The organism is Stenotrophomonas sp. TWI1151 (assembly GCF_039673135.1).
GTDB lineage: Bacteria > Pseudomonadota > Gammaproteobacteria > Xanthomonadales > Xanthomonadaceae > Stenotrophomonas.
On sequence record NZ_JBDJLA010000003.1, the window covers coordinates 57,369 to 252,721 of the forward strand.

A 195,353-nucleotide genomic window follows, 5' to 3' on the forward strand; every position below is an offset into this window, starting at 1 on the left:
CAGCTCGCTGCCGAAGCCGCCCGTGGCAGCCGTCTGGGCGACCGTGCCAGGCGCGATCGTCACCCCCGGGTCGTCGATCGGCCGCATGCCCAGGTCCAACGTCAATCGGCCCGCGTCGCGTTCCAGGCGCGGCCGCGGTGCGCCATCCCGCAGCGCCCAGTCCAGGCCGAACTGCGCGTAGCTGGTTTCGTTGTACTGCGAGTACTGCCGCAGCGTATCCGCCGACGTCACGATGACCTGCGCGTTGACCGAATCCTGGATCTGCGTATTGGCTGTGCTGAAACGCGCCGAGGTGGTCCAGGAACCATTGCGCATGGCCGTGCTGGCGCCAAACCGTGCGTGGCTCTCGGCCAGGCCGTTGACCTCCACACGGAAAGCACCCGGCATCAGGGCATACGTGGACGGCAGCAACGTATAAGTGCCGGCGGGCAGCCCGGGAACGCCCGCGCCGATCTGGATCTGGCGGCCGATGGCAGGATCGCCGGCCCCCTTTTCGGCGGCGACCGGTGCCGCCCCTGGCTGAGTACCGGGCATGATCGCGTAGACCGGATTGGTGGACAGCCCAGGCAGCACGAAGCCTTCGCCATGGGGCGCGATCTGTACCAGCGGGTGCAGGCGTGCATCCGTGGAGCCGCCGCGACCGCTCAAGAACGCCGCGCCGCTCAGCTCGCCGCCGCCGGTCAGATCGACCACCGCCCCCGCATCCACCACGATCTGCTCGCCGCGCAGGGTGACACCACCGAGTTCGGCGCCGTCACCGCCAATGCCTTTGTAGACGGCGTCGATGCCGTCGTAGACATAGGTGAGCCCGTCCTTGGTGCCGCCGTAGGGCAACCTCAGCCCAGCACCGCTGGTGGAGCTGATGCTGCCCGGCTGCAGGTGAACCCGGGTGCCAGTGGCGATGGCACTGTACTCGGACTGGCCGAGAATCAGGCTGCCCAGCGGTGCGCGCAGCACGCCACCCTGTTCGATGTTTGCCGACATCAACTGCAGGCTGCCGAAGGCGCTCAGTGGCAGCGCCGGCTCTGCGCCGGCTGTCCGCTCTATACGCAGGTGGCGGTCCGGATCATAGGCAACTTTGAATTGTCCGTCCGTGTCGACCCGACCCACCTTGCCCGCGCGAATCTCCGTGATCGCGTTGGTTGCCGGGTAGATCTGGCTGGCAGCCAGGACCAGGTTGCCGACCGTGTCCAGCGAGGTGCGATCGCGCACTTTCGACTTGAGCAGGCGCAGATCGCCTTCACTGCGCAGCTCCACCGTATCGAAGCCACTCCGCTGCACTTCGATCTTGCCGGTGACCTGGGACAGCTGGCCCGACGTACCGAAGGCCACACTCTCCAGGATGTCGATCGTGCTGGCGTCCACGCGCAGGTGGGTGTCATCCAGCACCAGCGGCAGACGCGTGATATCGGGCAGCGGCAGCGTGTGGTGATCCTTGCCGGTACGGGTGCTGCCGGCCAACCTGACATAGGGCGCAGCCAACGTGACCTGTGCACCGGACCCACTGTCTTCGGCCAGGCTGAGCGAGTTGCTGGTCAGACGCAGACTCTGGCCCAGCGTCAGGTCGACCTTGTCCTGGAAACTGAGCACGCCGCTGACCAGTACACCCAGGGTGCCGAAGCCACCGGCCTGCACCTGGTCGACCCCGAGCGCGCCTTGGCCGTACTGCATGGCCGGATCCGCCTGGCCTGGCCTCAGGTCGGTCGCCAACCCTGAGCCGGGGTGCGCCTGCGCCATGACCACTTCGCGGAGCGAGCGCACGCGGGCATCGGGAACGTCCGTGTTCAGGTAGTTCGGCGTCTCCAGCGTCAGCGACAGCGTCCCGCCCGCAGCCCCCTGACCGCCTGCGGCTGCGCGCATCGATCCATCCAGGAACAGGCCGTTGAAGCTGGCCAGATGGACGACGCCGCCATCGCTGGCCAACGGGGTGGCGCCCAACTGCGGCAGGTCCACGGTAGTGGCAGCACCGGACGCTTCCAGGCGGGCCCCCGGGCGCACCACGACGAAGGCGTCGACGCCATCCGCCGCCGTGGCATCGGGATCGTATCGGCCACCGATCTGGATGCGTCCGCCGTCCGTCACCTCGCCAAAGCGCTGCCCTGCCGCGTCGATTCCCGAATTGGCCGCACCGGACACATCGAGCAGGGCGTGTTCACCGATCCAGAACGAGCGATCGTGACCCTTCGCCGAGGCGCCCTCCTGGCCGAATCCATGGTCCAACAGGTTGATCTGACCCGCATTGGCCTGCAGCGTGCCCTCCACCGTCATCTGCCCGCCCGTGGTGAGGCCGATGCTGCGGCCGCTGTCCACCTGCAGGTGTGCGCCACGACCGATCGACAATGAGGCGATGGAGCCGATGCCATACCCCGCCGTCAACTGGAGGTCCGCGCCACGGCGCTGGGACAACGTGCCCTTGGCAACATCGGCCGTGAACTCCGGCGCCAACCAGGTCTGCAGTGCGTCCTCCGGTTCACTGCCCGTGGACAGGCCACGGGCCAGCAGCGGATCCACCCGCAGCACCGGCATGGTCACGCGGAGATCGGCATCCGGGGCCACCGCCAGACTCTGGTGGCCAGTCACCTCGTAGCGCGAGAAGCCGCGGTCGAACAGCCCCACATCCAGCTGGAAGGGACGGGCCACGGCGACATCCTGCGCCAACACGTTACCGGCGCCGATACGGGTGCCCGCAGGCAGGAGCAGATCGGTGGCCGCGATCGTGCCGGCACGGATCATGGCCGCGCTTGGCTGTACACCGATGCCGCGTGGGAATGCGTCGCCCGGCACCACGTAGTTGACCGGGAATCCCCCCAGATTGGTGGTGATCTGATTGATCACCGTACCTGCGGGCAGCACGACCGGCGCGGACCAGAAGCTCACCGAATAGGCCAGCCCGGTGCTGGTACGCACAACGTAGCTGTCGTTGCTGCCCAGCGGCTTGGGCAGCGTCCATGGCGCCTGCAATGTCAGATGGCTCGCTGGATCGGCCGGATTCACCACGGGCTGAGCGCCCAGCGACTCACCTGCGCCAGCGCGCACGCGGGTGTAGTGGTAGTCCACCGGCAGCAGGCTGCCGGCGGTGATCTGGATGCCCTCCGCCGCGATCAGATCGACCGGGGAGGCCTCACCTGCGCGCAGCATTCCATCGCTGCCGGCGACCTGGCCGCCGATGACGACGGCGTTGCCCGTCTGCAGCCGCAGCGTGCCACCGCCCTTGACGCCATGCCCACGCAGTTCGCCATCCAGCGTCAGCTGGCCAGCCGGCGCAGCATCCGTGCCGACGGCAAAGCGACCGTTCGCAATGACCGACACGTCACCGCCCCGGCCACCCTCCTGCGCATCGTTGGCCTTGAGCGTGGCGCCCGAGGAAACATCCAGGCGCGCGCCACGCGATACCACGACATCATCGCTGCCGTGCAGCGTGATGGTGCCGCCGTCGATGAAGGGCAATCCAGCAATCCCCTCCGCGGTGGCCTGCAGGTTGTTCCAGATACCCCGCGCGTCAAGCAGCACGTTCTCACCAAGGGCGGTGCGCGCGCGGGTGCCGGTGCGCGGTGCAGCGATCGGACTGTCCAGCCACCCATTGGAGGGCGTCCACTGGGACACCTGGTCACCCAGGGCGATGGACCCGCCCCGTGCCACAAGATCCGCATCGACCTGCACATCGACGGCGTGCAGCCCGATCTCGCCGCCGGCAGCGACCTGTATCGCTTCCTCCACGTTCACGCTGTCGCGGGCGAGTACCTGCAGGCTGCCCAATGCAAGCAGATTGAGCCAGGCCGCATCCAGGTGTACTCCTGGCGATACAGTGGTCGTCTCGCTGGCGTCCCCATCCGGAGCAGCACCACCGATCATCACCCGAGAGGTGATGGCCGAGGGCGAGTACGTCAGACCCCGGGTACTTTTGTCATTGATCGCAGTGAGCTGGCCGATGACCAACTGGCCATTGCGCGCCACTGCCGTCTGCGCCTGCAGATAGCCATCCAGGTCCTTTTCACGCGCGCGGATCTGACGGTCGCCCTGGAAGGTCGTGGTTTCCACGTCACCGGCGAGTGCTGCCGATTGTGTGGCGATCACCAGCCGACCTGCATCCCGGCCGACCACATAGCCGTTCTCCAGCCGCTGCTGGCGCCCGATCAACGGGTTGTAGTGGTAATCGGTGGTGCCCCATCGCGCATGCGTGTCTTCAAAGCCGCGATAGAGACCGCTGTAGAGCAGGTCGCCGGGCGCCGTGGACGCGTTGTAGAGCTTGCCGTCGGCGCCCTTGAGATGGCTCTGCTGGATATAGCCGGTCTGCACGTCCAGTGTGCCGCCGGACAGATTGATGCTGGAACCGCGCTGCGTTGTCAGGTTGCCGCCATAGAACTGCACGGTACCGCCCTGGGCCGACCACTCGCCGATGCCATGCCCGGTGACGCCCAGGTATCCCCCGACTTCCAGCAGACCACCGGCGGTGTACCAGCGGTCGGTCTCATAGCCGTTGGTGCCAGGTGGGACCAGGACGAGGTCGCGTCGGTCCAACCAGATGTTCTTGCTGTTGAGGGACTTGTCGTCGCGGTTGACCGACGCGTCGCGTTGTTCGTTGCCCTGTACGTTGATCTGGACGTTGTTGGCTTCCATCGCGATCTTCACGCCGACATGCCCGGACACGTCGATACGCGCGCCATCGGCGACGTTGCTGCTGCCCACCGCATCAACCATCACCTGGCCGCCAGTGGCCACGGTGAGGCTCCCACCCTCGATATCGACATCTCCGCCACTGATGATCTGCACCAGTGACTGATCGCGCCGATGCTGGATACCGTCGCCGGCATGGACCGCGTCCAGCATCAACGTCTCGCGCTGGACATCCAGTGCGGTGGTCGCCGTGTCGTCGAGGGCGATCACGGTCAGGCTTCCCGCGCCGAGTGTGACCTTGCCTTCTACGTCCTTGCGCTCGGTCTGCAGGTGGACGGTACCGCGGGTGTTCACCGAGCTGGTCGACACCACTGCACCCTGCTGGCGCACGTCATGGCCGGCCAGGGTGATGTCGCCGGTGGTCGCCTGGATCAGGCCACTGTTGCTGACCACACCGCTGGCGGGGCCCATGGCGGCATCGGTTGCCACCGGCCTGCGCAGCGTGGTGACCACGTTGCCGCGGGTGGTGGAGGTCTGGTTCTGATCGGTGCCCATGCCCTTGCGGATCACGAACGCATCGCCGGCGGCCAGCAGGGTCTGGCCATTGGCGGTGGTGATCTGGCCCTGGTTATGCACCTGGCGGCCGAGCAGCAGCACGTAGCCGCCACCTTCGGTGACCGAGGTAGGCACCGCCGTGGTGATCTGCGCGCCCCGCTCCACCACCACGTCACCGGTGGCCGCACCATGGGCGAAGCTGTTCGCGGTGGTGGTGAGTTCGTTGCCGAAGGTCGGAATGAAGGCATTGCCCTGCGCGTCGCTGTACAGACCCTTGCGGAACTGCGCATCGCTGATGTTGACTGCCGAGGCGGCCAGGTTCTTGACGTTGACCTGGCTGCTGCCGTCGAACACCACGCCGTTGCGGTTGACCAGCATCACCGTGCCCTGGCCCTGGATGCGGCCGAGGATCTGCGACGGGAGCGCGTTGGGATCATTGACCCGGTTGAGCAGCGACCAGCTCGCCTGCTGGTCGAAATCGACCACGGTGTTGCGGCCGACGTTGAAGGTCTCCCAGTTGAGGATGGCCTTGTCGCCGGTCTGCGCGATGCTGACGGTGGTGGTGCCGTCCTTGCTGCTCTGGGTCGGAGCGCTGGCGTTGAACCAGCCGCGCGTCAGGGTGTCGTCATCGATCTTCAGCCCGCCCTCGCCCAGCCCATCGGGCACCTGGCCGGCGCGCAGCCGCGCGGCATCGCGGGCGGTCTGCTGCATGCGCTGCTGCATGGCGATCGCCTGCGCGGCAGTGTTGAGGTTCTCCAGCGAGGTCTTCAGCGTGTCGCGGGCCTGCTGCGCCTGCTGGTCGATACGCACCAGGTTGGACGGCATCCCGTTCGGCAGGCGGCCGGTCTGCGCGGCGGTCTGCTGCTGCACGCCCTTGTTGGCGAACCATGCCGGACTGAAGGCCTGCTGCGCGTTGACGCCCGCCGCGACGCCACCGGCCATCAGCAACACCGCGATGGCCTGCGACAGCGCGCGCACCTGCGGCACCTGCGGGGCCGTGCATCCGATCGAACCGCTCTGCTGCTTCACCATCGCTGTCACCCGTCGCAATATCGTTCGCTGATAAGGGCAAGCGCGTGCTGCCGTCCTGCAGCGCGATCCCGTCCCTGGCAGGAGCGAGCGTGGCAGTGCAATGCGTTGCGCTTGTTACGAGGGATAAGACGGGGGCAGGTGACAACGACTGAACCGTTGCAACAAAAAATTCATCTGCGCACGCGCCGCTCAGCTCAACAGCACGACGCCACCGGGCATGCTCACCACCTTTGCGCCATAGGCATCGCGCACCAGATCGATGAAGGTATCGATGCGCGCCAAAGGGATGCGCGCCTGTACGCGCCGTGCCGGCAATGCGCTGCCGGTCAGCACGATACGGCCGGTGCGGTAGCGGTTGATTTCGTCCACTACGTCCTGCAGCGGCTGATCATCGAAGACCAGCCACCCGCGCCGCCAGGCGTCGATGGTGTCGGCCGCGACCGGCGCCACGGAAGCGATCCGGTCCGCCGTCAGGCGTGCCTGCCAGGAGGGCTGCAGCACCACGGTACGCGCGCCCCGCACCAGTTCGGCTCGCCCGGCCAGGCAGGTGATGCGGATGTCGCCACCGACGCAGCGCACGTTCACCCGCGCACCCGGGGCCGGCATCAGTCGCGCACCGTCGACACCGATCACGAAGCTGGCAGCGGCCGAGGCCGGCACCGCGAACTGGGCTTCGCCCTGGCTCACCACGATCCCGGCCGAGCCGTCGGCGGGACGGCGCATCGTGGTGCGCGCGGCCATGGCCACGGCCACGCTGCCGATGCTGAGGTCGCGGCGCTCGCCGGTCGCGGTGCGATAGTCGGCACCCAACGCGTCCAGCGCCGGCCACAGCCCCAGCGGCGACTGCACCGCTACCCAGCCGACCGCGGCGGCAGCGGCAGCGCCGCCCAAAAACGCACGTCGGCCTGGATTGAAACGACGGGGGCGCTGCCGTACCGGGAGGACGGATGCGGGCAGCGGCACGCCGACGTTCGGCACCGTGGCCTCGGCCGGACCCGTACTGGCCTGCAGCGCCGGCGCCAGCGCCGACCACAGCCGGCGTGCCCGGGCGAAGGCCACGGCATGACGGGGATCCAGCGCACGCCAGCGTCGGAAGGCGTCCGCGTCGGCAGCCGTCACCGGGCCGGTCTGCAGGCGCAGCAGCCAGTCATGCGCTTGCGCCTGCACATCAGCGGGCGATGGGGATACGGAGGTCTTCATATCAGTCATGACGGTTTTCCCGCCCCGGGACCGAAACGCTGCACCAGCGGCCGGTCCAGCCGTCCTGCGCAATGCTGCAGGGCTTTCTTGAGGTCCTTGCCGACCATCCGTGAGGAGACCCCGTGCTGGTCGGCGATGGTGTCGATGGGCTGCTGGTCGATACGTGCGGCGATCAGGATGGCGCGCTGGCGCTCGGGCAGCTCGCGCAGGGCATCGGCCAGCGCCGCGAGCTCGGAACGCCCGTGCGCCACATCGGACGGGTCCAGGTAATCCGGGGCTTCATCCATCAGCGCCTCCACCTCGGCACCGGTCAGCACCCGGCCGTGGGCGATGCGCTGGTCGGTAGCGGCATTGACCGCCATGCGGAACAGGTAGGCCACCGGGTTGCGCTGCGGCTGCGTACTGCCCATGCGCTCCACCCGCAGCCAGGTCTCCTGCAGCGCGTCCATGGCCAGGTCATCCGAGCCCAGCCGGCGCCGCAGGCGTTTGCGGAAGGCTTCGTAGTGATCCAGGAACAGGGTGCGCAGACCGGTCATCAGCGGGCCCGGCACGGCGGCGTCGCGCCCGGTGTTTCAGGCAGCAACAGCAGCGTGATGGGTTGTGGCAGGCCAGCCGGAAGGCCCGGTAACGGCAGGTCGCGCAGGCGACTGACGATCGCCGTGTCGCGTGCCAGGTCACCGGTGGATTCCAGCAGCTCCGGTGCGCGGATGCGTTGATCCCGTTCGGTCAGCCAGAAGCGCACGCTCGCCCGGTAGTCACCCGGCCGCGTCAATGCCGTGCCGCACAGCGCCTGCTCCAGCGAGTGCTGGATCACCCGGGCACCGCGCTGGCGGGTCCGCTCGGGCAGGGACGGTGCACGCATGGGTGTGGCATCGGGCAGCACCTCGTCGGCGGCCACGGATCCCACCGGCACCAGGGTGAACGCACCGTTCTCCACGAAATGCGGAACGAGTCCGGTACCGCTCAGCATCCGCTGCAACGCGTCGCGCCGGGCGTACCGCCCCGACAGCGCGGTCGAACGCAGGCCACCCAACAAGCGGGCATCGATCAGTACCGCCACCCCGGTGATCTCCCCATACAACTGCAAGGCCTCCGGCAGCGGCTGCGCCGGAACATCGAACGTGTACTGCGTGTGCGCGGCATCGATGGCGTCCTGGGCCAGCGCCATCGCCGGCGGCCAGGTCATCGCGAGCAGGAGAAACAGCCAGCCACACGGGCGCAGAGAGTTCCTGCGCCGGCCGCCGATGCGTTTGCCTGCCCGCCCCTGTTGGTCATGCGCCCCGGTGTCATCAAACTGCATGCAAGACGCGCCAGCATCACAACGCCAAGCCGGTCACGTTAGGTCGGTTTCATTGCAGAGCGGTGACAGCCATGCCGGACCTTCGATCACTTACCGCAGCGGGCCTGTGCATCGCCCTGCTGGCCGTGCCCTGGGTCGCCCGCGCGCAGGCAGACCCAGCGCCGGCCTGCATCGAGGTGGAGGTCAACGGCGAGCGCATCCGTGATTACGATTGCTTCAGCCGGCTGCTCGCGCCTGCGCCGGCCTCGGCGGCACCCGTACAGGCACCCGGCTCGCTGTTGATCGTCCGCCAGCCGCCATCGGCGCTGGGGCTGGCCCATCGCGCGGCCACTCAGCAACGCATGGGCAACACCTTCGGCATATCCACCCAACCACAGCGTCCGCCCCCGCCGCCACCAGCGGTCAGGCCCGGACGATGACGCTCAGGGGATGGGCGTGTCGCCGGCCGCAGTGGGGATGAGTGAGAGCCCCAGATTCAACGGCTGGCGCATGTCCGGCGGTGGTGCGACGGGCAACGGCGCAGCACTGAGCAGCGCACGCAGCTCGGCATCTGCCGCGGCATCGCCCAGTGACGCGAAGCGGCTATCGATGATGTTGCCGGTGGCATCGATCCACAACGACACGGTCAACGCGGCACCCGGATCCTTGCGCTCGGCAAGACGGGCCTGCAACCGCTCCACGCGCGGATCGCCGGTGTTGCTCAGGCGCTGCGAGAGCGCCTCACCCGACTGCGCGGCATAGGCCATCCAGTGCGCAGGCGCGGCATCGGCGGCCGTCGCGGCGCCAGCAACGACCAGCCCACCCAACACGCTCCAGCGGCGGGCCCGCTGCCACCATCGGTGCAGCCGCTCTTTCCACCCATACGTATGTTCCGCCACTGCCGTCATGCTGCCCGTCCCCGAAATGGAACCGGGCCGCGCAGGGCGGCCCGGTGGGCGATTACTGTGCGACCCGTCCGTGACAGGACGATGGCGGGCGATGCCGCTCAGTACGATCCGTCGAAGGCGAAGATCGGCTTGCGCTGCTTCCACAACCCGGCGGTGAAGTCAGGGAACTCCAGCGTCTGGAAGCTGTTGGCGATGGACTGCTCGGACAACGGCGTAATCGCGCTCCAGGTGATCGCGTCGTAGATGTCGATCGGCATCGGTGCCTTGGCCTTGAGGGCCTCCACAAAGGCATGGATGACGAACCAGTCCATGCCACCGTGGCCGGCGCTGGCAGCGGTATCGGCATGCTGCTTCCACAGCGGGTGCTCATACTGGTCCTGATAGGCCTGGAACGGTTCCCACTTGTGCGGCGGGCTGCGGCCTTCGATGTGGATGGACTGGTTCACATCCATCCACAGGCCCTTGGTGCCCTGCACGCGGAAGCCCATCGAGTACGGGCGCGGCAGCGAGGTGTCGTGCTGCAGCAGGATGGTCTCGCCGTTTTCGCAGGCCAGGGTGGTGGTGACGATGTCGCCGAGCTTGAAGGCTACCTTGGTGCTCGGGTGGGTGGTGCCACCGCTCTTGGCCACGGTGTATTCGTGCAGGCCACGCGCCTTGCTGGCAAACGCGTTGATGTGGGTGAAACGGTTGCCACGGTTGATGCCGGTGTACATCGCGCACGGGCCGATGCCGTGGCTGGGGTACAGCTCACCGTTGCGCTTCACCGAATGCTCGGTGCGCCAGCGTGCTTCGGACCAGCCCTTGGCACCGAACTCCACGCCGCTGTCATACGGCTGGCTGGGGTCGCCGGAATTGAACTTCACCCCGCGCAGGTCGTGCTGGTAGCCGCCCTGCAGGTGCACCAGTTCCCCGAACAGTCCCTGGCGCACCATCTGCAGCGCGGCCATCACATCGCGGCGATAGCAGACGTTCTCCAGCAACATGTACGGCGTGCCGGTGGACAGCTGGGTCTTGAGCACGTCCCAGTGGTCCTGCAGGGTGATGCCGGCGACCACTTCGCAGCCCACCGCGACCTTGGCCTGCATGGCCGCGATCGCCATCGGCGCGTGGTATTCCCAGGGCGTGGCGATGACCACGCCATCCAGGCCGCGCTGCTCGATCAGCCGCTTCCAGGCGTTGACGTCGCCGTCCTGACCATACGCCTTGGGCGCCGGCTTGCCGGCCTTGGCGACCATGTCCATGCCGCGCTTGAGCATGATCGGCTCGATGTCGCACAGCGCGACCACCTCCACGTCATCGCGGCGGACCAGTTCCTTCAGCAATACCTGGCCGCGCATGCCGGTGCCGATCAGGCCCAGCCGTACCTTGCGACCGCGCGCCCAGGCGGGCGTGTTCGGCAGCAGGCTGGTGGCGGCGACGGCCGCGCTGGCGGCGATGAATTCTCTGCGTTTCATGGACAGTACCTCGTGTGAAGATCGCGCCGGCCAGGACCGGCGCGAGGGGAGCATCAGAACTTGTAGCCGACGGTCAGACTGTAGCCGCGACCGAAGATGGTGGCGTAATCGCTGGAATCGCCGAGGAAGCTGTTCGGGTCATAGAACGGCAGGCGGTCGAAGAGGTTCTTGATGGTGAAACCGACGTTCCAGTGGGCATCCGGGCGCCAGGCCACGCTCAGGTTAGCGGTCCACCACGACGGGGCGCCATCGCACTTGCTCTGCTCCACCGGCAGGTAGCCGGCGGTGCAGGTCTGCGGGTTGTTGTCTTCCTCGTCGATCTGCTGCAGCGCCCACTTGGTGCCGCCCACGTAATTGACGAAGACGCTGGTGGTGACCTGCTTGTAGCTCCAGTCCGCGTTCAACGTGGCGCGCAGGCGCGGGTTGTTGTAATAGCCGACCAGGTCGCCGTAGTACCAGCCGCTTTCGTCATCCAGGTAGGAACGGTTGCGGTTGGCGATGGTGGCGGCCACGCCGATGTTGAGGTTGCCCCATTCGCCCAGCGAGAAGCGGCTGCGGGCGTCGATGTCGAAGCCGTCGATCAGGGTCTTGCCACGGTTCTTGTACTGGCCCACCACGCTGGCCACGTTGCCCACGCTGTAGCCGGGCAGCGTGCCGGGACAGGCGACGCCGCTGGCCGGGTCGGCGCACATCGCCGCCAGCGCCGCCAGGTTGGCGCGGTCACTTTCGGTGATCGGCGAACGGGTGGAAGAGATGATGTCTTCGTCGCGGGTGAAATCCGGGGCAACGATTTCATTGCTGCGGTAGATGAACCAGTAATCGGCCGACACCGAGAGCCACTGCGTCGGCTCGTAGACAAAGCCGAGGGTGGTGATTTTGGCCTTCTCCGGCTTCAGGTCCGGGTTCGGCTGGGTCATGCGCGCCACGGTGCGGCTGCAGTCGGTATTGAGCAGGGACTTGCCCAGGTCCACGTCACCGCCGCGCTGCGACCGCAACAGCAGGTTGGCGATCGCGTTGGTCTCGTTGCAGCGCACTTCATCGCGGTAGCCCCCCAACTGGGCGAACACGCCGCCGTTGCCGGACTCGGCCAGGCTGGGCGCGCGGAAGCCGGTGGAGTAGGTGCCGCGCAGCATCAGCTGATCGAACATCTGGTACTTCAGGCCGATCTTCGGGGCCAGGTTGGCGCTGAAGTCCGGGTACTTGTCCACGCGCAGTGCGGCGTCCAGTTCCAGCTTCTCGGTGAGCGGCGCCACTGTCTCGGCGAACAGCGCATAGGTGTTGCGCTTGCCGTCGAACCACGAGCCGCCCTGCTGGGTGATCAGGCCGTTGGCCGCATCCGGGTTGCCCGGGGTGTAGAAGGTTTCGCGGCTGGCGTTGAAGCCGAAGGCCGCACGCACTTCACCGGCCGGCATCTGGAACAGCGGACCTTCGATCTTTCCGTCCAGCGTATGCAGGCGCGTCCAGGACTGGATGTCGAAGGTGGGGAACGCTTCGCGGATCAGCGCGGCGTTGGCCTCGCTGATCTCACCGAATTTGTACGCCGGGTGATCGGAAATGATGACGCGGCCGGTACCAGGATCGACGGAATACGGGCCGAAGGCCTTCTCGAAGCCGGCCAGGTTGACGTTGGTGGTCTGGTAGGTGACCGAGTGGCTGCCGGCGGTGGCGAAGGCGGTTTCCCAGTTCCAGTCGCCGACATCACCGCGCATTCCGGCCACCACCCGATAGCTCTGATCGGTGTTGCGCTGGCCGAAGTGGTTGGCGCCCACGTCCTGCAACAGGTACTGCAGGCCGACCACGCCGCCCATCAGTGCCTTCAGTTCGGGCGAGGCGTTGTTGTATTCGTTGTTCGGGCCCAGGTACGGATACAGGAACTGGTTGACCGTGGTGCCGGTATTGCGCGAGAACCAGCTGGTCGGGTTGCCGGTGGTGGTGCCGTAGGCACGCGGCGTACCGCCGTTGGCGGTCAGGTCGATGTCGGTGTACGTGGCTTCGGCGAAGGCTTCGGTGCTGTCGCCGATCAGGAAGTGGGCGTTGACGTAGGCGGTGTTGCGCTCGGACTTGGCGCCGGCGTCGATCTCGTTGTTCATCCACGTCTCCCAGATACAGCGCGGGCCGGCCGCTTCGCTGGTGAGTACGTTGTTGCAGCCCGGGGCGGCTTCCTGCACGCGGCGGCCGGTGACCGGATCGAAGGCGAAGTAGCTGCCCGGGTTGAACTCGCCCGGCTTGCTGCCGGTCCCCAGGCGCAGGTTGGGCAGGTAGTTCGGGTTGTTGACGTAGTACTGGTCGGGCCGCTTGTCGTAGAAGTCGCTCAGCGGGATCGCATCGCGCCGGTACAGGTTCACCGAGGCGTAGACGTTGTAGCGGTCTTCATCCAGGTCGCCGAAGCCGGCGGTGATGCTGCCCTGGTGTTCGCCGTAGGAGCTGATCCGCGAGGATTTGTCAGTGGTGAGATTGATCTCCGCGCCCTGGTAGGAGCGCTTGGTGATCACGTTGATCACACCGGCCACCGCATCGGTGCCGTACACGGCCGAGGCACCGTCGGTCAGCACTTCCATGCGTTCGATCGCTGCAGCGGGGATCGCATCGATGTTGACGAACTGGGTCTGGAAGCCGGCCGGCGCGCCGTAGTAGGACAGGCGACGGCCATTGAGCAGCACCAGCGTACCCTGTGCGCCGAGGCCGCGCAGGTTGGCCTGCGAGGCACCATCCGAACCGGTGAACAGCGAGCGCGCATCCTGCTGACCCGGACGTGCGGCCGGCAGATTGTCGAGCACCTGCAGCAGGGTGCGCGCACCCATGTTCTCGATGTCCTGCTTGCTGATCACCTGCACCGGCGAGGCGGTTTCCACATCACTGCGGCGGATGTTGGAGCCGGTCACCTCGATGCGCGACAGCTCGGTGGCCTTGGTATCGGGCGTTGCGTCCTGGGCGCTGGCACTGCCGACCACCGCGACGGCCAGGCCGAGTGCGATGGACAAGGGGGTGGCGGTGATGCGGCGATGGCGATGGCGTTCGGTCAACATCTTTGGCTCCTTGTTCGATCCGCAGCGTGGGGCTGGCGGTGGATGGGTGTTTTCGGGCAAACGTCCCCCGTGCCGCGGCCAGACGGCCGCAGACGGGAAACGGGAGAGAGCTGTTTTTCTGAAAGCGTGTTTCTTCGGTTACGGCGACACGATGCTGGCGGTATCGCCCTCCTGTCCGATCAGGGCGGCATTGGCCCAGTTGCCACAGACCTGCGCGGGTCGATCGCCCTGCGCCCCGAGCGTGCGCAGGCTCAGTCGCTGCAGGCCGCGCACGTCCAGCTCCGGTTTGACCACGCCGGGTGCGTTGACCAGGCCGCTGTCGTACAGCAGCCGACCGTCACCCCACACCTGGAACTGCATGCCGCCCGCGGTGCGGCACTGATCATCGATGCCCAGGTCGGCGCGCAGCAGGCGCCAGCTGCCCGTGAGTTCCAGATCGATCCGGCTGCTGGCATTGACGCCCAGGCCGCGGCGGAAATGCAGACCGTTCATGCGCATCTCGGCCTGCCCACCCAATGCGTGGTCGGCAGCGACGCTGGCCTTCAACGGGGTCGGCATGGGCAGCGCGGAGAGATACAGCTGCTGCGCCGGGCCTTCCGGCTGCGGATGCTCCAGCACGTGGAACGTGGACAGCACGATCGGGCCGACATCGCGCGGCTGCAGCGCATCCACCGCACGCGCCACGCTGCCCTGCGCCGCGGTCACCATCGGGTCGGCAGCGCTGGCACCGTCGCCTTCCGGGTTCTGCGTGCTCAGCACGCGGAAGCGCAGCAGGTGGCCGGCACGGGCGGGGAAGTCGATCTGCTGCATGCCCTGCTGCAGGGTCAGGTGACCGCGCTTGATCGGTTCGCCCCACTCGCCGTTGCTGTCGGCCATGTAGATCTCGTAATCGCGGATCTGGCCGTTCTTCCAGTGCGGGTCGTTGCGCGGCGCCAGTTCGATGCCGTCGATCAGCTTGCGTTCGCCGAAGCCGAGCACCCACTCATGCGCACCGGTCTTGACCGCCTGGTTGCGCACGGTGCGGAACCACGTGGCCGGGTCATCGTCGAAGGCTTTCTCCATCTCATAGCCCTGCTCCTCGGCCGGCCGGTTGACCACCAGCAGGCTGTCGGAGGGCAGCGCGCGGCCCAGTTCCGGTGCGGCCGGGAAGGCATCGTCGACCGGTGCGGCGGCGATCGGCAGATCCAGCTGCAGCGTGAGTGCCTGGCGGATGTCGGTCGGCGCGGTGCGCACGTGCAGGGTGCCGCGGCGCTCTGCCGCATCGAAGTACCAGCCCTCGCCCGCACCTTGCCACGCTGCCTGGTCGGCCAGCATCGGCAGCGCGCGTCCGCCCAGCGTCACCGTGGCCGGGCGCTGGCGGCTGAGCACGCGCAGCGCATAGCGGCGCTGCGGCAGCTGGCCGGCATACCGGCCCTGCACCGGATCGATGCGCACCTGCACCGGGCCAGTGCCCTGCGCCGGGGCCTGCACCGTGATCGCCTGCGTGCTCGATTCGCCTTTCTCATAGCGGCGGGTGGCGCCATCATCTTCGTACAGCGTGTACTGCGAGGTGCCTTGCGGGTACAGATCGAAGGTCACTTCATCCAGCGGCTTCTCACCGTCGTAGAGCATCGCCGGGTACATCGGGATGATGGCGCCGGCGCGCACGAACACCGGGATCGTGGCCAGATCGACCGGACGATCCAGCGAGCGCCCCTCGGCGCCGGCCTGCAGCTGGCGGCCATCCCAGTAGTCGATCCAGCGGCCCTGCGGCAGGTGGATGTCGCGGCGCCAGCCACGGCTCGCGGCCTGGCTGCGGTACACCGGTGCGATCAACAGCTCGCGGCCGAGCAGGAACTGGTACTTGTGCGCTTCGGTGTAGGCCTGCGGGTCCTGGGGGTAGTCCCACATCAGCGCGCGCAGCAGCGGTGCACCGCTGGTCGCTGCATCGTGTGCCAGCCCGTACATGTACGGGGTCATGCGCATCTTCAGCTTGAGGTAGTCGCGGTTGACGCTGCGGTAGGGCTCATCGAACCACCACGGGTGCTTGCGCGCATTGCCCGACCAGCCGGACATGCCCATCAGCACAGGGGTGAAGCTCTTCCACTGCAGGTCGCGGGTGAAGGTCTCGGCGCTGCCGCCAAAGATCGCGTCCACGTCGCCACTGGCGTAGGCCATGCCGGACAGGCCCGAGCCGATCAGGGTCGGAATGTGCCAGCGGATGTAATCCCAGCTGCTGCTCTGGTCGCCGGTCCAGGCCACCGCATAGCGCTGGATGCCGCCCCAGCCCATCACCGTCCACAGGAACGGGCGCGAATCTGAGTTGTCCATGATGCCGTTGAACGCGGACTGGTTGGCATCCATCGCGAACTGGTAGCCCTTGCCGGTCCAGGCCACGTCCAGCTTCTGCACGCGGCTGCCGGCGGTGCCCACTTCCCAGGCGATCTTGTCGACGCCGTTCTCGGTCCACAGGCCGGTCTTGAAGCCGTACTTCGCCAGCCCCTGCACGGTCTCGGGCAGCTTTTTGTAGCCGCAGCCGTAACCATCGTTGGGAAGGATCCAGCCCCCCGGCATGTCGTGCTCGCGGTACTGCCTGGCCACGCTGTCGACCACGTCGGGCGTGGTGCCGGTCGGGCCGTCGCTCCAGCCGTCGGGCACGCTGCCCGGCTTCTTGATGTTGTTGCCATCGTTGTAGCAGTCGGCGTCGCCATAGGAGAACGCCCAGCGCGGCAGCAGGCCGGCGCGGCCGGTCAGCGTGGTGTAACGGTCCAGCAGCGTATGCAGGCTCGGCCCGACGAAGTAGTACGCATCGAAGCGGTCCTCACGGTGCAGCAGCGTGGCCTGGTCGGCCTGGCGCAGATCGTAGGTGCCGTCGCTCCACGTGTTGCGCAGCATGCCCCAGCCCCGCGAGCTCAGCAGCATCGGCGCCGGGTTGGGACGATCGCCTTCTTCCCAGCCACCGGAGTACGAGACCTCCAGTTCGCGGCCCTTGAACTCGAAGCGCCCGTTCTGCTGGCCACCACCGTAGAAGTGCTCATCGCTTTCGCTGGAGAGCACCTGCACGCTCTGGTCCTTGTCCAGGTCCAGCGGCTGCAGTTCGCGCCACAGCGCGACGTCGCGGTCGCCCTCGCGGCGGACCAGCGACAGGCGCAATGGTTGGCGCTGGATGTGCAGGACCAGCGCATCGGTGCGGATGCGCACCTCGTTGGCATCCTCTTCCAGTTGGACGGCGACCTTCGCGGGCGGCTGCGGCAGCACGATCGGGGCGGCCTTGTCGCCGGCACCGGTCAGCGTGCCGTTGCGGCCGGCGCGCACGCGCAGGACGTCATCGCGCAGCAGGTCCACGCGCAGCGTGGCGCCGGTATCCGTGCTGAGTGTCCAGCCGGCGGTGCCGTCTTTGGCGGGGGCGGCGGTGATCGCACGGAGGTTGCCCACCGGCTCAGCGTGGGCGGTGGCAGCCAGAGCCACTGCGGTGAGCAGTGTGATCGTCAGACCAGTGCGTCGAAACCGGAAGTCCACCTTGCCCCCAAGCCCGCGGTCAGCGGGAAACTGAAACCAGTGCGGCCGACTCTAGGGCACGGTCTCGAAAGATGTCAACAAATTGCAAAGAAAAAGAAAGGATATTTTGGTATAAACGAAAGATTCGGCAACGCCGCGCTTTCCAAACCCCACCTGAATACGCATTTTTGGAGTGCTGAAACTGTGGTGCAACGCGGCATTCGCGCGCATCTCCCGCCGGTCAACCCCGAATAAAAGACGAAAACTGTGACCGACAGACCTTTTCTTTATCTTTCGATATTTGACATTTCGAAAGAAAACGCAGAAGGTGCGGTCGCCCAACAGGAATTGCGAATGGACGCTTCTCTGCTCCCTGATTTGCCCACGTGGCAGCGCCTCGGTGGCGCCTATACCGCCGAAGAAATCGCCCAGCAGCCCCGCTTGTGGGCCGCGCTGGCGAGCCTGCTGGACGCTGCGCAGGTACGCATCAATGGCTTCCTCGGGGAGGCCCTGCGCGATCCCGACCAGCTGGTGATCTTCACCGGCGCCGGCAGCTCGGGCTTCATTGCCGAGATGGTGGCCGACCAGATCAATGCGCAGTGGCCGGCCGAGGTGCGCGCTGTGCATACCACCAGCCTGCTGACCCATCCGGCGCTGTACCTGCGCCGCGAGCGTCCGACCCTGCTGGTGTCGTTCGGGCGCAGCGGCTCCAGCCCGGAGAGCGTGGCCGCGGTGGATCTGGTCCGCGACCAGGTCGAGCACGCGCGCTTCGTCGATATCACCTGCAATGCCGAAGGCGAACTCGCCAAACGTGGCCACGGCCGCAGCGATACGCTGTCGCTGCTGATGCCGCCGGCCAGCTGTGACCGCGCCTTCGCCATGACCAGCAGCCTGAGCTGCATGCTGCTGGCCGCGCTGAGTGCGTTCGACAGCGCCCCGTGGGCAGCGCGCCTGGAGCGTCTTCGCACGTTGGCCAGCCATGGCGAGCGTGCGCTGGATGCCTGGGATGCCGCGGTGGCGGCCTTGGCCCAAGCGCCGTATTCGCGCGTCATCTATCTCGGCAGCGGTCCTCTGGAAGCCGTCGCCCGCGAAGCCGCGCTGAAGGTGCTCGAACTCACCGCCGGCCGCGTGCTGGCACTGGCCAATACACCGCTGGGGTTCCGCCATGGGCCCAAGTCCACCCTCAACGGTGAAACGCTGGTGGTGATGCTGCGCAGCGCGCAGCCGCTGGCCCGCCGCTACGAGCAGGACCTGTTGCACGAACTGCGCCGCGACGGCATCGCCGGGCGGGTGCTGTCGATCGGGCCGGACGACGCGGACCGCGCCGACGGCGACTTCGTCCTGGCCGCACCTGCACTGCCCGATCCGTGGCTGGCCCCGCTGTGGCTGCTGGTGCCGCAGTGCTATGCGCTGCAGCGTTCGGCCGCGCTCGGCATGACCCCGGACAATCCCTTCCCCGACGGCACGGTCAACCGTGTGGTGCAGGGCGTGACCATCCACCCCCACGGCTGAGCACGCATGCAGACCTGGTATGGCATCGACATCGGCGGCACCAAGATCGAACTGGTCGCGTGCGACGCCACGCTGAGGGTGCACCACCGCCAACGCGTGGCGACGCCGACCCGCGACTACGCCGCGTTCCTGCAGGCGATCGTCGATCTGGTCGCCGCGGCGGATGCCGCGCTCGGCCAGCGCGGCCTGGGGGTCGGCATCGGCCTGCCCGGCGTGCGCGATCGCGTCAGCGGCCGCCAGCTCAGTGCCAACGTGCCCAGCCTGACCGGTCAGACCGTCGGTACGGACCTGCAGGCACGCCTGCAGCGCCCGCTGGAGCTCGGCAATGACCTGCAGTGTTTTGCCTTGTCCGAGGCCCATGACGGCGCCGCCGCCGGCTACCCCAGCATGTTCGGGGCGATCCTCGGCACAGGGGCCGGCGGTGGCTTCTGCGTCGGCGGCCGGCTGATCGCCGGTCACAATGGCATCGCCGGCGAGTGGGGCCACTGGAGCCTGCCCGCCACGCTGCAGCAGCGCCACGACCTGCCCGTGCTGGACTGTGGCTGCGGCCTGCGCGGCTGCCTGGAGCGTTACGTGTCCGGCAGCGGCCTGGCGATGATCCATGAACGCCGTGGTGGCCACGCGCTGGACGCCGCCGAGGTGGTCGCACGGGCCCAGGCCGGCGATGCGGTCGCGCAGCAGGCGCTGGCCATCCACCGCGACCTGCTCGGCTACAGCTTCGCCAGCCTGATCCTCGCGCTGGACCCGCACGTGATCGTGCTCGGCGGTGGCCTGTCCAAGCTGGAACAGCTCTACCGCGACCTGCCTGCCGCGATCGCGCCCTACCTGTTTGCCGGTGTGCGGGTCCCCCCGATCCTGCCGCCCACCTTCGGCGATGCCGGCGGTGCGCGGGGCGCGGCACTGCTCGCGCGCCAGCACTCCCCCTCCCCCTGAACACTGTTGTTACTGGAGTTGCCATGTCCGCCGTCCAATCGTTGATCGCCGCCCATCGCCAGGGCCACCCCGTCGGGCTGTACAGCGTCTGCTGCAGCAACGCGCAGGTGCTGCTGGCGGCGATGCAGGTCGCGCAGCGTTACGACACCCTGCTGCTGATCGAGGCGACCTCCAACCAGGTCGATCAGTTCGGCGGCTACACCGGCATGACCCCGCCGCAGTACCGCGACTACGTGCTGCAGCTGGCACGCGATGCCGGTTTCCCGGCCGAGCGGCTGGTGCTCGGTGGCGACCACCTCGGTCCGAACGCCTGGCAGAAGGGCCCGGCACAAGCTGCAATGGCAAACGCGCGCGAACTGATCGCCGCCTACGTCGCCGCCGGTTTCCACAAGATCCACCTGGACTGCAGCATGTCCTGCGCCGACGACCCGACCCCGTTGCCGGACGCCATCGTCGCCGCGCGCTCGGCCGAACTGGCGCGCATCGCCGAGCGCACGGCCGCCGAGCACGGGCTGCCACCACCGGTCTACGTGATCGGCACCGAGGTACCGATTCCCGGCGGTGAAGCCTCGCTGGCCGGCGGCCTGCAGGTGACCACGCCGGCGGCCGCCGCGACCACCCTGGCGATCCACCGTGAGGCGTTCTCCGCCCCGGACCTGCTGCCGGCCTGGGAGCGCGTGATCGCGATGGTCGTCCAGCCCGGCGTGGATTTCGACCACAGCAGCGTGCACTACTACGATCCGGCCGCCGCCACCGCGCTGTCTGCCTTTGTCGAGCAGCAGCCGGGCATCGTGTTCGAAGCGCACTCCACCGATTACCAGACCGAAGCCGGCCTGCACGCGCTGGTCCGCGATCATTTCGCGATCCTGAAAGTCGGCCCGGCGGCGACCTATGCCTTCCGCGAGGCGGTGTTCGCGCTGGCGATGATCGAATCCGAACTGCTGCCCGCCGCGCAATGCTCGAACCTGATCGAGGTGCTGGACCGCTGCATGGTCGACGCACCGGGCAGCTGGCGCAGCTACTACCAGGGCGACGAGCACGAACTGCGCCTGCTGCGCGCGTACTCGCTCAGCGATCGCAGCCGCTATTACTGGGGCGAGCCAGCGGTACAGGCTGCGCTGGACACGCTGGTTGCCAATCTCACCGCGCACGCGCCGCCGCAGATGCTGCTCAGCCAGTTCATGCCCGAACAGCTCAAGGCGATCGAGGCCGGTGAGCTGCGGCCGGCGCCGTTGGCGCTGATCCGGCACAAGGTGGCGCTGCGCCTGGCCGAGTATGCCCGGGCCTGCAATCGCAACTGCTCAGGGGCGGATAACGAAACCCGACAGGCCAAGGAGCTTTCGGAACGGTAAGCTTCGGCTTTCCCTTTCGAACGGAATCGCCCCCATGCGAAACACCCGGCAGCGCCGCCAACAGATCCTCCAGACCCTGGTCGAGCACGGCAACGTGCAGGTCAGCGAGCTGGTGGCGCGCTTTGCGGTCTCGGCGGTCACCATCCGGGCCGACCTGACCCACATCGAGTCGCAGGGGCTGGCCACGCGCACCCATGGGGGCGCGACGCTGGTGCGCACGCCGCCACAGGAACAGGACATCCACGAGAAGGATGCCTTGAACCTGCCGATGAAGGACCGGATCGGTATCGAGGCGGCCAAGCTGGTCAAGGCCGGCGACAACATCATCATCGACTCCGGCTCGACCACGATGACCCTGGCGCGGCACCTGCGCGGGCATCGCGACGTCACGGTCATGACCAACGGGCTCAACATCGCCTGGGAGCTGGCCAATGCGCCCGGCGTGGAGCTGCTGCTCACCGGCGGGTTGCTGCGCAAGCAGTCGCTCTCGCTGCATGGCAGCCAGGCCGAGGCGAGCCTCAACACCTACAGCTTCGACACCCTGTTCCTGGGCGTGGATGGCCTGGACCTGCAGTTCGGCCTCACCACCCACCATGAGGCCGAAGCCAGCCTCAACCACCGCATGGTCGAGCGCGCGCGCCGCATCGTGGTGCTGACCGACGCCTCCAAGTTTGGCCGGGTCAGCCTGCACCGCATCGCGCGGCTGGACCAGGTCCATACCATCATCACCGACGGCAGCATCGAGCCCGAGTACCTGGAAGGGCTGCAGCGGCTGGGCGTCGAAGTGATCATCGCCGAGTCCCCGCCTTGACCGAGTCCCGCTTCCTGCACGGCCGCCTGCTCACCGACACCGGTTGGGTCCGCGGCGATATCCATTTCGACCAGCGCATCACCGCCATCGATACGGTGCACGCCGATCCGCGCGGCGACAATGAGGTGCCGCTGATCCTGCCCGGCTTCATCGACCTGCATGTGCATGGCGGTGCCGGGGTGGACATCATGCAGGGCGGCACGACCGCGCAAACGGTGGCCCGCGCGCACGCCCGGCACGGCACCACCGCGCTGCTGGGCACCACCATGACCGCGCAGGAAGACGACATCACGCGCGCGCTTGAAGGCCTGTCCACCGCGATCGCCACGCGCGCACCCGGCATGGCCCGCGTACTCGGTGTGCATCTGGAAGGCCCCTTCATCAGTGCGCAGCGCCTGGGCGCGCAGCCACCGCTGGTGGTGGAGGCCACCCTGGCCGACGTGCAGCGCCTGCATGCGATCGCCCCGATCAAGGTACTCACTCTCGCCCCGGAAATCGGCCAGCACCTCGCGCTGATTCCCGCGCTCAGTGCGCTCGGCATCCGCGTGCAGCTCGGCCACAGCGCCGGCAGCTACGAAGACGGCGTCGCCGCATTGAACGCCGGTGCGGCCGGCTTCACGCATCTGTTCAACGGCATGACCGGCGTGGACCACTACCAACCCGGCATCGCCACCGCCGCGCTCGCGCACGCGCAGTACGCCGAACTCATTCCCGATCTGCAGCACGTGCATCCCGGCGCGATCCGCACCGCCCTGCGCGCGATCCCGCGTCTGTACTGCGTCACCGATGCGACCGCAGCGACCGGCATGCCCGATGGCGAGTACGCGCTCGGCGTACAGCGTGTGCACAAATGCCTGGGGTGCGTACGGCTGTCGAGCGGCTCGCTGGCCGGCAGTGCGCTGACCATGGACCAGGCGCTGCGCAACCTGGTCTCGCTCGGTCTGGACATCGCCGATGCCTCCCACCGGCTGTCGCGCTACCCGGCCGACTACCTCGGCATCGACGACCGCGGCCGCATCGCGACCGGCGCCTGGGCGGACCTGGTGGTGCTCGACCACGACCTGAGCGTGCGCGGCGTGGTGGTGGAAGGCGACGACATCGCGCTCGACTGAGCGTGGACTCCCGCGCCGCCATGGCGCACGCACTTGCAGACAGGACCGGCACGATGAACGACGTTTCCGCAGCCATGCCCGTGCACGCCGGCGCCTCCGCGCCGCGCTGGCCGGTACGCTATCTGTTGTTCATCGGCGGCATGGGGGGGCTGCTCTACGGCATCGACATCGGCATCATCGCCGGCGCCCTGCCCTATCTGGAGGCCACCGCCACCGCGAGCTGGCACCTGACCAGCCAGCAGCTGGGTTTCGTGGTGGCCGCGGTGCTGCTGGGCAGTGTGCTGTCTTCGCTGTTTGCCGGGATGGTCGCCGACCTGATCGGCCGCCGTGGCGCGATGCTGCTGGCCGGCGTGCTGTTCACCGCCAGCATTCCGGTGATGGCCCTGTCCGATGGCTATGGCGCGCTGTTGATGGGACGCCTGCTGCAGGGCATCAGTGGCGGGCTGATCGGCGTGGTGGTGCCGCTGTATCTGGCCGAAGTGCTCAGCCCGGAACGACGCGGGCGCGGCGCGGCGATGTTCCAGCTGCTGCTGACCATCGGCCTGGTGCTGGCTGCGGTGATCGGGCTGTACCACGCGCATGCCGTGGATGCCGCGACCGCCGCGGTGCGCCATCTGCCCGGTGCGGAGCAGCAGCGCCTGCTGTTCGACGTCAAGGACCATGCCTGGCGCACCATTTTCTGGAGCTGCCTGCTGCCCGGCCTGGTGTTCACCGGCGGCGTGCTGCTGATCAGTGAATCCCCGCGCTGGCTGGTGCGCCGTGGCCGCATCGAGACAGCGCGCCACGCCCTGCAGCGTACCGTCGCCGCGAGCGACGTGGAGCCGACCCTGCAGCGCATGCAGGCGCCGGAGGAGCTCCAGATCGGCCGCAATGGCAAGCGCGACCCGCTGCTCAGCCGCCGCTACGTGTGGCCGTTCGTGCTGGCCTGCCTGGTGCTGGCCTTCACCCAGGCCACCGGCATCAACTCGGTGCTGGCCTACGCGGTCAACATCCTCAACCAGGCCGGCCTGCCCGGCTCGGTGGCCAACGGCGCCGATGTGGCGATCAAGCTGCTCAACGCGGTGATGACCGTGGTCGCACTGGTGCTGGTCGACCGCAAGGGCCGCAAGTTCCTGCTGATGCTGGGCAGTGGTGGCATCACGCTGTCGCTGCTGGCGGCTGCGTTGTTGTTCGTGCAGAGCGAGCGCGGGCGGCTGGATGTGCAGGCCGCGCTGCAGCAGCAGGTGAGCGGCACCACCCTGTTGCTGCCGCTGGATGCCGCGCAATGGCAGCGGCTGGAGGGCAACGCCGGCGGCGCGCCGCAGCAGCTGACCGTGTCGTATGCCTACGGTGGCTTCAGCAACGTGCGCTCACTGCGCAGCGACAACCCGATCGACGCCACGCTGCAGATCCGTCGCGAAGACGCGGTGTCGGCCGACAGCGTGATCGGCCGCTTCTTCCGCACGCTGCATCTCAATCCCTTCCCGGATCCCGCCCAGGCCGCCAACGCGCCGCTGGTGATCGAACGTGCGGTGATCGGCCCGGTGCCCTCGCCCACCCACGGCTGGCTGGTCGCCGGCTGCATTCTGCTGTTCGTCGCGTTCTTCGCGGTGGGCCCGGGCGTGTGCGTGTGGCTGGCGCTGTCCGAGCTGATGCCGACCCGCATCCGCTCCAACGGCATGAGCATCGCGCTGCTGATCAACCAGTTCGTCTCCACCGTGATCGCCGCGATCTTCCTGCCCACGGTCGGCCATCACGGTTACGCCAGCATGTTCTTCTTCTGGGCCGGCTGCACGTTGCTGTATTTCCTGATCGCCGCGTTCTGGCTGCCGGAAACCAAGGGCAAATCGCTGGAGCAGATCGAAGCGAATTTCCGCTGAGGCCGTCAACAGCGGCGAGGCACTCAAGGCGCCTTGCCGGTGACCTCGGTATACAGCCGGTGGGCTTCGGCGGTGCTGTCCAGCCCGGTCACCTGCATGGACTGCGCGAAGGGGCCGGCGATGACGGCGACATTGAGGACCTGATCGCCGACGGTAAATGCCACACGCTTGGCGACGCGCGCTTCGGTCGCGGCGAGGATGCGCGGTGCCGCGGCCTCCGTGAAGCGCAGGATCAGGGTCCCGTGTCCGGTAGACCCGTCGCTGCCCACGGCCACCGTGGCGATGTCGGCCGTGGTGATGAAGGCCGGCTCGATCAAGGACAGCGCGTTGCCGTCGCGGTCCTTGAGCGTGGTGACGCCGGGGTGGCGGGCATCCTCGGCCACCTCACGCATCTGGATGCGTGCGTTCGCCAGCGGTGCGACGCCCGCCGGCGTCTCGGACGCGGCGGTTGCGGGCGGCGCCTGGGTGCAGGCGCTGAGGCCGGCCCCCAGCGCCATCGTTACGATCAACAGACTGCTGCGCATGCGTGTCTCTCCATCAGGACGGGCACGAGTATCGCCGCTGCGCGTGCTCAGCGCAGGCGGCGGATGCGCCAGGCGACCATGATCTGCAGCACGCCGTAGAGCAGGCTGCCGATGCCGACCCACAGCGTGGTGACGGCAATGCCTGCCATCGGATTGGCCACCATCATCGCGCCGAGCACGATCGCCAGCACGCCGCTGAGGATCAGCAGCCACTCGCCCTGGATTTCCTTGCGCACCCGGATCGCGAACACGATGCGGTAGATGCCGGCGACGATCAGCCAGGCGGCCAGCAACAGGATCAGCACACTGGCCGTGGCCAGCGGGTTGAGCACGGCCAGCACACCGAATGCCACCGAGGCCAGCGCGTAGACCAGCAGCCACCCGCGCGGCACGCCACTGCGGCCAAACAGCGCGAACAGGCTGATCAGGCCTTCCACCAGCGCCATCACGCCGATCGCCCAGGCCAGTGCGGTCGCGGCCGAGAGCGGCCGTGCAATCGCGATCAGGCCGAAGACCACGGCGACCACGCCGTACAGCATCAGCACCCACCAGCTGCGGCCGATGGCAGTGAGAAGCGGTGAGGTGCGCGGATCCGGCGGCAGGTTCATGGGACGTCCTTGCGAGGGTGATGACCGCCCGATGGTACGTCCTGGCAGCGTGCAAGGCGCGGCAACGGCGCTTACGGCACCCGCGCACAGACCCAGACCTGCATCGGGCCGGCACCGGCGTACTGCAGCGCGCGCAACGCGGCATCGGTGGTTGCCCCGGTGGTCATCACATCGTCGAGGATTGTCAGCCCGGCGGGTGGATGGCCGCGTACTGCGAACGCATCGCGCAGATTGCAGCGCCGGGCATCCGCATCCAGGTTCGATTGCGCCACGGTCTCGCGGGTACGCTGCAGCCCGTTCCAGAGCGGGCAGCACAGCCCGCGCGCCAGCGGCTTGCTCAGTTCCAGCGCCTGGTTGTAACCGCGCTGGCGCAACCGGCGGCGGTGCAGTGGCATCGGCTGCAGCGGCCCGGCCAGAAACGGCGGCACGCGCTGCAGCATGAGCTGCGAGAGCAACCGTCCCGCGGCCAGGTCCTGGTGGAATTTGAACCGGATCAGCAACCGGTCGATCGGCGGCGCGTACAGGAACGCGGCACTGGCCGCCGCCTGGCGGGGATACTCGTCCACGCAACGCTCGCAGTGATCCCCCGCTGCATCACCGGGATCGTTCGCCATCAACGGCAGTGCGCAGCGACGGCAGGCACGGTCGTTCCACGGTAGCGCCTGATGACAGGCGCGGCACAGATCCATCCCGTCCTCGCCCGGGCACTCGCAGACCAGGCAGCGCAGCGGCAGGATCTGCCAGCCGAGCCAGCCCAGGGCTCCGTAAACTTTTGATAAGGCCATATGGTTGACAGATGCAGGCAGCCTCACCAGACTGCCGCCCTTTCGTTCCACTATCTGTCAGGACACCCCCATGGCTTCTGTCATCCGACACGACTGGCACCGCGAGGAACTGCTGGCGCTGTTCGCGCTGCCCTTCCCGGTGCTGCTGCACCGCGCGGCCAGCGTGCACCGCGAGCAGTTCGATCCGGCGGAAGTGCAGGTCTCGACCCTGCTGTCGGTCAAGACCGGCGGCTGCCCGGAAGACTGCGCGTACTGCCCGCAGGCGCAGCGCTACAGCACCGGGGTGGATGCACAGAAGCTGATGGCCACCGACGACGTGGTCGCCAAGGCCCGCCAGGCCAAGGCGGTGGGCGCCTCGCGGTTCTGCATGGGCGCGGCCTGGCGTTCGCCCAAAGACCGCGATATCCCCAAGGTGGCGGCGATGATCCGCGAGGTGAAGGCACTCGGCCTGGAGACCTGCGCCACGCTGGGCATGCTCAGCGGCGACCAGGCCGTGGCCCTGCGCGAGGCCGGGTTGGACTACTACAACCACAACCTGGACACCGCGCCGGACTATTACGACTCGATCATCCACACGCGCCAGTACCAGGACCGCCTGGACACCCTGGGCCACGTGCGCGACGCCGGGTTGAAGACCTGCTGCGGCGGCATCGTGGGCATGGGCGAGACCCGCGAGCACCGCGCCGGCCTGCTGCTGGCGCTGGCCAACCTGCCGGCCCACCCCGATTCGGTGCCGATCAACCGGCTGGTGCAGGTGGCCGGCACGCCCCTGCACGGCACCACCGAACTGGACCCGTTCGAGTTCGTGCGGATGATCGCGGTGGCCCGCATCGCCATGCCCCGCGCAATGGTGCGGCTCTCGGCCGGGCGCGAGGCGATGAGCGACGAGCTGCAGGCGCTGTGCTTCCTGGCCGGGGCCAACTCCATCTTCTACGGCGAAAAGCTGCTCACCACCGGCAACCCGGACACCGAACGCGACCTGGCCCTGTTCGCGCGGCTGGGCCTGCGCCCGATGCCGGTCACGGTGGATGCCGACGGGCACGACCACCCAGGCACGGTCCACGCCGACATCACCGCCGGCGGCCGCGGCGGGCGGGCGGCCTGAGCCCCGAGCAGCGGGCCCGGCAACCGGGTACGCTAACGGCCCACCCGGACCCCCTGACGACCATGGCCCGCCCTGACCTGCACGACCGCATCCAGGCCCAGCGCAAGCTCCGCGACGCGCAGGGGCGCCTTCGCGTGCGCCGCGTGGTGAACCGGCGCGATGGCGTGCGGCTGGACGTCGATGGCCAGTGGCTCACCGGTTTCTGCAGCAATGACTATCTGGGCCTGTCGCAGCAGTTCGGCGTGGTCAGCGCATTGCAGGATGCTGCCGCGCGCGAAGGCACCGGCGCCACCGGATCGCACCTGATCTGCGGCCACCACGCGCTGCATGACGCGCTTGAACGGGAAATGGCCGATTGGCTCGGCTATCCCCGTGCGCTGCTGTTCGGCAGTGGCTTCGCCGCCAACCTCGCGGTGCAGCAGGCGCTGCTCAGCGAAGAAGACGATGTCTGCGTGCAGGACCGGCTCAACCACGCCAGCCTGCTCGATGCATCGCGCCTGGCCGGTTGCCGCCTGCGCCGCTACCCGCATCTGGATACCGAAGGCGCGCTGCGCCAACTCAAGCACGCGCCCAACGGCGCGGCGATGCTGGCCACCGACGGCGTCTTCAGCATGGACGGCGACATCGCCCCGCTGCGATCCCTGTCGCTGGTGGCGCGCATGCAGGAAGCGCTGCTCTACGTCGATGACGCGCACGGCATCGGCGTGGTCGGCGAACACGGCCGCGGCTGCGTGGCCGATGCGGGCCTGGGTGTGAACGATGTGCCGCTGCAGCTGGCCACGCTCGGCAAGGCGCTTGGCGGCAGCGGTGCGGTCGTGCTCGGCGACGAGGCGATGATCCAGCACCTGGCCGAAACCGCGCGCCCCTACATCTACACCACCGCCGTGCCGCCGGCGCAGGCCGCCGCCGCCCTGGCCGCGGTGAAGCTGGCCCGCCGCGACGACTGGCGCCGCGAAAAGCTCACCGAACTGATTGGCATCTTCCGCACCGGCGCCCGCCAGCACGGCCTGGAACTGATGCCATCGGATACCCCGATCCAGCCCCTGCTGTGCGGCGCCGAATCGACGGTGATGGGCATGTCGGCCGCGCTGGAAGCCGCCGGTTTCCTGGTCAGCGCGATCCGTCCGCCCACCGTACCGGAGGGCAAGGCGCGCCTGCGGGTGACCCTGTCCGCCCTGCACGCACCCGCCGAGGTGCGCGCACTGGTCGATGCGATCGCGCACGCCCGCGACACCGTGGTGCAGCCGCCATCGCTGACTGCCCTGACCGCGTGACAGCGCTGGGTTGAGCATGCAGATCGATGTCATCGGCCAAGGCCCCGCGCTGGTCCTGATCCACGGCTGGGCCCTGCACGGCGGCGTGTTCGCGCCGTTGGTGGACCGCCTGTCGGCGCACCTGCAGCTGCACCTGGTGGATCTGCCCGGCCACGGCGCCAGCCGCGATGACACCACGCCGCTGCGCCTGCCGTACGTGGTCAACGCCATTGCCGCCGCCACGCCGCCGGCGGTCTGGTGCGGCTGGTCGCTCGGCGGGCTGTTCGCGCTGCATGCGGCCGCGACCCTGCCCCAGGTGCGTGCCCTGGCGATGATCGCCGCCACGCCGCGTTTCGTGCGCGGCGACGATTGGCCGCATGCGGTGGAGCCGGCGGTGTTCGAACAGTTCGGTCAGGACCTCGCGCAGGACTATCGCGGCACGCTGGAGCGCTTCCTCGCGCTGGATGCGATGGGCTCCGAACACGCCCGCCAGGAACTGCGCACGCTGCGCGAGATGCTGGTCGCGCGCGGTGCGCCGGCCCCACGTGCGTTGCAGGAGGGCCTGCGCCTGCTGGAGAACACCGATCTGCGGGGCGCCCTGGCCCAGCTGGGCAAGCCCAGCCTGTGGCTGGCCGGCCAGCGCGATCGGCTGGTCTCGGCGCGGGCCATGCAGGCTGCCGCCGCGCTGGCGCCGGGCGCGCAGGCGCATGTGATCGCCCAGGGCGGGCATGCGCCCTTCCTCGGCCATACCGACGAAGTGGCCGCGCAGCTGCAACACTTTGTTGCCGCGCTGCCTTGACCTGTTCCGGCCGCGCATCGCCGATCATGTACGCCTGCCTTTCCCCACAGGACTGACCCCATGGATCTTGGAATCGCCGGCCGCTGGGCCCTGGTCTGCGCCGCCAGCAAAGGCCTCGGGCTGGGCTGTGCACGCGCACTCGCCCGCGAGGGCGTCAACGTGGTCATCGCCGCGCGCGGTGAAGCGGCCCTGGAACGCGCCGTGCTCGAACTGCAGGCCCTGCCGGGCGCACGCAGGGTGATCGGCGTGGTTGCCGACATCACCACGCCGGAAGGCCGTACCGCCGCGCTGGCCGCGTGCCCGCAGGTCGACATCCTGGTCAACAACGCGGGGGGCCCGCCGGCGGGCGATTTCCGCCAGTTCACCCGCGAGGACTGGATCGCCGCGCTGGATGCCAACATGCTGGCCCCGATCGAGCTGATCCGCACCACGGTAGATGGCATGATCGAGCGTGGTTTCGGCCGCGTGGTCAACATCACCTCTTCTTCGGTGAAGGCCCCGATCGACATCCTCGGGCTCTCCAACGGGGCGCGCTCCGGGCTGACCGGGTTCGTGGCCGGGCTGGCACGCAAGACCGTCGCCCACAACGTCACCCTCAACAATCTGCTGCCGGGCCAGTTCGATACCGATCGCCTGCGCGGCAACTTCGCGTACCTGGCGCAGCAGCAGGGCATCGATGCCGGCCAGCTGGCCGAGCGCAAACGCACGCATATTCCCGCCGGCCGCTTCGGCACCGCCGATGAGTTCGGTGCCGCCTGCGCCTTCCTGTGCAGCGCACAGGCCGGCTATATCACCGGGCAGAACCTGCTGATCGATGGCGGCGCCTACCCCGGCACCTTCTGAGTCCACCCGCACCACCGTTTTGAGCCGTGAGTACCCCATGACGTCCAGCTTCGATCCCCATCATGTCCGCCGCGCCTTCTCGCGCGCCGCCAGCAGTTACGACGCCGCCGCGGCGCTGCAGCGCGAGGTGGAAAAGCGCCTGCTCGAATCGCTGGATTATCTGGAAAGCCGCCAGCCGCAGGTGGTGCTCGATGTCGGCAGCGGCACCGGCCATGCCAGCGCGCTCATGAAGAAGCGCTGGCCGAAGGCACAGGTGATCGCGCTGGACCTGGCCCAGCCGATGCTGCGCGAGGCGAAGAAGCAGGCCGGCTGGTGGAAGCCGTTCTCGCGGGTGTGCGGCGATGCGCAGGCGTTGCCGGTGCTGGACCAGAGCGTGGATGTGATCTTCAGCAACCTGTGCCTGCAGTGGGTGGAGGATCTGCCGGCGGTGTTCGCCGGGTTCCGCCGCGCGCTCAAGCCCGGGGGCCTGCTGCTGGTCTCCACGTTCGGGCCGGAGACCCTGATCGAACTGCGCGATGCGTTCGCCGCCGCCGACGACGTACCGCACGTCAGTCGCTTCGCACCGATCGCACAGTTCGGCGATGCGCTGATGATGTCCGGCTTCCGCGATCCGGTCCTGGACCGCGACCTGTTCACCCTGACCTACGACGACCTGACCGCGCTGATGCGCGAACTGCAGGCGATCGGCGCCACCAACGCGCGCCAGGACCGCCGCCACACGCTGACCGGGCGCGGGCGCTTCGATGCCGCGCGCGCAGCCTACGAGCCGCTGCGGCGCGAAGACGGCAAGCTGCCCAGCAGCTGGGAAGTGATCTACGCACACGCGTGGGCGCCGGAAGGCGGCGCGCCGATCCGCGAGCGGGGGCACGATGTCGCCACGGTGCCGATCTCGGCGATTCCGATCCGCCGCAAAACGCCCTGAGCCGACCACGCTGATCGCGTAGAGCCGACCGTTGGTCGGCTGGACCGCCGAGCCACCATGCGTCCAGCCGACCAACGGTCGGCGCTACGACGGGAACAGATCGCGATGGAAGAAGTAGATTTCCTGCGCCAGGAACCGCCAGCTGGTGTGGAAGCTGCGGAAGCGCGTGCTCGGCGTGGACGAGGCCAGCGCATCGATGCCCAGCTCGCGGCACAGGCGCAGCGCGCGGGCCATGTGCAGCGGGTCGCTGACGATGATCACGCGGTGCAGCTTGCGCTGATCCATCAAGCGCCGCGCCTCGATCAGGTTCTGTCGCGTGGTGCGTGAAGCGGTCTCGATCAGGATCGCATCGTCGGGGACGCCCTGCTTGAGCGCGTAGCGGCGCGCCACCTGTGATTCGGAAAAGCGTGCGCCGGTGCCGCCGTAGCCGCCGGTGAAGATCAGCAGCGGCGCATAGCCCTGCTGGTACAGGTCCAGCCCGTGCCGGATGCGCTCTTCGAACACCGGCGACGGCTTGGCGTCATAGGCCGCGGCGCCGAGCACGATGATCGCATCGGCCTTCTGCGCCTGATCGCGCTCGCCGATCCAGACGATCCACGCGGTGACCCCAAGCAGCCACACCGCCAGCACGATGCACAGCCGCCACAGCCACCCGAACAACCCCACCCGCGTGCGCCGGCTCATGCCGCGCCCCACGGCAGGGCATCCAGATCGACATTGCCACCGGACAGCACCACGCCGACCCGTTTGCCGGCAAAGCGCGCCGGTTCGGCGAGGATCGCCGCCAGGGCGATGGCCGAGGATGGCTCCACCACCTGCTTGAGCACCTGCCAGATCTGCCGCATTGCGGCCACGGTGGCCGCATCGGCGACGGTGATGACCTGCGCCGCGCCCTGCAGCAGGGCGAAGTTGGGCGCGCCGAGCGTCCCGCGCAGGCCATCGCAGACGGTGTCGGGGGTGAAGTCGATGCGGCGCTCGCCAGCCGCCAGCGAGCGTGCGGTATCGGCCGCGCCCAGCGGTTCGGCCAGCACCAGCCCGGTCGCCGGGGCGACCGCCTGCAGGGCCAGCCGCGTGCCCGAGGCCAGGCCACCGCCGCCCACCGGCACCACCATCATGTCCAGGCCCTCGCTGGCGTGCAGCAGCTCCAGCGCAGCCGTGCCCTGGCCGGCAATGACCTGGGGGTCGGTATACGGATGCACCAGGGTCGCCCCGGTTTCGGCCTGGACCTGGGCGCACATCGCTTCGCGCGCGGCGATCGAGGCATCGCAGCGCCACAGCGTGGCCCCGTGACGGCCGATGTTGGCCAGCTTGGCGGCCACCGCGCCGTCGGGCACGACCACGTGGCAGGCGATGCCGCGGGTGCGGGCGGCCAGCGCCAAGGCCGCGCCATGGTTGCCGGAGGAGTGGGTGACCACCCCGCGCCGCGCCTGCGCCTCCTCCAGCGCCCAGACGGCATTGCAGGCACCGCGGAACTTGAACGCCCCGCTGCGCTGCAGATGCTCGGCCTTGAAGAACACGGTGGCGCCGGTCATCGCATCCAGCGTGCGCGAGCGCAGTACCGGCGTCACGCAGGCGTGCACGGCAATGCGCGCCGCCGCCGCCAGCACGTCGTCAACACAGGGCAAGGGTGAATCGCTCATGACGCAAGATTAACGTATGCCCCACGTCCACACCCGCCTGGATGAACGTGTCAGCATGGCAACCATTCATTCGGATCGGCCCGAGTTAAGGGCCGATTCAATGCCCTGGGCGGAAGCTGGTCCTACAGCCCTTTGGGGGGACCCCATCATGAAAATGCGCCTTGTTCTTGCCGGTGGCCTGTTATTGGCCCTGTCCGGCTGCGCGACGTACGACTATGTCGGCGGTGGCGGCGGCAATGGCTACTACCACGGCGCACCTTCGGTCGAGTATCGCTACCCGGCCGGGTATCCCTACGGATACGGCAGCGGCTACTACGGGGGTGGCTACTACGGTTACGGCGGTGGGTATGGCGGTGGCTACGGCTATCCGGTGTATCGCCCGTACCCGAACTATCGCCCGCCGCACAATCATCGGCCGCCGCCGCGCCCCGGCAACGGCAACGGCAACCCCACCCGTCCGCCGGATCGCCCGCGTCCGAACAACGGCGGCTCGCCGTGGCGGAACATGGATTCGGTCGGTGGCCCGCGCCGCCCGCAGCAGCGGCAACAGCAGCGCCCGTCGCCGCCGCCCCAGGCACGCCCGGCCCAGGCACCGCGTCCGTCTGCGCCGAGGATGAACGGTTCCCCGTGGCGGAATCTCAACAATGCGAACCAACGCACAGTTGAGCCTTGAGATGGCTTGATTTTCACGCGCCCGGCAGTTCACTCTAGCCGGGCGGTGACAGTCACGGTCACAAAGTGCCAAAAGCGACAAGTGGCGTCACATTCGGCTCTATGTCGATATCCGCCAGGAACATCTGGATCCCCCCTGTTCCGGCCCTGTCGGATGTCGGCACCTACAACGCAGAAGGCCCCGCCAATGGCGGGGCCTTTTGTATCTGGCGCCCATGAAACCGGCGCGGGCCGGCAAAAAAACAGGGCCGGCAGTCCCCCGACTACCGGCCCCTCTGCTTCCCCACGATGCGCTTGGACCGGCCCCTGTTCCAATTCCGGTCCGTTACGCACAAGGCGCATGCCATCCTGGGTGCTATTGGGTTATCTGCAGAAAACGTGCCAACTTGAGGGTGGATGTCATGGCCCCCGACGAATGGCGCTAAAATCGCCACCCGCGCCCTGCCTCCAGGGCTGATCCGGGCTGCCCGGCCCCGTCCCGAGTTCCTCCGCCATGACTGACACCTTCTACCGCTACGACGTGATCGTCATCGGCGGCGGCCACGCCGGCACCGAGGCCGCGCTGGCGGCCGCGCGCAGCGGTGCGCGCACCCTGCTGCTGACCCACAACGTGGAAACGATCGGCGCGATGAGCTGCAACCCGGCCATCGGCGGGATCGGCAAGGGCCATTTGGTCAAGGAAATCGACGCCCTGGGCGGCGCGATGGCGCATGCCGCCGACCGCGCCGGTATCCAGTGGCGCACGCTCAATGCCTCCAAAGGCCCGGCCGTGCGCGCCACGCGCTGCCAGGCCGACCGCAATCTGTACCGGATGGCGATCCGCCAGATCGTCGAAGCCCAGCCCAACCTGACGGTCTTCCAGGCGGCGGTCGATGACCTGATCATCGAAGGCGATGCCGTGCGCGGTGCGATCACCCAGACCGGGCTGCACTTCAGCGCGGCCGCGGTGGTGCTTACCGCCGGCACCTTCCTGGCGGGCAAGATCCACGTCGGTGAAACCCAGTACGCCGCCGGTCGCATGGGCGACCCGCCGGCAACCACGCTGGCCGCGCGCCTGCGCGAGCGCCCGTTCGTGATCGACCGCCTCAAGACCGGCACGCCGCCACGGATCGACGGCCGTTCGCTGGATTACACCGTGATGGAAGAACAGCCCGGCGACGATCCGCGCCCGGTGATGTCCTTCCTCGGCAGCGTGGACGAGCACCCGGCGCAGGTGAGCTGCTGGATCACCCACACCAGCGAGCGCACCCACGAGATCATCCGCAACGCCCTGCACCGCTCGCCGCTGTACAGCGGCCAGATCGAAGGCATCGGCCCGCGCTACTGCCCCTCCATCGAGGACAAGGTGGTGCGTTTCGCCGAAAAGGCCAGTCACCAGATCTTCGTCGAGCCGGAAGGGCTGGATGTGGTCGAAATCTACCCCAACGGCATCTCCACCTCGCTGCCCTTCGATGTGCAGCTGGAACTGGTGCGCAGCATGCGTGGCTTCGAGAACGCGCACATCACCCGCCCCGGCTACGCGATCGAATACGACTTCTTCGATCCGCGCGGGCTGAAGAACACGTTGGAGACCAAGACCGTCAGCGGCCTGTTCTTTGCGGGCCAGATCAACGGCACCACCGGCTATGAAGAAGCCGCCGCGCAGGGCCTGCTGGCCGGGCTCAATGCCGCGCGCTTCACCCGTGACGACGCCGGCTGGTGCCCGCGCCGCGATGAGGCCTACCTGGGCGTGCTGGTCGACGATCTGATCACCCACGGCACCAACGAGCCGTATCGCATGTTCACCAGCCGCGCCGAGTACCGGCTGCAGCTGCGCGAGGACAACGCCGATGTGCGCCTGACCGGCCTCGGCCGCGAGCTGGGCCTGGTCGACGACCGCCGCTGGGCCGCCTTCCAGACCAAGCAGGACGCCGTGACGCAGGAAACCGCACGGCTGCGTGCGCTGTGGGCCACGCCGGGCAATGCGCTGGGCCGCGAAGTGGAGGCCACGCTGGGCGTGGCGGTCAGCCGCGAAACCAATGTGCTGGATCTGATCAAGCGCCCGGAACTGGACTACGCCACGCTCATGCAGGTGCCCTCGCTTGGCCCGGCCGTGGCCGATGCCAAAGTCGCCGAGCAGGTCGAGATCGGGGTGAAGTACGCCGGCTACCTGGACCGCCAGCGCGACGAGATCGAACGCCAGCAGCGCCACGAGAACACCGCGATCGCGGCCGATTTCGATTACGCCGGCGTGCGCGGCCTCTCGGCGGAAGTGCAGCAGAAACTCGAACGCGTGCGGCCGCAGACCCTCGGCCAGGCCCAGCGCATCCCCGGCATGACCCCGGCGGCGATCTCGCTGCTGCTGGTGCATCTGGAGCGCGCGCGCCGCACCCGCGCCGCGTAACACAGTACCCACCGCCGGTAGAGCCGACCGTTGGTGTACGGGTATCGGCGGGTGGCGGGCGCCCCCGCGCTATCATCGGGGGCCGGGACAACGCTGCAGGCGGCGTCCCAGCCCCTGCGTTGCCGGAGTTTGCGCATGTCCCCGATCCGCCCCTTCCTCGACAAACTGCCCGTGCTCGGCGAGCGCGTCTACATCGATCCGGCCTGCACGATCATCGGCGATGTGGTGCTGGGCGATGACGTCTCGGTGTGGCCGGGCACGGTGATCCGCGGCGATGTGAACCACGTGCGGATCGGTGCGCGCAGCAACATCCAGGACGGCACCATCATCCACGTCAGCCACCACAGCCCGTTCAACAAGGGCGGCTACCCGACGATCATCGGTGAGGGCGTCACGGTCGGCCACGGCACCATCATCCATGCCTGCACGATCGGCGATTACTGCCTGATCGGCATGGGCGCCTGCATCCTGGACGGCGCGACGGTGAGCACCCATGGCTTCCTCGGCGCCGGCGCGGTGCTCGGCCCGGGCAAGGTGGTCGGCGAAGGCGAACTGTGGCTGGGCAACCCGGCACGGCTGGCGCGCACGCTCAGCGACAAGGAGATCGAGTCGCTGCATTACTCGGCCGATCACTACGTGCGCCTGAAGGACCAGTACCGGGGTTGATTGCGGTAAAGTCCTCAGCCGACCAGGAAGCAGTCGAGAACCCCATGCCCCCGCTGGCAGACCGGAGAGGAATCCGGCGTCCCCCGTGGCCTTCCGTACGATCCACCGTGAAGCGCCGCCGATGAGCGCACCCATGCTGGATACCTACCGGGAGGTCATCACCCCTGAAGGCGTGCCCCTGCACCTGCCGGTCGCCGGGCCGTTGCCGCGTGCGCTGGCGTGGGCGATCGACTTCGTGATCCGGGTCGGCGCATTGATGATGCTGAGCATTCCGCTGGCCTTCCTCGGCGGGTTCGGCCAAGGGCTCTACCTCGGCCTGATGTTCCTGCTGATGTGGGCCTACACCATCGTCCAGGAAGCCTGCTGGGGCCGCACGCTGGGCAAGCGCGCGATGGGCCTGCGCGTGGTCGCGCGCGATGGTGGACCGATCGGCTGGATGAGCGCGATCACCCGCAACCTGCTACGCACCGTGGACATGCTGCCGTTCGGCTACGCGCTGGGACTGCTGTCGAGTCTGTTCGATGCGCATGGCCGCCGCCTTGGCGATCTGGTCGCCGGCACCGTGGTGATCCACCAGGGCGCAGCGCCGCTGGGGGGTACCGTGCCGGTCGGCAGCGTGCTGCCCCCGCCGCAGCCCCTGCAGCCGGCCGAACAGGCTGCCGTGGTCGCCTTCGCCGAACGCGCGCCGCGGCTATCGGCCCCGCGCCAGCAGGAGCTGGCCGACATCGCGTCGCCACTCACCGGCAGCCACGGCCAGGTCGGCGTGCTGCGCCTGTATGCGATGGCCAACTGGCTGCTGGGGCGGCGATGAGACAGGAGCAGTTCGTCGCCCGCTACCAGGCCGAATGGCAGGCGCTGGAGGAGTGGCTGGCCCAGCGCGGTGAGCGCCCGCGGCAGGCGCGCCGGCAGCCGGTCCACGAGGGCCTGGACGATGGTGATTTCCCGCAACGCTACCGCCGCCTGTGCCAACAGCTGGCACTGGCGCGTCGGCGCGGTTACAGCCCGCAGCTGGTGGCACGCCTGCAGCAGTTGATGCAGCAGGGCCACACGTTGCTCTACCGCACCCCGCGTCCGCAGTGGCAGCGTGCACTCGCCTTCCTGTTCGCCGATTTCCCGCAGCTGGTGCGCAGCCAGGCGCGCAGCATGTGGGTAGCCGCAGCGTTGTTCGTGGTGCCGCTGGTGGGCAGCTTCGCGCTGATCCTGTGGCGCCCCGAGCTGATCCATCTGCTGATGGACAACGCGCGCATCGCCGAATTCGAACGCATGTACGACCCGGCCTCGCCGAACCTGGGCCGCGACAGCGGCACCAACTGGACGATGTTCGGCTACTACATCATGAACAACATCAGCATCGGCCTGCGCACGTTCGCCTTCGGGCTGATCGCCGGCGTCGGCACGGTGTTGGTGATGCTGTTCAACGGCGTCGGCATCGGATCGGTCGCCGGCCATCTGCAGCACGTCGGCCACGGCGATCCGTTCTGGCGCTTCGTGGCGGGCCACGGCGCGTTCGAACTGACCGCGATCGTGATCGCCGGCGGCGCTGGATTGCAGCTAGGCATGAAACTGCTCGCGCCCGGCCGCCGGCGTCGCATCGATGCGCTGGTCGAGGGCGGTGTGATCGGGGCCAAGCTGTGCGTTGGGGTCGCGGCGATGTTGCTGATCGCCGCCTTCATCGAAGCGTTCTGGTCCTCTATCGCGGCGATTCCGGCCTGGGGCAAATACAGCGTGGCGGCCGTGCTGTGGACCGCGGTGTTGGTGTGGTTGTGGCGCGGCGGACGCGGAGCGGCCGATGCAGATTGACCGGCTCAACATCGTCCTTCGCGCACGCTCCGGCTGGGAAGCCATGGAGCTGGGCATGGCCCTGGTGCGCCGGCATGCCGCGGCGATCTGGGCGCCGTGGATCATTGTGTCGCTGCCGGTGTTCGTGTTGCTCAACGCGCTGGCCTGGTGGACCGACAGTTTCGGCTGGGCCTGGTTGGCGATGTGGTGGCTCAAGCCGTTGTTCGAGCGCATCGCGTTGTATGTGATCTCGCGCGGGGTGTTCGGCGATGCATCCACCACCCCGCAGACATTGCGCGCGCAGCGCACGTGGGGCTGGGAGGGCTTCTGGGGCTATCTGGGCTGGCGGCGCCTGAGTCCGCTGCGCTCGGTGCTGCTGCCGGTGAATCTGCTGGAGGGCACCGACGCCGCGCATCGTCGCCAACGTCGGCGCGCCATCGCCGGTGGCGCGATGGGCCATGCCGTACTGCTGACGCTGGTGTGCATGGTCTTCGAGATCGTGCTGGTGGTCGGCGGCATCGCCGCGGTGTTCCTGTTCATCCCGGTGGACCTGTTGTCCGAGTCCTGGCGCGCGGCGTGGGAACTGGCCAAGCAGGACATGCCGGCGTGGATGCAGCTGGGCGTGAACCTGCTGTTCTGGTTGGCCGCCACACTGATCGGGCCGTTCTATGTCGGTGCCGGCTTCGGCCTGTATCTGGACCGGCGTACGCAGATGGAAGCATGGGACCTGGAGATCGCCTTCCGGCGCCTGCATGCACGGTTGCAGCGCGCTGCGCCACTGCTGGTGCTGGCCCTTGTGCTGGTCTGGCCGGGCGCGGCACTGCACGCCCAACAGGCACCGGCGCAGTCGAACACCAAGGGTGCGTTGCCGACGCCGGCCGATGACGCTCCGTCGCCTGCGCAAGACGCCGATACGGCTTCGGACGCGGACGCGGTCGCGGATGCCGACGGTGGCGACGACGATGACGCCGATGACCCGCCGCGTACGTACGACAATGATCCGGACAACACGCCCCCGGTCATCTTTGGCGCTGAAGCGGTGGATACGGCTGGCTTCCGCCAGGCCGTGCAGCGCGCGTATGAAGACCCGCTGCAGAGTCCGACCCGTGAGGTCACCGAGTGGACGCGCATCGAGCGCGATGCAACCGAGGCGGAGAAGGCGAAACGTGAGGCCGCGGCCAAGGCCAATGGCCAACGCGGCAGCAAGGGGCCGCTGTTGCCGGCCCGGATCGCCGAATGGACGCTGTGGGCGGTGGTCGGGGTCCTGGTGTTGCTGCTGCTGGCCACCGCACCGCGCTGGCTGCCGTGGCTGCGCGGCTCCGGCCAGCGCCGCCGGGCAAAGGCGGCGGCCGTGGTGGAAGAGCCGATCCGGGTACCGGACGTGGCGCCGCCCGATCCCGCCGCGCGTGCGCGTGCCCTGTGGCAGGAGGGCCGCCCACGCCAGGCGCTGGCGCTGCTGTACCGCGCGAGTGTGGAGTCGATGAGCGAACGGGCGCAGATCAACCTGCCCCCGGGTGCGACCGAGGCCCAATGCCTGCGGGCCTCGCGACGGATGCCGGCCGAGGCCGACCGCAGCCTGTTCGCGCGCATCGTGCGGGTCTGGCAATACGCGGCCTATGCCGGCCGACTGCCCAGCGATGATGACTTCGATGCGCTGGCGACGATTCTGCAGGCCCAGTTCGGGTGGCGCGCGTGAGCGCCCGCCTGCGCTGGCTGCTGGTCGGCCTGGGCCTGCTGGTGATCGGCGTACCGCTGGCGATCCTGTTCCTGCGCACCCACGAGCGGGTGACGCACACAGAGCACCTGCCGCCACAGGGCGAAGCCAGCTACAACCCGCTGTACGTCCTCGGCCAGGCGCTGCGTGCGGACGGGCTGACCGTGCAGTCGCGGCCACGCCTGGACCTGACCCGGATGCCGCTGGCGCCGGGCGATACCCTGGTGCTGCTGCAGGACAGCGCGGAAGTGCCCGCACCTGCCGTAGCAACGCTGATGGCCTGGGTGGAGCGTGGTGGGCACCTGATCGTGCGCACGCCACCGGTGGGCAAGGACACCGCCCGCAATGGCCCGCTGCTGGACGCGCTCGGCGTGGACAGCGCGGACCGCGGAAGCTATTGCCAGCAGTTCCACGTGCGCGATGACCCGCAGCATGTGGAGTTCTGCACTGGCCGCCGCTTCGCGGTGGAGCCACCCGCGGGCATGGGGCTCGAGCGCGAGTGGGGCAACGCGGCCAATCGAGTCTTCGCCCGCCTGCGCCACGGCCAGGGGCGCATCGATGTGCTGGCCGACATGGCCTTCATGCAGGGCAAGGGCCGGCACAACCCGACCGTTCCGCCAAACGCTGCCAACGCCCTCGTTGATGGCCTGCACGACAAAGCCCACCGCGATCTCACCCGCTACGTGCTGGCGCCCAACTACGGCAAGGGCACGATGTGGCTGGTCTACGCTTCGCGCCCGCCGTCGTTGTGGAACCGCGTGTTCTACCTCGGCTGGCCGGTGTGGGCGCCGTTGCTGCTGGCCCTGCTCGGCTGGCTCTGGCAGCGCACCCAGCGCCTGGGCAGTGAACTGCCCTCGCCTGCCGCGGAACGCCGCTCGCTGCTCGAACACATCCGCGCCAGCGGCGACCACCTGTTGCGCTTTGGCAAGGCACCGCTGTTGTATGACGCGGTCCGCCGCGCGTTCCTGGCGCGTCTGCGGCGGCGTTCGCCGAGTGCGGCCGCACTGACCGGCGAGGCCCGGGTACAGGCCGTCGCCACCTTGCTGCAGTGGTCGCACGAGCGCGTGCAGACTGCCTTGACCCCACCCGCTTCCCACGACGTCGCCGGCCTGCGCGACCGCATCCGCCTGCTGATCCAGATGAGAAACCTGCTATGACCGAGCCGACGCTTCCGCCGCCGTTGTCCCCGCCTGCCGTGACGCCATCCCCATCGCCGTTGTCCGAGCGCGTCGATGCCGTGCGCGAGGCCGTGGGCCGCGCCTTCATCGGCCAGCCCGAGGTGCTCGACCAGATCCTGATCGCGCTGCTGGCCGGCGGCCACGTGCTGATCGAAGGCGTGCCCGGGCTGGGCAAGACCCTGCTGGTGCGCGCCCTCGCCCAGGCGTTGGAGCTGGACTATGGCCGCGTGCAGTTCACCCCGGACCTGATGCCCAGCGATGTCAGCGGCCATGCGGTGTACGACCCGAAGACCGAGAGCTTCAAGATCCGTCGCGGCCCGGTGTTCACCAACCTGCTGCTCGCCGATGAAATCAATCGGGCCCCGGCCAAGACCCAGTCGGCCCTGCTGGAAGTGATGCAGGAAGGCCAGGTCACCATCGAAGGCAAGGCGTTCGCGCTGTCCCCGCCCTTCCTGACCCTGGCCACGCAGAACCCGGTCGAGCAGGAAGGCACCTACCCGCTGCCCGAAGCACAGCTGGACCGCTTCCTGCTCAAGGTGCTGATCGATTACCCGACGCTGGACGACGAGAAGCGCATGGTCGATGCGATCACCACCGGCCGCAGCGCGGCCGACTTCGATCTCTCGCAGGTGCCACGCGTGCTCAGCGGGGCCGAGGTGGTCGCGCTGCAGCAGGCGACCGCGGCGATCACGGTCGATCCGGAAGTGATCGACTACGCGGTGCGGATCGTGGCTGCCACCCGGCAGTGGCCGGGTATCGCCCTCGGCGCCGGGCCGCGCGGCAGCATCGCGCTGGTGCGTGCGGCGCGTGCGCAGGCGGTGCTGTCCGGCCGTGATTTCGTCACCCCCGATGACGTACGCGACATCGCCAAGCCGGCGTTGCGCCACCGCATCGCCTTGGCACCGGAACTGCAGATCGAAGGGCAAAGCGCCGACGATGCCTTGACCGCGCTGCTGGCCAAGGTGGACGCACCGCGCAAATGAGGGCGCGCGTCCTCCATCGCGAGCGATCGGCATGAGGCCGGGCGCGCTGCTGCTGGCATTGCTGGCCGGCTGGGGCCTGCTCGGCGTGCCGGTGGTGCTCGGCGCCTGGCCGCAGGCGGTCTGGTGGGCGATCGGTGGCGGCGTGGCGCTGATTGCGCTGGTGGACCTGCTGCGCCTGCGCCGCCAGCCCTCGCCGAGTGTGCACCGCGAGCTGCCGGAGTCGCTGGCACTGAACGTTGAACGCGAGGCGACGCTGCGGCTGGAATCGAGCCGCCACCAGCGCGTGGACGTCTTCGATCTGGTGCCCGGCGGCTGGAGCCTGCAGGGCCTGCCGCGGTCGCTGGCGCTCAAACCGATGGTCGCCAGCAGCGTGGCGTACCGGCTGACCCCGACCGCGCGTGGCCGTTTCGTCTTCGAGGGCGTGCACCTGCGCATGCACAGCGCGTGGCGGCTGTGGCATCAACGGCGGCAACTGCCGCCGGCGCTGGCGGTGCGCGTGTACCCGAACTTCGCCCCGCTGACGCGCTTCGCATTGTTCAGTGCCGAACAGGCCTCGCGCCTGGTCGGCGCGCACCTCAAGCGCCGCCGCGGCGAAGGCACCGACTTCCACCAGATGCGCGAGTACCGCGTCGGCGACAGCCTGCGCCAGATCGACTGGAAGGCGACCGCGCGGGCGCGCAAGCTGATCTCCCGCGAATACCAGGACGAGAAGAACCAGCAGCTGGTGCTGATGATCGACACCGGCCGGCGCATGATGGCCAGCGAAGGTGGCCTGTCGCACTTCGATCATGTGCTCAACGCGGCGCTGGTGGTGTCCTACCTCGCGCTGCGCCAGGGCGACGGTGTGGGCCTGTTTGCGGCCGGGGGCGACAGCCGCTGGGTCGCGCCCAGACGCGGCATGGGCACCATCGATACCCTGCTGCGCGCCAGCTACGATCTGCAGGCGCAGCCGGTGGCCACCGATTACCTCGCCGCTGCCACCGAGTTGTCGCTGCGTCAGCGCCGGCGCTCGCTGGTGATGCTGGTCACCAACGTGCGTGACGAGGACATCGAAGACCTGCTCGCCGCAGTGCGCCTGCTGCAACGCCAGCACCTGGTGTGCGTGGCCAGCCTGCGCGAACGCGCGCTGGATGATGCGCTGTCCCAGCCGGTGGAAACCCTGCAGGACGCCACCCAGGCCGGCGCGATCGCGCGTTACCTGCAGCAGCGCAGCGACGCACATGACGCGCTGCGCAGCCACCGGGTGATGGTGCTGGATGTCACCGCCGAAGCACTGCCCGGCGCGCTGGTGGAACGCTACCTGGCGGTCAAGCGGGATGGGTTGCTGTAACGCTCAGAGATAGATGCGCGTCGGCGCTTCGTCGATGATCGCGTGCGGTACGAAGCGGGCGCTGTCGCGGGTGATCCGGCTGTTGTCTTCGCGGATGCCCATGCCACAGGCGTGGTCACCCACCACCCAGCTGCCGATCAGCGGATAGCCGCCATCGAACGCGGTGAGCGGATGCGCGGCCTGGCGGATCGCCGGGCCGGTGTACGGGCCTTCGCTTTCCTGCCAGCTGCCATCGGCCAGGTGCATGGCCACATTGGCGCCCTCGCGTGAAAACAGCGGCTTGCGCACCCAGCCACGCGGCAGCTCGCTGCCATCGTCGAACTCGGCGGCGAGCAGGTTCGGGTGGCCACGGTGACGCTGCCACAGCAGCGGCAGCACGCCCTTGTTGCTGAGGATCGCCTTCCACGCCGGTTCCAGCAGCTGCACGCCCGAGGCGGGCAGCGCCTGGCCGAACGACTCGGTCATCAGGTCTTCCAGCGGGTACAGCTTGAACAGGCTGCCGATCACGGTGTCGTCGAGCGCAGTGAAGCGCCCGTCCTCGGACAGGCCGATATCCTCGATCGCGATCGCTTCGCCGCGCAGGCCGGCCTGGGCCGCGCAGTCGCGCAGGTAGGCGACCGTGCCCTGGTCTTCGTCCGACGCACCCACCGCGCTGAAATACAGCGGCGGCGGCAGCTGCGCGGCCAGTTCGCCGAAGCGTTCGACCAGCGCCTCATGGATCGCGTTGAACTGATCGGCATCCGGCGGCAGCCGGTTCTGGTTGCGCTGGTCCTCCAGCCACTGCCACTGGAAGAACGAGGCTTCAAACAGCGAGGTGGGCGTGTCGTAATTCAGCTCGTAGAGTTTGGCCGGGCCGGTGCCGTCGTAGGCAAAATCCAGCCGCCCATACAGGTGCGGCTCGCGGCGACGCCAGCTGTCAGCGATCCAGTCGCGGAACGGCGGCGGGATCGCCAGCTGGTCCATCAGCTGCTGGCTGCCCACCACCTCGTCCACCAGGTCCATCGCCATCGCATGCAGCTCGGCGCTGGGATCTTCGATGTCCTGTTCGATCTGGCGCAGGGTGAAGGCGTAGTACGCGGTTTCATCCCAGTACGGCAGGCCATCGCTGGTGTGGAAACGGAAACCCGACTCTTCGGCCCGGGCGCGCCATTGGCTGCGCTCGGCGATACGCACGCGCTGCATCGATCAGCCGCCGACGCTGCTGCGGTTGCTGCTGGTGTTGCCGAAGCCACCGCGGCTGGCGGTGACCGCCCGGTTCGGGGTGGCATTGACCGGGGCCAGGCCGGCCTTGCCGGCGCCGATGCCGCTGGCGGTGTTCATGCCACCGGTCGACGGACCCGGGCGTGCCCAGCCCTTGGCCTTGTCCTGGTAGGCCGGGCTCGCGGCCGGCTGCTGGGCCAGGCCTGCGCCGCCACGGTTGCTCAGCATCTGCGACATGAAGAAGCCCATCATCATCGGGCCGATGAACGAATGGCCGGTGGAGGTCTTCTGTTCCACGCACTGCTCGGCGTTGTATTCGGCCTCGCAGGCTTCACGCGTGGCGTACTTGGGGGCGGCATCGGCCGACTGCTTCTGCGCCTCGGCGAAGGCAGTGCGGCAGCTGGACGGATCGCCGGTGGCTTCGGTACAGGCCTGCACCGAGGTGTAGAGCCCTTCCTGCACCTGCACGGCCTCGTTCTTCTGGCAGGCGGTGAACAGCAGCGGCGCGGCGCTCATCAGCAGCAGCGCAGTGGTCCTGGAACGTTTCATGGCGTCATGCCCCCTAGTACGGTTATCTCCCCAATCATGCCTGATCGGGGCGAACAACCAAAACCGGCAAAGTCGCCCAGCTGAACGCGGTTTCAGGTTTTGCCCGGAAAACACCGGTGGCAACGGTTGCAAACGCAACCGGAATTTTTCGGCAGAATCGAGGTGAAACGCGCCCCCACGGCCCGCCAGATCCTGCCAGCCACCATGCCTGAATACCGCTCCCGCACCTCCACCGCCGGCCGCAACATGGCCGGCGCCCGCGCCCTGTGGCGCGCCACCGGCATGACCGATGGCGACTTCCACAAGCCGATCATCGCCATCGCCAACTCGTTCACCCAGTTCGTGCCCGGCCACGTGCACCTCAAGGACCTGGGGCAACTGGTGGCGCGCGAGATCGAGCAGGTCGGCGGCGTGGCCAAGGAGTTCAATACGATCGCGGTGGATGACGGCATCGCGATGGGCCACGACGGCATGCTGTATTCGCTGCCCAGCCGCGAGATCATCGCCGACTCGGTGGAGTACATGGTCAACGCGCATTGCGCCGATGCGCTGGTGTGCATTTCCAACTGCGACAAGATCACCCCCGGCATGCTGATGGCCGCGCTGCGGTTGAACATCCCGGTGGTGTTCGTCTCCGGTGGGCCGATGGAAGCGGGCAAGACGCGCTTGTCCGAGCACAAGCTGGATCTGGTGGATGCGATGGTGATCGCCGCCGATGAAAGCGCCAGCGACGAGAAGGTGGCCGAGTACGAGCGCAGCGCGTGCCCGACCTGCGGCTCGTGCTCGGGCATGTTCACCGCCAACTCGATGAACTGCCTGACCGAAGCGCTGGGGCTGTCGCTGCCCGGCAACGGCTCCACGCTGGCCACCCACGCCGACCGCGAGCAGCTGTTCCGCCGCGCCGGCCGCGTGGTCGTGGAACTGTGCCACCGCTGGTACGGCGGCGAAGACGTGGGTGCATTGCCACGCGGCATCGCCACCCGCGAAGCGTTCGAGAACGCGATGACGCTGGATATCGCCATGGGCGGCTCCACCAACACCATCCTGCATCTGCTCGCCGCGGCGCAGGAAGCGGAGGTGGACTTCGACCTGCATGCCATCGACGAACTCTCGCGCCGTGTGCCGCAGCTGTGCAAGGTCGCCCCGAACACGCCGAAGTACCACATGGAGGATGTGCATCGCGCTGGCGGTGTGTTCGGCATCCTCGGCGAACTCGCGCGCGGTGGCCTGCTGCATACCGACGTGCCGACCGTGCACAGCCGCACCCTGGCCGAGGCGATCGCACGCTGGGATGTCGCGGTGAGCACCGATGAAAAGGTGCACGATTTCTTCCGTGCCGGCCCCGCCGGCATCCCGACCCAGGTCGCCTTCAGCCAGGCCACGCGCTGGCCGACGCTGGACGTGGACCGTGCCGAAGGCTGCATCCGCGCCGTCGCGCATGCCTATTCGGCCGAAGGCGGGCTGGCGGTGCTGCGCGGCAATCTGGCCGTCGATGGCTGCGTGGTGAAGACCGCCGGCGTCGACGAATCCATCCACGTGTTCGAAGGCAACGCGCGCGTGTTCGAGAGCCAGGACGCCGCCGTGGCCGGCATCCTCGCCGATGACGTGGTGGCCGGCGACGTGGTGGTGATCCGCTACGAAGGCCCGCGCGGTGGCCCGGGCATGCAGGAGATGCTGTACCCGACCAGTTATCTGAAATCCAAGGGGCTGGGCAAGCACTGCGCGCTGCTCACCGACGGCCGTTTCTCCGGCGGCACCTCGGGCCTGTCGATCGGGCATGCCTCGCCGGAAGCGGCCTCGGGCGGCACCATTGGCCTCGTCCGAAACGGCGATCGCATCCGCATCGACATCCCCGCACGGCGCATCGATCTGCTGCTGGATGACGCCACGCTGGCCGCACGCCGCGCCGAGCAGGATGCACTGGGCTGGAAGCCGCGCGAGGCGCGCCCGCGCAAGGTCACCGGCGCGCTGAAGGCCTATGCGTTGCTGGCCACCAGTGCCGACAAGGGTGCGGTGCGGGACTTGGCGAAGCTGGAAGAGTAGGCCCACGCCATGCGTGGATGCGTGCAGTTTCAGGCTGCGGCGCGTTCTCATCGGAGAGCAGCCACGCATGGCGTGGCTCTACCCCGTTCTGATCGGAGAGCAGCCACGCATGGCGTGGCTCTACCGTTGTGAACGCCACGGCCACGTGGCTGTCTGATGCATCCCTACCCGATCACCCGCTTGAACGGCGGCAGTGAATCGATGATGCGCTTGCCATAGCGGCGGGTCAGCAGCCGCGAGTCGAGGATGATCACGCGGCCGGTATCGGTGGAGGTGCGGATCAACCGGCCGGAGAACTGGGTCAGCGTGCGCAGCGCATGCGGGATCGCGATCAGGTTGAAGGCATTCAGGCCGCGGCTTTCGAACCACTCGCTCAGGGTGGAGGTCTGCGGATCGGTCGGCACCGCGAACGGCACCTGGGTGATCACCACCGTGGTGCAGGCTTCGCCGGGCAGATCGAGGCCCTCGCCGAAGGAATTGAGCCCGAACAGCACCGAGCCCTCCCCGGCCGAGGTGCGCCGCAGGTGCTCGTCGATCATCTTCTGCTTGGCCGTTTCGCCCTGCACCAGCACCTGCTTGCGCTGCGCGGCCGGCATCAGCTCGGCCACCTTTTCCATTTTCCAGCGCGAGGTGAACAGCACGATGCTGCCCTTGCCCCAGTCCAGCTCCTTGACCAGGTACTTCGCGATTTCCTTGGGGTGACCTTCCTTGTCATCCGGGGTGACCGGGAATGCCGGCACGATCAGCTGCGCTTGGTTCGGCAGATCGAACGGCGAGGCCAGCGAGACCATCTCGGCCTCGGCCGGAATGCCGTTGTCGATCGCCAGCGCCTGGAAATCGCCACCGCCGGTGAGCGTGGCCGAGGTCATCACCACCGAGTCCACTTCGTCCCAGAGCAGCTTGCGCAGCACGTTCGCGGCCGAGACCGGTGAGCCATGCAGAATCAGATCGCCATCGCGCGAGAGGGTGATCCAGCGCGCGGTCGGCGGCTGGCCCTCCTTGTCCTCGCGACGCCAGCCGGTCCACAGGTTGTGCTGCTGCTCGATCATCTCCAGCGCCATGCCGAGGTTGCGCTGCAGACGCTCGCGCGCGGCATCCTCGGGCTTGCCTTTGGCCACCTGCGTCAGCGCGGCGTGCGCCCAGTTGAACAGCGCGCGGGTGTCGTCGGCGATGGCCTCGATCTCCGGCATCCAGATGTCCGGCAAGCGGCCATTCGGAGCGCGCCACATCGGCTCCTGTGCGGAAGGATCCGGCCGCCAGCTGCGGTCGATCACATCGCGGAAGGCCTTGAGCTGCTTGCTGACCTTGGCGGCGGCTTCGATGGCCTCGTTGGGCAGCAGGTTGCCCAGCTTGTCCTTGTCCACCGCGCGGTAGGACGCGGCGATCAGCACCTGCAGGCGGCCGGTGCGCTTGGCCATTTCGTCCAGCGCGAGGCTGGCCGCGCCCTGGTCGATGGCGACGTTGCCGATGTGATGCCCTTCATCAAGCACCAGCAGCATGTCCGAGGGCGGCGCGATCAGCGGCTGGCCGTTGTCGCTCTCGCCGATCGACAGCGCCGACAACAGCAGCGCGTGATTGGTCACCACGATCTGCGCCTCGCGCACGGTGTTGCGCGAGCGCAGCACCGCGCACTGCGCCGAGTAGGCGCACTTGCGCCCGGCGCAGCCGGAGGCCGGCGTGGTGATGCGCGAGCGCAGGGTGTTGCTGATCGTTTCCGGCGCGTTGTCCAGGTCACCGTTCCAGCGGCCTTCCAGGAAGGCCTTGCTCAGCGACTGCGCCAGGTCCATCTCGATCGGCGCCAACGGCCGGTCGAACAACGGCTGTTCGTCGTCGAACATGCCTTCCTGCGCGCCATCGCCATGCGCTTCGGCCGCGTTGCGGGTGCACAGGTAACGGGTGCGGCCCTTGGCCAGCGCCACGGTGGCTTCGATGCCGGTGGCCTTGAGGAAATTGGGGATGTCGCGCTCGACCAGCTGCGACTGCAGCGCCACGGTGCCGGTGCTGATCACCAGTTTCTTCTTGGTCGCCAGTGCGATCGGCACGCCGGCGGTCAGGTAGCCCAGCGACTTGCCGACGCCGGTGGGTGCTTCGACCACGCCGACGCCGCCGCTGTGCGAGAGCGCACGCGACACCACGCCGATCATCTGGCTCTGCGAACGCCGGGTGCTGAAGCCGGGCGTATTGGCCTGCAGCTTGGCGTAGGCATCGCGGATGCCGGCCTTGAGCTCGTCGTTCAGGGCGCGGGGAGCTTCAACTTTTTCGGTCACGCCGGGGGACTGCCTGACTGGATCACGGCCCCCATTTTCTCACGACCCGGGGGCCGTGACCGGCGCCATTTTCCGCGCCGGTTCATATCCGTGACGCGGCCCACGCCAATACTGTGGGCCGCGACAGGTGGCTGCACCCGCTCAGCGTGGCGGCAGCGGCGCAGTGGGGGGAACGGCGCGGCCGCGCAGCGCGCGGGTCATCGCCCAGACCAGCAGCACCAGCGCGAGCGCCTCGAACAGATTGAGCGCGAAGTGGCCGGCACCGAGCAGCTTGGACATCAGCTGCAGATTCTCGTAGTTGCCCTGCTGCACCATCCACATCGGCACCAGGTTCAGCACCAGGCCGGCCAGGGTGGTCAGCGCCATCACGCCCAGCGCAGCCAAGGCCACGCTGCGGATCGCGCCGCGCGGGGTATCCACCACCCAGACCACCGCGATCGCCAGCGCGATCAGTACCGGCAGGCGCACGCCCACCATGGTCAGCATCGAGATCAGCAGATCCATGTCCACCGGCTCAGTCCTCGCCGGCCAGCGGGGCCAGTTGGGTCCGCAGCTCGGTGTAGACCGCATCGGTCTGCGGGCGCACGGCGTGCCACTGCAGGAAGCTCTCCGCCGCCTGTTCGACCAGCATGCCCAGGCCATCAACGATGTTGCGGCAGCTGGCCGAGCGCGCCCACGCAGTGAAGGCAATCGCGGCCTCGCCGTAGTTGAGGTCGACCGCGGTGGTCATGCTGTTGACCAGCGACAGCGGCAGCTTGAACTCCGCGGCGCGGTCGCGGCCGGCCGAGGTGGCATTGATGATCAGCTCGAAATCGCCCAGCTCGCGGATGTCTTCCCAGTAGCGGGTGATGGCGCGACCCGGCTCACCCATCGCATCGATCAGCGCGTCGGCGCGCTCGGGGGTGCGGTTGACCACCACCAGCTCCAGGATGCCGGCATCCAGCAGGGCCGGGGCCACGCTGCGGGCCGAGCCGCCCGCGCCGATCAACAGGGTGCGGCGGCCACGCAGGTCCAGGCCGTGACGGTCGGTGAGATCCCGGACCAGGCCGATACCATCGGTGGTATCGCCATGCCAGCGATCGCCCTTGCGCAGCAGCGTGTTGACCGCACCGGCGCGGCGCGCGCGCGAGGTCAGCGTGGTGCACAGCGCGAAGGCGGCTTCCTTGTGCGGCGCGGTGATGTTGGCGCCCACGCCACCCTCGGCGGCAAAGGCCTCCAGGGCCGCCAGGAACTCGCCCGGCGATGCCTCGATCGCACGGTAGTCCAGCGCCAGGCCTTCCTGCCGGCCGAACGTGGCATGGATGTGCGGCGACTGCGAATGCGCGATGGGCTGGCCGAATACGGCGTAACGGTCGGTCATGGGTTTCCTGCTCCGGGCCTAGAATGGAACGCAAACCCCAACGGACGCGATGATGCGCATTCCATTGTCTCTGCTCGCGCTGAGCGCCAGTTTACTCTGCACACCCGCCGCGATGGCGCTTTCCGAATTCGGCATCGAGGGCATGGGCGTGGTCTCCACCAAGGCCAACGAGGCGCAGGCCACGATCGCAGCGGATGGCCAGCGCATCGTCTGGGCCAGCGACCGACCCGGCGGAAAGGGGGGCTGGGACCTGTGGCAGGCGGTGCTGCGCGAGGGGCGCTGGCAGGACCCTGCCCCGCTCGCGCTCAACAGCGCCAATGACGAGCGCGACCCGTACTTCAGCCACGATGGCCGCTGGCTGTACTTCGCCTCCAACCGCAGCGGCGGAAAAGGCGGCTTCGATCTGTACCGTGCCCCGGTGACCGCCGACGGCACCATCGAGGCCGTGCAGGCCCTGCCGGCGCTCAACACGCGCGACGACGAACGGGCGCCCGCGCTGCGTCCGGATGGGCGCACGCTGCTGTTCTCACGCAATGGCAGGCAGACCCAGGGCGGCTTCGATCTGTATCTGGCGCCCGTGCAGGGCGAGGGATTCGGTACCGCGCAGGCCCTGCCGGCCCCGCTCAACACGGCCGCCGCCGAACTTGGGGCGGCGTGGCTGGACAATGACGGCGCACTGGCGTTCACCCGCGCGAGCGACGGGCATTCGCAGGTCCTGCTGGCGAGCTGCGATCACCGCCAGGCGGCGGTGCCGCTGATGCTGTCCTTCAATACCGCCGACGGCCAGACCGGTGCGCCGGTGGTGGACGCGTCGAAGCCGTCGGAGATGGTCCTGGCTGGCATGGCACGCGCACCGCGTGCCGGCGGGCTGGATCTGTACCGGATCAAGGCGCCGTCAGCGCCGCAGGGTCCGGGCTGCGGTTGATGTTGCGGGGCCGAAGGGCAGCGACGCTTGGCGTCGCTCTACCCGTGGAGGCGGCGCCGCCCAGGGTCAATGGCCCTGCAGCAGCTCCGCGCGCAGCTGCTCGTACTGCGCTTCGCTGATCTCGCCGTGATCCTTGCGCTGGTTCAACGCGGCCAGCTGTGCCTGCAAGGCGGGCGACAGCTGCGCCTCACGGGCGATGCGGGCCGCGGCGGAGGGTTGCTCCGGTGCCTGCCGCGCGGCGCGGCGCACGCCACGGATCACCAGCCCGATGACCACGGCAAAGGCCAGCACGCCAGCCGTCCAGGTCACCCACTGTAGCCATCCCATCGTCTGCATCATCGTCGTCCTGTATCGGGGTGGGCGCGTATTGTCAGCGTTCGCGCAGCCAACGCGCCACCTGCGGGGCGAAATAGGTCAGCACGCCATCGGCGCCGGCACGCTTGAAGCCGATCAGCGACTCCATCACGCACGCCCGCTCGTCCAGCCAGCCATTGGCGAAGGCCGCCTTCATCATCGCGTACTCGCCACTGACCTGATAGGCGAAGGTCGGCACGCCGAACTGCTGCTTCACCCGGCGCACCAGGTCCAGGTAGGGCATGCCCGGCTTGACCATCACCATGTCCGCCCCTTCTTCCAGATCCAGCGCGATCTCACGCATGGCCTCGTCGCCGTTGGCCGGGTCCATCTGGTAGGTCTTCTTGTCCGCCTTGCCGAGGCCGGTGGAGCTGCCGACCGCATCGCGGAACGGGCCGTAGAACGCCGAGGCGTACTTGGCCGAGTAGGCCATGATCCGCACATTGACGTGGCCGGCGGCATCGAGCGCACGGCGGATCGCACCGATGCGGCCGTCCATCATGTCCGAGGGCGAAATGATGTCCACGCCCGCTTCGGCATGCGACAGCGACTGCTTGACCAGCGCCTCCACGGTAATGTCGTTGAGCACATAGCCCTTGTCATCGATGATGCCGTCCTGGCCGTGCGTGGTGTACGGATCCAGCGCGACATCGGTCATCACGCCCAGCTCGGGGAAGCGCGACTTCAATGCGCGGATGGCGCGCTGTGCCAGGCCGTTCTCGTCCCATGCCGCCGCGGCATCGAGCGACTTGCCGGCCGGATCGATCACCGGGAACAGGTCGATCACCGGAATGCCCAGCTCCAGCGCTTCTTCCGCCACTTTCAGCAGCTCGTCGATCGACAGCCGTTCCACGCCCGGCATCGAGGCCACCGGCGCGCGGCCGGCCAGCTCGTGCACGAACACCGGATAGATCAGGTCGTCGGTGGTCAGCGTGTTCTCGCGCATCAGACGGCGCGAGAACTCGTCGTGACGCATGCGGCGGGGGCGGTAGTCGGGGTGTGCCATGAGGAACTCCGGAACGGAATGCAGGAAGGAGGGCAGGACCTACTGCAGCAGGTAGTGCCGCGGTTGCAGCGGCTCGGGCAGCGGCTGGACGCCCAGGCTGTCGAGCAGGTCGATCTCGATGATGCGCACCATGGCATCCAGCGGCAGGTCGTTGGATTCCAGCCCGAAGGGTTCTTCCATCTCCTCGCCGAGCTGGTCCAGGCCGAAGAACGCATAGGCGAGCACGGCCGAGACCACGGGAGTGGCCCAGCCCAGCGAGCTGGCCAGGCCGAAGGGCAGCAGCACGCAGAACAGCCATGCGCAGCGGTGCAGCAGCAGCGTGTAGGCGAACGGCAGCGGCGTGGTCAGGATGCGCTCGCAACCGGCCTGGATGCTGGACAGTGCATGCAGGCGCGTTTCGAACTGGGTGTACAGGAACGGATCAAGCTGGCCGGCGCGCAGCGCCTGGGCGAGATCGGCGGCGATCATCGCCAGCAGCTGGTCGGGCGCGTTGAGGCGCTGGCCGAACCGCGCGCGATCGGCCTCGGGCACCCACGGCAGCGCCGCCAGCGCCATGTCGCGGCCACGCAGGCGGGCGGCCAACGCATGCGCGAAGCCGATGCACAGCCGGCACACGCGGTCGCGCAGCGCAGGATCGTCGACCAGCAGCGCCTGGCACAGGCGGGCCAGGCTGCGGGATTCATAGATCAGCTGGCCCCACAGCTTGCGGCCTTCCCACCAGCGCTCGAAGCAGGCGTTGTTGCGGAAGCTCAGGAAGATCGACAGCACCAGGCCCAGCAGCGTGAACGGTGCCACCGAGACGCGCTCGATGCCCGGCGGGTGCCACAGCTCGGCCAGGGCAGCCACCGCGATCGACAGCAGCAGGATCGCCACCACCTTCGGGGCCACCGCCGGAACGATGGAGCCGCGCAGGATGTAGAGCAGTTGCCAGCCGTGGGGACGAGGACGAATGATCATCGGTGCAGGGAGAGCGCCCGGACGGGCGTGGACCGCCGGCAGAGCCGGATGCGGCAGCCGGTCATTCTACGCCGATGGTACCGGGCGGCCGTGAGCTGCGACGGTCGGTCGCACCCGGGCCGCGCACGGGCCGCTCAGATGATGCCGCCACCCAGCCCCAGCCGGACGATGCCCACCACCACCACGATGCCGTTGAGCACCAGCCCGGTCCAGGCCCGGCCGCGCTTGCTGGCGTGGGTGAACAGGATGCCGATCGCGGCGATGACCGCGCCCACCGCCGCGAACGGGATCAGGAACCAGTTGCCCCACCCCAGCAGCGGGATCAGGGCCACAATCATCCAGAGCAGCGCGACGATGCCCCACAACAGACTGATCAATCCCATGCCCGGCTCCTTGAGGTGAATGCGTGGCCCACCATAGCGGTTCCCGGCGCAGGCGCAAGCGGCAGCGAGACGCCGTTGGCGGGGGCCTCACCGGGCCGGTGCTAGGGTGCGCTGGCAGGGGTTGGGACCGATTCAGTCGCCAGCGCCGATCATCCCAGCCATCACACACAGGGGTAACGCCATGAACATCCGATGCGCTGCATTGCTGGGCCTGGCGCTGCTCAGCGCCGGCTGCGCCAGTACCTCCAAGGTCATGCTCGGCCAGGCGCGTGCGCCGGTCGATCCGGCCACGGTGCAGATCTACTCCACTCCGCCGGCCGGGTCGCAGGAAATCGCCCAGCTCGAATCGGCCAGCGCGGTGGGTTTCGGCACGCAGGGCCAGACCGATGCCGCGGTCATGCGGCTCAAGCGTGAGGCCGCCGCCCTCGGGGCCAACGGCGTGATCCTGATGGGCGTGGGTTCCAGCGGCTCGCCAGTCGGCATGTCCGTCGGTGCGGGCAGCTACGGCTCGCACGTGGGCGGTGGTGTGGGCATCGGCATCCCGACCACGCAGAAGCGCGCGGCCGGTGTGGCGATCTGGGTACCGAATCCGCCGCCGGCGCCGCGTCTGCCGACGCAGACGATCACGCCGCAGCGGTAACGAAGGCCGCGGTAGGCCACGACCGTTGGTCGTGGCTGCTGGGATAGCGCACCGACCAACGGTCGGTGCCTACCGCAAACGCGTCAGCGCTTGGCCGCGCTTTTGTACTTCGGCACGAACACGTCATTGACGGCCTTGGCCAGCTGGTCCGGCGGCAGCAGACCCTGGTCGAGCAGGAAGTTGTTGAACGCCAGCCGGTCGAAGCGATCGCCCAGCGCCAGCTCGGTCTGCATGCGCAGCTCAAGAATCCGGGTGTAGCCGTAGAAGTAGCTGCCGGCCTGGCCGGGCATGCGCACCATGTAGCGGTCCAGCTCCTGCGTGGCCATCGCCTTGGACAGGCCAACCTCATCGATCAGCACGCGCTCGGCGTTGGCCCGGTCGATCTGACCCAGGTTGAGCATCGGGTCCAGCATCGCGCGCGCGGCCCGCAGCAGGCGGAACTGCAGCGCGATCAGCTGACCGTCCAGCGGCTCGTACGGCACCATCTCCGCTTCGGCATACAGCGCCCAGCCTTCCACGTTGACCGAATTGAAGGCGAACATCGTGCGGGCCAGCGAGATGCCGCGCTCGACCATCGCGGTGAACTGCAGTTCGTGGCCCGGGCGGCCTTCATGCGCGCTCAGCGTCCAGGCGGCCGAGCCGAAGTTGAAATCGTCGTACTGCGCGGCCTTGTCGCCGGCGGCCGGGTTGCCCAGCGGCAACACGAAGGTGCCCTGCTGCCCGGTATTGCCGACCAGCGGCGCCGGCAGGAAATGCGGTGCCGGCGAGGCGGCGCTTTCGGCGGCCGAGCCCAGGCGCATCTGCATCGGACGCTGCGGCACATCGACGATCCTTTCCTTGCGGATGATCGGGTCGATCGCATCGATCACGCCGCGGTAGTGGTGCTCGAGCTGATCGTCGGGAATCTTGTCGCCCTTGAGCGCACGCACCACCGCCACCGGATCGGTGCTGTCGGTGACCTTCAGGCCCTTGGCCTGCACCACCAGCGGCGCCAGCTGGCGCATCGCCGAGCGGGTTTCCATGAATTCCAGCTGGGCCCGCTGCATCAGCAGCGCCGGGGCGATGTCGATGCCCACGCGCTTGAGCTGGTAGGCATACAGCGGCTCGGGCAGACGCGCATCGGTGCGGGCCTTGGGCAGCACTTCACGGCGGGTCCAATCACGGTACTCGCGCAGCTGGCTGGCGATGGTCTGCAGCGCCTGCGCGGCGCCGGCCACCTTGTACTTGCCGAACAGCTGTTCGATGCCGGTGATGTAGGTGTCCACGTTGGCCAGCGACTGCTCGACTTCGATCTTCGTCGGCTGCAGCAGGGTCTTGTCGCCCAGGCGTTCTTCATAGCGCTGGCGCGACAGCGTGGTCACCGGCTGCGTGCCCGGGGCAAGCCCGGCGTAGGCCTTCAGGCGATCCAGCGCCTTGGCCCGGCGCTCGGCCGGCACCTGATCGGACAGCAGCAGGTTGAGGCCGCTGAACACGGTCTGCGGGGTGTCGCTCCACGGCAGCAGGTACTTCTCGTTGAGTTCGCTGCCTTCGATGTTCTGGTTGGCGGCGGCGATCATGATCGCCAGGTCCTGGCGGACGTTGGGATCGCGCTCGGTGGCAAGCTTGGCCTGCAGTTCACTGCGCGCCTTGGCCATCGCCGCGCGGTAGCGGGCACCGTTGTCGGGGCCGAAGTCGGCCACCTTGTCGTCATAGCCCGGCACGCCGAAGAAGCCGGTCTCTTCCGGCTGGAACGGGCCCTGCGCATCCAGCAGGATCTGCGCCAGCTGGTTGCTGCGGGTGACCCATGCGGGCGAAGCGGCGGGCTTGGCGGCAGCCGGGGCGGCCAACGCCGGCGGGGCCGACAGCGCGGCGGGAACGGACAGGGCCAACGCAACAGCAAGGACAAGCGGCTTCATGCAGGAACTCCAGGGCAGGATGCCTGCGACCCTACGCACTTGGCGGGTCGGGGGCAATTGGCCGGAGGTCATGGCTTGATTGTTAACCTCCCGGCCCGGGTCAGTCTGCTCACGGGTCTGGATAGAATGCAGCTATTGTGGCTCGTGTCTCATTCAACACGCGGACGTTGTCATGCAGACGCGCCGTTCCAGCCGGCAATCCGTTGTGGCTCACCCGCGGAGATGACCAGCGGTTGACCCGTCCGCATGCACGATCACTGCAATCGTAAGCCATCACTGTCCTCCACCGGTCAGGTGTATTCAATGGTGATTGATAGCCATGCCCGTATTGGAATTTTGGAGGGCTGATGGACGCGTGTGCAGGATCATGGTCGGCGCCCAAGAGGTGGCCGATTTCATGGGCGAGGCTGTTGATCTCATTAGGAAGGCAGCGACGTTCAACCACCGCAAATGCCGTTTCCTTCGTTGCCAGAAGCCGTTGTGCTTGACCGCAGACGGATTCCGGATCTTTCGTGTCGATGATCATCAGCATCAAATCCGCCTTTTCGAGATGCCTCATCCTATGCACCAGCCAGAGCGGGCCGTTAGAGCCCAGAACAAGGTCATCCAGCGTCTGTACCACGCTGGATTCAGCGTAGCCGGGCAGCGCATTTCCAGCCCGCTGTAGTTCAACCCGAATACCGCTAGCGAGGAAGCCAGCAGTTGCGTGTTCGACCGCTCCCTCCATCATTCTGAAAACCTGCTCCCTACCGTTGACAAGCGCACCATTTCCGTACCCAAAAGCCACGCGTATCGTCGATACCGCGGTTGATGGGGAAGCAGCCTTATCCAGGATGAGCGGGTCCGCCGGATAGGGATCACGCACCGTGGGTGCTTCATTGGGAACCCGGCGCAGATCGATGCGTACCAGTAGATCCCCAAACAGCTGATACAGCAAATGGCCACGTGAAAAACTGGACATGAGGTCGCCGTTGCCCAGCTCGGTGATTTCGACAGTGCTCGACATTCCCCCAGGCCCCCGCACGCCGATGATCGTCCCTGCCCACAGTTGCCGCGACGTGGGCGAGCGCTGGACATCATGCGTGCTGACATCCGCCACATATAGAGGAACATCTTCCGGCTCTCTGGCGATCAGGGGCGTGCGCTCGATAATGAACACGTCGTCGAACAGATCGACCTGGATCCGATCGGACGCCAGTGCCGTGCGATCTACCTTGACCCGGCGCACCCAGTCATACATTCCGCCGGCATAGTGCTTGCGCGCCTCCAGCCCGGGATCCCACCCACCAGTGGGAACCTCGATGAACGGTAGCGCCGCAAAGGTTGTCGGCGCTAAAAACAAACCACACAACACAGCCATCAAGCCACTCAAGATTCGTTCCACCGCTCCACCTCGCCCGCAGCATTGCCCAAACGGGCAGGTGCATCGAGACTAGAGACCGCGGGTACGCAGAACCCAGCGTGGCATCACGGTATCAACGAAAACAGCAGTCATTGCGAATCCAGAAGGCAGCAACGTCAGCTTCGCCTCTCAAAGACTGAGCGACGGCGGACACTCGCCCTTGGCGCGGCACTCAGCCAACGCACAGCGCTCGGCCGCCTCGGCATCATCCAGCGCGGTCAGATCGATGGCCTCGTTGGCATCGGTGACCACATACAGCATCGGGTAGTCCCAGTGCTCGCCACTACGCTTGGCGTTGAGGAACAGGCGGCCCTTCCCTTGTGGACCGCTCACCCCGATCACGAACTGGCTCTGCCCATTGGAATGCATCGATCCCGCCGGCAGGTAGCCATCACGCAACGGTTCACCGAGGGCCTCGACCAGCTCGATGTTGCAGCGCGCGCGGCGCATGGCCTCCTGGTAGGGCGTGCTGGATTTGCTCCAGTACGCCCACTGCGACAGCGCGAACCACACCGCCCCCGCTGCCGCCGCAATGCCGACCACCACCGCCACTGGCATGGCCCAGCGCCAGTGGCGTCGCCACCAGCCGGTGGGCACGGTGGTACCAGGAAGTGCGGGCGGCAATGTCATCGGCAAACTCCTTGTCAGGCCGGTGGCAGGAACGGGGGATCAGGGCGCCAGGCAGCGCCCCAGGAAGTCCTCGGCCAGGCGGTAGCGGTGCAGCGCGTTGCTGCCCGACAGGCCGTGCTTGGCACCGGGATAGGTCATCAGTTCAAACGGCTGGCCGCGCTTCTGCAACGCGCTCATCAACACGGTAGAGTTGGTGAACAGCACGTTGTCATCGGCCATGCCGTGGATCAGCAGCAGCCGCGAGCGCAGGCCGTCGATATGCGCCAGCACGCGCGCTTCTTCATAGCCCTTCGGGTTGTTGCCCGGCAGGTTCATGTAGCGCTCGGTGTAGTGGGTGTCGTACAGGCCCCAATCGGTCACCGGTGCACCGGCCACGCCGCAGGCGTAGCTGTCGGAGGCCTTGGCCAGCAGCATCAGGGTCATGTAGCCGCCGTTGGACCAGCCCTGCACGCCGATGCGCGCCGGGTCCACCCACGCCTGCTGCTTCAGCCAGGCGACGCCGCGCAGCTGGTCGGCCACTTCGACCGTGCCCTGCACGCCGTACAGCGCGCCGCCGAAATCACGACCGCGACGCGGGGTGCCGCGGTTGTCCAGCGAGAACACCACGTAGCCCTGCTGGGCCAGGTACTGGTTGAACAGATGATCGCCACGGCCGGGCCAGCTGTTGGTGACCGTCTGCGAGGCCGGGCCGCCATAGACGTACACGACCACCGGGTAGCGCTTGGCCGGATCGAAACCGGTCGGCTTGATCAGGCTGTAATGCAGCTCGGTCTTGCCGTCGGCGGCGGTCAGGGTGCCGAACTCGACCGGGCGCTGCGCATCGAGATAGCGCGCGTACGGATGCGCCGGGCCTTCCAGATTGTTCTCGACCAGGGTCGCGATCTTCTCGCCGTTGGCACGGTGCAGCGCGATCTGCGGCGGCGTGGTGGTGTTGGACCAGCTGTCCACGTAGACGCTGGCGTTGCGCGCGAAGCTGGCGGTGTGCATGCCCGGGGCCTGGGAGAGGCGCTGCGGCACCCCACCCTGCAGCGACACGGCGTACAGCTGGCTTTCGCGCGGGCTGTCCACGCCGGCGCGGAAATACACCTTGCCCGCGTCTTCGTCGACGGCCAGCAGTTCGTCCACCGGCCAGGTGCCGGCGGTCAGCGCGGTGACGGTCCTGCCGTCATCGGAGATGCGGTACAGGTGCTCGAAACCACTGCGCTCGGACGACCACACGAAGCCGCCCTGCTTGAGGAAGCGCAGGCTGTTGTGCAGCGGCACCCAGGTCGGCGAGGTTTCGGTCACCAGGGTGCGCTGCTGGCCGCTGGCCAGCTCGGTCTGGATCAGTTCGAGCGTCTTCTGGTCGCGCGACTGGCGCTGGAACGTCAGGCGCTGGGGATCACGCCAATCGACGCGGGCCAGGTAGATGTCGGGAGTGCGGCCCAGGTCGATCCAGGTCGGCGTGGCGTTCTGACGCGGCGCGATCACGGCCAGCTTCACGGTGACGTTGTGGTCGCCGGCCGCCGGGTAACGCTGTTCGATCATCTCGGTGCGGTCGGCATACATCTCGTAGCGCTTCTGCACCGGCACCGGCGATTCATCGATGCGGGCGAAGGCGATCGCCGAGTCGTCCGGTGCCCACCAGTAGCCGGTGTGGCGGTCCATTTCCTCATCGGCGACGAACTCGGCCACGCCGTTGCCGATCGTGTCGCTGCCATCGCGGGTGAGCTGGATCTGCTCGCCACTGGCCAGATCGATCACCCACAGGTTGCGGGCACGCACGAAGCTGACGAAGCCGCCCTTCGGCGACAGCTTGGCATCGGTAGCGAAGCCTTCTCCATGGGTGAGCTGGCGCACCGCGGCCTCGCCCTGCTTGCTCAGGTCGTACAGGTACAGCTCGCCGCCGAGCGGGAACAGCAACGTGCGTGCATCCGGCGACCACTGGTAATCAACGATGCCGGTCATCGCGGCGATGCGCTGGCGCTCGCGGCGGGCCTTCTCGGCGTCGCTCAGGGTTTCCGTGCCGGGCAGCACCACCTTGGAATCCACCAGCAGATGGGTCTGGCCGCTGGCGATGTCGTACGCCCACAGGTCCAGCTGGTTGCGGTCCGCATCCTTGCCGCGCAGGAAGCTGACCTGCGAGCCATCCGGGGCCACCTTGGGTTTCATCAGGGTCGGGCCGGACAACGGCAGCGGGCCGGTGATGGCATTCAGGGTCAGTTTTTCAGCGTGGGCGATCGAGGTCGAGGCGAGCATCAGGGCGAGCGAAGCAAACAGGTGGCGCATGGAGGGTTCCGGGAGCGTCTGGGCAGTCCCCGGCCAGGAAAACGGCACGGGGAACGCTTCATCCTAACCAAAACCGTTCCGGTCGTGCCGGGGATGGCGGGCGTCCGGGCGCGCCCACCGCTGCGGGGAGCCGGCCAGCGGCCGGCACGACCGGGCAAGCGACCACCGCGTCAGCGCTGGCCGAACAGGTGCTTGCGCTCTTCGTCGCTGAGCGGCTTGCCGGCCTGTGGGTTCACCTTCTCGCGCAGGGCGTAGGCCCGCTGGGTGGCCGGGCGCGCAGCGATCGCGTCATGCCAGCGCTTGAGGTTCGGGAAGGCGCTGAAATCGACCGGAAGCGTGTCGTAGGCCCCGATCCACGGGTAGCTGGCCATGTCGGCGATGCTGTAGTCATCGCCGCCGAGGTAGGCACTCTGCGCCAGGCGCTTGTCCATCACGCCGTGCAGGCGGCGCACTTCGTTGTTGTAGCGCTCGATCGCATAGGGAATCTTTTCGGGCGCGTAGACGTTGAAATGGCCCATCTGACCGCTCATCGGGCCAAGGCCGGCCATCTGCCAGAACAGCCATTCCAGCACCGCCACCCGGCCGCGGCTGTCGGCCGGCAGGAAGCGGCCGGTCTTTTCGGCCAGGTACAGCAGGATGGCGCCGGACTCGAACACGCTCTGCGCCGCGCCGCCGTCGGTGGGCTGGTGGTCGACCAGCGCCGGCATCTTGTTGTTGGGTGAGATCGCCAGGAAGTCGGGCGTGAACTGGTCCCCGGCGCCGATGTTCACCGGCTGGATCCGGTACGCCAGGCCGGTCTCCTCCAGCATCAGCGTGACTTTGTGGCCATTCGGGGTAGGCCAGTAGTACAGGTCGATCATGGCGACGGCTCGCGGATTGGGAATACCGAGTCTAGTCCGTCATTCGGCTTGGCAGGGTCAAGCCGGACCGTTACGCTGCGCCGTCCCCGCAACGCAGCATTCCAGCATGAGCTCGACCCAGACCCCCATCAGTCCCCTGTCTTCCCTGATCTTCGCCTCGCGCTGGCTGCAGCTGCCGCTGTACCTGGGCCTGATCCTGGCGCAATGCGTCTATGTGTTCCTGTTCGGCAAGGAGTTGTGGCACCTGCTGCACGAGGCCAATGAGATGGGCGAGCAGCAGATCATGCTGCTGGTGCTGGGCCTGATCGACGTGGTGATGATCTCCAACCTGCTGGTGATGGTCATCGTGGGCGGCTACGAGACCTTCGTATCGCGCCTGCGCCTGGAAAACCACCCCGACCAGCCGGAGTGGCTGAGCCACGTCAATGCGAGCGTGTTGAAGGTGAAGCTGGCGCTGTCGATCATCGGCATCTCCTCGATCCACCTGCTGAAGACCTTCATTGCAGCTGGCAATCTGGATGGGCTGCCATCGTGCAACAGCGACGCGTACCTGCAGGCCGTTTCGGCCGCTGTCGCAGCCGCCGGGCCCACGGCCGCCGTAGCCTTCAAGTGCTCGCCCATGACCTCCACCGGCGTGATGTGGCAGACCATCATCCATGCCGCCTTCATCCTGTCGGCGATCGGTATCGCCTACACCGACAAGCTGATGAACGGGACGCCGAGCAAGACGTTGTCTCACTGAGGCTTGCCCGGCAGCAGCGGCATCGGTGAGGATGCCCCCTGCCCTGGCCGCCCGGCCCCCGGGCCGGGCGGGGTGATGCTAGATTGCACACCTGCGGGTCCGCCGTGGACGTCGGGAAACGTCCATGGCCTTCGGTCGGCCTGACCGCATCAGGCCCTACGTATCGTCGTCTTCAAAGGGGAGTTGGATGTCGCACGTCAAGACTCATGGCCCGGCGCGGCTGTTCGCGCCGATGATCCTGCTGGTGGCCCTGTCCGCCTGCTCGGGCAAGGACGAAACCGTACCGGCCGCGCCTGCGGCACCGGCAGCCCCCACTGCTGCGCCGGCCGCACCGGCGGTGTCAGCCAAGGTCCAATCGTTGGGCACCGAAGAACTGCGCGAGCTGGCCGGCAAGGCGCTGCGCGAGAACCGCATGTACGCCCCGGCCGGCGACAACGCCATCGAGTATTACCTGGCGCTGCGTGACAAGACCCCGGATGATGCCTCGGTCAAGAGCGCGTTGACCGATCTGCTGCCGTACACCCTGATTGCCGCCGAGCAGAACCTGGGCCGCGAAGACTTCGCTGAGACCCAGCGCCTGGTCGCGCTGATCGAGAAAGTCGACCCGACCGCCCCGGCGTTGCCCCGCCTGAAGCAGGGCATCAGCGGCAGCATGCAGACTGCGCTCAAGCGCACCCAGGAAGAGACCGACAAGGTCAAGAAGGACGCCGAGACCCGCGCCAAGCAGCTGGTGGAACAACAGCGCCTGGCGCAGCAGCAGACCACCGAAGCCGAGGCCGCGCGCCAGATTGCTGCCCAGCAGGAAGCCGCGCGCCGTGATACGCAGGATGCCGAGCGCCAGGCCAACGCCCGTCGCGAGGCCGAACAGCGCCAGCAGCAGGCGGCCGCCCAGCAGGCTGCGGCGACCCGCCAGGCCGCCGCCGCACCAAGCCTGCGCCCGGTCAGCACGCCCGCCCCGCGCTACCCGGCCGACGCGCTGCGTTCGGGCACCTCCGGCGAAGTCCTGGTCGAACTCACCGTCGGCACCGACGGCTCGGTGACCGCCGCCCGCGTGCTGCGCGCCACCCCGGCCCGCGTGTTCGACCGCGAAGCACTCAATGCCGTCAAACGCTGGAAGTTCGAACCGGTCGGTGCACCGGTCACCACGCGCCGCACGCTTGCCTTCGCGCCGGAAGGCGGCTGATCGCGACGTAAGCTGGTATGACGAAAGGCCCGGAGTGATCCGGGCCTTTTTTCTGATTTCAGTGGCGCATGCAGCACTGCCGCTATAGGGCAGTCGAAGGTTCTTGCAACGCCATGGTGGCGGGCAACCCAGCGCTGACGAGATCACGCCCTGCCATCCCCACGCCGAGCAGGGCAATCAGCATCAGCAAGACGCCTGAGACGCGCAGCATCCCCCGGTGCACGTTTGGTTTCACCAACCGCCGGACCAACAGGCAGACCGTCATCAGGGTGGCGAAGTCCAGCACGATCCACAGTCCGGTCAGCAGCCCCAGGCTCACCGTTGGCTGAGGCGTGATCTCGAGGAACTGCGGAAAGAACGATGCGAAGAAGATGATGTCTTTAGGGTTCGAGATCGACATCACGAAGCCCTTTGTGAAACTCCCGTGCGTCGCCACCGGCGTGGCCGCCGCCCTTCCGGCATCGTGCAGCATCTTGTAGCCGAGATAGCCGATGTAAAGGGCGCCGCCGCCTTTGAGCAAGGTAAACACCGTCTCATTGATAGACAGCAGCCCTTGGACGACCAGCATCGACAGCACGATCAGTACGAGGGAGCCAGCGTTGGTGCCGGCAATCGCCCGAAGCGCCAGCTTCGGTCCACCGACGATGCCGGTGCCTGCCACGAACACCGCAACAGGGCCTGGCATGGCGATCATCACGACCACGCTGAAAACGTACAACACGACAAGATTTGCATCGATATGCATGGGCGGGCTCGCTCTCCGTCTCCGAAAGCTCGTCACCCATCAATCTAGCCGGACAGCATCGCGGTAAGCGCAGATCGCCTGCGAGTGCAGCCTCTACCAGTGATCCCATGTGTCGTATCCAACACGGACCGCGCCTCACCGGTCAAGCGCTGAGGCGCGCTGTCGTCATGCGAATCCACCCCTGAAGAAGGGCCCCTTTCGAAGCCCTTCGTGGATCAACCCGAAATCGCCAACCGCTCCTGATGGTAGCGGCGCACCGCGGCATACCAGAACAGCGCCGCCAGCCCGAAGCCCGCACCGAGGTAGACCGCCCACATCTGTGGGCTGATCGCTTCGTGGCGGATGATCTTGAGCAGCATCTGGTTCTGTGCCAGGAACGGCACCGCGAACTGCCACAGCTCACTCTTGATCGGGTACACCATCAGCGCATACCCCGGCAGCATCGGCAGCAGCATCAGCCAGGTCATGTGGCTCTGGGCTTCTTTCATGCTTTTGGCGGCGGCCGAGAGGAAGGTCAGCAGCGACGTACCGATGAACAGCATCGGCAGCATGATCAGCAGCATCTGCAGCATCGGCAGGAAACCCATGTTGAGCTGCCGGCCTACCCCGCCCGAGGAAAGCTGCGCGCTGATCTTGAAGGCCGCCAGGGTCAGCAACAGCGATGCCACACCGACAGCGCAGGCTGCGGCGATCTTGCCGCTGACGATCGCACTGCGCGGTGCGGGGGTGGCGAGCAGCGGCTCCAGCGATTGCCGCTCACGCTCGCCGGCCGTGGTGTCCATCACCAGGTAGGCGCCGCCCAGGAACGAGGTGATGGTCAGCAGGATCGGCAACAGCACTGACAGCATCATGCCGCGCTTGGCTTCGGCGGTGGCCAGATCCTGTGCGGCGACGTCCAGCGGTCGCGCCACCTGTGCATCGATACCGCGCGCCAGCAGGCGCAGCGCACCGACCTGCTGGCTGTAGCCGCCCAGTGCCGCCTCCAGGCGACTGCTGGGAATATCGGCGGCGCGGCGGGTGCTGTCCTTGATGATCTCGACCAGCGCCGGGCGGCCGTCGGCCCAGTCCTTGCCGAAGTCCGGGCTGATGCGCAGCGCCACATCAATGCGCTGGCTGCGGATCGCCTCGGTGAGGTCTTTCGGTGCCTCGGTCGCATTCAGACCCTGCGATGCCAGGAAACGCACCAGATTGGGGGCATGCTCGCCGCCGATCATCGGGATTTCCAGCGGCTGCTCGATCTGCGTCTTGACCCGGCTTTCGGCCAGTTTGCTCATGCCCAGGATCAGTACCGGGTACAACAGCGGCCCCAGCAGCAGCGTCAGCGCGAGCGTGCGGCGGTCACGGGAGAGATCGCGCAGTTCCTTGCGCATCACGGTCAACAGCGTGGCGAACGAACTCATGCGTGCAATCCTTCTTCGGTACCGATTGCCTTGACGAAGGCATCTTCCAGGTTGCTTTCCCCGGTCTGTGCGCGCAGCTCATCGGCACTGCCGGCGGCCATCACCGTGCCCTGCGCGATGATCACCACGTGGTCACACAGCGCGGCCACCTCCTGCATGATGTGGCTCGAGAAAATCACGCAGCGACCTTCGTCACGCAGCCCGCGCAGGAACCCGCGCAGCGCGCGCGTGGTCATCACGTCCAGCCCGTTGGTGGGCTCATCCAGGATCACGTTGCGCGGGTCGTGCACCAGGGCGCGGGCGATCGCGGTCTTGGTGCGCTGGCCTTGCGAGAAGCCTTCGGTCTGGCGGTCGAGGATGTCCTCCATCTCCAGCGCCGTGCACAACACCTTGGTGCGCTCGCGGATCCGCGCTGCACTCATGCCGTGCAGCTGGCCGAAGTAGGCGATGTTCTCGCGCGCGGTCAGGCGCTTGTACACCCCGCGCGCGTCCGGCAGGACCGCCAGCTGGCGACGCACCGCGACCGGGTCCACCGCCGCGTCGATGCCATCCACCAGCACGCGGCCCTGGTCGGGCTTCATCAGCGTGTACAGCATGCGCATGGTGGTGGTCTTGCCGGCACCGTTCGGCCCGAGCAGGCCGGTGATGCGGCCGTCTTCGGCCTGGAAGCCGACGTTCTGGACGGCCTGGATCAGGCCGGTCTTGGTCTTGAACGCTTTATGCAGGTTCTCGGCGACGATCATGCGCGCACCTCCCCGGTGCGGTGGGAGAAACGGTTCATGGGGCCCATCCGTTGAACGAGGTGAAGGCGGGCACCGGGCTGAGGGTATCCAGGCAGGTGGCGTCGAGGGATTTGGCATCCGCCGTGTCGATGAACTGGCCGAGGATGCGCGGCATGCAGCCGGCGTTGATCGTGCCGTGGCCCTGCCCCTTGGCGAGCAGGTGACGCCCGTTGGGCAGCTGCTTGAGCACCTGCTCGGCGTAGCGCGGCGGCGTGACCGGATCGAACTGGCCCGACAGCAGCAGCACCGGCAGCGTCGAGGCGAACGGCGCGGTGAAATCCTTCGGTCGCGAACCGGCGTTCCAGGCCGGGCAGGCGGCGAAGAACATGCGCGCCACTTCCGGGCCGAGCACACGGTCGCCCTGCGCGCCTTCCTGGTAGCGATCGGCATCTTCGGCGCACAGCACCGACCACTGCATGCCACGGTTCATCTGCACCCCGAGCGTGCGGCTGGCCATCTTGCTCAGCGACATCAGCGGCGCATAGCGACCCTGCGCGGCCTCATCAAGCATCACCGGCAGCAGCGAGGACAGCTCGGGCATGTACGAGAACATGAAGGCCAGTCCGGTCACCGAATCGGCGGTCAGCACATCACGCTCGGCCTGGCCGGTGCCGGGATTGCGGTACTCGACCTCGACCGGCGCCCTGGCCAGCGTGGCCATGACGTTGCGCAGCTGGGTGCGGGTGTCCACCGGGAAGCGCTTGGCGCAGATCGGATCCTGGCGGCACTGCGCCGACTGCAGGGTGATCGCATCTTCGAAGGTGTTGGCGAAGTCGCCACCGACCACCAGGTCGTTCGGCACCACGCCATCGATCACGACGGTGCGGGTGTGCTGCGGATAGTGCGCGGCGTACTGCTGTGCCACGCGCGTGCCGTAGGAGCCACCGATCACGTTGATCTTGTCCACGCCCAGTGCCTTGCGCACCGTATCGAGGTCGCCGATGGCTTCGGTGGTGGTGTAGAAGCGGGTATCGGCGCGACCGGTCAGCGACTGCGCGCAGCGGCGGGCATAGTCTTCGATCAGGCGCGCGCTCGGCGCCGCGTTCTCATCCAGCGGCAGCTCCTTGCCCTGCGCATCCAGGCAGGTGAGCGGATTGGATTTGCCGGTGCCGCGTTGATCGATCAGGAAAATGTCGCGCTGCTTGCGCACATCGCGAAGTGCCATGTTCACCGGTGCGGCGACCTCGGTCGCGGCCTGGCCGGGGCCACCGGCGAGGAAGAAGACCGGGTCGGCCTTGCCAGCGCCGTCATTGCCGGCCTCCAGCCAGGCGATGTTCAACCCGATCCGGCGGCCGTCGGGTTCGGCCGGATTTTCCGGCACCTGCAGCGTGGCGCACTGTGCCTCCACGTTCGCGCTGGCCTGCGCGCTGGTCAGGGTGCAGGGCTGGAACGCGAGCGTGCCGAAAAGGCGTTGAGCGGCGGCGGCGCCGGATGCATCTTCCGGTACCGGCGCACAGCCGGCACACAGGGCGGCGACCAGCGCACCGGCCAGCCTCAGGTGGTGTGTAGACATCTTCCGTACTTCCCCTTGTTGAAGGTCATGCCACCACGACGCGCGGGCGTGGCCGATGTGACCCAACTTACACGGCTGGCCCCGTGCCGGGGAAGGCGGCGGCGTCGCCGCGCACCTCACTGCACCGTCAAGGCCGCCGCGCTGATGGTGCGGTCGCGGCCCTCGGCCTTGGCCCGGTACAACGCGGCATCGGCTGCACCGAGCAGGCGCGCCATGTCGCCTGTGCCCTGCTCGATCGCCAGGCCGATGCTCGCCGTCACCGGCACCGGCATGCCGTCCAGCCGCGCGGACGACTCACGCAGCGCCTGGCGCAGGCGATCGGCGCACTGCCGCGCCTGGGCCTGATCGGCCCCCGGCAGCAACAGGACGAACTCCTCCCCGCCATAGCGGCCCAGCAGGTGCTCGCGATCGGCGACGCAGCTGCTCAGCACGTCGGCGACATGCCGCAGTACCGCATCGCCGGCCAGATGTCCCCAGCGGTCATTGATCTGCTTGAAGTGATCCACGTCCAGCAGCAGCAACGCCAGTGGCCGGCCGGGGCGGCGGTTGAGCTCCAGCAGGCTGGCACCGTCGGCCAGCACCGCCCCGCGGTTGAGCAGGCCGGTCAGCACGTCGGTGCGTGCCAGTCGCTGCAGGTCCACCAGCATGCGTTCCACCAGCAGCAGCACCAGCGCGAAGCACCGCGCCAGCTCCAGGATCAGCCCGACCAGATACGTCGCAAAGACCGGTGCACCCGCGCGCAGGAGGTCGTCACCCGCATCCGGGGCCACCGGCAGGAACAGGCGGGCCAGGTACAGCAGCGTCTGCGCGGCGAACACCGCCGCCGCCAGCCGGCAGCTGGTGCGCTGCGCCGGCGGTGCGTGGCGCAGCAGCAGCCAGGTCATCCAGCCGTTGAGCAGTACCGCGAACACGCTGAACACGTGCAGCCGGATGACCAGGCTGGGATGGACCACCAGGAAGAATGCGATCGCGCCAAGATAGGTGGCCGTCAATGCCACCGGCTGCCACGCCGGCAGTCGGCGGCCAAGATGGCGCGCCACGCCGTACAGCATCAGCACGCCGGACAGCGCGACCGCGACGTTGCCCGACAGGATTCCGGCAACCTGCGGCAGGTACGGCCGCAGCGCGACCAGGGTCAGGCTGACCGACAGCATCCACAGGCTGGCCGTCCACAGCCGCAGCGCCGGCTGCCGACGCAGCACAAGCAGCAGCAACGAAAAACCCATGGCGATGCCCAGGCACAGCAGGAAGCCGAGCACGGCAATGGTGGGGAAATGCAGGGGCATCGAGTCAGCCAGGCGGAAGCGGCGCGCGGCGCATCTTACCGCTCGCCACGACGCTCCGCTGCCCGGTCCGGGACCGGGCAGCGGCACCTGGCTGCCGCGCACCGGCCAGCGGCGCGCCGGGAAGCGGGGTTACTTGCTGCTGACGTACTTCTCGCGCCGCACCTGCGGGGTCGGCAGGCCGGCCTCTTTCAGCGCCTCGAAGGTGGCATCGACCATGTCCGGGTTGCCGCACAGGTAGGCGATGTCGGTGGCCGCGCTCGGGGCGAACTCGGCCAGGTGCTGCTGCACGTAGCCGTGGCGCACGTCAGGATGCGGGTTCTCCGGCAGCTCGCGGGACAGGCACGGCACATAGCGGAAGCCCGGGTGGGCGGCCGCGAAGGCATAGAAGTCGTCGCTGTAGAGCAGCTCGGCGGGGGTGCGCGCGCCCTGCAGCAGGACCACCTCCACGCCACGCTCGGCCATGGCGGTGGCCAGCAGCGGCAGCATCGACCGGTACGGGGTGACCCCGGTGCCGGTGGCGATCAGCAGGTAGCGGGCGTTGTGGTCGCCCGGCTGCAGGCAGAACCGGCCGAACGGGCCGCTGGCGCTGACGTGGCCGCCGATGTCCAGGCCCTCGAACAGGGCCGTGGCGGCGCCGCCGGGGACGAAGCTGACCGCGATATCGACCGCTTCGCCCGCGCCAAGGGCGTGGTTGTGAATGGTGGCCAGCGAGTAACTGCGCTTGGTGGCGGTGCCGTCGGCGTACTCGAAATGGACCTGGATGAACTGGCCGGGCTGGAAATCCAGCGGCTGGCCGTCATCACGCAGGAACTGGTAGTGGCCGACGGTCGGGGCGAGCATGCGCCGGTCGACCAGTTTGAGGGGGAATTGAACAGGCACGGCTTTTCGGGACAGTGTGTAGCCGGGGCAAGCCCTCGGGGTCTTCTATAATAGCCCCTCCCCGCCCCTATCCAGCGCCAGCCCATGGGCGCGAAGGCAAGAGCTTGGCTTCCCAGAACACTCCCGCGCCCACCGCCGCGCCCGCCCTGCGGGTGCGTGACCTCCGCAAAACCTATGACAACGGCACCCAGGCGCTGAAGGGCGTCTCGCTGGACGTGGCCCCGGGCGACTTCTTCGCCCTGCTGGGCCCCAACGGCGCCGGCAAGTCGACCCTGATCGGCATCATCAGCTCGCTGGTGAACCTCAGCGAGGGCCAGGTCGAGGTGTTCGGCAGCGACCTGGTGCGCAACCGCAGCGCCACCATGCGCCTGATCGGCCTGGTCCCCCAGGAGATCAACTTCAACCTGTTCGAAAAGCCCTTCGACATCCTGGTCAACTACGCCGGTTTCTATGGCGTGGCCCGTGCCGAGGCCGAGAAGATGGCCGAAGAGGAGCTCAAGCGCGCCCACCTGTGGGAGAAGGCGCAGGTGATGAGCCGCACGCTGTCCGGCGGCATGAAGCGCCGGCTGATGATCGCCCGCGCGATGATGACCCGCCCGCGCCTGCTGATCCTGGATGAGCCGACCGCCGGGGTGGACATCGAGATCCGCCGCGACATGTGGCGGGTGCTCAAGGAGATCAATGCCGCCGGCACCACGATCATCCTCACCACGCATTACCTGGAAGAAGCCGAGCACCTGTGCCGGAACCTGGCCATCATCAATCACGGCCAGATCGTCACCCAGGGCCCGATGCGCGAGCTGCTGGCCAAGCTGGACGTGGAAGGCTTCCTGTTCGATATCGACGGCAGCCTGCCGGCCCAGCTGCCGGAGATCGACGGCGCGATCCTGATCGCCACCGACAGCCACACGCTGGATGTGGACATGCCGCGTGCGATGGACCTCAACCGCGTGTTCGACGCCTTGAACGCCGCTGGCATCCGCGTGCGTTCGATGCGCACCAAGAGCAACCGCCTGGAGGAGCTGTTCGTGCGCCTCACCGGCAACCAGGAGAACGTGGCATGAGCAGCACCCCGACCCCGGTCATCACCGACGGCCAGCGCAACCGCATCGCCCTGATGACCATCGTGCGCCGCGAAGTGGCGCGCATCCTGCGCATCTGGGGCCAGACCCTGGTGCCGCCGGCGATCACCATGACGCTGTACTTCCTGATCTTCGGCGGGCTGATCGGCTCGCGCGTGGGCGAGATGGGCGGCTACAGCTACATGCAGTTCATCGTGCCGGGCCTGGTGATGATGAGCGTGATCCAGAACAGCTACGGCAACATCAGCTCCTCGTTCTTCGGCGCCAAGTTCGGCCGCCACGTGGAAGAGCTGCTGGTCAGCCCGATGCCGAACTGGGTGATCCTGTGGGGCTATGTGTCCGGTGCGGTGCTGCGCGGGCTGATGGTCGGCGTGATCGTGCTGATCATCGCCATGTTCTTCACCCCCGTGCGCATCCCGCATCCGCTGGTGACGCTGACCACGGTGCTGCTGGGCGCGACGATCTTCTCGCTGGCCGGCTTCATCAATGCGGTGTACGCGAAGAAGTTCGACGATGTGGCGATCGTGCCGACCTTCATCCTGACCCCGCTGACCTACCTGGGCGGCGTGTTCTATTCGGTGAAGCTGCTGCCGACCTGGGCCGAAGCGGCCACGCACGCCAACCCGATCTTCTACATGGTCAACGCGTTCCGCTACGGGCTGCTGGGCACCAGCGACGTGCCGCTGTGGGTGGCCTACGCGCTGATGATCGGCTTCGTGGTCGCATTGACCGCGCTGGCGCTGTGGTTGTTGAAGCGGGGCGTGGGGATGCGCAGCTGATGCGCCTCCTGATCCTCGGCGCCGGCGGAACCGGTGGTTACTTCGGTGGTCGGCTGGCCCAGGCCGGTGTGGATGTGACGTTTCTTGTGCGTCCCGCGCGTGCGGCGCAGCTGGCGCGCGAGGGCCTGGTGCTGCGCAGCCCGCTGGGCGATGCGACGTTCCCGGTCAAGCACGTCACCGCCGAGGCGCTGCCCGCACTGGCGAGCGCCGAGCCGTTCGATCTGGTGATCCTGAGCTGCAAGGCTTACGACCTGGCCAGTTCGATCGAGGCGATCGCCCCGGCGGTCGGCCCGCGCACCACGGTGCTGCCGATCCTCAACGGGCTGCGCCATTACGCCGATCTCGACGCGCGCTTCGGCCGCGACGCGGTGCTGGGCGGGCTGTGCTTCATCAGCGCGACCAAGGCCGCCGATGGTGCGGTGCTGCACCTGGCGCCGGCGGCCAAGCTGACCTTCGGCGAGCGCGACGGCACCGGCAGCAGCGCGCGCGTGCTGGCGTTGGCGGCAGCCTGTGTGCAGGCCGGGGTGGACCACGTCGCCACCGATGCCATCGGGCAGGAGCAGTGGATCAAGTACACCTTCCTGACCACGTTGGCGGCGGCGACGTGCCTGATGCGCGCCGATGTCGGCACGATCGTGGCCACCGATGACGGTGCGGCGATCGTGCGCGGCCTGTACGACGAATGCGTGGCCGTTGCCGAGGCGGCTGGCGAGCCGATTCCGGCCAAGGCACGCGAGATCGCGCTGACGGCGACCACCCAGGCCGGCTCGGCCTTGAAGGCCTCGATGCTGCGCGATCTGGAGGCCGGCCAGCAGGTGGAGGCCGAGCATATCGTCGGCGACATGCTGGTGCGTGCACGCGCAGCCGGACAGGCGGCGCCGCTGCTGGCGGTGGCCTATGCGCACCTGCAGGCCTACCAGCGCCTGCGCAGCGCCTGAGCACCATGCCTGCCACGCTGCCCGCCCGCGTGCTGGTGCTGGGCCTGGGCTACAGCGGCCGGCATCTGGCCGCGCTGCTGCACGCGCACGGCGTGGCCTGCAGCGGCACCGTGCGTGATCCTGCGAATGCGCCAGACGATGGATGGGTCCGCCACCGCCTCGTCGCCGGCGAACCGATCAACGCGGACCTGCGCGAGGCGATCCGCACGGCCGAGGCCCTTGTCTGCACCGTGCCACCGGATGCCGAGGGCGACCCGGCCTTGCGCCTGCTCACCGAGGCGCTGAGTGACAGCCCTGCCCTGCGCTGGGTCGGCTATCTCTCCTCGACGGCGGTGTACGCCGACCGCGCTGGCGGCCGGGTCACTGAGACGTCCATCGCCGATGCGACTGATGAGACCGCCCTGAAACGGCTGCATGCCGAACAGCAGTGGCAGGCCCTCGCGCAGGCCCGCGGCCTCGCCTCGGCCGTGTTCCGGCTGCCTGGCCTGTATGGGCGCGGGCGCAATGCGCTGGTCCAGCTGGCGCAGGGTAAGGCGAAGCACGTGGTACGGCCGGGGCTGGTGTTCAACCGGCTGCATGTGGAGGATCTGGCCAGCGGCGTGCTGGCGGCGATGCAGCGGGCCGACGGCCATGCGCTGTACCTGCTGAGCGATGACGAACCGGCGCCGCCGCAGGACGTGCTGGGCTACGCCGCAACGCTGAGTGGGCTGCCGCTGCCCGCCGCGCAGGCGTGGGACGCACCGGCGGTGGCCGCCTCACTGCGCCGCTTCTACACCAGCCACAAGCGCATCGACGGCCGCACCACGCGCGCCGCATTGCGGTGGCAGCCGCGCTTCACGACCTATCGCGAAGGGCTGGACGACGCCTGGGTTCACGGCGACGGACGCTCCGCGCTGCGGTAGCCCACGACCGTCGGTCGTGGGTGCGGTGTACCAATGCGGGGTCCGACACGCGTACCGACCAACGGTCGGTACCTGCCCGCTCAGGCCGCGTCAGGCAACCGGAAGAAGGTGCGCGTCGCCGCCGTCGCGTTGGCGGCCGTGGTCTCCACGTCTTCGCCCCGATCACGTGCCAGTTCCTCGACGATGTGCGACAGGAACATCGGCTCGTTGCGACGGTCCTTCGGCAATGGCTTGAGCGTGCGCGGCAGCAGGTACGGTGCATCGGTCTCGATCATCAGCCGGTTGGCCGGGATGTGCTTGACCAGCTCGCGCAGGTGCGCGCCACGGCGTTCATCGCACAACCAGCCGGTGATGCCGATGTACCAGTCCTGGTCCAGGTAGTCGAACAGCTCCTGGCGCTCGCCGGTGAAGCAGTGCACCACCGCCGGGCCAAGCCGGCCCTCGAAATTCTTCATCTGCGCCATGAAATCGGCATGCGCGTCGCGCTGGTGCAGGAACAGCGGCTTGCCGTTCTCGGCGGCGAGCTGCAGCTGACGCTCGAAGGCACGGTGCTGCGCCGGGCGCGGGGAGAAATCACGGAAGTAATCCAGCCCGCACTCGCCTACCGCCACCACCTCGGCATGGGCGTGCAGCGCGCGCATTTCTGCGTCGCATTCGTCGGTGTATTCCACCGCATGGTGCGGGTGCACGCCCGCGGTCGCGTACAGGAACCCCGGATGCTGGCGGGCCAGATCCAGCGCCATCGGCGAGTGCTCGCGGCTGGCGCCGGTGATCACCATCTGCACCACCCCGGCCTCGCGCGCACGCGCCAGCACGGCGTCGCGGTCGCGATCGAAGGAATCATGGGTGAGGTTGGCGCCGATATCGATCAGTTGCATGGGGCTGCTGCAGGACGGAAAACCGGGCCATTGTACCTGCGCCCCGGGAGACTCAATCGGACGCCGCCGGCGCGAGCAGCACCTCGACCAGTTCACGCGAGAGACCGGCCAGGCGTATCCGCCCGCCCTGCTGCTGCACGGTGATGAACGGCGCGCCGCCGCGCACGAAGGTATCCGTGGCCGCTACCGGTCCGTTGGCGGCAGTGCCCGGCATGCGCAGGTACCAGACCTGCGCGCACGTCGCCTCCAACGCCGGCACCGGCTCACGATAGAGGCCGCCGCGCCCACTGACCTCGGCCGTCCGCAGCAGACGCAGCAGACGCGCGAGCACGGCACTCGGCGCCACCTGGCCGGACATGCCCACCTCCTCGGCAAACGCGTCCGGCGCGGTGGTCATGGCGATCAGCGCGGCACTGGCGCGCGAGGCCGGCACCACCGTGCCGTCGATGGACCGGCCCGCCCGCGCCTGCGACTGCCAGAGCGCCTCGGTGGGCTCGCCCAGATACGGCTGCATGTCGCGCTCGAACTGCGTCCGCCATGCGCCGAACTGTTGCTGCGCCGCGGCCAGGTCCCATGCCGGCAGGGGGCAGCGCGCGGGGCGATCATGGCGCTCCCACCGCGTGGGCAGGCCGAGCGCTGCGCAGTCACGGCACGTCACCGCTCCGCCGGCGGCGGCCTCGAACCGCAGGCGGCGCGCGGCATCGTCAGCACAGTCACCGGTGTCGTCGAGCAGCAGATGGAAACCGACCGTCCGCCGGCACAGCCCCAGAATGTCCTTGCGCCGGTCCAGGGTGCTGCGCGCCAGTGCCTTCAAGGTGATGAAGGCAACATCGTCGGCCAACTGCAGACTCGGGTACACCGCTTCGCGCAACGTGCCATCGGCCACGGCGCGCAGGATCGCGCCGTCATCGCTCAACCCCGCCGGCAGGTAGCGCGCCTGGATCTGCGCCCGCGCCAGCACCGCCCAGTGATTGCCATCGTACGGCGCGTGCAGCGCCGTATCCGCCTCCGTGGCGGCAGGCGCGGCAGCGAGGGCCGTGAACGACGCCATCGCGCCTGCGGTCAACCACAACAGCACACCTACCGCGCAGCGCATCCGGGTCTCCAGGGTTCCAGGGCGGCACAGGGGAACACGCCGAACGCCCGCTGGCAATGCGCGCGCGGCGGACGCCGTATCCTTGTGTCATGCGTACCCCGATGTTTCCCATCTCCCCACTGCTGCCGCAGATCCTGACCACGCTGGAGCGCGGCACCCGACTGGTGCTGGAAGCGCCACCTGGCGCCGGCAAGACCACCCAGGTACCGCTGGCCCTGCTGGAAGCGCCGTGGCTGGAAGGCCGCAAGATCCTCATGCTGGAGCCGCGCCGCGTGGCGGCCCGCAGCGCCGCGCAGTTCATGGCGCGGCAGCGGGGCGAGGACGTCGGTGAGACCGTCGGTTACCGCATCCGCTTCGAGAACAAGATCTCGGCGCGAACCCGCATCGAGGTGGTGACCGAAGGCATCCTGACCCGGATGCTGCAGGACGACCCGTTGCTGGAAGGCGTGGGGGCGCTGCTGTTCGATGAATTCCACGAGCGCCATCTGGCCGCCGATCTCGGCCTTGCCCTGGCGCTGGATGTGCAGTCGCAGCTGCGCGAGGACCTGCGCATCGTGGTGATGTCGGCCACGCTGGATGGCGAGCGGCTGGCGCAGTTCCTCGATGCGCCCCGATTGAGCAGCGAAGGCCGCAGCTTCCCGGTGACGATCGCGCATTTCCCCGCCCGTCGCGACGAGGCACTGGAACCGCAGGCACGGCGCGCGGTGGAGCAGGCCTTGGCCGAACATCCTGGCGACGTGCTGGTGTTCCTGCCCGGGCAGCGCGAGATCGCGCGCGTGCAGACCGCGCTGCAGGCCGTGCTGGATTCGGCCGTGCAGGTACTGCCGCTGCATGGCGAACTGCCGGTGGACCAGCAATCGCAGGTGCTGCAGCCCGATCCCGGCGGTCGCCGCCGTGTGGTGCTGGCCACCAACGTGGCCGAGTCATCGGTGACCCTGCCCGGCGTGCGGGTGGTGATCGACGCGGGTCTGGCACGCGAGCCGCGCTACGACCCCAACAGCGGCTTTGCGCGCCTGGATGTGGTGAACATCGCGCAGGCCTCGGCCGATCAGCGTGCCGGCCGCGCCGGCCGCGTTGCGGAGGGTTGGGCATGGCGGCTGTGGCCACAGTCGCAACGCCTGGAGGCGCAGCGGCGGCCCGAGATCGCGCAGGTGGAACTGGCTTCGCTGGCATTGGAACTGGCCGCCTGGGGCAGTGACGACCTGCGCTTCGTCGATACCCCGCCGGCCGGTGCATTGGCCGCCGCCCGTGAACTGCTGCAGCGCCTGGCCGCGCTCAGCGACAGCGGCACGCTGACCCCGCTGGGCCGGCGCATGCTGACCCTCGGTACGCACCCGCGGCTGGCCGCGATGCTGATGGCGGCCGCCGGGGGTGTCGAACAGGCGTTGGCCTGCGATCTGGCCGCGCTGGTGGAAGCGCGCGACCCGCTGCGGCAAGGGGGGGATGCACTCGCTGCGCGGTGGCGTGCGCTGGCGGCGTTCCGCCAGGGGCGCGTGCCGCACGATGCCAACCGCGGGGGCCTGGCTGCGATCGATGCGGCCAGCAAGCAATGGCGGCGACGCCTGCGCTGTGAGGCCGCGCCCCCTGCGTCGGTCGAGGCGCATCAACTCGGTGACCTGCTCGCCCATGCATTTCCGGACCGGATTGCTGCCCGCCATCCGACCGATCCGCTGCGTTATCTGCTGGCCAATGGCCGCAGCGCGCGCCTGTTCGATCCCAGCGATCTGCGTGGCGAGCCGTGGCTGGTCGCGGTGGAGCTGCGCTACGAAGCACGCGACGCGTTGCTGCTGCGCGCCGCGCCGGTGGACGAGAACCGCCTGCGCCGTGATTTCGCCGATCGCTTCAAACAGGAAGACGTGGTTCGCTGGGATGCTGAGAAGCGTGCGCTGGTCGCGCGACGCGAGACTCGATTCGATCGCATCGTGCTGGACAGCCGCTCGGCCGGTCGCGTGGATCCTGCGCACGCCGCGCAGGCGCTGACCGATGCGGTTGCCGAACTGGGGCTGGACGCATTGCCGTGGACCGAAGGGCTGCGCCAGTGGCAGGCCCGTGCACTGGCGGTGCGCGCATGGATGCCGGCGCTGGAACTGCCGGATGTCTCCGACGCAGCGCTGTTGGCGACGCTGCCGACCTGGCTGACCCCCGCATTCAACGGCAGGACCCGCCTGGACGCGCTCGACGAATCCAGCTTGGGTGAAGCGCTGAAGTCACCGCTGCCGTGGGCGCAACGCCAGCTGATCGATCGCCATGCCCCGGTCCGCATCACCGTGCCTTCGGGGATGGAGCGCCCGATCCACTACACGCTCGATGCCGATGGCGTCACGCCGCAGGCGCCGGTGCTGGCGGTCAAGCTGCAGGAACTGTTCGGCCTGAGCGACACCCCGCGCATCGCCGATGGCCGCATCCCGCTGACGCTGCATCTGCTCTCCCCGGGCGGCCGCCCGCTGCAGGTCACCCAGGACCTGCGCAATTTCTGGGCGAACACCTACGCCGAGGTGAAGAAGGAAATGAAGGGGCGGTATCCCCGGCATCCGTGGCCGGACGATCCGTGGACGGCGAACGCAACACACCGCGCCAAGCCGCGCGGCACGTGAGCAGGCCGCCCATTCCTCACCCGATGCGCGCATTCATGGCTGTCACCTGACCATCGCCCGGCACGTGGCGCGCGCAGCGCGGGGAACCGGCTACAGTCGTGATCCGGCCGTAGCAAATGGATAACACGCCCTACACGGCCACCGCGCGACACTGGATCAGAACCTTTAGGCAAGGACCCCCCATGAGCAGATTGACTGTGATTACCGACCGCGCCCTCGAGCGTGCCCTGGACATTGCCAGCAGCGCTGGTGACGGCCTCAAGCATGCCGGCAGCAACCTGCGTCACTTCGGGCCGCAGGCGACCGACTGGATCAAGACCGGTGCCGCACTCGGCGCGGTCAAGACCGGCAGCAAGGTCGCCGCCAAGGTGGTGCGCCGCAATCCGGCCGTGACCATCGCCGCCGCCGCTGTCGGCGTGGGCCTGCTGGGCTATGCGCTGTACCGCAAGCAGCAGAAGAAGAAGCTCGCCAACGGTGGGGTGGTGAACGGCCAGGCGCAGCGCATCAGCGCCCGCAATCGCCGCAACGACACCGTGGTGGACGAAACCAGCGATATCGGCAGCGACGCCTGATCCGCTGACGCGTTACCGCACGTGCATCGAAACCGCCGGTCTCTGCCGGCGGTTTTTTATTATCCGATCTGCCGCCATTGGCCGGGTTGCAGATCGCCGATCGCATGCGCGCCCATCGAGATACGCACCAGGCGCAACGTGGGCAGGCCGACCGCCGCGGTCATGCGTCGCACCTGCCGGTTGCGGCCCTCGCGCAGCGTGATCGCCAGCCACGCATCGGGCACTGTCTTGCGGAAGCGCACCGGCGGCATGCGCGGCCACAGTTCAGGTGGCGGCTCCAAGCGCTCGACACCGGCCGGCAATGTGGGGCCATCGTTGAGCAGCACGCCACGGCGCAGCGCCTGGAGCTGCGCATCGGTCACTGTGCCTTCCACCTGCACCCAATAGGTCTTGTCCGCCTTGTGACGCGGATCGGTCAACTGGTGTGCCAGGCCGCCGTCATCAGTGAGCAACAGCAGGCCTTCGCTGTCGTAATCCAGCCGGCCAGCCGCGTATACCGCCGGTGGCAGCCCGAAACCGGCCAGGGTCGCGCGCGGCGGCTGGCTGCGGTCGGTGAACTGGCACAGCACGTTGAACGGTTTGTTGAAGGCGATCAGCATCGGGGCAACGGCGGCAGTGGGATGGCCCATTGTCCCATCCCCATGCCGTCGCCGCGATCCAGACGGCGTCAGCCGATGGTCTTCATCTCGACCAGGACGCGCAGGCCATGGCCCGCGCGCGGTGTCTTACTTGCCCGGCTTCACGAAGCGCAGCGTCATGCGGTCGCTTTCGCCGATCGCCTGGTACTTGGCCTCATCGGCCGCGTCATGCTGGTTGGTCGGCGGCAGCGTCCACACGCCGTTCGGATAATCCTTGGTGTCGCGCGGGTTGGTGTTGATCTCGCTGCTGCCGGCCAGTTCGAAACCGGCGGCCTTGGCCATCGCGATCACCTGCTGCTGGCCCACGTAACCGGTCTTGTCGTCTGCCGGTACATCGGCCTTGGCACGGTGTTCCACCACGCCGAGCACGCCGCCCGGCTTGAGCACCGAGAAGAAGCCCTTGAACATGCCTTCGGCCTGGCCGCTGCTGCGCCAGTTATGCACGTTGCGGAAGGTCAGCACCACGTCCGCCGAGTTGGCCGGGCCGAACACCGGGGCCTTCGGGTCGTAAGCCACCACACGGCTCTTGCCGAACACGGCAGCGTTGCCGGCGAATTTCTTGTCCAGCCCATCGCGGCTGCGCTGCTGGTAGTCGCGGCCACGTCCCTCCGCCACGGCCATCGGGTCGACCACGGCGGCCACGTACTGGCCCTTGTCGTGCAGCAGCGGCGCCAGGATTTCCGAATACCAGCCGCTGCCCGGAGTGACTTCGATGACGGTCTGGCCCGGCGCGACACCGAAGAACGACAGCGTCTGCGCCGGATGGCGGTAGGCATCGCGTTTGACGTTGGCCGGATCGCGGCGGCTGTCCTGCACGGCCTTCTGCACGGCCGGGGTGATCGCGACCTGCGCGTTCGGGCCGGCGGGCTTGATCGCCATCGCGGGCGCGGCAAGCATCAGGGTGGAGACAGTGAACAGGCAGGCACAGGTCAACGAACGGGCTTTCATCGGCGGGGCTTCCAGTAACGGGATGCGGCGAGACTAGCAGCCAAGCGTGCACAGGTGTTCACAAAGCGTTAGTGCGACGCAGCAATCCAGAACACTGTTTTGTGCCTGCTGCCGCAACGCTGTCACCCCCCCGGCCGTATCCTGTGGAAACGATTCCCAGGGAGAACATCACCCATGACTGCTACGCGCGAACTCGGTCGTTCCGGCCTCCATGTCGCCCCCATCGCCTTCGGCGGCAATGTCTTCGGCTGGAGTGCGGACGAGAAGACCTCCTTCGCCCTGCTCGATGCCTTCGTCGAGGCCGGCTTCAACCTGGTCGATACCGCCGATGTCTATTCGGCATGGGTGCCCGGTAACCAGGGGGGCGAGTCGGAAACCATTCTGGGCCGCTGGTTCAAGCACAGCGGCAAGCGTGACAAGGTGGTGCTGGCGACCAAGGTGGCCAAGTGGTCCGAACACCCGGGCCTGTCGGCCGACAACATCACCGCCGCCGTGGAGGATTCGCTGCGCCGCCTGCAGACCGACGTGATCGATCTGTACCAGGCGCACGAAGATGATGAATCCACCCCGCTGGAATCCACGCTGGCCGCCTTCGGTCGCCTGATCGAACAGGGCAAGGTGCGCGCGATCGGTGCCTCCAACTACAGCGCCGAGCGCCTGCGCAATGCCTTGAGGGTCTCGGCCGACTACAAACTGCCGCGCTATGAAACGCTGCAGCCGGAGTACAACCTGTACGACCGCGCCGGTTACGAAGCCGGGCTGGAAGCGGTAGTGCGCGAAGCGCAGCTCGGCGTGATCAGCTACTACTCGCTGGCCAGCGGCTTCCTCAGCGGCAAGTACCGCAGTGCCGCCGATGCGGGCAAGAGCAGCGCGCGCGGCCAGAGCGTGGTGGACAAGTACGTCAATCCGCGTGGCCTGCGCATCCTGGGCGCACTGGACGACATCGCCAGCACGCATGGCGTGAGCCCGTCGCAGATCGCGATCGCGTGGTTGATCGCCCGTCCAGGCATCACCGCGCCGATCGTCAGCGCCACCAGTGTCGAGCAGTTGCACGATGTGCTGGCCGCCGCGAAGGTCGCGCTGTCGGCGCAGGATGTGCAGCAGCTGGATGCGGCGAGCGCCGAACAGGCCTGAGCCCACCGCCATGTATGACGGACAGCCGCCGCAGGGCGGCTGTTTCCGTGTGGGGTGGGCGCTCGGTTTCCGGCCCGGCCGAGCGCCCTCGCCTTATCGGCTGGCCCGGCTGTCTTCGGCGACCAGCGCGTGGTGCAGGCTGACGCCGGCGCGCACGCCTTCGGCACTGGCCAGGCTGATGTTGCCGACCAGCGTTGCATCGCCTGCGGCATAGATGCCGGGCACGCTGGTCTGCTTGCCCGGGTCGACCTGGACCAGCACGCCGATCGGGCTGTTCTCCAGCACGCAGCCCAGCTGTTCCACCAGGGGTGTCGCCATGTGCTGGCGCGCGGTGACGAACAGCGCGCGCAGTTCAACCCGGCGGCCATCGGCGAGCACGGCAGCGCTCAGCGCCGGTGCCTCGCCTTCGAGACCGATCACGGCCTCGTGCTCGATGCTGACCCCGCGGTGCTGCAGGGCAGCGCGTTCTTCCGGTGCCAGTGTCATGCCGTGCGCGAACAGGGTGACGTTGCCCCAGTCCGCGAGCAACGCGGCCATCGTCGCGGATTTCTCATGCCCGCCCAGCAGGCCGATCGCGCCGCCGCCGATTTCATAGCCATGGCAGTACGGGCAGTGCACCACGCTGTGGCCCCAGCGCTCGGCCAGGCCGGGCAGTTCGGGCAGTTCATCGGCGATGCCGGTGGCCAGCAGCAGCTTGCGCGTGGCCCAGGTGTCACCGTTCGCGGTGCCGACCACGAAACCATCCACGGTCGGCTCGGCCGTGCTGACCGTATCGTTGACCCAGCGCACCGTCGGGTAGTCCAACAGCTGCGCCTTGGCGTTGCGCAGCAGCTCGGCACCGGCGATGCCATCCTGGCCCAGCACGCCCTGGGAATGGGCGGCGAAGCGGTTGCGGGGCAGGCCGCTGTCGATCACCAGGATCTCGCGGCGCGCACGCGCCAGGATCAGGGCAGCGGACAGGCCGGCGAAGCTGCCGCCGACGACAATCGCATCAAACCTCATGGGGAACTCCTGCAGCATGGTGGGCCAGGTGGCGGGCGAATGCCTCGCCCAGCGTGGCCAGGGTGGTGTCACGCAGGCGGGCCTCGAGCAGCGCCTGGGCCTGGCGGTAACTGTCGTCCAGCGCCTCGTTGACCACGCGCTGCACCGGGCAGCCGCGCCCGGTCTCGCGCGCGCCGGTGTGCAGCAGGGCGGGCGCACCGATGGCGACATACACGTCGTGCAGGGTGATCTGCGCCGGCTCCCGGGCGAGTTGGGCGCCACCCCCGTGGCCACGCACGGTGGTCACCAGGCCGCCTTTGTTCAGGGCCGACAGCAGACGGCGGATCACCACGGGATGGGTCGGCAGGCAGGTGGCGAGCTGCTCGGAGGTGCGCGGACCGTCCTGGCCGACCAGATGGGCCATCACGTGCAAGGCGTCTGAGAACTGGTTGCTGGATTTCATGTAACTACATTAGTTACATATTGGTTGCGTGTCCAGTCCTGTTTCGTTCCATATGCCACCACAATTAATCTACACGCCATCGTCACAACGTTTAATGGAACGGTAACCGTGATTGGCGTCGCACTTCAGCCTGCTTTAGGCAGACCGATACCGCATTGCCCTTCCCCACTTTTCATTTCCCATGACGTCCTCCGCACCGGCGCGTCCACGCGCCCTGAGTCTTCAATTCAAACTGCTGGGCGCGCTGTCGCTCGGCCTGGTCATCATCGTGCTGGCGGCCCTGGCCGGGCTGGGGTCGGCCTGGCGGAACCTGTCGGCCGAGGTGCCCGTCGAGGTCGCCCGCAAAGCGCAGGCCGAGCTGCTGCAGCGCGAGTTCCGGCTGCAGGTGCAGGAGTGGAAGAACGTCTTGATCCGGGGCGCCGATGATGCGCTGCGCGAGCGCCACCTGGCGGCGTTCGATGCGGAAGGACGCCGCATTGAAGCCCTGGCCGGCACGCTGGCGACCAGCCGCGATGAACAGACACGCACGCTGGCCAACCGGTTCCTGGCCGAGCACCGCGCATTGGAGGCCCGCTACCGCGGCGCGTTGGAGGCATTCGCGGCCAGTGGCTATGACACCCAGGCCGGCGACGCGCTGGTGCGCGGCGCCGACCGCGCCGTGGGCGCCACGCTGGATGCCTTGGCCGCGCGCGCCAGCGAACGAGCCGAGTACGAGACCGGTGCAACGGCCGAGCGCGCCCGCGCCGCGCTGGTCGCCTCGGCCATGGTCACGGCGCTGGCGGCGCTGGTGCTGCTGGCCGTGCTCACCCTGTGGCTGCGGCGCGCGGTGATCGCCCCGGTGGTCGCGGTCGAAGCCGCAGCCCGCGCGGTGGCACGCGGCGATCTGGAGCATGTGGTGGTGGTGCGCAGCGGCGATGAGATCGGTCGCCTTGGCACCGCGATGCGCGAGGTTACCCAGACCCTGAAGGGCGTGCTGGCCGCGCAGGCGACGATGGCGCAGCGCCACGACGCCGGTGAGATCAGCTACCGCATGGACGCCACGGCATTCCCGGGCGGCTATGGGCAGATGGTCAGCGACACCAACACCCTGGTCGCCAACCACATCCAGGTGAAGCTGCGGGCGATCGAGATCATGGGCCACTACGCGGTCGGTGATCTATCGGTGGACATGGAACGCCTGCCCGGCGAGAAGGCGGTGATCACCCAGGCGCTGGATACCGCCAAGGCCAACCTCGGTGCCATCAATGCCGAGATCAAACGATTGGCGGCGGCAGCGGCCGTGGGCGATTTCAGCCAGCGCGGCGATGAGGCACGCTACCAGCACGACTTCGGCGAGATGGTCGGCGGTCTCAACCGCCTGATGCAGACCACCGAGCAGGATCTGGGCGAGGTCTCGCGCGTGCTGCAGGCGATCGCCGGGGGTGATCTCAGCGCGCGCATGCGCGGCGACTTCCACGGGGTGTTCGCGCGCATGCGCGATGACATGGCGCGTACCACCGGTCAGCTGACCACCATCGTCGGCGACATCAAGCACGCCGCGCAATCGATCCAGACCGCCGCCGGCGAGATCGCCGCGGGCAACAGCGACCTGTCGCGCCGTACCGAACAGCAGGCCGCCAACCTGGAAGAAACCGCCGCCTCGATGGAGGAACTCACCTCCACCGTGCGCCAGAACGCCGAGCACGCGCGCCAGGCCAACCAGCTTTCGCTCAACGCCGCCTCGGTCGCCTCGCAAGGCGGTGAGGTGGTCGGCCAGGTGGTCACGACGATGGGGGCGATCCAGGCCTCGTCGCGGCAGATCGCCGAGATCATCAGCGTCATCGACGGCATCGCGTTCCAGACCAACATCCTGGCGCTCAACGCTGCCGTGGAAGCGGCGCGCGCCGGCGAGCAGGGCCGCGGCTTTGCGGTGGTCGCCAGCGAAGTGCGCACGCTGGCGCAGCGCTCGGCCAGCGCGGCCAAGGAGATCAAGGGGCTGATCGATCAATCCGTCGCCGATGTCGACAGCGGTGCCGCACTGGTGCAGCAGGCCGGGCAGACCATGGGCGAGATCGTCGGCAGTGTGCAGCGCGTCACCGACATCATGGCCGACATCGCAGCGGCCTCGCAGGAACAGTCCGCCGGGATCGAGCAGGTCAACCAGACGGTGGTGCAGATGGACGAGACCACGCAGCAGAACGCAGCGCTGGTGGAAGAAGCTTCGGCGGCAGCGCGCAGCATGGAAGAGCAGGCGCTGGCCCTGAACGCGGCGGTGGATGTGTTCGTGCTGGATGCCGGGCGCGGTGCGGTGACCGGATTGGCGCGCGCGGCGTGATGCAGCCGTAGTGCCGGCCGCTGGCCGGCAACCGCACGCAGTGGGCATCGCGAGGGAGCCGGCCAGCGGCCGGTACTACCGGACGTAAGGGGTACCCACCATGGCCTCGGCCAGGTGATCGAGGAAGGAGCTGATCCGCGCCGAGACCGCCGTGTTGCGGTAGTACACGGCGTGGATCGGCTGGCGGACCTCCACGGTGATATCCGGCAGCACCTGCACCAGGGCGCCGGCTTCGCGGTCACGGTGGGTCATGAAATCAGACAGGCTGACGATCCCGACCCCTTCCAGCGCCAGCCGGCGCAGTGTTTCGCCGCTGGAGACCGCCACCGCCGGGCGCACGTGCAGCAGCGCGTCGGTCGCGCCGGGCAGCGGCCAGTGGTTGAGCGAGTCAGGCTCGTTGAAGCCGAGCAGGGTGTGCTCGGTCAGTGCCGCCACGTCGCGCGGGGTGCCGTGCTGCTCCAGATACGCCGGGCTGGCCATCACGCGCAGCCGGCTGTGGGCCAGCGGCCGCGCATGCAGGGTGGAATCGGCCAATGGCCCGATACGGATGGCCACATCGGTGCGCCGCTCCAGCAGATCGATGTAGCGCTCGCTGCTGTTGAGCTCCAGCGCCACCTCGGGATAGCGCGCGCGGTAGCTGGCCACCAGCGGGGCGATCACGTGCAGGACGAACGGCATCGCCGCATCCACGCGCAGGCGCCCGGCCGGTCGCTGACGGCGTGCGGCGATCTGCTCTTCGGCCGCTTCCACCGAGGCCACGATCGCGCGGGCCTGGGCCAGGAAAGCGTCGCCCTCCTCGGTCAGCTGCAGGCGACGGGTCGTCCGCGTGAGCAGGGTGGTGCCGAGCTTTTCTTCCAGCCGACCCAGCGCGCGGCTGACCCCGGAGGTGGTCTGGCCCAGCTGTTCGGCGGCGGCGGTGATCGACCCGCTGTCGATCACGGCGATGAAGGCCTGCATTTCATCGAGGGTGGTTTTCATGGCGGCGGCCCGGCGGAGACGCTCCATTATTGACCATGGAGCAACAGTGATTGGCGTGAAGGCCGCTTTTTCCGCAAGAGTGCGGCGCGCAGACTGCGCAGCCTCACTCCCCACCGGTATCCGTCCATGTCCCGTGGTATCCCCTTGGCCTTGTTGGCGTTGACGCTGGGTGCGTACGCCATCGGCACGACTGAATTCGTCATCGTCGGCCTGATCCCGACGATCGCCGCCGACCTCGGCGTCACCCTGCCCTCGGCCGGCCTGCTGGTGTCGCTGTATGCGCTTGGCGTGGCGGTCGGTGCGCCGGTGCTCACCGCGCTGACCGGCCGGGTGCCACGCAAGACCCTGCTGGTCGCGCTGATGCTGCTGTTCACCCTCGGCAATGTGATCGCCTGGATGGCTCCGGGCTACGGCTCGCTGATCGTGGCGCGCGTGCTGACCGGCCTGGCGCACGGTGTGTTCTTCTCGATCGGCTCGATCATCGCCACCTCGGTGGTGCCCAAGGAAAAGGCCGCCAGCGCGATCGCGATCATGTTCACCGGCCTCACCGTGGCGCTGGTCACCGGCGTGCCGCTGGGCACCTTCATCGGCCAGCACCTGGGCTGGCGGGCCACCTTCCTGGCCGTGGCCGCGCTCGGCGTGATCGCGCTGATCGGCAGCCTGCTGTTCGTGCCGCGCAACCTGCAGCGCAGCGCGCCGGCCACGTTCGGCCAGCAGCTCGCCGTGCTCGCACAGCCGCGCCTGCTGCTGGTGTATGCGATCACCGCACTCGGCTACGGCGGCACCTTCCTCTCCTTCACCTACCTGGCCTCGATCCTGCAGGACGTGACCGGTTTCTCGGCCAATGCGGTCAGTGGCGTGCTGCTGGTCTACGGCGTGTCGGTGGCGATCGGCAACCTGTGGGGCGGCCGCCTGGCCGACCGCCGCGGCCCGATCCCGGCCCTGAAGCTGATCTTCGCGTTGCTGGCCGCCGTGCTGTTCTTGCTTACCTTCACCGCCTACAACACCTGGTTGGTGCTGCTGACCGTGCTCGCGCTGGGTGCGGTGGCGTTCGGCAACGTGCCGGGCCTGCAGGTGTACGTGGTCAAGCAGGCACAGCGGTTCGCCCCGCAGGCCGCCGACGTGGCGTCGGGCCTGAACATCGCCGCCTTCAACGTCGGCATCGCGCTCGGTGCTTCGCTGGGGGGCCTGGTGGTCGACCACTTCGGCCTGATGCATACCCCGTGGCTGGGCGCGCTGGTGGTGATGGGCGCCTTTGGCCTGACCGCGTTGAGCGGCCGCCTGGACCGCCGCGATGGGGTGGCCGACCGCGCCGAAGGCATCGCCGTGAGTGCGCATTGAGGGATCCCGGTCGCGGACCCGTGACAGCAGCCGACCAACGGTCGGCTCTACCTGACAGCCGACCAACGGTCGGCTCTACCTGACAGCCGAGCAACGATTCGTTCTACGCAACCACAGCCGACCAACGGTCGGCTCTACCGTCGCTTTACGGTGCACGGCGTAGCCTGCACCTCACCCCATGAAGGAGTTTCCATGAGCATTCCCGCCTTCGGCCTCGGCACCTTCCGCCTGAAGGGCCAGACCGTGATCGACTCGGTGCGCAACGCACTGGACGTCGGCTACCGCGCCATCGATACCGCACAGATCTACGAGAACGAAGCCGAGGTCGGCCAGGCCATCGCCGAGTCCGGCGTGGCGCGCGAAGCTCTGTTCCTGACCACCAAGATCTGGATCGCCAACTTCCACCACGACGCGCTGCTGGAGAGCCTGCGCGAGAGCCTGCGCAAGCTACGCACCGACCACGTCGAGCTGACCTTGATCCACTGGCCGTCGCCGAAGGATGCGGTGCCGATGGTCGAGTATCTCGGTGCACTGGCCGAGGCCAAGTCGCAGGGCCTGACCCGCCAGATCGGCATCTCCAACTTCACCATCGCCCAGACCCGCCAGGCCATCGAGATCCTCGGTGCCGATGCGATCGCGACCAACCAGATCGAAGTCCACCCCTACCTGCAGAACCGCGCGCTGATCGCGTTCCTGAAGGAACAGGGCATCGCTGTCACCGCCTACATGAGCCTGGCCTACGGCGAAGTGCTCAAGGACCCGGTGATCCAGGCCATCGCCGTGCGCCACCAGGCCACCCCGGCCCAGATCGCGTTGGCGTGGGCGTTGCAGCAGGGCTTTGCGGTGATTCCGTCCTCGACCAAGCGCGACAACCTCGCCGGCAACCTATTGGCCGCCGATCTGCGCTTGAGCGATGAGGACATGGCGCAGATCGCCACGCTGGATCGCGGGCATCGCCTGGCGAACCCTGAGGCGATTGCGCCAGCCTGGGATTGACCGGTAGCGCCCGACCGTTGGTCGGGCGTGGTGGGCATGCCGACCAACGGTCGGCACCTACCCCTGCAACCACGCGCGCAGTGCCGCGCTGACCTCGTCGGGCTTCTCCATCGGGACCAGATGGCCACAATCGGGCAGCACCACCAGGGTTGAATCCGGCACCAGCGCATGCATCGCCTCGCTGATCGCCAGCGGGGTGATGCGGTCGTTCGCACCGCATACGATCAACAGCGGATCGCGGTATCCGGCCAGCACGTCATGGCCATCCACCCGGTCCAGTGCGCTCTGGCGCAGGAACACCTCCGCGCCCAGCCGCGCGGTCATGTCGCGTACGCGCTGCACCAGCACATCGTCATCCAGCCGCGAGGCATCGATGTAGCTGCGCATCAACGTGTCACCGAAGCCGTGGAATTTTCCGGGCAGACGCACGCTTGCCTGCTGCGTACTCCGTTGCGCGGCGCGCTCGGGCGAGTCGGCATGGATCGAGGTGTCGATCAGGGCCAGCCGCAGCACCCGCTCCGGCGCGGTGCGCAGAATCTGCTGGGCGACGAAACCGCCGAGGGAGAAACCGGCCAGGGCAAAGCGCGCCGGTGCCTGCGCCAGCACGTCATCGACCACGGCCTGCATCGTCTCGCCGCGGGTCTGGTCGCCCACGATGCAGTCGGCGATATCGGACAGGTCGGCGATCTGCGCACGCCAGAGTTCAGCGTCGTTGAGCAGGCCGGGGAGCAGCAGCAGGGGGAGGCGGTCGGTCATCCCGTATTGTCGCCCCGCCCACGTGCACGCGCCGTACCGCGATCGGCTCAGTGCGTTGCAGGATCGGGCGCCTGCGGCACCTGTACGTCCTGCACCGGCAGGGTCACCACCATCACCGTCGAATCGTCCGGGTCGAGCCGGGTCTTGAAGCCCAGGCTCTGGCACATCGCCAGCATGGTGCTGTTCTCGCGCAGCACCTGGCCTTCGATGATGTTCAGGCCCAGCCATTGCGCGTACTCGATCATGATCGCCATCAACCGCCAACCGATGCCGTGGCCCTTGAGGTCGGAGCGGATCAGGATGCCGTACTCGCCACGGTCGTAGTCCGCATCGGCGTGCAGGCGCACCGCGCCGAGCATGTCGCCGCTGCGCGGGTCGATGGCCACCAGCGCGATGGAACGCGCGTAGTCGAGCTGGGTCAGGCGCGCGATGAACTCGTGGCTGAAGTGCTTCACCGACTGGAAGAAGCGCAGCCGCAGGTCGTCATCGGTGACGCGCGCGAAGAAGGCACGGAACAGCGCGTCGTCCTCGGGGCGGACCGGGCGTACAAAGGCGGGGGCGCCGTCGGACAGGGTGATGGTGCGCTCCCACTCCTTCGGGTACGGAAACACCGCGAAACGGGGGTGGCCGCGGCCCTTGTGCAGTTTGCGCGACGGTTCGATCGCCACGCGCGCATCGAGTGCAATCACCCCGTCGCGGTCGGCCAGCAGCGGATTGATGTCGAGCGTGCGGATCTCGGGGATGTCGGCGGCAAGCTGGGCGAGCTTGACCAGGATCAGCGCAACCGCGCGTTCGTCGGCGGCCGGAACATCGCGGTACGCCTTGAGGATGCGTGAGACCCGCGTGCGGCCGATCAGTTCATGCGACAGGCGCAGGTCCAGCGGTGGCAGAGCGATCGCCTTGTCGTCGATCACTTCGACCGCAGTGCCGCCACGGCCGAATACGATCACCGGGCCGAAGGTCGGGTCATCGGCAATACCCGCGATCAACTCGCGCGCCTTGGGCCGCACGATGGTCGGCTGCACCAGCACGCCATCGATACGCGCATCGGGCCGCTTTTCATGCGCGCGCGCGATGATCGAGGTCGCCGCCGCATGCACGGATTGCAGGGTACCGAGGTTCAGACGCACGCCGTCGACATCGGACTTGTGCGGGATGTCGGCCGAGAACACTTTGATCGCCACCGTGGCGCCCTGCTCCAGCAATGGCTGGGCCAGGTCCATCGCCTCGTGGGCATCACGGGCCTGCATCACCGGCGCGGACGGAATGCCGTAGGCGCTGAGCAGCTGGTGGGTGGCGATCGGGTCCAGCCACTGCTGGCCGGCGGCCAGTGCGGTCTCCACCAGCGCGCGCGCCCCGGCGGTATCGACCACGAAATCCTCGGGCAGGCTGGGCGGGGTTTCCATCAACGCGGCCTGCGCGTCGCGGTAGCGCACCAGATGCTGGAAGCCGCGCACGGCCTCCGCTTCGGTCGGGTAGGTCGGCACGCGCGCGGCATTGAGCGTGGCGGTGGCACGATCGTCGTTGCCCAGCCACACCGCGAACACCGGCTTGTCGCGGTGGTGGCGCGGGCGCAGGCCGAGCGTGCGGGTCAGGGCCTGCGCGGCATCGGCCGAGGAGGTGAACGCGGTCGGCACGTTGACCACCAGCACGGCGTCGTTCTCGGTATCGGACATCAGCGCTTCGATCGCCGCGGCGTAGCGGTCGCCATCGGCATCGACCACGATGTCGACCGGATTGCTGCGCGACCAGCCTTGCGGCAGCACCGCATCGAGTTGTGCGACGGTGGCCGGCGACAGCTCGGCCAGGCTGCCGCGCAGGGCCAGCAGCTGGTCCACCGCCAGCCGCCCCACCCCACCGCCGTTGCTCAGGATCGCCAGGCGACGGCCCGGGAAGGTGCCGAGCCGGCCCAGTGTTTCGGCCGCGGTGAACAGCTCATCCAGCGCGCTGACGCGCAGCAGGCCCGCACGGTTGAATGCCGCACCGTACACCGCATCGGCGCTGGCCAGCGCCTGCACGTGGGTATCGGCATCGGGATTGATGCGGATGTGGCGGCCGGATTTGACCACCACCACCGGCTTGGCGCGCGCAGCGGCACGCGCGGCGGACATGAACTTGCGCGCATCGCGGATGTGCTCGACGTACAGCAGGATCGCGCGGGTGCGGTAATCGGTGGCGAAGTAATCGAGCAGATCGCCGAAGTCGACATCCAGGGTGTCGCCGAGCGAGACCACGGCGGAGAAACCGACCGAGCGCGCCACGCCCCACTCCACCAGGGCCGCGGCAATCGCACTGGATTCGGAGATCAGGGCCAGATCGCCGGCCTGCGGGAAGTGCGCGGCGATGCTGGCGTTCAAGCGTGCATGCGGCGCGATCACGCCCAGGCAGTGCGGGCCGAGAATACGCAGGCCCTTGGGCCGGGCGGCGGCCTCCACCTGCGCGGCCAGCGAGCCCGGGCCTTCGCCCAGGTTGGCCGTCAGAATGATCGCCGCGCTGACACCGCGCTCGGCGGCCGTGGCCACCACCTGCGGCACGATGCTGGCCGGGGCGGTGATCACCACCAGCTCGGGCACCCAGTCCAGATCCTTGAGCCGCTTCACGGTGCGGATGCCGTCGATCTCGCTGTAACGCGGATTGATCCAGGCCACCTTGCCGGTGAAGCCGGTGCCGCGCAGATTGCGCATCACTGCGCGGCCAGCGGAGCGTTCACGTGGGCTGCCGCCGATCACGGCGACCGACTGCGGGCGGAAGACGGCTTGCAGGTGGTAGGTGCTCATGCGATCAGACAGTAACAGGGACGGGGGTGGTTATTAACCACCCCCCGTCCCTGTCAAAGGAGGGTGCCGCGCAGGATCATCGCGGCGATGCTGAAGTAGATGACCAGGCCGGTAACGTCGACCAGCGTGGCCACGAACGGGGCCGAGGCGCTGGCCGGGTCGAAGCCCAGGCGCTTGAGGATGAAGGGCAGCATCGAGCCGGATAGCGAGCCGAAGGTGACGATGCCGACCAGGGCCGCGCCGATGGTCAGTGCCAGCAGCTGCCAGTGCTCGCCGTAGTCGTGCAGGCCCAGCAGCTGCCAGGACACGATGCGGATGATCGCCAGCACGCCCAGGATCGCGCCCAGGGTGATGCCGGTCGGCACCTCGCGCAGCGCCACCTTCCACCAGTCACGCAGGCGCAGCTCGCGCAGGGCCAGGCTGCGGATCAGCAGCGAAGTGGCCTGCGAGCCGGAGTTGCCGCCCGAGCTCATGATCAGCGGGATGAACAGCGTCAGCACCACCGCGCGTGCCAGCTCGTCCTCGTAGTGCTGCATCGCGCTGGCAGTCAACATTTCGCCGAGGAACAGCACGCTCAGCCAGCCGGCCCGCTTGCGCAGCATCTCGAAGAAGCCGATCTGCATGTACGGCTTTTCCAGCGCCTCCATACCGCCGAACTTGTGCACGTCCTCGGTGGATTCTTCGATCAGGGCATCGAGGATGTCATCCACCGTAACGATGCCAAGCACATGGTGCTGCGCGTCGACCACCGGAATCGCGAGCAGGTCGTGGCGGCGGATCAGCTGCGCCACCTCTTCCTGATCCAGCTGCACCTCCACCGTTACCGGCGGGTTGACCTGGGCAACGTCGAGGATGGGTTCCTCGGGCAGCCCGGTGATCAGCCGGCGCATGGTCACCACCTGCACCAGCGCGCGGGTGTGCGGGTCCAGCACATAGATCGCGTAGACGGTCTCGCGGGTGCGCTCGACCTCGCGGATGTGCTGCAGGGTGCGGCCGACCGTCCAGTCCGAGGGCACGCTGACGAACTCGGTGGTCATCAGCGCGCCGGCGGTGTGCGCCGGGTAGCTCAGCAACTGCTGGATCGCCTTGCGCGCCTCCGGGCTGAGCAGCGGGATCAGGCGCGCGCGCTCGTCCTCGTCCAGCTCGTGGACGATATCGGTGGCGCGGTCATCGGCCATCAGCCCGAGCAGGGCGGCGGCGCGGGCCACCGGCATGGCCGCCACGAGATCGCCGCCGCGGTTGAGCTCGGGCTGCTCGAGCATCTTCACCGCGCGCGGCAACGGCAACGCGGCCAGCGTGTCGGCGGCGCGCGACAGGCTCAGCGTGTTGAGGAATTCCACCGCATCGGCGGTGTTGAAATTATCGAGGGGTGCGCTCAACGAGGCGGCATCGGCCACCGGGCGCAGCAGGTCTTTCTGGTTCATCGTATTCGCCTGTGGGTATCGCATTGCGCGACGCCAACGCTGGCGAACCGACCCGTGTCAGGCGGTGGCCATCGCTGGCGTCGAGCAAGGTCGACTTCTACTGTCGCTGGACATGGGTTGGGGACTCCGGAAGGGTTTACTGCCGACGGCGGACGCCAGCAGCGGCGGGCAGTCTGGACCCGGGTGTGACGCAGGTCAACCCTTGTGCGGGACGCCGTTCCGGTGGGAGTCGCCTTCCGCACCCATCGCGGTCGCATAATGGCGCGTGGCCCCGGCCACAGGCCCCGGTCCGCCCGGGGAGGCTTTCCACCCGCACGGCACACGACCCCATGAGCAGGTTCCCCCATGCATAGCGGCGCGCTCGAGCTGGCCCTGGTGCTGCTGCTGGCCGCGGTGATCGCGGTGCCGGTGTTCAAAAAACTCGGCCTGGGCGCGGTGCTCGGCTATCTGGCGGCTGGCGTGGTGCTCGGCCCGGATGGCCTGGGTTTCGTGCAGGACGCCGACCGCATCCTCAGCGCCGCCGAGATCGGGGTGGTGATGCTGCTGTTCGTGATCGGCCTGGAGCTGTCGCCCGCCCGCCTGAAGGTGATGCGCCGCTCGGTGTTCGGTGCCGGCGCACTGCAGGTCGCGCTGAGTGCCCTCGTGCTGGGCAGCCTGCTGATGCTGGATCACTTCCAGTGGAAGAGCGCGTTGATCGTCGGCATCGCGCTGGCACTGTCCTCCACGGCGGTCGGGCTGCAGCTGCTGTCCGAACACAAAGCGATCAACAGCGATTACGGGCGCCTGGGCTTCGCCATCCTGCTCTTCCAGGATCTGATCGCGATCCCGTTGCTGGCGGCGATTCCGCTGCTCGGCGGTGCGCGCAACGACACTCTGCAGTGGAACGACGTGGCGATCGCGATCGGCGCGCTGGCGGTGGTGATCCTGTGCGGACGGCCGGTGCTGCGCCGGCTGTTCAACATCATCGCGCGCACGCGCAGCCCGGAGGTGTTCACCGCCACCGCGCTGCTGGTCGTGCTCGGCACCGCATGGTTCATGCAGGAGGCCGGGCTGAGCCCGAGCCTGGGCGCGTTCCTGGCCGGTGTGCTGTTGTCCGATTCGGAATTCCGCCACGAGCTGGAATCGCAGATCGAACCGTTCAAGGGCCTGCTGCTCGGCCTGTTCTTCATCGCCGTGGGCATGGGCATCGACCTGGACCGCATCGTCGCCGAGCCGATGATGATCGCCGCCGGCGTGGCGATCCTGCTGGTGGTCAAGTTCGGCCTGCTGTTCGGCATCGGCAAGCTGGCCAAGCTGCGCACGCGCCACGCGGTGCTGCTGGGCAGCGTGCTGTGGCTGGGCGGCGAGTTCGCCTTCGTGGTGTTCAACGAAGCCCAGCGCGCGCACCTGCTTGGCAGTGCCAACCATGATCGGCTGGTGGCGATCGTCGGCCTGTCGATGGCGATCACGCCGCTGTTGATGATCGGCCTGATCCGCCTGCTGGGCCGCGATGACGGTCCCAAGGCGCCGGCCCAGCCCGCCGACAAGGTCGACATCACCGATGTACAGCCGCAGGTGATGATCGCCGGCATGGGCCGCTTCGGCCAGGTGGTGGCGCGCCTGCTGACCGCGCAGAAGATCCCGTTCGTGGCGCTGGAGTCCAATCCGGATACGGTCTCGGACCTGCGCCGCTTCGGCAACAAACTCTATTACGGCGACCCCACCCGGCCGGAGATGCTGCGCGCCGCCGGCGGCGAGCACATCCGCGTATACGTGGTCACACTGGATGATCCGGACGCCAACATGCGGGCCACGCGGCTGATCCGGCGCATGTATCCCGATGCGGTGGTGCTGGTGCGCGCACGCAACCGCCAGCATGCGTGGCGGCTGATGGACATGTCCGCCGAGCCGTTCCGCGAGGTGTTCGGCACCAGCCTGGAACTGAGCGAACGGATGCTGATCGCGCTCGGCATGTCGGTGGAGACCGCACGCAGCCATGTGCAGCGCTTCCGCGAGCATGACGAGAAGCTGCTGCGCGATCAGTACCTGGTCTACGACGACGAAGCGGCGGTGATCCAGACCTCGCGCGATGCGCGCGCGGACCTGATGCATCTGTTCGAGGCGGATGCGGAGAGTGATGGGAAGGGTGTGGACGGCAACCCGCCGCGTTGATGAACCTGCAGGTGCACCTGCCCGTGCCTCATTGAGCGCTGCCGGCCAGCGGCCGGCACTACCAGGCGGGGCTCAGCCGTTATCGCGCAGGAACCGGGCCATCGAGGACACGCCCGGTACCAGCGGTTCGAATTCGCCGGCGACGTCGATGAAACCACGCATCACCGCGATCTCGCGCGGGCTGCGGTTGAGTGCGTCGCGCACGTCCGGGTCGGCGCCGGCACGCAGCAGGCGCTGCACCAGCAGCGGCAGGCCGTGCAGGGCCGCCAGATGCAGCGGGCCGAAGCCACGCGGATCCCGCACGTCCAGCGAGACCTCTTCGTCCAGCAGGCGCTCCACCGCGGCGAGCACGATCTGCTCGTCGCAGGCGGTGCCCGGTTCGGCGCGGGCGCCGAGCAGCAGCAGCAACGGCGTGACCGAGCCGGCGGCGGCCTGGTCCGGTTCGGCGCCGGCCAGCAGCAGGGTGTCGAGCAGGGCCAGCAGACGCGAGCGGTCGCGCGCACTGAAACCGTATAGCGCGGCGCAGTGCAGCGGGCCGAGCTGCTGGGCATCGCCCGCATGGACGTTGGCACCGGCGGTGAGCAGACGCGAAACAATGTCCGGCAGGCCCAGCGCCGAGGCCAGCATCAGCACGGTGACCCCGCCCGGCAGGCGGTATTCCAGTTCGGCACCGGCATCGAGCAGGGCCGAGACGATATCGATCTGGCGCATGCTGACCGCCGCCGACAGCGGCGTCGCACCGCTGGCCGCGGCGTGCTGCGGATTCGCACCACGGGTGAGCAGCAGGTCGACCACGGCCAGGTGCCCGCCACCGGCGGCACGCAGCAGCGCGGTGCAGCCTTGGGCGTCGACCACATCCACGGCGAAACCGAGATCGATCAGGCGACGCACGGCATCGGCGTCACCGGCCATCGCGGCCGCCGGCAGGTCGCCGTCGCGCAACGCGCGGCGCGGCAGCGGCCACACCCGCCAGTCCAGCCAGTCGGCCAGATCGCGGCGGCCGATCGACAGCGCCACGCCCAGCGGGGTCTGGCCGTCGGCGGCGCGGGCTTCGGGTGAGGCGCCCTGCTGCACCAGCAGCTTGATCGAGCCTTCGCGCGCGAGCGCGGTGGCCAGATGCAGGGCGGTCATGCCATGGCTGTCGCGCGCTTCGCGGTCCACGCCTTGAGTGAGCAGCGCCTGCTGCAGCCGCAGCCAGCCCAGCCGCACGGCCAGCGACAGCGGCGGATCGCCGGCCGGCGATGGCGCGAACGGATCCGCGCCGCGTTCCAGCAGTTCAAGGGCAAGCTGTTCCAGCCCGCGTGAGGCGTGGTCGTGCTGGGCGCAGGCGCTCAGCAGACGCGCCAGGCCACCGCGACCGGCCGGGGACACGCCACGGCGCAGCAGCACCTGCAGCGCCGGCACCGCGTCGATGCCCCGCGCCAGCAGCGCGAACATCGGGGTATCACCGCACGCATCCAGCACTTCCGGCGCCGCGCCGTGCGCGAGCAGCCAGTCCAGCGCCTGCGGATCCAGCGCCAGTTCGGCGTCGTGCAGCAGCGCACCCAGTTCCTCCGGCGCGCACAGGCGGGCCAGCGCGGCCATGCCCTCCACGTTGCCGAAGCTCAGCGCTTCACGCAGCAGTTCCAGTGGCGGACGGTCCGGCAGCGAGGGCGAGGCTGTGTCCCCGTCGCCGGACATCACCAGCCCATCGCTGACCGCGGACGGCAGCGGATAGGCGGGATCCAGCAGCGAGACGATCGCCCAGCGCCCGGCACCGGCGGCGATATCCACGGCACGGCGGCCCTGCGGGTCGGCCACGTCCACGGCGATGCCCAGATCACGCAGGCGGCGCACCAGCAGTGGCGAGACGTTGTCGGCCATGCAGGCCAGCAGCACCGCGTTGCGGCCTTCGCCATCAACCGCATTGAGATCGGGGTGGTGCGGCAGCAGGTGTTCGACCACGCCGGCCCGACCACCGCGCGCGGCCTCCAGCCACGGCGTGCGCGCCAGTCCGTCGCGGGCTTCCAGATTGGCGCCGGCGGCGAGCAGCACATCGATGATGTCGACATGGCCGGCCAACGCGGCTTCGTGCAGCGCGCTGCGGCGCTGGCGGTCGCGCGCATCGGCGCGGGCCTTGTGCTTGAGCAGCAGCTGCACACCGGCGGGATCGTCTTCTTCGGTGCCCGCGGCCGCCAGCAGCACGGGCGTTCCCTCGGCCGGCTCGGTCTTGGCCCCGCGTTCCAGCAGGAACTTGGCCAGGCGCCAGTTGCCCACCTGGCAGGCCACCGCCAGCGGTGACCAGCCATCGTCGTTCAGCGCGTCCACTTCGGCAGCGGCGTCGCGCAGCAACGCGGCGACGCCGGGATCGGAGCTGCGCGCGGCGTGGTGCAGGGGGGTGTTGCCTTCGCTGTCCACTGCACGCGGGTCGGCGCCGTTGGCGAGCAGGGTCATCACCGCCTCGGGGCGGCCGTGCCAGCTGTCGCGGGTGGCGGCCAGCAGCGGGGTCATGCCGCGGTGCGGCGCATTGACCCCGACGCCGCGGGCAATCAGTTCACGCAGCAGCCGCAGGTCAGGCAGCACCGCGGCGAGCACCGCCAGGCTGCGCTGGTCGCGCCAGGCCGGGTCGGGCAGGCCGTGCGGATCGGCGCCGGCCTGCAGCAGCTGCAGGGCGCGGTCGACCCGGCCGCTGCGCGCGGCGTCATACAGCGCCGGCTGTTGTTCGTGCAGGCCGATCGATTCGAGCGGCTTGGGCTCGGGGTATGGCTCGGCAAAGGGATCGGCGCGGTCACCGCGCGTCTCGGCCGGCACCGGCGCACCCAGGCTCGTCGCCGGCGCGATCGCCTGCAGCAGCACGTGCGCCAAGGGCGAGAGCAGCACGACCGCAGCGGCGATCGGCCAATGCAGCGCGTCCGACACCAGGCCCGGCCACGCCGGCAGCACCACCAGCGCGCACACCAGCACCACCAGTGCGGCCACGGCCAAGCCGCGCCAGGCGGTCAGGTCGCGCCCGGCCAGGGTCTGCCAATGCCGGGCCAGACTGCCCTCGCTGCGTTCCACGTCATTCCACAACGGCCAGGTTCGCCAGACCCCGAGCAGCGCGGCACTGACCGCCACGCTCAGGCCAAGCACGGCGGCCAGGCTGCCGCTGTCGTGCAGTGCGCTCAGCGGCCAGGCCACCAGCAGGGTCAGCAGCAGCGGGCCAAGGGACCACAGCGCCAACAGCGCGGGCGCGTCGTGGCGGGCCACCTGGGGCAATGGCTGCAGCGGGCGCGTCCGGCGCCACCACGATACCGCCAGCGCGAACGCCGGCTGGGCCAGCGCGGCGCACACCGCACCGGGCACGCCACCGACGGCCGCGGCCAGGGCCAGCAGCACACCGAGCGCGGCAGCGGAGGCAACAGCGCGAGGGCGTTGGGAGTCAGTCATTGCGTCGCGGGAACCGGACCGGCGCCAACGGGGGCGGCGGCAGCTGCAGGTGGAATCCACGCTCGGTCAGGTTCTGGCGCACTTGTGCGGCATCGACCTGGGCAAGGCGACGGTCGGGAGTCAGGGCCACTTCGAGAACGAACTGGAACGGCGCCAGCGAGGCCTTTACCGCGTCAGGGATGACCGAGAAGTCATCACGAACGGCGAGATAGACGAAGCTGTCCTGCTTGCGTTGGCTTTTATAGACGTAGGCTTGCATGCCGCAGGGCTTTGCCCAGGGTAGTGAATGACAATGATTGTGGAGGAAAGCCGGCACAGGTGAAAGCCGCGTGCACTGTCCACCGTCGGTTTTCCGTCGCGCGACAGCGTCAGGTTCATCAATGTCGCGATGTCGTTCAGCTGGGCGCCGCTGCAGTCTGCCCGCGCCGCCGTGATGAATGCGTATCTGCGGCGGCCTGGGCAGGGGCAGCCGACCACCGCCCGGGGGAGGCGGTGGCCGTGTCTGCTTACTTCACCTTGGCGTAGGTGCCCTTCAGTGCCACGCCGGCCAGGATCGCGCCCGCATAGCATTCGTAGTTGGTGGTGCTCTTGAACTCGTTCTTCTTGTAATAGCTGACGATGTCGACCACCGCATTGGCACCGCGCGACTTGGCACCGTCCTGCAGCGCGCGCAGCGCCGACAGGGCCACCCAGCGGCAAGCGTCGGCATCGCTCTTGTTGGCGGCGTTGGTCTTCTTGTTGGTCACATCCTCGCCCAGGCGCTGCAGCACGCTGACTTTCTCGCCGGCCAGATAGAACTTCACGCTGCCGTCGATGCCGACGTTGCGGGCTTCGGCGGAATTGACCAGCTCATGCAGCGACTGCTCCACGCGGGTATCGCGGGCCTGGGCGGTGCCGGCGACGGCGACGGCGAGCAGGGCGGTGGCGGCCATCAGGGCAAAACGACGCATTCAACTTTCTCCTTGTTGGTGGGACGCGAGGGGTCTACGGAAACGGCCGGCCCGCACGGCAGGCCGGAAACAGCGGTCAGTCCTGCCAGCGGCGGAAGATCAACGAGGTGTTGATGCCACCGAAGGCGAAGTTGTTGCTCATGACGTAGTCGGTCTGCAACGCGCGGCCTTCGCCATCGATGTAATCCAGCACGCCGCAGCGCGGATCGACCTCGTGCAGATTCAGGGTCGGGGCGAACCAGCCGTCACGCATCATCTCGATGCTCAGCCAGGCCTCGAACGCGCCGCAGGCACCGAGCATGTGGCCGACGTAGCTCTTGAGCGAACTGATCGGCATGCCCGGGCCGAACACCTGGTGGGTGGCCTGCGTTTCGGCGATGTCGCCGTGCTCGGTGGCGGTACCGTGCGCGTTGACGTAGCCGATCCGTTCGGCGGCCAGGTCGGCGTCTTCCAATGCCAGCCGCATCGCCTGGGCCATGGTGCCGGCGCTGGGCTGGGTGACGTGCTGGCCGTCGCTGTTGGTGCCGTAGCCGACCACTTCGGCCAGGATCGTGGCACCACGCGCCTGTGCATGCTCCAGCTCTTCCAGGATCAGCGTGCAGGCGCCCTCGCCCAGCACCAGGCCATCGCGGTGCGCATCGAACGGGCTGGGCGTGGTCTGCGGCGCGTCATTGCGCACGCTGGTGGCGAACAGGGTGTCGAACACCGCCGCGGCGGTGGCATCAAGCTGCTCGGCACCACCGGTGACCATCACCGTCTGCTTGCCGCTGCGGATCGCTTCATAGCCCGAACCCACGCCCTGGCTGCCCGAGGTACAGGCGCTGGAGGTGGTGTAGACGCGGCCGGACAAGCCGAAGAACACGCCGATGTTCACCGGCGAGGTGTGGCTCATCATCTTCAGGTAGGTGGTGGCGCTGATGCCTTCGGTGGTGTGCTCATGGAGCATGCGGCCGAACTCGGCGGTGGCCTCGTGGCTGCCCGAGGACGAGCCGTAGGCCACGCCGGCCATGCCACTGCGCAGCACAGGGTGGCCGAGCAGGCCGGCTGCCTCCAGCGCCAGCTCGGTGGCACGCACCGACATCACCGCCACCTTGCCCATGCTGCGGGTGGTCTTGCGGTTGTAGTTGGCCGGGAGCTCGAAATCCTCGGCTGGCGCGGCCAGGCGGGTATTGAGGCCATCAAACACTTCCCACTCGGGGATGTAGCGCACCGCGTTGGTCCGCGCCTGCAGGCGCGCGCGGATGCTCGCCCAATCCTGCCCGAGCGGGCTGATGGCAGCGGCGCCGGTCACCACCACGCGACGATCGGAGCCGGCCATCAGACCATGCCTCCGTTGACCGAGATCACCTGGCGGGTGATGTAGCCGGCCGACTCGGAGAGCAGGAAGGACACGGCCGCAGCGACCTCTTCCGGCTGGCCCAGGCGGTTGGCGGGAATCAGCTTGAGCGCGTGCTCGACGACTTCTTCATTGACCATCTCGGTCTCGATCAGCCCGGGGGCCACGCAGTTGACGGTGATCGCGCGGCTGGCCAGCTCCAGCGCCAGCGCCTTGGTGGCGCCGATGATGCCGGCTTTGGCCGCACTGTAGTTGGTCTGGCCGCGGTTGCCGACCAGGCCGGACACCGAGGACAAGGTCACGATGCGGCCCGGTTTGCGCCGGCGCACCAGCGGCATCACCAGTGGGTGCAGCACGTTGTAGAAGCTGTCCAGGTTGGTGTGGATGACCGCATCCCAATCCTCGGCCGGCATCGCCGGGAAGGCACCGTCGCGGGCGATGCCGGCATTGCAGACCACCCCGTAATAGGTGCCGTGCTCGGCGATGTCCGCTTCCAGCGCGGTGCGCGCGGCATCGCGGTCGGCCACATCGAACATCAGCACCCGGGCCTGCCGGCCCAGCGCCTGGATCTCGGTCACCACGGCCTGTGCGTCTTCGATGCGGCTGCGGCAATGCACCACCACGTCGAAGCCGTCGCGCGCGCAACGCAGCGCCACGGCACGGCCGATGCCACGGCTGGCGCCGGTCACCAGCACGGTCAAATTCCCTGTCATGCCTCTCCACTCTCCAGATAAGCCGCTGCATCCGTGGGTTGGAACACGGAAACGTTGGCAACTGCCACTTCGATATCGTCCGCCAGGATCCGGCAGGCGAACATGCCCAGGCCATTCTCGCCCAACAGCTCGCAGTTCGCCTCCACCCGCAGGCAGCTGCCGGCGGCAAAGTATGGCCGGTGGGCGGTGTAACGACGGCTGCCGAGCAGGAAGCCGATCGAGGGTTCCGCACCGGTCTGCCAGGCGCGGCACCCGGCCCAGGCGGCGATCGCCTGGGCCATGTATTCGACCCCGACCCAGGCGGGCACGCCGTCGGGGGTGCAGAACAGACCCTGCGTCGGGACGTCCACCTCGACCGCGATGGATTCGTCCTGCCAGGCCACCACGCGGTGGATCAGGCGCATGCTGTCGCGGTGCGGAAGCACGGCGTCGATGTCGGGGGGCAGCGGCATGCTCATCCCTTGGCCAGTGCCAGCACGGCATTGCTGCCGCCAAAGGCAAATGAGTGACTGAGCACGTGCTGCAGCGGCTGCGCGGCACGCGTCCCGGGCGCCACCAGCGCCAGTGCCGGCAAGGCGTCATCGGCCTGTCCATCCCACCAGTGGGTGGGCAACTGCTGGTCGGGGTTGTCGGCCAGCGTCATCCAGCACAGCGCCGCTTCGATCGCGCCGGAGGCACCCAGCGTGTGCCCGGTCAGCGGCTTGGTTGAGCTGGCCGGCACCTGCGTGCCAAGCACGGCGGCGACCGCCTGGCTTTCCATCGCATCGTTGTGGCCGGTGGCGGTGCCGTGCAGGTTCACGTAGTCGATCTGCGCGGGCGTCAGGCCGGCCCGGTCCAGCGCCTGCTGCATCGCATCGATCGCCCCGCGTGCCTGCGGATCCGGCGCGGACATGTGGTGCGCATCGGAGGATTCCCCCCAGCCGGAGAGCCGCACCGGGCCCGGCTCGCGGGTCATCAGGAACAGCGCCGCGCCCTCACCGATGTTGATGCCGTTGCGGTTGACGGAGAACGGATTGCAGCGCGCCGCCGAGACCGACTCCAATGCGCTGAACCCGGCCACGGTGAACCGGCACATCGAATCGGCGCCACCGGCCACCACCGCATCGACCACGCCGGCCTGCAGCAGGCGCGCGGCCGACATCAGCGCCTTGGCGCTGGACGAGCATGCGGTGGAGATCGTCCACGCCGGGCCGGTGCTGCCGATCCGCTCGCGCACGAAGCGCGCGGCGGTGCCCATTTCCTGCTGGGCGTAATGGAAATCGGCCGGCCACACACCATCGCGGTGATGCGTACGCAGTGCATTTTCCGATTCGCCGATGCCCGAGGTGCTGGTGCCGATGATCACCGCCACGCGATCGGCACCGAAACGGGCCACGGCGGCAGCGATGCCCTCGCGGATCTGCTCCAGTGCGGCCTCCAGCAGGCCGTTGTTGCGGCCACGCAGGGCCACCGGCAAGGCGGCCAGGTCCGGCAGCGGCGCATGCACTTCGCCCAGCGCCAGCGTGCGCCCGGGGAGGATCTCAGCGTTGTCGCGCAAACCACCGGGCTGCGCCGCGAACAGGCCGTCGCGCACCTGGGCGCGGTCGGCACCCAGCGCGCAGATCACCCCCAGCTCGTTCAGATAGACCGCGCTACTGCTCACTCTTGGCCCTGCCCCATGTCCATCGATTCGATCACCAGTTCATAGCCCTCGGCCAGGTTGCGCAGGCGCACGCGGCCGTCGGGGAGGCTGTCGCGCACCAGCCAGGGTTTGCCGCCCTGCTCCAGGCTGCGCACGCCATCGGTCTCCTGCAGGGTCCAGCCGGCGGGCAGCGCGGCACGGATCGCCGCCGCCGGCCACAACGCGAACTGCAGGTCGTCCAGCACGCGCTCGCCGCGCACCTGCGGCGGCAGCCAGGGGGCACGGGTCTGTTCAAGATGCTGCCCGTCCCAGACCATGCGCACGCCGGTCTGGCCCATCGCCTGCACCGCCAGCCGCACCTGCTCGGCATCCACTTCCAGCAGCGCATCCAGCTCTCGCTGGTGGCTGCCGAAGCGGAACTGCAGGCGCTGCTGCAGCTGCACCGGTTGCGGCAATGCCGACGGCGCCAGCTGCAGCGTGGGCAGCTGCACCAGCGGTGTGGGCATGCGGGTGCTGGCACACGCGGCCAGCAGCAGGCTCAGCAACAGGGTCAGGATCAGGCGCTGCACAGTTCCTCCAGCACGCGCAGGCGCCGGCCGCTGGCATCGGCAACATACGGGTTCTGCGTGTCCCAGGCGTAGCCGGCCAGGATCGAGGAGATCATGCGGCGTACCTCCGGCTGCGGATCGGGATGGTAGATGATCTTCTGGAAGCCACCGGCGTACCAGGCTTCGACAAAGCGACGGAAGGTCTTCACCCCGGCGCGCAGCGGCACCGAGAACGCCTGCTCCCAATCCACCGTCTCACCGGCATGCTCGCGCGCCAGGCACTCGCTGGCCAGCTGCGCCGACTTGAAGGCAATGGTCACGCCCGAGGAGAACACCGGGTCCAGGAACTCGCCGGCATTGCCCAGCAGCGCATAGCCCTCGCCCCACAACGAGGAGACATTGGCCGAGTACCCGGTGATGGTGCGCACCGGCAGCACCGCCCATTCGGCGTTGCTGAGCAGGCGGGTCAGGTTCGGGTCTTCGCCGACGATGGCCTGCAGCTTCTCCAGATCGGTACCGGGGTAGCGCTCGAAGAAACTCGGCTCGGCGACCACGCCCAGCGAGCAGCACCCATTGGAGAACGGAATCGTCCAGTACCACACGTCCACGTGCTCGGGATGGGTGGTGATCAGGATCTTGTTGCGGTCAAACCCCGCGCCGGCCGGAATGTGGTCACGCACGTGGCAGAAGATCGCGCCGCGCACCGGGAAGTTCGACGGCGACTCCAGCTTCAGCAGGCGCGGCAGCAGCCGGGCGAAACCGCTGGCGTCGAGGATGAAACCGGCCTCGATGGTGTACTCGCTGCCATCCGGGCGGCGCACCTGCACCTGTGCCGGGCGGCCGGGCTGCACCGAGAGCACTTCATCGCCGAAGCGCAGCGTGGCACCCATGCGCTCGGCACCGCGCGCCAGCACATCATCGAAGTCGGCGCGCTGCACCTGGTAGGTGGTGCCCCAGCCCGGCGAGAACTTGTCGCGGAAGTCGAACTCGGTGGTCGCTTCGCCGCGCACGAACGCGGCGCCGTTCTTGTACTGGAACCCGGCCTGCACCACATCCTGCAGCAGCCCGGCGGCCTCGATGTACTCCATGCTCTGCGGCAGCAGGCTCTCGCCGATCGAGAAGCGCGGAAACTGCTGGCGCTCCAGGATCAGCACCTGGCGGCCCTGCCTGCGCAGCATCGCGGCGGCCACGGAGCCGGCCGGGCCGGCGCCGATGACCAGGATTTCAGTACGTTCCACCTGCGGGTTCATCGATACATCCTTGATCAGTGCATGAAAGGAAAAACGCGGTCGCTCAGTGCGGGGCGTCGTGCGGTGGTGGGCGGAACAGCGGCGAAATCAGCCAGACCAGGCCGATGCCGAACAACAGGGTCAGACCGAACGCGCGCAGCGCCGGCGTGGCCGACAGCCCCAACAGGCCGAACGACAGCCAGGTACTGGCCGCGCCGACGCACACGGCCAGCCAGGCACTGGCATCGCCGCGGTGCTCGATCAGGAAGATGCCGTAGTCGATGCCCATGCCCAGCAGCAACATGAGCGCGAGTACGTTGAACAGCTGCAGCGGTTGCCCGAACTGGCCCAGCAGGGCCAGCGTCAGCGCACCGGCAACCAGGGTCGGGGCGAGCACGCGCCAGGCCTGCCCGCGGTAGCGCCAGTACAGCACCGCGAACACCAGCGCGATGCCGATCAGCAGCAAGCCGCTCATCAGCTTGCGATAGTGCTTGAGCAGCTGCGAGAAATCGGCGGTACGGTCGACCCAGCGCACCCCATCAATGCCCTTGGCCTGTGCTTCCAGCACAGCCAGTGCATCGGCGCGGGAGAGGTCATCGACCATCACCACCGAGGCCACGCCCTGCCCGACCGTCCCCAGCCACAGGTGGCGGAACGGCATCGCCGCCGGCGATGCGAGGAAGGCCTCGGCCTGCAGATCCTGCGCGGCATAGGCCGGGCGCAGCAATGGCTCGCCCACGGCCTCACCGACCCGGGCCAGCACCTGCGGCTCGACCTTGGCCGTCAGCGCGGCATCAGCATGCTGGCGCTTCTGCGAAGGCAGCCAATCGCTGATCGCGCGGTAGCCGCCGATCTGCTTGTCTGCTTCCAGCACGCGCAGGCGGTCGATCAGCGCTTCTTCGCGCTCGAGCACCTGCTCGGCGGTATCACCCTGGACCAGATAGAACTGCGCCGGGCTGGGCATGCCCAGCATCTGGCTGATGCGGATCTGCTGGGCGATCAGCTCCGGTGGCGACGACTGCAGGCTGCGCAGGTCATCGTTGGTCTGCAGGCGCGCGATGCCGATCGCCGAGAGCAGCGTCACCACGCCCAGGAACATCGCCGCCTTGCGCCCATGCAGGCGCGGCCAGCGCTCCAGCGTGGCGCCGAGCCAGCGGGCGAAGCCGGTACGACGGATTTCGCCGCCATCCAGCCACGGGAACCAGAAGATCACGGTCAGGAAGGCGGCGGCCAGGCCCACCACCGAAAACAGCGCCATCTGGCGCAGCCCCGGGAACGGGGCCAGCCCCAGCGCGAGATACGCCAGCGCGCTGGTCAGCAACGCCAGCCACAGGCCCGGCAGCAGATGCCGCAGCAGCTTCCAGCGACGGTCAGCCGGCTCGGCCTGGCGCGAGGCGAACCAGTGGATGCCGTAGTCCTCGGCAACACCGACCAGTGACGCTCCAAACACCAGCGTCAGCACATGCACCTTGCCGAACACCAGCACCGTCACCGCCAGCGCGACACCGCAGCCGATCAGCAGCGAGGCGGCCACCAGCAGGATCGGGCGCAGCGAGCGGAATGCCAGCCACACCAGCAGCAGCACCGCGGCCAGCGAGCCCCAGCCGATCGTGTTGATTTCCCAATTGGCCTGCACCGCAGCGGCCTCGGCATGCAGCGGCACACCGGCACGCAGCACCTCCAACCCCGGCGCCTGCCTGGCGGCGGCCTCGGCGGCGGTGTCCAGCAGCAGATCGATATGGCGCTCGCCATCGAGCTGGAACGCCGAACCGACCGTGTCGTACTGCACGATCGACCAATGCTTGCCATCGGCCTCCAGCAGGCCGTCGTCGCCCATCTGCAGGCCCGAGCCCAGCGCGCGTTCCTGCCACCACTGCGGCCACAGCGACAGCGGATCCTGGCGCCATTCGGTCAGCCGCGGTGCGCCCATCGGACCGTACAGCGCCGCCAGTGCCGACTCGGCCAGGCCTTCGGTGGGCTCGTTCTGCAGCCGCTCGCGCTGTGCGCTGGTCAGCAGGCGGTCGCGGTAGGGAGCGTAGAACGCACGCGCCTGATCGAACCAGCCTTCGATCGAGCCGCTCTCGTGGAGCAGCGCCTTGCCGTCGGCGCTGTCGCGCAGGGTGGTGCGGAAGGCCGCCTCGGCCGCCTTGGTCTGCGCCGCATCGGTACTGCCCAGCAGCACCACGATCTGGCGCGCATTGGCATCGGCGATGCGCCGGGTGACATCGGACAGCAGGCGATCATGCGCGTCCTGCGGCAGCAGCGCGAGGATGTCGGTGTCGATCCGCGATTCGCTCTTCCACAGCTGCCACTGCTGCACGCCCAAGCCGACCAGCACCAGCAGCCAAACGATGGCCAGCCAGCGCCAGAGGCGCTGCAGGCGGCCGTTCGAGGTCAGCACGTCATTCAAACCTGCGACCCTCGTCGGTGCTCAGCGTGGCCGGCGTATCGCTCATGCCGGCAAAATGGATGCGGGTGACATCCTGGTTGGCCTCGTTGATCTGGACCTCGCGCACGTAACGGTCGCCGCTCAGGGTGAGCTGCGCGAACACCTTGCCGAGCATCGCCGAGCGCGGGGTCAGCTGCATTTTCCAGGCGTTGCCAGGCAGCACCTCGACCTTGACCGTGAACTGGGCCGACAGCGCCTGCGCATCGCCGCTCATCAGCGCGAACATGATCGCGTTGACCGAGCGCATCGCCGGCTGCTGGCGGCCATCCAGTTCGACCCGGCTGCTGCCATCGCTTTGCCGGCTGAGGATGCGGTCACGGGTGACCACCACCTCGGACGGGAACGGCTTGAGCGTGGTCCAGATCACCCCGTGGTCCTGGGCCAGCACGAAGCGGCCCTGCGAGCGCAGCGGGTTCTTGAAGCCGGCGACCTGTTTCTCCTGGGTGAACTCGCCACGCAGCACGTCGACCTTGGCCACGCGCTGTTTGACGGCCTCCACATCGGTGGCGGCAAGCGCCGGGGCGACCACGGCCAGCATCACCAGCACGCACAGCGTGCGCAGCAAACGGTTCATTGCGGTTGCACTCCCAGACGCTCCCACAGCACCGGCGGGCACAGGTAGAGCATTTCATTGGTGGCCGCGTCGACCGCGACCTGGATGGTGTGGGCGCGGGTCAGCGTGGTACCGCTTTCCGCATCCACGATGTCGTAGGCGATCTTCAGGCGGTTTTCCCACTCGGTGATCGTGGCGCGCACGCGCAGCGCCTGGCCGTACAGCAACGGCCGGATGTACTTGACCCGCGCATCGACCACCGGCCACAGGTAGCCCGAATCGCGCATCTGCGGGTAGTCGTAATCGTGGCGCTGCAGCAGTGCGCAGCGCGCGATCTCGAAATACTTGAAGTAGTTGCCGTGCCAGACCACTTCCATGGCGTCGCAGTCATGGAAGGCCGGCGACAGCGTCACCTCGAAGCTCAGATCAGGCGTGGACATACAACTCCCAGCGCTGTGCGCGGATATCGTCCAGCAGGGCGCGCAGCTCGCCATCCAGCGCGCGGTCTTCCTCGATCAGCGCGATGCGCTCGGACAGGTCCTGGTACATCGCGGCCAGATCGCCGTGCAACGTCGCTTTCATGCCGACACGCTCGCGCAGGGCCATGCCCTGGCGGGCAGTGATCAGCAGCGCGGCGACGACCTGTTCGGTCAGTTCGATCACGCGCAGGCAATCGCGCGCGGCGATGGTGCCCATGCTGACCTTGTCCTGGTTGTGGCATTCGGTGGAACGCGAGAACACCGAGGCCGGCATGGTCTGCTTGAGCGCTTCGGCGGTCCACGCCGAGACACTGATCTGCAGCGCCTTCAGGCCATGGTTGATCGCGGCACGCTCACCGGTGGCGGCCGACAGGTTGGCCGGCAGACCGTGGTTGAAGCGCGCATCCACCACCAGCGCCATCTGCCGATCAAGCAGATCGGCCAGGTTGGCGATGGTGTTCTTCAGCGCATCCATGGCGAAGGCGATGTGGCCGCCATAGAAATGGCCGCCGTGCAGGATGCGCTCGCCCTCGACATCGATCAGCGGGTTGTCGTTGGCGCTGTTGAGTTCGGTTTCGATCAGCTGGCGGAAGAACGGCAGCGCGTCCTGCACCACCCCGATCACGTGCGGGGCGCAGCGCAGCGAGTAACGGTCCTGCAGCCGCTGTTCGTTGCGCGGCGGGCGATCGCTGTGCAGGTCCTGGCGCAGGCGCGCGGCGATCTGCGTCTGCCCCGGGTGCGGTTTGGCGGCGAACAGCATTTCATCGAAGTGGTGCGCGTTGCCGTCGCTGGCCAGCACGTTGAACGCGGTCAGGCGCGTGGCCAGCCTGGTCAGGTAATCGGCACGGTCATAGGCCAGGCAGGCCAGCGCGGTCATCACGGCGGTGCCGTTCATGATCGCCAGGCCTTCCTTGGGGCGCAGCCGGAGCGGGGTCATGCCGATCTCGGCCAGCACCTCGGCCGCCGCGCGGCGCGCGCCCTGGTACATCACCTCGCGCTCGCCACACAGCACCGCAGCCACGTAGGACAGCGGGGTCAGATCGCCACTGGCACCGACCGAACCCTCGGCCGGGATCAGCGGCAGCACGTCGTGGCGCAGCAGCGTGGCCAGGCCCTGCAGCAGCGGATGGCTGACGCCGGACATGCCACGCACCAGCGAGGCCAGGCGTGCAGCGATCACCGCACGGGTCTCCTGCGGATCCAGGAAACGACCCAGGCCACAGCCGTGGTAGGTGAACAGGTGGTGCGGCAGCTCGGCCACCAGCGCCGGCGGAATGTTCACCGTGCACGAATCGCCGTAGCCGGTGGTCACCCCGTAGATGACGCCATCCTCGCGCAGCAGGCGATCAAGGAAATCCGCGCCGCGCTGGATGCGCGCGGTGAATGCCGCATCGTCGGTGACGACGGCCTGGGCCTGGCGCTGCGACAGCGCGACCACGTCTTCGATGGTCAGCGGCGCATCGCCGAAGCGGACGGAGGGTGCCTGATCGGCCTTACTTGCCATGAGATGCCTGATCCCAGAAGGGGAAGAAATTGAACCAGTCCAAGGGTGCCTGGGTGACCTGAACTTCCAGCCACCGGGCGAAATGTTCAGCCTGCGCGGTCAGCGCGGCGTCACGCGAACCGCGCGGCAATACGATGCGATCGGTGAACTGTTCAAAGCGCACCTGGTAGCCTCGGCCATGATGCAGGCAGGCCATGGTGTAGACCGGACAGGCCAGCGCCGCAGCGAGCACATAGGCGCCGATCGGGAACTGCGCGGTGTGGCCGAGGAACGAGGCCGGTACCGTGCGCCCGCCGCGCAGCGGCACGCGATCGCCGACGATGGCCACAAAGCCCCCCGCCTCGACCCGGCGCTGCAGCTCGACGGCGGTGGCCGGGCCCATGTCGGTCACCTGCAGCAGTTCCACCGAGGCCAGCGGATCGAGCCGCTGCATCAGCCGGTTGAAACGCTGCGCGTGCGCGGTGTGCACCAGCACGGTGATGTGGAAGCCGGGCACCTGCTCGGCCAGCACCTGGCACAACTCCAGGCAGCCGATATGCGCGGTGAGGATCAGGCCACCTTCGCGGCGCGCGATCCTGTCCAGCACCAGGTCACGCTGCAGATAGATGCGCTCGGGCGGATAGCGGCCGCCCAGGCCCAGCAGCTTGTCGAGCATGGTGTCGGCAAACAGCGCGAAGTGCTTCAGGCTCTGCCAGCGGCCCGGCGGCGTGGCAAACACGCCGGTGTGCGCCTGCAGACGCTGCAGATACTGCAACGAAGACTCGCGCGCGAGCCGGTTGGTCAGCCAGTGGCACAGCACCACCGGATACACGCACAGGCGGAACGGCCAACGGCCGAACCAGCGGTGTACCCAGCACAGGAACAGCACGCCGGCGGCCGAGGTCGACTCGCCGATGTCGGCCCAGTGCGGGGCGCTCCCAGGTGCAGGCGTGGTCATGGGCGAGGACCTGCGAGGCGTTGCCACAGCAGCCGCGGCGCGCGCCACAGCATCCCGAAGAACAGGCGCGCGTGCATGCGGCTAATGCGTACGTTGTCGCGCCACACATCAAAGTGCGAGACGCCATCGCTGGGATAGGTGACGGCCGTCGGCACGTTGATCACCTTGACCCCGCGCCAGAACAACCGCACCAGGATCTCGCTGTCGAAATCCATGCGACGGCCGATGGTTTCCTCACCGATCAGGCGCGTCACCGGCGCCAGCGGATACAGGCGGAAGCCGCACATCGAGTCGCGGATCTGCAGCGACAGTGTGTTGATCCAGACCCAGATATGCGTGGCATAACGGCCGTACAGGCGCGCCTTGGGCACGCTGGCATCGTAGGCGGGCGTGCCGCAGATCACCGCGTCCGGCTGCGCCTGCGACAACGCGACGAAGCGCGGGAGGTCACCGGTGTTGTGCTGGCCATCGGCATCGATCTGCAGCACGTGGCTGTAATCCAGACGCGCGGCCTCGGCGAAGCCGGCCAGCATCGCGCCGCCCTTGCCCTGGTTGACCGGCAGCCGCAGCAGCGTCACCTGCGGTGCGTGCGCGTGCGCCAGGGCATCGAGCACCCGTGCGCAGTCCAGATGCGAACCATCGTCCACCAGCAGGCACGGCAGGCCACTGGCGAGCACGCCCTGCACCACCGCGCCGATCGCATGCGCGTGGTCGTATACCGGGATCACCACCAACGGGGCGAAGGCCGGCCTGCTCACGCCACTACCGGTGTCATCATGCATCGCCGAACACCACCCGGCCGCTGGCATGCACGCCATGGTCGGAGACGTATCGGAAGCTCATCGCCGATTTGGCCGCGTCCCAACCCAGGCTCAGCTGCAGGCAGTCGCCCGGCCGCGCCACGTGCTGGAACTTCACCGCATCCATCCGTACGAACCGCGGCGGCATCGTGAAGGCGCTACGGCCGTAGTGGATTGCCCAGTCCAGCTGGACCACGCCGGGCAGGATCTTCGCCTGCGGGAAATGCCCGTCGAACGCGACCAGGTCAGGATCCAGAACGAACTGCAGCGACGCGGTGGTGTCATCGCGCTGCTGCCACTCGGCCATCGGCATCAACGGGCGGAACAGCGCCGCCAGTGCCGCGGCGGTGACCTTGCCCTGCGCATTGAAGGGAAGTTCGTCGATGAAGCGCCAGCGGCGCGGCCGGGTCACCGCGTCATGGCTGCGGGCCAGATGCGCGCTGAGCTGCTGCGCCTGGCGGCGGCGCTCGGCGTCATCCCACTGCGCGGCGCCCGTCGCCTGCGGCACCACCACGGCGGCCAGCTGTTCGCGCGCGCCCGGCAGCACCAGCACGCGCACCTCCTGCACGGCCGGGTGCGCGCGCAGCTGCTGCTCGAGGGCATCCAGCGAGACGCGCCGCTCTTCGATCTTGACGATGCGATCGGCGCGGCCGAGCAGGCGGAAGCTGTGGCCGTCATCGGCCACGGCACGGTCCTGGGTCAGCCACCAGTCTTCGCTCGCCAGGTGCGGCGAGCGGACCGCCAGGCAGCCCTCGTCGATCCGCCAGGCGACGCCGGGCAACGGATGCCACTGCGGCCGCGCTGCACTCCAGCGCCGCCACGCAACGCCACCGGTTTCGCTGCTGCCGAAGACTTCGGTCGGGGCCACGCCCATCAAGGCGCGCACCTGCAGCGCCGCCTCGGTCGGCAGCGGACCGCCAGAGGAGAACACCGCGCGCAGCTGACCGCCCAGCGAGGACCAGTCCAGCTGCTCGGGCAGGCGTTTGAGATGGGCCGGGGTGGCCACCAGCACCGACGGCTGGCCGCCCAGCGCGCTGACCAGGTCTTCGTGGAAGAACCGGCGCGGCTGGATCGCGCGTCCGGCCACCAGCGGCCACAGCACCCGGAACAGCAGCCCGTAGATGTGCTGGTGCGAGACCGTGCCCTGCACCTGGGCGCCGTCGAACTGCTCGCCGAAGGCGGCCTGCAGCGCATCCACCTCGCGGGTCAGCTGGCGCATGCGTTTGACGATGGCGCTCGGCGCGCCGGTGCTGCCGGAGGTGAACACCACCAGTTCCAGCGCCGCGTCGTCCAACGGCTGCAGCACCTGCTCCGGATCGGCCGCCGCATCGGGCTGCAGCGGCGCATACCGGGCCGGCACGTCGCCGGCGAACCCGGCCACGCGCGGGCTCAGTCCTTCCAGCGTGGCCGGCAGGTTGTCACCGCCCAGGAACACACGCTTGCCGGCATGCCAGGCCCCCAACAGGGCGGCGGCGAAGGTCAGCGTGTCATCGAAATACAGCGCCCAGTCGGTGCCGGGGGCACGCGCGAACGCCTGCTGCCAGCACAGTACCTGTGCGCGGAACTGCGGGTGCTCCACCACGGTGTCGCCGGCGATGCCGACGATGCGGCCCGGGCGCGGGGCCAGCGCCAACCGGTCCAGTGCGATCCACTCAGCCATGGGCATGCGCCGCCTTGACCCGTCGCCGGACCAGCCATTCCCCGCCAAACAGAGCACCCATCATCACGTAGGCCAACAATCCGTTGTAGAACGCCCAGACCTGGTTGGACGCCCACAGCGCCGTGGCCAGGGCCAGACTTCCGTTGAGAACAAAGAAGCCGCACCAGATCCACGTGACGCGACGGGTATAGATCACGGCGAACGGCGGCAGGTCCGGCTCACTCAGCCGCGCCAGGCGCTCCACGGCACTGGGCCCGAAGCGCAGGCTGGTGGCGAAGATGACCAGCATCACCGCGTTCACCAGCGCCGGGTACAGCTTCAGCGGCAGGGCCTCGTTGAAGGCCGTAGCCACCAGGGCGAGCACACCGGTGCCGAGTGCGGCCACCCACCACACCGCCTGGCGGGTGGTCAGCGCGCGCAGCGCGGCCAGGGTGAACAGCAGCAGCGACAACCAGCGCGGCTCGAACCGGCCCAGCGACAGGTAGACCACCAGCGGGTATGCCAGCGACAGCAACGCAAACGCCGCGACGCGTACCCGGACCATGGTCAGTCTTCAGCGATGGCCGTCAGGCGGCCGCTTGACCAGGCAACAGCCCGTGCACCACATCCACGATGTCCTGCACGGTGCGCACCTGCTTGAACGCTTCCGGCTGCAGATTGCGGCCGAGCAGCGGCTTGAGCTGCACGATCAGGTCGACCGCGTCGATGCTGTCGATGTCCAGGTCGTCATACAGCCGCGCGGCGGGCGTGATACGGCTCGGCTCGATCTCAAAGCTGTCCTTGAGGATCTTGACGATGCGCTCGAAAAGTTCGTTCTTGGTCATGGGTAAATCCTGACGCGCCGTTAGGACGGCTGGCGTGCGGCGACAAACTCGCTCAGGGCACGCACGCTGGAGAAATGGCGACGGGTCTCTTCCGAATCGGCTGACAGGCTGACACCGTACTTTTTCTGCAGGGCCAATCCAAGTTCCAGCGCGTCGATCGAATCCAGGCCCAACCCCTCTACAAACAAGGGCGCGGCGGAATCGATGTCTTCGGGAGTGATGTCTTCCAGTGAAAGCGATGAAATGATCAATTCCTTGATCTCGTGCTCAAGTGCCTGCACGGGTCGGGTCTCCAGCGAAGTCGAAGTAATGGGCAAGATGATCGGTCACACGCCTGGCCGCCAAGGCATCCCCCCTGGGCGCATCGCCGGTCTCGTTCAGAAACGGGGCAATCGGGAGATCCTCCCCGACTTCCAGCTGAACGTGAAATCGCCGTGATGGCACACGATACCATTTCTGGCCCTTGGTCAGGGTCAGCGGGGTGCAGGTGATCCGCACCGGGGTGATGTCCAGCCGGCCCCGCACCGCGATGTTGGCCGCCCCGCGCTGCAGGCGCAGCGGCTGTCCCGGCACGGTGCGGGTGCCCTCCGGGAAGATGACCAGGTTGCCGCCGGCCTGGACCGCCGCGATGCAGTCATCGATCAGGCCCGCTCCGTCGTCGTTGGAGACATAGCCGGCCGCGCGGACCGGGCCGCGCATGAACGGGTTGCGCGCCACGGCCTGCTTGACCACGCAATCGGCATTGGGCAGCTGGGCGATCAGCAGCACCACGTCGATCAGGGTCGGGTGGTTGGCCAGGATCAGCAGGCCGTTGCGTTGCAGGCGCTCACCCCCGCGGATCTCATAGGTCATCAGCCCGAGCCGGCGCATCAGGCCGACGTGCGTGGCGAAGCTGCCCTGGACCAGGCGCCGCGCCAGCACGCGCCGGCGCACCGGGTCGCGGATCAGCAGCAGCGACAGGAACAGCAGCCCGCCCAGCACCAGCCCGCCGAGCCCGAAGGCGGCAAAGCTCAGCCCCGTGCCCAGCACCCGCCAGGCATGGTTGATCCGGGCCGGCCAGCGCTCAGCCATGGCGTTGCCAGGTCCAGCGTTGGCCATCGGCCTCCAGCCCCAGCGAAGGCGCACCGGCCAGCAGGAAACGCAAGGCTTCCAGGCCATGCGGCAGACCGTCGGAGGGGCGATCCTCGCCGCCTGCCCCCCAACCCAGCGACAGCCGGGTGCCCGGACCGTCGGCCGGTCCCAGCCGCCAGCACCAGGCGAAGAACGGATCGGGCTCGTCGGCGAAGCCGGCGTAGATCGGTGGCAAGGGCGATTCATAGACCACCAGTCGCACCTCGGGCGCGCCATCGGCGAGCAGGCCGAAGGCCTCCATGCAGGCGGTCTCGACCGTGGCCCGGCCAGCCGCGAGGGCCAGATAGTTGCCGCGATGGCCGCGGGCAATCGAATACAGCGCGGCGATCGCGTTGTGCACCGACAGGCCGAAGCCGGTTGGCGACATCGGCTGGTCTGCGCTCAGGGTATTGAGCAGTTCCATCGAACGGGCCACGTCGCCATGCCGCGAGGCGAACACCAGCGGCACCTGGCCACCGTCGTCGGGCTGCTCGCACCAGCACGCGGTCTGGATCGCCATGCGCCCCAGCCGCTCGATCCGGCGGCGCTGCATGGCCGGCACTTCGGACAGTGCCGGCGTGTCCTCACCGGTCGGCAGCCAAGGGGCCTCTGCCCACGCCTGCCACTGCTCCCGGGTGGTGATGCCTGGCGCCCAGGCCGACCAATCCACTACTGAAAACTCGATCATTCACGCCAACATGATGGATGGGTACCAGGACGGGCACGAGCCAGGGTGGCCACGCGGATCGGCTCCCCATGCCAGCCGGACCGCGCCTGTCATCGACATCGTCCGGCGCCGGACGCGGTGCCGAGAAAGGAGCGCACGCTATCATGACACTCTCGGCACTGGCAGCATTCACATTCTGAAATGAGCAACACGATCGACCACGCAACGTCCCCGGCAATCGCTTTCCCTTCCTCCGGACCTGCGTGGTTCCATGTCGCCTACGCCCCGGCGGCGCACCGTGATGCCGCGCTGGCCGACCCGCAGACGCTGGCGGTGTTCGGCTTCGGCCTGCGCCACGCCGCGCTGGACGACCCGCGCTGGCTGCAGGTCCCGCTGGCCGAACAGGGTCCGGCGCAGATCGAGGTCTGGCGTGGCGGCACGCCGGTCGCGCACGGCACCACCGATGGGGTGCGCTGGTCGCACACCGACAGCCTGCTGTTCGGGGTGCTGGAGATTGACGAGGTCGACAGCGATATCGAGTCCGCCGCAGCCGAGGCCTATGCGCGGATGAGCGCGTTCCTGTCGCGCTGCGGCTATCCGCATCTGCTGCGCACCTGGAACTATCTGGACGCAGTGACCGAGGGCGATGGCGACGATGAACGCTACCGACGTTTCTGCGTGGGCCGCGTGCGGGGCCTGCGGGAACTGGATGAAGCCGCACTGCCGGCGGCAACCTGCATTGGCCGCTTCGACGGTGAGCGCCGGCTGCAGGTGTATTGGCTGGCAGCCCGCGAGCCGGGCCTGCCGCTGGAGAATCCGCGTCAGGTGAGCGCGTTCCGTTATCCACGCCAGTACGGGCCGCAGTCGCCGAGTTTTTCGCGGGCGCTGTTGCCGCCGTTGGCAACGGGGTTGCCGTTGCTGCAGTCCGGGACGGCGGCGATCGTGGGGCATGTGTCGCAGCACACGGGGGCGGTGGATGAGCAGTTGCGGGAGACGTTGACGAATCTGCAGAGTCTGGTGGATACGGCGCGCGGTCAGCGGCCGTCGCTGTCACCGGCGTTGGGGTCGACGTCGGTGCTGAAGGTGTATGTGCGGCGCGCGGAGGATATGGCGGCGGTGGCGGCGCAGATGGCGGCGCTGCCGACGGCCCCGCCGTTCGTGGTGTTGCATGCAGAGGTGTGCCGGGCGGAGTTGCTGGTGGAGATCGAGGGGCTGCACGGCTGAATTCTAGGCGTTGTCCTCCGTTTTACCGCCCTGCAGGCCCTGTAGTGCCGACCGTTGGTCGGCTGCTCTTTTCCAAGTCAACAGCCTTGGTCTGCCGGGCGTGCCTGGCCTGGGTCGGTGTGGGTGGGATGTCGGGACCCGCTGCAAGTACGTCCCTGTAAGCTCATGTGTTGCCATCCATGGCAACACATGGTCCCGCCACCCCACCCACACCGCCCCTTCGACAGTTGGCTGGTGCGCATCGGAAAGATCAACGGCAGGTCGAATCGGCCGCCTGACGTTTCTTCTTGATCAATCAAGCAGCTTTCATGCTGGGGTAGAGCCGACCGTTGGTCGGCTGCTCTTGACCCGTTTTTATGCGGTTGACTCTTCCCACTGACGACGCAGACCTTTCAGGGCGAGGGCGGTCGGACCCTGCCGGGACCGTCGGGCGCCATGGATGGCGCCCGTCGAGCCCCCAGGGATGGGTTTACGGCGCGTCCCGGCAGGGTCTGACCGCCCTCGCGCACACGGAACCGGGAATAGCCACCGTGCTTTCCTCAGTGATACCCCACATCCGCCCGCACCTTGCCGCGGAACACCCGGTACGACCAGGCCGTATAGCCCAGGATCACCGGCAGCAGGATCACCAGCCCGACCAGGCTGAAGCTCAGCGACGAGGCCGGCGCCGCGGCCTGCCACAACGTCATGCTCGGCGGCAGCAGGTACGGCCACATGCCCAGCACCAGGCCGATGAAGCCGAGGATGAACAGGGCCAGCGTCAACAGGAACGGCGGCAGATCGCGCTTGGGATGCATCGCGCTGCGCCACAGCGCGGTGGCGACCGCCAACGTCAGCAACGGCACCGGCGAGAGCCACCAGAAGTTGCCATCGCTGAACCAGCGCGCCATCAGGCGCGAATCCAGGAACGGCAGCCACGCGCTCACCAAGCCCATGAACACGATCACCGCCACCACCAGCGGGCGGGTCAAGGTGCGTGCAAAGGTCTGCTCGCGGCCTTCGGTCTTGAGGATCAACCAGGTGCTGCCGAGCAGCGCGTAACCGAACACCACGGCTGCGCCGGTCAGCATGGAGAACGGGCTGAACCAGCTGAAGGCGCCGCCGACATAGCGGCCATCCACGACCTGCAGGCCCTGCACGAGTGCGCCGAGAATCACGCCCTGCGCGAAGGCGGCCAGCAGCGAGCCCAGGCCGAATGCCACGCTCCACAGCTTGCGCGAGCGGTGCGCCTTGAAGCGGAATTCGAAGGCCACGCCGCGGAACACCAGCGCGACCACCAGCAACAGGACCGGCAGGTACAGCGCCGACAGCAGCGCCGCGTAGGCCTTCGGGAAGGCCGCCATCAGCCCGGCCCCGCCCAGCACCAGCCAGGTTTCGTTGCCGTCCCAGATCGGGGCGGCGGTGTTCATCATGATGTCGAGCTGTTCTTCATCCTCGGCCATCGGCGCGAGGATACCGATGCCAAGCACGAAGCCATCCAGCACCACGTACATCAGCACACCAAAGCCGATCACCGCGAACCATGCCACCGGCAGCCAGGTCGTCATCTCCATCTCAGCGCTCCTCCAGCGGTTCATCGGCACCGGACAGCGGCCGCGCCGGGGTGTGGCTGCCGGCATCCAGGGCCGGGGCCGGGTCATGCGGCTTGGGACCGGTGCGGATGATCTTCACCAGGTACCAGACACCCCAGCCGAACACGAACGCATAGCCGACGATGTACACGCCCAGCGAGAGCGCCGTCATCCACGCGCTCTGCGGACCCACGGCATCGGCGGTGCGAAGCACGCCATAGACCACCCACGGTTGCCGCCCCATCTCGGTCACGAACCAGCCGGAGATCAGCGCGATGAAGCCACTGGGCAGCATCCAGTTCCAGCCGCGGATCAGCCAACGCGACTGCAGCAGTTTGCCGCGCCACCACTGGAACGCCGAGACCCAGGCCAGCAGCAGCATCAGCGTGCCCAGCCCGACCATCACCCGGAACGCAAAGAACACCGGCACCACCGGCGGCCGGTCGCTGGCTGGCACCGAGGTCAGCGGATCGAACGTGCCCTCCAGCGAATGGGTGAGGATCAGGCTGCCCAGGCGCGGGATCGCGATTTCGTAATCGTTGCGCTCTGCCTTTTCATTGGGCACCGCGAACACCACCAGCGGCACGCCCTTGCCCTCGCCTTCGGAATGCCAGTGCGCCTCCATCGCCGCGATCTTCATCGGCTGGTGCTTGAGGGTATTCAGGCCATGCATGTCGCCGACGAAGATCTGTACCGGCACCGTCAGCGCGGCGAAGCCCACCGCCGCCAGCAGCATCTTGCGGCCGGCTTCGCGGTGCACGTCCTTGCGCAGGTACCACGCCCCCACGCCGCCGATCACGAAGCACGTGGTGATGAACGAGCCCAGGGCCATGTGCGCCAAGCGGTACGGGAACGACGGGTTGAAGACGATCTGCCACCAGTTCTGCGGGTGCACGATGCCATCGACCATCGCGTAACCGGCCGGCGTCTGCAGCCAGCTGTTGGAGGACAGGATCCAGAACGTGGAGACCAGCGTGCCCAGCGCCACCATGCAGGTGGAGAAGAAATGCAGGCGCGGCGAGACCTTGCCCCAGCCGAACATCATCACGCCCAGGAAGCTGGCTTCCAGGAAGAACGCCGTGAGCACTTCATAGGTCAGCAGCGGGCCGATCACCGTGCCGGCGACCTCGCTCAGCCGGGGCCAGTTGGTGCCGAACTGGAAGGCCATGACGATGCCGCTGACCACCCCCATGCCGAAGGAGACCGCGAAGATCTTCTGCCAGAAGAAATACAGCTCGCGCCAGACCGGATTGCCGGTGCGCAGCCAGCGCGATTCGACAAAGGCCAGCCAGCTGGCGGTACCGATCGTGAAGGCCGGGAACAGCACGTGGAAACTGATGACGAACCCGAACTGGATCCGGGACAACAACAACGCGTCCAAGAGACGCCTCCGACTGGCTTCTGAAATCCGCACCAGTCTGGGCCTGTATCCGTGAAAGGCACATGCGACCCGGTGACGCGCTGCTTCACTTTGTCGCAGGGGCTACCGCAAGCCGAGCCCCTTAGCGGCCGGTAGGGGAAGCCAGGCTTTTCAGGGCCTGTCGGTGGGTTGGGCGCTGGGGCGCCATACCCTTGGAGGCGAAATAAAGGAGGAGGGGTCGGCCGCAGGCCGACGCCGGGGGACATTCGCCGGAAAGGGTATGGGGCCCCAGCGCCCAACCCACCGACCACCGCTTGCCTTCCGCGCGAGCGCACGCCCATGACCTGTGGCCCCTTCCTGCGGTCCTTGCGGCTGCTACGCTTGCCGGGTTTTCTACTACGGTGCCGCCCGCAATGCCCAGAACGCTGCCTTTGTCCCTGCTGCTGCTCGCCGCCCTCGGCGGGACCGCCCACGCGGCGCCCACGCCGATCACCATCGAGCAGGCCATGGCCGACCCCGACTGGATCGGCCCGCCGGTCGAAAGCGCGTGGTGGTCCTGGAACAGCCAGCAGGTCGAGTACCAGCTCAAGCGCAACGGCAGCCCGGTGCGCGACACCTTCCGCCAGCCGGTGGCCGGCGGCGTGGCCGCACAGGTTGGCGATGACCAGCGCGGCACCCTGGATGTGGACAGCCCGGTCTACGACAGCGCGCGCCAGCGCTCGGCCTTCGTGCGCAATGGCGATGTGTTCGTGCGCGACCTGCGCAGCGGCGCGCTGACCCAGCTGACCCGCAGCACCGAGAAGTCCGGCGCGGTCAATTTCGCCCGCGACGGCGGCGTGATCTGGCGCACCGGCCAGAACTGGTTCCATTGGACCGCCGCCGCCGGCGTGCAGCAGGTCGCCAGCCTGAAGGCCGAGAAGAATCCGGACGACGCGCCCAAGGCCGATACCCTGCGCGAGCAGCAGCTGCGCACCCTGGCCACGCTGCGTAACGATCGCGCCCAGCGCGAGGCACTCAAGGCGCAGGAAGCCAGCTGGCGTCGCGCCGATGGCACCCGCGCACCGGGCCCGGTGTATCTGGGCGCGGATGTGGAGATCGTCGACAGCGTGCTCTCGCCGGATGCGCGCACGCTGATCGTGGTCACCAAGCCGAAGAGCTTCGATGAAGGCCGCGGCGGCAAGATGCCCAAGTACGTGACCGAGTCGGGTTACGAAGAGTTCGAAGAGACCCGCACCCGCGTGGGCCGCAACGACCCGGAGCCGAACGCGCTGTGGCTGGTCGATGCCGTCGCCGGCACGGTCAAGCCGCTGTCGCTGGACGGCCTGCCGGGCATCGGCACCGACCCGCTGGCCGCGCTGCGCAAGGCCGCCGGCAAGGACGCCCTGAAGGGCAACCGCCCGGTGGAAGTACTCGGTGGCCCCGGCGCGCCCGGCATCCGCTGGAGCGCCGATGGCCAGCAGGCCGCGATCATGCTGCGCGCCAACGACAACAAGGACCGCTGGATCGCCAGCGTGACCCCGGCCAGCGCCAAGCTGGAGACGCGTCATCGCCTGACCGACAGCGCCTGGATCAACTGGAGCTTCAACGATTTCGGCTGGTCCAACGACAACCGCACGCTGTGGCTGCTGTCCGAAGAATCCGGCTATTCGCACCTGTACACCCAGCAGGGCACGGCCAAGCCGCAGCCACTGACCGGCGGCAAGTGGGAAAGCTCGATGCCGGTGCCCAGCGCCGACGGCCGCGGCTTCTACTTCCTGTGCAACCAGCAGTCGCCGGGCGACTACGAAGTGTGCGCGGTCGACACCGCCAGCAAGCAGGTGCGTGAGCTGACCTCGCTCAACGGCGTGGAAGACTTCTCGCTGTCCCCGGATGGCCAGCAGCTGCTGGTGCGTTACTCCGGCGCCTACCTGCCGACCCAGCTGGCCGTGGTGCCCGCTGCCGGTGGCCAGGCCAAGGTGCTGACCGACACCCGCACGGCCGAGTTCAAGGCGCGCGAGTGGATCCAGCCCAAGCTGGTACAGGTGCCGTCCAAGCACGGCGCGGGCGTGGTCTGGGCCAAGTACTACGGACCGGAGACCTTCGAGCCGGGCAAGCAGTACCCGATCGCCATGTTCGTGCACGGCGCCGGCTATCTGCAGAACGTGCACCAGCAGTACCCGGCCTACTTCCGTGAGCAGATGTTCCATAACCTGCTGGTGCAGAAGGGCTACGTGGTGCTGGACATGGATTACCGCGGCAGCGCCGGCTACGGCCGCGACTGGCGCACGGCGATCTACCGCAACATGGGCCACCCGGAACTGGAAGACTACAAGGACGGCCTGGACTGGCTGGTCGCCACCAAGCAGGGCGACCGTGACCACGCCGGCATCTACGGCGGCTCCTACGGCGGCTTCATGACCTTCATGGCGCTGTTCCGCTCGCCGGGCACGTTCAAGGCCGGTGCCGCGCTGCGCCCGGTGGTCGATTGGCACCAGTACAACCACGGCTACACCGCCAACATCCTCAACACCCCGGACATCGACCCGGAGGCGTACCGCAAATCGTCGCCGATCGAGTACGCCGACGGGCTGCAGGACCACCTGCTGATCGCGCACGGGATGATGGATGACAACGTGTTCTTCCAGGATTCGGTCAACCTCACCCAGAAGCTGATCGAACTGCACAAGGACAACTGGTCGATCGCGCCGTACCCGCTGGAACGCCACGGCTATGTGCGTGCCGATTCCTGGCTGGACCAGTACAAGCGCATCCTCAAGCTGTTCGAAGAGAACCTGAAGTAATCCAGCGATGACGTCGGTGCCCACTGACGTGCAGCACGCCGCGGCGACGATCGATATCGTCGCCGCGGTCGTTTTCGATCCCGACGGCCGCGTACTGGTGGTGCGCAAGCACGGCTCGGACACCTTCATCCAGCCCGGCGGCAAACCCGAGCCCGGCGAAGCGCCCTTGGCCGCGCTGGCGCGCGAGCTGGAAGAAGAACTCGGGGTCACGGTGGACCCCGCCAGTGCCGTGCCGTTGGGCCGGTTCGAGGCCTGGGCGGTGCACGAAGCCGGACACCGCGTACGGGCCCACGCCTATCTGGTGACGGTGACCGGTTCGCCCCGCGCACAGGCGGAAATCGCCGAACTGGCCTGGGTGCCGCTGCGCCCGCCGCATGGCGTTTGCTTGGCACCGCTGAGCGCAGACCATATCCTGCCCGCGGCCGCGAACGCGGTGGCTGGGACCTAGACGTCGCGGCCTGCCCAACCAGGACACCGGATGTCAGCCTCGCTTCCCCCGCAATTGCCTTCCTGCACGCCCCGCCCCAGCAGGGAGGGTGCGCCTGCGTTTCTCGCCCCCCTGCTCAAGTCCGTGCTGCTGGTCTGCCTGGTCACGGCCGCGATGTGGGGGGTACTGGCCCTGATTGCGATACCTCTGTCGGGCTCGGAGGCGCTGCAGGCGCTACTGGCCGATGAGGACCTGCACTGGCTGCCTGGCTCGCTGCGCTGGCTGCTCACCCACCCGGTGCTGGCCAACGTGCTGCTGTGCGTGTCGAGCCTCTTGGGCGTTGCCGCATGCTGGGGCATGCTGCGTCGCTGGCGCTGGGCATGGGCACTGTTCATCGTGCTGCTGGCGGTCACCGCCGTGCTCAACGTGGTCGCCGCGTGGCTGCTGGACGATGCGTTCCGCCACCTGCTGGCGCAGATACCCGGTGACACCCTGTCGATCGAACTGCTCAAGCTGCGCAGTGAGCTGCGCGTACAGCGCGTGATCTGCAGCGGCCTCGCCGGCGTGACCGCACTGGCGTTCGCGGTGCTGCAGGGCTGGCTGATCGTGCGCCTGTGCGCGGCCGATGTACGTGCGCTGTTCCGCCGCTGACCTGTTTCCCGCAGCGCCACGGTGCGCTGCACGACCTGCAAGGATGATCGTGTGACTGTTTCCCTCCCCCTTCTGCGCCGCCATGGCTGGCGCGCGACCCTGTTCACCCTGCTCACGGCGGTCAGCCTGCCGGCGGCGGCCCAGGCCATGGTCTGTGGCACGTTCGTGGCCAAGGACAGCGGCACCACATTGACCCTGCACAGTGCGAACGAGGGGGTGCGGCAGATTCCCGGCCAAGCGCCCGAGCCTTACCTCCTCAGCCGCCTCGGCGACGAGCTGAAGCTGGCCGACCTGGACAACGGCGGCGTCAGCTCGCTGAACGTGCAGGAGGGCGGTCGCCTGCTCAGTGACCGCTTCAACGACTACCGCTTGCAGAAGGCGGCCACCTGCCGCCGCGCGACGGTCTTTCCGGCGGCATCGTGCCGGGCCGAGATCGGCACCTGCCTGAACGACACGCTCTTCGCCAGCAACGACCGCCTGCGTCAATGGTGTCGGGAGGATGTGCCGGCTGCCTGCAAGCGTCTGCTGGCCAATTTCCAGTCCGAAGCGCGCGAGGCCAGGACGCTGGCGGCGACCCGGGACGATGCGCCGGAGCTGCCCGAGCCGGAGGTCTGCAAACCTGCGTCCACGCAGTACGACCAGGCTGCCTGTCTGGAGGCCGCGCGCGACGCGATGGGGCAAGCGCTGGCCAAGGCGCTGCTTGGCGGGCTCAGCGCAGCCAAGGCGTCACCGCTGCCGGCCATACAGCTCGATGAGATCACCACCCTGTGCCGGGCACAGACCGGCGGCACGTTCTGCGCCAACGCTGCCGAGGCGTTGTGGGACGCCGGCCGCCTGATCCCGGCCCGCGATGCACTGCAGCGGGCGTGCACCCTGGGCAAGGACCCGCGCGCCTGCGAGCGTGCGGCGCCGCTGGCCACGCTGGAGGCCAAGGCACTGACCCCGGTGGCAGCCACCGCCCTGCCCTGCGGCAGCTATGTCGCCAGCCAGGGCCTGATGGACCATCTGCCGTTCGGCGATGGCGGCATGCTCGACAGCGGCTTCGGCGGCAAGCTGCGCGCGCGGCTGGTCGATGGCGACATCCGTGTGCGCCATGACCAGGGCGACGACTTCGTGTTCAAGCGCCTGGCCAACGGCAACCTGATCGGCATGGACAGCTGGAACCGCTTCAGCTATTACGAACGCACCGGCGAGGCGCAGCAGTGCAGCGCGCCGGTGGTCTTCGTCGAAACCCCGCTGCCGCAGGGTTGCCCGACCTTGGGCCGCGAGGGCGGTGCGCAGGCGTGCTGCGCGGCCGGCAAGCTGCAGGGCTGCAATGCCGCCGGTCACCAGCTGGCGCTGCGCAACCGCTGGGCCGAGGCGGCGCCGTTCTATCTCAAGCTCTGCGCCGCCGGGGTACGCGAGGGCTGCGAGAACCTGGCCAGCGTCTACGAACACACCGGTGACGAGGCGCTGCCCGAGCAGATGGCCTCGATCTGCGCCAAGGATGGAAACGGCACGCACGTGGCCTGCGATGTGCACGCGACCCGCAACTGGGGCCTGATGCGGGTCAGTGCCGGGCTGGAACAGATCGCCGAGCGCATGGCGACCGAGCCCGATGCCGAGGCAGACGACGCCGCACCGGCCGAGGCGCCCGCCGCGGCGAAGAACAGCAAGACCAGCACCCGCAAAAGCGGTCACTGAGCGCCAGTGAGCACACGCAGGCCGTGCACCGGCCTGCGGTAAAGTAGCGCCCATGAACGACTTCGACCGCGTCCGCGCGTATCTGACCGACCTGCAGGACCGCATCTGTGCGGCGATTGAAACCGCCGACGGCCAGGCCCGCTTCACCGAAGATCTCTGGCAGCGCGCGGAGGGCGGCGGTGGCCGGACCCGCATCCTGCGCGATGGGGCGGTGTTCGAGCAGGCCGGGATCGGGTTCTCCGATGTGGCCGGCACGCGCCTGCCGCCATCGGCCTCGGCGAACCGGCCAGAGTTGGCCGGCGCGTCATGGCGCGCGACCGGCGTCTCGCTGGTCTTCCATCCCGCCAATCCCTACCTGCCGACGACGCACGCCAACGTGCGCTACTTCCGCGCCGAGCGTGATGGCGTGGCGGTGGCCTCGTGGTTCGGAGGCGGCTTTGACCTCACTCCGTTCTACCCCATCGACGAAGACGTGCGGCACTGGCACCAGGTTGCGCACGATCTGTGCGCGCCCTTCGGCGAAGAGCGCTATGCGGCGCACAAGCGCTGGTGCGATGAGTATTTCTTCCTGCGCCACCGCAATGAAACGCGCGGCGTGGGCGGGTTGTTCTTCGACGACCTGCATGGCGACTTCGAGCGCGATTTTGCGTATCTGCGGGCGGTCGGCGATGGTTTCCTGGATGCCTATCTGCCGCTGGTCGAGCGCCGCAAGGACACGCCGTATGGCGAGCGCGAACGCGAGTTCCAGCTGTACCGCCGTGGCCGCTACGTGGAGTTCAACCTGGTCTATGACCGCGGCACGCTGTTCGGCCTGCAGAGCGGCGGGCGCAGCGAGAGCATCCTGATGAGCCTGCCCCCGCGCGTGCGCTGGGAATACGGTTTCCAACCTGAAACCGGCAGCGACGAAGCCCGCCTGGCCGACTACCTGGTTCCGCGCGACTGGGTGTAACCCAGCGCGCCACCGCATGGGCCGGCATGGATTTCGCATGCGGTGCATGGGTGGCACCCGTCGGGTAGAGCCACCCCATGGGTGGCTCTACGCCTTCTTCGGCACGATGGTGATGTGCCCGTTGATCTCCAGCACCGCCAGGGCGACATCGTCGATGGACAGGCAGCCCTGCTGACGCATCGCTGCGTCCAGATCGGCCGGGGTCACGAGCTCGCGCTTGAGCACGGAATCGAGCACCTTGCCATCACGGGCGATCAGGATCGGCTCGCCTTCGACCAGCGTTTCCACGCGCCGACTGCGCGTGCTGAGCCAGCCCACGCCGTAGTTGATCGAGATCAGGGTCGCCGCCAGCAGCAGGCCGCCGCCCAGGGAGGTGTCTTCGCCAAGCAGCGCGTTCTGCACCGCGTTGCCGAGCAGCACGATCAGCAAGACATCGAACGGGGTGATCTGGCCCAGCGCGCGCTTGCCGGAGAGCCGGACCATGCCCAGTACCACCGCGTACACCACCACCGCGCGCAGGATGAATTCCCACCACGGCATGGCCAATGCAAACAGGTCGCTCATGCGGTTCTCCCCGGGTCCAGCCCACAGCATGGGCCGCGCGCAGGGCAAACGGCAATCGGCAGCGCGGGGTCTCTCGTGCGGCGGGCCGCGCGGGGTTTTCGGCGCCACAAATAAAAAGCCCCGCCAACCAGGGGGAGGTTAGCGGGGCCGGGGAACGGGTGCTTGGGGAGGAGCCCCCGTTCCGAGATCTGCTCCAGGGGATGGGAGAGATCCACAACAGGCATTGCGCCTGTCGAGGTCTATCAAAGCACTCCGAACATTGATAGTTCGTGAAGGGGCCCAATTAATTCGGGCCTCCTCCCAGAAACATTCATCCAACAGTCAGATTATCGTGGCGTACTGAACCAATTCAGCCTTTTGACTGTGATTCAGGCCTCAATGGGCCTCATCCCAGTTGTCGCCCACGCCCGCATCCACCACCAACGGTACACGCAGTTCGGCGGCCGAGGACATCAGTTCCACGACTTTCAAACGCAAGGTATCGAGGAAACTACTTTCGGTTTCAAAGACCAGTTCATCGTGCACCTGCAGAATCATCTTGGCCTGGTCGCCGTGATCCTCCAGCCAGCTGTCCACCTTGACCATGGCGCGCTTGATGATGTCCGCCGCGGTGCCCTGCATCGGGGCATTGATCGCGGCCCGTTCAGCACCGGCGCGCAGGCCCTGGTTGCGGGCGTTGATGTCGTTCAGGTACAGACGGCGGCCGAACAGGGTTTCCACATAGCCCTGGTCGCGGGCCTGCTGGCGCATCCGCTCCATGAAATCGCGCACGCCCGGGTAGCGGCTGAAGTACAGCGCCACGTAATCCTGGGCCTGGCCGCGGTCGATGCCCAGGTTGCGGGCCAGGCCGAACGCGCTCATGCCGTACATCAGGCCGAAGTTGATCGCCTTGGCGGCCCGGCGCTCGTTGGAGGTCACCTCTTCCAGGCGGCGGCTGAAGACTTCCGCCGCCGTCGCCCGGTGCACGTCCACGCCCTGCTCGAACGCCCGCACCAGGCCGGGGTCCTCGGAGAGGTGGGCCATGATCCGCAGCTCGATCTGCGAGTAATCGCAGGCCAGGATCTTGCGGCCCGGCGGGGCCACGAAGGCGCGGCGGATGCGGCGGCCATCCTCGGTGCGGATCGGGATGTTCTGCAGGTTCGGGTCGGACGAGGACAGCCGACCGGTGGCGGCGCCGGACTGGTGGTAGCTGGTGTGTACCCGCCCGGTGTCCTGGTTGATCATCTCCGGCAGCTTGTCGGTGTAGGTGCTGCGCAGCTTGGCCAGCCCGCGGTACTCCAGGATCACCCGCGGCAGTTCATGCTGCTCGGCGATCGCCTCCAGCGCCTCTTCGTTGGTGCTGGGCTGGCCCTTGGGGGTCTTCACCAGTGCCGGCAGCTGCAGTTCGTCGAACAGCACGGCCTGCAGCTGCTTGGGCGAATCCAGGTTGAAGGTGCGCCCGGCCAGCTCGGTGGCCTTCTGCTGGGCAGCCAGCATGCGCGAGCCCAGGTCCTGGCTCTGCCGGCGCAGTTCGGCCATGTCGATGTGCACGCCATTGGCTTCGATGCGGGTCAGCACCGGCACCAGCGGCATCTCGATGTCGCGGTAGACGCTGTCCAGCGAGGGCGTGGCCTGTAGTTGTGGCTGCAGGGCGTGGTGCAGGCGCAGGGTCACGTCGGCATCTTCGGCGGCGTAGCGGCAGGCTTCGTCCAGGCCCACCTGCGAGAACGAGATCTGCTTGGCACCCTTGCCGGCCACCTCCTCGAACTTGATCGTGGTGTAGCCCAGGTAGCGCATCGCCAGCGAGTCCATGTCATGGCGCGTGGCGGTGGAATTGAGCACGAAGCTCTCCAGCATGGTGTCGTCGTGGTACCCCTGCAGGTTCACGCCGTGGCGGCGCAGCACGTGCAGGTCGTACTTGCCGTGCTGGCCAAGCTTCTTCTTGGAGGGGTCTTCCAGGGCAGGACGCAGCGCGGCCAGCACCTGCTCGCGTGGCAGCTGGGCCGGCGCGCCGGGGTAATCATGGCCGACCGGGATATAGGCGGCGCGGCCCGGCTCGACCGCCAGGCTGATGCCGACCAGATTGGCGCGCATGGCGTCCAGCGCGTCGGTCTCGGTATCGAACGAGATCAGCTCGGCATCGGCCAGGCGCTGCACCCAGGCGTCGAGCTGCTCGGTGGTCAGCACCATCTCGTACTCGCCGGGGGCGGAGAGCGCCGGGTCGACCGGCACCACCGCCACCTCCGGCGTGGCACGGGCGTAGCCGGCCGCGGTGCCACGCAGGCTGACCGGGGCCTCGCTGGCAGCGGCCGGGGCCGGCACGGGACCGCCCAGCTCCTTGAGCGCCTGGGTGAAGCCGTAACGCAGGTACAGCTCGCTCAGCGACGGCACGTCCGGCTCGCGCAGCGGCAGGGTCTGCGCCGTTACCTCCAGCGGCACATCGGTGCGGATCGTGACCAGCTCGCGGTTGAGCGGCAGGCGCTCCAGCGCCGCGCGCAGGTTCTCGCCGATCTTGCCCTTCATGGTCGGGGCCGCCGCCATCACCCCATCCAGGTGCTGGTACTCGGCCAGCCACTTGGCGGCGGTCTTGGGACCGCACTTTTCCACGCCGGGCACGTTGTCCACGGCGTCGCCCATCAGTGCCAGCAGGTCGACGATCTGGTCGGCGCGCACGCCGAACTTCTCCATGACCGCCGCGTCCGAATCCATGCGGCTGCCGGTCATGGTGTTGACCAGCTCGATACCCGGGCGGACCAGCTGGGCGAAGTCCTTGTCGCCGGTGGAAATGGTCACCTGCAGGCCATCGCGGTGGCCCTGCAGGGCCAGCGTGCCGATCACATCATCGGCTTCCACGCCGGGGATGCGCAGGATGCTCAGGCCCAGCGCCTCGACGATGCGGCACATCGGCTCGATCTGCGGGCGCAGGTCGTCGGGCATCGGCGGGCGGTTGGCCTTGTAGTCGGCATACAGGTCGTCACGGAAGGTCTTGCCGGGCGCATCGACCACGAAGGCGACGTACTCGGGGCGCTCCTTCAAGGTGGCGCGCAGCATGTTGACCACGCCGAACAGTGCGCCGGTGGGTTCACCGTGTGCGTTGGTCAGCGGCGGAAGCGCGTGGAACGCGCGATACAGGTAACTGGACCCGTCAATCAGGACTAATCGGCTCATGGGGCGATTCTACGCGCCCGGCCCTGACCGTCGTCGGCACCGGCCTCACGATCCATCGGGCATAATCAGGCCCTCTTCGCCCAAGGACTCCCGGCCCATGAAGATTCTGTTGCTCGCAGGCGTGCTCGCGCTGGCCGGCTGTGCCACCGGTGGTGGCGGCAGGCCCCCGGTTGATGTCACTGGTGCCGATGTGGTCAAGACGGTGCAGGACAACGGCGACACCATCGAGGAATACCGGGTGGGCGGCCAGCTGCGGATGGTCAAGGTGACCCCGTCGCGCGGTGCCCCGTTCTACATGTACGACCAGAACGGCGATGGCCGCATGGACAGCGACAAGGACGGCGTCTCGCCGGTGTATTGGAAGCTCTACAGCTGGTGATTCCGGGCGTCGACCGCACTGCCGCCCCGTGACCGCACGGGGCCGGCAAGGCACTGACCCCCGTCCCCGCTTGCCCACGCTCGATGACTACACCCGAACGCCGCCACGATCCAAATCCGGCTGAACTGCGCGCCGGCCTTACTGCAGAGCAACGCCAGGCGGTGGAGACGCTGGAGCATTTCGGCTGGCAGCTGCGCTTCGTGCGCCGCCCGCTGTTCCGCGACCCGATCCCGGTGCTGTTCGACCGCAGCGGCGAGCGTTATGTGGTGCTGCAGCCGGATGGCACGCTGGATGAATCGCAGACGTTGAAACTGCGCGATTGACGGGCACTGAGGGGCACTGCCGGCCAGCGGCCGGCACTACCGCTTCTCCGTTATCGGATGACCAGCACCGGTACCGTGCTGCGTGCCAGCACTTCGGCGGTCTGGCTGCCGAGCAGCACGCGGGTCACACCACGGCGGCCATGCGAGGTCATCACGATCAGGTCGCTGCCGCGCTCGGTGGCGGTATCGATGATGCCGTCGGCGGCATAGCGGTCCAGCACATGCACGGTTTCAGTGCGCAGGCCCTGCGCCTCTGCGGCGGCCTTGGCCGGCTGCAGCACCTTCTGCGCGGTCTCTTCGCGATCGGCTTTGTATTCGGGCGTGTTCATGTAGCCCACGCTCCAGCCCATCGCGTCGTACATACCGACGGCCCATGGCTCGGAGACGGTCACGATATCGACCTCGGCATCGAGGTCCTTGGCCAGCTCCAGGCCCTTGGCCAGGCCTTTCTCGGCCAGCTCCGAACCATCGGTGGCAATCAGGATGCGCTTGTACATGGCAGAGCTCCTTGGGGTGGGCAATGGGAACATCACCATTGCACACCCGGTGTGGACGCAGTGCCTTGAGCTGGATCAATCGCCGAGGCCGCGCGCAGGCACCGCCCGCGCCGGATTGCCCACCACGGTCGCGCCCGCAGGCACGTCGCGGGTGACCACACTGCCCGCGCCCACCACCGCGTCATCGCCGATGGTGACGCCGGGCAGCACGATCGCGCCGCCCCCGATCCAGACATTGCGCCCGATCCGGATCGGCCTGGCCGACTCCAGACCTTCCGCCCGCGCCTGGGGATCACGCGGATGGTCGGCGGCGTAGAGCTGCACTGCCGGACCGATCTGGGTGCCATCGCCGATACTGACCTCGGCCACGTCCAGGATCACGCAGTTGTAGTTGAGGAACACGCCCTGCCCCAGGCGGATGTTGTAGCCGTAGTCGCAATGGAATGGCGGCCGGATCACCGCGCCTTCGCCGACCGCGCCGAGCTGCTCGCGCAACAGCGCGCGGCGCACGGCCGGGCTTTCGGCCAGGGCGGCGTTGTAGCGGACCATCCAGACCTTGGCGGCGGCCATGTCGGCCTGCAGCGCCGGATCACCGGGGCGGTAGGGCAGCCCGGACAGCATCTTTTCTTTTTCGCTCGGACCCATGTGGCCTCCCTCAGACAGAGGGTGATGATGCCGGTTGGCCGCTCGCGTGTCAGCGCGTGCCGCGTCGCGTGCCCAGCAGCGCCACCAGTGCGAAGACGATGCCGCTCAGCCAGAACCACAGCGTTGCCTGGCCGATGCACAACCCACTGGGCTGCAGCTGGCAGCGCAGGCGCAGCAGATCGAAGTCGCCGCCGTCGGCCAGGCAGGTCTGCGCGTGCTGGAACAGGGCCAGCACCGGCTCGGCCCAGCCTGCCGACCATGTCAGCAGAACCAGTGCAGCAAGCAGATACGGAATTCCCTTGTTCACGAGTGCGCTCCCAGCGGACAGGGGCAGACTCTGGGCGCCGGCCGGGGGAGCGACAAGCGGCACGCGACGAACTGTGTGAAATCCGGGATGAGCCGGGGGCGATCGGGGATGAAGCGAGGCGCCCTGGCCCACCACAACACGGATCGCGCAGGCATGCGCTGCCTGGGATGCCTGTGCTGCAGCGCAGGACGGAGACGGGCAGCGCCCATGACAGACTTCGCGCATGCGCCCTCTGCTCATCGCCCTGCTGTGCTCGCTGGCCCTGCTGCCGCTACCCGGCCTTGCCGCCGCGCCGGGTCCGGACCGCGTGCTGATCTTCATCCGCACCGCCACGTTCCACCACGACTCGATTCCTGTGGCCGTGGCAACGCTGCGCGAGCTGAGTGCCGAGGCCGGCATGACGGCGGACCCGAGCGACGATCCCCGGGACTTCCGCCCCGACAACCTCGCCCGCTACCGCGCCGTGGTCTTCGCCAATACCACCGGCGACGTACTCGACGCCGCGCAGCAGGCGGCGATGGAACAGTTCATCCGCAACGGCGGCGGCTTCATGGGCGTGCACGCCGCGGCCGACACCGAGTACGACTGGCCGTGGTACGGCGAACTGGTCGGCGCGTGGTTCCACAAGCATCCCAAGGGTCTGCAGGAGACGCTTGTGCAGCCCGAACGTGACGGCAGGCCGTCAGGCCCGGCGTGGCCGATCCGCGATGAGCTTTACAACTACCGGCGCAATCCGCGTGGAATGGTGAAGGTCATCGCGACAGTGGACGAATCGCGTTACGACGGCGGCACCATGGGCGCCGATCATCCCATCGCCTGGTGCCGGCCCTTCGATGGCGGCCGCAGCTGGTACACCGGGCTGGGCCACGACGCGGCGGTGTATGCCGACCCGAATGTGCGGGCGCAGCTGCGCCGTGGCCTGCGCTATGCAGCAGGCCACGCGCCGGACTGCTGATCAGGCGGTACGCACCACGCGCGCGCCTTGGCACAGCGGGTAGCTCGCCAGCAGATCGGCGATGCGCGCGTGCAGGGTGTCGAACGAGGCGCCATACAGATACAGCGCCGTCTCGGTCGGGCCCTGCCACCAGCTGCAGATCTCGCCGTGGCCTTCGATGCGCTCGACGATCTGTTCGAACACATAGTTCGAGTCGCACTGCTCGTAGACCTCATCGGGCAGGTCGGTGCCGTTGAGATACAAGGCCAGGCCTTCGGTGACGCCGAACGGTTGATCGGGGGCGCCTTCGCGCTGGATCAGCGAGCCCTTCGGCGCTCCCAGCTGCTCCAGCAGCTCGATCACGCCAGGCAGCGAGGCTGGATCGTTCAACGCGACCTCGATATCGCCGTAGTCCACTTCACCATCTTCCGTCAGCGCGGTGCCACCGCCGGTGATCTCACCCAGCTCGGCACTGCCCAGCAGCGCATCCAGCGGATCTTCGAACAGCTCATGGCGATGCTCGGGCTGGAGCCTGGCGTTCAATTTGACGGTGAGGTGCAGCGGCGAATCGGTCATGGCGGGGGCCTGCGCGAAAGGAATGCCGCCATTGTAGTGCCGGCCGCTGGCCGCCTCCCGACAAGGTATGCCGCCCGTTGCAGTGCCGGGCGCCGGGCCGGGCCCCCCCACCCCAGGGCCCCCCCCCCCCCCCCCACTACCGGATCACGAGCGCTGCTCAGAGCACCGTCAAATTGGCATACGCCATCACCAGCCACTTGCTGCCGGCCTCGATGAATTCGACCTGCACGCGGGCGTGCTGGCCGCTGCCTTCGTAGTCGGTGACCATGCCTTCGCCGAACTTGGGATGGTTGACCATCGCGCCCAGCTTGAGTGGCGGTGCTTCCAGCGCCGCGTGGCCCATCACCCGGTTGGCACCGAGCGAGGTGCCACGCGAGACCTGCACCTTCGGGCGCACTTCATTGACCAGCTCACGCGGGATCTCGCGCAGGAAGCGCGAGGGCACGTTGTAGTTGTCCTGCCCATGGATGCGACGCGATTCGGCGTAGCAGAGCACCAGCTTCTGGCGCGCGCGGGTGATGCCCACGTACGCCAGGCGACGTTCTTCTTCCAGCCGGCCGCTTTCTTCCAGCGAGCGCGCGCTCGGGAACAGGCCGTCTTCCATGCCGGCCAGGAACACCAGCGGGAACTCCAGGCCCTTGGCGGCGTGCAGCGTCATCAACTGCACGCCCTCTTCGCCGGCCTGGGCCTGGCCTTCGCCGGCCTCCAGCGAGGCATAGGCGAGGAAGGCGACCAGCTCGCTCATGTCCTGGGTTTCTTCGACATCGTCTTCGCGACGCACGAAGCGCGAGGCCACCGAGACCAGTTCGTCCAGGTTGTCCGCGCGCGATTCCGAATCCAGCGCGTTGCGACTTTCCTTGGACCAGTGCTCGCGCAGGCCCGAGCGCATCAGCACATGGTCGATGCGTTCGGCGAGGGTCATCGTGTCGGCTTCAGCCTGGAGCTGATTGACCAGCACCAGGAAGCCGGCCAGCGCGTTGCGCGCACGTGCAGCGAGCTCATTGCCCTGGGTGGTCAGCATGGTGGCCTCCCACAGCGAAATCGCGTGGGAACGGGCCAAGCGGCGCACTTCATCCAGGGTGCGGTCGCCGATGCCACGCGTCGGCGTGTTGACCGCGCGCTCGAAGGCCGCGTCATCGTTGCGGTTGGTCATCAACCGCAGGTACGCCAGCGCGTCCTTGATTTCGGCACGCTCGAAGAAGCGCATGCCGCCGTACACGCGGTACGGCACCTGCTCGGAGAGCAGGGATTCTTCGAAGGCACGCGACTGCGCATTGCTGCGGTAGAGCACGGCGACATCGCCGTAGCTGCCGCCATCACGCACCCACTGGCGCGCGCGCTCGACCACGTAACGCGCCTCGTCCATCTCGTTGTAGGCCGCATACAGATCGATCGGATCGCCGTCGCCGCTGTCGGTCCACAACTCTTTGCCGATACGGTCCGGGTTGTGCGCGATCACCGCATTGGCCGCGCCGAGGATATTGGCGGTGGAGCGGTAGTTCTGCTCCAGGCGGACGGTCTGCGCACCCGGGAAATCCTTCAGGAAGCGCTGCACGTTCTCGACCTTGGCGCCGCGCCAGCCATAGATGGCCTGGTCGTCGTCGCCGACCACGAACACGTGGCCGGTATCGCCGGCGAGTACGCGCACGAAGGCGTACTGGATGGCGTTGGTGTCCTGGAACTCGTCCACCAGGATTTCGCGGAAGCGCGAACGGTAGTGAGCCAGCAAGGCCGGGTTGTCGCGCAGCAGTTCATGCGCGCGCAGCAACAGTTCGGCGAAATCGACCAGACCGGCGCGATCGCAGCGCTCCTGGTAGGCGATATACGCCTGGCGCATGGTTTCCAGCCACGCGTCATGCGGCTCGGGCTGGATATGCTGCGGGCGACGGCCCTCGTCCTTCTGCTCGTTGATCCACCAGGCGATCTGCTTCGGCGGGAACTTGCCGTCGTCGATCTCCAGCTGCTGGACCACGCGCTTGACCAGCCGCAGCTGGTCGTCCGAATCCATCACCTGGAAGCTGTCGGGCAGCTTGGCGTCCTGGAAATGCAGGCGCAGCAGGCGATGGGCCAGGCCGTGGAAGGTGCCGATCCAGGCGCCACGGCTGCCCTGCGACAGCTGCAGGTCGATGCGGTGACGCATCTCCCCGGCGGCCTTGTTGGTGAAGGTCACCGCAAAAATGCCATGGGTCGGCACGCCGCAGACTTCATTGAGCCAGGCGATGCGGTGGATAAGCACGCGGGTCTTGCCGGAACCGGCACCGGCAAGCACCAGATGGTGGCCGGGCGGGGCGGACACAGCTTCGCGCTGGGCGGGGTTCAACCCGTCGAGCAAGTGGGAAACATCCATGTCCCCATTTTACGCCCTCTGCACCCTCCCTGCGTCAGGGCGCGCGTCCGGCGGCTTCCTCGGCAAGCCGTGTGTCCAGCTGGGTGTGCCCCATCTGCGCGTAGCGACGGCAGGCGCCTGGCTGGACCAGCGGGGTGGCTGCGTCGCCCTGCAGACGGATGAACAGGTTGCTGCCCAGGGGATGCGGCGTCACATGCACGTCGCAGGGTAGCGCCGCCAGCGTATCCAGACCGCGCCGGAAGGCCTCCACCATCTGCGGGTGATCGAGATAGCGGTACTGGGCATCGGAGATCGCACTCACGCTGTCGGTGTAGGCGATGTCCAGGCAGCGCCCTGCCTCGCAGGACCGCCAGGTCCAACTGGTGCCGCCCGGCGCGTGGCCCGGGGTGGCATGGGCGGTCAGCGCCAGCGGACCGACGCGGACGACCTCGTCGTCGCCGATGGCCATGACCTCGGCCACCGCTGGAAATGCCGAGCCTTCCTCAAGGAACTGCGGATCGCTGCGATCGCTCCGGCCGTTACGCAGGGTGGCCACGGCGGGCGAGCGTGCCAGCAGCGGTGCGCCGGTGGCCGCCTGCAGGTGCGCCAGGCCGGCGGCGTGATCGTAATGCTCGTGCGAGTTCAGCAGATACTTCACGTCCTGCGGATCGAAGCCAAGCGTGCGGATATTGGCCTCGATCAGGGGGCCGGCGGGCGTCGTGCCGCCATCGATCAGCACATGGCCCTGATCGGAGGTCACCAGCACCGCAGCCAGCCCACAGGTGCCGACATACCATGTGTTGCCGAAAATGCGCCGCGGCGGGGCGCGGTCGTTCCATCCCTCCATCACGCTGGCGCCCGCCGGGCAGGCGGGAATGTCGCGCAGTGCGGTGACGGCGACGGGCGCCGCGACCGTCGCATCGGTCGAGGCAGCGGGATCGACCGGGGCGTGGCGCTGGCAGGCGGCCAGAACCAGTGTTGCGCCCAGCACGACGAGCGGGCGCCATGGGGTCGTCGCCGTGACACGGGGGGCGGTCCTGTCGGGACGTAGCGTCATGGTCATTTCCTGTGAGAAAGACACGAGCCTAGTGCCGTCGTCATGCCGCCACCACCGAGCCTTTCGAGGGGAAGGCATGAGGTGTTTGTGTGCCTCGCGCACGGCCGCGAGGCACGGTGTCGCAGTCAGCCCACCGCGCGCAGCGCGGCCTGCTGGGCCTGCATCCGCAACTCGGGAATGGCCAGGCTTTCCCAGAGCGTGCCGATGCGCAGGCTGCCCACCACCAGCACGCGGGTCTGACGCTGGCCGTCGGCACCGAGCAGTTCGCCGTTCTCCACCGAGGTATCCAGCCCCAGCCCGTGCGGACCAGGCCGCGCATGCCCATCGGCCAGCAGCTGCTGGATCAGTGGATTGCGCATGCACAGCGCGCGGGTTTCCACGCCGGTGGCATTGATCACCGCGCTGACCGTCAGTGGCGGCAGGCCGCCGGCCGGGCCGTGCCCGTGCAGCTGCAGCCCGCCTTCCTGCACCAGCAGCGTGTCCAGCCGGGCGCGGTGGCGCTGCAGCTGGCCGCTGCGCTCCAGCTCGCTGACCTGGGCATGCACCGATTCGGCGATGCGGTGGCGGTGCACGTCCCAATGGCGCACCACGTGGCGCAGGAAACGACGCTGGTCGGCCTCGCCCAGGCTCAACCACAATGCCTGGCCCATCGGCCGGATGCGGTCCATGACGCTTTGCCAAGGGATGCCCTGCGCCACGGCGGCACGGGCCTGCCCACGCAGTTCACGCACGCGCTGACGCAGCGACATCGTCAACAAGGGCTGCGGATCGAAGGTGACCGCTGCGCCGTGCGCCTGTGGCAATGGCAGCAGCGCATGTCGCGACAGCACGAAGATGCGCCCGCGGTGTCCGGCGGCCGCCAGGGCCACCACGCTGTCGGCCATGCTCAGGCCCGAGCCGATGATGGCCAGATCGTCATCGCCGGCCAGCACGCGCACGCCGTCGTAATCCCAGGCCTCCACCGCCTGCGCCGGCGGCAGGGCATCGGCACCGGGCACCGGCAGTGGTCGCATGCTGTTGCCACAGGCCAGCACCACGCGCTGCGCGCGCCACACCACGTCGTCGTCGAGCCGCAACTGCACACCGTGTTCGGTCGGCTCCAGCGCGAACACTGGCTGCTCGACCACCTCCAGCACTGCCACGCTGCGCTCGCACGCCTGTTCCAGGCGCTCACGCAGGTAGGCGGCGTAATGGCGGCGCGGCACGAACTGGTCCGCCAGCACCTCGCGCGCCACATCGGCAATCGCCTGGCTGTCGATCAGGTAATCGAGGAAATCCGCAGGCTGATCGGGCAGCGCGCTCATCTTGCCGGCCGGCACGTTGAGCAGGTGCTCGGGCCAAGGCGTGGCGTAGGCGATGCCTTCGGCCAGCGCCGAAGCCGGCTCGAACAGCACGATGCGTGACGCTCGCGCAGCATGGCGCAGGGCCTGCAGGGCAACGAGGACGCCGGCAGCGCCGCCGCCGACGATGGCCAGATCACACTGGCGGTGGGTATCGGACGCAGTCATGCCTCGATTGTAGGCGATGCGCGTGGACCGCCCGTCCACGTGCGTCACAGCGGGCTACATCAAGGCATCGGCCAGCCGTGCGATGCCTTCGCGGCTGCGCTTCCACGCCGGCCGTTGGCGCCACGTCGCCAGATCGAGCTGACGGGACTGCTCGAGATAGTCGGCTTCGATCTGCGCCAGCTGCCGCACCATGCCGGGGTCATAACAGAGCATGCCGATCTCGGCATTGAGCGCGAACGAGCGGATATCCAGGTTGATCGAGCCGACCAGGGCGATGTCTTCATCGACGGTCAGGTGCTTGGCATGCAGGAAATGCGGTTCGTACAGCGCGATGCGCACCCCGCTGCGCAGCAGCTCATCGTAGTAGGCCTCCTGCGCCCAGGAGGTCAGCCGCTGGTTGGTGCTGGCCGACAGGATCAGCTGCACCTGCACGCCGGACAGCGCTGCGATGCGCAGCGCACTCAAGGTCGCTTCATCGGGAACGAAGTACGGCGTGACCAGCACGATGCGCCGGCGCGCCAGATGGATCAGCGCGTTCACCGCATCGCGCGCATTGCTGAAGGGGTATGCCGGGCCACTGGGCAGCAGCTGGGTCGGCACATCGGCCGAGCACACCGGCACGGCGGTGAGCACATCCAGGCGTTGCCCGGTTTCCATGTACCAGTCGCTGGCGAACACCGCTTCCAGGTGCGCCACCACCGGCCCGCGCACGCGCGCGACCAGCTCCTTGTTCGGGAACCCGGCGACGAACTGCGCGCGTGCCAGGTTCTGTGAGCCGATGTAGCCGACGCGGTTGTCGATCACCGCGATCTTGCGGTGGTTGCGCAGGTCCATGCGGCCACTGCGCCGCCAGCGCAGACCACCGGGCAGCATCGCGCGCACGTCGACACCGATCGCCTGCAGGCGATGGCGATAGTGGCGCAGCCCACGCTTGGCCCCGACTGCATCGAGCAGCACGCGGCAATGCACACCGCGCGCGGCCGCCCGCTGCAGCGCCTCCACGATGGCCTCGCCGACGGCATCGTCGAACATCAGGTAGTACAGCAGGTGCACGCGCTCACGGGCTTGGTCGATGTCTTCGATCAGGGCCTGCAGCGAGGCGTCATAGTCATTGAGCAGATCCACCGCGTTGCCGTGGATGGGCATGAAATCGCCCTGGCGCTCGATCAGCGGCACGATCTCGGCGGTGGCCGTCTCCGGCGGCGGCGTCCAGCGCAGCGGCGGCTGCAGCGCCTGCTCCTCGCGGATCACCTGGGAGGCCTCGGCCTGGCGCTGCACGCGCTGGCGCGACAGCCACGGGTGGCCGAACAGCAGATACAGCGGCAGCCCGAGCAGCGGCACGAAGCCGACCAGCAGCAGCCAGCTGCGCGCGGCACCGGGCGTGGTGCGGCTGGGAATCCACAACAGCGCGGCCAGCCGGATCAGCCAATCCAGCATCAACAACCACGAACCCAGCAGCCACTCGAACAGCATCGCGTCGCCCGTCGGGAGGGGAAACGCATTCTGCCATGGGCCGCTGCATGCAACCGGTCGTGCCGGCCGCTGGCCGGCGCCACGTATCGCCGGCCCAACAAAAAAACCCGCCACGAGGGCGGGTTTTTCGTCGGGAAGCTCAAGAACCCTTGCGGATTACTTGATCTTGCCTTCCTTGTACAGGACGTGCTTGCGCACGACCGGATCGTACTTCAGGAATTCCATCTTCCCGGGGGTGTTCTTCTTGTTCTTGTCCGTCGTGTAGAAGTGGCCAGTGTTGGCCGTCGAAATCAGACGGATCTTATCGCGCTTGCCTGCCATGATCGTTTACTCCTCAGACCTTTTCGCCGCGCGAACGCAGCTCAGCCAGAACGGAGTCGATACCGTTCTTGTCGATGGTGCGCAGGGCATGCGCGGAAACACGAAGCTTGACCCAGCGGTTTTCGCTGGCAACCCAGAAGCGGCGCTCGTGCAGGTTGGGCAGGAAACGACGGCGGGTCTTGTTGTTGGCGTGCGAGACGTTGTTACCCGTCTGCACTCGCTTGCCGGAAACTTGGCATACGCGGGACATTGCGCACCTCGATAAAAGTAGTTGTCAGCCCATAGCCCGGGCGACGGCGGCCTCGACGGTTTCCCGCCACACGTCATGAGAATCAAAGGGTTACGCTGTCGAGGGCGGACCGGATGACGTGTTCCCGGCCGCCGATCCAGAGATTTCTGGACACAGCGAGCCGCGCATTATGCCGCAGGCCGGTGGCTGGCGCAAGTTGTCCACAGGGCCATGGTGGTCTGTCAGTGCCGGGACGGCCTCCCGTGTTCGCATCGCCACCCACGGGCGATGGCGATACTGGCCGCCCCTTTTCCCCTGGACCCCTCGATGCGGCTGCTGGCACTTACCTACGGCACCGAAGGCGACACCCGCCCGCTGGTCATGCTCTGCCACGGCCTGATGGCCGCCGGACACGAGGTCATGCTGCTGGCCGAGGGCGGCACCCTGGGCAGCGCGCGCGCCCTGGGCGTGCCGCACGCCGCGCTGGAAGGCGACATCCACGACGAGGTGGTGGCGCTGGTGTCGCGTGGCAACAACACGCTGGCCGCCTCGCGCGGACTGGCCCGGATGGCGCGCCGGCACGTGCCGGCGTGGACCCGGCAGGCCGATGCGGCTGCCGCCGGGTGCGATGCGGTGCTGACCGGTGGGCTGGCCGCCTTCGTGGGTATGACCGTGGCCGAGCGGCATGGCCTGCCCGCGATCGGGCTGGGCATGATCCCGCTGACGCCCACGGCCGCCTTCCCGTCCCCGTTCCTGCCCCGGCTGCCCCTGCCGGGTGTGCTTAACCGGCTCAGCTACGGGCTGGTCAACCAGGCGGTCTGGCGCACCTTCCGGCAGCCGATCAACCAGGCCCGGCACGCGCTGGGCATGTCGCCGCGACGCAGCCTCTGGCGCGACCTGCCGATGCTCTACGGCATCTCGCCCAGCCTGCTGCCGCAACCGGCGGACTGGCCCGCCAACCATCGCATCTGCGGCCAATGGCGCCTGCCGGACAGTCCCTGGCAACCACCGCCGGACCTGCAGGCCTTCCTCGATGCCGGGCCCGCCCCGGTGTACCTGGGCTTTGGCAGCATGACCGGCTTTGATCGCGACCGCGTGCTGCCAGCGCTGCTGGACGCCCTGGCCCCCCGCCGGGTGCTGCTGTTCCCCGGTTGGGCGGGGCTGCCCAGCACCCCCCTGCCCGCCCGCGTGTTCGTGGTCGGGCCAACCCCACACGAGGCGCTGTTCCCGCGCTGCGCGCTGGTGATCCACCACGGCGGCAGCGGCACCACGCATTCGGCCTGCCGGGCCGGGGTGCCATCGCTGGTGATGCCGTTCGCGGCCGACCAGTTTTTCTGGGCGGCGCGGTTGCAGGCGTTGGGCGTGGCGCCGGCGGCGTTGTCGCCGAAGCGGTTGGATGCCAACACGCTGGCGCGGGCCATTGGCTTCGTCGAACACGCCGGAACGCGTAAACGGGCTGCTGCTCTGGGAAGGGCGATGGGCATGGAAACTGGCGTGGCCAAAGCAGCCGATCTAATCCAGCAATGGCTGGCAGGAAATCGATAAACGCCAAGTGGATGAGGCGGCCTCAAGGTGTGACCCCGCCATTTGACCGCCATGGCAACGGACTGCTGTAGTGGCCACACGACCCCGCCCTCGCCGTCGTCATTCAGTTGGCTAAACGGCTTGGGACGAAAAAACCGCCGAACGGCGGTTTTTTCATGTCAGTTGCCTCACTGGATCCAGACCGGGAAGAAGCCCATCGACAAGCCAGCGCATTGGTGAGGCAGCCAGGTCCGCACGTGGCATCACGTGCGGACCCACCCTTCAAACCGCGTCAGGCCCCTTCCGGTGCAACCACCGATACAGCACCGGCAGCACCAGCAACGTCAGCAGCGTGGACGAGAGGATGCCGCCGATCACCACGGTCGCCAGCGGGCGCTGCACCTCCGAGCCCGCACCAACATTGAAGGCCATCGGCACGAAGCCGAGCGAGGCCACCAGCGCGGTCATCAGGACCGGGCGCAGACGGCCCAAGGCACCTTCGCGCACCGCCTGCGGCAACGGCATGCCGTGCTCGCGCAGGCTGCGCACGAAGCTGATCATCACCAGGCCGTTGAGCACCGCCACACCGGACAGCGCGATGAAGCCCACGCCGGCCGAGATCGACAGCGGAATGCCCCGCAGGGCCAGCGCGAGCACGCCGCCGGTGAGCGCCAGCGGCACGCCACTGAACACGATGGCCGCATCCTTGACCGAGCCGAACGCCCAGAACAGCAGGGCGAAGATGATCGCCAGCGTCACCGGCACCACGATCGACAGGCGCTGGCTGGCCGAGATCAGCTGCTCGAAGCTGCCGCCGTATTCGATCCAGTAGCCGTTGGGCACCTGCACATCGCGCCCGATCGCCTGCTGCAGATCGCCGACAAATCCACCCAGGTCGCGGTCGCGCACGTTGGCGGTGACCACGATCCGGCGCTTGCCGTTCTCGCGGTTGATCTGGTTCGGCCCTTCGCTGTTGCTCAGCGTCGCCAGCTCACGCAGCGGTACGGTGCGTGCACTGCCGCTGGTCCAGCTGCCGGTGCGGCTGGACTCGTCGGCGTCGTCGGCCAGCGCCGTCTCCAGCGACACCGGCAGGTCCGCCAGTGCGGCCGGGTCCTGGCGCAGTGCTTCGGGCAGGCGCACCACGATGTCGAAGCGGCGGTCACCCTCGAACAACTGCCCTGCCACCTGCCCGCCCACGGCGGTGGCCACGGTCGATTGCACCTGGCCGGGATTCAAGCCATAGCCGGCCAACGCAGTGCGGTTGGGGGTGACAGTCAGCAGCGGCAGGCCGCTGGTCTCCTCCACCCGCACATCGGCCGCGCCCGGCACCGTGCCGGCTACCGCGGCAATGCGCTTGCCGACCGACAGCAGCGTCTCCAGGTCATCGCCGAACAGCATCACCGCCACGTCGGCACGCACGCCGGAGATCAGTTCGTTGGTACGCATCTGGATCGGCTGGGTGAACTCGTAGTTGTTGCCGGGCAGCTGCTCCACCGCGTCTTCCAGCTCGGCCAGCAGCGCGGCACGCGATTTGCGTGGATCCGGCCAGGCCTTGCGCGGTTTCATCATGATGAAGGTATCGGCGACCGAGGGCGGCATCGGATCGGAGGCGACTTCCGGCGTGCCGATCTTGGAGAACACCTTGTCCACCTCGGCGAACTGCACCAGCCGGTTCTCGATCTGCTTCTGCATCTCGATCGACTGGGTCAGGCTGGTCCCGGGGATGCGCATGGCGTGCATGGCGACATCGCCTTCGTCCAGGTTTGGTACGAACTCGCTGCCCAGCCGCGTCGCCAGCAGGCCACAACCGATCACCAGCACCAGCGCACCGGCGACCATCCAGCGGCCGCGCCGCAGGGCAAAGGCCAGCATCGGCTCGTAGCGCCGGCGCACCCAGGCCATCAGGCGGTTCTCCGTCTCCTGCACACGGCCACCGAGGAACAGCGCGATCGCGGCAGGCACGAAGGTCAACGCCAGCACCATCGCACCGGTCAGGGCCAGCACCACGGTGATCGCCATCGGGTGGAACATTTTTCCTTCCACGCCGGTGAGCGCGAAGATCGGCAGGTACACCGCGGTGATGATGCCCAGACCGAACAGGCTCGGGCGGATCACCTCGGCGGTGGCGCTGGCGGTTTCGGCGAAGCGTTCGTCGCGGGTCATGTCGCGGCCGAGCGCGTGCTGGCGTTCGCCGAAGCGGCGCAGGCAGTTCTCGATGATGATCACCGCCCCGTCGACGATCAGGCCGAAGTCCAGCGCGCCCAGACTCATCAGGTTCGCCGACACGCCACCGCGGGCCATGCCGGTCAGCGTGAACAGCATCGCCAGTGGAATCACCGCCGCGGTGATCAACGCCGCGCGGAAGTTGCCGAGCAGCAGGAACAGCACCACGATCACCAGCAAGGCGCCTTCGATCAGGTTCTTGGCGACCGTGGCGATGGTGCGGTCGACCAGCGCGGTGCGGTCGTAGCTGGCGGTGACGGTGACGCCCTCCGGCAGACTGGCCTGCGCCTGCTGCAGACGCGCCGCCGCGGCCTGGGCCACATCGCGGCTGTTGGCCCCGATCAGCATCACCACCGTGCCCATCACCACTTCATGGCCGTTCTGGGTGGCCGCGCCACTGCGCAGCTCCGGGCCGTCCTGCACCTGGGCGACGTCGTGCACGTGGATCGGCACGCCTTCACGGCGGGCCAGCACGATGTTGCCGATCTCCTCCAGGTTGGCGACCTGGCCGGGAATGCGGACCAGGAACTGCTGGCCGTTGCGTTCGATGTAGCCGGCGCCGACGTTCTGGTTGTTGGTCTCCACCGCCTGTGCCACGTCCTCCAACGTGAAGCCCAGCGCGCGCAGGCGGGCCGGGTCGGGGGTGATGTGCACCTGACGCTGGAAGCCACCGATGGTGTTGACCTCGGTCACGCCGGGCACGTTGCGCAGCTGCGGCCGGATCACCCAGTCCTGCAGGGTGCGCAGGTCGGTGGCGGTGTACGCCGTGCCATCGGCCTTGCGCGCCTTGGGATCGGCGTCGATGGTGTACATGAAGATCTCGCCGAGGCCGGTCGAGATCGGGCCCAGCTGCGGATCCAGGCCGTCGGGAATCTGCGATTTGACCTGCTGCAGGCGTTCGGCGACCTGCTGGCGGGCGAAGTAGATGTCGGTGCCGTCCTTGAAGACCACGGTCACCTGCGAGAGCCCGTAGCGCGACAGCGAGCGGGCCTGCTCCATCGCCGGCAGGCCGGCCATCACCGTCTCCACCGGGTAGGTGATGCGCTGTTCGGTTTCCAGCGGCGAGTAACCGGGGGCCGCGGTATTGATCTGCACCTGGACGTTGGTGATGTCCGGGGTGGCATCGATCGGCAGCTTGGTGAAGCTCCAGCTGCCGATGACGATCAGCACCAACGTCAGGGCCATCATCAACCAGCGATGGGCGATGGCGGCGCGGAGGATGCGCTCAAGCATGGGAGCGCCCTCCGTGTGCGGGGCGCGGCAACGCATCAATGTTCATGCGATGCCCCTGCCTTGCCGATGTCGGCCTTGACCACGTAGCTCTGCTCGACCACGACGTCTTCGCCGACGGCCAGGCCACTGAGCACTTCGACCTTGCCGGCATCGCGCGCCCCCAGGGTCACCGCACGCGCGGTGTAGGTGTCCCCTTCGCGCACGAACACCACGTCCTTGCCGTCCATCGTCTGCAGCGCGCTCAACGGCACCACCTGCGCGGCCGGCGTGGTGGCCACCACGATGCGCGCCTTGACGGCCGCACCGGGCCGCCATTGGCCGTCGTCGTTGCGCAGCGTGGCGCGCGCGACCGTGCTCTGGCTGGCGGTCGCGGTGCCGGGCAGCACGCGTTCCAGCGTGGTGGCCTGGCTGACGCCGTCGGTCATGCGTGACACGGTGACCGGCACGCCGGCGGTGATGTGCTGGGTGTCGTTGCCGAAGATATGCAGGTCCACCCACAACGTGGACAGATCACCGATCTCGAACAACGGCGTGCCCTCGCCTGCCACCCCACCGACCTGCGCCTGGCGCGCGAGCACCACGCCACCGATCGGTGCGGTCACGGTGTAGGTGGTGAGGCTGAGGTTGCTCTCGATGCTGGCCACTACCTGGCCGGCGCGCACGCGGTCGCCCACATTGGCGCGCAGCGAACGGATCGGGCCGGGAAAGCGCGCCATCACCTGGGCAACGCGGCCATCGACCGGGGTCAGCAGCCCCTGCACATCGTGTTCGTCGGCGATGGTGCCGGCGACGACAGGTGCCACGCGGATGCCCGCCTGCTCGGCCATGGCCGCGGCGATGGTGGTGCGTTCCGGGGCGTCGTGATCGTCGTGGTCATCGTCGTGCCCGGCCTCACCATGGCCGGCGTCCTCGTCGGCCGCGTTAGCCGGCGCCGCAGCGGGCTCAGCGCCGCCGCAGCCGGTGAGCGCCATCAGCGCGATCAACAGGCTGGCGGCCAGCGCGGTACGGGTCTGGGAAAGGGTCATCGGCGGTCCTCCGTGGACACGGTGTCGGTGGCGGCGACCATGCTCTGGCCGGTCAGGCGCTGGAGTTCGATCAGGGCGGTCTGTGCGGCGATGGCCGCGTCGAGCTGGCGCTGGCGTGCGTCGATCCGCATCGCCTGCAGCTGGGCCCATTCCATGTAACTGATCGCGCCGGCACGCCAGGCCTTCTCGGCAGCGTTCTCGGCACGCTGCAGCTGCGGCAGCACGTCGCGCGCCATGCGGGTCACTTCCAGCCGCGAGGTCAGGTAGCGGCCATGCGCTTCGGCGAGGGTGGCGTACAGCTGCAGCGCGCGCGCGTCGCGCTCCACGCTGTTGAGCGCCAGTTCGGCCTCGGCCGCACGGATCTCCGGGTCGGCACGGCGCACGCTGCCCAGCGGCAGGCTGAAACCGGCGACCAGGGAGGTGTCGCGGGTATCGCGCGAATTGCGCACCCCCACCTGCCAGCTGACATCGGGCCGTGCCTGGGTGCGGGCCAGCTGCACCTGCGCTTCGCGGATGCGACGCTCACCGGCCAGCACCGCCAGTTCCGGGGTGCGCTGCAGTTCCTCGGCGAGCACGGCGAAGTCCTGCAGCGCGGGCAGCTGCATGGGGTCGCCGGTGACCACGTCGAAACCGGGCTCACGCTGGCGCCACAGTGCGGACAGCGCCGCACGCGCGGACTGATCCATCTGCCGGGCGCGATCGCGGTCCAGCTCGGCCTGGGCCTGCATCGCCTGCGCGGTCAGCAGCACCGACTCGGGCGAGGCACCGGCCTGCAGGCGCAGTCGCGCGGCGGCGACGGCGCGCCGGCGCTGCTCGATATCGGTCTCGGCGATGCGCAGCTGCTGGCGCGCGTCGGTCACTGCCAGATAGCGGCGGGCGACCTCGGCCATCAGATCCAGCCGCGCGGTTTCGCGCTGCGGGGCCAGGCTGTCCAGATTGGCCTGGGCCACGGCGCGGCGGGCATCCAGCTTGCCGCCGCGTTCCAGCACGCCGGCCAGGGTGACGGTGACTTCGGCGGCATCGAAGCCACGGGTGTCACCGCTGCCGAGTGCGTTCTCCAGCTCCACGCCAAGGGTCAGCGGGGGCGACAGGCCGGCCGCGTCACGGCGGGCTTCCCACACCGGGCGCTGCGCCTGCGCCAGGCGCAGGTCGGGGTGGTACTGGGCGACGCGCGCGATGGCGTCGTCGAGGGTCAACGGTGCAGCAGGTGTCGTGCCCTGTGCGTACACGCACGGCACGAACGCAATGGCAGCCAAGGCTGCCAGACGCATCCACATGGGAGTCTCCAGAAAGCGATCAGAGGGCAAACGGCGGCCGCGCGGCCGCAGGGCATCAGATCGCTATCGGAGGACGCAGCAGGTTCTCGGGCGGTTGGGTGCGCAGTTGCGCGATCAACCCGGCAGGGACGCCGTGGCTGGGCGCGGCGGGCAGGCTCCAGGCCATCGCGGCCATCGGCAGCACGCCGCCGTGGCCATGGCAGTGGCCGCAATGCACCAGGGCATGCAGCCAGTCTTCGTTGCCGTCGTCATCGCCCGGTACATCGGCGGCGGCGTCATCCAGGCTGCCATGCACGTCGCTGCTGTCCGCATGCACGCTCAGGTGGATATCGGCCAGGGCCGAGGCCAGCGAGCTGCCGAACACGCCCACACCGACCACCACCAGCATCAGCAGGCGGAGCAGCAGGGACGGACGCGGGCGGGCACGACGGAACATGGCCCGCAGGGTAGCCGGGCGTGAAGCCGTTACACAATCGCAGCCCGGCCGCTTGGTTCACGTTGGCCGGGGCCGGCGCGATGGCCGGCCCCGCGCACCTCAGCTGGCCGCAGCCTTGCGCTGGGCGATGAAGGCCTGGATCTGTTCCTCCAGGACCGGCAACGGCACCGAGCCCTGGCTGAGCACCGCGTCGTGGAAGGCCTTGACGTCGAAGCGGTCGCCCAGCTCCTGCTCGGCCTGCGCGCGCAGGCGCACGATCGCGATCTCTCCGAGCTTGTAGCTCAGCGCCTGGCCCGGCCAGGAAATGTAGCGATCCACTTCGGTGGTCACTTCGTGCTCGCTCAGCGCGGTGTGGTCGCGCAAGTAGGACAGCGCCTGCTCGCGGGTCCAGCCCTTGTGGTGCACGCCGGTATCGATCACCAGGCGCGCGGCACGCCACATCTCGTAGGTCAGGCGGCCGAAATCCTCGTACGGGGTTTCGTAGATGCCCATCTCCACGCCGAGCTTCTCGCAGTACAGGCCCCAGCCTTCGCCGTAGGCGGAGATGTAGTTGTTGCGGCGGAACGCGGGCTGCTCGCCCTGCTCTGCCGCCAGCGCGCCCTGCAGGGCATGGCCCGGATCGGACTCGTGCAGGGTCAGCGCGGGAAGGTTGTACAGCGGCCGCGCCGGCAGGTTGTAGGTGTTGAGCCAGTAGGTGCCCATGCCACCGCGGCCGGCGGTCCAGAACGGGGCGATGTCCGGCGGCACCGGCACGATGGTGAAGCGCGCACGCGGCAGCGTCATGTACTTGCCGATCACGCCATCCACGCGCTTGGAGATCCACGCCGCACGATGCAGCAGCTCATCCGGGGTCTTGGCGTAGAACTGCGGATCGGTACGCAGGAAGGTCAAGAACTCGGCGAAGCTGCCCTTGAACTCGACCTGCTGGATGATGCCGTTCATCTCGGCCTGGATACGTGCGACTTCCTTCAGGCCGATCTCGTGGATCTGCTGCGGGGTCAGGTCCAGCGTGGTGTATTCGTGGATCTGCTGCTTGTAGTACGCCTTGCCGCCCGGCATCGCCTCGGCGGCCAGGGTGGTGCGCGCCTGCGGGACGTACTCGCTGACGAAGAAGGTGCGCAACGTGCCGAACGCCGGCACCACGCTGCCGCCGATGGCCTGGCGCGCCTGTTCCTGCAGCTGCGCCTGCTCGGCGGCCGGGATGCTGGCCGGCAGCTTCTTGAATGGCGCGTACAGCGGCGACTGAGTCGGGTCCTTCAGTTCGGACACGGTGGCGATCGAGACCTCGCGGCCATCGAGCACTGCACGCGGCACGCTGAAGCCGCGCTTGAGACCGGCACGCATGTTCTCGGTCTGCTGCTCGAAGTAGCGCGGCACATCGTTCAGGCGCGCGATGTAGTTGCGATAGTCCTGCACGGTCTTCATCTCGCGCCGGGCCATGAAGGACAGGTTGGACCAGAACGAGGAGTCCGCGTTGAACGGCATTTCGTAGGCGCGCAGGCGGACATCGGCAGCCAGATTGAACACCTGGTCGCGGTAGATCGCGTAGTTGATGCGGTTCTCGGCCGAGAGTGCCTGGGTGTCGACCTTGTCCAGCTGGGCCAGGACGTCGTCCCAGACCTTCAACCGGCCCTGCTGCGCGGCGGCGCCGACATCGGGCATGCGGGTGGCGTTGGCCGGGCCGTCGCCGTCTTCGCTGGCTTCACCACCACCGGCTTCGCGCCAGGCCCATTCCTTCTCGTAGATGGCACGGAACTGCGCGTCGGCAGGGCTTTCAGTGGCCAAGCTGGCCGGGGCGGCAGCCGGGGCGGCCGGAGGCGCAGCCAGGGCAGTGCCGGCGGGAAGGGCCAGGGCGAGCAGCAGCGCAGCAACGAGCGGTGATTTCACGGTCAAGGGTTCCCGAGGGACGGCAAACCCCGATCATGGCACCCGGCGAAGGGGCCGCGCATGGATCAAAGGTCCTGCCCGCGTCGCGGGCAGGACCGGGGACCGGGGACCGGCCGCAGGCTGGGACCCCAGCGCCGAAGGCGCGAGGTAGCCACCGACCGTTGGTCGGTGGGCACGCCCTCAATGCGCCGCCTTGTCCCGCTTCCAACCACGGTGCGCGATATCCAGCTTCAGGCTGTACAACGCGGTGAAGGCCGGGAACAGGTTCTGCAGCACGCCCACCGAGTCCTGCTTGGCCGAGAACAGGAAGTAGCTCAGCGTCATCAGGCTGCCGACCACGCTCATGTACCAGAACAGGCGCGGGATCACCGGCTTGCCGGCGCGGCGCGAAGCCACGAACTGGACCAGCCAGCGCCCGCCGAACATCAGTGCGCCGGTGTAGCCGATCAGCTTCCAGCCGGTGACGTGCAGGCCGGTCCAGTACAGCCAGGTCAACGGCTGGTCGAGCCAGTGCAGTTCCATCAGCGTTCTTCCACAGCGGTGCGCTTGCTGCGCGTGATCAGCCAGGCGACCCCGCGCAGGTCGCGGATGCCGACCAGGGCGCGGCCGAGGTTGTTGTACTTGGATACGCCCGCGGTGCGATGCCGATGATTGACCGGCACGCTGATGGTCTTCCAGCCGGCACGCTGCATCAGCGCCGGCAGGTAGCGGTGCATGTGGTCGAAATACGGCAGGTCCATGAACGCGGCACGCTCGAACAGCTTGATGCCGCAGCCGGTATCGGGCGTGTCGTCGCGCAGCATGCGCGCGCGGATCGCGTTGGCCCACTTGCTGGCCCAGCGCTTGCTGCCCGAATCCTGGCGATTGACGCGCCACCCAGCGAACAGCTTTACCTCGCTGGCGGCGGCAGCGCGCGCGGCGAGCAGCCCGGGGATGTCGGCCGGATCGTTCTGGCCGTCACCGTCCAGGGTGGCGATCCACGGCGCGCGCGCGTGCTTGACGCCGTTGCGCACCGCGGTGCTCTGCCCGCTCTGGGTGACATGGTGCAGCACCCGCAGTTCCGAGGTGGTGGCCTTCAGGGCCTGCAGCACCGCCAGGGTGTCGTCGCGCGAATGGTCGTCGACATAGACGATTTCGAACTCGATCCGTCCGCGCAGCGCGGTGGTGATCTCGTGGATCAGGGGCGTGACGTTGTCGCGTTCATTGAAGACCGGGACGACGACCGACAACTGGGGTTGGCTCATGGTCGGACTCTGCGAATGGCCAGGATCGAAAAAGAGCGCGCATTTTCCGCACCCGAGGTTATCCGAAGATGAATGGGTCCGCGTGTGTCAGGCGTGAGCACCGAAATAATCGCGGCACCAGGCCACCACCGGCGGCAGACCGCGCTCGATCGGCATGGCCGGCGCGTAGCCGAACGCGTCATTCGCCCGCGTGGTATCGGCCATGGTGCGGACCATGTCGCCCGGCTGCATCGGCTTGTAGACCTTCTGCGCTGGACGTCCGGCGGCGGCCTCGATGACACCGATGAAGTGCTCCAGCTCGATCGGCGTGTGATTGCCGAGATTGAAGACGCGATGCGGAACGACCTCGCTGGACGGATGCGCCAGCGCGCCGAGGATACCGTCCGCGATGTCGGAGACATGTGTGAAGTCGCGCTGCATTTTTCCGTCGTTGAACACGTCGATCGGGCGGCCGGCCAGCACCGCGCGCGAGAACAGCAGCGGTGCCATGTCCGGGCGGCCCCACGGGCCATACACGGTGAAGAAGCGCAGGCCGGTGGCATGCAGGCCGAACAGCTGGGCGTAGGTGTAGGCCATCAGCTCGTTGGCGGCCTTGGTCGCGGCGTACAGCGAGCGCGGCTTGTCGATGCGCTGGTCTTCGGAGAACGGCGGGGTCGCCGAATCGCCGTACACCGAGCTGCTCGAGGCATACACCAGATGGGCCACGCCGCGATGGCGGCACAGCTCCAGCATGTTGACGAAGCCGGTCAGGTTGCTGTCGACGTAGGCATGCGGGTTCTCCAGCGAGTAACGCACGCCGGCCTGTGCGGCCAGATGGATGACCCGGGTCGGCTGGACCTCGTCGAACAGCGCGGCCAGGCCGTCGCGGTCGGTCAGGTCGAGCACGCGGATGTCGGCGTCCGGGCACAGCGCGGCCACGCGATCGCGCTTGATCTGCGGATCGTAGTAGTCGTTGTAGTTGTCCAGGCCGACGACGCGCTCACCGCGCGCGAGCAGGGCCTTGCAGGTGTTGGCACCGATGAAACCGGCTGCGCCGGTCACGAGAATCGTCATGGGGTCCGTCCGTCATACTTGCCACGTATCAATACAGTGCTTTCCCGGGACGCCCGCGTGGCGTTGCACACGTCCCGATGGTCCGCTTCACCAGAGGCTGAGCGGCGCTTCCTTGGCCAGGGTGGCCTTGCGTTCCTTGCTGAAATCCCACCACGGTCGCGGCGCTTCGCCCTGCATGAAACGCAGCACCGACAGAAATACATCGATCACACAGGGGTCGTGCATCACCCCGGTGCGCAGACACAGCTGCGCGTACATGTCGTAGGCATCGCGGCCGCGCAGATGCGCTGGCACGCGGATGCCGATCAGACGGAGATCTTTCTCACAGGCCGGCCCGACATTCGGCAGGTCGGTCAGACGCAACAGATGGTTGCGGTCGACCTTGGTGGGGTTCATTGGTTGGGGGAAATCCTCTGACGCCTGCGGGGGACTCAGCCCTTCTGTGCGCGAAGTCGGTCGAGCACGCCATCCAGCGTGTCCAGGTCGGTGTAATGGATGATCAGCTTGCCCTTGCCGCCACGGCCATGGGCAATCGCCACGCGGGCGCCCAGCGACTCGGACAACTCGGTTTCCAGCGACGCGATATCGGCCTGCGGCGCGGCGGCGGTGGGCTTCTTGCGCAGCGCGCCGGGCACTTTGCCAGCAGCGAACTGCTGCGCGCGGTGTTCCACTTCGCGCACCGACCAGCCCTGGTCGGCCGCTTCCTGGGCCAGCTTGCTGGCCAGTTCCGGCGCCAGGGTGAGCAGCGCGCGGGCATGGCCCATTTCCAGCCGGCGGGTTTCCAGCAGCAGGCGGATCGCGATCGGCAGCTCCAGCAGGCGCAGCAGGTTGGACACCGCCGCACGCGAGCGGCCAACGGCCTGGGCGGCCTCGGCATGGGTCAGGGCGAACTCGCTGATCAGCCGCTGCAGCGCTTCGGCTTCCTCAAGCGGGTTGAGGTCTTCGCGCTGGATGTTCTCGATCAGCGCCATCGCGATGACGGTGCGGTCTTCCAGCTCGCGCACCACCACCGGCACTTCGTCCAGGCCGGCCAGCTGCGAAGCGCGCCAACGGCGTTCGCCGGCCACGATCTCGAAACTGTCCGGGCCCAGCTGGCGGACCAGGATCGGCTGGATCACGCCCTGCGCCTTGATCGACTCGGCCAGCTCGGCAAGCTTGGTCTCGTCCATGTCGCGGCGCGGCTGGTACTTGCCCGGCTGCAGATGGCCGACCGGCAGCTTGCGCAGGCGTTCGCCCGGCAGCGGTTCGACCACGGCCGCCGCCTGCACCTGTGTCACCGCCCCCTTGGGCCCCAACAGCGCGTCGAGGCCGCGGCCGAGGCCGCGTTTCTTGCCGAGGGCAGGCTTGGTGCTCATCAGGCGGTCTCCATGGCCTTGTCGGCCTTCTTGCGTTGGTTGTTGCGACGGATGATCTCGCCGGCCAGGCCGAGATAGGCAACGCCACCGCGCGAGGCACGGTCGTACCCGACGATGCTCTGGCCATGGCTGGGTGCCTCGGCCAGGCGCACGTTGCGCGGCACGATGGTGCGGAACACCTGCTCGCCGAAGTGCTCGGTCAGCTCGGCCGACACGGCATTGGCCAGGTTGTTGCGCACATCGAACATGGTCCGCAGCACGCCCTCGATCTCCAGCGCGGGATTGAGGTTGGCACGCAGTGCTTCGATGGTTTCCACCAGCGCGCTCAGGCCTTCCAGCGCGTAGTACTCGCACTGCATCGGCACGATCACCGAATCGGCGGCGGCCAGTGCGTTGAGCGTCAGCAGCGACAGCGCCGGCGGGCAGTCGATCAGGATGTAGTCGTATTCGTCGCGGATAGGGGCCAGCGCGCGCTTGAGGCGCTGCTCGCGCTCGCTCTGGTCCATCAGCTGGATCTCGGCGGCGGTCAGGTCGATGTTGCCCGGGAGCAGGTCGAAGCCTTCCGGGGTCTTGACCCGGACCTCGGCCGCAGTGCTTTCGCCCAGCAGCAGATCGCAGGTGGACGCGGCGACTTCGCGCTTGTCCACGCCGCTGCCCATGGTCGCATTGCCTTGGGAATCGAGGTCGACAAGAAGCACGCGCTTGGGTGCAGCAGCCAGGGAGGCGGCCAGATTGACGGCGGTCGTGGTCTTGCCGACGCCACCTTTCTGGTTGGCGATGGCGATGATGCGGGCCATGCGGGTGAGCCTCATCGGCAGGGAGTGGGACTGGTCATTATGCGTATACGGGGCGTGTCATGCACTGTGAGATGCGCGGAAGGCACGCGCCGCAATACCGCAGCGACGCCCACGGGCATGCAGATGGCGCCGCGTGGGGCCACCGCAGGAGGGGGGCGGGACGACCGTGGGGCGGGCGATGCAGGCGGTGAGATCACCGGCTCACGGGCCGGTGACCACCACCAGATGGCGCTCGCCGGTCAATCCGGGGACGCTCAGCGGCACCACCTTCTCCACCGCCCAGCCGGCCGGCAGCTGCGCGATCTCGTCGTGCGGGTACACGCCTTTCATCGCCAACAGGCGGCCACCCGGGCGCAGCAGATGCCCACCGACCCGGATGATCCCGGCCAGGGTATCCATCGCGCGGGCGGTCAAATGGTCATAGGCGGCCGGTTCGGCCAGCGCCTCGGCGCGCGACTCGGCCACGCGGGCGTTGCCCAGGCCCAGCTGGCGCACAGCCTCGCGCATGAAGCGGGCCTTCTTGCCGTTGCTCTCGACCAGGGTCACCTGCAGCTGCGGGCGTGCGATGGCCAGCGGGATGCCCGGCAGCCCGGGGCCGGTGCCCAGATCGGCAAGGTTGCCGGTCTCCAGGAACGGCTGCATCGCCAGCGAATCGAGCAGATGGCGGGTCACCATCTCCAGCGGATCGCGGATGGCGGTCAGGTTGTAGGTGCGGTTCCAGCGGTCGAGCAGGGTCAGGTAGGTCAGCAACGGCGGTGCCAGCGCGGCATCCAGCTGCAGGGCGGCCAGGCCGCGCTCAAGCGCATCGGCCACGCCGGCGGGGAGGGTGTGTTCTGTCATGGCACCATTATCGCAGGTCGGTAGAGCCGACCGTTGGTCGGCGCCCCATCTCACATCGCATGCCAGGCCAGCGCCGCGCGGAAATCATCGGCTGCCTGCCACTCATGCAGGTGCCAGCGCCCGGCCGGCCCCAGTTCCGGATCGCACCAGGCCAGATGCAGGCCACCGTCGAGGCCGGGCGCGAGCTGCAGCCGGTGCAGACCGAAGGAGATGCCCTGCCCCTGCGCCTTCAACAGCGCTTCCTTGGCGCACCACACGCGGAAGAACCAATGGTTGCGGGCGTTCTCGTCCAGCGATTCCAGCCAGGCGATCTCGGCCGGGTGGAAGAAGCGCTGCACGATGTCCAGCATCCGTGGCCTCGGGCGCAGCGGCTCCAGGTCCACGCCAAGGCGGACGCCTTCACCGAGGGCGACCAGCAGCTGCCCATGGCTGTGGCTCCAGCCGGTCCCGATATGCGCCAACGGGCCATGCAGCTCTGGCCGGCCGCGCGGGTCGCGCTGCAACGGCACGTCCTCCGGCGCCCCGCCCAGCTGCTCGGCCAGCAGCAGCCGGGCCTGGGGCTCGCCCCGGGTGCCCGGCACATGCGGCAGGCGCCAGACCGTGACCGGGCCGAAGCGCCAAGGGCCGTCCAGCGTCGCCGGCAGGGTCATGCCACGGCTCCGCCATCGCGGCTGCACGACGATTTCACAGGGTGTGCCGTCCACTGCAGGGGTTGCAACCGCACAGAGGGAGTCAACGTTATGGGCATCATCATCTGGTTGATCGTCGGCGGCATCGTGGGCTGGCTTGCCAGCATCATCATGAAGCGGGACGCGCAGCAAGGCATCATCCTCAACATCGTGGTCGGCATCGTCGGCGCATTGCTGGCCGGTTGGCTGTTCGGCGGTGGCATCAATGAAGCGATCACCATCCGCACGTTCCTGTTCTCGTTGATCGGCGCAGTGATCCTGCTCGCGATCGTGAATCTGTTTACGCGCAGGAACGTGCGGTAACGAACGCACGTACAAGGTTTGATCGACAAGGCCCGGCACTGCCGGGCCTTGTTGTTTCCGCGGTCAGCCCAACTGCACCCAGGCCGGGGCATGGTCGCTGGGGCGCTCCCAGGTGCGCGGCTCACGGTCGATGCCCGAGGCCAGCGCGCGCGCCTTGAGCGCGTCGGAGACCAGGGTCAGGTCGATGCGCAGGCCCAGGTTGCGCCGGAAGCCGGCCGCCCGGTAGTCCCACCAGCTGAACACGCCCGCTTCCTCGCTGTGCAGGCGGAAGGCATCGTGCAGGCCCAGCTGCAGCAGCTTGTTCAGGGCACCGCGCTCGGCGGTGGAGGTCAGGATGTGGTTCTCGTTCCAGACCAGCGGGTCGTGCACGTCGCGGGCATCGGGCGCGATGTTGAAGTCACCCATCACCACCAGCTCCGGGTACCTGGCCAGCTCGGCCTCGACCCAGGCATGCACGGCCTCCAGCCAGCGCAGCTTGTAGGCGTACTTGTCGGTGCCCACGTCCTGGCCGTTGACCACGTACAGGTTGATGATGCGCACGCCGTTGACGGTGCCGGCGATGGCGCGCTTCTGCTCATCCTCGAAGCCGGGGATGCCGATCTGCACGTCCTGCGCCGGTTCCCGCGAGAGCAGCGCGACGCCGTTGTAGGTCTTCTGCCCGGCAAACACGCTGCGGTAGCCCAGCCCGGCCAGCACCGCGTCGGGGAACTTGTGGTCCTCCATCTTGGTTTCCTGGATGCCGACCACGTCCGGCGCGAACGCCGTGAGCCATTGTTCCAGGTGCGGCAGGCGCACGTTGAGCGAGTTGACGTTCCAGGAGGCGATTTTCATGCGCGCCATTCTACCGGTAGCCACCGACCGTTGGTCGTTGGAGCCGGTAGTGCCGGCCGCTGGCCGGCAGCCTCTCGCGTCCGGGCACGCAGATTTTTGCCGCACGCCTGCGTCTCCCGCTAGGCTCTGGCCCACCCCCGCTAGCGCAGATATCCCATGAACGCAGATGCCTTCGTAGCAAAATGGTACGCGGAGAAAGCGAACCTGCTCGCCATGGCATGGACCCCAGGCACGGCGTGCGCAGCAAGGATTGCCGCGATGGACCTGTCGTCCGAGCAGACCCAGCTGTTGCGGGAGATGCTCGACGTCTTCGCCACCGACACCCTCTACACCCTGCTGCTCGGGTTGGATGGCAGCGCCGCGCTGGGCGGCGACCAGCGCCACTACACCCTGCTGGACGAGGACGGTTCGGTGATTGCCGAGGAAGGCGATCTTGAAGCTGCGGCCTATGCGTGGTTCCACGAAGGCCGATCGTCACAGCCGGGGCGTTGATCGTTCTTTTCTCAACGTCAAGCTCGAGCAGGCCCGATGCTTAGGCACGGCCGCGTGAGCCGAATAGACGTGGTAATCGGCTCACCAGCGCATCGGTTCGATTTTTTGCGCGGGACCCGGGCAGCCGAGCAAGTCTCGACGTTACCGTGTAACACGCTAAGGTTCACCGCACCATCATCTTCAACATCCCGGCGATCTTCGAATACGGCGGCTTGAGCAGATCGCTGGCGGCCCAGCGCGACTGCCACAGGATCGGCAGCTGCTTGCTCATCGCATCGAATCCGGCGCGCGCGTGGTACGCGCCCATGCCACTCGGGCCAACACCGCCGAACGGCAGCCCATTGACCGCGAAATGCAGCAGCGTGTCGTTGACGGTGACGCCGCCGGCCACGACCTGCGCCAGCACCCGTTCTACCTGCACACGTTCGTGACTGAAGATGTACAGCGCCAACGGGCGGTCACGGGACTGCACCGCCGCGATGGCGGCGTCCAGATCCGGATACGCGCAGACCGGCAGGATCGGACCGAAGATCTCCTCGCGCATCAGGGCCAGATCGGCCGGCGGATCGAGCACGATGGTCGGCACGATCAGCCGCTCGCGCTGCGCACGCTCGGGATCGACCGTCGCCAGTTCGATCACCGGCACGCCCCGCGCGCGGGCTTCATCGAGATAGCCACGCAGGCGCTGGTATTGGCCGTCGTGGATGATCCGGGTGTAATCGGCGGTGTCACTGAAATCGCCATAGCGCGCCTGCACCTGGGTCTGCAGCTGCTGCACCAGCTCGCGCTGGCGATGGCCGTCGATCAGCACGTAGTCCGGCGCGATGCAGGTCTGGCCGGCATTGAAGAACTTGCCGGTGGCCAGGCGCGCCGCCGCCTTCTCCAGCGGGTAGTCGCTGCAGACAATGGCGGGGGATTTGCCGCCCAGTTCCAGCGTGAGCGGGGTCAGGTGCTCGGCAGCGGCCGCCATGACCTTGCGGCCGATGGTGGTGGAGCCAGTGAACACCAGGTGGTCCAGCGGCGAGCCGGCCAGGGCGCTGGCGAGGTCTCCATCGCCCTGCACGACCGCCACGCGATCGGAGGGGAAAACCTCGGCCAGCAGGGCCTGCAGGAAGGCGCTGGTGTGCGGCGTGTGCTCGGACGGCTTGAGGATCACGTGGTTGCCGGCGGCGATCGCGGTCGCCAGCGGAATCAGGGCCAGGTTGACCGGGTAGTTCCACGGCGAGATCACCCCGACCACGCCCAGCGGCACCGGCCGGGTCTGCGCGCGCGCCGGCCAGAACCGCCAGCCGACACCGACCCGGCGCGGCCGCATCCAGCCGCGCAGATGGCCGCACAGATGATCGATGTCGCCGAGCACGGTCATGCCATCGGCGATCAGCGATTCGTGGGTGGAGCGGTGGCCGAAGTCGGCCGAGATCGCCGCGGCCATTTCCGGCAGGCGCGCCTTGAGGGCCGCGCGCAGGCGCTGCAGGTCATCGCGGCGCTGTTCCAGCGTCGGGCGATTGGCCTGCCAGGCGGTGCGCAGGGCGTGCAGGATCGCGGGAAGCGCGGCGGGATCGGTGTGGGCATCGCTCATGGCCCGACTATAACGGCAGGCTGCGTGAGAGCGGGTCAGGGTAGTGCCGGCCGCTGGCCGGCAGCCTCGCACGCGTGCCCGTCGATTGATCGGGAGCCGGCCAGCGGCCGGCACTACCCAGGACACAAAAAAGGGCCGCGATTCGCATCGCGGCCCCTTGGTCATACCGTGTGGCGCACCGTTACTTGGTGATGTCCACATCCTTGGTTTCGTGCAGGAACAGGCCGCCCACCACGACCGTCATCAACGCGATGATGATCGGGTACCACAGGCCGTAGTAGAGGTTGCCGGTACCGGCCACCAGCGCGAAGGAAATCGCCGGCAGGAAGCCACCGAACCAGCCGTTGCCGATGTGGTAGGGCAGCGACATCGAGGTGTAGCGGATACGCGTCGGGAACAGCTCGACCAGGTAGGCGGCGATCGGGCCATAGACCATCGTCACGTACAGCACCAGCAGCCACAGCATGAAGATCGTGCCGGGGATGTTGATGCGCGCATTGTCAGCCTTGGCCGGGTAACCGGCGGCACCCAACGCACCCTTGAGCTCTCCGCCGAAGGCATCGCCCTTGGCCTTGAGTTCTTCCTTGGTCAGGCCTGCAGCCTCGTAGGAGGTCACGGCGGTGGTCCCGACGTTGACCGTCGCCAGCGTACCGGCCGGTGCCGGCTTCACTTCATAGGGCACACCGGCTTTGGTCAGGGCCGCGGTGGCCACGTCGCAGGAGCTGGTGAACTTGCGCAGGCCGACCGGATCGAACTGGAACGAGCAGGTGTTCGGGTCGGCATTGACCAGCGCCGGCGAGTTGGTGCGGGCTTCTTCGATGGCCGGGTTGGCGAAGTGGGTCAGGCCCTTGAAGATCGGGATGTAGGTGATGGCGGCCAACAGACAGCCGGCCAGGATGATCTTCTTGCGGCCGATACGGTCGGACAGCCAACCGAAGAAGATGAAGAACGGCACGCCCAGTGCCAGGGCTGCGGCGATCAGCAGATAGGAGGTGGTGGCGTCGACCTTGAGCATGCTGCTCAGGAAGAACAGCGCGTAGAACTGGCCGCCGTACCACACCACGGCCTGACCGGCTGCGGCACCGAGCAGGACCAGCAGCATCAGCTTGAGGTTGCCGTCCTTGAGGCTGTCACGGAACGGGGTCTTGGAGCCCTTGCCTTCAGCCTTCATCTGCTGGAACAGCGGGGATTCGCTCAGCTGCAGGCGGATCCACACCGAGATGCCCAGCAGCACGATCGAGACCAGGAACGGAATACGCCAGCCCCAGGCTTCGAACGCTTCATTGCCCAGGAAGTAACGGCAGGCCAGGATGATCAGCAGCGACATGAACAGGCCAAGCGTCGCGGTGCACTGGATGAAGCTGGTGTACAGGCCACGCTTGTCGGCCGGTGCGTGCTCGGCGACGTAGGTCGCCGCGCCACCGTATTCGCCACCCATCGCCAGGCCCTGGGCCAGACGCAGGATGATCAGGATCACCGGGGCGGCGAAACCGATCGACGCATAGTTGGGCAGCACGCCGACCAGGAAGGTCGAGATGCCCATGATCAGGATCGTGACCAGGAAGGTGTACTTGCGGCCGATCCGGTCGCCGAGGCTGCCGAAGAAGGCCGCGCCGAACGGGCGCACGAAGAAGCCGGCCGCGAACGCCAGCAGGGCGAAGATCATGCCCGTGGTTTCATTGACGCCGCTGAAGAACTGCTTGGCGATGATCGCGGCGAGCGAGCCGTACAGGAAGAAGTCGTACCACTCGAAGACGGTCCCCAGGCTGGACGCGAAGATGACCTTCTTGTGTCCCTGGGTAAGTTGGGCTTTTGTTGGTGCGGGTGTGGTGGACATAAGACGCTTCCCCTCCGAAGCAATCGTTGTGTTGTGCCGGCTGTACACCGGCAATCGTTTTTTCTTTTAGAAGCTGTATTTCGTCGTGAACTGCAGGCGGCTGATATCGCCCTTGCGGCCATCCTCGATCTCGCGCACGCCGTACATCAGCTCGGCGCCGACATCGACCTTGGGCATTGGTGTGTAGAACACGTTGCCGCGGATGCTCTGCACGCTCTTGGTGACCAGCGGGCCAAGGCTGCCGTCGTTGTCGTAATCGCTGCGCGCGTAGATCAGGTTGGTGCGCAGCTTCGGAGTGAAGGCATGGCGCCAGCCCACATAGCCGGCCAGCACGCCGGTCGGGTTGAGTTCGTCGCGGGCGATGTCATACGCGGTATCGGCGGTGACGCCCAGGCCGATGTAACGTGCGATGCCTTCGCCACCGGTGACCTGGTAGTGCAGCGTATCGGTCGGGCCCATCACCCACTTGCCGCCCAGGGTGAGGCCGCCGGCGATCTTGTCCGCATCGGCACCGGTGGTCTGGTTGTCGACCTTGAGCTGGCGGACCACGCCGCCGACGCCGAAGGTGCCCCAGTCACCCTTCCAGCCATAACGCAGGGTCAGATCCGGCAGCGCGCCGCGATCGGAGTTGCTGGCCACGTTGGTCCACGCGCCGGTGACCGGGTTGCGGGTGCCGGTGAGCAGCGTGGTTTCCGGGTTTTCCAGCGCGACGCTGAAGCCGCCCTGGGTGTAGCGGATCTGTGCCTGGCGCACGAAGATCACACCATCGGTCGGGCCGACGAAGTCCGCCGCTTCCGGCAGCGACGCGGCGTCCATGAAGTTCGACCAGGTCTGGCCGGCCATCCAGTTGTTCCAGTACATGTAGGCGTGACGCAGGGTCGCACCGTAGGTATTGGTCGCGGTCTGGTTGCCCAGTGAGTTGCCGAAGAAGTCCATCTCGAAGAACGCACCGGACTTGTTGCCGGCCTCGCTGACATTGTCGATGCCAAGATTGAAGCGCGAGAACTTGGCGTGGGCGTTGTAGTCCACGTCCGAACGCTTGCCGCTGCCGCCGGCACCGGCCACCGGGGTCTGGCCCGGCAGGTACAGCGCGCGACCGGTGGCATCGTCGGCCAGCTGACCGTCGCCGGTCTGGGTGGCGAGGAAATCGGCCTTGATGAAGCCGCCGATCTTGACCGTGGTCCCCGGCGCGGCGCCCGGGGTGATGGTGGTGACCTGGATCGGCTGCTTGCCGGCCGGCACGGTGGCCGCCACCGGTTGCTGCGCCTGCACGGTGCGCACCGCGGTGACATCGGTCTGGGCCTGGCTGATCTGGACCTGCTGTTGCTGCTGGTTGTTCAGCAGCAGCTGGACCTGGCGCTCCAGTTCCACGACGCGGGCTTCCAGTGCTTTCTCTTTTGCGGTTTCGGCGAACGCCATGCCTGGCGCGATCAATGCGACGAACATGGCGGCGGCCAACGGCCGGCGTGTCGTCCTCAGCAAACGGTGGCTCATGTTGCCCTCTCTCCCGGGTGGCAAGGTGATGCCGCGCATGGGGCACGGTCGAGCCGAGGGTGCGGCGGGTTGACGCACCGAAGCTATTGGCCATTAGTCGTACTCGCCCCAGCGGGGCGAGTACGACCCGGGCGCCGGCAGGCGGCCGGCAGGTGCCGAAGGCACCGTGTAGGTACCGACCGTTGGTCGGTACGCAGTGCCTCACGACCAACGGTCGTGAGCTACCGGGGCGAATGGCCGTGAGCCTCACGACCAACGGTCGTGAGCTACCGGGGCGAACGGCCGTGTGCCTCACGACCAACGGTCGTGGGCTACCGGGGCGAATGGCCGTGAGCCTCACGACCAGCGGTCGTGGGCTACCGGGGTCAACGGCCATGTCATATCGGGGTGGTCGGCGTTCGACCATGGTCTAACCACCCCGATACCGCGCAGACGGGTGGATGCGGCAAACTGAGGGGGAGAGGTCGCCACTTATGTTGCGACCGCACAACCCCAAGTCAACGTGCAAGTGAGGGTGCCATGGCTGATCTTTACCCCGTCGACGCCGCGTTCGCCGCGGCATCGCGGATCGACAAGAACACGTACCAGCAGCTCTACCGCGAATCGGTGGAGCATCCGGATGCCTTCTGGGGCAAGGCCGCCGAGCGCCTGGACTGGTTCAAGAAACCGACCCGCATCAAGAACGTCAGCTACCAGCTCGACGATTTCCGCATCAAGTGGTTCGAAGACGGCGAGCTCAACGCCAGCGTCAACTGCCTGGATCGCCAGCTCGACAAACGCGGCGACAAGATCGCCCTGCTGTTTGAACCGGACAGCCCCGATGCACCGTCGCAGGGCGTCACCTATCGCGAGCTGTATGAGCGCACCTGCCGCCTCGGCAACGCGCTGCGCAACCTCGGCGTCAAGAAGGGCGACCGGGTCACCATCTACCTGCCGATGATCGTCGACGCCGCGGTGGCCATGCTGGCCTGCGCGCGTATCGGTGCGATCCACTCGGTGGTGTTCGGCGGCTTTGCCCCGAACTCGATCGCCGACCGCGTCATCGACTGCGGCAGCAAGCTGATCATCACCGCCGACGAAGGTCTGCGCGGCGGCAAGAAGATTCCGCTCAAGGCCAACGTCGATGCCGCGCTGAAGCTGCCCGGCACCACCACCGTGGAAACGGTGCTGGTGGTCCGCCACACCGGCGGCGCGGTGGACATGCAGGCCCCGCGCGACCGCTGGTTCCACGACGTGGTGGATCCGCAGCCGACGCAGTGCGAGCCCGAGCGCATGAACGCCGAGGATCCGCTGTTCATCCTCTACACCTCCGGCTCCACCGGCAAGCCCAAGGGCGTGCTGCACACCACCGGCGGTTACCTGCTGTACGCGGCCTACACCCATGAAGCGGTGTTCGACCTGCGCGAGGACGACATCTACTGGTGCACCGCCGATGTCGGCTGGGTCACCGGCCACAGCTACATCGTGTACGGTCCGCTGGCCAATGGCGCGACCTCGGTGATGTTCGAAGGCGTGCCGAACTTCCCGAACACCTCGCGGTTCTGGGAAGTGATCGACAAGCACCAGGTCACCATCTTCTACACCGCCCCCACCGCGATCCGCGCGTTGATGCGCGAAGGCGATGCACCGGTCAAGCGCACCTCGCGCAGTTCGCTGCGCCTGCTCGGCAGTGTCGGCGAGCCGATCAATCCGGAAGCGTGGCGCTGGTACTACGAAGTGGTCGGCGACAGTCGCTGCCCGATCGTGGATACCTGGTGGCAGACCGAAACCGGCGGCATCCTGATTTCCCCGCTGCCGGGCGCGGTCGATCTCAAGCCGGGCTCGGCCACCCTGCCCTTCTTCGGCGTGCAGCCGGCGCTGGTCAATGCCGATGGCGAGATCCAGGAGGGGGCCACCGAAGGCAACCTGATCATCCGCGATTCGTGGCCGGGCCAGATGCGCACCGTCTACGGCGACCATCAGCGCTTCATCGATACCTACTTCCGCACCTACCCGGGCAGCTACTTCACCGGCGACGGCTGCCGTCGTGACGAGGATGGCTACTACTGGATCACCGGCCGCGTGGACGATGTGATCAACGTTTCCGGCCACCGCATCGGCACCGCCGAGGTGGAAAGCGCGCTGGTCTCGCACCCGAAGGTGGCCGAAGCGGCCGTGGTCGGCTTCCCACACGACATCAAGGGCCAGGGCATCTATGCCTACGTGACCCTGATCGCCGACGAGACGCCGAGCGATGCACTGCACAAGGAGCTGGTGGCCTGGGTGCGCAAGGAGATCGGTCCGATCGCCGCGCCCGACCATCTGCAGTGGGCACCGGGCCTGCCCAAGACGCGCTCGGGCAAGATCATGCGCCGCATCCTGCGCAAGATCGCCGAGAACGCCCCGGACCAGCTCGGCGACACCTCGACCCTGGCCGATCCGTCGGTCGTGGCCTCGCTGGTGGAAGAACGCAAAGTGAAGTGAAGTAACCCTTCACCGTGCAGGCGCAGGATGGGGCCGCGTCATCGCCTTCGCGCTGTCGCTCCCACGATCCGCAAGCGGATCGTGGGCCCCGCCTCACCAGCACCCACACCCCGCCGCTTCGCGGCCGCCCCCTGACTCAGGGGGCTGTCATCTCGATAGACCTTTTCGTTGCGTCGCTGCACGCCTCCGCAACATGGCCCCCACCATGACGACCCTCCTGATTGCCGATGACCATCCGCTGTTCCGCGAAGCCCTTCGCGGGGCCGTGCAACGCGTCATCCCCGGCGTGCAGCTGTACGAAGCGGACAGCGTGGAAGCGCTGTACCAGCTGGCCGACCAGCACACCGACGCCGACCTGGTCCTGATGGACCTCAACATGCCCGGTGCGCAGGGCTTCAACGCGCTCGTGCATATGCGTGCCCTGCACCCGCAGCTGCCGGTGGTGGTGGTGTCCGCACGCGAAGAGCCGACGGTGATGCGCCGCGCGCTCGACCATGGCGCCTTCGGCTTCATCCCCAAATCCGCCGATTCGGACACGATCGGCCATGCGCTGGGCACCATCCTGGATGGTGAGACCTGGGCACCGCCGGAAGCGCACAACGTGCCCCAGACCGGGCGCGAGGAACGCGAGATCGGCCAGCGCCTGCGCGAGCTGACCCCGCAGCAGTTCCGGGTATTGCAGATGCTCGGCGCCGGCCGCCTCAACAAGCAGATCGCCTACGACCTCAATGTCTCCGAAGCGACGATCAAAGCCCACGTCACCGCGATCCTGCGCAAGCTCGGTGTCACCAACCGCACCCAGGCGGTGCTGATGGCCGGCAAGCTGGCCATCGACGACGAACAGATCGTGTTGCCGCCGGAAGAAGAGTAGGCGTTATAGCCGGAGCTATGAATTCCAGCGTGACCTGCGCAATTCGCGGCAAACGCTCCACGCCGCGGGCCCGGTGCTAAGCTTCGCGTCCCCTTGGGGAGTAGCCGGATTCCTGCTGAAGGAATCGCCCGTATCAACATACTCGGCCAGTGCGCCGTGGTGCGGGCAACCATCTTGGTTGGCGAGACCAGCGGTCCGCGTGCGCAACGACAGGTTGGGCGCGTCCGCGGTCCGTTGCTCGCTCTCGCCCGACCTGTCGCGTATCCCAATGTCCCCCATTTCGATCCTGCTGATCGGCTTTGCCATGTCCACCGATGCCTTCGCTGCTGCCATCGGCAAGGGCGCGGCCATGCGCAAGCCACGCTTTTCCGACGCCTTGCGCGCCGGCCTGATTTTCGGTGTCATCGAAGGCATCACGCCGGTGATCGGCTGGCTGCTCGGCCGCGCTGCGCTGGCGTATGTGGAGGCCTTCGATCACTGGATCGCGTTCGGCCTGCTCGGTGCGCTGGGCGTGCACATGATCATCAACGGCCTGCGCCCCGACGAGGGCGGCGACGAGGAAGACACCAGCAAGCACCATGGCTTCTGGCGCCTGGCAATGACCGGCTTCGCCACCAGCATCGATGCGATGGCAGTCGGCATCGGCCTGGCCTTCCTCGACGTGCATATCGGTGTGATGGCGCTGATCATCGGCCTGTGCACGCTCACCATGGTGACCGCCGGCATCATGCTCGGCCGCGTGCTGGGCGGCATGGTCGGCAAGCGCGCCGAGATCATCGGCGGCCTGATCCTGATCATCATCGGCTCGACCATCCTGTACGAACATCTCAGCGGCGCCGTGGCCTGACCGGCGGTCACGCCCGCCCCACGGCTAGAGATCGCCGCGGGTGTCGTGGAAGGCGGCCAGGAAGGCCCGCAGCGAGGCCGGCTTGATCGGTTTGGTCAACAACCGATAGCCGCGGTCACGCGCCATCCGCTTGAGCTCGTCGCGGCCGTCGGCGGTGAGCAGCGCCCCCGGAATCGCACGCCCGGCCTTCTGGCCCAGCGCCACCAAGGTATCCAGCCCGTCCAGGCGGTCATGCAGGTGGTAATCCACCAACATCACGTCCGGCCGTTCGACCACTTTCTCCAGTGCCTGGTCGACGGTGCTGGCGGTGATCACCTGCACCTGCCAACGGCCCAGCAGCGCCCGCATGCCATCCAGGATTTCCTGATCGTTATCCACGCACAGCACGCGCATGCCGGCCAGTGAATCGGCGCGGGTGACCGGGCTCGGTGCCGGCAGTGCGTCTGCGGTCGGCAAGGCCGGGGCCGCCACGAGGGGCAGCAGGATCGAGAACATGCTGCCGCTGCCGACCCGGCTGCGGGCGTTGAGTCGGTGATCGAGCAGGCGCGAGATACGCTGGCAGATCGACAGGCCCAGCCCCAGGCCCTGCTCGCCCCAGTCGAACGGCTGCTGGTAGCGATGGAACTCATCGAAGATCTGCTGCATGTGGTGTTCGGGAATGCCCGGGCCGGTATCCCATACCTGCAGTTCCACTTCCGGCCCGCGATGGCGCACGGCCAGCACGATGCGGCCCTGGCGCGTGTAGCGCAGCGCATTGGCCAGGAAGTTCTGCAGCACGCGGCGCAGCAGGCGGCGATCGCTGCGCACCCAGGCCGGCCGCGCGAACAGATCCATGCGCAACCCACGGCCGGCTGCGACGGGCGAGTACTGCGCCGCCAGCTCGCGCATCAGCAGGCTGACATCGAAGTCACCGATCACCGGATGCAGGCCACCGGCATCCAGACGGGAGACATCCAGCAGGCCATCCAGCAGTTCCTCGGCTGCACGCAACGAGGCATCCACGCGCTCGGCCAGATGCCGTTGCTCTTCGTTGTTGTGGTGGCTCTCACGCAGCGCTGAAGCGAACAGACGGGCAGCATTGAGCGGCTGCAGCACGTCGTGGCTGATCGCGGCCAGGAAGCGCGTCTTGGACTGCTGGGCCACTTCGGCTTCATGCGAGCGCTCGGCCACGCGCTGTTCCAGCGTTTCGTTGGCTTCCAGCAGCGCGCGCTCGGCGTGCTTGTAGTCGGTGATGTCGTTGTAACTGGTGACGTAGCCACCGCCGGGCAGCGCCTGCCCGCGCATCTCGATCACCTTGCCGTCGCTGCGGGTGCGCTCGAAGATGTGCGGCGAGCCGGCTCGCATGTAGCCGATGCGGCGGTTGATCTGCAGCTCGATGTCGCCCTCGCCGAGCTCACCGCGCTCGGCGTTGTAGCGGATCAGGTCGGCGACCGGCCGGCCCACGTAGAGCATCCCGTCGGGGTACCCGAACATCTGCTGGTAGCGGCGGTTCCAGGCGGTCAGGCGCATGTCCGGATCGACCACGCTGACCCCCGCGCTGATGTTCTCCAGGGTGGTGGAGAGAATCTCGCGGTTGAAGCGCAGTTCCTGGCCTGCCTCGTCGAGCACCGCCACCACTTCGCCCAGGTCCATGCCCGAACCGCGCAGCAGACTGGTCAGCAGCAGGCGGGCCGACGCCGCGCCGATCGAGGCCGCCAGCAGGCGCTCGGTGAACTGCACCCAGGCACGGTCCGCCGGCGCGGAGGCCTGCAGCTCGCGGTCCATGGACTGCGCCTGCTCGAAGAACGATCGACGGGCATGACGGTCGCCCACCACGCGCGAGGCCAGCGCCAACAGGTCACCGACATGCACGTTGCCCGGCCACGCACCGGCCACCGATGGGCGCTGCGCGTAGGGATCCAGGAACGGCGCCGCACGCAGGCGTTCATCCACGCCCGGGCGCCAGCGCACCGAGACCAGCACCATCGCCGCGACATTGACCAGCAGCGACCAGAACGTGCCGTGCGTCAGCGGGTCCCAGCCGCTCATGCCGAACAGGTGCTGCGGCTGCAGCCAGCCGATCCCGAACGGGCCCTGCACCAGCCAGGCCGACGACATCCAGCCGGCCTGGGTCAGCGCCGGCAACAGCAGCGTGTATACCCAGGTGCCGAAGCCGAGCAGCATGCCGACTTCGACGCCGCGGCGGCTGGCACCGCGCCAGTACAGCCCGCCGATCAGCCCCGGGGCGAACTGCGCGACTGCAGCGAAGGCCATCAGGCCGTAGGAGGCCAGGGTACTGTCGTTGCTGCTGCCGCGGTAATAGCTGTAGGCCACCAGCGCCAGCAGCAGGATCGCGGTGCGGCGAATCCACAACACGCGCGAAGCGACATCCGCCGCCTCTTGATGATCGCCACTGCGGCGCAGCAGGACCGGCATCACCAGATCGTTGCTGACCATGGTCGCCAGCGCGATGGAGGCCACGATGACCATGCCGGTCGCAGCCGAGAAGCCGCCGACATAGGCGACCAGCGCCAGGAACTTGCGACCTTCGGCCAGCGGCAGGGCCAGCACCATGCTGTCGTCGGCGACACTGCCACCGGTGCCGAACAGGGTCACGCCGGCGGTGGCGATCGGAATCACCATCGCCGAGATGATCACCAGGTAGGCCCCGAACATCCAGCGCGCGCGGCGGATATCCCGCACATCGCCACACTCGACCACCGCCACATGGAACTGGCGCGGCAGGCAGATGATGGCCAGGAAACTCAGCAGCGTCTGGGAAATGAACCCGACCGGTGGCAAGCCGGTGAACAGCGTATGCGCCGACTCGATCACCGCATCGGTGCGGTCGTTGAGCCACAGGTAGGCGAACAGGCCCAGCGCGACCATCGCGATCAGCTTGATCATCGATTCCAGCGCGATCGCCAGCATCATGCCGTGGTGGTGCTCGGTAGCATCCACCTGGCGGGTACCGAACAGCGTGGCGAACAGCGCCATCAGCAACGCCACGTACAACGCGGGATCCGTGAAGAAGCCAGTCGGGCCGACGTTGCCGGTCAGCACCTGCAGGCTCATCGCGACGGCTTTGTACTGCAGGGCCAGGTACGGCACGATGCCGATCAACGCGATCACCGCCACCAGTGCGGCCAGGCGGCGCGAGCGGCCGAACCGCGAGGAGATGAAATCGGCGATGGAGACCACGTTCTGGCTGCGTGCGATCAGCGCCAGGCGCTCGATGATCCGCCAGCCGAACACCCACAGCAGCAGGGGCCCCAGGTAGATCGGCAGGTAGCCGATGCCATTGCGCACCGCCGTGCCGACCGCACCGTAGAACGTCCATGACGAGCAGTACACCGCCAGCGCCAGGCTGTAGACCACCGGGCGCAACCACGGTCGATCCGGGTACATCGGGCGACGGTCACCCCACCACGCCACGCCGAACAGCAGCGCGGCATAGGCCACTGACACCAACAGCAGGATCCAGCTGGAGACCACGCGGGTGCTTCCGTGAGAGCAGCCCGCAGTGTAGGCCACGACCATTGGTCGTGGCGTTCCAGGGCGGGCCGCCGTGCCTTATTCGGCCGGAACGCCCATTTCCTTCAGCAGTTCGGGTGCCGGGTAGACCTTGGCCAGCAGCCAGCGCAGGTAGCGCATGTCCACGTGCACCGCGCGCTTGAAGCGCGGATCGAACCACCAGCTGGCGCTGACCGACTCCCAATTGCTGTCGAAGTTCAGGCCGATCAGTTCGCCTTTGGCATTGAGCACTGGTGAGCCGGAGTTGCCGCCGGTGGTGTCCAGGTTGGTCAGGAAGTTGACCGTCTGGGTCTTCAGCACCGGATCGGCGGTGGAGCCGAAATCACCCTTGGCGATCGCGTCCAGGAGCGGCTTGGGCGCATCGAACGGGTAGGCGTTGGTGTTCTTCTCGACGATCCCGGCCACAGTGGTCACCGGGTCGAAATGCACCGCATCGCGCGGCGACAGCGCCTCGACCTTGCCGTAGCTGATGCGCAGGGTACGGTTCGCATCCGGGTAGACCGCGCGGCCCTGCTTGGCACGCCAGGCGAACAGCGCCTGCATGTACGCCGGGCGCAGGCGCAGCTGCTCGCCTTCGCGGGTCTTGCGCTCGTCATCCAGGCGCAGTTGCGCGGCGACCAGCGGGCCGGCCAGATCGATCAGCGGATCGCGTGCCAGCGCCTTGCCCTCTTTCGCCGCGGCAAAGCGCGACAGCCGCTCGGCTTCGTCGCCCAGGCGCGTGGTGGCGTACAGCGTATCCAGGGTCTTGGCCAGCGCGGCCGGGGTGCGGCCGAAGGCCGCGTCGAACGCGGGCACGCGCTGCGCGTCGGGCAGCTGCTGGTAGCGGGTCAGCAGCGTGGTCAACAGCGCTTTTTCGATGGCCGGATCGTAGCGGCGCTGGACCTGCTTGAGCACGCCCTCGATCAAGGCCAGATCGCGCTGCTGGTAGCCCGTGTCACGCTCGGCATCGGGCTTGGCCGATTCGATGCGCAGGCGCTCCAGGGTCAGTGCCGAGCGCAGCAGCTGGCTCTGCGCCGCGAGCAGATCGAGCAGCAGATCGCGCTCGCCCACTGATGCGCCGCTGGACAGCGAGCTCAGCAGGGACTGGATGTCGCCCCGGTACGTCGCGTCGGTGGCCTGCAGCATCGCTGCCTCATCGGCGGCACGCTGCGCCTTGGCATCGCTGCGCAGCAGGCCTTCCAGCTCGCCAGCGGCGCGCTTGCGGTTGTTCTTCAGCGACTGCAGCTGCGAGGCGTAACGGGTGCGTGCCTGCGCATCCTTCGCACTGGCCGCTTCGATGGTGTCGATCATCTGCTGGAACACCGCCACGCGGCGTGGCAGCACGGCATCGATCTGGCCGGCGAATTCCGCGGCGGTGCGATGGCGGTAGGTGATGCCCGGGTAACCGGCCAGCATCGCGTAGTCGCCGGTCTTCGGGCCGTCGATCGCCATCTTCAGGTGCGCCGGCGGGTGGTACGGCACGTTGTCCACGCTGTACGGCGCGGGCTTGCCGTCCTTGCCCACGTAGGCACGCAGCAGGGTGAAATCACCGGTGTGGCGCGGCCACATGAAGTTGTCGATCTCATCGCCATAATTGCCGATCGCGCGCGGCGGCGCGTAGACCAGGCGCACATCGCTCAGCTCAAGCTGGCGGATGCGATAGAAATCGGTGCCGTAGTACATGTCCGCCACGCTGCAGCGGATGTTGCCTTCTTTCTCACAGTCGGCCACCAGCTGCTTGCTGGCGCGGTCGACCGCATCGAAATACGCCCGCCCGGTCTTGCCGCGCGCATCGCGCAGCACTTCATCGGTGACCTTGTCGAACCCGACCGTGACCAGCACGCGGAAATCCGGGTTGGCCGCGCGCTCATCGCTGCGGCCCTTGGCGATGAAGCCGTCGTTGATCAGGTTGTGCTCGGGCGAGGTGTTGTACTGGATCACGCCCATGGCCACATGGTGGTTGGTCAGCAGCAGGCCGTCGTCGGAGACGAACGAACCGGTCCCGCCACCGGCACGCACCACCGCACTCAGCGGCGGCGCGGTGACGTTGGCCAGGTCGCCCGGGTTGCCCTTGAAGCCGGCCGCCTTCAGCGGTTTGGCCAGGTCCGGCAGCTGGGTCGGCATCCACATGCCTTCGTCGGCATGGGCGCCGGCAGCGAGGGTCAGGCCAAGCGCCAGCGCGGCGGTGAGGGGTTTGCGTGAAGACATGGGCACATCCGGTACGTCAGAACAGCCCGAGACCTTAGCCGCTGCGCCCGGCAGGGGCAACGGCCGATGGTTGGGCAAGCACCCGCATCACGACCAACGGTCGTGATCTACTTTTCTTTTCGCCAGTTCAACGACCCACGGTTCTCCACCGTGCTCGATTCCAGCTCCGCATCGAAGCCACGGCGCAGCAGGTACTTCAGCGTCAGCACCGAGCCACTGCCGACCAGCGAGACGCCGTAGCCGATGTACAGCTTGGGCGAGATGTACTTGCCGAAGCCGATCACCGAGCCACCCAGCGCGCGCGACTGGCTCACGCCGGCGTCGTCCAGGCCGAGCTTGGCGCCCAGCTGCGAGGCGAGCAGGCCGCTGCCGGCCGACAGCGCCGCCGAGGCCGCGTTGACCTGCTGGGCCTGATCGCTGCTGGCACCGGTGAGGCTGCGTCCCAGCACCAGGTAGGCCAGTGCTTCGGACTGCGACATCGCCGGTTCCGACCACACATCCACGCGCGGCGACTGCGCCCGCCCGGTCACGTCGATGCCGGCGGTGACATCGCCGACGGCGCGCTGGGCACGGATGTTGATGCGCGGATCGGAGACCGCGTTGTAGTTCCAGTTCAAGTTGCCGCGGGTGATGGTCAGGTCCTGGCCGTAGGCCTTGTAGCGCCCACTGACTTCCAGCCCGCCGTTGGCGGTCATCTCACGCCCCGGGCGTGCCCACACCTGCATCTTGCCGGTCAGCGCACCCTTCAGGCCGAACCCGGCCATCTTGACCTTGTCGCCCAGGCTCACGGTCAGGTCCATGTCCAGCGGCGAGCTGGGCCCCTCTTCCGGATCGACCGGGTCCAGCACCACCACATCTTCGGAGACCGAGGTGCCACGATCCAGGCGCTCCAGGTCCAGATCCGCTTCGGGGACGTGCACGGTGCCACGCAGCTGCATCGCGCTGCCGGCCAACGTGAAGTCCAGGTTCGGGTTGGCGATCACGCGCAGCTCGCTGGTGTTGGCCAGCAGCACGTTTTCGCCGTGGATATGCAGCTGCAGCGGCTGTGCATCGCCGAACCACGACAGCCCGCCATCCACGTACAGCGTGCCCTTGCCGGAGTTGGCCTGCGCGGTGATCTTGGCCGAGCCGTCCGGCTGCGCGGTGAAGCTGCCCTTGCCTTCGGCGAAGGTCAGGCCGAGCGCAGGGAACTCGCCATTGAACTTGCTCAGCGTGGCCTCACCGCCCAATGACGGCGTACCACGGGTGCCGCGCAGACTCACGTGGCCTTCGATCAGGCCGGTTGGGCGCACGATGTCGGGCGAGAACAGTTCCAGCCAGTACAGCCGCGCGATGTTCATGTACAGCTCGCCGGTCAGCGGCGCGTTGGCATCCCAGCCGGTCTGCACCTTGGCATCGACGAAGCCGTCGCCCTGGAAACCGACACCGAGCTTGGCGTTGATCTGCTGCGGGGTCATCTCCAGGTTCACCGAGAACTGGTCGTAACGCACCAGCTCGCCACGCGCGTTGTCGCCCAGGCGTACCCCGCCTTCGCGCGAGGTGACCGAGGCACTGCCTTCCCACGCGTTGCCGCGGGGGCGGATGCGCCCATCCAGATTCACTTCACCGCGCAGGAAGATGCGCCTTCCGGACTGCGGCGGCAGCCACGGCTGCACCAGCGACAGCGGCAAGGCATCGCCCCGCACAAGCAGCCCTTCGCGCGGCCAGTTCGCGCTGGCGCACAGCGCGCCGCCGGTGGCGGCACCCAGGCAGGCATCGCTCAGGGTGAAGTTGCTGCCCTGCACGCTGAAGGTGGCCGGTGCGCGCAGGCTCCAGGCATCGCCCTTCATCGGTGCGATGCGCAGCGCGGTCAGATCGCCACGCCAGGTCTGGCCCTGCTGGCGAACGCCGCCTTCCAGCGCGACAGCACCCAGCTCGTTCTTCGTCTGTGCATCCAGGCGCAGATTGGAGAGGCTGCCGCGTGCATTGACGTTGAGCGTGTCCAGCAGCATGCCGACCTGGACCTTGCTGCCCTGCACCGCCAGCGTGCCACTGTCGCCCTGCCACGGCAGGCGCCCCTTGATGCTGATCGCCTCGGCGCTCCAGTCGTCCCAGCGCAGGCCACTGCCGACCAGATCGGCGGTGATGTCCGGCGCGGTACGCGCGCCCTTGATCAGCACGTGGCCGCGCAGGCTGCCGCTGCTGTTGGGCAGCAGGTCGTCCAGCTGCACCGGCTCCAGCTGCGCATCGATATCCAGGCGGTCGCCGACCGAGCCCTTGGCGGTCAGGCGGCTGTTGCCCAGCGCCAGCCGGAGGTTGCCCTCGCCCTGCTCGCCGCGCAGCGCGAACTTGCCCTGTGCATCCAGCGCGCGCTTGCGCAGCGTGCCCTTGATGCCGGGCACATCGACGGTGGCTTCGTAGCTGCCAGCGGTACCGGCCGGACTGCCGGCGGGCGGCGGCAACTGGCGGCCCTTCGAGGCAAACGAACCGGACAGCTTGCCGTCCCAGCCCGGCGCGAAGTAGCCCGGATCGAAGCCGGCCAGTTTGGCGGCCACGTCCCAATCCAACTGCGGCGCCCAGGCCACCTGCCCGGTCACGTCGAGCGAACCGCCCGGCGTGCTGGCCTGCAGCTGTTTGATCACGGCGGCCTGGTCATTGCCGCGCACGTCGAACTGCAGATCGGCCACCTGCTTCTCGCGTTCCACCGAGGCACGGCCAACCGCCGCCCACGCCTTCAGCGTGCCGGCCAGGCCCATGCGCGCTTCTTTCAGCGTCACCGGCACCGGCGCAGCCGCGCCCGGGGTGGTGGTATCGGCGGCGGGCACGAAGGTGAGGTCGTTGGCGACGATGGAGAAGCGCAGGCTGGCATTTTCCTTGTCGGTGAAATCGGCAATGCCTTCCAGCCGCGCCTGTCCACCGAAGCCCTTCACCTGCAGCGGCGACACGGTCAGTACCTGGTCGGCCAGGCCGACCTTGGACGGTGCCAGTTCCACCGCGATGTCGCCCTGCTTGAAGCTGCCCTGCAGATTGGCCTGGCCACCCTTGCCGTCGGCCTGCACCTCCAGCGCCATCGGCGTGCTGGTGCTCGCGTCCATCCCCGGCACCAGCAGGGCCAGGTCCAGTTCCTTGCTGCGCGCAGCGAGTTTCCACACCGGGTCGGTGCGGCCATCGAACACGAGGCTGGCCTGCAGCGGTGCCGGTGCATTGCCGGCGATCGCCACTTCCATATGGCCCAGGTCACCGCGGGCGACCAGGCCCAGGCGCGCCGGGGTACGCCCGCGCGGCGCCGGCATCAGCGCGCCGAGGGTGATGTCGGTGTCGTAATCGCTGCGCGGCAGGTAATGCCCGTCCACGCGGAAATCGCCGTAGCTGCTGTCCACGATCAGCTGGCGCGCGCGGAATTCGCCATTGGCGATCTCCAGCCCACCGCGCACCTTGGCGATGTCGATCAGCGGCTGCTGCGCCTGGGTGATCCGGAAGCCATCGATGATGATGGTGTCGGCCTGGATCGCCAGCGGCATTTCAATCTGCGGCAGCGAGTCCGGCCACGAGGGCAGCTCGAACGGCTCATCGCTCTTGGCCAGGTTCAACGTGGCGTTCTTGATCTGCAGTGCATCGAGCTGCAGCTTGCGGCCCAGCAGCGGCCGGATGTCCGGATCCAGGTACGCCCGTTCGGCGGTGAAATGGATGTCGTCGTAGCGGAAGTCCAGATCGTGCAGCACCAGCGGCCCGGCGACCGGGCCATCGACCTTGCTCCAGGTGAGCGAGGCGCCGACCGGCAACCGCGCGACCACCTGGGCCAGCAGCACATCGCGGCCCGCCACGGTCTGCAGCAGCCAGTACACCAGCAGCAAGGCCAACAGCACCAGGCCGAGCACGGTGAAACCGGACCACGCCCAGAAGCGGCGCTTGCGGTAGAAACGCACGCGCGGGGGCGGCGGGGTGGCGGGGGCGGAAGGCGTCGGCGTGCTCACAGGTCCGCTCCGATGTTCAGGTACAGCTGGAACTGCGAATCCGGGTCGTTCAGGCCGTGCGCGATATCCACGCGCACCGGGCCCACCGGCGATTTCCAGCGCACGCCGAAGCCCACGCCGGTGTGCAGGTCGATGGTGTTGTCGAACGCGCTGCCGGTATCGACGAATACCGCCGCGCCCCACGGCCCGCCCTTGAAGTAATGCTCATACTCGGCCGAGCCGACCACCAGGTTCTTCGCGCCGAGCGCGTACTTGTCCGGTGGTGCGGTACGCGGGCCGACTTCGCGGAAGGCATAGCCGCGGATGCTGCGGTCGCCACCGGCGAAGAAGCGCAGGCTCGGCGGCATCGCCACCAGATCGCTGGTCCAGGTGGTGCCACCTTCGCCGCGCAGGATCAGGCGGTCGCTGTCGCCGATCGGCACATACCAGCGCAGCACCATGTTGGCCTGCACGAAGCTGGTGTCCGAGCCCGCACCTTCGACGCCGCCACGCAGGGTGGCACTGCCGCTGAGGCCACGGCGCGGGAACATCTCATCGTCCACGTTGACGTAGTCGGCGACCAGCTGCGGGTAGACCAGCGTGGAGGTGTTGTAGACCGCATCGGTGAACTCGGTGCCCGAGGCGTAGCGCCAGCGCTCACGCAGGGCGTTGATCGAAGCGATCGCGGTCCAGTACTCGTTGATCTCGCCGCTGCGGCTGGCCGAGAGCTTGAAGTTGCGCAGGTCGATGTAATCGGTCTGCTCGTCATAGGCGCTGGCGGTAAACGCATACCAGCCATCGAGCCAGGCAAAGCCCGGGATGCGGTAGCTGGTGACCAGGCTCTTGCGCTTCTGCGCATAGTCGAGCTGGGTGTTCATCTTGTGGCCGCGGCTGTTGAGGAAGCGCCGCTCCAGGCCACCGCGCACACCGGCGCCACTCTCGCTGCCGTAGCTCAGGCCGGCGGTGTAGATCGTGCGCTTGGCGCGGGTCAGGTTGACGTCCACCGGCACATCGCCGTTGTCATCGGCCTGGTCCGGGCGCGGCTGGATGTCGATCACGCTGAAGTAATCGAGCTTGGTCAGCGATTCGCGCAGGCGGTCCAGTTTACCTTCGTGGAAGTAACTGCCTTCGTCCCAGTACACCAGCGGGTCGAACAGCTTGTCGACGAAGTAATCCTGATGGAAGCGGATCTCGCCCATGTTGTAGCGGCGGCCACTGTCCCAGGTCAGATCGACATCGGCCGCGTTCTCGGCGCGGGTGATCTGCACCTGGCGCTGGGTGAAGTCGGCATCGAAATAACCACGCTCGGCCAGGCGCCGGGTGACCCGGATCTTGCTGGCTTCGTACTCGGTGTGCTCGAACCGCTGGCCCTTGCGCGGCTTGAATTTCTCGAGGTCTTCCTGGAGGTACTGGTCCAGCTGGGCCGGGCCGGTGATGTCGATGTGCTCGCGGCGGACCAGGGTCGGCGGCCCTTTCTCGACCTGGATCACCACGCGCAGGTTCTCGCCTTCGCGCGGGCTTTCCACGGTGATGGTCGGGTTGTAGTACCCGAACGGCTCCAGCGCCTCGCGGGTCTGGCGCTCTGCCTGGGACAACAGATATTCCAGCCGCGACTCGCCCTGGACCTTGCCGATGGTGTCGTACAGGGACAGCGAGACCTCGATGTTCTCGATCATCTCGGCATCGTCGCCCTTGTCCAATCCTTTGATGTCCACTTTCTCGATGGTCCCCCGTGCATGTGCCACCGAGGCGGTGGCAAGGGACAGGAACATCAGCGGAAGGGCGAATTTCGTTGGCTGCATGGCGACAGCATAACGGGCCATCGCGAGCATGCGAAATCGGCGTGGCTGTTTCAGAACGGCGGTGAAGAAGCCGTTAAATTCCGCGAGAAAGTCGCTTGCATCACACGCGGCGAGATCGATGACAACACGTCATCGGACAGAAGCGTCCGCGACACCGGGGCGACACCATATGACGCTTCCGGCACGAGTATCGGAGCGCGCCGCCCTCCCGGAAACGCAGAAGGCGCGAACAGCCGAAGCCGTCGCGCCTTCCGGTCCACCGTGGGGCGCGCGGCCCCGCCGCGTCAGTTGGACAGGTGTTCGATCGCCGCCACGCTGCCCAGGCGGTCGCCCAGGCGCTTGAGCAGGGCCAGGCGATTGGCCCGCAGCGCGGGATCCTCGGCATTGACCATCACCGCATCGAAGAACGCGTCCACCTGCGGGCGCAGGCGCGCCAGCCGGTTCAACACGCTCACGTAGTCCTTCTGGTGCAGGCTGGCGTTGCTGTCATCGATGGCCGCTTCCACCGCTTCGGCCAGTTCGCTTTCGGCCGGCTCGGCCAGCAGCGCCGGGTCGATCATGCCCGGGATCTCGCCCTCGGCCTTGCGCAGGATGTTGCGGATGCGCTTGTTGGCCGCGGCCAGCGCTTCGGCTTCCGGCAGCGCGGCGAAGGTGCCGATGGCATCGATGCGGCGGTCGAAATCGTACAGCGAGGCCGGCTTCAGCTCAGCCACCGCGTTGAAATGCGTGGCCGGCACGCCCTTGTCGGCGTAGTAGCCGCGCAGGCGGTCGATGATGAAGTCATACAGCTCCTGCGGTAGCGCCTCGGTCTTGCGTTCGGCACTGGGCTGCACGCCCGCCGGCAGGCCCGCCACGGCGGTCGCGATCAGCGCGCGCAGATCCAGGTCGAATCCGCTCTCGATCACCGTGCGGGCCAGGCCCAGCGCATTGCGGCGCAGCGCGAACGGATCCTTGTTGCCGGTCGGCTTCAGGCCTGCGGCAAAACCACCGGCCAGCGTATCCAGACGCTCGGCGATGGCCAGCACCTTGCCCAGCGGCGACAGCGCGATGTCATCCCCACCGAAGCGCGGCTGGTAGGCCTCGTCGATGGCCAGCGCGACCTCGGGCGACTCCCCGCCGACCACGGCGTAATGCCGGCCGGCGATGCCCTGCAACTCCGGGAATTCGTTGACCATGCGCGACTGCAGGTCGTTCTTGGCCAGCACCGCGGCGCGCTTGGCCAGCACCGGCTCGACGCCCACCTGCGGCGCGATGGCCTCGGCGAGGGCGGCCACACGGGTCACTTTGTCGGCGACCGAGCCCAGCTTGGCCTGGTAGGTGACGGTCTTCAGGCCGTCGCCCATCGATTCCAGACCCTGCTTCAGATCTTCGTCGAAGAAGAACTTGGCATCGGAGAAGCGCGGACGGATCACGCGCTCGTAGCCCTTGGCCACTTCGGCCACGTCCTTGGAGTCGATGTTGGCGATGCCGATGAACTTCTCGGTCAACTTGCCGCTGGCATCGAGCACCGGGAAGAACTTCTGGTTGATCTCCATCGTCTCGATCAGCGCTTCCTGCGGCACCGCCAGGAACTCGCGCTCGAAACTGCACAGCACCGGCGCCGGCCATTCGACCAGGTTGACCACCTGCTCGAGATTGTCCGGAGTGATGCGCGCCTGACCGCCGGCCTGCGCGGCCGCCGCGTTGACCTGCTCGACGATGCGGGTACGGCGCGCGTCGGCATCGACCAGCACGTAGGCGGCCTGCAGCGAGGCGACGTAGTCCTCCGGCGCGCTCAGCCACACGGTCTTGTCATGCATGAAGCGATGGCCGCGGCTCATGCGGTCAGCCTTCAGGCCCAGCACCTCGGCCTCGATGATGTCCGGGCCGTGCAGCAGCACCAGCCAATGCACCGGGCGGGCGAAGCCATAGGTGTGGCTGCCCCAGCGCATCGGCTTGGGGATCGGCATCGCGGCGATCGCCTCGCGCAGGATCTCCGGCAGCAGCGTCGCGGTGCGCGCGCCCGGCGTGGTGGAGCGGTGTACGAAGCGCTCGCCCTTGGCGTCGCTGGTGCGCTCCAGCGCGGTCCAGTCGATCCCGGCCTTGGCGGCGAAACCCTGCAGCGCCTTGGTCGGCTGACCCTCGGCGTCGAGCGCGATGTTCAGGTAAGGGCCGAGCACTTCGGAATGCTGTTCCGGCTGCTCAACGGCCACGCCGGGCAGCAGCACGGCCAGGCGACGCGGGGTCGACAGCGGCTTGGCATCGCCGCGTTCAATGGTCACGCCCCGCTTGGTCAGGCCGTCCACGACGCCATCGAAGAAGGCCTGGGCCAGGCCCGGCAGCGCCTTGACCGGCAGTTCTTCGGTACCCAGTTCAATCAGCAGCGGCTGCATCGTGCTCATGCCTGCACCTCCTTGGCGGCCACGGCTTCCAGGCGTTTGGCCTCGTAGAGCCTGGCCACGGCCTGGGCCAGCGCGCGCACGCGCAGGATGTAGCGCTGGCGCTCGGTCACGCTGATCGCGCGGCGCGCATCCAGCAGGTTGAAGGCATGGCTGGCCTTGCAGACCTGCTCATAGGCCGGCAGCGGCAGGCCGACATCGACCAGCTTCTGCGCCTCTTTTTCGCAGGCATCGAAGCGATGGAACATTTCGTCCACGTCGGCGTATTCGAAGTTGTAGGTGCTCTGCTCGATCTCGTTCTGCAGGTACACATCGCCGTAGGTCACCGGGGTGCCATCCGGACCATAGGTCCAGATCAGGTCATAGACGTTGTCGCAGTTCTGCAGGTACATGCACAGGCGCTCCAGACCGTAGGTGATCTCGCCGAGCACCGGCTTGCACTCCAGGCCGCCGGCCTGCTGGAAATAGGTGAACTGGGTGACTTCCATCCCGTTCAACCACACTTCCCAGCCCAGGCCCCAGGCGCCGAGGGTCGGCGATTCCCAGTTGTCCTCGACGAAGCGCAGGTCATGCACCAGCGGATCGATGCCCAGCGCCTTGAGCGAATCCAGGTACAGCTGCTGGATGTTGTCCGGGCTCGGCTTCATCGCCACCTGGTACTGGTAGTAGCGCTGCAGGCGGTTGGGGTTCTCGCCGTAGCGGCCGTCGGTCGGGCGGCGTGAAGGCTGCACGTACGCGGCATTCCAGCTTTCCGGACCGATCGAGCGCAGGAACGTGGCCGGGTGGAAGGTGCCCGCACCGACCTCCAGGTCCAGCGGCTGGATCAGCACGCAGCCCTGCTGCGCCCAATACTGGTTGAGGGTCTGGATCAGGCCCTGGAAAGTGATCGGAACGTTCGGGATCGCGGACATGCGGCGGATTCTTGCCTGCAGAAGGGGTGCGCTAGTATAGCGACCGACCGCACGGGCCTTCCGTGCCTGGGGAAATGGAGGATGGATCCACGCCTGCCAGCGGCTTATGCCAGCGTCCCTGCCGGGGGCGTGCCCCTGCCGCACGGGCGGCTGGATTTCGACCAGGTCGCCGCAGCCCTGGTTGCCGATGGCCTGGTCGCCGCCGCCGATCTGGAGCGCATCCGCTTTTCCGCCCCGGGCGCACGCAATGCCAGCGAGGTCCACCCGCTGGTGCTGCTGGCCAACCTTAAACTGGGCGCCAGCGCAGGCGGTGAGCTCGGCCTGGAGCGCCTGAGCGAGTGGCTGGCCCAGCGCGCGGGCGTGCGCTACCTGCGGGTGGACCCGACCCGGGTCGACGTCTCGGCGGTCACCGCCCTGGTTTCCCATGCCTATGCCCGCCGCCACCGCTTCCTGCCGCTGGCGGTGGACAGCGAGCGCGTGCTGGTCGCCACCAGCGAGCCGCTGGCCCAGGAATGGTTGCGCGACCTGCAACACCTGAGCCGCCGCCGGATCGAGCTGGCGATGGTGAACCCGCTCGATCTGCACCGCTACACCATGGAGTTCTACGGGGTGACGCGCTCGGTGCGCGGCGCCCGTGGCGATGTCCGCGGCGAGACCAGCAGCACCCTGCCCAGCTTCGAGCAGCTGGTGGAACTGGGCCGCGCCGGCGACGTCAACGCCGACGACCAGCACATCGTGCACATCGTGGATTGGCTGCTGCAGTACGCCTACGAGCAGCGCGCCTCGGACATTCATCTGGAGCCACGCCGCGACATGGGCCGCATGCGCTTCCGCATCGATGGCGTGCTGCACAAGGTGTTCGAGGTGCCGCCGGCGGTGATGACCGCCGTGGTCAGCCGGATCAAGGTGCTGGGCCGGATGGACCTGGCCGAGCGCCGGCGCCCGCAGGACGGCCGCATCAAGACCCGCTCCCCGGGCGGGCGCGAAGTGGAAATGCGCCTGTCGACCATGCCCACCGCGTTCGGCGAAAAGTGCGTGATGCGCATCTTCGACCCGGATGCCGCCTTCAAGAGCATCGACCAGCTCGGCTTCAGCCCGCAGGAAGCGGCCGGCTGGACCGCCCTGGTCGAGCGCCCGCACGGCATCGTGCTGGTCACCGGGCCGACCGGCTCGGGCAAGACCACCACCCTGTATTCCACGCTGAAGCGGCTGGCCACCCCGGACGTGAATGTCTGCACGGTGGAAGACCCGATCGAAATGATCGCACCGGAGTTCAACCAGATGCAGGTGCAGACCAACATCGACCTGGATTTCGCCAGCGGCGTGCGCACCCTGCTGCGGCAGGACCCGGACATCATCATGATCGGCGAGATCCGCGATCTGGAGACCGCGCAGATGGCGGTCCAGGCCTCGCTCACCGGCCACCTGGTGCTGTCCACCCTGCACACCAACGATGCGCCCTCGGCGATCACCCGTCTGCTCGATCTGGGCGTGCCGCATTACCTGCTCGCCTCCACCCTCAACGGGGTGCTGGCCCAGCGGCTGGTGCGCACCCTGTGCAGCAGTTGCAAGGTGCCGACGGTGCTCTCGGCCGAGCAATGGGCGGTGCTGACTGATGCCGATGCGGCATTACCTGAGGCGCCCACGCCATATGCACCGGTCGGCTGCATCGACTGCCGACGCACCGGTTTCCTGGGCCGCGTGGGCCTGTATGAGTTGCTGCCATTGGGTTCCAGCCTGCGCCGACACATCCGCGCGGACATGGATCTGGCCGCCTTCAACCGTGCCGCACGTGCTGAAGGGGTACGAACCCTGCGTCGCGCGGGACTTGAAAAGGTAGCGGCAGGGCTGACTACAATCGAGGAAGTCCTCTCGGTCCTGCCTCCCCCGGATGAATTCCGCCCCATTCCTGATTCTTGAAACCGGCCAACCCGTCGCCTCGCTGCGCCGTTACGGGCGGTTTTCGCACTGGATCCGGGTCGCGGCCGGGCTGGACGCCGACGAGACCGTGGTGGTCGATGTCGAGCAGGGCGGCACCCTGCCCAGCCACCGCGATTTTGCCGGGGTGATCGTCAGCGGTTCGGCCGCCTACGTCACCGACCGCGCCGAGTGGAGCGAACGCAGCGCGCAGTGGCTGCGCGCTGCCGCCCACGACGACCGGCCGGTGTTCGGCATCTGCTATGGCCACCAGCTGCTCGCCCACGCGCTGGGCGGCGAAGTGGCCTACAACCCGGCCGGCCGCGAGTCCGGCACGATCGAGCTGGCGCTGGATCCTTCGGCGGTGGACGATCCGCTGTTCGGCGGCCTGCCGGCGCGCTTCCCGGCCCATGCCACCCACCTGCAGACCGTGCTGCGCGCGCCCGAGGGCGCGGCGATCCTGGCACGCTCGGCGCAGGACAACTGCCACGCCTTCCGCTGGGGCGCACATGCCTGGGGCGTGCAGTTCCATCCGGAGTTCGCCACCCACCACATGCGCGGCTACGTCCGCGCCCGCGCCGAGTGCATCCGCCAGCACGGCGGTTGCGCGCGCAGTGTCGCCCGCGACGTCAGCGCCGCCCCGCTGGCCCGCCAGCTGCTGCGCCGTTTCGTCCGCCAGGCACGCAACGCCTGAGGGCTGCACCGGCATGCCCCCGGACGCAACGCAGCGTCCGCGCCGCGCAGGGCGGCCTTCAGGTCACGCGCCGGGAAAACAGGGATAATCGACCGCAATCGGGCGTTCGCGCCTTCTCCCCTGTCCCGGAATGTTATGAGCGAGATTCGCAAGCTGCCGGCCTCCGCCGGCGCGGAATGGCTGGTGTCGGGTTTCACCCTGCTGCGCAAGGCGCCGTTGGCGCTGGGCCTGCTCGGCGTGATCTGGGCCGTGGCCGCGTTGCTGGTGATGTCGCTGGCGATGGTCAGCCCGGCGCTGAGCACGCTGGCGCAGCTGTTGATGGCACTGGCCGGCCCGCTGTTCTTCGGCGGCCTGGTGTGGGCCGTGCGCGAAGTCGACCAGGGTCGCGTGGCGCAGCCTGCGCACCTGCTGCAGGGCCTGCAGGAAGGCCGCGCCTTGAACCTGCTCGCCTCGCTGCTGCCGCAGCTGGTGGCCGGCCTGTTCCTGGGCGTGTTGTTGCTGGTGCTGATCGGCAGCAGTGGCCTGCAGCACCTGAGCGAGGTGATGGTGCAGCTCAACGCGATCAGCCAGTCCGGCGCGCAGCCGGACCCGGCGCAGATCGAAGAGCTGATGGCGAGCCTGCCGGCGATGCGCATCCTGCTCTGGCTGGCACTGGTGGTGGTCACCTTCCTGGCCATGGCGCTGGCGCTGTTCACCCTGCCGCCGCAGGTGATGTTCGAGCATCGCAACGGCCTACAGGCGATGCGCCTGAGCCTGCGCGCCTGCCTGCACAACGTGCTGGCGATGCTGGTGTTCTTCCTGCTCGCCTTCGTGGCGGTGTTTGCGATCTATTTCGGCGTGATGCTGGTGGCCCTGATCGCGCAGCTGATCGGCGGCACGATGCTCGCGCTGTTCGTTGCGCAGCTGCTGCTGATGGGCGTGGTGATGCCGGTCTTCGCCGGTGCCATCTACACGGCGTGGAAGCAGATGTTCGGCCAACAGGGGCCGCAGACCCCGCCGCCGATGCCGGGCCCGAACAACGTGTTCGCCGCCTGATCAACGAAAACCCCGGCCGAGGCCGGGGTTTTTGTTTGTGCCTTACTCCGGCTGCTCTTTCCCGCCCGGGCGCGGCACCAGCCAGCGCGCGGCGTGGATGCCCAGTTCGTAAAGCAGGCACATCGGAATGGCCAGCATCAGCTGCGAGACCACGTCCGGCGGCGTCAGCACCGCGGCCAGCACGAAGATGCCGACGATCGCATAGCCGCGGCCTTCCTTGAACTGCTGCGGCGTGATCCAGCCCAGCAGCACCAGGATCACCATCGCCACCGGCAGCTCGAAGCTGGTGCCGAAGGCGAAGAAGATCGCCAGCACGAAATCCAGGTACGCCGTCGCATCCGGTGTGATCGCAATCACCTCCGGGCGGAACGTGGTGAGGAAGTGGAACACCGCCGGCAACACCAGGAAGTACGCGAACGCGCAGCCCAGATAGAACAGCAGTACCGACGAGGCCAGCAACGGTACGGCCAGGCGTTTTTCGCGGGCATACAGGCCCGGCGCCACGAACGACCACAGCTGGAACAGCAGCCACGGCACGGCGATGAACACCGCCACGAAGAAGGTCAGTTTCAACGGCGCGAAGAACGCGCCGGCCGGATTGGTCGCGATCATCGTCTGCCCGTTCGGCAGCTGCGAGATCAGCGGTTCGGCGATCATCGTGTAGATCTGCCGCGAGAACGGCATCAACCCCAGCAGCACCACGCCCAGGCCGATCAACGCGCGCACCAGGCGCGCACGCAGCTCGATCAGGTGTTCGACCAGCGAACTCTCGTTGCTTTCATGCTCGCTCATCGCGGTGCCTCGTCGTTCGGCGGCGTGGGCACAGGCGTAAGCGGCGCGGTGTCAGTCGACGGCGGCAGGGCCGCCGGCGGATCTGCACGCGGTGCGCTGCCATCGATGCCCGGCGGCGCCATCGCATCGCGCGGCGGCTCGGCCTCCTCGGGGGCCACCACATGCTGGGCCACGCTGGCCGGGGAACCTGGTGCGGGGCCGGTCATCACCGGTTCGTCGTCCGCAGCCGCGGCGACGTCATCGCCCTGCCGTGCCACGTCCTGGCGCATCTGCTCGGCATCGCGGCGCACCGCTTCGCCACTGGCGCGCAGCTGCGACTCGGTATCGCGCATCGAGGTTTTCACATCATCGAACTGCCGCTTGATCTCTTCGGCGTGCAGTTCACGCTCGAGCTCCTGCTTCACCGAATCCCACTGGTTGCGGGCACGGCGCACCCACAGCCCGGCAAAGCGGGCCGCCTTGGGCAGCCGCTCGGGGCCGAGGACGACCAAGGCCACCACCGCGATGACCAGCAGTTCACTGAAACCGATATCGAACACGCCAAGCCGCCCGGATCAGCGCGGGTCGCGGTCGTGCTCGGTCTGCGACGTCGTCGTCGAGTCCTGCGGACGCGAACTGTCGCTGAGCTGCGCGTTCGGCTTGTCCTCGTCGCGCATGCCCTTCTTGAATTCCTTGACGGCGCTGCCAAGGTCCTTGGCGCCGCTGGTCAGTTTCTTGGTGCCGAACACCAGCAGAACGATGACCAGCACGACCAACCAATGCCAGATGCTGAAACTGCCCATGACTCGCTCGCGTTACGTAGTGATCAGACGGTTGAGCATAGCGCACCGGCGGTAAGCCGGCGCGCGTGACAAAAGTCAGTTGCCGTCCAGCGATTCGGTACGGACTTCACCGTCGCCAACCGGCTGGAAGCCCTGCTGCGGGGCCGGTTGCGCCGGCACGGACTGCAACGGGGCCGTGGTCGCGCCAGCAGGGGCCGGGGCAGGTGCCTGTTCAGGTCGAACCGGTACGGCGGCGGCGCGCGGCGCAGCGGCCGGCGCTGGGGCATTGCCCGCAGTGCCGCGCTTCTCGCGGGCGGTATAGGTGGCTTCCTCCAGGCGATCACGGAAGGCGACCACGTCCACCGAGGGCGGCTCGCCGACACGGCCTTCGAACACCATGCGCGGCGTGGTGTTGCTGCCGTAGGCGTCCAGGTTGGCGGCATCGTCGATCTGCAGCACGGCGCCATCCAGCGCCACACCGGCGAACAGGCCACGGGCGCGCGACCAGGACCAGATCTCAGCCTTCAGCTGGCCATCGGTGGCGGCGGCGGCGTTGCGACCGACCGGTCCGGCGGCGACGCCGGCATCGGCGCCCAGGGTGAACTTGCCGTTGACGAGATTGTCCAGGCTGCGGTCGTTGCGGAACACCAGCACTACATCGGAGGACTGCACGCCGGCCTGGAAGCCGATGCTGCCGCCGGTGAGCTTCACGAACACCGGGTTGGACCAGCTGCCATCGGGCGTCTTGACGGACATCAAGCCATGGCCGCGACGGCCGCCGATCACCAGGCCGGCCTTGATCGTATCGGGAATGACGATGACCGCTCGGCCTTCGTCGAGCAGCTTGTCGGGAATCCCCTGCTCGGGGATGTCCTGGATTTCATTCAGGACGCGCACGGCATTGCGGGCGCGCTGGTCCTCCTGTGGCCCGGCCATGGCCTGGGTCGACAGCAGGCTGGCGGAGATCAGCAGAACAAGGCTGAGGCGGCGCATGGGTGGGCTCCAGAAAGTCGATTCATACAAGATAGCGGCAGGTACGACCGGGGTCGATACGCTTCTCGACGTTAGAAGGCCGGCGATGAATCGGCAATGAGTATTCCTGGCTATCGATATGCACGCTGGATCGCGTTCATCATCCAAATCCATCCCGCCAATCGCGCAGACCTGCGAGAATGGCGGCATGCTCGACGCACCCGACACCGCCGTGCTGGCGGTCAATCTAGGCACGCCCGAGACGCCAACCGCCCCGGCGGTGCGTCGCTACCTGGCTGAGTTCCTCAGCGATCCGCGCGTGGTCGCGATTCCGCCGCTGTTCTGGAAACCCTTGCTGTTCGGGCTGATCCTGCCATTGCGCAGTGGTCGCTCGGCCGCCAAGTACGCCCAGGTCTGGCTGCCGGAGGGCTCCCCGCTGATGGTCTACACGCGCCGGCTGGCCGAGGCCATGCAGGGCCTGATGCCCGATCTGCGGGTGCGCCATGCGATGCGTTATGGCGCCCCGGCGCTGCCGGCCGAGCTGGACCGGCTGGCCGCCGAAGGCATGAAACGGATCGTGGTACTGCCGTTGTACCCGCAGTATTCGACCACCACCACGGCCTCGATCGAGGACCAGGTGCGCGAGTGGCAGCCGAAGCATCCCGGCGTCACCGTGACCCTGGTGCGCGATTACGCGGTCGATCCGGACTGGGTCGCCGCCGTCGCCGGCAGCATCCGCCAGTGGTGGGAGCAGCATGGGCGCGGCGAGAAACTGGTGTTTTCCTTCCACGGCATTCCACAGCGCCTGGCCGACGCCGGCGATCCGTATCCGCAGCGCTGCGAAGCCAGCGCCCACGCGATCGCCCACGCGCTGGAGCTGGCCGACGATGCCTGGCAGCTGACCTACCAATCGCGTTTCGGCCGTGAGAAGTGGCTCCAGCCCTACGCCGAACCCACCCTGTGGGCGATGGCCGAGAAGGGCGTGCGCAGCATGGACGTGGTCTGCCCCGGCTTTGCCACCGACTGCCTGGAAACCCTGGAAGAAGTGGCGATGGGCTTTACCGAGACCGTGGCCGAGCGCGGCGCGACAATGCGCTACATCCCCTGCCTCAACGACGCGCACGCGCATGCACTGGCCCTGTCGCGGCTGAGCATCGCGGCGCTGGCATGACGCTGCAGCCGTTCTCGCTGCCGGTTGCCGGCAGCACCGTGGCCGGCCTGCGGTCGGGTGAGACCGGCGGCACGCGCGTCCTGGCGCTGCATGGCTGGCTCGACAACGCGGCCAGCTTCGTACCGTTGGCCGCGCAACTACCGGATCTGGCGCTGGTCGCGATCGATCTGCCCGGCCACGGCCACAGCGCGCATCTGCCGCCCGGCACGCAATACAACACGCCCGGTGCGATCTGCCACGTGCTCGACGTCGCTGATGCGCTGGGCTGGGACCGCTTCGTGCTGCTCGGCCACTCGATGGGCGCCGGCATTGCCAGCCTTACCGCGGCGGCCGCACCCGAACGCGTCGAACGCCTGATCGCGATCGAGGCCCTCGGCGGTCTGCGGGGCCCGGAGAATGAAACCGCACAGCGCCTGCGTGAGCATGTGCGTGCCGCGCGGGCGCTGCCCACCCGCAGACTGCGCGTGTTCCCCGATCTGGCCGCGCCGATCCGCGCCCGCATGATGGCCAACCAGCTCAGCGAGCCGTGCGCGCGCCTGCTGGTCGAACGCGGCGTCAAGCCGGTTGAAGGGGGTTTCAGCTGGTGCAGCGATCAGCGCCTGATGCTGCCCACCGCGATGCGCCTGAGCGAAGCGCAGATCGACGACCTGCTCGCCGCGATCGAATGCCCGACCCAGGTGATCTACGCCACGCCAGCGCAGTCGTATTACCCGGAGCCGTTGCGCAGCCAGCGCATCTCGTTGCTGCGCGAAGGCCGCTTGGCGGTGTTCCCGGGCACGCATCATCTGCACATGGAGCATCCGCAGGTGGTCGCTGAGGTGATCCAGGGCTTCCTCGCCGGGTAAGCCCTGCACGGTGCGACACACGGTCGCACTCAACTTATCCCGGCAACGACCGATACCGATGATGCAGGCCGATCTTCGTCGGCCGCACTGTCGTCGCTTGCTCCGCCGTTGCGAAGCCGCGCATCACCCAGGCTTCCAGGGAACGTCGTCGCAATGCCGGATTGGCCGTGCCATCGCCCACAGGACCGGGCCATGCCGGCGGTGATCGCCACCGCCGACACGGCACCTGCCGTCACCTGCTCTGCGCGTGCCCCCCTGCTTCCTTCCGCTGCTGCACCCACCGCTTCGCCGGTGACGGGTGTGGCATCCGCCTGCGCGCGATCACGCCGCGGGCTTTCCGTTTTCTGCTGATTCTGGAGCCCTCATGTCCGCCATGCCCGATGCCACCTCCCGCCCACCCGATCTGCTGCGCACGCGCACGTCCCGGCCGTCCACGGATGCCGCCTATCTGATCTCCGCCGGGGTGCTGCTTGCCGCCGCGGTAACCGCCGCGATCTGGCAGCGGCAGCCTTGGGCGCTGCTTCCGGTGGCAGTCGCGGCCGTGCTGTTGGGCCTGGTCGCGCTGCGCGTGCGGCAGCAGGGCCAGGCGTTGCGGCAGGCAGAGATGCGGTCGGTCTCGCTGGCCGCGGAGGCAGCCCGCGCGCAGGCGCGCGACAGTGTCGAACATACGCACGATGCCCAGGTCCGGCAGGCACTGGATGTCTCCCGCACCGCAATGATGATCGCCGACAACGACCACGTGATCCGCTACGTGAACCAGTCGGTGGTGAGCTTGCTGCGCAACCAGCAGACCAGCCTGCGTGAGGCCTTCCCCGACTTCGACGCCGAGCGCCTGGTCGGCAGCAGCATCCACCGTTTCCATGCCAATCCGGACCGCATCCGCGCCATCCTCAATACGCTGATGGTCACCCATCACGGGCGTGTGCGGATCGGCCCGGTGCACTTCGCCCAGGTTGTCACGCCGGTATTCGATGCGAAGGGCCAGCGCCAGGGCTTCGCGGTGGAATGGCATGACCGCACCCACGAACTGCTGCTGGAACATGCCGTGGCCGATATCGTCGAGGCCGCCAGCAAGGGCGATCTTGATCGCCGGCTGCAGGCCACGGACGGAGGCGCGAGCTTCCTCAACGGCCTGACCGGCGGCATCAATCAGCTGCTGGACAGCGTGGGTGGCACGGTCGGTGAGATCCGCCGCATGCTCTCGGCACTGGCCGATGGCGATCTGGACCAGCGCATGCGGGGCGACTTCCACGGGTCGTTCCAGGCCATGCAGCGCGATGCCAATGCGACGGCGGAGCAACTGACCGCGATGGTCGAACGGATCAAGCAGTGCACCGGCTCGATTTCGCTGGCCGCCAGTGAGATCGCCAGTGGCAACGATGATCTGTCCGAGCGTACCGAACGCCAGGCTGCCCATCTGGAGGAAACCGCCGCCTCGATGGAGGAGCTGACCTCCACCGTGCGACAGAATGCCGAACACGCGCGCCAGGCCAGTGCGTTGGCGCACGGCGCGCATGACGTCGCCACCCGCGGCAGTCGGGTGGTGAGCGAGGTGGTGACCACCATGGACGCCATCCAGACCGCCTCTCACCGCATCGGCGACATCACGCGCGTCATCGACGGGATCGCCTTCCAGACCAATATTCTTGCCCTCAACGCCGCCGTGGAAGCAGCACGTGCAGGCGAGCAGGGCCGCGGCTTCGCGGTGGTGGCCAGCGAGGTACGCAGCCTGGCCCAGCGTTCGGCCGAGGCCGCCAAGGAGATCAAGGGCCTGATCGATGCCTCCGTGGTACAGGTTGCCGACGGCGCGCGCCTGGTCCAGGACGCCGGGCAGACCATGGGCGAGATTGTGAGCAGCGTGGCCGGTGTCAGCGGCATCATGGCCGAGATCTCTTCGGCCTCGCAGGAGCAGGCCGCCGGCATCGATCAGGTCAACCGGACGGTGGCGCAGATGGACGATGCCACCCAGCAGAATGCGACGTTGGTCGAAGAGGCGAGTGCAGCGGCACGCCTGTTGGAGGCGCAGGCTGCCGACCTGACCCAGGCAGTGGCCGTGTTCCGTCATCAGGAACAGGCGTACCGCCCGGCCGCGGTGGCCTGACCGGCGTCAGTCCAGCACGCGTTTCGGCGCGCCCTGCAGCCAGGCGGCGATAGTCTCGACCGCCTGGCCGAAATAGTCCCGGTAATTGCGCGCGGTGACGTAGCCCAGAGGGGGCGTCGCCAATACGTTGGGCAATGTGCGCAGCGGATGCCCGGCCGGGAGGGGTTCGATGTCGAAGACATCCAGGCCAGCACCGGCGATGCGCTTGTCAGTCAGGGCGTCGATCAACGGCTGCTGATCGATCCGGCCCGCGCGTGCGGTATTGATCAGACATGCGTGTGCCGGCATGCAGGCCAGCGTGTCGGCATCCACGATCGCGGGGCTGCGTTCGCCCAGGACCCGGTGCAGCGACACCACCTCGCTGCCAGCGAACAGGGCCTGCTGCGATGTAGCCCATTGCACCCCCGCCGCCGCCGCACGTGGCGCGTCGAGATTCGGACGCCCTGCACTGACCTGCATCCCGAACGCCTGGCCGATCTGCGCCACGCGCTGACCGATCTTCCCCACTCCCAGCAGTCCCAACCGCGCACCATGCAGGTCACGGCCGACCGTCTGCTGCCACGGCCCGTCGCTGCGCAATGCATTGGCCTCAGGCACCAGGTGGCGCATCAGGCCGAGGATCAGCGCCCAGGTGATCTCCACGGCAGGCTCGGGATGGCTGTCGGTGCCGCAGACGATGACGCCCTGCGCTTTCGCTGCCGCGACATCGATGGCCGCATGGCGCATGCCGCTGGTGATCAGCAGGCGTAGACAGGGCCGGCGGGCCAACAGTGCCGCGGTGATCGGTGTGCGTTCGCGCATGGCCACCAGGGTGTCGGCATCGCCGAGCGCGGCGACCCGTGCGTCCGTGGTGGGAGGGGCTGAAACGCAGACAAAAAGAAAACCCCGCTGCGTGAGCAGCGGGGTTTTCGGGGTAAAAACCCTGGCGATGACCTACTCTCGCATGGCTTAGGCCACACTACCATCGGCGCAGCTGCGTTTCACTTCCGAGTTCGGGATGGGAT

The 195,353-nt window shown here is 68.0% G+C and carries 164 protein-coding genes (1 of these 164 only partly in view); 58 read left to right on the forward strand and 106 right to left on the reverse strand.

The window, feature by feature from the left end; translation table 11 throughout:
- From ABE422_RS06110 to ABE422_RS06125, 4 genes are all read right to left on the reverse strand, one after another.
- Positions 1-6,201, reverse strand: partial view of a filamentous hemagglutinin family protein gene (locus ABE422_RS06110; RefSeq protein WP_346482665.1) — the 5' end (the start) only. It extends 7,374 nt beyond the left edge of the window; the window shows 6,201 of its 13,575 coding nt (coding positions 1-6,201); the start codon lies at positions 6,199-6,201; its stop codon lies beyond the left edge, outside the window.
- 189 nt (positions 6,202-6,390) lie between these two features.
- Positions 6,391-7,410 (reverse strand): DUF4880 domain-containing protein, encoded by a 1,020-nt coding sequence (locus ABE422_RS06115; protein ID WP_346482666.1) that lies wholly within the window; start codon positions 7,408-7,410, stop codon positions 6,391-6,393.
- Positions 7,407-7,937 carry a sigma-70 family RNA polymerase sigma factor gene (locus tag ABE422_RS06120; protein ID WP_346463347.1) on the reverse strand — a complete coding sequence of 177 codons (531 nt, stop codon included), beginning with the start codon at positions 7,935-7,937 and terminating at the stop codon, positions 7,407-7,409. Before ABE422_RS06120 ends, ABE422_RS06115 begins: the two co-directional genes overlap by 4 nt.
- Positions 7,937-8,587: an STN domain-containing protein gene (locus ABE422_RS06125; RefSeq protein WP_346482667.1), complete on the reverse strand. Its 651-nt coding sequence runs from the start codon at positions 8,585-8,587 to the stop codon at positions 7,937-7,939. Before ABE422_RS06125 ends, ABE422_RS06120 begins: the two co-directional genes overlap by 1 nt.
- Positions 8,588-8,772: 185 nt before the next feature.
- Here ABE422_RS06125 and ABE422_RS06130 point away from each other — a divergent pair, with 185 nt between their 5' ends.
- On the forward strand, positions 8,773-9,120 hold the full coding sequence (locus tag ABE422_RS06130) for a hypothetical protein (protein ID WP_346465730.1): 348 nt from the start codon (positions 8,773-8,775) through the stop codon (positions 9,118-9,120).
- Positions 9,121-9,123: 3 nt separating this feature from the next.
- On the opposite strand, the gene ABE422_RS06135 is transcribed toward ABE422_RS06130, so the two are convergent.
- The 4 genes from ABE422_RS06135 to ABE422_RS06150 all read right to left on the reverse strand — a co-directional run bounded on the left by ABE422_RS06135 (position 9,124) and on the right by ABE422_RS06150 (position 17,566).
- Complete coding sequence (locus ABE422_RS06135; RefSeq protein WP_346465729.1) at positions 9,124-9,579, reverse strand: hypothetical protein; 456 nt, start codon at positions 9,577-9,579, stop codon at positions 9,124-9,126.
- Between the two features lie 107 nt (positions 9,580-9,686).
- The gene (locus tag ABE422_RS06140) at positions 9,687-11,042 is read right to left on the reverse strand and encodes a Gfo/Idh/MocA family oxidoreductase (protein ID WP_346481653.1); all 1,356 of its coding nucleotides are present in this window, start codon (positions 11,040-11,042) and stop codon (positions 9,687-9,689) included.
- A 53-nt stretch (positions 11,043-11,095) separates the two neighbouring features.
- Complete coding sequence (locus tag ABE422_RS06145; RefSeq protein WP_313219383.1) at positions 11,096-14,068, reverse strand: TonB-dependent receptor; 2,973 nt, start codon at positions 14,066-14,068, stop codon at positions 11,096-11,098.
- Between the two features lie 138 nt (positions 14,069-14,206).
- Positions 14,207-17,566 (reverse strand): TIM-barrel domain-containing protein, encoded by a 3,360-nt coding sequence (locus tag ABE422_RS06150; RefSeq protein WP_346482668.1) that lies wholly within the window; start codon positions 17,564-17,566, stop codon positions 14,207-14,209.
- A gap of 333 nt (positions 17,567-17,899) precedes the next feature.
- Between ABE422_RS06150 and ABE422_RS06155 the strand changes: the two genes are divergently transcribed.
- From ABE422_RS06155 to ABE422_RS06180, 6 genes are read left to right on the forward strand one after another with little or no spacing between them, the layout of a single operon-like run.
- Entirely contained in the window at positions 17,900-19,057 is a 1,158-nt protein-coding gene (locus ABE422_RS06155; RefSeq protein WP_313209334.1) for an SIS domain-containing protein, read from the forward strand.
- Positions 19,058-19,063: 6 nt separating this feature from the next.
- Entirely contained in the window at positions 19,064-19,990 is a 927-nt protein-coding gene (locus ABE422_RS06160; RefSeq protein WP_313209336.1) for an ROK family protein, read from the forward strand.
- A gap of 23 nt (positions 19,991-20,013) precedes the next feature.
- Positions 20,014-21,342, forward strand: a complete 1,329-nt coding sequence (locus ABE422_RS06165; RefSeq protein WP_346482669.1) for a D-tagatose-bisphosphate aldolase, class II, non-catalytic subunit — start codon at positions 20,014-20,016, stop codon at positions 21,340-21,342.
- A gap of 34 nt (positions 21,343-21,376) precedes the next feature.
- Positions 21,377-22,153: a DeoR family transcriptional regulator gene (locus ABE422_RS06170; RefSeq protein WP_123729905.1), complete on the forward strand. Its 777-nt coding sequence runs from the start codon at positions 21,377-21,379 to the stop codon at positions 22,151-22,153.
- Positions 22,150-23,265, forward strand: a complete 1,116-nt coding sequence (gene nagA / locus ABE422_RS06175) for an N-acetylglucosamine-6-phosphate deacetylase (protein WP_346482670.1) — start codon at positions 22,150-22,152, stop codon at positions 23,263-23,265. The genes ABE422_RS06170 and nagA overlap by 4 nt, the downstream gene beginning before the upstream one ends.
- Before the next feature lie 53 nt (positions 23,266-23,318).
- Positions 23,319-25,124, forward strand: coding sequence for an MFS transporter (locus tag ABE422_RS06180; protein WP_313209344.1), 1,806 nt, complete (start codon positions 23,319-23,321; stop codon positions 25,122-25,124).
- Between the two features lie 23 nt (positions 25,125-25,147).
- Here ABE422_RS06180 and ABE422_RS06185 read toward each other — a convergent pair whose 3' ends face one another.
- From ABE422_RS06185 to ABE422_RS06195, 3 genes are all read right to left on the reverse strand, one after another.
- Positions 25,148-25,648, reverse strand: coding sequence for a hypothetical protein (locus tag ABE422_RS06185; protein ID WP_346482671.1), 501 nt, complete (start codon positions 25,646-25,648; stop codon positions 25,148-25,150).
- Between the two features lie 47 nt (positions 25,649-25,695).
- On the reverse strand, positions 25,696-26,256 hold the full coding sequence (locus tag ABE422_RS06190) for an HdeD family acid-resistance protein (protein ID WP_346463367.1): 561 nt from the start codon (positions 26,254-26,256) through the stop codon (positions 25,696-25,698).
- A 71-nt stretch (positions 26,257-26,327) separates the two neighbouring features.
- On the reverse strand, positions 26,328-27,041 hold the full coding sequence (locus tag ABE422_RS06195; RefSeq protein WP_313219373.1) for a ComF family protein: 714 nt from the start codon (positions 27,039-27,041) through the stop codon (positions 26,328-26,330).
- Positions 27,042-27,111: 70 nt separating this feature from the next.
- On the opposite strand from ABE422_RS06195, the gene bioB reads away from it, so the two are divergent.
- From bioB to bioC, 5 genes are all read left to right on the forward strand, one after another.
- Positions 27,112-28,146, forward strand: coding sequence for a biotin synthase BioB (bioB, locus tag ABE422_RS06200; protein ID WP_346482672.1), 1,035 nt, complete (start codon positions 27,112-27,114; stop codon positions 28,144-28,146).
- A 62-nt stretch (positions 28,147-28,208) separates the two neighbouring features.
- Positions 28,209-29,420: an 8-amino-7-oxononanoate synthase gene (bioF, locus tag ABE422_RS06205; protein WP_313219369.1), complete on the forward strand. Its 1,212-nt coding sequence runs from the start codon at positions 28,209-28,211 to the stop codon at positions 29,418-29,420.
- A 16-nt stretch (positions 29,421-29,436) separates the two neighbouring features.
- Positions 29,437-30,198, forward strand: a complete 762-nt coding sequence (gene bioH / locus ABE422_RS06210) for a pimeloyl-ACP methyl ester esterase BioH (RefSeq protein ID WP_313209356.1) — start codon at positions 29,437-29,439, stop codon at positions 30,196-30,198.
- A 60-nt stretch (positions 30,199-30,258) separates the two neighbouring features.
- Positions 30,259-31,041 (forward strand): SDR family oxidoreductase, encoded by a 783-nt coding sequence (locus ABE422_RS06215; RefSeq protein WP_313209358.1) that lies wholly within the window; start codon positions 30,259-30,261, stop codon positions 31,039-31,041.
- A 37-nt stretch (positions 31,042-31,078) separates the two neighbouring features.
- Positions 31,079-31,963, forward strand: a complete 885-nt coding sequence (gene bioC, locus ABE422_RS06220; RefSeq protein WP_313209360.1) for a malonyl-ACP O-methyltransferase BioC — start codon at positions 31,079-31,081, stop codon at positions 31,961-31,963.
- 84 nt (positions 31,964-32,047) lie between these two features.
- Here bioC and ABE422_RS06225 read toward each other — a convergent pair whose 3' ends face one another.
- Both ABE422_RS06225 and ABE422_RS06230 read right to left on the reverse strand, forming a co-directional pair.
- Positions 32,048-32,659, reverse strand: a complete 612-nt coding sequence (locus ABE422_RS06225) for a YdcF family protein (RefSeq protein WP_313209362.1) — start codon at positions 32,657-32,659, stop codon at positions 32,048-32,050.
- Positions 32,644-33,603 (reverse strand): pyridoxal-phosphate dependent enzyme, encoded by a 960-nt coding sequence (locus tag ABE422_RS06230; protein ID WP_346465710.1) that lies wholly within the window; start codon positions 33,601-33,603, stop codon positions 32,644-32,646. Before ABE422_RS06230 ends, ABE422_RS06225 begins: the two co-directional genes overlap by 16 nt.
- Before the next feature lie 148 nt (positions 33,604-33,751).
- On the opposite strand from ABE422_RS06230, the gene ABE422_RS06235 reads away from it, so the two are divergent.
- From ABE422_RS06235 to ABE422_RS06275, 9 genes are all read left to right on the forward strand, one after another.
- Positions 33,752-34,276 (forward strand): hypothetical protein, encoded by a 525-nt coding sequence (locus tag ABE422_RS06235; RefSeq protein ID WP_346463372.1) that lies wholly within the window; start codon positions 33,752-33,754, stop codon positions 34,274-34,276.
- Positions 34,277-34,768: 492 nt separating this feature from the next.
- The gene (gene mnmG, locus ABE422_RS06240; RefSeq protein ID WP_346482673.1) at positions 34,769-36,658 is read left to right on the forward strand and encodes a tRNA uridine-5-carboxymethylaminomethyl(34) synthesis enzyme MnmG; all 1,890 of its coding nucleotides are present in this window, start codon (positions 34,769-34,771) and stop codon (positions 36,656-36,658) included.
- A gap of 135 nt (positions 36,659-36,793) precedes the next feature.
- Positions 36,794-37,324 (forward strand): gamma carbonic anhydrase family protein, encoded by a 531-nt coding sequence (locus ABE422_RS06245; RefSeq protein ID WP_313209370.1) that lies wholly within the window; start codon positions 36,794-36,796, stop codon positions 37,322-37,324.
- 121 nt (positions 37,325-37,445) lie between these two features.
- Positions 37,446-38,135, forward strand: a complete 690-nt coding sequence (locus tag ABE422_RS06250) for an RDD family protein (RefSeq protein WP_346465704.1) — start codon at positions 37,446-37,448, stop codon at positions 38,133-38,135.
- Positions 38,132-39,124, forward strand: a complete 993-nt coding sequence (locus ABE422_RS06255; RefSeq protein WP_313219364.1) for a stage II sporulation protein M — start codon at positions 38,132-38,134, stop codon at positions 39,122-39,124. The genes ABE422_RS06250 and ABE422_RS06255 overlap by 4 nt, the downstream gene beginning before the upstream one ends.
- Positions 39,114-40,799, forward strand: coding sequence for a DUF4129 domain-containing protein (locus tag ABE422_RS06260; protein WP_346482674.1), 1,686 nt, complete (start codon positions 39,114-39,116; stop codon positions 40,797-40,799). The genes ABE422_RS06255 and ABE422_RS06260 overlap by 11 nt, the downstream gene beginning before the upstream one ends.
- A complete protein-coding gene (locus ABE422_RS06265) occupies positions 40,796-41,974 on the forward strand; it encodes a DUF4350 domain-containing protein (RefSeq protein ID WP_346482675.1) in 1,179 nt (392 codons plus the stop codon). Before ABE422_RS06260 ends, ABE422_RS06265 begins: the two co-directional genes overlap by 4 nt.
- Positions 41,971-42,978 carry a MoxR family ATPase gene (locus ABE422_RS06270; protein WP_346463380.1) on the forward strand — a complete coding sequence of 336 codons (1,008 nt, stop codon included), beginning with the start codon at positions 41,971-41,973 and terminating at the stop codon, positions 42,976-42,978. The genes ABE422_RS06265 and ABE422_RS06270 overlap by 4 nt, the downstream gene beginning before the upstream one ends.
- Before the next feature lie 31 nt (positions 42,979-43,009).
- Entirely contained in the window at positions 43,010-44,308 is a 1,299-nt protein-coding gene (locus ABE422_RS06275; RefSeq protein WP_346482676.1) for a DUF58 domain-containing protein, read from the forward strand.
- Between the two features lie 3 nt (positions 44,309-44,311).
- Here ABE422_RS06275 and ABE422_RS06280 read toward each other — a convergent pair whose 3' ends face one another.
- A complete protein-coding gene (locus ABE422_RS06280) occupies positions 44,312-45,490 on the reverse strand; it encodes a glutathionylspermidine synthase family protein (RefSeq protein ID WP_346482677.1) in 1,179 nt (392 codons plus the stop codon).
- A gap of 3 nt (positions 45,491-45,493) precedes the next feature.
- Positions 45,494-46,057: a DUF1190 domain-containing protein gene (locus ABE422_RS06285; RefSeq protein WP_259262015.1), complete on the reverse strand. Its 564-nt coding sequence runs from the start codon at positions 46,055-46,057 to the stop codon at positions 45,494-45,496.
- A gap of 204 nt (positions 46,058-46,261) precedes the next feature.
- Here ABE422_RS06285 and ilvD point away from each other — a divergent pair, with 204 nt between their 5' ends.
- Positions 46,262-48,100, forward strand: a complete 1,839-nt coding sequence (ilvD, locus tag ABE422_RS06290; RefSeq protein ID WP_313209533.1) for a dihydroxy-acid dehydratase — start codon at positions 46,262-46,264, stop codon at positions 48,098-48,100.
- Positions 48,101-48,264: 164 nt separating this feature from the next.
- Here ilvD and dinG read toward each other — a convergent pair whose 3' ends face one another.
- From dinG to aroE, 3 genes are all read right to left on the reverse strand, one after another.
- Entirely contained in the window at positions 48,265-50,367 is a 2,103-nt protein-coding gene (gene dinG, locus ABE422_RS06295) for an ATP-dependent DNA helicase DinG (protein ID WP_313219356.1), read from the reverse strand.
- A 141-nt stretch (positions 50,368-50,508) separates the two neighbouring features.
- Positions 50,509-50,871 carry a hypothetical protein gene (locus ABE422_RS06300; RefSeq protein ID WP_313219354.1) on the reverse strand — a complete coding sequence of 121 codons (363 nt, stop codon included), beginning with the start codon at positions 50,869-50,871 and terminating at the stop codon, positions 50,509-50,511.
- A 10-nt stretch (positions 50,872-50,881) separates the two neighbouring features.
- Positions 50,882-51,727 (reverse strand): shikimate dehydrogenase, encoded by an 846-nt coding sequence (gene aroE, locus ABE422_RS06305; protein WP_152152162.1) that lies wholly within the window; start codon positions 51,725-51,727, stop codon positions 50,882-50,884.
- A gap of 52 nt (positions 51,728-51,779) precedes the next feature.
- On the opposite strand from aroE, the gene ABE422_RS06310 reads away from it, so the two are divergent.
- Positions 51,780-52,652, forward strand: coding sequence for a TolB-like protein (locus ABE422_RS06310; protein WP_346482678.1), 873 nt, complete (start codon positions 51,780-51,782; stop codon positions 52,650-52,652).
- Positions 52,653-52,718: 66 nt separating this feature from the next.
- On the opposite strand, the gene ABE422_RS06315 is transcribed toward ABE422_RS06310, so the two are convergent.
- The 4 genes from ABE422_RS06315 to ABE422_RS06330 all read right to left on the reverse strand — a co-directional run bounded on the left by ABE422_RS06315 (position 52,719) and on the right by ABE422_RS06330 (position 55,352).
- Entirely contained in the window at positions 52,719-52,988 is a 270-nt protein-coding gene (locus ABE422_RS06315) for an SHOCT domain-containing protein (protein ID WP_284128632.1), read from the reverse strand.
- Positions 52,989-53,022: 34 nt separating this feature from the next.
- Positions 53,023-54,012, reverse strand: coding sequence for a porphobilinogen synthase (gene hemB / locus ABE422_RS06320; protein ID WP_313209399.1), 990 nt, complete (start codon positions 54,010-54,012; stop codon positions 53,023-53,025).
- Positions 54,013-54,051: 39 nt separating this feature from the next.
- Positions 54,052-54,969, reverse strand: a complete 918-nt coding sequence (locus ABE422_RS06325) for a bestrophin family ion channel (protein ID WP_313219351.1) — start codon at positions 54,967-54,969, stop codon at positions 54,052-54,054.
- A 134-nt stretch (positions 54,970-55,103) separates the two neighbouring features.
- Entirely contained in the window at positions 55,104-55,352 is a 249-nt protein-coding gene (locus ABE422_RS06330) for a hypothetical protein (RefSeq protein ID WP_019185442.1), read from the reverse strand.
- A 181-nt stretch (positions 55,353-55,533) separates the two neighbouring features.
- On the opposite strand from ABE422_RS06330, the gene ABE422_RS06335 reads away from it, so the two are divergent.
- Positions 55,534-55,992, forward strand: coding sequence for a hypothetical protein (locus ABE422_RS06335; RefSeq protein WP_019185443.1), 459 nt, complete (start codon positions 55,534-55,536; stop codon positions 55,990-55,992).
- Positions 55,993-56,075: 83 nt separating this feature from the next.
- Here ABE422_RS06335 and ABE422_RS06340 read toward each other — a convergent pair whose 3' ends face one another.
- The 5 genes from ABE422_RS06340 to ABE422_RS06360 all read right to left on the reverse strand — a co-directional run bounded on the left by ABE422_RS06340 (position 56,076) and on the right by ABE422_RS06360 (position 63,047).
- Positions 56,076-57,887: a DUF885 domain-containing protein gene (locus tag ABE422_RS06340; RefSeq protein WP_346482679.1), complete on the reverse strand. Its 1,812-nt coding sequence runs from the start codon at positions 57,885-57,887 to the stop codon at positions 56,076-56,078.
- A gap of 109 nt (positions 57,888-57,996) precedes the next feature.
- Positions 57,997-59,259 (reverse strand): M12 family metallo-peptidase, encoded by a 1,263-nt coding sequence (locus tag ABE422_RS06345; RefSeq protein ID WP_346482680.1) that lies wholly within the window; start codon positions 59,257-59,259, stop codon positions 57,997-57,999.
- A 159-nt stretch (positions 59,260-59,418) separates the two neighbouring features.
- Positions 59,419-59,919, reverse strand: a complete 501-nt coding sequence (locus ABE422_RS06350; RefSeq protein WP_346472288.1) for a cytochrome c oxidase assembly factor Coa1 family protein — start codon at positions 59,917-59,919, stop codon at positions 59,419-59,421.
- A gap of 39 nt (positions 59,920-59,958) precedes the next feature.
- Positions 59,959-62,187, reverse strand: a complete 2,229-nt coding sequence (locus ABE422_RS06355; RefSeq protein ID WP_346482681.1) for a S9 family peptidase — start codon at positions 62,185-62,187, stop codon at positions 59,959-59,961.
- 170 nt (positions 62,188-62,357) lie between these two features.
- Positions 62,358-63,047 carry a glutathione binding-like protein gene (locus ABE422_RS06360; RefSeq protein WP_346482682.1) on the reverse strand — a complete coding sequence of 230 codons (690 nt, stop codon included), beginning with the start codon at positions 63,045-63,047 and terminating at the stop codon, positions 62,358-62,360.
- A gap of 106 nt (positions 63,048-63,153) precedes the next feature.
- Between ABE422_RS06360 and ABE422_RS06365 the strand changes: the two genes are divergently transcribed.
- Both ABE422_RS06365 and ABE422_RS06370 read left to right on the forward strand, forming a co-directional pair.
- On the forward strand, positions 63,154-63,789 hold the full coding sequence (locus tag ABE422_RS06365) for a TIGR00645 family protein (protein WP_346482683.1): 636 nt from the start codon (positions 63,154-63,156) through the stop codon (positions 63,787-63,789).
- 187 nt (positions 63,790-63,976) lie between these two features.
- Positions 63,977-64,972, forward strand: a complete 996-nt coding sequence (locus tag ABE422_RS06370) for an energy transducer TonB (RefSeq protein ID WP_313209428.1) — start codon at positions 63,977-63,979, stop codon at positions 64,970-64,972.
- An 82-nt stretch (positions 64,973-65,054) separates the two neighbouring features.
- Here ABE422_RS06370 and ABE422_RS06375 read toward each other — a convergent pair whose 3' ends face one another.
- The 6 genes from ABE422_RS06375 to ABE422_RS06400 all read right to left on the reverse strand — a co-directional run bounded on the left by ABE422_RS06375 (position 65,055) and on the right by ABE422_RS06400 (position 71,577).
- Positions 65,055-65,717 carry a LysE family translocator gene (locus ABE422_RS06375; RefSeq protein WP_346482684.1) on the reverse strand — a complete coding sequence of 221 codons (663 nt, stop codon included), beginning with the start codon at positions 65,715-65,717 and terminating at the stop codon, positions 65,055-65,057.
- 215 nt (positions 65,718-65,932) lie between these two features.
- Positions 65,933-67,117, reverse strand: a complete 1,185-nt coding sequence (locus ABE422_RS06380; protein WP_121040808.1) for an ABC transporter permease — start codon at positions 67,115-67,117, stop codon at positions 65,933-65,935.
- Entirely contained in the window at positions 67,114-67,860 is a 747-nt protein-coding gene (locus tag ABE422_RS06385; protein ID WP_313209434.1) for an ATP-binding cassette domain-containing protein, read from the reverse strand. Before ABE422_RS06385 ends, ABE422_RS06380 begins: the two co-directional genes overlap by 4 nt.
- A gap of 34 nt (positions 67,861-67,894) precedes the next feature.
- On the reverse strand, positions 67,895-69,412 hold the full coding sequence (locus tag ABE422_RS06390) for an alpha/beta hydrolase (protein WP_346463394.1): 1,518 nt from the start codon (positions 69,410-69,412) through the stop codon (positions 67,895-67,897).
- 116 nt (positions 69,413-69,528) lie between these two features.
- Positions 69,529-70,698, reverse strand: coding sequence for a GGDEF domain-containing protein (locus tag ABE422_RS06395; protein ID WP_346482685.1), 1,170 nt, complete (start codon positions 70,696-70,698; stop codon positions 69,529-69,531).
- 129 nt (positions 70,699-70,827) lie between these two features.
- On the reverse strand, positions 70,828-71,577 hold the full coding sequence (locus ABE422_RS06400; RefSeq protein WP_346482686.1) for a ferredoxin--NADP reductase: 750 nt from the start codon (positions 71,575-71,577) through the stop codon (positions 70,828-70,830).
- A gap of 104 nt (positions 71,578-71,681) precedes the next feature.
- Between ABE422_RS06400 and ABE422_RS06405 the strand changes: the two genes are divergently transcribed.
- Genes ABE422_RS06405 through ABE422_RS06420 form a run of 4 tightly spaced genes read left to right on the forward strand, consistent with a single transcriptional unit; the run spans position 71,682 to position 75,278 of the window.
- A complete protein-coding gene (locus ABE422_RS06405) occupies positions 71,682-72,641 on the forward strand; it encodes an ABC transporter ATP-binding protein (RefSeq protein WP_121040818.1) in 960 nt (319 codons plus the stop codon).
- Positions 72,638-73,438, forward strand: a complete 801-nt coding sequence (locus tag ABE422_RS06410; RefSeq protein ID WP_259261992.1) for an ABC transporter permease — start codon at positions 72,638-72,640, stop codon at positions 73,436-73,438. Before ABE422_RS06405 ends, ABE422_RS06410 begins: the two co-directional genes overlap by 4 nt.
- Entirely contained in the window at positions 73,438-74,376 is a 939-nt protein-coding gene (panE, locus tag ABE422_RS06415) for a 2-dehydropantoate 2-reductase (protein ID WP_313209443.1), read from the forward strand. The genes ABE422_RS06410 and panE overlap by 1 nt, the downstream gene beginning before the upstream one ends.
- A gap of 5 nt (positions 74,377-74,381) precedes the next feature.
- Positions 74,382-75,278, forward strand: coding sequence for an NAD-dependent epimerase/dehydratase family protein (locus tag ABE422_RS06420; RefSeq protein ID WP_346482687.1), 897 nt, complete (start codon positions 74,382-74,384; stop codon positions 75,276-75,278).
- A gap of 80 nt (positions 75,279-75,358) precedes the next feature.
- Here ABE422_RS06420 and ABE422_RS06425 read toward each other — a convergent pair whose 3' ends face one another.
- Positions 75,359-76,156, reverse strand: a complete 798-nt coding sequence (locus tag ABE422_RS06425) for a TatD family hydrolase (protein WP_346482688.1) — start codon at positions 76,154-76,156, stop codon at positions 75,359-75,361.
- 52 nt (positions 76,157-76,208) lie between these two features.
- Entirely contained in the window at positions 76,209-77,252 is a 1,044-nt protein-coding gene (locus tag ABE422_RS06430) for a hypothetical protein (protein WP_346482689.1), read from the reverse strand.
- Positions 77,253-77,341: 89 nt separating this feature from the next.
- Between ABE422_RS06430 and hrpB the strand changes: the two genes are divergently transcribed.
- A complete protein-coding gene (gene hrpB, locus ABE422_RS06435; RefSeq protein ID WP_346482690.1) occupies positions 77,342-79,846 on the forward strand; it encodes an ATP-dependent helicase HrpB in 2,505 nt (834 codons plus the stop codon).
- 182 nt (positions 79,847-80,028) lie between these two features.
- The gene (locus ABE422_RS06440; RefSeq protein ID WP_102788673.1) at positions 80,029-80,418 is read left to right on the forward strand and encodes a hypothetical protein; all 390 of its coding nucleotides are present in this window, start codon (positions 80,029-80,031) and stop codon (positions 80,416-80,418) included.
- Between the two features lie 59 nt (positions 80,419-80,477).
- Here ABE422_RS06440 and ABE422_RS06445 read toward each other — a convergent pair whose 3' ends face one another.
- Both ABE422_RS06445 and ABE422_RS06450 read right to left on the reverse strand, forming a co-directional pair.
- Positions 80,478-81,017, reverse strand: coding sequence for a pseudouridine synthase (locus ABE422_RS06445; RefSeq protein ID WP_346482717.1), 540 nt, complete (start codon positions 81,015-81,017; stop codon positions 80,478-80,480).
- Positions 81,018-81,143: 126 nt separating this feature from the next.
- Positions 81,144-81,953, reverse strand: coding sequence for a methyltransferase (locus tag ABE422_RS06450; protein WP_313219763.1), 810 nt, complete (start codon positions 81,951-81,953; stop codon positions 81,144-81,146).
- A gap of 225 nt (positions 81,954-82,178) precedes the next feature.
- On the opposite strand from ABE422_RS06450, the gene ABE422_RS06455 reads away from it, so the two are divergent.
- Positions 82,179-83,138: an aldo/keto reductase gene (locus ABE422_RS06455; protein ID WP_346482691.1), complete on the forward strand. Its 960-nt coding sequence runs from the start codon at positions 82,179-82,181 to the stop codon at positions 83,136-83,138.
- 93 nt (positions 83,139-83,231) lie between these two features.
- On the opposite strand, the gene ABE422_RS06460 is transcribed toward ABE422_RS06455, so the two are convergent.
- Entirely contained in the window at positions 83,232-84,140 is a 909-nt protein-coding gene (locus ABE422_RS06460; RefSeq protein WP_313209457.1) for an NAD(P)/FAD-dependent oxidoreductase, read from the reverse strand.
- A complete protein-coding gene (locus tag ABE422_RS06465; protein ID WP_313209459.1) occupies positions 84,130-84,582 on the reverse strand; it encodes an Rrf2 family transcriptional regulator in 453 nt (150 codons plus the stop codon). Before ABE422_RS06465 ends, ABE422_RS06460 begins: the two co-directional genes overlap by 11 nt.
- 181 nt (positions 84,583-84,763) lie before the next feature.
- Between ABE422_RS06465 and ABE422_RS06470 the strand changes: the two genes are divergently transcribed.
- On the forward strand, positions 84,764-86,896 hold the full coding sequence (locus tag ABE422_RS06470) for a methyl-accepting chemotaxis protein (protein WP_346482692.1): 2,133 nt from the start codon (positions 84,764-84,766) through the stop codon (positions 86,894-86,896).
- 75 nt (positions 86,897-86,971) lie between these two features.
- On the opposite strand, the gene ABE422_RS06475 is transcribed toward ABE422_RS06470, so the two are convergent.
- A complete protein-coding gene (locus ABE422_RS06475) occupies positions 86,972-87,874 on the reverse strand; it encodes a LysR family transcriptional regulator (protein ID WP_102788681.1) in 903 nt (300 codons plus the stop codon).
- Positions 87,875-88,000: 126 nt separating this feature from the next.
- On the opposite strand from ABE422_RS06475, the gene ABE422_RS06480 reads away from it, so the two are divergent.
- Both ABE422_RS06480 and dkgB read left to right on the forward strand, forming a co-directional pair.
- Positions 88,001-89,215: an MFS transporter gene (locus ABE422_RS06480; RefSeq protein WP_313219325.1), complete on the forward strand. Its 1,215-nt coding sequence runs from the start codon at positions 88,001-88,003 to the stop codon at positions 89,213-89,215.
- Positions 89,216-89,407: 192 nt separating this feature from the next.
- Positions 89,408-90,211, forward strand: a complete 804-nt coding sequence (dkgB, locus tag ABE422_RS06485; protein WP_346482693.1) for a 2,5-didehydrogluconate reductase DkgB — start codon at positions 89,408-89,410, stop codon at positions 90,209-90,211.
- Between the two features lie 57 nt (positions 90,212-90,268).
- Here dkgB and ABE422_RS06490 read toward each other — a convergent pair whose 3' ends face one another.
- Genes ABE422_RS06490 through mgtE form a run of 3 tightly spaced genes read right to left on the reverse strand, consistent with a single transcriptional unit; the run spans position 90,269 to position 95,168 of the window.
- Complete coding sequence (locus tag ABE422_RS06490; RefSeq protein ID WP_346482694.1) at positions 90,269-90,967, reverse strand: alpha/beta hydrolase; 699 nt, start codon at positions 90,965-90,967, stop codon at positions 90,269-90,271.
- A gap of 47 nt (positions 90,968-91,014) precedes the next feature.
- Positions 91,015-93,744, reverse strand: a complete 2,730-nt coding sequence (locus ABE422_RS06495) for a bifunctional acetate--CoA ligase family protein/GNAT family N-acetyltransferase (RefSeq protein ID WP_313219320.1) — start codon at positions 93,742-93,744, stop codon at positions 91,015-91,017.
- A gap of 53 nt (positions 93,745-93,797) precedes the next feature.
- Positions 93,798-95,168, reverse strand: a complete 1,371-nt coding sequence (gene mgtE, locus ABE422_RS06500) for a magnesium transporter (RefSeq protein ID WP_070469987.1) — start codon at positions 95,166-95,168, stop codon at positions 93,798-93,800.
- Positions 95,169-95,513: 345 nt separating this feature from the next.
- On the opposite strand from mgtE, the gene ABE422_RS06505 reads away from it, so the two are divergent.
- A complete protein-coding gene (locus tag ABE422_RS06505) occupies positions 95,514-97,319 on the forward strand; it encodes a monovalent cation:proton antiporter-2 (CPA2) family protein (RefSeq protein ID WP_313209476.1) in 1,806 nt (601 codons plus the stop codon).
- Positions 97,320-97,391: 72 nt separating this feature from the next.
- Here the strand turns inward: ABE422_RS06505 and ABE422_RS06510 are convergent, their stop codons facing one another.
- From ABE422_RS06510 to ABE422_RS06610, 21 genes are all read right to left on the reverse strand, one after another.
- On the reverse strand, positions 97,392-100,727 hold the full coding sequence (locus ABE422_RS06510) for an ankyrin repeat domain-containing protein (RefSeq protein ID WP_313209478.1): 3,336 nt from the start codon (positions 100,725-100,727) through the stop codon (positions 97,392-97,394).
- Positions 100,720-100,986, reverse strand: coding sequence for a YcgL domain-containing protein (locus ABE422_RS06515; RefSeq protein ID WP_019185480.1), 267 nt, complete (start codon positions 100,984-100,986; stop codon positions 100,720-100,722). Before ABE422_RS06515 ends, ABE422_RS06510 begins: the two co-directional genes overlap by 8 nt.
- Positions 100,987-101,233: 247 nt before the next feature.
- Positions 101,234-101,677: an excinuclease ATPase subunit gene (locus ABE422_RS06520; RefSeq protein ID WP_346465675.1), complete on the reverse strand. Its 444-nt coding sequence runs from the start codon at positions 101,675-101,677 to the stop codon at positions 101,234-101,236.
- 76 nt (positions 101,678-101,753) lie between these two features.
- Positions 101,754-102,995, reverse strand: coding sequence for a beta-ketoacyl-ACP synthase (locus tag ABE422_RS06525; protein ID WP_313209484.1), 1,242 nt, complete (start codon positions 102,993-102,995; stop codon positions 101,754-101,756).
- Positions 102,995-103,726 (reverse strand): 3-ketoacyl-ACP reductase FabG2, encoded by a 732-nt coding sequence (locus tag ABE422_RS06530; protein WP_313209486.1) that lies wholly within the window; start codon positions 103,724-103,726, stop codon positions 102,995-102,997. Before ABE422_RS06530 ends, ABE422_RS06525 begins: the two co-directional genes overlap by 1 nt.
- On the reverse strand, positions 103,723-104,178 hold the full coding sequence (locus ABE422_RS06535) for a hotdog family protein (RefSeq protein WP_313209488.1): 456 nt from the start codon (positions 104,176-104,178) through the stop codon (positions 103,723-103,725). The genes ABE422_RS06530 and ABE422_RS06535 overlap by 4 nt, the downstream gene beginning before the upstream one ends.
- A 2-nt stretch (positions 104,179-104,180) precedes the next feature.
- A complete protein-coding gene (locus ABE422_RS06540; RefSeq protein WP_346465673.1) occupies positions 104,181-105,368 on the reverse strand; it encodes a beta-ketoacyl-[acyl-carrier-protein] synthase family protein in 1,188 nt (395 codons plus the stop codon).
- Positions 105,365-105,916 carry a DUF3261 domain-containing protein gene (locus ABE422_RS06545; RefSeq protein WP_313219313.1) on the reverse strand — a complete coding sequence of 184 codons (552 nt, stop codon included), beginning with the start codon at positions 105,914-105,916 and terminating at the stop codon, positions 105,365-105,367. Before ABE422_RS06545 ends, ABE422_RS06540 begins: the two co-directional genes overlap by 4 nt.
- On the reverse strand, positions 105,904-107,145 hold the full coding sequence (locus tag ABE422_RS06550) for an NAD(P)/FAD-dependent oxidoreductase (RefSeq protein WP_313209496.1): 1,242 nt from the start codon (positions 107,143-107,145) through the stop codon (positions 105,904-105,906). Before ABE422_RS06550 ends, ABE422_RS06545 begins: the two co-directional genes overlap by 13 nt.
- A gap of 43 nt (positions 107,146-107,188) precedes the next feature.
- Positions 107,189-109,534 carry an MMPL family transporter gene (locus tag ABE422_RS06555; RefSeq protein ID WP_346482695.1) on the reverse strand — a complete coding sequence of 782 codons (2,346 nt, stop codon included), beginning with the start codon at positions 109,532-109,534 and terminating at the stop codon, positions 107,189-107,191.
- Positions 109,527-110,147 (reverse strand): outer membrane lipoprotein carrier protein LolA, encoded by a 621-nt coding sequence (locus tag ABE422_RS06560; protein ID WP_346463428.1) that lies wholly within the window; start codon positions 110,145-110,147, stop codon positions 109,527-109,529. Before ABE422_RS06560 ends, ABE422_RS06555 begins: the two co-directional genes overlap by 8 nt.
- A complete protein-coding gene (locus ABE422_RS06565; RefSeq protein ID WP_313219306.1) occupies positions 110,144-110,566 on the reverse strand; it encodes a thioesterase family protein in 423 nt (140 codons plus the stop codon). The genes ABE422_RS06560 and ABE422_RS06565 overlap by 4 nt, the downstream gene beginning before the upstream one ends.
- Positions 110,553-112,109 (reverse strand): aromatic amino acid ammonia-lyase, encoded by a 1,557-nt coding sequence (locus ABE422_RS06570; protein ID WP_313209504.1) that lies wholly within the window; start codon positions 112,107-112,109, stop codon positions 110,553-110,555. Before ABE422_RS06570 ends, ABE422_RS06565 begins: the two co-directional genes overlap by 14 nt.
- Positions 112,099-113,046 (reverse strand): acyltransferase, encoded by a 948-nt coding sequence (locus ABE422_RS06575; protein WP_313209506.1) that lies wholly within the window; start codon positions 113,044-113,046, stop codon positions 112,099-112,101. The genes ABE422_RS06570 and ABE422_RS06575 overlap by 11 nt, the downstream gene beginning before the upstream one ends.
- Positions 113,043-113,828, reverse strand: a complete 786-nt coding sequence (locus ABE422_RS06580; RefSeq protein WP_313219303.1) for a glycosyltransferase family 2 protein — start codon at positions 113,826-113,828, stop codon at positions 113,043-113,045. The genes ABE422_RS06575 and ABE422_RS06580 overlap by 4 nt, the downstream gene beginning before the upstream one ends.
- Positions 113,821-115,506: an AMP-binding protein gene (locus tag ABE422_RS06585; protein ID WP_346463437.1), complete on the reverse strand. Its 1,686-nt coding sequence runs from the start codon at positions 115,504-115,506 to the stop codon at positions 113,821-113,823. Before ABE422_RS06585 ends, ABE422_RS06580 begins: the two co-directional genes overlap by 8 nt.
- The gene (locus tag ABE422_RS06590; protein WP_088433443.1) at positions 115,499-116,050 is read right to left on the reverse strand and encodes a hypothetical protein; all 552 of its coding nucleotides are present in this window, start codon (positions 116,048-116,050) and stop codon (positions 115,499-115,501) included. The genes ABE422_RS06585 and ABE422_RS06590 overlap by 8 nt, the downstream gene beginning before the upstream one ends.
- Before the next feature lie 22 nt (positions 116,051-116,072).
- Positions 116,073-116,330 carry an acyl carrier protein gene (locus ABE422_RS06595; RefSeq protein WP_019185496.1) on the reverse strand — a complete coding sequence of 86 codons (258 nt, stop codon included), beginning with the start codon at positions 116,328-116,330 and terminating at the stop codon, positions 116,073-116,075.
- A gap of 20 nt (positions 116,331-116,350) precedes the next feature.
- Positions 116,351-116,611, reverse strand: coding sequence for a phosphopantetheine-binding protein (locus ABE422_RS06600; RefSeq protein ID WP_019185497.1), 261 nt, complete (start codon positions 116,609-116,611; stop codon positions 116,351-116,353).
- Entirely contained in the window at positions 116,598-117,401 is an 804-nt protein-coding gene (locus ABE422_RS06605) for a lysophospholipid acyltransferase family protein (RefSeq protein ID WP_313209526.1), read from the reverse strand. Before ABE422_RS06605 ends, ABE422_RS06600 begins: the two co-directional genes overlap by 14 nt.
- Positions 117,394-118,128, reverse strand: coding sequence for a beta-ketoacyl synthase chain length factor (locus ABE422_RS06610; protein ID WP_313209528.1), 735 nt, complete (start codon positions 118,126-118,128; stop codon positions 117,394-117,396). The genes ABE422_RS06605 and ABE422_RS06610 overlap by 8 nt, the downstream gene beginning before the upstream one ends.
- A gap of 180 nt (positions 118,129-118,308) precedes the next feature.
- Here ABE422_RS06610 and ABE422_RS06615 point away from each other — a divergent pair, with 180 nt between their 5' ends.
- Positions 118,309-119,331 (forward strand): pteridine-dependent deoxygenase, encoded by a 1,023-nt coding sequence (locus tag ABE422_RS06615; RefSeq protein WP_313219298.1) that lies wholly within the window; start codon positions 118,309-118,311, stop codon positions 119,329-119,331.
- Between the two features lie 539 nt (positions 119,332-119,870).
- On the opposite strand, the gene cydB is transcribed toward ABE422_RS06615, so the two are convergent.
- Both cydB and ABE422_RS06625 read right to left on the reverse strand, forming a co-directional pair.
- Positions 119,871-120,884 (reverse strand): cytochrome d ubiquinol oxidase subunit II, encoded by a 1,014-nt coding sequence (gene cydB, locus ABE422_RS06620; RefSeq protein ID WP_313212568.1) that lies wholly within the window; start codon positions 120,882-120,884, stop codon positions 119,871-119,873.
- A gap of 1 nt (position 120,885) precedes the next feature.
- On the reverse strand, positions 120,886-122,283 hold the full coding sequence (locus tag ABE422_RS06625) for a cytochrome ubiquinol oxidase subunit I (RefSeq protein WP_313212569.1): 1,398 nt from the start codon (positions 122,281-122,283) through the stop codon (positions 120,886-120,888).
- Positions 122,284-122,675: 392 nt separating this feature from the next.
- On the opposite strand from ABE422_RS06625, the gene ABE422_RS06630 reads away from it, so the two are divergent.
- From ABE422_RS06630 to hemF, 5 genes are all read left to right on the forward strand, one after another.
- On the forward strand, positions 122,676-125,042 hold the full coding sequence (locus tag ABE422_RS06630; RefSeq protein WP_346482696.1) for a S9 family peptidase: 2,367 nt from the start codon (positions 122,676-122,678) through the stop codon (positions 125,040-125,042).
- Between the two features lie 28 nt (positions 125,043-125,070).
- Positions 125,071-125,490, forward strand: a complete 420-nt coding sequence (locus ABE422_RS06635) for an NUDIX domain-containing protein (RefSeq protein WP_313212585.1) — start codon at positions 125,071-125,073, stop codon at positions 125,488-125,490.
- A 123-nt stretch (positions 125,491-125,613) separates the two neighbouring features.
- Positions 125,614-126,120: a hypothetical protein gene (locus ABE422_RS06640; protein ID WP_346465658.1), complete on the forward strand. Its 507-nt coding sequence runs from the start codon at positions 125,614-125,616 to the stop codon at positions 126,118-126,120.
- A gap of 51 nt (positions 126,121-126,171) precedes the next feature.
- On the forward strand, positions 126,172-127,803 hold the full coding sequence (locus ABE422_RS06645; protein WP_346482697.1) for a hypothetical protein: 1,632 nt from the start codon (positions 126,172-126,174) through the stop codon (positions 127,801-127,803).
- A gap of 52 nt (positions 127,804-127,855) precedes the next feature.
- Positions 127,856-128,752 carry an oxygen-dependent coproporphyrinogen oxidase gene (gene hemF, locus ABE422_RS06650; protein WP_313212573.1) on the forward strand — a complete coding sequence of 299 codons (897 nt, stop codon included), beginning with the start codon at positions 127,856-127,858 and terminating at the stop codon, positions 128,750-128,752.
- An 87-nt stretch (positions 128,753-128,839) separates the two neighbouring features.
- Here the strand turns inward: hemF and ABE422_RS06655 are convergent, their stop codons facing one another.
- Complete coding sequence (locus ABE422_RS06655) at positions 128,840-129,316, reverse strand: YetF domain-containing protein (RefSeq protein WP_313212574.1); 477 nt, start codon at positions 129,314-129,316, stop codon at positions 128,840-128,842.
- 375 nt (positions 129,317-129,691) lie between these two features.
- A complete protein-coding gene (polA, locus tag ABE422_RS06660) occupies positions 129,692-132,463 on the reverse strand; it encodes a DNA polymerase I (RefSeq protein WP_346482698.1) in 2,772 nt (923 codons plus the stop codon).
- Between the two features lie 97 nt (positions 132,464-132,560).
- On the opposite strand from polA, the gene ABE422_RS06665 reads away from it, so the two are divergent.
- Both ABE422_RS06665 and ABE422_RS06670 read left to right on the forward strand, forming a co-directional pair.
- A complete protein-coding gene (locus ABE422_RS06665) occupies positions 132,561-132,842 on the forward strand; it encodes a DUF2782 domain-containing protein (RefSeq protein WP_070470027.1) in 282 nt (93 codons plus the stop codon).
- Positions 132,843-132,925: 83 nt separating this feature from the next.
- Positions 132,926-133,165 carry a hypothetical protein gene (locus ABE422_RS06670; RefSeq protein ID WP_121040913.1) on the forward strand — a complete coding sequence of 80 codons (240 nt, stop codon included), beginning with the start codon at positions 132,926-132,928 and terminating at the stop codon, positions 133,163-133,165.
- A gap of 50 nt (positions 133,166-133,215) precedes the next feature.
- Here ABE422_RS06670 and ABE422_RS06675 read toward each other — a convergent pair whose 3' ends face one another.
- The 3 genes from ABE422_RS06675 to ABE422_RS06685 form a co-directional block, all read right to left on the reverse strand.
- Positions 133,216-133,662, reverse strand: coding sequence for a universal stress protein (locus ABE422_RS06675; protein WP_313212577.1), 447 nt, complete (start codon positions 133,660-133,662; stop codon positions 133,216-133,218).
- Positions 133,663-133,737: 75 nt separating this feature from the next.
- The gene (locus ABE422_RS06680; protein WP_346482699.1) at positions 133,738-134,307 is read right to left on the reverse strand and encodes a sugar O-acetyltransferase; all 570 of its coding nucleotides are present in this window, start codon (positions 134,305-134,307) and stop codon (positions 133,738-133,740) included.
- Positions 134,308-134,356: 49 nt separating this feature from the next.
- Positions 134,357-134,614, reverse strand: a complete 258-nt coding sequence (locus ABE422_RS06685) for a hypothetical protein (RefSeq protein WP_346482700.1) — start codon at positions 134,612-134,614, stop codon at positions 134,357-134,359.
- 223 nt (positions 134,615-134,837) lie between these two features.
- Between ABE422_RS06685 and ABE422_RS06690 the strand changes: the two genes are divergently transcribed.
- Positions 134,838-135,569 carry a ThuA domain-containing protein gene (locus ABE422_RS06690; protein WP_313212580.1) on the forward strand — a complete coding sequence of 244 codons (732 nt, stop codon included), beginning with the start codon at positions 134,838-134,840 and terminating at the stop codon, positions 135,567-135,569.
- On the opposite strand, the gene ABE422_RS06695 is transcribed toward ABE422_RS06690, so the two are convergent.
- From ABE422_RS06695 to rpmB, 7 genes are all read right to left on the reverse strand, one after another.
- Positions 135,570-136,124, reverse strand: a complete 555-nt coding sequence (locus ABE422_RS06695) for a hypothetical protein (protein ID WP_282264094.1) — start codon at positions 136,122-136,124, stop codon at positions 135,570-135,572.
- Positions 136,125-136,281: 157 nt separating this feature from the next.
- Entirely contained in the window at positions 136,282-138,471 is a 2,190-nt protein-coding gene (gene uvrD / locus ABE422_RS06700; RefSeq protein WP_313212581.1) for a DNA helicase II, read from the reverse strand.
- 34 nt (positions 138,472-138,505) lie between these two features.
- Complete coding sequence (gene bla / locus ABE422_RS06705) at positions 138,506-139,507, reverse strand: subclass B3 metallo-beta-lactamase (RefSeq protein ID WP_346465648.1); 1,002 nt, start codon at positions 139,505-139,507, stop codon at positions 138,506-138,508.
- Between the two features lie 125 nt (positions 139,508-139,632).
- Positions 139,633-141,033, reverse strand: coding sequence for an FAD/NAD(P)-binding protein (locus tag ABE422_RS06710; protein WP_313212586.1), 1,401 nt, complete (start codon positions 141,031-141,033; stop codon positions 139,633-139,635).
- A gap of 36 nt (positions 141,034-141,069) precedes the next feature.
- Positions 141,070-142,488: a cardiolipin synthase gene (cls, locus tag ABE422_RS06715; RefSeq protein ID WP_313212587.1), complete on the reverse strand. Its 1,419-nt coding sequence runs from the start codon at positions 142,486-142,488 to the stop codon at positions 141,070-141,072.
- Positions 142,489-142,644: 156 nt separating this feature from the next.
- Positions 142,645-142,812, reverse strand: coding sequence for a 50S ribosomal protein L33 (gene rpmG, locus ABE422_RS06720; protein WP_172407465.1), 168 nt, complete (start codon positions 142,810-142,812; stop codon positions 142,645-142,647).
- Positions 142,813-142,822: 10 nt separating this feature from the next.
- Positions 142,823-143,059: a 50S ribosomal protein L28 gene (gene rpmB, locus ABE422_RS06725; RefSeq protein WP_019185625.1), complete on the reverse strand. Its 237-nt coding sequence runs from the start codon at positions 143,057-143,059 to the stop codon at positions 142,823-142,825.
- Positions 143,060-143,365: 306 nt separating this feature from the next.
- Between rpmB and ABE422_RS06730 the strand changes: the two genes are divergently transcribed.
- On the forward strand, positions 143,366-144,583 hold the full coding sequence (locus ABE422_RS06730; protein WP_346482701.1) for a glycosyltransferase: 1,218 nt from the start codon (positions 143,366-143,368) through the stop codon (positions 144,581-144,583).
- Positions 144,584-144,844: 261 nt separating this feature from the next.
- On the opposite strand, the gene ABE422_RS06735 is transcribed toward ABE422_RS06730, so the two are convergent.
- The 13 genes from ABE422_RS06735 to ABE422_RS06795 form a co-directional block, all read right to left on the reverse strand.
- Positions 144,845-148,018, reverse strand: a complete 3,174-nt coding sequence (locus tag ABE422_RS06735) for a CusA/CzcA family heavy metal efflux RND transporter (protein WP_346482702.1) — start codon at positions 148,016-148,018, stop codon at positions 144,845-144,847.
- A 35-nt stretch (positions 148,019-148,053) separates the two neighbouring features.
- Positions 148,054-149,043 carry an efflux RND transporter periplasmic adaptor subunit gene (locus tag ABE422_RS06740; RefSeq protein ID WP_313211903.1) on the reverse strand — a complete coding sequence of 330 codons (990 nt, stop codon included), beginning with the start codon at positions 149,041-149,043 and terminating at the stop codon, positions 148,054-148,056.
- On the reverse strand, positions 149,040-150,320 hold the full coding sequence (locus ABE422_RS06745; RefSeq protein ID WP_346481574.1) for a TolC family protein: 1,281 nt from the start codon (positions 150,318-150,320) through the stop codon (positions 149,040-149,042). The genes ABE422_RS06740 and ABE422_RS06745 overlap by 4 nt, the downstream gene beginning before the upstream one ends.
- 55 nt (positions 150,321-150,375) lie before the next feature.
- Positions 150,376-150,756, reverse strand: coding sequence for a DUF2946 family protein (locus ABE422_RS06750; RefSeq protein ID WP_313211905.1), 381 nt, complete (start codon positions 150,754-150,756; stop codon positions 150,376-150,378).
- Positions 150,757-150,855: 99 nt separating this feature from the next.
- Entirely contained in the window at positions 150,856-152,643 is a 1,788-nt protein-coding gene (locus ABE422_RS06755; RefSeq protein ID WP_346482703.1) for a DUF885 family protein, read from the reverse strand.
- A gap of 180 nt (positions 152,644-152,823) precedes the next feature.
- Positions 152,824-153,165: a lipid-A-disaccharide synthase N-terminal domain-containing protein gene (locus tag ABE422_RS06760; protein WP_088432293.1), complete on the reverse strand. Its 342-nt coding sequence runs from the start codon at positions 153,163-153,165 to the stop codon at positions 152,824-152,826.
- On the reverse strand, positions 153,165-153,887 hold the full coding sequence (locus tag ABE422_RS06765) for a glycosyltransferase family 2 protein (protein ID WP_313211908.1): 723 nt from the start codon (positions 153,885-153,887) through the stop codon (positions 153,165-153,167). Before ABE422_RS06765 ends, ABE422_RS06760 begins: the two co-directional genes overlap by 1 nt.
- A gap of 87 nt (positions 153,888-153,974) precedes the next feature.
- Positions 153,975-154,940, reverse strand: a complete 966-nt coding sequence (locus ABE422_RS06770) for an SDR family NAD(P)-dependent oxidoreductase (RefSeq protein WP_346482704.1) — start codon at positions 154,938-154,940, stop codon at positions 153,975-153,977.
- Positions 154,941-155,027: 87 nt separating this feature from the next.
- Entirely contained in the window at positions 155,028-155,336 is a 309-nt protein-coding gene (locus ABE422_RS06775) for a helix-hairpin-helix domain-containing protein (RefSeq protein ID WP_019185615.1), read from the reverse strand.
- Positions 155,337-155,371: 35 nt separating this feature from the next.
- On the reverse strand, positions 155,372-156,295 hold the full coding sequence (locus ABE422_RS06780) for a ParB/RepB/Spo0J family partition protein (protein ID WP_313211910.1): 924 nt from the start codon (positions 156,293-156,295) through the stop codon (positions 155,372-155,374).
- Positions 156,295-157,092 (reverse strand): ParA family protein, encoded by a 798-nt coding sequence (locus ABE422_RS06785; protein WP_019185613.1) that lies wholly within the window; start codon positions 157,090-157,092, stop codon positions 156,295-156,297. The genes ABE422_RS06780 and ABE422_RS06785 overlap by 1 nt, the downstream gene beginning before the upstream one ends.
- Before the next feature lie 201 nt (positions 157,093-157,293).
- The gene (gene rsmG / locus ABE422_RS06790) at positions 157,294-157,932 is read right to left on the reverse strand and encodes a 16S rRNA (guanine(527)-N(7))-methyltransferase RsmG (protein WP_346482705.1); all 639 of its coding nucleotides are present in this window, start codon (positions 157,930-157,932) and stop codon (positions 157,294-157,296) included.
- Between the two features lie 50 nt (positions 157,933-157,982).
- A complete protein-coding gene (locus ABE422_RS06795; protein ID WP_346482706.1) occupies positions 157,983-158,582 on the reverse strand; it encodes a 4'-phosphopantetheinyl transferase superfamily protein in 600 nt (199 codons plus the stop codon).
- Between the two features lie 90 nt (positions 158,583-158,672).
- On the opposite strand from ABE422_RS06795, the gene ABE422_RS06800 reads away from it, so the two are divergent.
- The gene (locus ABE422_RS06800; protein ID WP_123729793.1) at positions 158,673-158,924 is read left to right on the forward strand and encodes a GlsB/YeaQ/YmgE family stress response membrane protein; all 252 of its coding nucleotides are present in this window, start codon (positions 158,673-158,675) and stop codon (positions 158,922-158,924) included.
- Positions 158,925-158,987: 63 nt separating this feature from the next.
- Here the strand turns inward: ABE422_RS06800 and xth are convergent, their stop codons facing one another.
- Positions 158,988-159,755: an exodeoxyribonuclease III gene (gene xth / locus ABE422_RS06805; RefSeq protein WP_346482707.1), complete on the reverse strand. Its 768-nt coding sequence runs from the start codon at positions 159,753-159,755 to the stop codon at positions 158,988-158,990.
- A 258-nt stretch (positions 159,756-160,013) separates the two neighbouring features.
- Here xth and ABE422_RS06810 point away from each other — a divergent pair, with 258 nt between their 5' ends.
- The gene (locus tag ABE422_RS06810; protein ID WP_346482708.1) at positions 160,014-160,247 is read left to right on the forward strand and encodes a hypothetical protein; all 234 of its coding nucleotides are present in this window, start codon (positions 160,014-160,016) and stop codon (positions 160,245-160,247) included.
- A gap of 163 nt (positions 160,248-160,410) precedes the next feature.
- Here ABE422_RS06810 and ABE422_RS06815 read toward each other — a convergent pair whose 3' ends face one another.
- The 3 genes from ABE422_RS06815 to ABE422_RS06825 all read right to left on the reverse strand — a co-directional run bounded on the left by ABE422_RS06815 (position 160,411) and on the right by ABE422_RS06825 (position 165,157).
- Complete coding sequence (locus ABE422_RS06815) at positions 160,411-161,826, reverse strand: coniferyl aldehyde dehydrogenase (protein ID WP_346482709.1); 1,416 nt, start codon at positions 161,824-161,826, stop codon at positions 160,411-160,413.
- Between the two features lie 181 nt (positions 161,827-162,007).
- Positions 162,008-163,663, reverse strand: coding sequence for an MFS transporter (locus ABE422_RS06820; RefSeq protein WP_313219263.1), 1,656 nt, complete (start codon positions 163,661-163,663; stop codon positions 162,008-162,010).
- 66 nt (positions 163,664-163,729) lie between these two features.
- Positions 163,730-165,157: a DcaP family trimeric outer membrane transporter gene (locus tag ABE422_RS06825; protein ID WP_313211921.1), complete on the reverse strand. Its 1,428-nt coding sequence runs from the start codon at positions 165,155-165,157 to the stop codon at positions 163,730-163,732.
- Positions 165,158-165,676: 519 nt separating this feature from the next.
- Here ABE422_RS06825 and acs point away from each other — a divergent pair.
- The 3 genes from acs to ABE422_RS06840 all read left to right on the forward strand — a co-directional run bounded on the left by acs (position 165,677) and on the right by ABE422_RS06840 (position 169,338).
- Positions 165,677-167,620: an acetate--CoA ligase gene (gene acs, locus ABE422_RS06830; protein WP_346481567.1), complete on the forward strand. Its 1,944-nt coding sequence runs from the start codon at positions 165,677-165,679 to the stop codon at positions 167,618-167,620.
- 205 nt (positions 167,621-167,825) lie between these two features.
- Entirely contained in the window at positions 167,826-168,491 is a 666-nt protein-coding gene (locus ABE422_RS06835; protein ID WP_121040978.1) for a response regulator transcription factor, read from the forward strand.
- A 268-nt stretch (positions 168,492-168,759) separates the two neighbouring features.
- Positions 168,760-169,338, forward strand: coding sequence for a manganese efflux pump MntP family protein (locus ABE422_RS06840; protein ID WP_313211923.1), 579 nt, complete (start codon positions 168,760-168,762; stop codon positions 169,336-169,338).
- Positions 169,339-169,362: 24 nt separating this feature from the next.
- On the opposite strand, the gene ABE422_RS06845 is transcribed toward ABE422_RS06840, so the two are convergent.
- The 6 genes from ABE422_RS06845 to glyQ form a co-directional block, all read right to left on the reverse strand.
- Entirely contained in the window at positions 169,363-172,812 is a 3,450-nt protein-coding gene (locus ABE422_RS06845; RefSeq protein ID WP_346482710.1) for a PAS domain-containing hybrid sensor histidine kinase/response regulator, read from the reverse strand.
- Between the two features lie 78 nt (positions 172,813-172,890).
- Positions 172,891-175,038 (reverse strand): S46 family peptidase, encoded by a 2,148-nt coding sequence (locus ABE422_RS06850; RefSeq protein ID WP_346482711.1) that lies wholly within the window; start codon positions 175,036-175,038, stop codon positions 172,891-172,893.
- 107 nt (positions 175,039-175,145) lie between these two features.
- Positions 175,146-178,991, reverse strand: a complete 3,846-nt coding sequence (locus ABE422_RS06855) for a translocation/assembly module TamB domain-containing protein (RefSeq protein WP_346482712.1) — start codon at positions 178,989-178,991, stop codon at positions 175,146-175,148.
- Positions 178,988-180,772 (reverse strand): autotransporter assembly complex family protein, encoded by a 1,785-nt coding sequence (locus ABE422_RS06860; RefSeq protein WP_346482718.1) that lies wholly within the window; start codon positions 180,770-180,772, stop codon positions 178,988-178,990. Before ABE422_RS06860 ends, ABE422_RS06855 begins: the two co-directional genes overlap by 4 nt.
- A gap of 284 nt (positions 180,773-181,056) precedes the next feature.
- A complete protein-coding gene (gene glyS / locus ABE422_RS06865) occupies positions 181,057-183,153 on the reverse strand; it encodes a glycine--tRNA ligase subunit beta (protein ID WP_313211928.1) in 2,097 nt (698 codons plus the stop codon).
- The gene (gene glyQ, locus ABE422_RS06870) at positions 183,150-184,061 is read right to left on the reverse strand and encodes a glycine--tRNA ligase subunit alpha (protein WP_102788722.1); all 912 of its coding nucleotides are present in this window, start codon (positions 184,059-184,061) and stop codon (positions 183,150-183,152) included. The genes glyS and glyQ overlap by 4 nt, the downstream gene beginning before the upstream one ends.
- 81 nt (positions 184,062-184,142) lie before the next feature.
- Between glyQ and ABE422_RS06875 the strand changes: the two genes are divergently transcribed.
- From ABE422_RS06875 to ABE422_RS06885, 3 genes are all read left to right on the forward strand, one after another.
- On the forward strand, positions 184,143-185,981 hold the full coding sequence (locus tag ABE422_RS06875) for an ATPase, T2SS/T4P/T4SS family (RefSeq protein WP_313211931.1): 1,839 nt from the start codon (positions 184,143-184,145) through the stop codon (positions 185,979-185,981).
- Positions 185,953-186,672 carry a glutamine amidotransferase gene (locus tag ABE422_RS06880; RefSeq protein ID WP_313211932.1) on the forward strand — a complete coding sequence of 240 codons (720 nt, stop codon included), beginning with the start codon at positions 185,953-185,955 and terminating at the stop codon, positions 186,670-186,672. Before ABE422_RS06875 ends, ABE422_RS06880 begins: the two co-directional genes overlap by 29 nt.
- Positions 186,673-186,807: 135 nt before the next feature.
- Complete coding sequence (locus tag ABE422_RS06885) at positions 186,808-187,707, forward strand: BPSS1780 family membrane protein (RefSeq protein WP_313219253.1); 900 nt, start codon at positions 186,808-186,810, stop codon at positions 187,705-187,707.
- Between the two features lie 42 nt (positions 187,708-187,749).
- On the opposite strand, the gene tatC is transcribed toward ABE422_RS06885, so the two are convergent.
- The 4 genes from tatC to ABE422_RS06905 form a co-directional block, all read right to left on the reverse strand.
- Positions 187,750-188,499, reverse strand: a complete 750-nt coding sequence (gene tatC, locus ABE422_RS06890) for a twin-arginine translocase subunit TatC (protein WP_102788725.1) — start codon at positions 188,497-188,499, stop codon at positions 187,750-187,752.
- The gene (gene tatB / locus ABE422_RS06895) at positions 188,496-189,038 is read right to left on the reverse strand and encodes a Sec-independent protein translocase protein TatB (protein WP_346482713.1); all 543 of its coding nucleotides are present in this window, start codon (positions 189,036-189,038) and stop codon (positions 188,496-188,498) included. Before tatB ends, tatC begins: the two co-directional genes overlap by 4 nt.
- Positions 189,039-189,053: 15 nt before the next feature.
- Entirely contained in the window at positions 189,054-189,281 is a 228-nt protein-coding gene (tatA, locus tag ABE422_RS06900) for a Sec-independent protein translocase subunit TatA (protein WP_019185586.1), read from the reverse strand.
- A 75-nt stretch (positions 189,282-189,356) separates the two neighbouring features.
- Complete coding sequence (locus ABE422_RS06905) at positions 189,357-190,253, reverse strand: YSC84-related protein (RefSeq protein ID WP_313211935.1); 897 nt, start codon at positions 190,251-190,253, stop codon at positions 189,357-189,359.
- A gap of 187 nt (positions 190,254-190,440) precedes the next feature.
- On the opposite strand from ABE422_RS06905, the gene hemH reads away from it, so the two are divergent.
- The 3 genes from hemH to ABE422_RS06920 all read left to right on the forward strand — a co-directional run bounded on the left by hemH (position 190,441) and on the right by ABE422_RS06920 (position 194,349).
- A complete protein-coding gene (gene hemH / locus ABE422_RS06910) occupies positions 190,441-191,403 on the forward strand; it encodes a ferrochelatase (RefSeq protein ID WP_313211936.1) in 963 nt (320 codons plus the stop codon).
- Entirely contained in the window at positions 191,400-192,248 is an 849-nt protein-coding gene (locus tag ABE422_RS06915; protein ID WP_313211937.1) for an alpha/beta hydrolase, read from the forward strand. The genes hemH and ABE422_RS06915 overlap by 4 nt, the downstream gene beginning before the upstream one ends.
- 364 nt (positions 192,249-192,612) lie before the next feature.
- The gene (locus ABE422_RS06920) at positions 192,613-194,349 is read left to right on the forward strand and encodes a methyl-accepting chemotaxis protein (protein ID WP_346482714.1); all 1,737 of its coding nucleotides are present in this window, start codon (positions 192,613-192,615) and stop codon (positions 194,347-194,349) included.
- Positions 194,350-194,355: 6 nt separating this feature from the next.
- Here ABE422_RS06920 and ABE422_RS06925 read toward each other — a convergent pair whose 3' ends face one another.
- Positions 194,356-195,279 carry a D-2-hydroxyacid dehydrogenase family protein gene (locus ABE422_RS06925; protein WP_346482719.1) on the reverse strand — a complete coding sequence of 308 codons (924 nt, stop codon included), beginning with the start codon at positions 195,277-195,279 and terminating at the stop codon, positions 194,356-194,358.
- Positions 195,280-195,353 lie beyond the last annotated feature (74 nt).

Bases quoted from the DNA above. Each gene is read 5' to 3' on its own strand.
- ABE422_RS06115 (WP_346482666.1), bottom strand. From the start codon at position 7,410: ATGACTGATATGAAGACCTCCGTATCCCCATCGCCCGCTGATGTGCAG.
- ABE422_RS06425 (WP_346482688.1), bottom strand. From the start codon at position 76,156: ATGCAACTGATCGATATCGGCGCCAACCTCACCCATGATTCCTTCGAT.
- ABE422_RS06595 (WP_019185496.1), bottom strand. From the start codon at position 116,330: ATGACCAAGAACGAACTTTTCGAGCGCATCGTCAAGATCCTCAAGGAC.
- aroE (WP_152152162.1), bottom strand. From the start codon at position 51,727: ATGACCGACCGTTACGCCGTATTCGGCCAGCCCATCGCGCATTCGCAG.
- ABE422_RS06670 (WP_121040913.1), top strand. From the start codon at position 132,926: ATGACTACACCCGAACGCCGCCACGATCCAAATCCGGCTGAACTGCGC.
- ABE422_RS06820 (WP_313219263.1), bottom strand. From the start codon at position 163,663: ATGTCCACCACACCCGCACCAACAAAAGCCCAACTTACCCAGGGACAC.
- ABE422_RS06860 (WP_346482718.1), bottom strand. From the start codon at position 180,772: ATGCAGCCAACGAAATTCGCCCTTCCGCTGATGTTCCTGTCCCTTGCC.
- ABE422_RS06505 (WP_313209476.1), top strand. From the start codon at position 95,514: ATGCATAGCGGCGCGCTCGAGCTGGCCCTGGTGCTGCTGCTGGCCGCG.
- ABE422_RS06770 (WP_346482704.1), bottom strand. From the start codon at position 154,940: ATGACGATTCTCGTGACCGGCGCAGCCGGTTTCATCGGTGCCAACACC.
- ABE422_RS06330 (WP_019185442.1), bottom strand. From the start codon at position 55,352: ATGGGATTGATCAGTCTGTTGTGGGGCATCGTCGCGCTGCTCTGGATG.
- ABE422_RS06310 (WP_346482678.1), top strand. From the start codon at position 51,780: ATGCGCATTCCATTGTCTCTGCTCGCGCTGAGCGCCAGTTTACTCTGC.
- ABE422_RS06360 (WP_346482682.1), bottom strand. From the start codon at position 63,047: ATGATCGACCTGTACTACTGGCCTACCCCGAATGGCCACAAAGTCACG.
- ABE422_RS06390 (WP_346463394.1), bottom strand. From the start codon at position 69,412: ATGTCTACACACCACCTGAGGCTGGCCGGTGCGCTGGTCGCCGCCCTG.
- ABE422_RS06410 (WP_259261992.1), top strand. From the start codon at position 72,638: ATGAGCAGCACCCCGACCCCGGTCATCACCGACGGCCAGCGCAACCGC.
- ABE422_RS06235 (WP_346463372.1), top strand. From the start codon at position 33,752: ATGAAAATGCGCCTTGTTCTTGCCGGTGGCCTGTTATTGGCCCTGTCC.
- ABE422_RS06325 (WP_313219351.1), bottom strand. From the start codon at position 54,969: ATGATCATTCGTCCTCGTCCCCACGGCTGGCAACTGCTCTACATCCTG.
- ABE422_RS06455 (WP_346482691.1), top strand. From the start codon at position 82,179: ATGACTGCTACGCGCGAACTCGGTCGTTCCGGCCTCCATGTCGCCCCC.
- ABE422_RS06590 (WP_088433443.1), bottom strand. From the start codon at position 116,050: ATGGTCCGGGTACGCGTCGCGGCGTTTGCGTTGCTGTCGCTGGCATAC.
- ABE422_RS06775 (WP_019185615.1), bottom strand. From the start codon at position 155,336: ATGAACCCCACCAAGGTCGACCGCAACCATCTGTTGCGTCTGACCGAC.
- ABE422_RS06145 (WP_313219383.1), bottom strand. From the start codon at position 14,068: ATGTTGACCGAACGCCATCGCCATCGCCGCATCACCGCCACCCCCTTG.
- ABE422_RS06285 (WP_259262015.1), bottom strand. From the start codon at position 46,057: ATGAAACGTTCCAGGACCACTGCGCTGCTGCTGATGAGCGCCGCGCCG.
- ABE422_RS06785 (WP_019185613.1), bottom strand. From the start codon at position 157,092: ATGGCCCGCATCATCGCCATCGCCAACCAGAAAGGTGGCGTCGGCAAG.
- ABE422_RS06380 (WP_121040808.1), bottom strand. From the start codon at position 67,117: ATGAGTTCGTTCGCCACGCTGTTGACCGTGATGCGCAAGGAACTGCGC.
- ABE422_RS06810 (WP_346482708.1), top strand. From the start codon at position 160,014: ATGGACCTGTCGTCCGAGCAGACCCAGCTGTTGCGGGAGATGCTCGAC.
- ABE422_RS06445 (WP_346482717.1), bottom strand. From the start codon at position 81,017: ATGCTGATCGCCTTCAACAAACCGTTCAACGTGCTGTGCCAGTTCACC.
- ABE422_RS06180 (WP_313209344.1), top strand. From the start codon at position 23,319: ATGAACGACGTTTCCGCAGCCATGCCCGTGCACGCCGGCGCCTCCGCG.
- ABE422_RS06165 (WP_346482669.1), top strand. From the start codon at position 20,014: ATGTCCGCCGTCCAATCGTTGATCGCCGCCCATCGCCAGGGCCACCCC.
- ABE422_RS06125 (WP_346482667.1), bottom strand. From the start codon at position 8,587: ATGACCTGGCCGCCGGCGATGGCGCTGGCCCAGGACGCCATCGATGCC.
- ABE422_RS06675 (WP_313212577.1), bottom strand. From the start codon at position 133,662: ATGTACAAGCGCATCCTGATTGCCACCGATGGTTCGGAGCTGGCCGAG.
- ABE422_RS06525 (WP_313209484.1), bottom strand. From the start codon at position 102,995: ATGGCCGGCTCCGATCGTCGCGTGGTGGTGACCGGCGCCGCTGCCATC.
- dkgB (WP_346482693.1), top strand. From the start codon at position 89,408: ATGAGCATTCCCGCCTTCGGCCTCGGCACCTTCCGCCTGAAGGGCCAG.
- hrpB (WP_346482690.1), top strand. From the start codon at position 77,342: ATGCGTACCCCGATGTTTCCCATCTCCCCACTGCTGCCGCAGATCCTG.
- ABE422_RS06550 (WP_313209496.1), bottom strand. From the start codon at position 107,145: ATGAACCCGCAGGTGGAACGTACTGAAATCCTGGTCATCGGCGCCGGC.
- ABE422_RS06920 (WP_346482714.1), top strand. From the start codon at position 192,613: ATGTCCGCCATGCCCGATGCCACCTCCCGCCCACCCGATCTGCTGCGC.
- tatC (WP_102788725.1), bottom strand. From the start codon at position 188,499: ATGAGCGAGCATGAAAGCAACGAGAGTTCGCTGGTCGAACACCTGATC.
- ABE422_RS06160 (WP_313209336.1), top strand. From the start codon at position 19,064: ATGCAGACCTGGTATGGCATCGACATCGGCGGCACCAAGATCGAACTG.
- ABE422_RS06255 (WP_313219364.1), top strand. From the start codon at position 38,132: ATGAGACAGGAGCAGTTCGTCGCCCGCTACCAGGCCGAATGGCAGGCG.
- ABE422_RS06450 (WP_313219763.1), bottom strand. From the start codon at position 81,953: ATGCTTGCCGCGCCCGCGATGGCGATCAAGCCCGCCGGCCCGAACGCG.
- ilvD (WP_313209533.1), top strand. From the start codon at position 46,262: ATGCCTGAATACCGCTCCCGCACCTCCACCGCCGGCCGCAACATGGCC.
- ABE422_RS06840 (WP_313211923.1), top strand. From the start codon at position 168,760: ATGTCCCCCATTTCGATCCTGCTGATCGGCTTTGCCATGTCCACCGAT.
- ABE422_RS06800 (WP_123729793.1), top strand. From the start codon at position 158,673: ATGGGCATCATCATCTGGTTGATCGTCGGCGGCATCGTGGGCTGGCTT.
- ABE422_RS06480 (WP_313219325.1), top strand. From the start codon at position 88,001: ATGTCCCGTGGTATCCCCTTGGCCTTGTTGGCGTTGACGCTGGGTGCG.
- bioC (WP_313209360.1), top strand. From the start codon at position 31,079: ATGACGTCCAGCTTCGATCCCCATCATGTCCGCCGCGCCTTCTCGCGC.
- ABE422_RS06275 (WP_346482676.1), top strand. From the start codon at position 43,010: ATGAGGCCGGGCGCGCTGCTGCTGGCATTGCTGGCCGGCTGGGGCCTG.
- ABE422_RS06155 (WP_313209334.1), top strand. From the start codon at position 17,900: ATGGACGCTTCTCTGCTCCCTGATTTGCCCACGTGGCAGCGCCTCGGT.
- ABE422_RS06520 (WP_346465675.1), bottom strand. From the start codon at position 101,677: ATGCGTCGTTTTGCCCTGATGGCCGCCACCGCCCTGCTCGCCGTCGCC.
- polA (WP_346482698.1), bottom strand. From the start codon at position 132,463: ATGAGCCGATTAGTCCTGATTGACGGGTCCAGTTACCTGTATCGCGCG.
- ABE422_RS06460 (WP_313209457.1), bottom strand. From the start codon at position 84,140: ATGAGGTTTGATGCGATTGTCGTCGGCGGCAGCTTCGCCGGCCTGTCC.
- ABE422_RS06385 (WP_313209434.1), bottom strand. From the start codon at position 67,860: ATGATCGTCGCCGAGAACCTGCATAAAGCGTTCAAGACCAAGACCGGC.
- ABE422_RS06575 (WP_313209506.1), bottom strand. From the start codon at position 113,046: ATGACCACGCCTGCACCTGGGAGCGCCCCGCACTGGGCCGACATCGGC.
- ABE422_RS06120 (WP_346463347.1), bottom strand. From the start codon at position 7,937: ATGACCGGTCTGCGCACCCTGTTCCTGGATCACTACGAAGCCTTCCGC.
- ABE422_RS06565 (WP_313219306.1), bottom strand. From the start codon at position 110,566: ATGTCCACGCCTGATCTGAGCTTCGAGGTGACGCTGTCGCCGGCCTTC.
- ABE422_RS06580 (WP_313219303.1), bottom strand. From the start codon at position 113,828: ATGCATGATGACACCGGTAGTGGCGTGAGCAGGCCGGCCTTCGCCCCG.
- ABE422_RS06315 (WP_284128632.1), bottom strand. From the start codon at position 52,988: ATGCAGACGATGGGATGGCTACAGTGGGTGACCTGGACGGCTGGCGTG.
- ABE422_RS06795 (WP_346482706.1), bottom strand. From the start codon at position 158,582: ATGACCCTGCCGGCGACGCTGGACGGCCCTTGGCGCTTCGGCCCGGTC.
- ABE422_RS06245 (WP_313209370.1), top strand. From the start codon at position 36,794: ATGTCCCCGATCCGCCCCTTCCTCGACAAACTGCCCGTGCTCGGCGAG.
- ABE422_RS06560 (WP_346463428.1), bottom strand. From the start codon at position 110,147: ATGAACCGTTTGCTGCGCACGCTGTGCGTGCTGGTGATGCTGGCCGTG.
- ABE422_RS06745 (WP_346481574.1), bottom strand. From the start codon at position 150,320: ATGTGGATGCGTCTGGCAGCCTTGGCTGCCATTGCGTTCGTGCCGTGC.
- ABE422_RS06510 (WP_313209478.1), bottom strand. From the start codon at position 100,727: ATGACTGACTCCCAACGCCCTCGCGCTGTTGCCTCCGCTGCCGCGCTC.
- ABE422_RS06140 (WP_346481653.1), bottom strand. From the start codon at position 11,042: ATGAAACGCAGAGAATTCATCGCCGCCAGCGCGGCCGTCGCCGCCACC.
- ABE422_RS06475 (WP_102788681.1), bottom strand. From the start codon at position 87,874: ATGAAAACCACCCTCGATGAAATGCAGGCCTTCATCGCCGTGATCGAC.
- ABE422_RS06880 (WP_313211932.1), top strand. From the start codon at position 185,953: ATGAATTCCGCCCCATTCCTGATTCTTGAAACCGGCCAACCCGTCGCC.
- ABE422_RS06490 (WP_346482694.1), bottom strand. From the start codon at position 90,967: ATGACCGACCGCCTCCCCCTGCTGCTGCTCCCCGGCCTGCTCAACGAC.
- ABE422_RS06335 (WP_019185443.1), top strand. From the start codon at position 55,534: ATGAACATCCGATGCGCTGCATTGCTGGGCCTGGCGCTGCTCAGCGCC.
- ABE422_RS06680 (WP_346482699.1), bottom strand. From the start codon at position 134,307: ATGGGTCCGAGCGAAAAAGAAAAGATGCTGTCCGGGCTGCCCTACCGC.
- ABE422_RS06515 (WP_019185480.1), bottom strand. From the start codon at position 100,986: ATGCAAGCCTACGTCTATAAAAGCCAACGCAAGCAGGACAGCTTCGTC.
- ABE422_RS06760 (WP_088432293.1), bottom strand. From the start codon at position 153,165: ATGGAACTGCACTGGCTCGACCAGCCGTTGACCTGGCTGTACTGGACC.
- ABE422_RS06395 (WP_346482685.1), bottom strand. From the start codon at position 70,698: ATGCCCCTGCATTTCCCCACCATTGCCGTGCTCGGCTTCCTGCTGTGC.
- ABE422_RS06585 (WP_346463437.1), bottom strand. From the start codon at position 115,506: ATGGCTGAGTGGATCGCACTGGACCGGTTGGCGCTGGCCCCGCGCCCG.
- ABE422_RS06370 (WP_313209428.1), top strand. From the start codon at position 63,977: ATGTCGCACGTCAAGACTCATGGCCCGGCGCGGCTGTTCGCGCCGATG.
- rpmB (WP_019185625.1), bottom strand. From the start codon at position 143,059: ATGTCCCGCGTATGCCAAGTTTCCGGCAAGCGAGTGCAGACGGGTAAC.
- ABE422_RS06915 (WP_313211937.1), top strand. From the start codon at position 191,400: ATGACGCTGCAGCCGTTCTCGCTGCCGGTTGCCGGCAGCACCGTGGCC.
- ABE422_RS06130 (WP_346465730.1), top strand. From the start codon at position 8,773: ATGCCGGACCTTCGATCACTTACCGCAGCGGGCCTGTGCATCGCCCTG.
- ABE422_RS06780 (WP_313211910.1), bottom strand. From the start codon at position 156,295: ATGAGCACCAAGCCTGCCCTCGGCAAGAAACGCGGCCTCGGCCGCGGC.
- ABE422_RS06355 (WP_346482681.1), bottom strand. From the start codon at position 62,187: ATGCGCCACCTGTTTGCTTCGCTCGCCCTGATGCTCGCCTCGACCTCG.
- bla (WP_346465648.1), bottom strand. From the start codon at position 139,507: ATGACGCTACGTCCCGACAGGACCGCCCCCCGTGTCACGGCGACGACC.
- ABE422_RS06430 (WP_346482689.1), bottom strand. From the start codon at position 77,252: ATGCGCTGCGCGGTAGGTGTGCTGTTGTGGTTGACCGCAGGCGCGATG.
- ABE422_RS06765 (WP_313211908.1), bottom strand. From the start codon at position 153,887: ATGAGCCAACCCCAGTTGTCGGTCGTCGTCCCGGTCTTCAATGAACGC.
- panE (WP_313209443.1), top strand. From the start codon at position 73,438: ATGCGCCTCCTGATCCTCGGCGCCGGCGGAACCGGTGGTTACTTCGGT.
- ABE422_RS06905 (WP_313211935.1), bottom strand. From the start codon at position 190,253: ATGCGCCGCCTCAGCCTTGTTCTGCTGATCTCCGCCAGCCTGCTGTCG.
- cydB (WP_313212568.1), bottom strand. From the start codon at position 120,884: ATGGAGATGACGACCTGGCTGCCGGTGGCATGGTTCGCGGTGATCGGC.
- ABE422_RS06570 (WP_313209504.1), bottom strand. From the start codon at position 112,109: ATGGCAAGTAAGGCCGATCAGGCACCCTCCGTCCGCTTCGGCGATGCG.
- ABE422_RS06875 (WP_313211931.1), top strand. From the start codon at position 184,143: ATGGATCCACGCCTGCCAGCGGCTTATGCCAGCGTCCCTGCCGGGGGC.
- ABE422_RS06440 (WP_102788673.1), top strand. From the start codon at position 80,029: ATGAGCAGATTGACTGTGATTACCGACCGCGCCCTCGAGCGTGCCCTG.
- ABE422_RS06215 (WP_313209358.1), top strand. From the start codon at position 30,259: ATGGATCTTGGAATCGCCGGCCGCTGGGCCCTGGTCTGCGCCGCCAGC.
- ABE422_RS06185 (WP_346482671.1), bottom strand. From the start codon at position 25,648: ATGCGCAGCAGTCTGTTGATCGTAACGATGGCGCTGGGGGCCGGCCTC.
- ABE422_RS06365 (WP_346482683.1), top strand. From the start codon at position 63,154: ATGAGCTCGACCCAGACCCCCATCAGTCCCCTGTCTTCCCTGATCTTC.
- ABE422_RS06280 (WP_346482677.1), bottom strand. From the start codon at position 45,490: ATGCAGCGCGTGCGTATCGCCGAGCGCAGCCAATGGCGCGCCCGGGCC.
- ABE422_RS06340 (WP_346482679.1), bottom strand. From the start codon at position 57,887: ATGAAGCCGCTTGTCCTTGCTGTTGCGTTGGCCCTGTCCGTTCCCGCC.
- cls (WP_313212587.1), bottom strand. From the start codon at position 142,488: ATGCTGTTCGAGTGGCTGCTGGGTTCGTGGTTGTTGATGCTGGATTGG.
- ABE422_RS06495 (WP_313219320.1), bottom strand. From the start codon at position 93,744: ATGAGCACCTACCACCTGCAAGCCGTCTTCCGCCCGCAGTCGGTCGCC.
- ABE422_RS06835 (WP_121040978.1), top strand. From the start codon at position 167,826: ATGACGACCCTCCTGATTGCCGATGACCATCCGCTGTTCCGCGAAGCC.
- ABE422_RS06230 (WP_346465710.1), bottom strand. From the start codon at position 33,603: ATGAGCGATTCACCCTTGCCCTGTGTTGACGACGTGCTGGCGGCGGCG.
- ABE422_RS06470 (WP_346482692.1), top strand. From the start codon at position 84,764: ATGACGTCCTCCGCACCGGCGCGTCCACGCGCCCTGAGTCTTCAATTC.
- ABE422_RS06730 (WP_346482701.1), top strand. From the start codon at position 143,366: ATGCGGCTGCTGGCACTTACCTACGGCACCGAAGGCGACACCCGCCCG.
- bioF (WP_313219369.1), top strand. From the start codon at position 28,209: ATGGCCCGCCCTGACCTGCACGACCGCATCCAGGCCCAGCGCAAGCTC.
- tatA (WP_019185586.1), bottom strand. From the start codon at position 189,281: ATGGGCAGTTTCAGCATCTGGCATTGGTTGGTCGTGCTGGTCATCGTT.
- ABE422_RS06530 (WP_313209486.1), bottom strand. From the start codon at position 103,726: ATGACAGGGAATTTGACCGTGCTGGTGACCGGCGCCAGCCGTGGCATC.
- ABE422_RS06885 (WP_313219253.1), top strand. From the start codon at position 186,808: ATGAGCGAGATTCGCAAGCTGCCGGCCTCCGCCGGCGCGGAATGGCTG.
- ABE422_RS06170 (WP_123729905.1), top strand. From the start codon at position 21,377: ATGCGAAACACCCGGCAGCGCCGCCAACAGATCCTCCAGACCCTGGTC.
- ABE422_RS06615 (WP_313219298.1), top strand. From the start codon at position 118,309: ATGAGCAACACGATCGACCACGCAACGTCCCCGGCAATCGCTTTCCCT.
- ABE422_RS06420 (WP_346482687.1), top strand. From the start codon at position 74,382: ATGCCTGCCACGCTGCCCGCCCGCGTGCTGGTGCTGGGCCTGGGCTAC.
- hemB (WP_313209399.1), bottom strand. From the start codon at position 54,012: ATGGCACACCCCGACTACCGCCCCCGCCGCATGCGTCACGACGAGTTC.
- uvrD (WP_313212581.1), bottom strand. From the start codon at position 138,471: ATGGATGTTTCCCACTTGCTCGACGGGTTGAACCCCGCCCAGCGCGAA.
- ABE422_RS06250 (WP_346465704.1), top strand. From the start codon at position 37,446: ATGAGCGCACCCATGCTGGATACCTACCGGGAGGTCATCACCCCTGAA.
- ABE422_RS06535 (WP_313209488.1), bottom strand. From the start codon at position 104,178: ATGCCGCTGCCCCCCGACATCGACGCCGTGCTTCCGCACCGCGACAGC.
- ABE422_RS06750 (WP_313211905.1), bottom strand. From the start codon at position 150,756: ATGTTCCGTCGTGCCCGCCCGCGTCCGTCCCTGCTGCTCCGCCTGCTG.
- bioB (WP_346482672.1), top strand. From the start codon at position 27,112: ATGGCTTCTGTCATCCGACACGACTGGCACCGCGAGGAACTGCTGGCG.
- glyS (WP_313211928.1), bottom strand. From the start codon at position 183,153: ATGAGCACGATGCAGCCGCTGCTGATTGAACTGGGTACCGAAGAACTG.
- ABE422_RS06300 (WP_313219354.1), bottom strand. From the start codon at position 50,871: ATGGATCTGCTGATCTCGATGCTGACCATGGTGGGCGTGCGCCTGCCG.
- ABE422_RS06260 (WP_346482674.1), top strand. From the start codon at position 39,114: ATGCAGATTGACCGGCTCAACATCGTCCTTCGCGCACGCTCCGGCTGG.
- ABE422_RS06605 (WP_313209526.1), bottom strand. From the start codon at position 117,401: ATGGCTGAGCGCTGGCCGGCCCGGATCAACCATGCCTGGCGGGTGCTG.
- ABE422_RS06350 (WP_346472288.1), bottom strand. From the start codon at position 59,919: ATGACATTGCCGCCCGCACTTCCTGGTACCACCGTGCCCACCGGCTGG.
- ABE422_RS06740 (WP_313211903.1), bottom strand. From the start codon at position 149,043: ATGACCCTTTCCCAGACCCGTACCGCGCTGGCCGCCAGCCTGTTGATC.
- hemF (WP_313212573.1), top strand. From the start codon at position 127,856: ATGAACGACTTCGACCGCGTCCGCGCGTATCTGACCGACCTGCAGGAC.
- ABE422_RS06375 (WP_346482684.1), bottom strand. From the start codon at position 65,717: ATGCATATCGATGCAAATCTTGTCGTGTTGTACGTTTTCAGCGTGGTC.
- ABE422_RS06850 (WP_346482711.1), bottom strand. From the start codon at position 175,038: ATGTCTTCACGCAAACCCCTCACCGCCGCGCTGGCGCTTGGCCTGACC.
- mnmG (WP_346482673.1), top strand. From the start codon at position 34,769: ATGACTGACACCTTCTACCGCTACGACGTGATCGTCATCGGCGGCGGC.
- ABE422_RS06695 (WP_282264094.1), bottom strand. From the start codon at position 136,124: ATGACCGATTCGCCGCTGCACCTCACCGTCAAATTGAACGCCAGGCTC.
- glyQ (WP_102788722.1), bottom strand. From the start codon at position 184,061: ATGTCCGCGATCCCGAACGTTCCGATCACTTTCCAGGGCCTGATCCAG.
- ABE422_RS06815 (WP_346482709.1), bottom strand. From the start codon at position 161,826: ATGAGCGATGCCCACACCGATCCCGCCGCGCTTCCCGCGATCCTGCAC.
- mgtE (WP_070469987.1), bottom strand. From the start codon at position 95,168: ATGAACCAGAAAGACCTGCTGCGCCCGGTGGCCGATGCCGCCTCGTTG.
- ABE422_RS06270 (WP_346463380.1), top strand. From the start codon at position 41,971: ATGACCGAGCCGACGCTTCCGCCGCCGTTGTCCCCGCCTGCCGTGACG.
- bioH (WP_313209356.1), top strand. From the start codon at position 29,437: ATGCAGATCGATGTCATCGGCCAAGGCCCCGCGCTGGTCCTGATCCAC.
- ABE422_RS06195 (WP_313219373.1), bottom strand. From the start codon at position 27,041: ATGGCCTTATCAAAAGTTTACGGAGCCCTGGGCTGGCTCGGCTGGCAG.
- ABE422_RS06655 (WP_313212574.1), bottom strand. From the start codon at position 129,316: ATGAGCGACCTGTTTGCATTGGCCATGCCGTGGTGGGAATTCATCCTG.
- ABE422_RS06630 (WP_346482696.1), top strand. From the start codon at position 122,676: ATGCCCAGAACGCTGCCTTTGTCCCTGCTGCTGCTCGCCGCCCTCGGC.
- ABE422_RS06735 (WP_346482702.1), bottom strand. From the start codon at position 148,018: ATGCTTGAGCGCATCCTCCGCGCCGCCATCGCCCATCGCTGGTTGATG.
- xth (WP_346482707.1), bottom strand. From the start codon at position 159,755: ATGAAAATCGCCTCCTGGAACGTCAACTCGCTCAACGTGCGCCTGCCG.
- hemH (WP_313211936.1), top strand. From the start codon at position 190,441: ATGCTCGACGCACCCGACACCGCCGTGCTGGCGGTCAATCTAGGCACG.
- ABE422_RS06690 (WP_313212580.1), top strand. From the start codon at position 134,838: ATGCGCCCTCTGCTCATCGCCCTGCTGTGCTCGCTGGCCCTGCTGCCG.
- ABE422_RS06190 (WP_346463367.1), bottom strand. From the start codon at position 26,256: ATGAACCTGCCGCCGGATCCGCGCACCTCACCGCTTCTCACTGCCATC.
- ABE422_RS06665 (WP_070470027.1), top strand. From the start codon at position 132,561: ATGAAGATTCTGTTGCTCGCAGGCGTGCTCGCGCTGGCCGGCTGTGCC.
- ABE422_RS06465 (WP_313209459.1), bottom strand. From the start codon at position 84,582: ATGAAATCCAGCAACCAGTTCTCAGACGCCTTGCACGTGATGGCCCAT.
- ABE422_RS06610 (WP_313209528.1), bottom strand. From the start codon at position 118,128: ATGATCGAGTTTTCAGTAGTGGATTGGTCGGCCTGGGCGCCAGGCATC.
- rsmG (WP_346482705.1), bottom strand. From the start codon at position 157,932: ATGACAGAACACACCCTCCCCGCCGGCGTGGCCGATGCGCTTGAGCGC.
- ABE422_RS06825 (WP_313211921.1), bottom strand. From the start codon at position 165,157: ATGAGCCACCGTTTGCTGAGGACGACACGCCGGCCGTTGGCCGCCGCC.
- acs (WP_346481567.1), top strand. From the start codon at position 165,677: ATGGCTGATCTTTACCCCGTCGACGCCGCGTTCGCCGCGGCATCGCGG.